The 230,686-nt window shown below is 52.0% G+C and carries 216 protein-coding genes, 1 tRNA gene and 1 riboswitch (2 of these 218 running past the window's edge); of the genes, 93 read left to right on the top strand and 124 right to left on the bottom strand.

The annotated features are described in order from the left end of the window. The 7 genes from SK38_RS02490 to trhP all read left to right on the top strand — a co-directional run. Positions 1-1,767, top strand: partial view of an MdtB/MuxB family multidrug efflux RND transporter permease subunit gene (locus SK38_RS02490; protein ID WP_008785211.1) — the 3' portion only. It extends 1,356 nt beyond the left edge of the window; 1,767 of the gene's 3,123 nt are visible here — the last part of the coding sequence; the start codon falls outside the window, past its left edge; its stop codon occupies positions 1,765-1,767. Next, on the top strand, positions 1,768-4,848 hold the full coding sequence (mdtC, locus tag SK38_RS02485; protein WP_048235009.1) for a multidrug efflux RND transporter permease subunit MdtC: 3,081 nt from the start codon (positions 1,768-1,770) through the stop codon (positions 4,846-4,848). Beyond that, positions 4,845-6,257, top strand: coding sequence for an MFS transporter (locus SK38_RS02480; RefSeq protein WP_003834276.1), 1,413 nt, complete (start codon positions 4,845-4,847; stop codon positions 6,255-6,257). Before mdtC ends, SK38_RS02480 begins: the two co-directional genes overlap by 4 nt. Further along, positions 6,257-7,660: an envelope stress sensor histidine kinase BaeS gene (gene baeS, locus SK38_RS02475; RefSeq protein WP_003834277.1), complete on the top strand. Its 1,404-nt coding sequence runs from the start codon at positions 6,257-6,259 to the stop codon at positions 7,658-7,660. Before SK38_RS02480 ends, baeS begins: the two co-directional genes overlap by 1 nt. Beyond that, the gene (gene baeR, locus SK38_RS02470; RefSeq protein ID WP_032943946.1) at positions 7,657-8,379 is read left to right on the top strand and encodes an envelope stress response regulator BaeR; all 723 of its coding nucleotides are present in this window, start codon (positions 7,657-7,659) and stop codon (positions 8,377-8,379) included. Before baeS ends, baeR begins: the two co-directional genes overlap by 4 nt. A 135-nt stretch (positions 8,380-8,514) precedes the next feature. Then, positions 8,515-8,847, top strand: coding sequence for a YegP family protein (locus SK38_RS02465; RefSeq protein WP_048224506.1), 333 nt, complete (start codon positions 8,515-8,517; stop codon positions 8,845-8,847). Between the two features lie 159 nt (positions 8,848-9,006). Further along, positions 9,007-10,368, top strand: coding sequence for a prephenate-dependent tRNA uridine(34) hydroxylase TrhP (gene trhP / locus SK38_RS02460; protein ID WP_032943948.1), 1,362 nt, complete (start codon positions 9,007-9,009; stop codon positions 10,366-10,368). Positions 10,369-10,740: 372 nt separating this feature from the next. Here trhP and SK38_RS02455 read toward each other — a convergent pair whose 3' ends face one another. From SK38_RS02455 to SK38_RS02335, 27 genes are all read right to left on the bottom strand, one after another. Beyond that, the gene (locus tag SK38_RS02455) at positions 10,741-10,929 is read right to left on the bottom strand and encodes a hypothetical protein (protein ID WP_048235007.1); all 189 of its coding nucleotides are present in this window, start codon (positions 10,927-10,929) and stop codon (positions 10,741-10,743) included. A gap of 189 nt (positions 10,930-11,118) precedes the next feature. After that, on the bottom strand, positions 11,119-11,340 hold the full coding sequence (locus tag SK38_RS23520; protein WP_075553023.1) for a DNA-binding transcriptional regulator: 222 nt from the start codon (positions 11,338-11,340) through the stop codon (positions 11,119-11,121). A 75-nt stretch (positions 11,341-11,415) separates the two neighbouring features. Further along, positions 11,416-12,585, bottom strand: a complete 1,170-nt coding sequence (locus SK38_RS02450) for a phage late control D family protein (RefSeq protein ID WP_048235006.1) — start codon at positions 12,583-12,585, stop codon at positions 11,416-11,418. Then, complete coding sequence (locus tag SK38_RS02445) at positions 12,582-13,046, bottom strand: phage tail protein (RefSeq protein WP_041327766.1); 465 nt, start codon at positions 13,044-13,046, stop codon at positions 12,582-12,584. Before SK38_RS02445 ends, SK38_RS02450 begins: the two co-directional genes overlap by 4 nt. A gap of 13 nt (positions 13,047-13,059) precedes the next feature. Continuing rightward, the gene (locus SK38_RS02440) at positions 13,060-15,501 is read right to left on the bottom strand and encodes a phage tail tape measure protein (protein WP_048235004.1); all 2,442 of its coding nucleotides are present in this window, start codon (positions 15,499-15,501) and stop codon (positions 13,060-13,062) included. Continuing rightward, complete coding sequence (locus SK38_RS02435; RefSeq protein WP_322976063.1) at positions 15,491-15,649, bottom strand: GpE family phage tail protein; 159 nt, start codon at positions 15,647-15,649, stop codon at positions 15,491-15,493. The genes SK38_RS02440 and SK38_RS02435 overlap by 11 nt, the downstream gene beginning before the upstream one ends. Continuing rightward, positions 15,646-15,960, bottom strand: coding sequence for a phage tail assembly protein (locus tag SK38_RS02430; protein WP_019077156.1), 315 nt, complete (start codon positions 15,958-15,960; stop codon positions 15,646-15,648). The genes SK38_RS02435 and SK38_RS02430 overlap by 4 nt, the downstream gene beginning before the upstream one ends. Before the next feature lie 53 nt (positions 15,961-16,013). After that, positions 16,014-16,532: a phage major tail tube protein gene (locus SK38_RS02425; protein ID WP_041327772.1), complete on the bottom strand. Its 519-nt coding sequence runs from the start codon at positions 16,530-16,532 to the stop codon at positions 16,014-16,016. Positions 16,533-16,544: 12 nt separating this feature from the next. After that, complete coding sequence (locus SK38_RS02420) at positions 16,545-17,738, bottom strand: phage tail sheath protein (protein ID WP_048235001.1); 1,194 nt, start codon at positions 17,736-17,738, stop codon at positions 16,545-16,547. A gap of 136 nt (positions 17,739-17,874) precedes the next feature. Beyond that, the gene (locus SK38_RS02415; RefSeq protein WP_048235000.1) at positions 17,875-18,453 is read right to left on the bottom strand and encodes a tail fiber assembly protein; all 579 of its coding nucleotides are present in this window, start codon (positions 18,451-18,453) and stop codon (positions 17,875-17,877) included. Beyond that, the gene (locus SK38_RS02410; protein ID WP_048234998.1) at positions 18,453-20,279 is read right to left on the bottom strand and encodes a phage tail protein; all 1,827 of its coding nucleotides are present in this window, start codon (positions 20,277-20,279) and stop codon (positions 18,453-18,455) included. Before SK38_RS02410 ends, SK38_RS02415 begins: the two co-directional genes overlap by 1 nt. A 10-nt stretch (positions 20,280-20,289) precedes the next feature. Then, positions 20,290-20,820 carry a phage tail protein I gene (locus SK38_RS02405; protein ID WP_048234997.1) on the bottom strand — a complete coding sequence of 177 codons (531 nt, stop codon included), beginning with the start codon at positions 20,818-20,820 and terminating at the stop codon, positions 20,290-20,292. Further along, on the bottom strand, positions 20,813-21,721 hold the full coding sequence (locus SK38_RS02400; RefSeq protein WP_048234995.1) for a baseplate assembly protein: 909 nt from the start codon (positions 21,719-21,721) through the stop codon (positions 20,813-20,815). Before SK38_RS02400 ends, SK38_RS02405 begins: the two co-directional genes overlap by 8 nt. 5 nt (positions 21,722-21,726) lie before the next feature. Continuing rightward, a complete protein-coding gene (locus tag SK38_RS02395; RefSeq protein WP_048234993.1) occupies positions 21,727-22,077 on the bottom strand; it encodes a GPW/gp25 family protein in 351 nt (116 codons plus the stop codon). Further along, positions 22,074-22,715 carry a phage baseplate assembly protein V gene (locus tag SK38_RS02390; protein ID WP_048234990.1) on the bottom strand — a complete coding sequence of 214 codons (642 nt, stop codon included), beginning with the start codon at positions 22,713-22,715 and terminating at the stop codon, positions 22,074-22,076. The genes SK38_RS02395 and SK38_RS02390 overlap by 4 nt, the downstream gene beginning before the upstream one ends. A 349-nt stretch (positions 22,716-23,064) precedes the next feature. Further along, positions 23,065-24,051: a hypothetical protein gene (locus SK38_RS02385; RefSeq protein ID WP_048234989.1), complete on the bottom strand. Its 987-nt coding sequence runs from the start codon at positions 24,049-24,051 to the stop codon at positions 23,065-23,067. Positions 24,052-24,361: 310 nt separating this feature from the next. Beyond that, positions 24,362-24,808, bottom strand: a complete 447-nt coding sequence (locus SK38_RS02380; protein ID WP_048234987.1) for a phage virion morphogenesis protein — start codon at positions 24,806-24,808, stop codon at positions 24,362-24,364. Beyond that, a complete protein-coding gene (locus SK38_RS02375) occupies positions 24,801-25,268 on the bottom strand; it encodes a phage tail protein (RefSeq protein ID WP_048234985.1) in 468 nt (155 codons plus the stop codon). Before SK38_RS02375 ends, SK38_RS02380 begins: the two co-directional genes overlap by 8 nt. Then, the gene (gene lysC, locus SK38_RS25140) at positions 25,231-25,476 is read right to left on the bottom strand and encodes an Rz1-like lysis system protein LysC (protein ID WP_231587302.1); all 246 of its coding nucleotides are present in this window, start codon (positions 25,474-25,476) and stop codon (positions 25,231-25,233) included. Before lysC ends, SK38_RS02375 begins: the two co-directional genes overlap by 38 nt. Next, positions 25,364-25,789: an Rz-like lysis system protein LysB gene (gene lysB / locus SK38_RS02370; protein WP_048234983.1), complete on the bottom strand. Its 426-nt coding sequence runs from the start codon at positions 25,787-25,789 to the stop codon at positions 25,364-25,366. Before lysB ends, lysC begins: the two co-directional genes overlap by 113 nt. Continuing rightward, on the bottom strand, positions 25,786-26,295 hold the full coding sequence (locus tag SK38_RS02365) for a lysozyme (RefSeq protein ID WP_048234981.1): 510 nt from the start codon (positions 26,293-26,295) through the stop codon (positions 25,786-25,788). The genes lysB and SK38_RS02365 overlap by 4 nt, the downstream gene beginning before the upstream one ends. After that, positions 26,279-26,500: a phage holin family protein gene (locus tag SK38_RS02360; protein WP_048234979.1), complete on the bottom strand. Its 222-nt coding sequence runs from the start codon at positions 26,498-26,500 to the stop codon at positions 26,279-26,281. Before SK38_RS02360 ends, SK38_RS02365 begins: the two co-directional genes overlap by 17 nt. Next, a complete protein-coding gene (locus tag SK38_RS02355; protein ID WP_048218635.1) occupies positions 26,491-26,694 on the bottom strand; it encodes a tail protein X in 204 nt (67 codons plus the stop codon). Before SK38_RS02355 ends, SK38_RS02360 begins: the two co-directional genes overlap by 10 nt. Then, the gene (locus tag SK38_RS02350; protein ID WP_048234978.1) at positions 26,694-27,200 is read right to left on the bottom strand and encodes a head completion/stabilization protein; all 507 of its coding nucleotides are present in this window, start codon (positions 27,198-27,200) and stop codon (positions 26,694-26,696) included. The genes SK38_RS02355 and SK38_RS02350 overlap by 1 nt, the downstream gene beginning before the upstream one ends. A gap of 99 nt (positions 27,201-27,299) precedes the next feature. Next, the gene (locus tag SK38_RS02345; protein WP_048234976.1) at positions 27,300-28,058 is read right to left on the bottom strand and encodes a phage terminase small subunit; all 759 of its coding nucleotides are present in this window, start codon (positions 28,056-28,058) and stop codon (positions 27,300-27,302) included. Between the two features lie 3 nt (positions 28,059-28,061). Then, positions 28,062-29,222, bottom strand: a complete 1,161-nt coding sequence (locus tag SK38_RS02340; protein WP_048234975.1) for a phage major capsid protein, P2 family — start codon at positions 29,220-29,222, stop codon at positions 28,062-28,064. A gap of 31 nt (positions 29,223-29,253) precedes the next feature. After that, positions 29,254-30,117 (bottom strand): GPO family capsid scaffolding protein, encoded by an 864-nt coding sequence (locus tag SK38_RS02335; RefSeq protein WP_048234974.1) that lies wholly within the window; start codon positions 30,115-30,117, stop codon positions 29,254-29,256. Positions 30,118-30,281: 164 nt separating this feature from the next. On the opposite strand from SK38_RS02335, the gene SK38_RS02330 reads away from it, so the two are divergent. From SK38_RS02330 to SK38_RS02320, 3 genes are all read left to right on the top strand, one after another. Next, complete coding sequence (locus SK38_RS02330) at positions 30,282-32,051, top strand: terminase ATPase subunit family protein (RefSeq protein ID WP_048234973.1); 1,770 nt, start codon at positions 30,282-30,284, stop codon at positions 32,049-32,051. After that, positions 32,051-33,085: a phage portal protein gene (locus SK38_RS02325; RefSeq protein ID WP_048234972.1), complete on the top strand. Its 1,035-nt coding sequence runs from the start codon at positions 32,051-32,053 to the stop codon at positions 33,083-33,085. Before SK38_RS02330 ends, SK38_RS02325 begins: the two co-directional genes overlap by 1 nt. Positions 33,086-33,578: 493 nt before the next feature. Next, a complete protein-coding gene (locus SK38_RS02320; protein WP_048234970.1) occupies positions 33,579-36,203 on the top strand; it encodes an SIR2 family protein in 2,625 nt (874 codons plus the stop codon). On the opposite strand, the gene SK38_RS02315 is transcribed toward SK38_RS02320, so the two are convergent. The 6 genes from SK38_RS02315 to SK38_RS02295 form a co-directional block, all read right to left on the bottom strand. After that, positions 36,190-38,208 (bottom strand): replication endonuclease, encoded by a 2,019-nt coding sequence (locus tag SK38_RS02315; protein WP_231587301.1) that lies wholly within the window; start codon positions 38,206-38,208, stop codon positions 36,190-36,192. The genes SK38_RS02320 and SK38_RS02315 overlap by 14 nt on opposite strands. Beyond that, positions 38,198-38,473, bottom strand: a complete 276-nt coding sequence (locus tag SK38_RS02310; protein WP_048234968.1) for a DUF5405 family protein — start codon at positions 38,471-38,473, stop codon at positions 38,198-38,200. The genes SK38_RS02315 and SK38_RS02310 overlap by 11 nt, the downstream gene beginning before the upstream one ends. 30 nt (positions 38,474-38,503) lie before the next feature. Then, positions 38,504-38,713 (bottom strand): DUF2732 family protein, encoded by a 210-nt coding sequence (locus SK38_RS02305; protein ID WP_048234966.1) that lies wholly within the window; start codon positions 38,711-38,713, stop codon positions 38,504-38,506. A gap of 66 nt (positions 38,714-38,779) precedes the next feature. Next, positions 38,780-39,280 (bottom strand): hypothetical protein, encoded by a 501-nt coding sequence (locus SK38_RS02300; RefSeq protein WP_048236392.1) that lies wholly within the window; start codon positions 39,278-39,280, stop codon positions 38,780-38,782. Beyond that, positions 39,277-39,447 carry a hypothetical protein gene (locus SK38_RS25085; RefSeq protein WP_197089498.1) on the bottom strand — a complete coding sequence of 57 codons (171 nt, stop codon included), beginning with the start codon at positions 39,445-39,447 and terminating at the stop codon, positions 39,277-39,279. The genes SK38_RS02300 and SK38_RS25085 overlap by 4 nt, the downstream gene beginning before the upstream one ends. Positions 39,448-39,461: 14 nt before the next feature. Continuing rightward, positions 39,462-39,737 (bottom strand): regulatory phage cox family protein, encoded by a 276-nt coding sequence (locus tag SK38_RS02295; RefSeq protein ID WP_048234964.1) that lies wholly within the window; start codon positions 39,735-39,737, stop codon positions 39,462-39,464. 122 nt (positions 39,738-39,859) lie between these two features. Here SK38_RS02295 and SK38_RS02290 point away from each other — a divergent pair, with 122 nt between their 5' ends. Continuing rightward, a complete protein-coding gene (locus SK38_RS02290; RefSeq protein ID WP_048234962.1) occupies positions 39,860-40,159 on the top strand; it encodes a helix-turn-helix domain-containing protein in 300 nt (99 codons plus the stop codon). 96 nt (positions 40,160-40,255) lie between these two features. Next, complete coding sequence (locus tag SK38_RS02285; RefSeq protein ID WP_048234961.1) at positions 40,256-41,263, top strand: phage integrase; 1,008 nt, start codon at positions 40,256-40,258, stop codon at positions 41,261-41,263. A 203-nt stretch (positions 41,264-41,466) separates the two neighbouring features. Here SK38_RS02285 and clpA read toward each other — a convergent pair whose 3' ends face one another. Both clpA and clpS read right to left on the bottom strand, forming a co-directional pair. Beyond that, complete coding sequence (clpA, locus tag SK38_RS02275) at positions 41,467-43,743, bottom strand: ATP-dependent Clp protease ATP-binding subunit ClpA (RefSeq protein ID WP_003036804.1); 2,277 nt, start codon at positions 43,741-43,743, stop codon at positions 41,467-41,469. A gap of 30 nt (positions 43,744-43,773) precedes the next feature. After that, positions 43,774-44,094 carry an ATP-dependent Clp protease adapter ClpS gene (gene clpS, locus SK38_RS02270; RefSeq protein WP_003036810.1) on the bottom strand — a complete coding sequence of 107 codons (321 nt, stop codon included), beginning with the start codon at positions 44,092-44,094 and terminating at the stop codon, positions 43,774-43,776. Positions 44,095-44,417: 323 nt separating this feature from the next. On the opposite strand from clpS, the gene cspD reads away from it, so the two are divergent. Then, positions 44,418-44,642 (top strand): cold shock-like protein CspD, encoded by a 225-nt coding sequence (gene cspD, locus SK38_RS02265; protein ID WP_003036813.1) that lies wholly within the window; start codon positions 44,418-44,420, stop codon positions 44,640-44,642. A 74-nt stretch (positions 44,643-44,716) separates the two neighbouring features. Here the strand turns inward: cspD and macB are convergent, their stop codons facing one another. Together macB and macA are read right to left on the bottom strand one after the other, a co-directional pair. Next, positions 44,717-46,663: a macrolide ABC transporter ATP-binding protein/permease MacB gene (macB, locus tag SK38_RS02260; protein ID WP_032943949.1), complete on the bottom strand. Its 1,947-nt coding sequence runs from the start codon at positions 46,661-46,663 to the stop codon at positions 44,717-44,719. Beyond that, complete coding sequence (gene macA, locus SK38_RS02255; RefSeq protein ID WP_008785219.1) at positions 46,660-47,775, bottom strand: macrolide transporter subunit MacA; 1,116 nt, start codon at positions 47,773-47,775, stop codon at positions 46,660-46,662. Before macA ends, macB begins: the two co-directional genes overlap by 4 nt. A gap of 159 nt (positions 47,776-47,934) precedes the next feature. Between macA and SK38_RS02250 the strand changes: the two genes are divergently transcribed. Then, positions 47,935-48,882, top strand: a complete 948-nt coding sequence (locus SK38_RS02250) for a VirK/YbjX family protein (RefSeq protein WP_048234957.1) — start codon at positions 47,935-47,937, stop codon at positions 48,880-48,882. Here SK38_RS02250 and SK38_RS02245 read toward each other — a convergent pair. After that, positions 48,879-50,537 (bottom strand): ATP-dependent endonuclease, encoded by a 1,659-nt coding sequence (locus SK38_RS02245; RefSeq protein ID WP_003834292.1) that lies wholly within the window; start codon positions 50,535-50,537, stop codon positions 48,879-48,881. The genes SK38_RS02250 and SK38_RS02245 overlap by 4 nt on opposite strands. Positions 50,538-50,908: 371 nt before the next feature. Between SK38_RS02245 and aqpZ the strand changes: the two genes are divergently transcribed. The 5 genes from aqpZ (at position 50,909) to SK38_RS02220 (ending at position 57,352) form a co-directional block, all read left to right on the top strand. Continuing rightward, positions 50,909-51,604 carry an aquaporin Z gene (gene aqpZ / locus SK38_RS02240; RefSeq protein ID WP_003840208.1) on the top strand — a complete coding sequence of 232 codons (696 nt, stop codon included), beginning with the start codon at positions 50,909-50,911 and terminating at the stop codon, positions 51,602-51,604. Between the two features lie 268 nt (positions 51,605-51,872). Next, on the top strand, positions 51,873-52,772 hold the full coding sequence (locus SK38_RS02235) for a LysO family transporter (protein WP_016150624.1): 900 nt from the start codon (positions 51,873-51,875) through the stop codon (positions 52,770-52,772). Between the two features lie 155 nt (positions 52,773-52,927). Continuing rightward, entirely contained in the window at positions 52,928-54,580 is a 1,653-nt protein-coding gene (gene hcp, locus SK38_RS02230) for a hydroxylamine reductase (RefSeq protein WP_048234955.1), read from the top strand. A gap of 10 nt (positions 54,581-54,590) precedes the next feature. Beyond that, complete coding sequence (gene hcr, locus SK38_RS02225; protein WP_048234954.1) at positions 54,591-55,559, top strand: NADH oxidoreductase; 969 nt, start codon at positions 54,591-54,593, stop codon at positions 55,557-55,559. A 179-nt stretch (positions 55,560-55,738) separates the two neighbouring features. Next, positions 55,739-57,352: an FAD-NAD(P)-binding protein gene (locus SK38_RS02220; RefSeq protein ID WP_048234952.1), complete on the top strand. Its 1,614-nt coding sequence runs from the start codon at positions 55,739-55,741 to the stop codon at positions 57,350-57,352. A gap of 74 nt (positions 57,353-57,426) precedes the next feature. On the opposite strand, the gene SK38_RS02215 is transcribed toward SK38_RS02220, so the two are convergent. Beyond that, the gene (locus tag SK38_RS02215; protein ID WP_003834302.1) at positions 57,427-57,861 is read right to left on the bottom strand and encodes a DoxX family protein; all 435 of its coding nucleotides are present in this window, start codon (positions 57,859-57,861) and stop codon (positions 57,427-57,429) included. A 153-nt stretch (positions 57,862-58,014) separates the two neighbouring features. Here SK38_RS02215 and poxB point away from each other — a divergent pair, with 153 nt between their 5' ends. The 4 genes from poxB (at position 58,015) to SK38_RS02195 (ending at position 63,442) form a co-directional block, all read left to right on the top strand. Continuing rightward, positions 58,015-59,733 carry a ubiquinone-dependent pyruvate dehydrogenase gene (gene poxB / locus SK38_RS02210; protein ID WP_048224523.1) on the top strand — a complete coding sequence of 573 codons (1,719 nt, stop codon included), beginning with the start codon at positions 58,015-58,017 and terminating at the stop codon, positions 59,731-59,733. Positions 59,734-59,888: 155 nt separating this feature from the next. Beyond that, entirely contained in the window at positions 59,889-60,890 is a 1,002-nt protein-coding gene (ltaE, locus tag SK38_RS02205) for a low-specificity L-threonine aldolase (RefSeq protein ID WP_048234951.1), read from the top strand. A 10-nt stretch (positions 60,891-60,900) separates the two neighbouring features. After that, a complete protein-coding gene (locus SK38_RS02200) occupies positions 60,901-62,331 on the top strand; it encodes an SDR family oxidoreductase (protein WP_048216410.1) in 1,431 nt (476 codons plus the stop codon). A gap of 97 nt (positions 62,332-62,428) precedes the next feature. After that, positions 62,429-63,442, top strand: coding sequence for an NAD-dependent epimerase/dehydratase family protein (locus tag SK38_RS02195; RefSeq protein WP_003834312.1), 1,014 nt, complete (start codon positions 62,429-62,431; stop codon positions 63,440-63,442). 100 nt (positions 63,443-63,542) lie between these two features. Here the strand turns inward: SK38_RS02195 and SK38_RS02190 are convergent, their stop codons facing one another. The 4 genes from SK38_RS02190 to cspG all read right to left on the bottom strand — a co-directional run bounded on the left by SK38_RS02190 (position 63,543) and on the right by cspG (position 65,309). After that, a complete protein-coding gene (locus tag SK38_RS02190; protein ID WP_032943958.1) occupies positions 63,543-64,373 on the bottom strand; it encodes an N-acetylmuramoyl-L-alanine amidase in 831 nt (276 codons plus the stop codon). Further along, entirely contained in the window at positions 64,370-64,693 is a 324-nt protein-coding gene (locus SK38_RS02185; protein WP_001160725.1) for a heavy metal-binding domain-containing protein, read from the bottom strand. The genes SK38_RS02190 and SK38_RS02185 overlap by 4 nt, the downstream gene beginning before the upstream one ends. Positions 64,694-64,897: 204 nt before the next feature. Continuing rightward, positions 64,898-65,086 carry a cold shock small protein YmcF gene (gene ymcF, locus SK38_RS23510; protein ID WP_071692589.1) on the bottom strand — a complete coding sequence of 63 codons (189 nt, stop codon included), beginning with the start codon at positions 65,084-65,086 and terminating at the stop codon, positions 64,898-64,900. Between the two features lie 10 nt (positions 65,087-65,096). Further along, complete coding sequence (gene cspG, locus SK38_RS02180; RefSeq protein ID WP_020996661.1) at positions 65,097-65,309, bottom strand: cold shock protein CspG; 213 nt, start codon at positions 65,307-65,309, stop codon at positions 65,097-65,099. Positions 65,310-65,829: 520 nt separating this feature from the next. On the opposite strand from cspG, the gene SK38_RS02175 reads away from it, so the two are divergent. The 7 genes from SK38_RS02175 (at position 65,830) to yegS (ending at position 71,462) form a co-directional block, all read left to right on the top strand. Next, on the top strand, positions 65,830-66,345 hold the full coding sequence (locus SK38_RS02175; RefSeq protein ID WP_048234949.1) for a lipoprotein: 516 nt from the start codon (positions 65,830-65,832) through the stop codon (positions 66,343-66,345). 225 nt (positions 66,346-66,570) lie between these two features. Next, complete coding sequence (gene artP / locus SK38_RS02170) at positions 66,571-67,299, top strand: arginine ABC transporter ATP-binding protein ArtP (protein ID WP_003027295.1); 729 nt, start codon at positions 66,571-66,573, stop codon at positions 67,297-67,299. A 16-nt stretch (positions 67,300-67,315) separates the two neighbouring features. After that, on the top strand, positions 67,316-68,047 hold the full coding sequence (gene artI / locus SK38_RS02165; RefSeq protein ID WP_003027298.1) for an arginine ABC transporter substrate-binding protein ArtI: 732 nt from the start codon (positions 67,316-67,318) through the stop codon (positions 68,045-68,047). Between the two features lie 6 nt (positions 68,048-68,053). Then, positions 68,054-68,770, top strand: a complete 717-nt coding sequence (artQ, locus tag SK38_RS02160; RefSeq protein WP_003027301.1) for an arginine ABC transporter permease ArtQ — start codon at positions 68,054-68,056, stop codon at positions 68,768-68,770. Beyond that, a complete protein-coding gene (gene artM, locus SK38_RS02155) occupies positions 68,770-69,438 on the top strand; it encodes an arginine ABC transporter permease ArtM (protein ID WP_003840185.1) in 669 nt (222 codons plus the stop codon). The genes artQ and artM overlap by 1 nt, the downstream gene beginning before the upstream one ends. 262 nt (positions 69,439-69,700) lie before the next feature. Continuing rightward, the gene (gene artJ, locus SK38_RS02150) at positions 69,701-70,432 is read left to right on the top strand and encodes an arginine ABC transporter substrate-binding protein ArtJ (RefSeq protein ID WP_003027308.1); all 732 of its coding nucleotides are present in this window, start codon (positions 69,701-69,703) and stop codon (positions 70,430-70,432) included. Positions 70,433-70,562: 130 nt separating this feature from the next. Continuing rightward, the gene (gene yegS / locus SK38_RS02145) at positions 70,563-71,462 is read left to right on the top strand and encodes a lipid kinase YegS (protein WP_048234948.1); all 900 of its coding nucleotides are present in this window, start codon (positions 70,563-70,565) and stop codon (positions 71,460-71,462) included. Positions 71,463-71,482: 20 nt separating this feature from the next. Here the strand turns inward: yegS and fbaB are convergent, their stop codons facing one another. Beyond that, positions 71,483-72,535, bottom strand: a complete 1,053-nt coding sequence (gene fbaB / locus SK38_RS02140; RefSeq protein ID WP_003834421.1) for a class I fructose-bisphosphate aldolase — start codon at positions 72,533-72,535, stop codon at positions 71,483-71,485. A 252-nt stretch (positions 72,536-72,787) separates the two neighbouring features. Here fbaB and SK38_RS02135 point away from each other — a divergent pair, with 252 nt between their 5' ends. From SK38_RS02135 to SK38_RS02125, 3 genes are read left to right on the top strand one after another with little or no spacing between them, the layout of a single operon-like run. Beyond that, positions 72,788-74,065, top strand: coding sequence for a nucleoside permease (locus tag SK38_RS02135; RefSeq protein ID WP_008785233.1), 1,278 nt, complete (start codon positions 72,788-72,790; stop codon positions 74,063-74,065). After that, positions 74,062-75,066, top strand: coding sequence for an ADP-ribosylglycohydrolase family protein (locus SK38_RS02130; RefSeq protein WP_048234946.1), 1,005 nt, complete (start codon positions 74,062-74,064; stop codon positions 75,064-75,066). The genes SK38_RS02135 and SK38_RS02130 overlap by 4 nt, the downstream gene beginning before the upstream one ends. Then, positions 75,063-76,028 (top strand): PfkB family carbohydrate kinase, encoded by a 966-nt coding sequence (locus tag SK38_RS02125; RefSeq protein ID WP_008785235.1) that lies wholly within the window; start codon positions 75,063-75,065, stop codon positions 76,026-76,028. Before SK38_RS02130 ends, SK38_RS02125 begins: the two co-directional genes overlap by 4 nt. On the opposite strand, the gene SK38_RS02120 is transcribed toward SK38_RS02125, so the two are convergent. From SK38_RS02120 to thiM, 3 genes are read right to left on the bottom strand one after another with little or no spacing between them, the layout of a single operon-like run. Further along, entirely contained in the window at positions 76,002-76,748 is a 747-nt protein-coding gene (locus tag SK38_RS02120; RefSeq protein WP_008785236.1) for a GntR family transcriptional regulator, read from the bottom strand. The genes SK38_RS02125 and SK38_RS02120 overlap by 27 nt on opposite strands. 42 nt (positions 76,749-76,790) lie before the next feature. Beyond that, the gene (gene thiD, locus SK38_RS02115) at positions 76,791-77,591 is read right to left on the bottom strand and encodes a bifunctional hydroxymethylpyrimidine kinase/phosphomethylpyrimidine kinase (protein ID WP_048234945.1); all 801 of its coding nucleotides are present in this window, start codon (positions 77,589-77,591) and stop codon (positions 76,791-76,793) included. Beyond that, positions 77,588-78,376 (bottom strand): hydroxyethylthiazole kinase, encoded by a 789-nt coding sequence (gene thiM / locus SK38_RS02110; protein WP_048234944.1) that lies wholly within the window; start codon positions 78,374-78,376, stop codon positions 77,588-77,590. Before thiM ends, thiD begins: the two co-directional genes overlap by 4 nt. A gap of 31 nt (positions 78,377-78,407) precedes the next feature. Beyond that, positions 78,408-78,503, bottom strand: a riboswitch (TPP riboswitch). Between the two features lie 295 nt (positions 78,504-78,798). On the opposite strand from thiM, the gene tssD reads away from it, so the two are divergent. The 4 genes from tssD to SK38_RS02090 all read left to right on the top strand — a co-directional run bounded on the left by tssD (position 78,799) and on the right by SK38_RS02090 (position 80,705). Then, the gene (gene tssD, locus SK38_RS02105) at positions 78,799-79,293 is read left to right on the top strand and encodes a type VI secretion system tube protein TssD (RefSeq protein ID WP_048236390.1); all 495 of its coding nucleotides are present in this window, start codon (positions 78,799-78,801) and stop codon (positions 79,291-79,293) included. Beyond that, complete coding sequence (locus tag SK38_RS02100; RefSeq protein WP_048234942.1) at positions 79,293-79,661, top strand: tlde1 domain-containing protein; 369 nt, start codon at positions 79,293-79,295, stop codon at positions 79,659-79,661. The genes tssD and SK38_RS02100 overlap by 1 nt, the downstream gene beginning before the upstream one ends. After that, a complete protein-coding gene (locus SK38_RS02095; RefSeq protein ID WP_048234940.1) occupies positions 79,662-80,102 on the top strand; it encodes a hypothetical protein in 441 nt (146 codons plus the stop codon). Between the two features lie 270 nt (positions 80,103-80,372). Next, positions 80,373-80,705, top strand: coding sequence for an RcnB family protein (locus SK38_RS02090; RefSeq protein ID WP_003834436.1), 333 nt, complete (start codon positions 80,373-80,375; stop codon positions 80,703-80,705). 50 nt (positions 80,706-80,755) lie between these two features. On the opposite strand, the gene SK38_RS02085 is transcribed toward SK38_RS02090, so the two are convergent. The 6 genes from SK38_RS02085 to apbC all read right to left on the bottom strand — a co-directional run bounded on the left by SK38_RS02085 (position 80,756) and on the right by apbC (position 87,509). Next, a complete protein-coding gene (locus SK38_RS02085; RefSeq protein ID WP_048234937.1) occupies positions 80,756-81,778 on the bottom strand; it encodes a fimbrial protein in 1,023 nt (340 codons plus the stop codon). Positions 81,779-81,789: 11 nt separating this feature from the next. Beyond that, positions 81,790-84,276 carry a fimbrial biogenesis outer membrane usher protein gene (locus SK38_RS02080; RefSeq protein ID WP_048234936.1) on the bottom strand — a complete coding sequence of 829 codons (2,487 nt, stop codon included), beginning with the start codon at positions 84,274-84,276 and terminating at the stop codon, positions 81,790-81,792. A gap of 13 nt (positions 84,277-84,289) precedes the next feature. Further along, entirely contained in the window at positions 84,290-84,970 is a 681-nt protein-coding gene (locus SK38_RS02075; RefSeq protein WP_048234934.1) for a fimbrial assembly chaperone, read from the bottom strand. A 57-nt stretch (positions 84,971-85,027) separates the two neighbouring features. Beyond that, positions 85,028-85,567, bottom strand: a complete 540-nt coding sequence (gene yehD / locus SK38_RS02070; RefSeq protein WP_048234932.1) for a fimbrial protein YehD — start codon at positions 85,565-85,567, stop codon at positions 85,028-85,030. Positions 85,568-85,852: 285 nt separating this feature from the next. Beyond that, complete coding sequence (locus SK38_RS02065) at positions 85,853-86,134, bottom strand: DUF2574 family protein (RefSeq protein ID WP_048234930.1); 282 nt, start codon at positions 86,132-86,134, stop codon at positions 85,853-85,855. Positions 86,135-86,399: 265 nt separating this feature from the next. After that, positions 86,400-87,509, bottom strand: coding sequence for an iron-sulfur cluster carrier protein ApbC (gene apbC / locus SK38_RS02060; RefSeq protein WP_048234928.1), 1,110 nt, complete (start codon positions 87,507-87,509; stop codon positions 86,400-86,402). A 164-nt stretch (positions 87,510-87,673) separates the two neighbouring features. Between apbC and metG the strand changes: the two genes are divergently transcribed. Together metG and SK38_RS02050 are read left to right on the top strand one after the other, a co-directional pair. Further along, entirely contained in the window at positions 87,674-89,695 is a 2,022-nt protein-coding gene (gene metG / locus SK38_RS02055) for a methionine--tRNA ligase (protein WP_048234926.1), read from the top strand. A gap of 205 nt (positions 89,696-89,900) precedes the next feature. Then, a complete protein-coding gene (locus SK38_RS02050) occupies positions 89,901-90,359 on the top strand; it encodes a YehR family lipoprotein (protein WP_032943976.1) in 459 nt (152 codons plus the stop codon). 44 nt (positions 90,360-90,403) lie between these two features. Here SK38_RS02050 and SK38_RS02045 read toward each other — a convergent pair whose 3' ends face one another. The 3 genes from SK38_RS02045 to SK38_RS02035 are packed head-to-tail and all read right to left on the bottom strand — an operon-like array spanning position 90,404 to position 93,322. Continuing rightward, positions 90,404-90,874, bottom strand: coding sequence for a YehS family protein (locus SK38_RS02045; RefSeq protein ID WP_003834454.1), 471 nt, complete (start codon positions 90,872-90,874; stop codon positions 90,404-90,406). A gap of 46 nt (positions 90,875-90,920) precedes the next feature. Next, positions 90,921-91,640, bottom strand: a complete 720-nt coding sequence (gene btsR, locus SK38_RS02040) for a two-component system response regulator BtsR (protein WP_003840155.1) — start codon at positions 91,638-91,640, stop codon at positions 90,921-90,923. Next, complete coding sequence (locus SK38_RS02035) at positions 91,637-93,322, bottom strand: sensor histidine kinase (RefSeq protein ID WP_020996665.1); 1,686 nt, start codon at positions 93,320-93,322, stop codon at positions 91,637-91,639. Before SK38_RS02035 ends, btsR begins: the two co-directional genes overlap by 4 nt. 225 nt (positions 93,323-93,547) lie before the next feature. On the opposite strand from SK38_RS02035, the gene mlrA reads away from it, so the two are divergent. After that, on the top strand, positions 93,548-94,279 hold the full coding sequence (mlrA, locus tag SK38_RS02030) for an HTH-type transcriptional regulator MlrA (protein WP_003027351.1): 732 nt from the start codon (positions 93,548-93,550) through the stop codon (positions 94,277-94,279). Between the two features lie 259 nt (positions 94,280-94,538). Further along, positions 94,539-94,646, top strand: a complete 108-nt coding sequence (locus SK38_RS23505) for a protein YohO (RefSeq protein WP_003027354.1) — start codon at positions 94,539-94,541, stop codon at positions 94,644-94,646. Here the strand turns inward: SK38_RS23505 and SK38_RS02025 are convergent. From SK38_RS02025 to bglX, 5 genes are all read right to left on the bottom strand, one after another. Further along, positions 94,627-95,358, bottom strand: a complete 732-nt coding sequence (locus SK38_RS02025) for an ABC transporter permease (protein WP_048234924.1) — start codon at positions 95,356-95,358, stop codon at positions 94,627-94,629. The two genes, SK38_RS23505 and SK38_RS02025, sit on opposite strands and share 20 nt — an antisense overlap. Then, positions 95,342-96,289 carry an ABC transporter ATP-binding protein gene (locus tag SK38_RS02020; protein WP_003834466.1) on the bottom strand — a complete coding sequence of 316 codons (948 nt, stop codon included), beginning with the start codon at positions 96,287-96,289 and terminating at the stop codon, positions 95,342-95,344. The genes SK38_RS02025 and SK38_RS02020 overlap by 17 nt, the downstream gene beginning before the upstream one ends. Continuing rightward, positions 96,282-97,448 (bottom strand): ABC transporter permease, encoded by a 1,167-nt coding sequence (locus SK38_RS02015; RefSeq protein ID WP_048236389.1) that lies wholly within the window; start codon positions 97,446-97,448, stop codon positions 96,282-96,284. Before SK38_RS02015 ends, SK38_RS02020 begins: the two co-directional genes overlap by 8 nt. Before the next feature lie 15 nt (positions 97,449-97,463). Then, positions 97,464-98,381, bottom strand: coding sequence for a glycine betaine ABC transporter substrate-binding protein OsmF (gene osmF, locus SK38_RS02010; protein ID WP_008785251.1), 918 nt, complete (start codon positions 98,379-98,381; stop codon positions 97,464-97,466). Between the two features lie 232 nt (positions 98,382-98,613). Beyond that, on the bottom strand, positions 98,614-100,911 hold the full coding sequence (gene bglX / locus SK38_RS02005; protein WP_075553022.1) for a beta-glucosidase BglX: 2,298 nt from the start codon (positions 100,909-100,911) through the stop codon (positions 98,614-98,616). Positions 100,912-101,143: 232 nt separating this feature from the next. Here bglX and dld point away from each other — a divergent pair, with 232 nt between their 5' ends. After that, positions 101,144-102,853 (top strand): D-lactate dehydrogenase, encoded by a 1,710-nt coding sequence (gene dld / locus SK38_RS02000; RefSeq protein ID WP_020996666.1) that lies wholly within the window; start codon positions 101,144-101,146, stop codon positions 102,851-102,853. Positions 102,854-102,954: 101 nt separating this feature from the next. Here the strand turns inward: dld and pbpG are convergent, their stop codons facing one another. Both pbpG and SK38_RS01990 read right to left on the bottom strand, forming a co-directional pair. Next, positions 102,955-103,902, bottom strand: a complete 948-nt coding sequence (pbpG, locus tag SK38_RS01995) for a D-alanyl-D-alanine endopeptidase (RefSeq protein ID WP_048234922.1) — start codon at positions 103,900-103,902, stop codon at positions 102,955-102,957. Between the two features lie 180 nt (positions 103,903-104,082). Further along, positions 104,083-104,670, bottom strand: coding sequence for a Yip1 family protein (locus SK38_RS01990; RefSeq protein WP_003834475.1), 588 nt, complete (start codon positions 104,668-104,670; stop codon positions 104,083-104,085). A 239-nt stretch (positions 104,671-104,909) separates the two neighbouring features. On the opposite strand from SK38_RS01990, the gene SK38_RS01985 reads away from it, so the two are divergent. Then, a complete protein-coding gene (locus SK38_RS01985; RefSeq protein ID WP_048234920.1) occupies positions 104,910-105,479 on the top strand; it encodes a DedA family protein in 570 nt (189 codons plus the stop codon). A gap of 37 nt (positions 105,480-105,516) precedes the next feature. Here the strand turns inward: SK38_RS01985 and mdtQ are convergent, their stop codons facing one another. Beyond that, positions 105,517-106,956 (bottom strand): multidrug resistance outer membrane protein MdtQ, encoded by a 1,440-nt coding sequence (mdtQ, locus tag SK38_RS01980; RefSeq protein WP_048234918.1) that lies wholly within the window; start codon positions 106,954-106,956, stop codon positions 105,517-105,519. Between the two features lie 169 nt (positions 106,957-107,125). Here mdtQ and SK38_RS01975 point away from each other — a divergent pair, with 169 nt between their 5' ends. Both SK38_RS01975 and yohP read left to right on the top strand, forming a co-directional pair. Further along, complete coding sequence (locus SK38_RS01975) at positions 107,126-107,860, top strand: class I SAM-dependent methyltransferase (RefSeq protein ID WP_048234917.1); 735 nt, start codon at positions 107,126-107,128, stop codon at positions 107,858-107,860. A 70-nt stretch (positions 107,861-107,930) separates the two neighbouring features. Continuing rightward, positions 107,931-108,014, top strand: coding sequence for a small membrane protein YohP (yohP, locus tag SK38_RS25365; RefSeq protein WP_015572324.1), 84 nt, complete (start codon positions 107,931-107,933; stop codon positions 108,012-108,014). Positions 108,015-108,117: 103 nt separating this feature from the next. Here yohP and dusC read toward each other — a convergent pair whose 3' ends face one another. The 6 genes from dusC to mhbT form a co-directional block, all read right to left on the bottom strand. After that, complete coding sequence (dusC, locus tag SK38_RS01970; protein ID WP_048215919.1) at positions 108,118-109,062, bottom strand: tRNA dihydrouridine(16) synthase DusC; 945 nt, start codon at positions 109,060-109,062, stop codon at positions 108,118-108,120. Positions 109,063-109,123: 61 nt separating this feature from the next. Continuing rightward, positions 109,124-110,317, bottom strand: coding sequence for a 3-hydroxybenzoate 6-monooxygenase (locus SK38_RS01965; protein ID WP_048215918.1), 1,194 nt, complete (start codon positions 110,315-110,317; stop codon positions 109,124-109,126). A gap of 14 nt (positions 110,318-110,331) precedes the next feature. Next, positions 110,332-110,976 carry a maleylacetoacetate isomerase gene (maiA, locus tag SK38_RS01960; protein ID WP_003834489.1) on the bottom strand — a complete coding sequence of 215 codons (645 nt, stop codon included), beginning with the start codon at positions 110,974-110,976 and terminating at the stop codon, positions 110,332-110,334. Positions 110,977-110,984: 8 nt separating this feature from the next. Then, complete coding sequence (locus tag SK38_RS01955) at positions 110,985-111,686, bottom strand: fumarylacetoacetate hydrolase family protein (RefSeq protein ID WP_048234915.1); 702 nt, start codon at positions 111,684-111,686, stop codon at positions 110,985-110,987. 15 nt (positions 111,687-111,701) lie between these two features. Next, positions 111,702-112,739, bottom strand: a complete 1,038-nt coding sequence (gene gtdA / locus SK38_RS01950) for a gentisate 1,2-dioxygenase (RefSeq protein WP_048234914.1) — start codon at positions 112,737-112,739, stop codon at positions 111,702-111,704. An 11-nt stretch (positions 112,740-112,750) separates the two neighbouring features. Then, positions 112,751-114,109, bottom strand: coding sequence for a 3-hydroxybenzoate transporter MhbT (gene mhbT, locus SK38_RS01945; RefSeq protein WP_048234912.1), 1,359 nt, complete (start codon positions 114,107-114,109; stop codon positions 112,751-112,753). Between the two features lie 126 nt (positions 114,110-114,235). Between mhbT and SK38_RS01940 the strand changes: the two genes are divergently transcribed. The 6 genes from SK38_RS01940 to SK38_RS01915 all read left to right on the top strand — a co-directional run bounded on the left by SK38_RS01940 (position 114,236) and on the right by SK38_RS01915 (position 118,530). Then, positions 114,236-115,144, top strand: coding sequence for a LysR substrate-binding domain-containing protein (locus SK38_RS01940; protein ID WP_048234911.1), 909 nt, complete (start codon positions 114,236-114,238; stop codon positions 115,142-115,144). A 131-nt stretch (positions 115,145-115,275) separates the two neighbouring features. After that, a complete protein-coding gene (locus SK38_RS01935; RefSeq protein WP_003834497.1) occupies positions 115,276-115,680 on the top strand; it encodes a CidA/LrgA family protein in 405 nt (134 codons plus the stop codon). Further along, positions 115,677-116,372, top strand: a complete 696-nt coding sequence (locus SK38_RS01930) for a CidB/LrgB family autolysis modulator (protein ID WP_003027380.1) — start codon at positions 115,677-115,679, stop codon at positions 116,370-116,372. Before SK38_RS01935 ends, SK38_RS01930 begins: the two co-directional genes overlap by 4 nt. A 148-nt stretch (positions 116,373-116,520) precedes the next feature. Beyond that, positions 116,521-117,405 (top strand): cytidine deaminase, encoded by an 885-nt coding sequence (gene cdd, locus SK38_RS01925; protein ID WP_048234909.1) that lies wholly within the window; start codon positions 116,521-116,523, stop codon positions 117,403-117,405. A gap of 163 nt (positions 117,406-117,568) precedes the next feature. After that, positions 117,569-118,288 (top strand): outer membrane permeability protein SanA, encoded by a 720-nt coding sequence (sanA, locus tag SK38_RS01920; RefSeq protein WP_003027383.1) that lies wholly within the window; start codon positions 117,569-117,571, stop codon positions 118,286-118,288. A 2-nt stretch (positions 118,289-118,290) separates the two neighbouring features. Then, entirely contained in the window at positions 118,291-118,530 is a 240-nt protein-coding gene (locus SK38_RS01915; protein WP_003834502.1) for a DUF2542 family protein, read from the top strand. Positions 118,531-118,580: 50 nt separating this feature from the next. Here the strand turns inward: SK38_RS01915 and mglC are convergent, their stop codons facing one another. The 6 genes from mglC to folE form a co-directional block, all read right to left on the bottom strand. Further along, complete coding sequence (gene mglC / locus SK38_RS01910; protein WP_003027393.1) at positions 118,581-119,591, bottom strand: galactose/methyl galactoside ABC transporter permease MglC; 1,011 nt, start codon at positions 119,589-119,591, stop codon at positions 118,581-118,583. 15 nt (positions 119,592-119,606) lie between these two features. Continuing rightward, positions 119,607-121,127, bottom strand: coding sequence for a galactose/methyl galactoside ABC transporter ATP-binding protein MglA (gene mglA / locus SK38_RS01905; protein WP_003027396.1), 1,521 nt, complete (start codon positions 121,125-121,127; stop codon positions 119,607-119,609). A 71-nt stretch (positions 121,128-121,198) separates the two neighbouring features. After that, complete coding sequence (gene mglB / locus SK38_RS01900) at positions 121,199-122,197, bottom strand: galactose/glucose ABC transporter substrate-binding protein MglB (RefSeq protein WP_003027399.1); 999 nt, start codon at positions 122,195-122,197, stop codon at positions 121,199-121,201. A 293-nt stretch (positions 122,198-122,490) separates the two neighbouring features. Next, complete coding sequence (gene galS / locus SK38_RS01895) at positions 122,491-123,516, bottom strand: HTH-type transcriptional regulator GalS (RefSeq protein WP_032943995.1); 1,026 nt, start codon at positions 123,514-123,516, stop codon at positions 122,491-122,493. A 144-nt stretch (positions 123,517-123,660) separates the two neighbouring features. Then, entirely contained in the window at positions 123,661-124,818 is a 1,158-nt protein-coding gene (yeiB, locus tag SK38_RS01890) for a DUF418 domain-containing protein YeiB (protein WP_032944001.1), read from the bottom strand. A 14-nt stretch (positions 124,819-124,832) separates the two neighbouring features. Further along, a complete protein-coding gene (gene folE / locus SK38_RS01885) occupies positions 124,833-125,501 on the bottom strand; it encodes a GTP cyclohydrolase I FolE (protein ID WP_003027410.1) in 669 nt (222 codons plus the stop codon). A 322-nt stretch (positions 125,502-125,823) separates the two neighbouring features. On the opposite strand from folE, the gene fghA reads away from it, so the two are divergent. Both fghA and SK38_RS01875 read left to right on the top strand, forming a co-directional pair. Further along, positions 125,824-126,660 (top strand): S-formylglutathione hydrolase, encoded by an 837-nt coding sequence (gene fghA, locus SK38_RS01880; RefSeq protein ID WP_008785267.1) that lies wholly within the window; start codon positions 125,824-125,826, stop codon positions 126,658-126,660. 279 nt (positions 126,661-126,939) lie between these two features. Further along, positions 126,940-128,925 (top strand): ligand-gated channel protein, encoded by a 1,986-nt coding sequence (locus SK38_RS01875; RefSeq protein ID WP_032944002.1) that lies wholly within the window; start codon positions 126,940-126,942, stop codon positions 128,923-128,925. A gap of 71 nt (positions 128,926-128,996) precedes the next feature. On the opposite strand, the gene lysP is transcribed toward SK38_RS01875, so the two are convergent. Then, on the bottom strand, positions 128,997-130,466 hold the full coding sequence (gene lysP / locus SK38_RS01870) for a lysine-specific permease (RefSeq protein WP_003834517.1): 1,470 nt from the start codon (positions 130,464-130,466) through the stop codon (positions 128,997-128,999). Between the two features lie 195 nt (positions 130,467-130,661). Continuing rightward, positions 130,662-131,543: a DNA-binding transcriptional regulator YeiE gene (gene yieE / locus SK38_RS01865; protein ID WP_003834519.1), complete on the bottom strand. Its 882-nt coding sequence runs from the start codon at positions 131,541-131,543 to the stop codon at positions 130,662-130,664. Positions 131,544-131,858: 315 nt separating this feature from the next. Here yieE and SK38_RS01860 point away from each other — a divergent pair, with 315 nt between their 5' ends. Both SK38_RS01860 and nfo read left to right on the top strand, forming a co-directional pair. Continuing rightward, complete coding sequence (locus tag SK38_RS01860; RefSeq protein WP_008785269.1) at positions 131,859-132,908, top strand: YeiH family protein; 1,050 nt, start codon at positions 131,859-131,861, stop codon at positions 132,906-132,908. Between the two features lie 71 nt (positions 132,909-132,979). Then, a complete protein-coding gene (gene nfo, locus SK38_RS01855) occupies positions 132,980-133,837 on the top strand; it encodes a deoxyribonuclease IV (protein WP_032944004.1) in 858 nt (285 codons plus the stop codon). Between the two features lie 32 nt (positions 133,838-133,869). On the opposite strand, the gene hypT is transcribed toward nfo, so the two are convergent. Continuing rightward, the gene (gene hypT / locus SK38_RS01850) at positions 133,870-134,781 is read right to left on the bottom strand and encodes a hypochlorite stress DNA-binding transcriptional regulator HypT (protein ID WP_048234906.1); all 912 of its coding nucleotides are present in this window, start codon (positions 134,779-134,781) and stop codon (positions 133,870-133,872) included. Between the two features lie 353 nt (positions 134,782-135,134). Between hypT and SK38_RS01840 the strand changes: the two genes are divergently transcribed. Beyond that, entirely contained in the window at positions 135,135-135,854 is a 720-nt protein-coding gene (locus SK38_RS01840) for a cysteate racemase (RefSeq protein ID WP_048234902.1), read from the top strand. A 75-nt stretch (positions 135,855-135,929) separates the two neighbouring features. After that, entirely contained in the window at positions 135,930-137,228 is a 1,299-nt protein-coding gene (locus SK38_RS01835) for an anaerobic C4-dicarboxylate transporter (protein WP_008785273.1), read from the top strand. 107 nt (positions 137,229-137,335) lie between these two features. On the opposite strand, the gene fruA is transcribed toward SK38_RS01835, so the two are convergent. Genes fruA through fruB form a run of 3 tightly spaced genes read right to left on the bottom strand, consistent with a single transcriptional unit; the run spans position 137,336 to position 141,109 of the window. Next, positions 137,336-139,024 (bottom strand): PTS fructose transporter subunit IIBC, encoded by a 1,689-nt coding sequence (fruA, locus tag SK38_RS01830; protein WP_048215908.1) that lies wholly within the window; start codon positions 139,022-139,024, stop codon positions 137,336-137,338. Positions 139,025-139,040: 16 nt separating this feature from the next. Then, positions 139,041-139,979 (bottom strand): 1-phosphofructokinase, encoded by a 939-nt coding sequence (gene fruK, locus SK38_RS01825; protein WP_003834544.1) that lies wholly within the window; start codon positions 139,977-139,979, stop codon positions 139,041-139,043. Beyond that, positions 139,979-141,109, bottom strand: a complete 1,131-nt coding sequence (gene fruB / locus SK38_RS01820) for a fused PTS fructose transporter subunit IIA/HPr protein (RefSeq protein WP_048234901.1) — start codon at positions 141,107-141,109, stop codon at positions 139,979-139,981. The genes fruK and fruB overlap by 1 nt, the downstream gene beginning before the upstream one ends. 368 nt (positions 141,110-141,477) lie before the next feature. Here fruB and setB point away from each other — a divergent pair, with 368 nt between their 5' ends. Further along, positions 141,478-142,659: a sugar efflux transporter SetB gene (gene setB / locus SK38_RS01810; protein WP_003834548.1), complete on the top strand. Its 1,182-nt coding sequence runs from the start codon at positions 141,478-141,480 to the stop codon at positions 142,657-142,659. Here setB and SK38_RS23480 read toward each other — a convergent pair. Next, positions 142,656-142,910 carry a YkgJ family cysteine cluster protein gene (locus SK38_RS23480; RefSeq protein WP_008785278.1) on the bottom strand — a complete coding sequence of 85 codons (255 nt, stop codon included), beginning with the start codon at positions 142,908-142,910 and terminating at the stop codon, positions 142,656-142,658. The two genes, setB and SK38_RS23480, sit on opposite strands and share 4 nt — an antisense overlap. A 157-nt stretch (positions 142,911-143,067) precedes the next feature. Here SK38_RS23480 and yeiP point away from each other — a divergent pair, with 157 nt between their 5' ends. Continuing rightward, a complete protein-coding gene (gene yeiP, locus SK38_RS01805) occupies positions 143,068-143,640 on the top strand; it encodes an elongation factor P-like protein YeiP (RefSeq protein WP_003027452.1) in 573 nt (190 codons plus the stop codon). 318 nt (positions 143,641-143,958) lie between these two features. Here the strand turns inward: yeiP and torD are convergent, their stop codons facing one another. From torD to torC, 3 genes are read right to left on the bottom strand one after another with little or no spacing between them, the layout of a single operon-like run. Next, complete coding sequence (gene torD, locus SK38_RS01800; RefSeq protein ID WP_048234900.1) at positions 143,959-144,591, bottom strand: molecular chaperone TorD; 633 nt, start codon at positions 144,589-144,591, stop codon at positions 143,959-143,961. Further along, on the bottom strand, positions 144,581-147,079 hold the full coding sequence (torA, locus tag SK38_RS01795) for a trimethylamine-N-oxide reductase TorA (RefSeq protein ID WP_048234899.1): 2,499 nt from the start codon (positions 147,077-147,079) through the stop codon (positions 144,581-144,583). The genes torD and torA overlap by 11 nt, the downstream gene beginning before the upstream one ends. Before the next feature lie 9 nt (positions 147,080-147,088). Further along, positions 147,089-148,222 carry a pentaheme c-type cytochrome TorC gene (gene torC / locus SK38_RS01790; protein ID WP_048234897.1) on the bottom strand — a complete coding sequence of 378 codons (1,134 nt, stop codon included), beginning with the start codon at positions 148,220-148,222 and terminating at the stop codon, positions 147,089-147,091. 165 nt (positions 148,223-148,387) lie between these two features. On the opposite strand from torC, the gene pdxR reads away from it, so the two are divergent. After that, a complete protein-coding gene (gene pdxR / locus SK38_RS01785; RefSeq protein WP_048234896.1) occupies positions 148,388-149,860 on the top strand; it encodes a MocR-like pyridoxine biosynthesis transcription factor PdxR in 1,473 nt (490 codons plus the stop codon). Positions 149,861-149,905: 45 nt separating this feature from the next. Here pdxR and uxuA read toward each other — a convergent pair whose 3' ends face one another. Then, entirely contained in the window at positions 149,906-151,096 is a 1,191-nt protein-coding gene (uxuA, locus tag SK38_RS01780) for a mannonate dehydratase (RefSeq protein WP_048215901.1), read from the bottom strand. A gap of 202 nt (positions 151,097-151,298) precedes the next feature. Between uxuA and SK38_RS01775 the strand changes: the two genes are divergently transcribed. The 9 genes from SK38_RS01775 to yejF all read left to right on the top strand — a co-directional run bounded on the left by SK38_RS01775 (position 151,299) and on the right by yejF (position 162,954). Beyond that, positions 151,299-152,765, top strand: a complete 1,467-nt coding sequence (locus tag SK38_RS01775; RefSeq protein WP_048234894.1) for a mannitol dehydrogenase family protein — start codon at positions 151,299-151,301, stop codon at positions 152,763-152,765. 119 nt (positions 152,766-152,884) lie between these two features. Beyond that, a complete protein-coding gene (locus tag SK38_RS01770) occupies positions 152,885-153,871 on the top strand; it encodes a CobW family GTP-binding protein (protein ID WP_048234892.1) in 987 nt (328 codons plus the stop codon). A 33-nt stretch (positions 153,872-153,904) separates the two neighbouring features. Then, positions 153,905-154,618: a phosphatase PAP2 family protein gene (locus tag SK38_RS01765; protein WP_048234890.1), complete on the top strand. Its 714-nt coding sequence runs from the start codon at positions 153,905-153,907 to the stop codon at positions 154,616-154,618. A gap of 413 nt (positions 154,619-155,031) precedes the next feature. Continuing rightward, positions 155,032-155,601 carry a bifunctional murein DD-endopeptidase/murein LD-carboxypeptidase gene (gene mepS / locus SK38_RS01760; RefSeq protein ID WP_003834567.1) on the top strand — a complete coding sequence of 190 codons (570 nt, stop codon included), beginning with the start codon at positions 155,032-155,034 and terminating at the stop codon, positions 155,599-155,601. Between the two features lie 167 nt (positions 155,602-155,768). After that, complete coding sequence (locus tag SK38_RS01755; RefSeq protein ID WP_048234889.1) at positions 155,769-157,328, top strand: cyclic di-GMP phosphodiesterase; 1,560 nt, start codon at positions 155,769-155,771, stop codon at positions 157,326-157,328. 100 nt (positions 157,329-157,428) lie between these two features. Then, complete coding sequence (locus tag SK38_RS01750; protein ID WP_048234887.1) at positions 157,429-159,243, top strand: extracellular solute-binding protein; 1,815 nt, start codon at positions 157,429-157,431, stop codon at positions 159,241-159,243. Beyond that, positions 159,244-160,338 (top strand): microcin C ABC transporter permease YejB, encoded by a 1,095-nt coding sequence (locus SK38_RS01745; RefSeq protein ID WP_003834575.1) that lies wholly within the window; start codon positions 159,244-159,246, stop codon positions 160,336-160,338. Continuing rightward, positions 160,338-161,363, top strand: a complete 1,026-nt coding sequence (locus SK38_RS01740; RefSeq protein WP_003834577.1) for an ABC transporter permease — start codon at positions 160,338-160,340, stop codon at positions 161,361-161,363. The genes SK38_RS01745 and SK38_RS01740 overlap by 1 nt, the downstream gene beginning before the upstream one ends. A 1-nt stretch (position 161,364) precedes the next feature. Then, on the top strand, positions 161,365-162,954 hold the full coding sequence (gene yejF, locus SK38_RS01735; protein ID WP_048234885.1) for a microcin C ABC transporter ATP-binding protein YejF: 1,590 nt from the start codon (positions 161,365-161,367) through the stop codon (positions 162,952-162,954). Between the two features lie 3 nt (positions 162,955-162,957). Here yejF and SK38_RS01730 read toward each other — a convergent pair whose 3' ends face one another. From SK38_RS01730 to rsuA, 3 genes are all read right to left on the bottom strand, one after another. Beyond that, positions 162,958-163,302: a YejG family protein gene (locus tag SK38_RS01730; protein WP_085951589.1), complete on the bottom strand. Its 345-nt coding sequence runs from the start codon at positions 163,300-163,302 to the stop codon at positions 162,958-162,960. A 333-nt stretch (positions 163,303-163,635) separates the two neighbouring features. Beyond that, positions 163,636-164,826, bottom strand: coding sequence for a Bcr/CflA family multidrug efflux MFS transporter (locus SK38_RS01725; protein WP_003834584.1), 1,191 nt, complete (start codon positions 164,824-164,826; stop codon positions 163,636-163,638). Between the two features lie 15 nt (positions 164,827-164,841). Beyond that, positions 164,842-165,549, bottom strand: coding sequence for a 16S rRNA pseudouridine(516) synthase RsuA (gene rsuA, locus SK38_RS01720; RefSeq protein ID WP_008785291.1), 708 nt, complete (start codon positions 165,547-165,549; stop codon positions 164,842-164,844). A 151-nt stretch (positions 165,550-165,700) separates the two neighbouring features. On the opposite strand from rsuA, the gene SK38_RS01715 reads away from it, so the two are divergent. Both SK38_RS01715 and rplY read left to right on the top strand, forming a co-directional pair. After that, positions 165,701-167,461: a DNA repair helicase RadD gene (locus tag SK38_RS01715; protein ID WP_048236387.1), complete on the top strand. Its 1,761-nt coding sequence runs from the start codon at positions 165,701-165,703 to the stop codon at positions 167,459-167,461. A gap of 124 nt (positions 167,462-167,585) precedes the next feature. Continuing rightward, entirely contained in the window at positions 167,586-167,870 is a 285-nt protein-coding gene (gene rplY / locus SK38_RS01710; protein WP_003027502.1) for a 50S ribosomal protein L25, read from the top strand. A 120-nt stretch (positions 167,871-167,990) separates the two neighbouring features. On the opposite strand, the gene yejK is transcribed toward rplY, so the two are convergent. Then, complete coding sequence (gene yejK / locus SK38_RS01705) at positions 167,991-168,998, bottom strand: nucleoid-associated protein YejK (RefSeq protein ID WP_048234884.1); 1,008 nt, start codon at positions 168,996-168,998, stop codon at positions 167,991-167,993. 134 nt (positions 168,999-169,132) lie between these two features. Between yejK and SK38_RS01700 the strand changes: the two genes are divergently transcribed. The 4 genes from SK38_RS01700 to narP all read left to right on the top strand — a co-directional run bounded on the left by SK38_RS01700 (position 169,133) and on the right by narP (position 172,159). Beyond that, on the top strand, positions 169,133-169,360 hold the full coding sequence (locus SK38_RS01700; protein ID WP_003027506.1) for a YejL family protein: 228 nt from the start codon (positions 169,133-169,135) through the stop codon (positions 169,358-169,360). A 31-nt stretch (positions 169,361-169,391) separates the two neighbouring features. Continuing rightward, positions 169,392-171,152 carry an LPS biosynthesis-modulating metalloenzyme YejM gene (gene yejM / locus SK38_RS01695; RefSeq protein ID WP_003834595.1) on the top strand — a complete coding sequence of 587 codons (1,761 nt, stop codon included), beginning with the start codon at positions 169,392-169,394 and terminating at the stop codon, positions 171,150-171,152. A gap of 74 nt (positions 171,153-171,226) precedes the next feature. After that, positions 171,227-171,303, top strand: a tRNA-Pro gene (locus SK38_RS01690). Between the two features lie 208 nt (positions 171,304-171,511). Further along, positions 171,512-172,159 carry a nitrate/nitrite response regulator protein NarP gene (narP, locus tag SK38_RS01685; RefSeq protein ID WP_003834605.1) on the top strand — a complete coding sequence of 216 codons (648 nt, stop codon included), beginning with the start codon at positions 171,512-171,514 and terminating at the stop codon, positions 172,157-172,159. 96 nt (positions 172,160-172,255) lie between these two features. On the opposite strand, the gene SK38_RS01680 is transcribed toward narP, so the two are convergent. From SK38_RS01680 to napF, 15 genes are all read right to left on the bottom strand, one after another. Beyond that, positions 172,256-173,305, bottom strand: a complete 1,050-nt coding sequence (locus SK38_RS01680; protein WP_032944027.1) for a cytochrome c-type biogenesis protein CcmH — start codon at positions 173,303-173,305, stop codon at positions 172,256-172,258. Continuing rightward, the gene (dsbE, locus tag SK38_RS01675; RefSeq protein ID WP_048234882.1) at positions 173,302-173,859 is read right to left on the bottom strand and encodes a thiol:disulfide interchange protein DsbE; all 558 of its coding nucleotides are present in this window, start codon (positions 173,857-173,859) and stop codon (positions 173,302-173,304) included. The genes SK38_RS01680 and dsbE overlap by 4 nt, the downstream gene beginning before the upstream one ends. Beyond that, the gene (locus tag SK38_RS01670; RefSeq protein WP_008785295.1) at positions 173,856-175,811 is read right to left on the bottom strand and encodes a heme lyase CcmF/NrfE family subunit; all 1,956 of its coding nucleotides are present in this window, start codon (positions 175,809-175,811) and stop codon (positions 173,856-173,858) included. Before SK38_RS01670 ends, dsbE begins: the two co-directional genes overlap by 4 nt. Continuing rightward, positions 175,808-176,287 (bottom strand): cytochrome c maturation protein CcmE, encoded by a 480-nt coding sequence (gene ccmE / locus SK38_RS01665; protein ID WP_003834619.1) that lies wholly within the window; start codon positions 176,285-176,287, stop codon positions 175,808-175,810. Before ccmE ends, SK38_RS01670 begins: the two co-directional genes overlap by 4 nt. Next, entirely contained in the window at positions 176,284-176,496 is a 213-nt protein-coding gene (gene ccmD, locus SK38_RS01660) for a heme exporter protein CcmD (protein WP_048215892.1), read from the bottom strand. Before ccmD ends, ccmE begins: the two co-directional genes overlap by 4 nt. Further along, entirely contained in the window at positions 176,493-177,230 is a 738-nt protein-coding gene (locus SK38_RS01655) for a heme ABC transporter permease (protein WP_003027538.1), read from the bottom strand. Before SK38_RS01655 ends, ccmD begins: the two co-directional genes overlap by 4 nt. 76 nt (positions 177,231-177,306) lie before the next feature. Next, positions 177,307-177,966 (bottom strand): heme exporter protein CcmB, encoded by a 660-nt coding sequence (gene ccmB / locus SK38_RS01650; RefSeq protein WP_048234881.1) that lies wholly within the window; start codon positions 177,964-177,966, stop codon positions 177,307-177,309. Continuing rightward, entirely contained in the window at positions 177,963-178,583 is a 621-nt protein-coding gene (gene ccmA / locus SK38_RS01645; RefSeq protein ID WP_008785298.1) for a cytochrome c biogenesis heme-transporting ATPase CcmA, read from the bottom strand. The genes ccmB and ccmA overlap by 4 nt, the downstream gene beginning before the upstream one ends. Before the next feature lie 20 nt (positions 178,584-178,603). After that, a complete protein-coding gene (napC, locus tag SK38_RS01640; RefSeq protein ID WP_003027548.1) occupies positions 178,604-179,206 on the bottom strand; it encodes a cytochrome c-type protein NapC in 603 nt (200 codons plus the stop codon). A gap of 9 nt (positions 179,207-179,215) precedes the next feature. Continuing rightward, positions 179,216-179,665, bottom strand: coding sequence for a nitrate reductase cytochrome c-type subunit (napB, locus tag SK38_RS01635; RefSeq protein WP_003834627.1), 450 nt, complete (start codon positions 179,663-179,665; stop codon positions 179,216-179,218). Next, on the bottom strand, positions 179,662-180,525 hold the full coding sequence (gene napH / locus SK38_RS01630; RefSeq protein ID WP_003027552.1) for a quinol dehydrogenase ferredoxin subunit NapH: 864 nt from the start codon (positions 180,523-180,525) through the stop codon (positions 179,662-179,664). Before napH ends, napB begins: the two co-directional genes overlap by 4 nt. Then, complete coding sequence (gene napG, locus SK38_RS01625) at positions 180,512-181,207, bottom strand: ferredoxin-type protein NapG (protein ID WP_003834629.1); 696 nt, start codon at positions 181,205-181,207, stop codon at positions 180,512-180,514. The genes napH and napG overlap by 14 nt, the downstream gene beginning before the upstream one ends. Before the next feature lie 6 nt (positions 181,208-181,213). Further along, a complete protein-coding gene (napA, locus tag SK38_RS01620; protein ID WP_008785300.1) occupies positions 181,214-183,700 on the bottom strand; it encodes a nitrate reductase catalytic subunit NapA in 2,487 nt (828 codons plus the stop codon). Beyond that, a complete protein-coding gene (gene napD, locus SK38_RS01615) occupies positions 183,697-183,960 on the bottom strand; it encodes a chaperone NapD (protein WP_048215888.1) in 264 nt (87 codons plus the stop codon). The genes napA and napD overlap by 4 nt, the downstream gene beginning before the upstream one ends. Beyond that, on the bottom strand, positions 183,950-184,441 hold the full coding sequence (gene napF / locus SK38_RS01610) for a ferredoxin-type protein NapF (protein ID WP_003027564.1): 492 nt from the start codon (positions 184,439-184,441) through the stop codon (positions 183,950-183,952). The genes napD and napF overlap by 11 nt, the downstream gene beginning before the upstream one ends. A gap of 413 nt (positions 184,442-184,854) precedes the next feature. Here napF and eco point away from each other — a divergent pair, with 413 nt between their 5' ends. Beyond that, entirely contained in the window at positions 184,855-185,352 is a 498-nt protein-coding gene (gene eco / locus SK38_RS01605) for a serine protease inhibitor ecotin (RefSeq protein ID WP_048216405.1), read from the top strand. Between the two features lie 96 nt (positions 185,353-185,448). Here the strand turns inward: eco and mqo are convergent, their stop codons facing one another. Next, positions 185,449-187,110, bottom strand: a complete 1,662-nt coding sequence (gene mqo / locus SK38_RS01600) for a malate dehydrogenase (quinone) (RefSeq protein ID WP_048234879.1) — start codon at positions 187,108-187,110, stop codon at positions 185,449-185,451. Between the two features lie 278 nt (positions 187,111-187,388). Between mqo and SK38_RS01595 the strand changes: the two genes are divergently transcribed. Continuing rightward, positions 187,389-188,636, top strand: coding sequence for a SulP family inorganic anion transporter (locus SK38_RS01595; protein WP_048236386.1), 1,248 nt, complete (start codon positions 187,389-187,391; stop codon positions 188,634-188,636). On the opposite strand, the gene mgtE is transcribed toward SK38_RS01595, so the two are convergent. The 6 genes from mgtE to SK38_RS01565 all read right to left on the bottom strand — a co-directional run bounded on the left by mgtE (position 188,599) and on the right by SK38_RS01565 (position 195,930). Continuing rightward, positions 188,599-190,035 (bottom strand): magnesium transporter, encoded by a 1,437-nt coding sequence (gene mgtE, locus SK38_RS01590; protein WP_008785304.1) that lies wholly within the window; start codon positions 190,033-190,035, stop codon positions 188,599-188,601. The two genes, SK38_RS01595 and mgtE, sit on opposite strands and share 38 nt — an antisense overlap. A gap of 105 nt (positions 190,036-190,140) precedes the next feature. After that, positions 190,141-191,784, bottom strand: coding sequence for a multidrug ABC transporter permease/ATP-binding protein (locus SK38_RS01585; RefSeq protein WP_048234877.1), 1,644 nt, complete (start codon positions 191,782-191,784; stop codon positions 190,141-190,143). 75 nt (positions 191,785-191,859) lie between these two features. Beyond that, complete coding sequence (gene alkB, locus SK38_RS01580) at positions 191,860-192,510, bottom strand: DNA oxidative demethylase AlkB (protein ID WP_048234875.1); 651 nt, start codon at positions 192,508-192,510, stop codon at positions 191,860-191,862. Next, positions 192,510-193,574, bottom strand: a complete 1,065-nt coding sequence (gene ada / locus SK38_RS01575; RefSeq protein ID WP_048234873.1) for a bifunctional DNA-binding transcriptional regulator/O6-methylguanine-DNA methyltransferase Ada — start codon at positions 193,572-193,574, stop codon at positions 192,510-192,512. Before ada ends, alkB begins: the two co-directional genes overlap by 1 nt. An 85-nt stretch (positions 193,575-193,659) precedes the next feature. Continuing rightward, complete coding sequence (gene apbE / locus SK38_RS01570) at positions 193,660-194,706, bottom strand: FAD:protein FMN transferase ApbE (RefSeq protein ID WP_048234871.1); 1,047 nt, start codon at positions 194,704-194,706, stop codon at positions 193,660-193,662. A 114-nt stretch (positions 194,707-194,820) separates the two neighbouring features. Next, complete coding sequence (locus SK38_RS01565; RefSeq protein ID WP_048234869.1) at positions 194,821-195,930, bottom strand: porin OmpC; 1,110 nt, start codon at positions 195,928-195,930, stop codon at positions 194,821-194,823. A 737-nt stretch (positions 195,931-196,667) separates the two neighbouring features. Between SK38_RS01565 and rcsD the strand changes: the two genes are divergently transcribed. Both rcsD and rcsB read left to right on the top strand, forming a co-directional pair. Continuing rightward, the gene (rcsD, locus tag SK38_RS01560) at positions 196,668-199,337 is read left to right on the top strand and encodes a phosphotransferase RcsD (RefSeq protein WP_048234868.1); all 2,670 of its coding nucleotides are present in this window, start codon (positions 196,668-196,670) and stop codon (positions 199,335-199,337) included. Positions 199,338-199,353: 16 nt separating this feature from the next. Further along, complete coding sequence (rcsB, locus tag SK38_RS01555; protein ID WP_003027592.1) at positions 199,354-200,004, top strand: response regulator transcription factor RcsB; 651 nt, start codon at positions 199,354-199,356, stop codon at positions 200,002-200,004. A 118-nt stretch (positions 200,005-200,122) separates the two neighbouring features. Here rcsB and rcsC read toward each other — a convergent pair whose 3' ends face one another. Continuing rightward, a complete protein-coding gene (gene rcsC / locus SK38_RS01550) occupies positions 200,123-202,969 on the bottom strand; it encodes a two-component system sensor histidine kinase RcsC (protein WP_048234866.1) in 2,847 nt (948 codons plus the stop codon). 368 nt (positions 202,970-203,337) lie between these two features. Here rcsC and SK38_RS01545 point away from each other — a divergent pair, with 368 nt between their 5' ends. Then, a complete protein-coding gene (locus tag SK38_RS01545; protein WP_048224672.1) occupies positions 203,338-204,093 on the top strand; it encodes a MurR/RpiR family transcriptional regulator in 756 nt (251 codons plus the stop codon). Between the two features lie 94 nt (positions 204,094-204,187). Here the strand turns inward: SK38_RS01545 and SK38_RS01540 are convergent, their stop codons facing one another. From SK38_RS01540 to gyrA, 5 genes are all read right to left on the bottom strand, one after another. Then, positions 204,188-205,204, bottom strand: coding sequence for a Gfo/Idh/MocA family protein (locus tag SK38_RS01540; protein ID WP_048234864.1), 1,017 nt, complete (start codon positions 205,202-205,204; stop codon positions 204,188-204,190). An 11-nt stretch (positions 205,205-205,215) separates the two neighbouring features. Beyond that, positions 205,216-206,232, bottom strand: a complete 1,017-nt coding sequence (srlE, locus tag SK38_RS01535) for a PTS glucitol/sorbitol transporter subunit IIB (protein WP_048234863.1) — start codon at positions 206,230-206,232, stop codon at positions 205,216-205,218. Further along, positions 206,213-206,611, bottom strand: coding sequence for a PTS glucitol/sorbitol transporter subunit IIA (locus SK38_RS01530; protein ID WP_048234862.1), 399 nt, complete (start codon positions 206,609-206,611; stop codon positions 206,213-206,215). Before SK38_RS01530 ends, srlE begins: the two co-directional genes overlap by 20 nt. A gap of 9 nt (positions 206,612-206,620) precedes the next feature. After that, positions 206,621-207,142: a PTS glucitol/sorbitol transporter subunit IIC gene (gene srlA / locus SK38_RS01525; RefSeq protein WP_006683705.1), complete on the bottom strand. Its 522-nt coding sequence runs from the start codon at positions 207,140-207,142 to the stop codon at positions 206,621-206,623. Positions 207,143-207,500: 358 nt separating this feature from the next. Further along, complete coding sequence (gene gyrA / locus SK38_RS01520; RefSeq protein WP_003834662.1) at positions 207,501-210,140, bottom strand: DNA topoisomerase (ATP-hydrolyzing) subunit A; 2,640 nt, start codon at positions 210,138-210,140, stop codon at positions 207,501-207,503. Positions 210,141-210,298: 158 nt separating this feature from the next. Between gyrA and ubiG the strand changes: the two genes are divergently transcribed. The 4 genes from ubiG (at position 210,299) to yfaE (ending at position 215,227) form a co-directional block, all read left to right on the top strand. Continuing rightward, positions 210,299-211,027 (top strand): bifunctional 2-polyprenyl-6-hydroxyphenol methylase/3-demethylubiquinol 3-O-methyltransferase UbiG, encoded by a 729-nt coding sequence (ubiG, locus tag SK38_RS01515; protein ID WP_048234860.1) that lies wholly within the window; start codon positions 210,299-210,301, stop codon positions 211,025-211,027. A gap of 419 nt (positions 211,028-211,446) precedes the next feature. Continuing rightward, entirely contained in the window at positions 211,447-213,732 is a 2,286-nt protein-coding gene (gene nrdA / locus SK38_RS01510; protein WP_003834667.1) for a class 1a ribonucleoside-diphosphate reductase subunit alpha, read from the top strand. Between the two features lie 110 nt (positions 213,733-213,842). Next, positions 213,843-214,973 (top strand): class Ia ribonucleoside-diphosphate reductase subunit beta, encoded by a 1,131-nt coding sequence (gene nrdB, locus SK38_RS01505; protein WP_003834668.1) that lies wholly within the window; start codon positions 213,843-213,845, stop codon positions 214,971-214,973. Continuing rightward, positions 214,973-215,227: a ferredoxin-like diferric-tyrosyl radical cofactor maintenance protein YfaE gene (yfaE, locus tag SK38_RS01500; protein ID WP_003027609.1), complete on the top strand. Its 255-nt coding sequence runs from the start codon at positions 214,973-214,975 to the stop codon at positions 215,225-215,227. The genes nrdB and yfaE overlap by 1 nt, the downstream gene beginning before the upstream one ends. 3 nt (positions 215,228-215,230) lie before the next feature. Here yfaE and SK38_RS01495 read toward each other — a convergent pair whose 3' ends face one another. Further along, positions 215,231-216,421, bottom strand: a complete 1,191-nt coding sequence (locus tag SK38_RS01495; protein WP_048234859.1) for an MFS transporter — start codon at positions 216,419-216,421, stop codon at positions 215,231-215,233. Positions 216,422-216,581: 160 nt separating this feature from the next. On the opposite strand from SK38_RS01495, the gene SK38_RS01490 reads away from it, so the two are divergent. Next, positions 216,582-217,460, top strand: coding sequence for a LysR family transcriptional regulator (locus SK38_RS01490; RefSeq protein ID WP_048234858.1), 879 nt, complete (start codon positions 216,582-216,584; stop codon positions 217,458-217,460). 61 nt (positions 217,461-217,521) lie between these two features. Here SK38_RS01490 and glpQ read toward each other — a convergent pair whose 3' ends face one another. Both glpQ and glpT read right to left on the bottom strand, forming a co-directional pair. Further along, the gene (glpQ, locus tag SK38_RS01485; RefSeq protein ID WP_048234857.1) at positions 217,522-218,589 is read right to left on the bottom strand and encodes a glycerophosphodiester phosphodiesterase; all 1,068 of its coding nucleotides are present in this window, start codon (positions 218,587-218,589) and stop codon (positions 217,522-217,524) included. 3 nt (positions 218,590-218,592) lie between these two features. After that, positions 218,593-219,951, bottom strand: coding sequence for a glycerol-3-phosphate transporter (gene glpT / locus SK38_RS01480; protein ID WP_003834677.1), 1,359 nt, complete (start codon positions 219,949-219,951; stop codon positions 218,593-218,595). A gap of 270 nt (positions 219,952-220,221) precedes the next feature. Between glpT and glpA the strand changes: the two genes are divergently transcribed. The 4 genes from glpA to SK38_RS01460 all read left to right on the top strand — a co-directional run bounded on the left by glpA (position 220,222) and on the right by SK38_RS01460 (position 225,399). Beyond that, positions 220,222-221,850, top strand: a complete 1,629-nt coding sequence (glpA, locus tag SK38_RS01475; protein WP_032944055.1) for an anaerobic glycerol-3-phosphate dehydrogenase subunit A — start codon at positions 220,222-220,224, stop codon at positions 221,848-221,850. Beyond that, complete coding sequence (glpB, locus tag SK38_RS01470) at positions 221,840-223,099, top strand: glycerol-3-phosphate dehydrogenase subunit GlpB (protein WP_048234856.1); 1,260 nt, start codon at positions 221,840-221,842, stop codon at positions 223,097-223,099. The genes glpA and glpB overlap by 11 nt, the downstream gene beginning before the upstream one ends. Beyond that, entirely contained in the window at positions 223,096-224,286 is a 1,191-nt protein-coding gene (glpC, locus tag SK38_RS01465) for an anaerobic glycerol-3-phosphate dehydrogenase subunit GlpC (RefSeq protein ID WP_048224697.1), read from the top strand. The genes glpB and glpC overlap by 4 nt, the downstream gene beginning before the upstream one ends. Positions 224,287-224,469: 183 nt before the next feature. Continuing rightward, positions 224,470-225,399, top strand: a complete 930-nt coding sequence (locus SK38_RS01460) for an Rpn family recombination-promoting nuclease/putative transposase (protein ID WP_048234855.1) — start codon at positions 224,470-224,472, stop codon at positions 225,397-225,399. Positions 225,400-225,437: 38 nt separating this feature from the next. Here SK38_RS01460 and SK38_RS01455 read toward each other — a convergent pair whose 3' ends face one another. Beyond that, positions 225,438-226,634 carry a nicotinamide mononucleotide deamidase-related protein YfaY gene (locus SK38_RS01455; RefSeq protein ID WP_048234854.1) on the bottom strand — a complete coding sequence of 399 codons (1,197 nt, stop codon included), beginning with the start codon at positions 226,632-226,634 and terminating at the stop codon, positions 225,438-225,440. A gap of 79 nt (positions 226,635-226,713) precedes the next feature. Then, on the bottom strand, positions 226,714-227,256 hold the full coding sequence (locus SK38_RS01450; protein WP_048215871.1) for a YfaZ family outer membrane protein: 543 nt from the start codon (positions 227,254-227,256) through the stop codon (positions 226,714-226,716). Positions 227,257-227,573: 317 nt separating this feature from the next. On the opposite strand from SK38_RS01450, the gene nudI reads away from it, so the two are divergent. From nudI to arnA, 4 genes are all read left to right on the top strand, one after another. Continuing rightward, positions 227,574-227,999 (top strand): nucleoside triphosphatase NudI, encoded by a 426-nt coding sequence (gene nudI / locus SK38_RS01445; RefSeq protein WP_048215870.1) that lies wholly within the window; start codon positions 227,574-227,576, stop codon positions 227,997-227,999. A 294-nt stretch (positions 228,000-228,293) separates the two neighbouring features. Then, on the top strand, positions 228,294-229,433 hold the full coding sequence (gene arnB, locus SK38_RS01440) for a UDP-4-amino-4-deoxy-L-arabinose aminotransferase (protein ID WP_048234853.1): 1,140 nt from the start codon (positions 228,294-228,296) through the stop codon (positions 229,431-229,433). Positions 229,434-229,435: 2 nt separating this feature from the next. Further along, complete coding sequence (gene arnC, locus SK38_RS01435; protein ID WP_048234851.1) at positions 229,436-230,419, top strand: undecaprenyl-phosphate 4-deoxy-4-formamido-L-arabinose transferase; 984 nt, start codon at positions 229,436-229,438, stop codon at positions 230,417-230,419. Further along, positions 230,416-230,686 carry the 5' portion of a bifunctional UDP-4-amino-4-deoxy-L-arabinose formyltransferase/UDP-glucuronic acid oxidase ArnA gene (arnA, locus tag SK38_RS01430; RefSeq protein WP_048234849.1) on the top strand. It continues 1,712 nt past the right edge of the window, so 271 of the gene's 1,983 nt are visible here — the first part of the coding sequence; the start codon lies at positions 230,416-230,418; its stop codon lies beyond the right edge, outside the window. Before arnC ends, arnA begins: the two co-directional genes overlap by 4 nt.

Here is a 230,686-nt window from a genome sequence, read left to right as displayed (position 1 = left end):
GCCGTACTGATCCCACTGCTATTTATGGGTGATATCGTAGGTCGATTATTCAGGGAGTTCGCTGTGACGCTGGCCGTGGCGATTCTGATTTCCGCCGTTGTCTCGCTCACTCTTACGCCGATGATGTGCGCGCGTATGCTGAATCAGGCCTCATTGCGTAAGCAAAACCGCTTCTCCCGTGCCTCAGAGCGCATGTTTGATCGCGTTATTGCCGGGTACGGCCACTGGCTGGCGAAAGTGCTCAACCATCCGTGGCTCACGCTGAGCGTTGCGCTCGGCACGCTGGCGCTGAGCGTTATGCTATGGGTCTTTATCCCCAAAGGCTTCTTTCCGATCCAGGATAACGGCATTATCCAGGGCACGCTGCAGGCACCGCAGTCCAGCTCATTTGCCAGCATGGCCCAGCGCCAGCGTCAGGTTTCAGATGTCATTCTGAAAGATCCGGCGGTAGAAAGCCTGACCGCTTTTGTCGGTGTGGACGGCACTAATACGGCATTGAACAGCGCGCGCTTACAAATCAACCTTAAGCCGCTGGATGAACGCGACGATCGGGTGCAGAAAGTGATTGCGCGCCTACAGGACGCGGTTGACAGAGTTCCCGGCGTTGACCTTTATCTTCAGCCCACTCAGGACCTGACGATTGATACTCAGGTCAGCCGGACGCAATATCAGTTCACGCTGCAAGCGACATCCCTTGATGCCCTCAGCACCTGGGTTCCACAGCTGATAGCAAAACTAAATCAGCTACCGCAACTGTCCGATGTCAGTAGCGACTGGCAGGACAAAGGGCTGGTAGCATATGTGAACGTCAATCGCGACAGCGCCAGCCGTTTGGGCATCAGCATGTCAGATGTCGATAACGCTCTGTACAACGCCTTCGGCCAGCGACTGATTTCAACCATCTACACCCAGGCCAATCAGTATCGCGTGGTGTTAGAACATGACACCAACAATACGCCGGGGCTTGCGGCACTGGATACAATACGTCTGACCAGTAGCGACGGCGGCATAGTACCGCTCAGCGCGATCGCCAGTGTTGAACAGCGTTTTGCCCCGCTGTCGATTAACCACCTCGATCAGTTCCCGGTCACCACCATCTCGTTCAACGTGCCAGACGAGTGGTCGCTGGGTGATGCGGTACAGGCCATTCTGGATACCGAAAAAACGCTTAACCTGCCCGCAAATATTACCACCCAGTTCCAGGGCAGCACGCTCGCCTTCCAGGCCGCGCTGGGAAATACCATCTGGTTGATTGTGGCTGCGGTTGTCGCGATGTATATCGTCCTCGGCGTGCTGTATGAGAGCTTTATTCACCCAATTACTATTCTCTCCACGTTGCCGACGGCGGGCGTCGGGGCGCTCCTGGCGTTAATGATTGCCGGGAGCGAACTGGACGTCATCGCGATTATCGGCATTATTTTGCTCATCGGTATCGTCAAGAAAAACGCCATCATGATGATCGACTTTGCCCTTGCCGCGGAGCGCGAACAGGGAATGTCACCACGCGATGCCATTTTCCAGGCTTGTCTGCTGCGTTTTCGCCCGATCCTGATGACTACACTGGCGGCACTGCTCGGCGCGTTGCCGCTGATGTTGAGTACCGGCGTGGGCGCAGAGTTACGTCGTCCATTAGGTATTGGCATGGTCGGTGGGCTGCTGGTGAGTCAGGTATTAACCCTGTTTACCACCCCGGTGATTTATCTGCTGTTTGACCGTCTGTCGTTGTACGTGAAAAGCCGCTTCCCGCGTCAGGAAGAGGAAGCGTAAATGAAATTTTTCGCGCTTTTCATTCATCGTCCGGTGGCGACCATTCTCATTTCGGTAGCGATCACCCTGTGCGGCATACTCGGATTTCGTCTGCTGCCGGTCGCTCCGCTACCGCAGGTGGATTTTCCGGTGATCATGGTCAGCGCATCGTTACCGGGTGCCTCACCCGAAACGATGGCGTCCTCGGTCGCAACTCCGCTGGAGCGCTCGCTGGGGCGCATTGCGGGCGTGAACGAAATGACTTCGAGCAGTTCACTTGGCAGTACGCGTATTATTCTCGAATTCAAATTCGACCGTGACATCAATGGCGCGGCGCGGGACGTTCAGGCCGCAATTAACGCCGCGCAAAGTCTGCTACCCAGCGGGATGCCGAGCCGACCAACGTATCGCAAAGCCAACCCTTCCGATGCGCCAATCATGATCCTGACGCTAACATCGGACACGTACTCGCAAGGTGAATTGTACGATTTCGCATCAACACAACTGGCGCAGACCATCGCACAGATCGACGGCGTGGGCGACGTGGACGTTGGAGGCAGCTCTCTGCCTGCGGTGCGTGTAGGGCTCAATCCGCAGGCGCTGTTTAACCAGGGCGTGTCGCTGGATGACGTGCGTAGCGCAATTGACAACGCCAACGTGCGTAAGCCGCAGGGTGCTATCGAGAATGATACTCACCGCTGGCAGGTTCAAACCAACGATGAGCTGAAAACCGCCGCCGAATACCAGCCGATTATCATCCACTACAATAACGGCGCGGCGGTGCGACTGGGCGACGTTGCGTCTGTAACCGACTCGGTGCAGGACGTACGCAACGCAGGGATGACCAATGCCAAACCGGCCATTCTGCTGATGATCCGCAAGCTACCGGAAGCCAATATCATTCAGACGGTAGACAGCATTCGCGCCAAATTGCCGGAGCTACAAACGCTGGTCCCGGCCGCTATCGATCTGCAAATAGCCCAGGACCGCTCGCCGACTATTCGCGCCTCGCTGGAAGAAGTCGAACAGACGCTGATTATCTCCGTGGCGCTGGTTATCCTGGTGGTCTTTATTTTCCTGCGCTCCGGGCGCGCGACGCTGATCCCCGCGGTAGCGGTTCCGGTCTCGCTGATCGGTACCTTTGCCGCCATGTATCTGTGCGGATTCAGCCTGAACAACCTGTCGTTGATGGCGTTAACCATTGCCACGGGATTTGTCGTCGATGACGCCATCGTGGTGCTGGAAAATATTGCCCGCCACCTGGAAGCAGGAATGAAGCCGCTCCAGGCGGCGTTACAGGGTACGCGCGAAGTGGGATTCACCGTGCTCTCCATGAGTCTGTCGCTGGTGGCGGTGTTCCTGCCACTGCTGTTAATGGGCGGATTGCCTGGGCGCTTGCTGCGCGAATTTGCCGTCACGCTGTCGGTTGCTATCGGTATCTCGCTGCTGGTGTCGCTGACATTAACGCCAATGATGTGCGGCTGGATGCTCAAATCCAGCACCCCGCGCGAACAGTCTCGCAAGCGGGGTTTTGGTCGTGTGCTGGTGGCGCTGCAACAGAGTTACGGTACCTCGCTTAAATGGGTGCTGCGCCATACGCGGCTGGTAGGCGTGGTGTTACTCGGTACCATCGCGCTGAATATCTGGCTTTATATTTCCATCCCCAAAACCTTCTTCCCGGAGCAGGATACGGGTGTATTGATGGGTGGGATCCAGGCCGACCAGAGCATCTCATTTCAGGCCATGCGCGGCAAACTGCAGGACTTTATGAAGATCATCCGCGACGACCCGGCGGTGAATAACGTCACCGGTTTTACCGGTGGTTCGCGGGTCAACAGCGGGATGATGTTTATTACCCTCAAGCCACGTGATGAGCGCCATGAAACCGCTCAGCAGGTGATCGACCGCCTGCGCGTCGCGCTTTCAAAAGAGCCAGGTGCGAATCTGTTTTTAATGGCGGTGCAAGATATTCGCGTTGGTGGACGCCAGGCCAACGCCAGCTATCAATACACATTGCTGTCCGACGATCTCGCGGCGCTGCGTGAGTGGGAACCGAAGATCCGTAAGGCGCTTGCCGCCCTGCCCCAACTGGCAGACGTCAACTCCGATCAGCAGGACAATGGCGCGGAGATGAATCTGATTTACGATCGCGACACCATGTCTCGTCTGGGGATCGACGTGGCAGCCGCCAACAGCCTGTTGAATAATGCTTTCGGACAACGACAGATCTCTACCATCTATCAGCCGATGAACCAGTACAAAGTGGTGATGGAGGTCGATCGACGTTACACCCAGGACATCAGCGCACTGGACAAAATGTTCGTCATCAACAATGACGGTAAAGCGATCCCGTTATCGTACTTTGCTAAATGGCAGCCAGCGAATGCACCGCTATCTGTGAACCATCAGGGTTTGTCTGCCGCCTCAACCGTGTCGTTTAACCTGCCGACGGGTTCTTCACTGTCAGAAGCGACAGAGGCCATCAACAGAACCATGACCCAGCTCGGCGTCCCTTCCACGGTTCGCGGTAGCTTTGCCGGTACCGCACAGGTATTTCAGGACACCATGAATTCGCAGGTGATCCTGATTATCGCCGCCATCGCCACGGTCTATATCGTGCTGGGTATGCTGTATGAAAGCTATGTCCATCCGCTGACCATTCTCTCCACGCTACCTTCGGCTGGCGTCGGGGCGTTGCTGGCGCTGGGACTGTTCAATGCCCCGTTCAGCCTAATCGCCCTGATAGGGATCATGCTATTAATTGGCATTGTGAAGAAAAACGCCATCATGATGGTCGATTTTGCGCTGGAAGCGCAGAGAAACGGCAAATTACAGCCGGAAGAAGCTATTTTCCAGGCCTGCCTGTTGCGCTTTCGCCCAATAATGATGACCACGCTGGCGGCGTTGTTTGGCGCGTTGCCGTTGGTGTTATCCGCAGGGGATGGCTCTGAACTGCGTCAGCCCTTGGGGATAACCATTGTCGGTGGGCTGGTCGTGAGCCAGCTCCTGACGCTGTACACCACGCCCGTGGTCTATCTCTTTTTCGACCGTCTGCGTCTGCGTTTTTCGCGTAAAAACAGCAAACCGGTAGCAGAGTTATGACAGAACTTCCCGACAGCACCCGCTGGCAACTTTGGATTGTGGCATTTGGCTTTTTTATGCAGTCGCTGGATACCACCATCGTTAACACCGCGCTTCCCTCGATGGCGGCAAGCCTCGGGGAAAGCCCGTTACACATGCATATGGTCATTGTGTCATATGTTTTAACTGTTGCCGTGATGCTGCCCGCCAGCGGATGGCTGGCGGACAAAGTTGGCGTGCGTAATATCTTCTTCACCGCCATCATCCTGTTTACGCTTGGCTCGCTGTTTTGCGCCGGGTCGAGCACACTCAACGAACTGGTGATGGCGCGCGTCTTACAAGGCGTTGGCGGCGCGATGATGGTGCCGGTCGGCAGGCTAACGGTGATGAAAATCGTCCCGCGTGAGCAATATATGGCGGCAATGACGTTTGTCACTTTACCCGGTCAAATCGGCCCGCTGCTGGGCCCAGCGTTAGGCGGGATTCTGGTTGAATACGCCTCCTGGCACTGGATATTTTTGATTAACATTCCGGTAGGCATTGTCGGCGCGATAGCGACGTTAATGCTGATGCCCAACTACACCATGCAAACCCGACGTTTCGACCTCTCAGGGTTCGCGATGCTGGCGGTCGGCATGGCGGTACTGACGCTGGCGCTCGATGGCAGCAAAGGAACCGGCCTCTCCAGTATCACGCTGGCGGCGCTGGTTATCTGCGGGGTATTGGCTATTGCGCTGTATCTGAAACACGCCCATCGTAATCCGCGTGCGCTATTCAGCCTGAATCTGTTTCGCACACCAACCTTCTCGCTAGGTCTGTTCGGCAGTTTTGCCGGACGCATCGGCAGCGGCATGTTGCCGTTTATGACACCGGTGTTTTTACAGATTGGCCTCGGTTTTTCACCTTTTCATGCCGGGCTGATGATGATCCCGATGGTGCTGGGCAGTATGGGCATGAAGCGCATTGTGGTGCAGGTCGTTAACCGCTTTGGTTACCGTCGTGTGCTGATTACCACTACGCTTGGCCTGTCGCTGGTCAGTCTGTTGCTAATGACCACGGCACTGCTGGGCTGGTATTACGCCCTGCCCTTCGTGCTGTTTTTACAGGGAATGGTCAACTCAACGCGTTTTTCATCCATGAACACGCTTACGTTAAAAGATCTGCCTGACGATCTGGCCAGCAGCGGTAACAGCCTGCTGTCGATGATCATGCAGCTATCGATGAGTATTGGTGTGACCATCGCTGGCCTGCTGCTGGGCATGTTCGGCCAACAGCATATCGCCATCGACAGCGGAAGTACGCATACCGTCTTTATGTATACCTGGCTGTGCATCGCCTTCATTATTGCGCTGCCCGCCATTATTTTTGCCCGCGTGCCGAACGACACGCAAACCAACGCGGTGATTTCACGGCGCAAAAGGAGCACCTGATGAAGTTCTGGCGGCCCGGTATCACCGGCAAACTGTTTCTGGCGATTTTCGCCACCTGCATTGTGTTGCTGATCAGCATGCACTGGGCCGTACGCATTAGCTTCGAACGTGGTTTTATTGACTATATCAAGCACGGCAACGAGCAGCGGCTGCAAATGCTCAGCGACGCATTAAGCGAGCAGTACGAGCAGCACGGCAACTGGCGATTCTTACGCAATAACGATCGTTTTGTTTTCCAGATCCTGCGCTCTTTTGAACACGACAACGACGATGATAAACCGGGTCCAGGCATGCCACCGCACGGCTGGCGTACACAGTTTTGGGTTGTAGACCAAAACGCCCGTGTGCTTGTCGGCCCGCGCGGCCCAGTTCCTCGCGACGGCATGCGCCATCCCATACGCGTTAACGGTAGCGAAGTGGGCGCCGTGATTGCCTCTCCTGTGGAACGCTTAACGCGGAATACGGATATCAATTTCGACATGCAGCAACGACGATCCAGTTGGCTTATCGTTGCGCTCTCCACGATCCTGGCCGCGCTGGCGACGTTTACGCTGGCGCGCAGCCTGCTGGCCCCGGTTAAGCGGTTGGTGGAAGGCACGCACAAACTGGCGGCGGGCGATTTCACCACTCGCGTTACGCCAACCAGTACGGATGAGCTGGGCAAGCTGGCGCAGGACTTCAACCAGCTCGCCAGTACACTGGAAAAAAACCAGCAGATGCGTCGTGACTTTATGGCCGATATTTCTCACGAACTGCGTACGCCGTTGGCGGTGTTGCGCGGTGAACTGGAGGCCATTCAGGATGGCGTACGCCAGTTTACCCCTGACTCCGTTGCCTCGTTGCAGGCTGAAGTCGGTACGCTCACCAAACTGGTTGACGACCTTCATCAGCTCTCCATGTCAGATGAAGGCGCGCTGGCCTACCAGAAAACATCGCTGGACCTCATCCCCCTATTGGAAGTGGCAAGCGGCGCATTTCGTGAACGCTTCGCCAGCCGTGGATTGACCATACAGCTTTCGCTCCCCGACAGCATGACGGTATTTGGTGACAGAGATCGTCTGATGCAGCTGTTCAACAACCTGCTGGAAAACAGTCTGCGCTACACCGATAGCGGTGGCGGGTTGCATATCAGCGCCGAACAACGCGAACGCATGGTGTTATTAACCTTCGCAGATTCCGCTCCCGGCGTAAGTGACGAGCAGTTACAGAAGCTGTTTGAACGATTTTATCGCACCGAAGGCTCGCGCAACCGCGCCAGTGGAGGTTCCGGGTTGGGGCTGGCGATTTGCGTCAATATCGTACAAGCGCATAATGGTCTGATTCGTGCCGCCCATTCGCCTTTTGGTGGGGTTAGCATTACAGTAGAGTTACCGCTGGAACGCGATTTACAGAGAGATGTATGACTGAGTTACCCATTGATGAAAACACACCACGTATTCTGATCGTAGAAGATGAGCCTAAGCTGGGGCAACTGCTGATCGACTACCTGCGGGCAGCGAGCTATGCCCCTACGCTGATCAACCACGGGGACCTGGTTCTGCCTTACGTGCGCCAAACGCCGCCCGATCTGATCTTGTTGGATCTGATGCTGCCCGGTACCGACGGTCTGACTCTGTGTCGGGAAATCCGCCGCTTCTCAGAAGTCCCCATCATGATGGTAACCGCTAAAATCGAAGAGATTGATCGCCTGCTGGGGCTGGAGATCGGTGCTGATGATTATATTTGTAAACCTTACAGCCCGCGTGAAGTTGTCGCGCGCGTAAAAACGATCCTGCGTCGTTGCAAACCGCAGCGCGAACTGCAACAAATGGATGCAGACAGCCCGCTTATCGTCGATGAAGGCCGTTTTCAGGCCTCCTGGCGTGGGAAGATGCTCGATTTAACGCCCGCCGAATTCCGCTTACTTAAAACGTTGTCACATGAGCCGGGAAAAGTGTTCTCCCGTGAACAGTTGCTCAATCATCTCTATGACGATTACCGCGTCGTTACAGACCGCACCATCGACAGCCATATTAAGAACCTGCGACGCAAGCTGGAGTCGCTGGATGCCGAGCAGTCGTTTATCCGCGCGGTCTATGGCGTGGGGTATCGCTGGGAAGCCGACGCCTGCCGAATTGCTTAAACTCTCCTGCACTTCAGGGCTCCGCTGCTCCGTGAGCCCTGGTAACTAGCAACTCTCCAAATATCGCTCATACTCTTTCTGACAATACTGTCGTCAATAACTGTTTGATATAAAACTTTTAATCAAGGAGTTCATATGGCTGGTTGGTTTGAATTAAGTAAGAGTAGCGATGATCAGTACCGCTTTGTTCTTAAAGCTGGGAACGGGGAAATAATCCTTACCAGTGAGCTTTACACTACAAAAGGCGCTGCAGAAAAAGGGATCGCATCTGTCCAGGCTAACAGCCCTCTGGATGAGCGTTATGAGAAAAAAACAGCGTCTAATGGCAAATTACATTTCAACCTGAAAGCAGCAAACCACCAGATTATTGGTAGCAGTCAACTGTATGCGAATGAACAGTCACGCGAGACCGGTATTGCTTCAGTTAAGACCAATGGTGTCAGTCAGACGATAAAAGATAAGACCTGATAATTATTTGCTCAGCCGGGTAACGCAACGCTGTCGCCCGGCGTTTTTCTTTACCTGACTTCCTCGCAGCGCTACAATGCCCGCCCTTAATATGGGGGCACTCCCCTAACCGCCTCATTGAGTGAGGCGAGTCTGACCTGTCATCAGAACGAGAAAATTATGTTTAAACCGGAACTCCTTTCCCCGGCGGGAACGCTGAAAAACATGCGTTACGCTTTCGCCTATGGCGCTGACGCTGTGTATGCGGGCCAACCGCGTTACTCACTGCGCGTACGCAACAACGAATTCAACCACGAAAACCTGCAGCTCGGCATTAATGAAGCCCATGAACTGGGTAAAAAATTCTATGTGGTGGTTAACATTGCCCCACACAATGCCAAGCTGAAGACCTTCATTCGTGATCTGAAACCGGTGGTGGAAATGGGGCCGGATGCACTGATCATGTCAGACCCTGGTCTGATTATGCTGGTGCGCGAAAACTTCCCTGACATGGACATTCATCTTTCAGTACAGGCTAACGCCGTAAACTGGGCAACGGTGAAATTCTGGAAGCAGATGGGGCTGACCCGCGTGATCCTCTCCCGCGAGCTGTCGCTGGAAGAAATCGAAGAGATCCGCACCCAGGTGCCGGATATGGAGCTTGAGATCTTCGTTCACGGCGCGCTGTGTATGGCCTACTCCGGCCGTTGCCTGCTTTCTGGCTATATCAACAAGCGTGACCCTAACCAGGGTACCTGCACCAATGCCTGCCGCTGGGAATACAACGTGCAGGAAGGCAAAGAAGACGTGGTGGGCAATATCGTGCATAAGTACGAGCCTATCCCGGTACAAAACGTTGAGCCTACGCTGGGTATCGGCGCACCGACAGATAAAGTCTTTATGATTGAAGAAGCCCAGCGTCCGGGTGAGTATATGACCGCGTTCGAAGACGAACATGGCACTTACATCATGAACTCAAAGGATTTGCGTGCCATTGCCCACGTTGAACGCCTGACGCAGATGGGCGTGCATTCCCTGAAGATCGAAGGCCGCACCAAGTCATACTATTACTGTGCACGTACCGCGCAGGTCTATCGTAAAGCCATTGATGATGCCGCAGCCGGTAAACCGTTCGACCCGCAACTACTGGAAACGCTGGAAGGCCTGGCGCATCGTGGTTACACCGAAGGGTTCCTGCGCCGCCATACCCATGACGACTATCAGAACTACGAATACGGCTTCTCTGTTTCCGAGCGTCAGCAGTTTGTCGGCGAATTCACCGGCGAACGTAAAGGTGAACTGGCCGCCGTACTGGTGAAAAACAAATTCACCGTCGGCGACAGCCTGGAGCTGATGACCCCACAGGGCAACATTAACTTTACCCTCGAACAGATGGAAAACGCGAAAGGTGAAGCCATGCCGGTTGCACCGGGCGACGGTTACACCGTGTGGATGCCAGTACCAGAGGATATCGATCTGAATTATGCATTGTTGATGCGTAATTTTACCGGTGAGTCCACGCGCAACCCGCATACTAAGTAGTTAATTACGGTTATTTTTCAGCGTTCGGAAGATTCTTAGAAATCGATCACATACCGTTTCGTTCATTAAGGGTATTATCCCCTCCGCTGAAAAACATAACCCATAAATGCTAGCTGTACCAGGAACCACCTCCTTAGCCTGCGTAATCTCCCTTACGCAGGCTTATTTTTTGCCTGTAAGATACTGAAATAAATGGATTTATTTCTTACAACGTCCACACATTGACCACATCGATAAAAAACCCCGCATTTGCGGGGTTTTGTTTTAACAGATACTGATCCATCTGCAATAAGCAAAGAGCAGCATTATGAATGCTCGTAAGAGAGTTCGTTTCTTAAGTCAGGTCAATCGCTGCTAACTGTTAACCATGTACTAACAAACCCACGAAGTCATACCCGTGATTACAGCTTTAGTTAACGTAACTAGTTCTTCGTCCGAAAGATCATCTAATGCCCTACCCGGATAGAGGGCGGGGAGCATTCCGTTAGCAACATTTTCCAGTTCAATATATTTCCCCAAAAGCAAGCTGTCCTTATATAATTCAATCAGTTCTGCTTTCATCAATAACTCCTTTTCACGTAATCCTGCAAAATCATCGGTTTAAGAGACTTATGTTGTTCCTAACTTAATGCTACTACAATCCAGTTTTAATAACGTTTGCTCATGGCACGATACCAGCAAGAATGTACTTAACATTATTCTGTTCAATAAGTTGCAAAAAGCCCTGCAGTTGCAGGGCCTTATCTTTCATCACATCCATTGGATTTGCTGCTGTCCTGATGTTGTAGGATGCGGTGGAGCCGGTACGACTTCCCCCGGCGAAACGATGAAACGCTCAACGGTTTCCGTTGTGACAAAAGTACAACTGCAGTTGATGTTTGTGCACTGATGATACCGCTCTTTTGTGGTGTCAGAAAAATAGCGACTCGTGCGGGCGTGAGCGGCGTAATGGCATTTCGGGCAGTGAAACATGATGAGCACCTCTGAGCGTTTTCAATACAATGATTTTACTCATTTTAACCTTATAAAACAAATGCATATATTAAATTAGTGCGTTATTTCCTCGCTCTCATACTCCACATCAGAAACCTTAACCTCAAGCTCTAGGCCCGTCGTGAAGCCGCTCCCGTTAAGGCTGTGCACCACACGGCTGATTACCCACGCCTGCTCGTCTATCACGCGCTTAAAGCCTTTCACGGCCACTGGCGTTTCAGGAAATAAATCAGCCCGGCCAGTGGCAAGCGTAATGGAAAACTCCGCCACGCCCCGCTGTATCTTGTCCCACTTTGCCTGAGCCGCGCGCATGGCCTGCGCCTTTGTGGCATAGATGGTCGTGAGCTCAAGAACGTTGTCCGACTCTCCGGCCATGTACTCACCTTCCCGCGCTTCCTGCTCTTTTTTCTTCTTAGCCTTTATCGATGTTTTAGCGGCTTTCGGGTGCTGCAGCGCGCGCAGGTGCTGCTCTTTGGGTTTACGTTTGAGCTTTACCTTTTGCTTTTGTGGTTCAGGGTCTCTGGTGTGTAGCCATTTCGCCGTCACGCCGGTGTAAGCCTCCCGATCTGCAATGGCGAACTGATGGCGGTCGCCGTCGCCACGCTCGACAGTCATTTGTGGGATCGGCTTACCACTGGCCGTCATCGCACTACCGGCTTTCAGGAACAATAATTTCCCGGCTTTCACCGACACGGATGCACCGTTACGCTCAGCAAGGCGGGACAAAAACGCCACGTCGGATTCCTGCGTCTGGTCGATATGGGGAATGGCGATAGCTTTCAGGGAGTCAGCAACACTGGCCGTCAGCTTATTACGCTGCGCGATGGTCTCCACAATCACCCCGAGCGTGGTGTCGTGCCATGACTGCTCGCGCCGCGAGTTTAGCGAGCCGCGAAAATCTGCACTACGTCCCCGGATGGTCAGCGTATCAGGCGCGCCCCGGTGCTCGATTTCATCAACCGTGAAACTCCCCTTGTTGACCAGTGCGGATACCTGCCAGCCCAGCCACAGCGTCAGCGATGCCCCGCGCGGCGGCAGCTCGACCAGCCCGTCGGTATCATCGAGCGCAATATCGAGCTGGTCAGCCTCAAATCCGCGATTGTCGGTCATGGTCAGGCCGATGAGCCGGTCGCTGAAATTCTGCGTGATATCCGCCCCGTCCAGCGTGAGCATATACGCAGGCGCAACACGCGCCCCGGCCTGAATATTCATTCCCGTTATCATCCTGCCAGCCCTCCCGCCCATTCACCGGCAGACGTGACCAGATTATCCGCCTGCGTTTTCAGGTCGCCATACATGGCCGCGAGCGACTCGTCGACACGTTTCAGGGACAGAGTGAACTCGATTTTTCTCGCTGCGCCGTCGCTGAAAAGCTCGGTGTGGTTATGAGTCACTTTATCGATAACGTACATCCCGTGGATCATACCGGTTCCGTCAATCAGTGGCCACGCACGCCCCTCGTCGGCCATCAGCTCAATCGCCTGCAACGACAGACGCCCGCCGGTGATTTCAGGGTAAAGCGTCCCCGACAGGGTGCGCGAGGTTTCCCCCTCCCCGAGAAACTGATAAGCCGGTCGTTTGCCGATACGGTCATTGGACACCCACCGGTAGTCCTTCGAATACTGCATCGACTGATGCGGCAGGGTGCGCCGTTCAAACACAAAAAAGCCCAGCACCATTAACATTTTGCCCCCTCTCTCAGTCGAGTCTCATGTTGGATCGCTGACGCGCGCGCTTTTCACGGTCAAGTTTGTCGACGGCGTCGCGGAGCTGGCGATCAAGGTCACCACCCGGCGCAACGCCACCCTGCAGGGTGATGTTGTATTCGCTTTTGCTCTGGTCGATATAAGAGCGACCTGCAGGCGCAGTGACCGGCTGATACGCCTGATACCCGCCATAACTCGCTGTCGCAGGGATATACCCGCCACCCGGTGAAGCCTTATCCGCGTTGGCTGCAGTCTGGTCGAGGTCGGTCGATTCTTTTTTGATAACGCCGAGTTTCTCCAGCAGCCAGTCAACCTTGCCGCTCAGGCTGTTAAACAGGTTGAGCGGCGTCATCAGCGCATCAGCCAGCGCCTGACCAAACGCCACGCCGACATTTTTGCAACTGTCGAGCGTGTCCTGCGTGGCTTTCACCGGCGCAAGCAGGTCTTTAAACCACTGGCAGACAACGCCCAGCTTTTCCGCAATGGCATCAAACACCGGCGCGAGCGGGGTAAACATTGCCCCCACCGGGGCAAAGGCAGCTTTCAGCCCCTCCACCACCCCCGAGAAAAATGCGCCAATCGGCTCCCAGTATTTACGGATGAGCAGCGCCCCGGCCACCACCGCCCCGGCAACCGCCAGCACCGGCAGGCTGATTGCGCCAATGGCCGTGACAATCGCGCCGCCGACCGTACTGAAAACCACCCCGAGAACGCCAGCCGCCGCAATGATGGCATTTATCCCCATCACCACCGGCCAGGCAATCAGGCCAATCCCGCCCATCACCCCGATCAGCGCCAGCGCCCCCCCGACCACCACGCCGAGGGTGGTCGCCAGCCCCTTATTTTTCTGGATCCAGCCGTCGAGTCTGAGCACATACTGCGTGGCCGTCTGCGTCAGCTTACGCAGTGAGCCCTCCTGCTGGTCAAACAGGTCAGTCCCGACCGCCTCATAGGCTGACTGAAATTCTTTGAAGTCGCCGCCGAGGTTATCCTGCATAACCTTAACCAGCTCCTCAGTCTTACCGTCCGAGGCTTTAAATGCGGCAGTGAGCTTATCGAGCTTGCCGATTGAGGCCGCCGTCATCAGCACGGCGGCCGCCGAGCTGGCTTCCTCCCCGAAAATGGTTTTCATGTATTCGGCGCGCTGACCCGTCCCGAGATTATTTTTCTCAAAACTGCGCTGCATTTCTTTCAGGATGGAAAATATCGGGCGCGTGTTGCCCTTGCTGTCGGAGGTTTTCACCCCGAGCTCTTTGATGGCGTCGTAGGCTTTGCCGGTCGGTGCCTGCAGGCGACTCATAACAGCACGGCTTCCCGTCCCCGCCATCGAGCCGGTGATTTTAGAATCGTGCAGCGCCCCCACCATCGCGGCGGTTTCCTCGATACTCACCCCGGCATTTTTCGCCACCGGCGCGGCATAGGTCAGCGCATCGCTCATCCCGTCAAAATCGGCGGCGGTTTTGTTCATCGTCATCGAGAGAACATCACCAATATGCGCGACCTTGTCATTTGAGAGCTGAAACGCTGATTTCATCCCGGTCAGCAGCGCGGCGTTCTCTTCCATCGTGCGCTTGTTGGACAGCGCCATATTCAGCGTGACCGGCGTCGCCGCCTGAATGGCCGCCGCATCCCCGCCACTTTTGGCGATAATAATCTGCGCCCCCGCCGCATCATCGGCAGAGGCCGCCGTATTGTCCCCGAGCTGACGCGCCTGTTTGCGCAGCGCCTGCATTTCAGGTGACTGCTTGTCGACACCGAGCACCGCCTGCAGCTCTGAGTTCTTCTGCGCAAATTCATAGCCCGGCATCAGCAGCTTAACCCCGGCCATCGTTCCCGCCGTCGCCACACCGACACCGACAGCTCCCGCCGCCGCCGCGTTACCGGCCAGTGATTTACCGGCCTGATACCGCTCTTTCACCCGGCTTAACTTCGCCTGCTGTGCGCTGACTTTCGCCAGTGCCTCGCGCTGACGGTTAAGCTGCGCGGTGGTTTCACTGATACGGGATTTAAGCCCCCGCTCATCATTTGCCAGATTACGGGTATTAATCCCCGCCGCACCGAGCTCGCGCTGCTGGCGCTTTATGGACTCCGTGAGGCTGTTGTATTTCGCCTGCAGCCCTTCGGCGGCACGCTTCGCGGATTCAAGCACCTGCGCCTGTGCGCGCGTCGGGCGCTCCGTGTTTTTAAACTGCGTGGCGAGTGCTTCGGCTTCCTGTTTCGCTTTATCAAGCGCGTGGCCGGTTACGACAAGCTGCGCGCTGGCTTTTCGGAATCCGTCAATACGGGATGCCTGCGCATTCAGTTCGCGCAGGCTTTTCTGTGACGTGCGGATTTCACCGGACAGGGATTTACTGGCGTTCTGAATGGCTTTGAGCGGGCGGCTTGCCCGGTCGACGGCATTCAGCAGCACCTCGATTCTGACGTTATTGCTCATGATGGTTTCCGCTTCGTTGCAGCGCCTTGTCGCGCCATATCAGGAGCTCGGTCACGCTCAGGAAATGTAACTCTGATGGCGGCCAGTGGAAAATCACCGCGATATCCGCCATCAGGTCATCGACCGACAGGTTTTTCGGAAAGGTCAGCGACCCGAAGCAGGCGACAAAAAACCGACCACCTTCCCGGCCAGCGAAATCAGATCAGACGCATCGAGACGCGTGACCTCGTGCTCGGTCAGAGCGGGATACGTCATGCGTGGCAGCACTTTAATCAGCGCATCAACGTCGGAATTCGCCAGCGAGGCCAGCGACACCCCGCGCAGGGTTCCGGCATTCGGTTTGGTCAGCGTGACCTGCTCAATTTTCTGCTCACCGCGCATCAGCGGAGTGTCAAAAATCACCACATTCGGATTGACGGTTTCAGTGTCAGTAACGGCAGTTTCATTGATATTTTTCATGGGTATTCTCATCAGTAAAAGTGACCGGCCAGCCTCACTGACCGGGTAAGGGATTACAGGCCAATCGCCCTGCGGTGCTCCGCCAGACGGTCGACGCCGTCGACTTTCAGCACCATGTTAACGACGTCAATCTCGATGACTTCGCGGCCATCAATCGTGAGCTGGTAATAGGCGCACTCAGTCGACATTTTGGTCGTGCCGCTTTCGCCCTGCTTGTTCTCACCGCCGTCATACTCTTTGTGACGGCCACGCATCACCACCTCGACGGCAGAAATCGCGCCGGTGTCATCACGCTGGAAAGAGCCTGTAAAGCGCAGCGGCACACTGTCAGCGCCCGGCGAGGCATACTGCGCCCACAGTTCAACGTCAGGCAGACCGCCGAGCGTCCATTCCAGCGACAGCGCGTCGTCATCGAGGCCAAGGTCAATTGATACCGCACCCGGCATCCCACCGCCGCGATATTTCTCCAGCTTGCGGGTCAGTTTTGGCAGGGTGACGGACTCAACGACGCCCATGTAGCTGAGGCCATCGTTGAACATATTCAGATATTTAAGTTTGCGGGGTAACGCCATGTTCTGAGCTCCTTAGCTGTTGACCGAGTCCGACAGATTCGCCAGATAGGTATCGGTGATGCGCTGGCGCAGGGTCAGGTTCTCCAGCGGCGGGACGGGGGTGTAGTCGTAATCGATATACAGCTTCCCGACTTTGAGGGTCGCGGTCTCGTTCGACTCCGGGTCATACCAGCAGGAGCCGTCAACGATATACCCGTTATTTTTCAGCTCGCGGAATTTGGCATTGATACCCGATACGATGTCGCGAATGAGGGTTGGGGTAATGGGTTTATCCATCGCCCACGCATGCGCCTCCGCCATCGTGTCGGCCAGTACCTGCGCAGTGCGGGTGTAGTTCTCATACAGGAAAAGCGGGTCATCTGAGCAGGTGCGGTTTCCCCAAAACTTGAAACCGTCATTGCGGATAAGCGTCGTAACACCGGCTTTGTTAAGCAGGTTGGCGTCGGTCGCGGGCTCCTGCAAATCCCACGACACAGAGGCGCTGACGCCGGTGACGCCATTCACGCCGACGTTTGACAGAGTTTTATGCCAGCCGACGGTCTGGTCAATTTTGGCACGCAGACCGAGCGCGCGCGCCGTTGCCCAGGCTGTCGCAGTCTCATTCGCCGTGGTGTCCCATGCCAGAAAATCAGGGAAGATAACCATCAGCTCACGCTGGCTGAAATTCTCGCGGTAGTTAATGGCGTCAGAAATGGTTTTGCAGCCCCACGCACTGACATAGCCAAAGGCGCGCAGGCTCTGGCAGGTGGACGCGAGCGCCGTCGCCACTTCCTGCGGATCCAGACCCGGCACGCCGAGAATGCGCGGCTTCACGCCGGTGACGGTCTGCGCCGTCAGCAGCGCTTTCAGGCCGGTATATTTGCCGTTTTCGTCGGTCGTGCCGATGATGTTGGAAATGGTTTGTTTCTTCCCGGCCTCCGGGTCATCCGGGTCTTCTGCGCCTTCGGCCACGCGCACGGCCACAATGACCGGTTTGCACTGGTCAGCGATGGCCTGCAGGGATGTCGACAGCGTCCCCTTTTTGCCCGCCTTACCGATAGCGCTTTGCACGTTAGTAATGAGCACCGGCTCATTGAGGGGAAATGTCTTTTCGTCAGCATCGCTGGCCGTGCAGACCATGCCGATGATGGCCGTTGAGACGGTGGAAATGGTGCGCACGCCATCGTTAATCTCGATGACTTCTACGCCATGATGAAAATCACTCATCCGTTTAACTCCGTGGCTAAGGGTGAGTGTATTTTCTGTTGTGTGGTGATGGCGGGCTATTTGTCAGGGTTGGATAAGGTCTGACACAACCGGGGAGCAGGAAAGCGCGGGCAACCGCCCGCCTGAGTGATGCCGGTTATGCGGGCAGTTCCGGCCATGTGATATCAGGGGCATCTTCGGGTTTGACCCTGTTGAGCATGACGCGATACTTTTTCCATGCGAGTAAACGCGCGGCTTCGTCTTCCGTTGCCATATCCATATCAACAGCATCCTGAAGGGGAGCGATGGTCGATGTTGCTATAATCAGCAGGTTTGCTTTTTCCTGCGCCGCCTGTCCCTGACGAAATGTTTTTTCCGCTTCGGCATCGTGGATCCACTTAGCGCCATCCCATTTTACATACTCCCCGTCAGGTGCAACCGACACAACGTTATCAGGCAGAGCGCCCAGCTTTTCAATAACAACGGGCTGACCGGTGCTGATGTCATAGACGGTTGTCCCGCGGTGGTCTTCCACCCGAGACCATTTATTAGCCTGAGCATCGAAAACAGCCACAAAACCCGCCGTCACTTTTGGGGGCGCAATATCGGTGCTGTAGGCAGGCAGGCCTGTATTGGCCGGAATAAAACCATCCCCTTTACCGATAAACTCATTCGTGGAAGATGACAGGTTGTAAATCGTAATAACCCGGTTGGTGCTGGTCATTTTAAAAGCCATTATGCAAGCCTCACTAAATAATTAAATGCGGTGTTTTTTACGGTGTTTTCAGCCTGACCCGAGGGCGAAACGGTCACGCCGTGACTGTGCGCGCCAATGTAGACAGAGTGAGCATGCGCCCCGATCCCCACAACGTGATCATGCGCGCCAATGCCGACGGCGTGAGCGTGGTCGCCGACGCCACCAACAGCCCCCCAGTTTGTCCTGTCAGAGCCGGTATTGGACATGGCAACAACATCCCCCGCTTGCCCGAACTGCGTTCGCCCGGAAATCGGGTGGTTGTGTGCGCCCGCGCCGGTTGTGGATTTGGTGCCATAGTCAAAGACCGATACCGGTTTGGTTCCGTAATCAAATCCGGTGGTGTCCCGGTTTCCGAGGTCGGTACTTGCGACCGTTGCGCCGTGGTCGTGCCACTTAATGCCGTCCAGCTCCTGAGACAGGACAGCACGGCCATCAGGTCTGCCCTTTATCGTCTGGCCGCGCATATCAGGAATAACGCCGGAGGGATACGCCACCGCCAGCAACGGATAGACTGATTTATCAAACGGTTGTCCCTGCATTAAGGCGTGAGCGGGCGGAACGGTATCGGATGGCCACGGAATCGGCGCGCCGACAGGAAAAGCATCATCGGGTGTCCACGTCGTCCACGGCTGCGTGGAATATTTGCTCCGCGAATAGCTTCGGGAACTGCTGTACACGCGATAAACCTGCGTTATCCCTGCGCCCTTTAACACCATCAGCGAACCGGCGTTGTTTTCCGGGTAATGCAATGCTGCGCTGGTATTGGCATTTGCGGGCTGAAAATACAGACCCGGCGTCTGGTAATTATCCAGATCCTGACCCGGACCAATTTCAACACACTGACCGTCAAAAATATCCTGTGACGTGACGCTGATATCACCTGTCAGCGAATGTCCGTTAACTTTTCGCTCAGACGGGACGCGACTATTCGCATTATCATTCACCGCCTTAACCGCTTTCGGTGTCGCGGCGAGGGTCTCAGATGTGCTGTCGGTGGCGCTGCTGAGTTTCACCAGACCTTTCTGCGCCGTGCTCGCGTCCTGAGCCGTATATTTACCACTGGCAAGGTCATACGCCGCCTTAACTGCCTTTGGCGTCGCGGCGAGCGCCTCAGACACGCTGTCGGTGGCGCTACTGAGCTGCACCAGACCTTTCTGCGCCGTGGTCGCGTCCTGAGCCGTATATTTACCACTGGCGAGGTCATACGCCGCCTTAACCGCTTTCGGCGTCGCTGCGAGGCTCTCAGACGTGCTGTCGGTGGCGCTGCTGAGTTGCACAAAGCCTTTTTCTTTCAGCGTGGCGTCAGGATGCCTGCGGGACTGCTCATGCTCTGCCAGGTTGTCGTCAACATAATCCTGCGTCGCCATGACCGTTGTCGCGTCAATGGACAGCTCTACTGAGGCGATACTGCTGACAATAATCACCATACGACAGGTCTGCGCACGCCCCGAGCCCTCCGCCAGCTCCGGCTTGTAGCTCTCCGCCATATTGGCAACGGCTATCAGCGTGCCTGCGTCATCATACAGACCCAGCTCACGCATCCAGAAGCCGCCCACCTCGGGAGGAATGACCAGCTCCGCAACGATATAGTTTTTATTTTTGTTGTCCTGGCTGATTTTATTCAGCGCATGACGCCAGACTTCATTGATGAGCTTTACCTGCCCGACGTTCGGCTCCGGCAGTGCGCCGCCGCCATCACCGACGGCCATCGCGGTAAGGTTCACTTTTTTACCACCCGGCACCGTCGCCGCCGCCAGTTTTGCAGCTCCGGCAGTGGTAATGATTGTTTTAAATTTCGTGCTCATTATTCCTCACTCATCCGGGATAAACCGTAATAATGTCGCCGTCATACACCACACCACCGACAAACATATGACCGGGAATGTCCTGGATAATATTCAGACCAATCAGATGACGGCTGGCAGGCTTCGCATCCGCAATCAGGCGCTCCATTTCAAAATACATTTCCTCAGTGATACCGCTTTCCAGCACACCGATATCAAGCCGGAATGTGCCGGGCGGGTCGCTGGTCTCCCACCACTCCGTGACGTTGATGACATAGCCGAGCGGCTCCACCACCCGACGAACAGCACCGATAGTCCCTTTGTGGCAGTGAATAAAGTACGCATCACGGATGACCGCGCGCTTCGTTTCCTCCGGCCAGTTCTCATCCCAGCGGTCGACAGAAAACGCCCACGCCAGCCACGGCAGCAAATTTGCCGGGCAGGTGTCAGGGCTCCACAGACGACGCAGCGGGACGGGGGTGTTTTCGATATCCGCGCAGGCACGCGCCGCCACCACCTCAAGCGGTGACGAGCCCACCGGCAGCAGACGGGTATCACTCATCCGAGCCCCCGATCACAATGCTGTAATCAGTGCAAAATGACGCCTGCGCACTGCTGAGCACGAGGTCAGCCACCGGTGCGGCCAGCTCCACTCGCTGGACACCTTCGACATGCAGCGCGGCATAAATGGCAGACAGGCGAATGTCACGCCCGAGGCGGTGCTGCGCACTGATATAGCCCTCCAGCTTTTTCACGGCAGCGGCGCGAATGGGTTCACTCTCGGGACCGGGATAGAGATAAAGCGAGGCGGTTATCTGGTAGTCAACAATGTCGGCTGACTGCACCGTCACACGGTCTGCGACCGGCCTGACATCTTCGGCATTAAGCGCGTTACGGACAACTGTGAGCAACTCATCAGAGGCGACGCCGTTGTTTTCACGCGACAGCACAGAAATCGTCACACAGGCAGGTGACGGGCTGGTTACTGAGATATCTGCGACCCGCCCGTCAGCGCTGCGGCCATGGAACTGATAAGCGCCGACAGACCCGGCCACACTCATTCCTTCAAATGCCTGCTGAACGCGCAGACGGTAATCGGTGTCCGACTCCATAACGGCAGGTGTGGGCGGCAGCGTGGTCTCATCGGCAGGCGTGATAACAAGACGCCCGACACTGAAATTTGCGCCGATATTATCGAGGTCATTACCGGCGGCATACGCCAGCATGACCGCGCGCGCCGATTCATTCACGCGCTGACGCCAGATAACCTCCCGGTAAGCGTTCTCCTGCAGCAGCTTAACAATCGGCTCAGATTCAAGCGTCAGCGTGCGCGCAACCGCCTCCTGCTGTTCCTCCGGGTACAGTGAGACAAGCGTCACTTTTCGTTCTGCCAGAATGGTTTCATAATCCAGCTCATCCACCACATCAGGCGCAGCGAGCAGGCTCAGGTCAACAATAGCCATAGTGTTTAACTCAGTGGAAGGGTGATAGAAAAGGGCTGGCCTGACGTCGACCGCGTGCCGGTGATATCGACATACATCGCGCCGTCATTCTCCCCGCGTTCAAAGGTGATGGTCGTCAGGCTGACGCGTGGCTCCCACTTCTGGATCGCGGAATAGCACGCGGCCATAATCTGCAGACGTAGCGCCGGGGTCTGCGGCTGGTCAATAAGCGCCGACAGCAGCGAGCCGTATTCACGACGCATCACACGCGAGCCAACCGGCGTGACCAGAATGTCGCGCACGCTCTGCCTGATATGCTCAACCTCAGAAATACTGAGCCCGGTATGACTGTTCATGCCCAGATAGCTCGTTGTCATTTTGTCCCCACAGTTCTGTCATCGCCCCGTTTCACGCCGCCGTGGTCATGGTCATCCACCTGCACGCCGTTTGATTTAAACGTACCGCCGCCGTGCTCGATGTCGCCGCTCATCTTCCCGCCTTTTTGCACCTCAAGCGTGGCCGTGGTCAGCTTTTTGGTGCAGACCACCTCGGGGGTATCGAGCGTAATGCGGGTGGACGCTTTGACCAGTACCAGCGGCGCCGTTGCGGTAATCGAGTCCGACGCGGTAACGTCAGCAGTTTTGATACCACTCACAGTGAGCGCCCCGCTCTCGGGTTCGTACTCGATAACCGCCCCGTCAGGAAATGAAACGTGAAAGGCATCAGGCGAGGCCGACGGCGCGGGATGGTCATCAGAAAAAATACCGGGTAGCACAAAGGCGGTATCAAGCTCGCCGCCAATGGCAAGAATGAGCACCTGCTCGCCAACCGAGGGAGCCCACCAGACCCGCGAGCGACCGGCGCGGCAGGTCAGCCAGTTTAACCAGGTAGTTTGCATGCCACCTGTCTGGACACGGCAGAGCCCCTCATCGGGATTGACTGCAGTCACAATGCCGGTGCGGATAAGGTTACGGATCGCGCGGGCGATATCCTGAATGGAATTTAATGTATTCATGGGGAAAGAATGCCGCCGGGCAAGGCCAGCGGCAATCAAGGGAAGTTTTGTTAAGGATGAAACAACAAACGGCAATTCAGATTTGCCATTTCGGGCCAGATCCTCCTTTGAGGCTCTGACTGAAACCTAGCCGGACTTCCAGCTTTGTTCCCTAGGTATGTGAAAATGCTTCTGATCGCAGAATTGCCAAAACCAAGCTGAAACTGACATACTACGAAAAATTCGATTCCACTAGCTTATAGCTCGATTTCAGATTTTTATTACCTTACGCAATAAGTTTTTGAACGGAGTTTTAACACACCCTATTCCAAAAGAGGCAGGTGTATATTTCTGCCTATTGCATGTCACCTTATGGGTTAGGCTTCCCTGAAGCTTCTTTTTTTATTTCAAACTTTCCACCCTTGAACATAATATTCGAATCTTTTATACCATATAAAAGCATTTCATAAGGATGATTGATTTTTTGTTCTTTTGTTGCGATACTGGAATTCATCAATTGCAACAAAGCCACATGATGTTCACTTGTCCCTAACTCTACCATTTTAGCAGCCATATTACTTATTTGCTCTCGTTTTAAAAAATCTTCCCGAAGAGAAAGTAACGTTAAACTTCGTGCGTTACAAAATTTAATCATATAAACAACAAACGCACCCAACCCAATATAGGAAAACGATAACGCCAAGTAAATAGCTGGTGTAGTTATTATGCTTTGCCCAAAAATAAGAAAGCCTAACATACCAAAAAAATAAAAAACATTCACCAAAATAAACATATTACTCATCAGAGCCTTTGTACTTCTAGTAGCATCATATTCTTTCTCCAGATGCTCCAAAAATGATGATATTTTTATTAAATTTAACTTTTCAATAGTTTCTTTCTCTAAAACCTTAAACTGCTCACTCTCTCTGATTAATTTTTTAGTAGTAGCCTCTACTGTATCATGCAATGATTCAGCGATCGCCTCTTCAATTTTATTTTCAGAAAAAACGCTGGTTAAAGCATAATCAGCCAATTCCTTTTGCCTTATCTCTATTAAATTTTCGACATTTTCCTTGTACGCATCAAAATATTTTTGACCGCTCTCATTCAGAAGTATTTTACGAATATGAAATTTTATTTTTTCATCTGTCATTGGTTGACTTTCAGTATTACCACCTTTCTTTGCATCATTATCTTTAGTTGCCGTATTATACCTATCCTTGCCAGAATCAAGTAAGTTCCGAGCAATAAATCTCAACGCAGGCCCCCGCAGAGCGAATAAGGCCACTATCACAAAAATAATGAATGGTGAAGCATCGATAAATGATCGAAAAAATGCGTAAGAGATTTCATTCATAAAAACCTCCCTAACTAAAATCAAAGAATTTACATTTACACATATTTTCTACTGACTGAACCAATTTGACAAGAAAGATAAGCATATTTATATCTATTTTTTCCAACACCCATAGAGAACAAAAAAACTCCAACAAAATCAATCTATTAACATGAATCCGCTTTAAGACCCATCATCCGTGACCAATAAATTATCTGACCATGATATTCTTGATAATCATACAGAAGACACTTTCCATCATATCGTTTTTAGATTTTCATCAAATATCAATCACACACCATCAGCAGGGACAGATAAACTCGCAGTTCATTCAACTTAGATGAGCAAAAACAAGAGCCTCAATTAACTGTTTATCGTTCCTGCTAAAACCGAGTAACTTGCGCTCTGGATACTGCACTTCCTGAGTATGAGGGTTAGGTCGGTCTTTGAGTCCGAGCTGATGAATCTGCGCAATACGTTGCACTCTGCCCTTAAACTCCACCACAGCAGAATCATTGCGGCCACTGGCTTTCATGTAGCGACTCGTTCGCAGCTTCTGAAACATCGCCCGTTTTATTCGCCCTTTTTTTGCCCTGAGCGGCTGGCGTTTTCGAGCCTGATAGGGCGAGCCATCAGGTGCTTTTTGCTGTTTGATACGTTGCTGTTGGGATCTGCGCAGTTGCTTTGCTATTTCAGCGGCCAGCTTACGCCGACCAGCCGGTGATATTGCCGAAATCAGCCCCGCTAGTTTATCGTCAAAAGGCTTAAATTCATTCATCCCATTTGCTCACCAGTTCACCATTGATATAGAGCTCTGTCGGACGGGTGACAGGCTCAGGCAGTGGCGGCTCCGGGGCATAGCTGACATGTAATGCGCCGTTTTCTTCCCGGACAAGGGTGCGCTCGGTCAGTTGCAGGCTGATACTGATATCAACATTATCGCCGTCGTTTAAATCCATCTGGAATCGATAGCCCTTTTTGCGCCCCTCATCGAGCGTGCAGATATCCGGCTGGTTTTCTCGCAGCCACGCCACCACCGGCACAAAAATCAGGTCGGGGTCGCCGACAAAGTCACACACGATCACATTCAGCGTGTATTTCTTTTCATGGGACAGCGAAGCCGCGAGACGCGCATCAATATTCCCCTCATCGACAAAGATACGCATCATCTCGGGGTTATTCAGGAGCTGCGGGACGGCGTCATTCAGCGCTTTGCGCAGGCTTTTCATTTTCTGCATCGATTTTATCCTGACAGTCTTTGATGGTTTCGACCTTAATCGCGCAGGCGGTGAGCGCGTGCTCAAGCCTGCGAATATCGGCACTCAGATCACCGTTAGTGACGGGTTCGCTTCCCGGCATCGGGCAGAGGCTCACCTTCGGGCAGGCGTTGTAAACAACGGGCGGCGGAGGCGCAGCCTGTTCGGATGTGCAACCGGCGCACAGCATCAGGCAGCTTATCGCTGTACCAGCGGCGTAGCGTCTCATTTTCATTCATCAGCCTCGTTATGGTTTCTTCCCGCCTTGCCGCCTGCTCACCGGCAACGGCCAGATCATCACCGAGCCTGACCTGCGCTTCCTCGTTCGCCCTGGCGATTCGCTGCGATACGGCAAGTTGATTTTTCAGCATGCCAATCGTCGTCTTTTGCGCACTGGCGACGCGGTTCGCTTTCTCAAATGACTGGGATAAGTTCTCATTTTCATGTCTCAGCCACAGCACCACAGCGAGCAGCCCGGCCAGCAGGATCATCAGCACTTTCATTGCATCGCCTTTACGCAGTAAGCCCATTCCCGCGCGCGGCGGTTCTCCAGCCCTTTGTTTTTTGTGCCATTGACATACACCCAGCGGGTGAGCTGGTCGCACGCCTGCCACCACTGGTGACGTTTGATAAACGAGACCAGCGTCGACCTGCAGGCCGCACCGGTTCCGACGTTAAACGCAAAACTGACCAGCGAGTCATAGACGCGCGGTGGCATATCCACCGGCACACAGACCGCGAGCCGTTGCTCAACGTTGAGCACATCGGCAACGAGATTCTCCGCCGCCTGTCGCTCGGTGATATCCCCTTTCGGGACCACCCCGGCAGTGTGGCCGATGCCCGACGTCCACACTCCCGCGCTGCACTGGTAAGGTGTCAGGCGACATCCTTCGAGGTCGGCAATCAGTGCCAGCCCCTCGGGCGAGGTGTTAAGCAGACGAAAGTCAGGCATCAGCGCGGCCAGCACCAGCACGGCGGCCACACTGCAGCGTTTAATGATTGAACTCACGGGCAGCCTCCTTATCGAGTCCGAGTGAGGTCAGGTAGCGGTAGGTTTTGCGCTTAAACCAGTAATTCGTCAGCGCGGTAAAAATGGCGCAGGCACTCCCCACATAGAGCGCCAGCTTTTCGGGGGACATCGCCCCGAAATACGCCAGCCCCACGGCCAGCCAGTAAGCGATAAACGTCGTGATTTTTTCCACACTCAGTCCCATAAATTCACCGTCTCGGTTTTCGGGGCGCTGTCAGTTTCGGGCAGCTCTATTGTCGTGCCGTGCGGCAGAATAACGCCCAGCTCCGACAGACCCGGATTCGCCTGCAGCACCGTTTCAACGACGCCCTCAGTACGCCCGTAATACCGGGCGCAAATCGCATCGAGGGTGTCGCCCTGCATCGCCCTGACCTTCATCAGATTTGACCGACAATACAGCGCGGCTTGTCCTGAATACGCGCCACAGACCAGCGCATATCCCGCCACAGCTCATCGATAACCGCCTCGGTGCTTTCCGCCTTGCGGTCGCCTTTTGCAGTCGCATCGATGCCGCGATAGCGCTCAAACAGCGTGGCGCTGGTCATGGCGCAGACAGCGCGGAAATAGTGGAAACAGCGCACGCTTTCGCCATCGATATCATCGGCAGGCACATCGGCCAGCGTGTCATGCCCTGCGGCCATCTGCTCAACCCGCCACAGGGCAAGCTCCGCATTGGTTTCAGCCATACCGGCTTTAATCGCATCATTCAGGCGTAGCGCGGAAACGGTCTGCTCCAGACGCATCAGCTCGCGCACGCGCTTCGGATCCACATCAGGGAAAAAGAAGGTGTTTTTTATTACTGGCTCGCTCACGCCAGGTGGCGGAATGACCATGCCCGGCACGTCCTGCGGCTCTTTTTTTGGCTCAATAATCACTGTCGTCATGACAACCTCGGGTAATGGGTGGGCGGTGGACGCCGGTCGCAGTCAGGGCAATCAATACCCGCATTGACCAGCGTGCCGCCCGGCTCGGGGAGCGTTCTGTTAACCGGCGACTTTCCTCGGGCGTCCCCGCCCTCGTTTCACCGGTGAATCTTGTTTTTTCGCGGGTGCCTTTTTCGCCGCTTTCGGCGCCAGTTTTTTGACGGCGACCGGTTTCGGGTTCAGCTCGCGAGTGAGGGTTTCAATGTCTTTTCTTACCCCGGCGTGGGTGTCGAGCTGTAAGGCGCGTTGCAGGTGAGAAAGCGCATTCTCAGGCTGACCGGCATCACGCAGAGTCAGACCGGTGACCTTGTGCAGTCGGGCGCGCACTTCGTCAGGCATATCGGCCTCAGCAGTCAGCCCGATGACGTAAAGGAGTTGTGCGGCGTCGACCGGCTCACCGGCAATACGGGCGCGGGTTGCCGCGAGTGCGACCTCTTCGGCCAGCATGTAAGGTGTGGTGCGGGAATGATTTTCCGGCATCGACAGACCGAAACGCAGCGCGTAGCGCGCAATCTCAATCGCGCCGGTGATATCCCCCGCATCAAGACGCCAGAGCATCACCGTCATCAGAATGTCATCCTGTGCGCCGGTGCCGCTGTCCAGTACGCCAGCGACCCACGGCAGGTACAGCGGGAGTAATTCGCGTTTTTTATCCGCTTTGCGTTCTTTCGAACGAATTGCTGATAGCGTCCGGCGGTCTGCGGCCAGCTTGACGAGCATTTGCTCGTAAGGTGAGGCATGACGCAGCGGGGCGTTATCCCGCTGCGATGCCCTGATAGCCGAGACCCGCATCGCGTGACGCTGTGCGGGGGTTGCCATCGGTTATGCCTCCGCGCCGTCAGTGGTGTCGGCTTTAGCCGGAGCAGTACCGGTCATCGACTGCATCGCCTTGAGCATTGCCGCCGCGAAGACTTCCGCGCTGGTCGCTTCCGGCGTGGCGGTTTCTTCCGGCTCGAGGATCTCGATATTTTCAATCAGGCACCCGGCCTCGTAGTCCTCGATAACGAAATCGACTTTGACCTGTTCGTAGTTTTCCACCTGGTCGAGTTTCGGATTTTCGACGATGTGGCGGCGGTGGCCGTCCTCGTACAGATAAATCGAAATGTTATCCAGCGTGGTAATGAAGACGCTGTTTGCCGGGAAGAACGGCGCGCGCACCGCCTGAAGCTGGCCGATGGTTTTCTGGCTGATAATCAGCTCACCGGCGAGCTGTTCGCTGTTCGCCTGGAATTTGTTAATCATCGGGAAGTATTTGTCGGTCAGGATACGGCGACCACAGATAACCACCATTTCCGGGTTCTCGCGGTGAATTTCCGCGACCAGCGACTCGAAAGCATCCATGACCAGCGCGTCGAGGTTGGCGTAATGCCCCCCTTTACCCACTTTGATGGTATTCGAAATCACGGTGCCGTCAGCGTCTGTGATGCTGGACATCACCCGCTCAGGCGCATCGTTGCGGTATTTCTGCAGCCAGCCGACAGCCACATCCTGAAGTAACGGGTTTTTGCTACGGTCAGACGTCGCCGCCCGGCTCACGCCGTTAAAGCCGATAGTGATGTAATCCAGTGCCTGACGCTTGATGATGGCGTTACGAATGCGAATCTGGAAATCCTGAAAACGCGCCCACAGGTCGAGTTTGTTGTACTTCAGGTGATAGTCGAAGTTCACCGGATGGCAGAAATAGCGGTACGCATCCATTTTCGCGAAATCAGCGGTTTTACGCTCGACCCCGCCGTCGGTGTCAGCGGTGCTGGCAATGGAGCCGGTCACATCGATGCCGACCTTCTCTTCGGTCAGCTCGCCAACGGTCACCATGTTGATGAGCTTCAGGAAGCTGGACGACTGCTGGATTTTGTCAAACAGGGTCTGCGTCACCGACGGCTCGACGGTGAATTTTTTGTTGAGGTCGCTGACCTCGATGCCGTTCAGTTCGGCGATACGGCTCAGGTACTGATTGAATTTAAAACGGGTGTCTTTACGCATGGCGTTTCTTTTCCTTCGGGTTTATCAGGGGTTAGCAGTCGGTCAGCGTGGAGACCGCCGAATCGCCGTCACCGCCGGTGCTTAACTTGCGGCGCGCCTGTGATCTGCTTTCGGTGTTTTCCAGCGTGGTGGTCAGGGTGCTGAATTGCTGCGAGGTGGCGTCGGCCTGTTCGGCCAGCGCTTTTTTGACGTCGGCGAGTTCGGCTTCAATTGCACTGAAACGCACCCCGGCGCTTTCGCCGCCGGTCTGCACCCGCTCGGCGATGGCGGTCACGGCTTCATGTACATCACCGAAACGCGCATCGTCGTCAGTCTGTTTACGGCTGAAGATGCCTTTCACGGTGTCGCTGAGTCTGGTCAGCAGGGTGTCTGGCAGGTCTTCGAATTCCAGCTCGGCAAGGGTTGCCACTGAGAACAGGTCGCCCGGCTGGTCTTTCTTCCCGGCCAGTGGGTTTTGTTGTGCGCGGGAGCAGAATTGCAGGTATTCAGTGCCGAGACTCGCCGGATCGTCGGTTACCGCCAGCCCGATGAGGTGACATTTGCCGGTGTTGGCAAAGTTCGGACGAATTTCCATCGAGGTGTAAACCTTCTGGCCTTTAGCCAGCATCGCGAGAAGGTTGTCGAGCGGGGCAATTTTGCCGAACAGCGCCAGCTTGCCGTTCAGCGCCGAATCGTCGTCGATCACTTCTGCTTTCACTTCCGTGACGTCGCCATAGCGGCAAAACGGGCTGTCGGGAATAACGCTGCGGATATGTTCGAGGTTAATGCGACAGCCGTAGACGCGCGGGTCAAAGCCGTCGGCCATTTCCTGAATATCGGTCGCACTGATGACGCGACCGTCGCAGGTGTCCCCCTCGACGCCAATGCGAAACCATTTCGAAATTTTTTTAGCCATGAGTCAGGTGTCCTGAGTTGGGTTATCGGGTCGGATGTAGTTTCCCGACTCCCTCCCTCGCCAGCCACCGGTTACAGAAGTGCAACCCCTGACACAACAGGGGGTTAGCGATTCATCTCCCCTGAATCTTTAGCCTTGCCGTGTACTCATCACAGTGAGGTTTTATGACCACCACCAACGACACATCACTACTCAGCGACCCGCGACGACAGGCCGCGCTTTTGTTCTGGCAGGGCTATTCCGTGCCACAAATCGCGGAGCAGTTACAGGTCAAGCGCCCCACGGTGCAGAGCTGGAAACAGCGCGACAAATGGGAAGAAACCGCCCCGCTAAACCGGGTCGAGTTCACGCTCGAGGCGCGGCTGATTCAGCTCTATGCAAAGCCTGACCTGACGGCTCACGACTTTAAGGTCGCGGATTTTCTGGCGCGCCAGATGGAGCGCCTCGCGCGGGTTAACCGCTACGGCCAGACCGGCAACGAGGCGGATTTAAACCCGAACGTGGCCAACCGCAATAAAGGGGAAAAGAAAAAGCCGAAAAAGAACTTTTTCAGCGAAGAGGCTATCGGGAAACTCGAAGAGATTTTTCTCGAGCAGTCTTTCGACTATCAGCTCGAATGGTGGCGCGCGGGGCTGGCGCACCGCATCAGGCACATTCTGAAATCGCGACAGATTGGCGCGACGTTTTACTTTGCGCGTGAGGCGCTGTTACAGGCGCTGAAGACCGGCCACAACCAGATATTTTTGTCGGCCAGTAAGACACAGGCCTATGTATTCCGTAAATACATTATCGCCTTTGCCCGACAGGCTGGCGTCGAGCTCACCGGCGACCCGATAGTGCTCGGCAACAATGGTGCGGAGCTGATGTTTCTCGGTACCAATGCCAACACAGCACAGAGTCACAACGGTGACCTGTATGTCGACGAAATTTTCTGGATCCCCAACTTTCAGAAACTGAAACGCGTCGCCGGGGGGATGTCGTCACAGGAGCATTTACGCACGACCTATTTTTCGACTCCCTCATCGCTGGCGCACGGCGCCTACCCGTTCTGGTCGGGTGAGCAGTTCAACAAGGGGCACTCAGACAAGAGCGAGCGCGTCGATATAGATATCAGTCACGCCGCACTCGCGAAGGGCGTCGCCTGTCCTGACGGCCAGTGGCGACAGATTGTCACCATCGAGGACGCACTCGCCAAAGGGTGCACCCTGTTCAACATCGATACGCTGAAGCGAGAGAACAGTGTCGATGAGTTCCGCAACCTGTTTATGTGCGAGTTCGTCGACGATAAAGCGTCGGTATTCCCGTTCGAAGAGCTGCAACGCTGCATGGTCGACAGCCTCGAGAAATGGGAGGACTACGCGCCATTTGCCGACCGGCCATTCGGTCACCGCCCGGTGTGGATTGGCTACGACCCGTCATTACGTGGCGACAGCGCCGGATGCGTCGTTATCGCGCCGCCGGTCGTTGCCGGTGGTAAATTCCGCATCCTCGAGCGCCACCAGTGGAAAGGGATGGACTTCGCCCAACAGGCCGAATCCATTCGCGAGCTCACGCAGAAATACACCGTGGAATATATCGGCATCGATGCGACCGGGCTCGGTCAGGGCGTCTTCCAGCTCGTGCGTTCGTTCTACCCGGCCACGCGTGAAATCCGCTACACGCCGGAAATGAAAACCGCAATGGTGCTCAAAGCAAAAGACACCATTCGCCGCGGTTGCCTCGAGTACGACGTCAGCGCGACCGATATCACGCAGTCATTTATGTCTATCCGCAAAACCATGACCAGCAGCGGGCGCAGCTCGACCTATGAGGCCAGCCGCACCGAGGAAGCCAGTCACGCCGATCTCGCTTGGGCAACCATGCACGTATTAATCAATGAGCCGCTGACCGCCGCGACCGGTGAGCAGTCATCCAGCATCATGGAGTGGAACTAATGAGCAAGAAACGCAACAAGCGCCAGCCGCCGCGCACCCAAAACCACACCGCCGCACCGGCACAGAGCATGGAAGCATTCACTTTTGGTGAGCCGACGCCGGTACTTGACCGCCGCGATATTCTCGATTACGTCGAGTGCATCGACAATGGCCAGTGGTACGAGCCGCCGGTGAGTTTCTCCGGGCTGGCGAAAAGTATGCGCGCCGCCGTGCACCACAGCTCACCGATTTACGTAAAGCGTAATATTCTGGTGTCGACCTACATCCCGCACCCGTTGTTATCCCGTCAGGATTTCACCCGGTTTGCGCTCGACTATCTGGTGTTTGGCAATGCGTTTATCGAAGAGCGGCGCGGCCTGACCGGCAAACCGTTAAAACTGGAAACCTCACCGGCAAAATATACCCGCCGTGGCATCGATGATGACGTTTACTGGTACATTCAGAGCTACACACAGCCGCACCAGTTCGCGCCTGGCTCCGTCTTCCACCTGCTCGAGCCCGATATTAATCAGGAGCTTTACGGGATGCCGGAATACCTGAGCGCACTCAATTCAGCCTGGCTGAATGAATCGGCGACCCTGTTCCGTCGCAAGTATTACCAGAACGGCGCGCATGCGGGTTACATCATGTATGTGACCGACGCCGCGCAAAGCAGCACCGACGTCGAGGCATTGCGAAAGGCGATGCGCGACTCAAAAGGCCTCGGCAATTTTAAGAACCTGTTTTTCTACGCGCCGAATGGTAAAGCAGACGGGATTAAAATTGTGCCACTGAGCGAGGTTGCCACGAAAGATGATTTTTTTAATATCAAAAAAGTCAGCGCCGCTGATCTTCTCGACGCGCATCGCATCCCGTTCCAGTTAATGGGCGGCAAACCTGAGAACGTCGGCTCAGTAGGTGATGTTGAGAAGGTGGCAAAGGTCTTTGTGCGTAACGAGCTGACCCCGTTACAGGCGCGGTTTATGGAGTTGAACGAGTGGGCGGGTGAAGAAATTATCCGCTTCGAAAAATACAGCCTCGGCTACGACGAATAACTCCACTCACAGCCGCCCGTCGTGGCGGCTTTACCCCCACCGCACACAACGCCCTCAGCGCCACGACACGCCGTCGCCGCTTCGCTTCATCTCGTTACTCACCCGCAACCATAATAACGCCACAAGGGCACGCTCAGGCGCTGGAAAAATAAAATAAATACCCGCCTCAGCGCGCAATGCTATCCCCGCCACGCCTGCCCGCTTGATGGGTCGGTTTTAATGCAGGTGCATTCTCAGTTACCGTCTTCTGCACTACAGCCCGTACTATTAAATTTATGGCACACTACTCATGCAAATAAATGCATGTCAAGATAAAAATTGCGATTATTGAACATTAAAAGTTTTCTCTTAATGCTCAACATCTTTTAGTTCCCACAAGCAAAACATGAGATGGTTCACACCTTTTTGTCACTTTTTAAGAATTTTACACTAAAATATTGTTAACATATAGTTTTGATGCTTTAGGCTTACACAGTACTCAAATGAGGATGTTATGATTGACAATTATGTGGCTGATGAGAAATTATTAATTAAAAAAAGGACTGTTAAGGACCTTGCTGATTACATAAATATACGCTCAGGACAAACACCAAATTATTCGTTATTTCTTGGAGCCGGAGCATCGGTAACATCCGGTATAAGAACTGGTTTTGAGTTAGTTCAAGAGTGGCGGAAAGAAATTTTCACTAAGTTTTCTAAAGAGGATTATACAACATCTGACAACGCTATTGAGTGGTTATCTAAAAAACATCCCGACTGGTATGATAAGAATAATGAATATTCATCTTTGTTTGAGAGGAAATTTGTTCTACCTTCTCAACGCAGACGTTTCGTCGAACTACAAGTTGATAAAAAACTTCCATCAATTGGTTATGCTTATTTAGTTGAATTATTTGAAAGTGGTTTTTTTGATACTGTATTTACAACAAACTTCGACGATCTAATCAATGAAGCATTCTATCAATTTTCATCCAGCCGGCCATTATTATGTGCCCACGACTCTTCGATTAAAGGAATATCAATCACCTCAGCGCGACCAAAGATCATAAAACTCCATGGTGATTATTTATTTGACAGTATTAAAAGTTCTTTAAGAGAAACGGAATCACTTGAAAACAACACTCGCGAAAAATTAATAGAATTTTCGAAAGAGTATGGTCTGATATTCATAGGTTATGCTGGTAACGACACATCTATAATGGATGTATTAAAGCATTTACTTAAGCAAAGCGACTATTTAAGAAATGGAATATACTGGTGCACACGTAAAGGCGATCAAATCACCCCAGAACTATTTAAATTATTGAACCATGAAAAAGTTTATTGGGTTGAAATTGATGGCTTTGACCAACTTATGGCTGAGTTAGTACATGAACTAGGGGGTGAACTATCTTTTGGCGGGAACCAAAAATCTACTAAAAGAGAGAAAATGATTCACAACTTCATCATTGATGAATTCGAATTACACAACCACAACTTAATATATAAAGATATTCAAAAACTTAAAAAACAGAGTTACACGCAAGACATTTCAGCATTGATTAATGAACTATCCGAGGGAGATAACGACGAACAGAGAATTCCAGAGGAGGCATTTAAAAACCTTTTATCAATAGATAATTTAATTCGTTCTAAAAATTATAATACTGCAGAAGATAAACTAAAAAAACTCATTATAGAAACTGAAGACGATAATCTAAAATCAAAATACTTACGACGTTTAATCGATATTAAAGAAGATCAAGAGGATACTAAATCCGCCTTAGAATATAGCGACAAATTAATCGAACTTGACGAGTTCAATATAGGGTATTCATTAACCCGCACAAATATATTCCCAAAATTAGAAGACAAGATAACATATCTAAAAAGTTTACTTGAAAAATTCAAGTATAACATCGATCTTAAAAATTACCTGTGTTCAATATCTTTAAAACATCTAGAAACCAATGACGATAAAGTTATAGAATTCCCTGAAATTTACAAACTTCTTGAGGAAAGCTTAAAGCAAGACAACAGTTTAACCAATGATGCTTGGAAAATCAAATATAACGCCATCAAGTGCGAGCACTTAACAAACCATGATAAAACAGATAGAAATAAATTATCCCGAGAAGTATTGGATATAATTAAAGCCACCAATCCTATCCACGACACCTACCTTCAACTTTATTCAGATCATATTTGCTCATCGCAAAAAAGAAAGAAAATTTTCGAATGCATTGATGATTTGAACGAAGCATACAAGATAAGCTCAAAGAGTAAGAGAAAAAATATTCTAAAATATCTAACTCAATTACATCTCTCATTATTTGAAATCGGAGTTACTGAGGATGAAGATGATAAGATAGATGTTAAATTTGACTTATCACTATACATGAAAAATTTCATAACCCAATATGAAGATGAATATGACGTTTCGTCAATAGCGCCATTTATTATATTTAAAGCACGATATGAGATTGGTTGCAATAAAAACATCCAAGCTGGCATTAATTATGCTATAGAGGCTATGGAAAGCCCATGGTATAACGACCACATCCAGTTAATTGTAGATATTTTATTAATTGATCGCACTAACATACCTATGGTAGAAGAATTTTTGGATACATTGCCACGTGACACCTCTGAGTCTTTAATTCTAAAAATTAAATCTGATATTGCCTATTTAAAACATGATTATTCAACTTCATTAGCATTACTTGATGAAGCCCTAGATAAAAAATTAAATTTCGGCAGTTATATTCTTGCAAAAACATTCATAAACTTGCTCGCCAGAAATTACCATGAAACCATAGAATTAGTTAACAAAAACATCGATAAAGTTAAGGATGTGAATGAAAAAGACATACTAATTGTAAACAGAGAACTAGCCAAGAAAAAATTAAATATGGAAATAAAGAAACACGAAACATTATCCATTTTATCTCACCATAGTTCCAAGGGTATCATTTCCATGTCCGCATTCTTTATCCTCGACAAGGAGTTTGAGGGTACTAGGCTACTTGAGGCCCTCTTAGAGCAAGACTTCATCAACTACTTCAGGTTCATCGAATGGCCAGTATTGCCAGAAAATATTATGTCTCCATATGCGCCAAATATAATTAAAGCAGCTTAACATAAAGCTGGCAGACGCTAACTCTGCCAGCATCTTTTCTCAGCTTCTCATTATTTAGTTCCAATTTAGCTTTAGAGGCATAATCATATTGCGAATTATCTGCCTTGTTAAGACTTAATCCACAGTTATTGACAGGACTCCGAGGCGCGGCAATGCCGCTTTTTAAAGTCAAAGGCTCAACGGCCAACAGCTTTGGAACGATGCGCCATTCGGCTGTACGGGTAACATGTATCAGCTCAGAGCCCAAGTGCGGAGCGTAGATGCCCACGACTCTCTCTATATCCTCTTCGTAGGCGTTGACCTCGTCAGTCACGTTACGAGCCACACGGACGGTCTGACTATCACGTGGTACGTTCGCCCCACCCTGCGCCGCGATATAAAGGTCAAACTCACCCTCGTCAGCTGCGGCTCTTGTAGCCTCGACTCGCTCATCAAATTCATCAGCAATGCTTACGCCACGAGGTAATTTGCGCAGCTCACGATATGCCCCCATCGTTGGCAGTCCAATAGATTTAAATTGCGGGATACGCCACGTTGACGCCCATGCGGTTACTGCTGCTGCAGTATCAGTGAGAGGTTTACCGGTATCGTGATCGACTTGCCCATCAAGTGCATACCCGTCGATATTCTTCGCAATGTATTTTGCGATGTAACCGGCTGCACCACCTTGATTGAGGTGCTTCGCTTCAAAACGCTGTGCTGCAGCACCCTTTTCGTCGCCATCTTCCTTTAAGGCATAGCGTCGCATGATTTCAGTAATATGTTTACGTTGCTCTGGTTTGCAAAAAAGCATCATGTGCCAGTGCGGCGTTCCGTCATGATGCGGCTCTACAACGCGCATACCATAGACCTGCAAATCATTATCTTTAAAGGCTGTACGCATCAGGCTCCAGATACGACATAAATACCGCTGACCATCCTTCGGCGTAAAAGCGGTGTCATTCCATCCGTGATTAAGTTGCACCGTCTTTTTATCGCCCTTTCCGACCTGACGTGTAGGGTGATACTTCGATGGCGTGGTGATAGTGATAAACATACCGACGTCACCCTGCCCAGACGCATAGCGTTCAATACCTGCGATTGTGTTCATCAGTTCCATACGACGGATTTCAGGGTTTGAAATACTTCCCATGACTTTGCTGATGAGATCGATACGCTCACCGGTAACTTTGTTTTCCAGCTCGCACGATTTGAGGTATTCGAGATTAGCCAAGCGGCGAGAATGCACGTCGCGGATCGCCGTTCTGCTGGCGTATGGGGAACGGTCTTTATTCACCTCACCGGCAGCAATCAGCAATGCCTCGTGCCAGCGCATACGCTGCGCCTTAAACTGGTTAATCCACCACTCATCATTAATCAAACGAGATATAGCGGAAAATGCCTGGCGGATCGTGATTTGCCCTTTGCAGTATTTTTTCCAGAACATCGGTGTAATGTTGAATGCGCGAGCTGCACCAGCAACGTGGCCGTACAAATGCGCCTGAGCCTCATCAGTAAAAAGAGTCTCTTTACCGCCGTGAGTATCAGCCCAGGCGTCGCTAAGTTCTTCATAAGCAACATAGAGCTGCGAAGCGATACGGGCAGCAAATTTTTTGAGAGCCTTGTCACTCATACCTGCTAAACGCGAATAGCTTTCGCGCTCACTCAGGAAGAGTAGCGATGCCGTCTCGTTCATTCCGTTTAGCTGATTGACCCGCTCAAGACGCGGCCCCACCCTTTTCTCGACAGTGTTCTTGAGGAAATAGAAACCATGAAGGGGGCTTTTATTACGACGGATGAAATCATAACGCGAGTTAAACAGCGTTTTTAAGACATAAGGCAGACGATTAACTTTACCTAAAACACCTTGCACCTGACGGAATTCGCCACGTGTAAGAGGTCTGTCACGGCCAATTGCAGAACGTGGAGCATTCCAGGGATAAGCGCCGACGAATGTATCATCGGTGTGCTTCGAGAAAGGAGGTGGTGGCGAAGGGGCAGTACGCCCCCGAGGTTCAGCAGCCATTCGAATTGAAGGCGTCCAGACATTGCTTCGCTACGCGCTCAATCTGAGTTTCAAGCGCCGAGAAACAGGTAGCATCTCCCGTTAAAAGGTCATGCAAAGTAAGGCCTGAAACGAGCTTAGGGATAGTTGGGTAGTAACCCACAACATCCAGCCATTCCTTACCTTCGTTTTTCCCGGAGGTAGCGATTTTCTTTTCCTGCAAAATAAATTGATAGCGGTCGCTGGTAATAACGTACTGGTTATTTATATCGATACGGATACTCATTCTTATTTCCTTCTAAAGTGGATAACCCGTTCAACCGAAAATTGAGTTATGCAATTTTTCTGATTCTTGACCTAGCAACTCGATAATCTCGGTGCGGTTAAGTTCTGACTTGCTGATGTGCGCGATAAGCCCGTCAAATTGAGAAGAGAAACGGGTCGCAATGTCGCGCTGTGCTTCACTTACTGCCTGCTCCAGAAGTGCCGAAAACATGCCTCGCTGCGCTGTTTTTTGTTTTTGCATTTGCCTATCTCCAGACAAAAGGAGTCCCCACGCTGTAAGGCGTGTAATAAATCGAATCCAGATTAATTAATGTAAATACTGCTCAGGTTTTACCGAGGTTAAAATGGTCGGCGCGTACTCAAAAAGGCTAAACAGCTCTCGCAAGGCACGGAAAAGTTTATCCCGCCAATAGCATTCCTCCTCGTTCAATCGCCAGTGCGGCATACTGAATTCTTGATCTGTGAGACCGGCATGACGAAAAAGAGAACGCCTTTGGCTAACAGTAAGACGGCTAATAAACGTTGTCCTAGAAGAGCCATGCTGGCGAAACCGACAAAATGCGAATCTCAATTCATCCAGCGCACAAACAAGACGCTCACGATCTGCTTCATCCATTTCTTCTAAGCGCATGACAGAATGGCGTTGTTTTAATTGAGCATGGAAACACACTGTCAGTCGTTCGCGTTCCATCATTTGGTCGTAAAAATCACAGGTGTCCTGCCAGCGTGGTTGAGCCAGGTACTTACCAACCAGCCCTCGTAGTGCCGCTGGCTGTTTCTGGATCACATCAAGAGTCATAACGGTCATAGCCATGTCCCTCTTTTTCTGACCAAACGGCAAAGCGTTTCAATAACGCCAGGCTTACGAGTGCGGATGATGATGCCTTTACGCCCCTTACCATGAGTAATCTTGAACGTCATAGAGCGTGGGCTTTCATTACGCAGTAATTGAGCGATACAGCGAGGCTCTTTCATTTAGCTTTTCTCCTTTATGCCCGTCCACCCAAACCCAGCCACATGAGCCAACCTTCACGAATTTCTTTCGGGCGGCTTTCATAGGCAAGTTTCATCCCATTGTTCCAGGCAGGTAGGTACACCCAGTATTCTCCTGCCCGACCTGATGTCGATTGCGGATCCGTCATTTCAACTACCGGTAATTTCCCTTTTTCAATCATTCCTCTCACCGCTGCTGGGGTCTTACCAATAAGCTTGGCAAACTCTTGATAGGGGACGGCATCACTACTACTGACAATTTGTTTACTCATCTGTTAACCTTTCATCTAGATCTAACCAATGGGTTTCAATGTTCTCTAATGTGCCTTAATTAAACTTAGAAAAACTTGAAACATAGTAGAAGATGTCGTGATTATTAGAGGATCTCGATAACATGTCAACAGCAATCAGTGTAAAGCTGGCTCTCATACGTGAGTCAGAGAGGCTAAACAGGAAGCAATTCTCTGAAATTACTGGAGTTCCTTATAGCTCATTAACCTATTATGAAAGCGGCAGAACGATACCCCCGACGGACGTCGCCATGAAAATTCTTCAACATCCTCGTTTCAGCAAATACACCCTTTGGTTTATGACTGAACAAATATCACCAGAAGCTGGGCAGATTGCACCGGCTCTCGCGCACTTTGGGCAGCAGACAACAACGTCACCCCACTCCGACCAGAAAACTGGCTAACCATTTACGGCTCTTATTTGTGTAGTAAATGCACCAAGAGTTTTTGTTATTTAAATCAGGAAATTGAAGTAAGCAGTAACATCATCGGGAGGCTTTATGTCTGTTAAAAAGCTCGATGATGGTCGATATGAAGTGGACATCAGACCTGCAGGGCGCAACGGAAAGCGCATCCGCAGGAAGTTCGATAAGAAAAGTGAAGCTATCGCTTTTGAAAAACATACGCAGTACAACCATCACAACAAAGATTGGTTGGCTAAACCGACAGATAAGCGGCATCTGTCTGAATTAACAAAAGTCTGGTGGGATCTGAAAGGTAAGCATGAAGAACACGGAAAATCCAATTTGGGTAAGATTGAAATCTTTACCCGGATCACTGATGACCCTTGCGCGTTCCAGATAACCAAAGCGCTTATTAGCCAGTACAGCATGACTCGCAGAGGGCAAGGCATAAAACCGGCCAGTATTAACCGCGACCTTACCTGCTTGAGTGGTATGTTTACTGCGCTAATTGATGCGGAACTGTTTTTTGGTGAACACCCTTTCAGAGGGATGAAAAAGCTAAAGGAGCAGAAACCAGAAACAGGCTATCTGACACAGGAAGAAATAACATTGTTGCTTGCCAATCTTGACGGGGACAACAAGAAAATCGCGATTCTTTGTTTAAGTACCGGCGCTCGATGGGGTGAGGCCGCGAAACTGAAAGCTGAGAACGTAATACAGAATCGGGTGACGTTCGTTAAAACAAAGACGAACAAACCACGTACTGTCCCTATCTCTGAGGAAGTAGCTGTAATGATTGCGGGTAAGGGGTATCTGTTCCCTGATGCCTCATATCCGAAATTCAGGCGAACAATGAAAGATGTAAAACCGGATCTACCGGACGGGCAACCAACTCACGCATTGCGTCACAGTTTTGCTACCCACTTTATGATTAACGGCGGGAGTATCATCACCTTGCAGAGAATACTGGGACATTCACGGATAGAGCAGACAATGGTCTATGCGCACTTTGCCCCGGAGTATCTTCAGGATGCTGTTTCACTCAATCCGCTACGTGGTGGTGTTGACTCCCAGAGTGTCCACACTGTGTCCACAGTAGGGTAGTTTATTATGGCTTTCAGTGGTCTTGCGTGCCGCGCAAACCCGCATTGCACCGCTGAAAGCCCATGTTACCTACCCTGAAAAACGCCCTTACGCAGGCTTATTTTTTGCCTGCCGTTTAAACTCCCTGAATATCCCAATTCAAATCACGATTATCAGGCGAAAAAAAACCGGGCATTACGCCCGGCTGATTAGGTGATTAAAGATTAATGTGCTGCTTCTGGCTTGTGCTTTTGCGCACTCTGGAAGCCATAGGTCAGCTCATTTTTCTCTTTATCCAGCGCAACGGTCACCTGGCCACCATCCACCAGCGAACCGAACAGCAGTTCGTTAGCCAATGGTTTTTTCAGGTTATCCTGGACCACACGCGTCATTGGACGTGCGCCCATTGCGCGGTCGTAGCCTTTCTCTGCCAGCCAGTCACGCGCTTCCTGACTCACTTCCAGAGAGACACCTTTCTGATCCAGCTGAACCTGAAGCTCGACGATAAACTTATCAACAACCTGATGAATCACCTCGGTAGAGAGATGATCAAACCAGATAATGTTGTCGAGACGGTTACGGAATTCCGGCGTAAACACTTTTTTGATTTCGCCCATTGCATCAGTACTGTTGTCCTGATGAATCAACCCAATCGATTTACGCTCAGTTTCACGCACACCAGCGTTGGTGGTCATGACCAGCACCACGTTGCGGAAATCCGCTTTACGCCCGTTATTGTCGGTCAGCGTACCGTTATCCATCACTTGCAGCAGCAGGTTAAAGACATCCGGGTGCGCTTTTTCGATTTCATCCAGCAGCAGTACCGCATGCGGATGCTTAATAACAGCATCGGTCAGCAAACCGCCCTGGTCGAAACCGACATACCCCGGAGGCGCGCCAATCAGGCGGCTAACGGTGTGGCGTTCCATATACTCGGACATATCAAAACGCAGTAGTTCAATGCCGAGTGCTTTGGACAACTGCACCGTGACTTCAGTCTTACCGACGCCAGTTGGTCCGGCAAACAAGAACGAACCAACCGGTTTATGCTCGTGTCCCAGACCGGCACGGCTCATTTTGATCGCTTCAGTCAGCGCCTCAATGGCTTTATCCTGTCCGAATACCAGCATTTTCAGACGGTTGCCCAGGTTTTTCAGCGTGTCGCGATCGCTCTGCGAAACGCTCTTCTCCGGGATCCGCGCAATGCGGGCCACAACGGACTCGATATCCGCCACGTTGACGGTTTTCTTGCGCTTGCTGACCGGCATCAGACGCGCACGCGCGCCCGCCTCATCGATCACGTCAATCGCTTTATCCGGCAGATGACGATCGTTAATGTATTTCACCGCCAGTTCGACCGCTGCACGCACCGCTTTGGCGGTATAGCGGACGTCATGGTGAGCTTCGTATTTCGGCTTCAGACCGTTGATTATCTGCACGGTCTCTTCTACCGATGGCTCAGTGACATCGATTTTCTGGAAACGACGCGCTAAGGCACGATCCTTTTCAAAGATATTGCTGAATTCCTGATAGGTTGTGGACCCTATCACACGGATCTTACCGCTGGAGAGCAGCGGCTTGATCAGGTTAGCCGCATCCACCTGGCCGCCCGATGCCGCACCCGCACCGATAATGGTGTGGATCTCATCGATAAACAGAATGCTGTTAGTATCCTGTTCCAGCTGTTTCAGCAGCGCCTTAAAGCGTTTCTCAAAATCACCGCGATATTTGGTGCCAGCCAACAGCGAGCCGATATCCAGGGAGTAAAGGGTGCAATCAGCCATGATTTCAGGCACATCACCCTGGACGATACGCCAGGCGAGGCCTTCAGCAATGGCGGTTTTACCGACACCAGACTCTCCCACCAGCAGCGGGTTGTTTTTTCTGCGACGGCACAGTACCTGAATGGCGCGCTCCAGCTCTTTGTCCCGGCCAATGAGCGGATCAATTCCGCCCACTCGGGCAAGCTGGTTAAGGTTAGTCGTGAAGTTTTCCATACGGTCCTCCCCGCCAGCTTGCTCTTCGTTATTTGGCTGATTCCCAGAGTCAGAAGACTGACTGGGTTCGTCTTTGCGCGTGCCATGAGAAATAAAATTCACCACATCAAGACGACTTACTTCATGCTTACGCAGCAGATAAGCCGCCTGAGATTCCTGCTCGCTGAAGATAGCGACCAGCACATTTGCGCCGGTAACTTCATTGCGCCCGGAGGACTGAACATGAAAGACCGCGCGTTGCAGTACACGCTGAAAACTCAACGTTGGCTGCGTGTCGCGTTCTTCCTCACTGGCAGGCAATACAGGTGTGGTCTGTTCAATGAAGGCTTCGAGTTCCTGACGGAGCGCCACCAGATCCACAGAACACGCTTCCAGCGCTTCGCGGGCCGATGGGTTACTGAGCAACGCCAGTAACAAGTGCTCGACGGTCATAAACTCATGTCGGTGCTCGCGCGCTCTGGCGAAAGCCATGTTTAAACTGAGTTCCAGTTCTTGATTGAGCATAGGCACCTCCCCCAATGTTTATGCCTGCATTCAGGCTTTTTCCAGCGTACACAGCAACGGATGCTCGTTCTCCCTCGCATATTTGTTCACCATCGCTACTTTGGTTTCAGCCACTTCGGCAGTGAACACACCGCAGATAGCTTTGCCTTGATAGTGAACTGCAAGCATCAGTTGCGTTGCACGTTCTACATCATAAGAAAAGAATTTTTGTAACACGTCAATAACAAACTCCATCGGAGTGTAATCATCATTGACTAATATCACTTTATACATAGATGGCGGTTTTAGCGCGTCGCGCAATTTGTCTTCCGCCAGCAGATCGAAATCCAGCCAGTCGTTCGTCTTACCCATTGTCAGTCGTCATCTTCAGTTACGGTTTCCGGCAGAAAATCTTGCCGCTGACAAGCAGCCTATGCGCACAATCAATCTACCTCAAGTATTAGATAACTATCATCTATTAGTGCCATCCGCGACATCTGTCACATAACCGACAATAGCGTTAACTGCTTCAAATTTTGATGCATTTTTACCCTATTCCGTCTGCATGGCGCTTGACGCCCCGCCTGATTTCTCTAAATTGTAGTCTCGAGAGTTGGCGAGGTTTTGAACAGCCCCCACTCCGCCACCGGTTCATTCCATCTTACTTATATAAGATTTACGAAGGATGTCGAAGTATGGAAACGGGTACTGTTAAGTGGTTCAACAACGCCAAAGGGTTTGGTTTCATTTGCCCCGAAGGCGGCGGCGAAGATATTTTCGCCCATTACTCCACCATTCAGATGGATGGTTACAGAACGCTAAAAGCCGGACAGTCTGTCCAGTTTGATGTCCACCAGGGGCCAAAAGGCAATCATGCCAGTGTCATCGTGCCTGTCATTGAAGCAGAAGCTGTCGCATAGCTCTTCTGTCTCATTGTGTACATCCCGCAGTCAAAATGCCAGCCCTTGCGGCTGGCATTTTTATCTCTGTGGCATTATTCCCGCGCCAGAGCATCTACCGGATCCAGACGTGCCGCATTCCGCGCCGGTAGCCAGCCAAACAACACACCGGTTGCAGTCGAACACAGAAACGCCGTCAACAGCGCGACGGGTGAAAATCCAATTTCCCAGCCCGGCAGAAATAGCTGTAGCGTAAAAGCGATTAGCATCGACAGGCTAATGCCCAACGCGCCGCCAACCAGACACACCAACACAGCTTCAATTAAGAACTGCTGCAGCACGTCACTGGCGCGAGCGCCAACCGCCATACGAATGCCAATCTCACGCGTTCGTTCGGTTACTGAAACCAGCATAATATTCATCACGCCAATCCCACCGACCACCAGCGAAATCACCGCCACCAGCGTCAGGAAGAGTTGTAATGTACGTGTGGTCTTTTCGGCGGTTTTCAAGATGCCGTCCATATTCCAGGTGAAGAAATCCTTCTTACCGTGGCGCAACGTCAACAGTCGGGTCAGTTGCTGTTCGGCCTGGGCACTGTCAAAACCATCCTTCACCCGCACGGTGATCGAGTTCAGCCACGACTGTCCCATAATGCGCCCGGACATAGTGCTGTAAGGCAGCCAGACACGCAGGATCTTGCTACTGCCAAACATCGACTGTTTCTCTTCTGCAACACCAATCACCGTGGCAGGCATATTCCCCACCAGCACGACTTCGCCAACAACTTTCGCTTTATTGGGGAACAACTGACGACGGGTATTGCTGTCGAGCACCACCACCTGAGCGCGCCCCGCCAGTTGCTCGGCGTTAAAGGTGGTCCCTTCGCTAAATGTCATGCCATAGACGTTGAAATAGTCGCCGCTAACGCCATTAGCACTGGCAGCAACATCGATATTGCCATAGCGTAACCGCAGGTTCTTCGACACCGCAGGCGTTACTGAACTGACCCAGGGCTGCTTCTGTAGCGCCGTCAAATCGTCATACTTCAACGCCTGTTGATATTGCGGATCGTCGTCGCCGAAGTCTTTGCCTGGATAGATATCAATGGTGTTAGTACCAATAGCGCGAATATCTGCCAGTACCAGCTGTTTAGCCGCATCGCCTACCACCACGATCGACACCACCGAAGCAATACCGATGATGATCCCAAGCATGGTCAGTAGCGTACGCATCTTATTCGCGGCCATTGCCAGCCAGGCCATCGTAAGCGCTTCACGAAAACCGCTGACAAACTGGCTCCAGCCGGATGCCGTTTTCACCGTTGGCTCCGCGATATCGCGTCCGCCAGAGGGGTTCTGTGGCGGTGGATTGCGCACAATCTCGCCGTCACGAATTTCAATGACCCGTTCGGCCTGCGCGGCGACCTGGCTATCGTGAGTAACGATAATTACCGTATGCCCGCGATCGCGCAGCTGATGCAAAATCGCCATCACCTCTTCGCCGGAATGGCTATCCAGCGCACCGGTGGGTTCGTCGGCAAGAATAACCTGCCCCCCGTTCATCAGCGCACGCGCGATACTGACCCGCTGCTGCTGACCACCGGAAAGCTGGGAAGGTTGATAGTCAACCCGGTCACCCAACCCCAGCCGCTGGAGTAATTCCTGCGCACGCGCCAGGCGCTGCTTACGTTCAGTGCCCGCGTAGACCGCCGGTACCTCAACGTTTTGTGCGGCGGTTAAATGCGACAGCAGGTGATAGCGCTGGAAGATAAAACCAAAATGCTCACGACGCAGTTGCGCTAGCGCATCGCTATCCAGCGTAGAGACATCACGTCCGGCAACGCGATACGTACCGCTGGTTGGCTTATCCAGACAGCCGAGAATGTTCATCAGCGTCGATTTACCCGAACCCGACGCCCCGACAATCGCCACCATTTCCCCGGCCTGAATGCTCAAGGATACGTCCTTCAACACCTCAACCTGGCCTTCGCCTGACGGATAGCTGCGGCGGATATGGCTCAGCTCAAGCAATGCTGTCATTTTGCAGCTCCAGCGTTGCCCTCACCGGTAATGACTTCATCCCCCTCTTCCAGCCCTTTCACGATCTCCACATCGGTGTCATTACGCGCGCCGATAACCACTTCACGTTCGCGGGTTTCGCCGTTACGCAGCAACCTGACGTTATAACGATTATTGCCGATAGGATCGCCCAGCGCCGACAGCGGGATGGTCAGGACATTTTTGACATCAGTGAGCTGGATATGGACCTGCGCGGTCATATCCAGACGCAGGATCCCTTTCGGGTTGGGAACTTCGAAGCGGGCATAGTAGAAAATCGCATCATTCACTTTCTCTGGCGTCGGAAGAACATCTTTGAGCTTACCTTCATAGCGTGTTTGCGGATCGCCCAGCACGGTAAACCAGGCCTTTTGCCCAGGATGCAGGTGAATTACATCAGCCTCAGAAACCTGCGCTTTTACCAGCATGGTGCTCATATCCGCCAGCGTCAGAATATTAGGGGCCTGCTGGGCGGCAATAACGGTTTGCCCTTGCAGGGTAGTAATTTGCGTTACTTCGCCAGCCATTGGCGCAACGATGCGGGTGTAATCAAGGTTGGTTTTTGCCGTATCGAGAGAGGCCTGATTACGCTTAATTTGCGCGTCAATTGTGCCAATTTGCGCCTGTTTGACCGCCATTTCGGTGGCCGCCGTGTCGAGATCCTGCTGTGAAACGGCCTGGGTTTTCGCCAGCTGTTGTTGGCGGGAGAGAGTGACCCGCGCCAGCTTCCACTCAGCTTCGGCTTGTAAACGCTGGGCGCGCAATTCCATTAGCGTCGCTTCAACCTCTTTGATTTGGTTTTGCGCCTGTTCAGGATCGATAACACCGAGCAACTGATCTTTTTTCACTTTATCGCCAATCGCGACCGACAGCGTTTTTAACTGCCCGCTGACCTGCGCCCCGACGTCAACTTTACGCAGCGCATCCAGCTTACCGGTAGCCAGTACGCTTTGTTGCAGATCGCCAGGTCGAACAATTAATGTTTGATACTGAGGTAAAGGCGCATTAAGCGTTCGCCAAAGTGCAATTACCGCCACAATAAGGATGACGGCGAACAGAAAATAGCGTTTTTTGATTTTTCCCTTGAGCTTCATAAATGTCCCAATACCCCCAATACGTCCACCAGAGTGGAGTGCTAATCATCAACGTTAAATAAATCGCCGTTGAAAAGCGCAAGAATAACAGAGTTATTGATGAATGGTTAAGATCCGCTGTGCTGAAATTAGTACAAGGGTATCAATCGGATTTATATTATGAGCCAGCTAACTGAAAGCACTTTTCTTTCCACCAAACCAGTCACGCGTTTTGGCCTTTTTTTCAGCCTGAGCAGCGGTCATTTACGGCCCGCACATTGCTGGGATAAACGGAGCTTTCGTCGTAAGTTTATCTGGCGTTCATTATTGATACCCCGCCTCACTCAGGAATGGATGACTGAACTGGCCCAATGGCCGGATCTTGGCCCCCTGCTCGCCCGTCAACCCCGACTGCCGGTTCGTTTGCACCGTCCTTATCTTGCGGCAAACTTCTCCCGCAAAATGCGTTTAGATGCGGTGCGTTTTCATTACCATTTTATCCGCCACGCATTCTTACCCGCTGAATTTAACGCCTTATTAAGCAATGACGGCTTACATCTGGCGCAAACCGAAGGTAAAGACGGCGATATATTTACCATCACCATGATGATGTTTCCGGTACTGGATAAAGAGGGTGAAGCCACCATTCAGGTGCGCAATGGTGACGGAGACGTGCTAACTAAAATGACGTTTACGTTCTGCGAATATAATGGGAAAAGGACATTATTTATTGGCGGTGTGCAGGGCAATGCGCAACTACCGCACGAAGCAATCCAAAAAGCGACGAAGTCCTGCCATGGAATTTTCCCAAAACGTATTGTGATGGAAACCATTTGCCGTTTAGCCGAACAGTTGAATATTGAAAAAGTTATGGCTGTAAGCAATGAACAGCATATCTTTCGCAGTCAACGCTACCACGATAAAAACAAGGTGATCCATTCTGACTACAACGCTTTTTGGGAGTCGGTTGGCGGTGAGTGCGACAGCAACGGGTACTATCATATTCCGCGCACGCTGGCGCGAAAAAGCGAGGCGGATATTGCGAGCAAAAAACGCGCAGAATACCGCCGCCGCTATCAGCTACTGGACAGCATCCATTCGCAGCTGTCGTCGATGTTTCGCCACTAATCCGCTCTACCGCGTGCCAGCCACAGCACGCGGGAAAACATTTTTCGCAGCAGCGTTGGCACCGCATCAACGCCCCGCCGCCCGGCTTCCATCGCCACCTCAATGGCCAAATCCGGTTTTGACGAACGATGTATCGCCTTGGAGATTATTTTGCGCATATTCATAGGCACATTCTCCGGAATTTGCGCCACCCGGTGAAAGACGTCAGCAAATCCCTGGCGATACATAAAGTGTTCCATATCCAGCGCGGGGAGCATGGTCAAATGCTCACGCTCTTCCTCTCTGTCGTCATTCAATAGGCTACGTACCGTGGCCGCGTACTTTTTCCCGGCTTCATCGCCATCGACCAGCACATGCCACTCTATCCCCATCCGGCGGGCGAATTTAACCAGCGGCTTAAGACCGGACTGGGCAAATTCAATGACTTTAATCCCTTCTGCATCAAAGTGATGTCCGCACTGGCGGGCCAGTTCGTTAATAACCCAGGTTTCCGTTTCACCTTCCACCAGCAGCCAGCAGCGGGCAAACAACGATGACGCACGATTAAAACGAATATGAAATGCGATTCGCCGACCATCTTCTGCACTGATCCCACCCGGCCCCAGCCGCCAGGCAGCGACGCGGGATGATTCACGTACCAGACGAACAACATGCTCAACAGGCGTAAGGGACAGCAGCTCACCGGAGTTGGTGGTCGCCACTCGCTGCAGAGGCAGTAAATTCAACAAGTGCCAGGCCACCGACAGCATGATGGGATGTAAACGCGTTTCCGGATCTTCCACCAGCAGTAAAGGTCGGGCGTCTTTATCGAGCCTTAGCGTGCCTTTGGCCTGCAACAAGGTCGAAAACAGGCCCAACAGAATAACCCGGTGCGTACGTCCGCCGGGTTTATCAATCATGCGGTTAATAATGTCCAGATAGCGCCAGCTTCGTTGTTCGTTATTGGAGCGACGGCGCATCAGACGGTAGCGGGACTGGCCAGCCCCCTGCTCGGAAAAATAGTGCTCCAACAACTGAACCATGGCCGATAACCCCTGGCGGATCTGCCCGTCGGTCAGGTTTTGCGGCCGGGTAGCCAGCTCACGCGCCAGAAAATCCAGTTGGCGCGCGGTGACTTCGACATCCGCCGAGTCCGGCACGGTACCGTTGCGGATCCGTCGCATAAATCGCGCGTCGCGCAGACGCAGTACCGGCATCAGACGCACAAGGTGGCGCGCCTGATCGTTAATGTCATCGAGAGGTAATGGATGGCCGTCGCCGTCAAGAAAACTGCGCAAGGTCAGAACGCTACCGTCATCCGCACACTCGCCTTCCAGGCGATAAAAAATGCGGTGATAGCCATCCTGGCACGGCGTCCAGCTGGCTTCCAGAGGACGATAGCGACGCACCCGGTGACGACCCGGCTGGGATTCACGAAACGTCAGGATAATGTGCAGGTGGTGTTCCCGGCCCTGTATATCACCCGGCGGGAACCAGAAATCCTCGCGGACAAAATGATACAAGTCTGACTCCGGCGACAGCAGCAGGGTCAAGGCATCCAGCAGACTGGATTTACCCCACGCGTTCTCCCCAATCAGCACGTTGCTCTGCTCCAGCATCAACGACAGACGGTTAATACCACGAAATCCAACAATCTCAACGCGTTCGAGAATCATATAGCCTCCGGAAATGCTAACTTTTTCCTTCAAGTTATCAGGAGTATAACGGCAAGCGAGCGCTCAGGACACCCGATATCAATCTGGCGTGAATCGCAAAAGCAAAAAAAATAAGAATATTCTTCTTATGTTTTCTCCTGAATATAATTTCAGAACTTAATCATCGTCCTTTCGCTAATTGAACTATGCTTCATTCACCCAAGATTCAAAAAGGAATCGCAACATATTGCCTTAAATCAAATTTTTTCATCAATTTAACTGGCGAAGGGATGATATTTTTTTCTAAAATACCCGCTCTTTCATCATCGTCCCTTTTAGCGATGAATTACCGGGCAAGGAACACGAACCCGGAACTTTTAATTGAGGTGGTTATGTTCAGGAAATTAGCAGCTGAATTCTTCGGTACGTTTTGGCTCGTTTTTGGTGGGTGCGGTAGTGCAGTGCTGGCAGCCGCATTCCCGGAATTGGGTATTGGATTTGCCGGTGTCGCGCTGGCATTCGGCCTGACAGTATTAACCATGGCATTCGCTGTGGGTCATATTTCAGGTGGGCATTTTAACCCGGCGGTAACCTTCGGTTTATGGGCTGGCGGTCGTTTCCCGGCAAAAGATGTTATTGGTTACGTTATTGCTCAGGTTGTGGGCGGTATTGTTGCAGCTGCGGCACTGTATCTTATTGCCAGCGGTAAAGCAGGTTTTGATGCAACGGCCAGTGGTTTTGCTTCGAACGGCTTTGGTGAACATTCACCAGGAGGTTATTCCATGCTTTCTGCCGTCGTCATTGAAATTATTCTGACCGCAGGTTTCTTATTAGTGATCCACGGCGCGACCGATAAACATGCTCCGGCAGGTTTTGCACCTATCGCAATTGGTCTGGCGTTAACACTGATTCACTTGATCAGTATTCCGGTCACCAACACCTCCGTAAACCCGGCACGTAGTACCGCAGTAGCCATTTTCCAGGGCGGCTGGGCATTGCAACAATTGTGGTTCTTCTGGGTCATGCCGATTATCGGTGGGGTTCTCGGCGGTCTTATTTACCGCACCCTGCTCGAAAAACGCGATTAATCGCTAACAAAAAGGCCTGGCGAAAGTCAGGTCTTTTTGTTCCTCTCTATATTTCCTTTTATTTGCAACTTTACTCCCCTCTTTGCATTGAGTAGTGTGTATACCCGTTATACTTCAAGTTGCAGATGTGTTGACTGCGCTCGCTCCCCCCAGTCACGTACTTATGTACGCTCCCGGGGATTCACTCCCTTGCCGCCTTCCTGCAACTTGAATTATTTAGGTTATAGTGACGCATTTCGTCTTACTTCTCAGCAAGGATCTGGTTTTCATGTTTTCAGGGCTGTTAATCATTCTGGTTCCCCTAATTGTGGGCTACCTTATTCCGCTCCGGCACAGGACTGCATTACAACTTATCAATCGCCTGTTAAGCTGGATCGTCTACCTTATTCTCTTTTTTATGGGTATTAGCCTGGCGTTTCTGGATAATCTCGCCAGCAACCTGTTAGCCATTCTTCATTATTCTGCGGTCAGCGTGACGGTCATTATACTGTGTAATATTGCGGCGCTGTTCTGGCTGGAGCGTTCGCTGCCCTGGAGACACAACCACAAGCAAGAAAAGCTCCCCTCGCGAATTGCAATGGCGCTTGAGTCGCTTCAGCTTTGCGGCGTCGTCGTCATCGGTTTCCTGCTCGGCCTCACTGGGCTTCCCATTCTGCAGCATGCCACCGAAGCCAGCGAATATACGTTAATCTTTTTACTGTTCCTGGTGGGGATTCAACTGCGCAACAGCGGCATGACCTTAAAGCAAATTGTGTTGAACCGTCGGGGGATGATCGTGGCCGTCGTCGTCGTCGCCAGTTCGATGCTGGCGGGGGTTATCAATGCCTTGATCCTCGGTCTACCGCTGAAAACCGCGCTGGCGATGGCATCAGGTTTTGGCTGGTATTCCCTGTCCGGTATTCTGTTAACCGAATCGTTCGGGCCAGTAATTGGTAGTGCCGCCTTCTTTAACGACCTGGCCCGTGAGCTGATCGCCATTATGTTGATTCCAGGAATGGTGGGCCGCAGCCGCTCTACCGCGCTGGGATTATGCGGCGCGACATCAATGGATTTCACCCTGCCCGTTTTACAACGCAGCGGCGGTCTGGAAATGGTCCCGGCAGCCATCGTCCACGGCTTTATTCTGAGTCTGTTAGTGCCTCTGCTGATGGCGTTTTTCTCCGCCTGACGCCGGGACAAATACCTCTCTGGCGGTAGTCAGCTACCGCCAAAATTGCGCTAAATCAATCTCCCTGCAAGTAGTAGCAGAAATCCCTTTTATCCCTTCGCGCACAGGCATAATCTTAAACATGTATATTAAATATAACTTTAAAAGGTGTGACCATGTTTTGTGTGCAATGTGAACAAACCATCCGTACTCCGGCAGGAAACGGCTGCTCTTACGCGCAGGGTATGTGCGGTAAAACGGCTGAGACCTCCGATTTGCAGGATCTGCTGATTGCTTCCCTACAAGGTCTGTCTGCATGGGCTGTTAAAGCACGTGAATACGGCATCATCGACCATGAGGTTGATAACTTTGCGCCGCGTGCGTTCTTCTCCACGCTGACTAACGTTAACTTCGATTCCCCGCGTATTGTTGGCTATGCCCGTGAAGCTATCGCCATGCGCGACGCCCTGAAAGCGCAATGCCTGAACATCGACGCGAACGCAACGGTCACCAACCCGATGGCCGATCTGCAACTGGTCAGCGACGATCTGGGCGACCTGCAACGTCAGGCCGCTGAATTTACCCCGAACAAAGACAAAGCAGCCATTGGCGAGAACATTCTCGGCCTGCGTCTGCTGTGTCTGTACGGCCTGAAAGGTGCGGCAGCTTACATGGAGCACGCGCACGTTCTCGGTCAGTACGACAACGAAATCTACGCTCAGTACCACAAAATCATGGCATGGCTGGGTACCTGGCCTGCCGATATGAACGCTCTGCTGGAGTGTTCAATGGAAATCGGCCAGATGAACTTCAAAGTGATGAGCATTCTGGACGCCGGTGAAACCACCAAATACGGCCACCCGACCCCGACTCAGGTCAACGTAAAAGCAACCGAAGGTAAGTGCATCCTGATCTCCGGTCACGACCTGAAAGATCTGTACAACCTGCTGGAGCAGACCGAAGGTACCGGTGTTAACGTTTATACCCACGGTGAAATGCTGCCGGCGCACGGCTACCCGGAACTGCGTAAGTTCAAGCACCTGATCGGCAACTACGGCAGCGGCTGGCAGAACCAGCAGGTAGAGTTTGCCCGCTTCCCAGGTCCGATCGTCATGACCTCTAACTGCATCATCGACCCGACCGTTGGCGCGTACGACGACCGTATCTGGACCCGTAGCATCGTCGGTTGGCCGGGTGTGAGCCACCTCGAAGGCGACAACTTCGGTCCGGTTATCGCTCAGGCACAGCAGATGGCTGGCTTCCCGTACAGCGAAATCCCGCACCTGATCACCGTAGGTTTCGGTCGTCAGACCCTGCTGGGCGCTGCTGATACCCTGATCGACCTGGTGAGCCGCGAAAAACTGCGTCACATCTTCCTGGTTGGCGGTTGTGATGGTGCACGTGGTGAACGTAACTACTTCACCGACTTCGCCACCAGCGTGCCGGATGACTGCCTGATCCTGACCCTTGCTTGCGGTAAATACCGCTTCAACAAACTGGAGTTCGGCGATATCGAAGGCCTGCCGCGTCTGGTGGATGCTGGTCAGTGTAACGATGCTTACTCTGCCATCATCCTGGCGGTAACCCTGGCTGAGAAACTGGGCTGTGGCGTGAACGATCTGCCGCTGTCTCTGGTGCTCTCCTGGTTCGAACAGAAAGCGATTGTTATTCTGCTGACCCTGCTGTCTCTGGGCGTGAAAAACATCGTCACTGGCCCGACTGCACCTGGTTTCTTCACACCGGATCTGCTGGCAGTTCTCAACGAGAAATTTGGTCTGCGTTCCGTGACCACCGTTGAAGAAGACATGAAGCAACTGCTGAGCGCGTAAGGAGTAAAGAATGACAATGCCAACTCATCAGTGCCCATGGCGGATGCAGGTTCACCACATCCATCAGGAAACGCCGGATGTATGGACAATTTCGTTGCTATGCCACGATTATTATCCTTACCGCGCCGGGCAGTATGCACTGGTCAGCGTACGTAATTCAGCGGATACGCTGCGTGCTTACACCATTTCTTCAACGCCGGGCGTTAGCGAGTACATCACGTTGACCATCCGCCGGATTGACGATGGCGCAGGTTCACAGTGGCTAACCCGCGACGTGAAGCGCGGCGACTATATCTGGCTGTCGGATGCAATGGGTGAGTTCACCTGTGAAGATAAAGCTGAAGACAAGTTCCTGATGCTGGCCGCCGGCTGTGGTGTTACGCCAATCATGTCAATGCGTCGCTGGTTGGCAAAGTACCGCCCACAAGCGGATGTACAGGTAATCTTTAACGTTCGCTCGCCGCAAGATGTCATTTTTGCCGACGAGTGGCGGGAATATCCGGTGACACTAGTTGCTGAAAACAATGCCACAGAAGGTTATGTTTCCGGCCGACTGACGACCGAACTGCTGAAAAGCGTACCGGATCTGACCTCGCGTACCGTGATGACCTGTGGCCCGGCACCATATATGGATCTGGTCGAGAAAGAAGTCAAAACGCTGGGTGTGACGCGCTTCTTTAAAGAGCAGTTCTTCACACCTGTTGCCGAAGCCGCCACCAGTGGCCTGAAGTTTACCAAGCTACAGCCGGCGAAAGAGTTCTACGCGCCAGTGGGCAGTACGCTGCTGGAAGCGCTGGAAAGCAACAAGGTTCCGGTTGTCGCCGCATGCCGTGCAGGTGTTTGCGGCTGCTGCAAAACCAAAGTGGTTGACGGTAACTACACGGTCAGCAGCACCATGACGCTGACCGACGCAGAAATCGCTGAAGGTTATGTGCTGGCTTGTTCCTGTCATCCGCAGGGTGATTTAGTGCTGGCGTAATTGGCCGGTATCTGATGTGCAAAAGGCTGCCTGGCTGTACCGGGTGGCCTTTTTTTATGCTGTCAGGCGTTGAAAAATTCTGATGTTTTCACTCTCCCCGCAAATTATCGACCACACTTACCCTGCGCAGATTAAACATAATCCCTGACTACCACGTCGAACTTTCTACAAGGATCCCCATGAAAAAAGTGGCCATTGTCGGCGTCGGTCCCACCGGGATTTATACGTTTCATGCCCTGGTTGAGCGCGGTGAACCGCTGGAAATAGAGCTTTACGAGCAAGCTGAAGAGGCGGGCGTCGGCATGCCTTACAATAGCGACAACAACGCAGACCACATGCTGGCAAATATAGCCAGCATTGAGATCCCGCCGATCTATATCAGTTATCTGACGTGGCTTCAGAATCAAAGTGATGACTATCTGGCCCAGTTTCAGATTGAACGCGCGTCTTTGCATGAGCGGCAATTTTTGCCCCGCGTGATCCTCGGCGACTATTATCGCGATCGTTTTTTAGCCATTGTCGAGAAAGCGCAACAAGCCGGTTTCACGATTCGCGTACATGAATCAAGCGAAGTCACCGACCTGCGAGCAGACCCGAATGGGGTTTCTTTGTGGATCAACCACGCGTCACAGCCCGTTGAGGTGGATTTCGCCGCTATCGCCACTGGTCATCTGTGGCCTGAAACGGATGCTCAGGAACGCAAATTTTTCCCCAGTCCGTGGACCGGTCTGATGGACGCGCAGATTGGTGCTTGCCGGGTAGGGATTCTGGGCACCTCGTTAAGTGCTATCGACGCCGCGATGGCTGTGGCCAGTCAGCATGGCACCTTCACTACCAATACCGACCATTCACTGCAATTCACACCTAAATCCGACAGTCAAAACCTGAAACTAACCCTGATGTCGCGCAGCGGGGTACTGCCTGAAGCGGATTTTTACTGCCCCCTTCCGTATGAATCGCTGAATATCGCGACGCCAGAAGCAATTGAAGATGCCATTGCCCATGGACAAAACGGATTACTGGACCGCATCTTTCAGCTTATGGCGCAACAACTGCAAGACGCAGCGCCAGGCTGGTGCCAACAGGTGGCGCTTGCGACGCTTAACGCCGACACGTTCCCCGAAGTCTATTTCGCCGACAGGCTCAGGCATGACCCTTTTGACTGGGCGAGACGTAACCTGGTAGAAGTTGAGCGCAACAAGCAGAAACAACATACCGTCGCCTGGCGCTATACCTTGCTGCGCCTGCACGAGGTTATCGAGGAGATAGTCCCTCATCTTGATACCCGCGACGAAAAACGTTTCAAGCGCGGACTGGCGCGGGTATTTATTGATAACTATGCGGCAATCCCGTCAGAGTCAGTTCGCCGACTGCTGGCGCTGCACGAAGCCTGGCTGATTGAGATCCTCGCGCTCGGCACAGATTATGAGCGCATGAATGAACAGGAAATAACGGTAATTTCCCACCACGGTCAGCGCAGCGAATTTGATGTGTTTATTGACGCCCGAGGACAACGGGCATTGCAGAGCAAAGATATCCCGTTCCCAACGCTACGCGATCAACTGCTGGCCTGTGGCGATGAGATCCCGGATATCGGCGAAGATTACACGCTGCAAGCGCCGGAAAACGCCCGCAATCGCATCGCTTTTGGCGGGCTGCCGTGGTTAATGCACGATCGTCCGTTTATTCAGGGACTGGTGGTCAGCGCTGAAATAGGCGCCGCGATGGCAAGGGCATTGACGCAGCGAGCGCTGAGACGTCGGCACAAACTATGGAACAGTGACGACATATAGATTAGCGACAAATTGAACGACGAGGCGGAGCAATGTTACGCTTTCCCGCCTCGGTATTGACTCTCAGATGGTAACTATCGCCAGGCAGAATTCCCGGCAACGGAGTAACGCCCCGCCCCCAAAAACGCCACGGCCAGCGCGCCGATAAAGAAATAAACCAGACTTTCAATCGCCCATGCACCGGTTTTATCCAGTGTCCAGGTTTCCCCCATCCCGACCATCAGCCATGCCACAACCATCGTAAACGCCAGCCCCAACGCCGCCGGACGCGTCAGGATGCCAAGAATAATCAGGCACGGTGCCACGACCTCTCCCAACAGAACGCCATACGCAATAAAGCCTGGGAAACCTTTCGCTATCAACATACCGCTGATGCCATCAATACCCGCAAAGAGTTTATGCAGCCCATGAAACAGCATCAGCCCACCGACGGCAAAGCGTAACAATAACTTGCCAAAATCTTCGTGAGTCAGTACTCGGTTAACTGAATTTAATAGTTTTATAACCATTTGAATTTATTCCTTGTTTCACCATGTCCAATAACAAACTACGCTTAATACAGGTTAAATGAAACCTGCCGGAAATAAGGGGGAAATGAGAAGCATAACTATTATCTTCATCTAAACTTGTAACCGGTATCACATTAGAGGAGAAGGAAAACCATGAAACAAACGGTTGCCGCTTTTATTGCTAAAACACTCGAACAGGCTGGCGTAAAACGCATTTGGGGTGTAACGGGTGACTCGCTAAATGGTCTGAGTGACAGTCTGAATCGTATGGGAACAATTGACTGGATGCCAACCCGTCATGAAGAGGTTGCAGCCTTCGCTGCGGGCGCTGAAGCGCAGTTGACGGGCGAACTGGCCGTCTGCGCAGGCTCGTGCGGGCCAGGCAACCTGCACCTGATCAACGGGCTGTTTGATTGTCACCGTAACCACGTCCCGGTACTGGCAATCGCCGCGCATATTCCCTCCAGTGAAATAGGCAGCGGTTATTTTCAGGAGACCCACCCGCAAGAGTTGTTCCGCGAATGTAGCCACTATTGCGAGCTGGTTTCCAGCCCAGAACAGATCCCGCAGGTACTCGCCATTGCCATGCGTAAGGCGGTACTCAACCGTGGCGTATCCGTGGTGGTTTTACCCGGTGACGTGGCGCTAAAACCTGCGCCTGAAAGCGCCACCACGCACTGGTATCAGGCGCCGCTCCCGGTGGTGACTCCACAAGAAGAAGAGCTGAGAAAACTGGCGCAACTGCTGCGCTACTCCAGCAATATCGCCCTGATGTGCGGCAGCGGCTGCGCCGGTGCGCATAAAGAGCTGGTTGAGTTTGCGGCTAAAATTAAAGCGCCGATTGTTCACGCCCTGCGTGGTAAAGAGCATGTTGAGTACGATAACCCCTATGATGTGGGTATGACCGGGCTGATTGGCTTTTCATCCGGCTTCCATACCATGATGAATGCCGACACGCTGATCCTGCTTGGCACCCAGTTCCCCTATCGCCCGTTCTACCCCACCGACGCCAAAATTATTCAGATTGATATCAATCCGGCGAGCATTGGCGCGCACAGTAAAGTGGATATGGCGCTGGTAGGCGATATTAAATCCACTCTCCGTGCCCTACTGCCTCTGGTGGAAGAGAAAACCGAGCGGCAATTCCTGGACAAAGCGCTGGAGCACTATCGCGAGGCGCGTAAAGGGCTGGATGATTTAGCCAAACCCAGCGATAAAGCCATTCACCCGCAGTATCTGGCGCAGCAGATCAGCCACTTTGCCGCTGACGATGCCATCTTTACCTGCGACGTTGGTACGCCAACGGTGTGGGCAGCACGCTATCTGAAAATGAACGGCAAACGTCGTCTGCTCGGATCGTTTAACCACGGGTCGATGGCTAATGCCATGCCGCAGGCACTCGGCGCACAAGCGACCGAACCAGGACGCCAGGTTGTGGCAATGTGCGGTGACGGCGGCTTTAGCATGCTGATGGGAGACTTTCTGTCGGTTGTCCAGATGAAGCTGCCGGTGAAGATTATTGTCTTCAACAACAGCGTACTGGGATTTGTCGCAATGGAGATGAAAGCGGGCGGTTATCTGACCGATGGCACTGAACTGCACGACACCAACTTCGCGCGGATTGCCGAAGCCTGCGGCATTACAGGCATTCGCGTGGAAAAATCCTCAGAGGTTGATGAAGCGCTACAAAGGGCGATGTCGATTGACGGCCCGGTGCTGGTCGATGTGGTCGTGGCGAAAGAAGAGCTGGCGATCCCGCCGCAGATCAAACTCGAACAGGCCAAAGGTTTTAGCCTGTATATGCTGCGTGCAATCATCAGTGGACGCGGTGATGAAGTGATCGAACTGGCGAAAACGAACTGGCTCAGGTAAAACATCCTTATTAAATCACACACAAAATCATTCATGATGCATCAAGGCGGCTAGCCCGAAAATCCCCAGGAGCATAGGTATACTATGTGACTGGGGTTTAAGGGTGCGGCCAACGCCGAGGCAGCCTGAAGGATGAAGTGTAATAAGGAGACACCATGATTGATTTACGCAGTGATACCGTCACCCGGCCGAGTCGCGCCATGCTGGAAGAGATGATGGCAGCCCCGGTCGGGGATGACGTGTATGGAGACGACCCTACCGTTAACGCCCTCCAGCAATACGCCGCAGAGCTTTCTGGTAAAGAAGCCGCTATTTTCTTACCTACCGGTACTCAGGCTAACCTGGTGGCGCTGCTCAGCCATTGTCAGCGTGGCGAAGAGTACATTGCCGGCCAGGGCGCGCATAACTATCTCTACGAAGCAGGTGGCGCAGCGGTGCTCGGTAGCATTCAACCGCAACCTATCGACGCCGCACCGGATGGCTCCCTGCCTCTGGACAAAGTAGCTGCAAAAATCAAAGTGGACGATATCCATTTTGCCCGCACCCGCTTGCTCAGCCTGGAAAATACCCACAACGGCAAAGTGCTGCCGCGCGAGTATCTGAAAGACGCCTGGGAATTCACCCGTGAGCGTAATCTTGCCCTGCACGTCGACGGCGCACGTATTTTTAACGCCATCGTCGCCTACGGCTGTGAACTTAAAGATGTCACGCAATACTGTGATTCGTTCACCATTTGCCTCTCCAAAGGCCTCGGCACCCCCGTTGGTTCACTGCTGGTCGGCAGCCACGAGTACATCAAACGCGCTATTCGCTGGCGCAAAATGACCGGCGGCGGAATGCGTCAGGCCGGTATTCTGGCAGCGGCCGGGCTGTATGCGCTGAAAAATAACGTGGCGCGTTTGCAGGAAGATCATGACAACGCCGCCTGGATGGCGGAGCAGCTGCGCGAAGCAGGGGCGGACGTCATGCGCCACGACACCAACATGCTGTTTGTTCGCGTTGGCGAAGAGCACGCTACCGCGCTGGGCGAGTATATGAAAGCGCAAGGTGTGCTGATTAACGCCTCCCCGATTGTGCGCCTGGTGATGCACCTGGACGTATCACGTGAACAACTTGCTGAAGTCGTCGCCCACTGGCGCGCTTTTTTAACCCAATAAGGAGATGGGCGTGCCGCAACGGATTTTGGTTCTTGGCGCCAGTGGCTACATTGGTCAGCATTTGGTACAGGCGCTCAGTCAGCAAGGGCACCAGGTGTTGGCTGCGGCACGTCGCATTGAACGGCTGGAAAAGCAGCAACTGGCCAATGTCAGTTGCCACAAGGTCGATTTGAATTGGCCAGATAACCTCACCCCGCTGCTGACGGGTGTTGATACGGTTTATTATCTGGTTCATGGTATGGGCGAAGGCGGTGATTTTATTGCCCACGAACGTCAGGTGGCGATGAACGTGCGCGATGCGCTACGTAATACGCCAGTTAAACAGCTTATTTTCCTGAGCTCATTGCAGGCTCCCCGGCATGAACAATCCGATCATCTGCGTGCGCGACAGATAACCGCAGACACCCTGCGCGAGTCAGGCGTGCCAATGACGGAATTGCGCGCGGGCATTATCGTGGGGGCGGGTTCCGCTGCCTTTGAAGTCATGCGCGATATGGTTTACAACCTGCCGGTTCTCACCCCTCCACGCTGGGTACGCTCGCGTACCACGCCTATCGCGCTGGAGAATTTAATGTACTATCTGGTGGCATTGTTGGAAAATCCCACACCACATCACCGCGTCCTCGAAGCCGCCGGGCCGCAGGTGTTGAGCTATCAGGAACAGTTCGAGCATTTTATGGCGGTCAGCGGTAAACATCGCCTGCTCATCCCCATCCCCTTCCCTACCCGCTGGATTTCGGTCTGGTTTTTGAACGTCATTACGTCAGTGCCGCCAACCACGGCCAAAGCGCTGATCCAGGGCTTAAAACACGACCTGCTGGCCGATGACACCGAATTACGTGCGCTGATCCCACAAAAACTGATTGCCTTTGATGACGCGGTGCGCAGCACGTTGAAGGAAGAAGAGAAGCTGGTCAACTCCAGCGATTGGGGTTACGACGCACAGGCGTTTGCCCGCTGGCGTCCAGAATATGGCTATTTCGCCAAACAAGCTGGCTTTAGCGTTGAAACCTCTGCCAGCACAAAAGCGCTGTGGCAGGTTGTGAATCGACTCGGCGGCAAAGAAGGCTATTTCTTTGGCAATATTCTATGGAAGACGCGCGCGGCGTTGGACCTGCTGGTCGGCCATAAGCTGGCAAAAGGTCGTCCCGAACACCCACTATTGCAGGTTGGCGACACCGTTGATAGCTGGAAAGTCATCATCGTTGAGCCGGAGAAACAGCTGACGCTGCTGTTTGGAATGAAAGCGCCGGGACTGGGTCGCCTGAGCTTCACACTGGAAGATAAAGGTGACCACCGACGCATTGATGTACGCGCGTGGTGGCATCCGCACGGTATGCCTGGCCTCTTCTACTGGCTGTTGATGATCCCCGCCCACCTGTTCATTTTCAGGGGGATGGCGAAGCGTATAGCCAAACTTGCAGAACAAATCACAGACTAATGATAAAAAGAGCCTGTATTCTTTCATGTTTCCCATTGCATACAGGCGTAATTCACGGAAGAATGCGCACGACGTTTTTTAAACACAGTGGATTGATATGAAGGTACTGGTTACCGGAGCCACCAGCGGCTTGGGCCGAAACGCGGTTGAGTTTTTATGCAGCAAAGGCGTCAGCGTCAGAGCCACCGGTCGCAACGAAGCGATGGGCAAGCTGCTGGAGAAAATGGGCGCAGAATTTGTGCATGCGGATTTGACCGAGCTGGTTTCTTCGCAGGCAAAAGTGATGCTTGCCGGCATTGACACGCTGTGGCACTGCTCCAGTTTCACCTCTCCATGGGGAACTCAGGAAGCTTTTGATCTGGCCAACGTTCGTGCTACCCGCCGTCTGGGCGAGTGGGCCGTAGCCTGGGGTGTACGTAACTTTATTCATATCTCCTCTCCGTCGCTGTATTTTGATTATCACCATCATCGCGATATCAAAGAAGACTTCCGTCCCCATCGCTTCGCCAACGAATTCGCCCGCAGCAAAGCGGCTGGTGAAGAGGTGATTGCGCTGCTCGCCCAGGCCAACCCGCAGACTCGCTTTACTGTCTTGCGCCCACAAAGCTTGTTCGGACCTCACGATAAAGTCTTTATTCCCCGCCTCGCCCATATGATGTACCACTACGGCAGCATCCTGTTGCCGCACGGCGGGAGTGCGCTGGTGGATATGACCTATTACGAGAACGCGGTTCACGCGATGTGGCTGGCGAGTCAGGAAGCCTGCGATAAACTGCCGTCGGGTCGCGCGTACAATATAACCAACGGTGAACATCGCACCCTGCGCAGTATTGTGCAGAAACTTATCGACGAGCTGAATATTGATTGCCGTATCCGCTCCGTGCCCTACCCGATGCTGGACATGATTGCCCGCAGCATGGAGCGCTTAGGCAATAAATCGGCGAAAGAGCCAAAGCTTACGCATTACGGCGTTTCGAAGCTAAATTTTGACTTTACGCTGGATACCAGCCGCGCCCAGGAAGAGTTAGGTTATCAGCCCGTTGTGACGCTGGATGAAGGGATTGAGCGTACCGCGGCCTGGCTGCGCGACCACGGTAAGCTGCCGCGTTAGGCTGATAGCCATTGCAGGGTGGCGGCACAAGCGCCACAAAAACCTGCCAAATTAACCGTAGGCCTGATAAGCGAAGCGCCATCAGGCATTGGTGTCTGCGTTAACCCTGCCCGTATTTCTCCAGTAACGCTTCGGCAATCGCCTGCGTTTCCGCATCCGCCACGCCATTCCACAACGTCGGGCGGAAATGCATCTGGAACGCCATAATCACCCGCTGCTGTTCACGCGGCGTCATCTCGGGTTTTACCTCATAGCCATAGCGTGACAGCAGATCGAGCAATGACGCGGTTTCTACCGGTGTATGGGGCGCTCGTCCGGCGAGATAAAATGCCACACGCTGAGCATCCGGCCATGCGCCAATGCCCTGAGCGGCCAGTGCTTGCCACGGAAACAGCGGGCCGGGATCGTCCTTACGCTGCGGCGCAATGTCTGCATGAGCCACCACGTTTTGCGGTTTTATGTCGTAGCGGGCGATAATATCTTTCGCCAATGGGATTAACGCCTGAATCTGCGCGGGCTCAAACGGCGCAAAATACTTGCTGCCCGCTGATTTTTGCCAGCCGCGGTTTTCCAGCTCAATGCCAATTGAGGTATCGTTAATACGCGTAGCGCCGCGCCAGAAGCTAATCCCCGCATGCCAGGCCAGATCTTTTTCCGGCACCAGTTGCCAGATACGCGGTTTACCATGGTAAAGCGGCGGCACTGCGGGGATCAAATAGTGTGAACTGACGTTTTTATCGGTCAGCGTAGCCAGGGAAGAGTCAAAATCATCGGCCGTGTAATGAATAACCAGTACTTTAATGCGCGGATAAGCAGCCTGGGCCTGACGGCGGGTATCTAACTGATACCCGTCTTTGTCGACAATCCCTTTTTCGCCAGCACATCCCACCAGCAACAGCGTAAATGCCAGCAGACACAACAGACGTTTCATCGGCGAGTTTTCACCGCGGTACCGCTGACGCTCACCATCAGCATGCTACCGTCTTTGCCTACGGTTTCGTAATCGATATCGATACCGACCACCGCATCAGCACCCAGCGCTTTCGCCTGTTCGCCCAGCTCCTGAAAAGCAATTTCACGCGCTTTACGCAGCTCTTTTTCATACGCGCCGGAGCGACCGCCGACAATATCGCGAATACCGGCAAAAAAATCGCGGAAGATATTCGCGCCTAAAATGGCTTCACCGGTAACAACACCGCAGTACTCCACGATGCTCTGTCCTTCCAGCGTAGGGGTTGTCGAAAACTGCATGGTTAATCTCCTTTTTGCGCTAAGAGCACAATCTCAAAAGCATTATCAAACCAATACACTATGACACTCAAAGGAAAGCCCGCCAAATAAAACTGCTATCCTTGTTGATGTGTAGCGGTTTCAGGTGGTGCGTTTTTTATTTTTATTTGACTGGCATGCCGCCAAAAATAAAAAAGCCCCCAGATGCTTGGGGGCCTGAAGTTATTATTTTCTAAAATCTAATGGCGCCTGGCCGGACTGAATGTACATTGCTACGTTATCAAATGTAATCATTTTTGATTTACAAAAAATACATTTTGCCCCGAACGGATTTCCCTCAGTAACATCAAAGGTTGATGTTCTGTATTGGGAACCATGGCAACATGGACAGCGAAAGTGAATATGATTAGTAATAATAGTTACCTCAAAGCGCCACAACATTAATTGCGGATGGACCTTTAGGTCCCTGCTCCACACCGAATTCGACTTTCTGGTTTTCATTCAGCGTCTTAAACTCATTACTTTGAATCGCTGAGAAATGGACAAAGACATCTTTGCTGCCATCTGCAGGCGTAATGAAGCCAAAACCTTTTTCAGGATTGAACCATTTAACTAAACCAGTCATTTTAGTAGACATATATTTATTCCTTAATTTGAGCCTTTCGGCAAGCTTGGTTTTTATGACAGAAACTTCGTAGTGCTTAATGAAGAAACTCAAAGAGGGGAAAAACGGGTTACACCTGAAAATGAGAACTGCTTGAGTAAACTACTTTGTATATCGTCTGTTATTCAAACCGACCGGATCATTAACGCACGAGCACCGAGATTAAGCAACTCTTATTTTAGCCATCCGGAGTCCCTTATAGCCAACAACACGGCATGAATTTTGTTTAGCCAGGCGTAAAGCGCGGCAAATGGAACATGCAAATGCTCAGATGGTCTATACAGTATAAGAAGCATGAATGGCCGCCAACGCCCCGTTGCAGGTTGATATACTAAAGCTGAAGCTGGCAACGAGCGCCACCAACATGCTTCAGGTGGGGTGTCCGCGAATTTGCTTTAGCAAAAACAATGTGTTAATCGATCATACAATCTTTAGTGAGACCGAATTGTTCATCGTAGAACACAATTAGTAGGAAGCTTATAAGGAAATCATTATGCGCTATTCGAAACTCTCTCTGCTGGTTCCATGTGCACTACTTCTCAGCGCCTGTACGACCGTGACGCCGGTCTATAAAGATAACGGCACGCGTAGTGGTTCATGCATAGAAGGTGGGCCAGACAGCGTGGCTCAACAATTCTATGATTACCGTATTCAGCATCGAAACAATGACATTACCGCCCTCCGTCCGTACCTGAGCGACAATCTGGCTAAACTGCTGACCGACGCCAGCCGCGATAATACACACCGCGATCTGTTTAACAGCGATCCGTTCTCCAGTCGCGCTACGTTACCAGACAGCGCCAGTGTCGCCAGCGCATCGACTATTCCGAATAGTGATGCACGCAACATTCCACTGCGCGTAGAGCTCAAACAGGGTGACCAAAGCTGGCGTGATGAAGTGCTGATGATCCGTGAAGGTCAGTGCTGGGTCGTTGATGATGTACGCTATCTGGGCGGCAGCGTACACGCGCCAGCCGGGACGCTACGCCAGTCTGTCGAAAACCGCTAACCGCCCCATTCACCCGCTTAAATCATAACCCCCATAAATTGTCTGGCATTCTGCATAGAATGCCGACATTTATTCTTGCCCACTGGTGGCCCCGCTATTTTGTGCTATGTTTAGAGAAGAATGCGGTTTGCATTTAACTTTTAACGCATAAATATTGCATAACTATTCTGTCAAAGGTAGTATCTGCGGCTTCAATAGCTATCAGACTGCCAGTATCGAGTGTCAATGAGTATTCAATTAAACGGCATTAACTGCTTCTACGGCGCACATCAGGCGCTGTTCGATATCACGCTGGATTGCCCTCAGGGTGAAACACTGGTGTTACTTGGCCCAAGTGGAGCCGGGAAAAGCTCGCTGCTGCGCGTACTCAACCTGCTTGAGATGCCGCGCTCGGGCACGCTCTCTATTGCAGGCAACCGTTTCGACTTCACGAAGACCCCGTCAGATAAAGCCATTCGGGATCTGCGTCAGAACGTAGGCATGGTCTTTCAACAATATAATCTCTGGCCGCATCTCACGGTTGTGCAGAACCTGATTGAAGCGCCCTGCCGCGTACTGGGTCTGACAAAAGAGCAAGCGATGGCGCGTGCCGAGAAACTGCTGGAACGTCTGCGCCTCAAGCCTTACAGCGATCGTTACCCATTACATCTTTCCGGTGGCCAGCAACAGCGTGTGGCCATTGCCCGCGCGTTGATGATGGAGCCGCAGGTGCTGCTGTTTGATGAACCGACCGCCGCGCTTGACCCGGAAATTACCGCCCAAATCGTCAGCATCATTCGCGAACTGGCGGAAACCAACATTACTCAAGTGATCGTCACCCACGAAGTGGAAGTTGCACGTAAAACGGCCAGCCGTGTGGTGTATATGGAAAACGGTCATATCGTCGAGTTTGGGGATGCGAGCTGCTTTGCCAACCCGCAAACCGAAGCGTTTAAAAACTATCTTTCTCACTAAGATTCGGGACAATACAATGAAAAAAGTTCTGATTGCCGCGCTAATCGCAGGTTTTAGTCTTTCCGCTACCGCAGCCCAAACCATTCGTTTCGCCACCGAAGCGTCTTATCCTCCGTTTGAATCTATCGATGCGAATAACAAGATCGTAGGTTTTGACGTTGATCTGGCAAACGCGCTGTGTAAAGAGATTGACGCTACTTGTACCTTCACCAATCAGGCCTTCGACAGCCTGATTCCGAGCCTGAAGTTCCGTCGTTTTGACGCGGTGATGGCCGGTATGGACATCACGCCTGAGCGTGAAAAACAGGTGCTGTTCACCACCCCTTACTACGACAACTCTGCGCTGTTTGTGGGCCAGCAGGGTAAATACACCAGCATCGACCAGCTGAAAGGTAAAAAAGTCGGCGTTCAAAACGGTACCACGCACCAGAAATTCATCATGGATAAACATCCGGAAGTGACCACTGTGCCGTATGACAGCTACCAGAATGCCAAACTCGATCTGCAAAATGGTCGTATTGACGGCGTCTTTGGTGATACCGCAGTAGTAACCGAGTGGCTGAAAGACAATCCTAAGCTTGCCGCGGTTGGTGACAAAGTGACGGATAAAGATTACTTCGGTACCGGTCTGGGCATTGCTGTGCGCCAGGGCAATACCGAGCTGCAGCAGAAATTTAACGCTGCGCTGGAAAAAGTGAAGAAAGATGGGACTTACGAGACCATCTACAACAAATGGTTCCAGAAGTAATATTTGATGAATGAATTTTTTCCTTTAGCAAGCGCCGCCGGGATGACCGTCGGCCTTGCCGTTTGTGCGCTGATCATTGGCCTTGCGCTCGCCATGTTTTTTGCCGTCTGGGAGTCAGTAAAATGGCGCCCGGTGGCATGGGCGGGCTCGGCCCTGGTCACCATCCTGCGCGGTCTGCCAGAAATTCTGGTGGTTCTGTTTATCTATTTCGGCTCCTCACAGCTGCTGCTGACGCTGGCCGATGGCTTTACGATCAATCTCGGGTTTGTACAAATCCCGGTTCAGATGCAGATCGAAAACTTCGACGTCAGCCCGTTCCTGTGCGGTGTCATTGCACTGTCATTACTGTACGCCGCTTACGCATCACAAACGCTGCGTGGCGCGCTGAAGGCCGTGCCACTCGGACAATGGGAATCAGGTCAGGCGTTGGGTTTGTCTAAAGCCGCGATCTTCTTTCGTCTGGTGATGCCGCAGATGTGGCGTCATGCCTTACCGGGACTGGGTAACCAGTGGCTGGTATTGCTGAAAGATACCGCGCTGGTCAGCCTTATCAGCGTGAACGATCTGATGCTGCAAACGAAGAGTATTGCCACCCGTACCCAGGAGCCGTTTACCTGGTACATTGTGGCGGCCGCTATTTATCTGGTGATTACGCTGGTAAGTCAGTACATTCTCAAACGCATTGACCTGCGCGCGACACGTTTTGAGCGGAGACCAGGCTGATGCTTGAGTATTTACCTGAATTGTTGAAAGGGCTGCATACCAGCCTGACGCTGACGGTCGCCTCCATCGTGGTTGCTCTGGTGCTGGCGCTGATCTTCACCGTCATCCTGACGCTGAAAACGCCGGTGCTGGTGTGGCTGGTTCGCGCTTATATCACGCTGTTTACCGGTACACCGCTGCTGGTGCAAATCTTCCTGATCTACTACGGACCAGGACAGTTTCCGGCATTGCAAGAATATCCGGTACTGTGGCATCTGCTCTCTGAACCCTGGTTATGCGCCTTAATTGCGCTGTCGTTAAACAGTGCGGCCTACACTACGCAACTGTTTTACGGCGCTATCCGTGCAATCCCGGAAGGCCAGTGGCAGTCCTGCGGAGCGTTAGGGATGAGCAAAAAGGATACGCTGGCGATTCTGTTGCCGTACGCCTTTAAACGCGCCCTCTCCTCGTATTCCAACGAAGTGGTGCTGGTATTTAAAAGTACCTCACTGGCTTACACTATCACGCTGATGGAAGTCATGGGTTATAGCCAGCTGCTGTACGGCCGCACGTACGACGTTATGGTCTTCGGTGCCGCGGGTGTGATTTACCTGATCGTCAACGGTTTGCTGACGCTGATGATGCGCTTAATCGAACGTAAAGCGCTGGCGTTTGAACACCGGAATTAAGCATATGCCTGATGGCGCTACGCTTATCAGGCCTACGGTTCATGCACCTTTTGTAGGCCGGATAAGGTGCTAGCACCGCCATCCGGCAAATATGCATAAAGCAAAATAATAAAGACGGACAACAACCTAAATTGTCCGTCTTTTTTTATACCATAAAAAAATATTTAATCATTTTTATTGCATACAAATTCATAAAATGGCATTGTTACCCCACGCCGCAGACACGGTAATAATCATAAGATTGACAGACGGGAGTTCCACCATGAAAAAGTTAGTACTGGCCGCATTACTTGCTACTTTCGCCGCTGGCGCCTCAGCTGCTGATAAAATTAGTTTCGGTGTATCAGCCACGTATCCGCCATTTGAGTCACTGGACGCGAGCAATAAAATTGTCGGTTTTGACATAGACCTGGCAACGGCGCTGTGCAAACAAATGCAGGCAGAATGTACTTTCACCAATCACGCTTTCGACAGCCTGATCCCCGCGCTGAAATTCAAGAAATATGATGCGGTAATTTCCGGAATGGATATCACACCTGAGCGTAGCAAGCAGGTTGCATTTACTCAGCCTTACTATGCCAACTCCGCGCTGGTGATTGCGAAAAAAGACACCTATAAAACCTTTGCCGACCTGAAAGGTAAGCGCATCGGTATGGAAAACGGCACCACCCATCAGAAATACCTGCAGGACAAACATCCTGAGGTGAAAACCGTGGCCTACGATAGCTATCAGAATGCGATTATCGACCTGAAAAATGGCCGTATTGATGGCGTATTTGGCGATACCGCTGTGGTTAACGAATGGCTGAAAACCAACCCGCAGTTGGGCGTAGCCACTGACAAAGTAACCGATCCGCAATACTTCGGTACTGGCCTTGGCATCGCGGTTCGCCCGGATAACAAAGCCCTGCTGGAAAAACTGAACAGCGCGCTGGCGGCAATCAAAGCTGACGGCACGTACCAGAAAATCAGCGATCAGTGGTTCCCGCAGTAACGTCTGCCCAATCTGAAAAGCCGCGCTCTGCGGCTTTTTTATCTCTTCGCCTGCGCTTTCAGTCAGTTCTTACGCCATAAACGCTTTCCTGGCATACACTTGTTAAAACGAAAAAAAGTGAGGCAAACGGATGATAGCGTTCCCTGCCAGTTTACTGATCCTCAATGGAAAAAGTGCTGATAATCTCCCCCTGCGTGATGCCATTGCGAAGCTTCGCGATGAAGGCGTGGAAATCCATGTTCGCGTGACCTGGGAAAAAGGCGATGCCCAACGCTACGTTGATGAAGCTCGTCAGCTAGGCGTTGCTACGGTGATAGCCGGCGGCGGTGACGGCACCATCAACGAAGTTTCGACAGCGCTGATTCAGTCGCAGGGTGGCAATATTCCAGCGCTGGGTATTTTACCGTTGGGAACGGCGAATGACTTTGCCACCAGCGTTGGTATACCCGATGACCTTGATAAGGCGTTAAAGCTGGCTATCGCTGCAAATGCGACTGCAATCGATATGGTGCTGGTCAACGATAAAACCTGTTTTATCAACATGGCGACCGGCGGGTTTGGCACTCGCATCACCACCGAAACGCCGGAAAAACTCAAGGCCGCACTGGGCGGTGTATCGTATTTTATTCACGGATTAATGCGCATGGATACGCTCAAGCCCGACATCTGTGACATTCGTGGGGAGGATTTTCACTGGCAGGGTAAAGCGCTGGTGATTGGTATCGGTAACGGTCGCCAGGCCGGTGGTGGGCAACAGCTTTGCCCGACGGCGCTGATCAACGACGGCCTGCTGCAACTGCGCATTTTTACCGGCGAAGAACTACTGCCAGGACTGCTTTCGGCGTTAACGCAATCCGAAGACAACCCTAACATTATTGACGGCGCATCGTCGTGGTTTGATATCCGCGCCCCACACGAAATTACCTTTAATCTCGATGGTGAACCACTCAGCGGACAAGAGTTTCATATTGAAATCCTGCCCGCTGCGCTACGTTGCAGACTGCCACCGGGTTGTCCGCTATTGCGCTAACCCAACGACAATCCGAGGGATCAGGCAATAGTGACTTTGCTGTCCAGATAAACGTCCTGTACGGCGTTAATCAACTTAACGCCGTCGGCCATGGTTTTCTTGAACGCTTTACGCCCCAGAATCAGCCCCATACCACCCGCACGTTTGTTAATAACCGCCGTACGCACTGCATCGCTCAGGTCGGTGTCGCCGCCGGCCGCCCCGCCAGAGTTAATTAACCCGGCACGCCCCATATAACAGTTCGCCAGTTGGTAACGCACCAGGTCAATTGGATTCTCGCTGGTCAACTTGGTATAGACGCGATCGTCGGTATAGCCAAAATTAACCGCTTTATACCCGCCGTTATTTTCCGCCATTTTCTGCTTAACGATATCCGCTCCGATAGTGGCAGCCAGATGGTTAGCCTGCCCGGTAAGATCGGCGGAAACATGGTAATCCACGCCATCTTTTTTAAACGCGGAGTTACGCAGATACGCCCACAGCACGGTAACCATACCCAACTCATGGGCGCGCTCAAACGCTGCAGAAATCTCTTCAATCTGGCGGCGAGATTCCTCAGAACCGAAATAGATGGTTGCCCCTACCGCAACCGCACCCATATTGAACGCCTGCTCTACGCTGGCATACAGCGTCTGGTCAAAGGTATTCGGATAGCTGAGCGTTTCGTTGTGGTTAATTTTAACGAGGAACGGGATACGGTGCGCGTAGCGGCGGGAGACAGAAGCCAGCACACCGTAAGTCGATGCCACGCAGTTGCACCCTGCTTCGATAGCCAACTCCACAATATTCTTCGGATCAAAGTACAGCGGGTTAGCTGCAAACGAAGCCCCAGCAGAATGCTCTACCCCCTGATCCACCGGTAGGATCGACAGATACCCTGTCCCGGCAAGTCGCCCCGTGTTATACAGCGTCTGCATATTACGCAGCACGGCAGGCGGACGATTGTTATCCACCATTACGCGATCGACGTAATCATGTCCAGGCAGGTAAAGTTGGTCAGAAGGAATGGTCATACAACGATGCTGTAAAAGGCTGTCGGCATCTTTGCCAAGCAACTGCGCAATATCAGTCATAGCTATGCTCCCGTAAGTTCCGGTTTAAAACCGGAATATGGATTGTCCTGACCCGCCTTTTTGCGGGCAGCATTAAGCCTGGTACCGACTGCGCTTTTTTTCCATCTTTAGCGCACTTTTCAGCAACTTCTGCTGGCTCGATTCAGGAAAAAATAATGTTAAGACGGTCAAAGTTTAATCTCAAAGGTATTTTAAAGGTATTATTGAATGGTACTATCAGCGCGTACCTTACCTGTCATGAAGGATTTAAAGATGAAAACTACAGTTAAGCTGTCGTTCATGATGTTTGTAGAGTGGTTTATCTGGGGCGCCTGGTTTGTACCGCTGTGGCTTTGGCTGAGTAAAAGTGGCTTTAGTGCCGGAGAGATCGGCTGGTCCTACGCCTGCACCGCCATTGCGGCGATCCTGTCGCCCATTCTGGTCGGTTCAATCACTGACCGCTTTTTCTCCGCGCAAAAAGTGCTGGCGGTGTTGATGTTCGTCGGCGCTATTCTGATGTACTTCGCCGCCCAGCAAACCACCTTTAGCGGATTCTTCCCTCTGTTACTGGCCTATTCGTTGACCTATATGCCGACGATTGCGCTGACCAACAGTATTGCTTTTGCCAACGTACCGGATGTTGAACGTGATTTCCCGCGCATCCGCGTGATGGGCACCATTGGCTGGATTGCCTCCGGTTTGGCCTGCGGTTTCTTACCGCAAATGCTTGGCTATAACGACATCTCACCGACCAATATTCCCCTGCTTATCACTGCCGGAAGCTCCGCATTGTTAGGCGTTTTTGCCTTCTTTTTACCGGATACGCCGCCAAAAAGTACCGGCAAAATGGATTTCAAAGTTATGCTGGGTCTGGATGCGCTGATCCTGCTCCGCGATAAGAACTTCCTCGTCTTCTTCTTTTGCTCTTTCCTGTTTGCGATGCCACTGGCGTTCTATTACATCTTTGCCAACGGTTACCTGACAGAAGTCGGTATGAAAAACGCCACCGGCTGGATGACACTGGGCCAGTTCTCTGAAATCTTCTTTATGCTGGCGCTACCGTTTTTCACCAAACGCTTTGGCATTAAAAAGGTATTGTTGCTTGGTCTTATTACTGCGGCGATCCGCTACGGATTTTTCGTTTACGGCGGTGCGGAAGAATATTTCACTTACGCCCTGCTGTTTCTCGGCATTCTGCTGCACGGCGTCAGTTACGACTTCTATTACGTCACGGCTTACATCTATGTCGATAAAAAAGCGCCGGTCCACATGCGCACCGCAGCGCAAGGGCTTATCACCCTCTGCTGTCAGGGGTTCGGCAGCCTGCTCGGTTACCGTCTGGGCGGCGTGATGATGGAAAAAATGTTTGCTTATCAGGAACCGGTTAATGGTCTCACCTTTAACTGGGCTGGCATGTGGGGATTTGGCGCGGTCATGATTGCCGTCATTGCCGTGATGTTTATGATTTTCTTTCGCGAATCAGACAAAGAAATCACCGCCATTAAGGTGGACGATCGCGATGTAGCGTTGAAACAAGGGGAAGTAAAATGAAAGCAGAACGTATTCTCGGTGCTCTTTATGGGCAGGCGTTAGGGGATGCGATGGGTATGCCGTCGGAACTGTGGCCAAGAACCCGGGTTAAAGCACACTTCGGTTGGATCGACCGTTTTTTGCCCGGCCCTGCGGAAAATAATGCCGCCTGCTATTTTAACCAGGCGGAGTTCACTGATGACACGTCCATGGCACTGTGTCTGGCAGATGCCCTGCTTGAGTGCGACGGCGAAATTGTGCCAGACGTTATTGGTCGCAATATTCTGGCCTGGGCCGAGCAGTTTGATGCTTTTAATAAAAACGTGCTCGGCCCGACCTCGAAAATTGCGTTGAAAGCTATTCGTGACGGTAAACCGGTCGCCGAACTGGAAAACAACGGCGTGACCAATGGCGCGGCAATGCGCGTTTCCCCGCTGGGATGCCTGCTGCCCGCCCGCGATCTTGATGCCTTTATCGATGATGTGGCACTGGCCTCCAGCCCAACGCATAAATCGGATCTGGCTATCGCGGGAGCCGTTGTCGTCGCGTGGGCGGTATCGCGCGCCATCGACGGAGGAAAATGGTCAGAGATTGTCGACGCGCTACCTGCCATTGCCCTGCATGCGCAGCAAAAACGAATCACCACCTTTAGCGCATCGCTTTGTGCACGCCTTGAACTGGCGCTGAAAATCGTCCGTAACGCCGATGGCGTCGAGTCCGCCAGCGAGCAGTTGTATCAGGTTGTGGGGGCAGGAACCAGCACCATTGAGTCCGTTCCTTGCGCTATCGCCATGGTTGAGCTGGCACAGACCGATCCTAACCGCTGCGCCATTTTGTGCGCTAACCTCGGCGGCGATACCGACACCATCGGGGCGATGGCAACCGCCATTTGTGGTGCATTACACGGCGTGAGCGCGATCAACCCAGCATTGAAGCAGGAGTTGGATGCGGTGAATCAGCTGGACTTTACCCACTACGCCAACGGGTTAATGCGACTGCGCGAGCAGCGGGAGGCGCTATGAGCAACACGCATCTGCAACAACTTCTCTCGCAGTTACGTACACAGCGGCCAGTAACGGTGGTGGGTGCGGCGGTGATTGATGTCATTGCCGATGCGTATGCCCTCCCCTGGCGCGGCTGTGACATCGAGCTCAAGCAGCAAGGTGTTAACGTTGGCGGCTGCGCACTCAATATCGCCGTCACGCTTAAGCGTTTAGGTATCGATGCCTGCAATGCTCTACCACTGGGCCAGGGAGTGTGGGCCGACATTATCCGCAACCGGATGGCAAAAGAGGGACTGCACAGCCGGATCGACAATGCCGAAGGCGATAACGGCTGGTGTCTGGCGCTGGTGGAGCCGGATGGCGAGCGTACCTTTATGTCTTTTAGCGGCGTTGAGAATCAGTGGAATGCCGCCTGGCTGGCACAGCTGGATATCCCGCGTCATAGCCTGGTGTATCTTTCGGGTTATCAGCTAGCGTCCCCGTGCGGTGAATTGCTGGTGCAGTGGCTGGAAGGTCTGGAAGAGGTGACACCATTTATCGATTTTGGCCCGCGCATCGGCGACATTCCCGAGCCCTTACTGGCAAGAATTATGGCCTGTCGTCCGCTGGTGTCACTTAATCGTCAGGAGGCGGAAATTGCTGCCGAGCGGTTTGCATTAAGTCAGGATGTGGAAGGTTTTGGCGCAGAATGGGTGCAGCGTTTCACCGCACCGGTGGTCGTGCGTCACGATAAAGACGGCGCATGGTATTTCAGCGCACAGACATCCGGCTGCGTACCGGCATTTGCAACGGCGGTCGTTGATACTATCGGCGCAGGTGACAGCCACGCTGGCGGCATGCTGGCTGGGCTGGCGTCTGGCTGGACGCTGGCCGACTCAGTGCTGTTAGGTAACGCGGTGGCGTCCTGGGTAGTTGGACATCGCGGCGGCGATTGCGCCCCGTCACGCGAGGAGCTACTCCTCGCACACAAAAACGTATAGATCGCTACGACAGTAACTGATGCTGTATTCAATAGGCCGTTGCTGCTGGTCAAGCGCTACCTGCTTGATCACCAGTACCGGCACTTTGCTATCCATTTGAATGTGCGCCTGGAACTCTGCGTCAGGCATTCTGGCGCTAACACGTGAGCGCGTGCGCTGCGGGAAAATATGCTGGCTACGAAAATAGTCATACAGCGAAACACCGATGGCATCCACGTCATGAATTAGATGTGCGGGTACCCAGGACTCTTCAATAGAGACTGCGTCTTCGTCAACGTAACGAATGCGTTTGAGCAGGAAGACATCACTCCCTGCGACAACAGCCAACTGCTGCGCCACCTCTTCCGGGCAAGGCACAATTCTTTTGTTAACCCACAACGTATCCGGTTTTTTACCGCGCAACACCACCTGCTGAGAAAAACCGCGCGCTTCTTTAAGCGAATACTCGAAGATATTGTTAATTTGCGTTCCGTAACCGCGGGCACGTGTTACTACACCTTCTTCTTCCAGAGCCTGCATCGCCTTGCGTACCGTAATCCGAGAAACGCCGGTCAACTGGCTGAGGTCGCGCTCGCCGGGCAGGATATTGCCGTGCTCCAGGATCCCACTGCGCACAGCATTCTTCACCGTCTGCGCAAATTTCATATACAGCGGCGTGTTATCCGCCGCTGAAATACGTTCATTCAGTTGTGCGATAAGCTGGGTATGCGCTTGTTCCATTTATCTTTTTCCTAGCCGCCGTTTCTGCAGCCAGTATACCCATTACCACCACGCGTGGAAATGATGCACCGGACCAATTCCCTCGCCAACTTCCAGCGTGTCGGCCTGTGCCAGCGCCGCTGAAAGCCACAGTTTGGCTTCCTGTACGGTATCGGCCCAGTTGTTATGGCGCGGACGCAGGGCTGCCAACGCCGCCGATAGCGTACAACCGGTGCCATGGGTATTTTTGGTCATCACCCTTGGTGCGGTAAAACGCTGCTCACCATCGCGCGTAAAGAGCCAGTCGGGGCTTTGTGCATCATCCAGATGACCGCCCTTCATCAACACTGCCTCGCAGCCCAGCGCCCGTAGCGCCCTTCCCTGCTCTAACATCTCCTGCTCAGTCTGCGCATGCGATGCCCCGAGCAGTGCAGCAGCTTCGGGTAAATTAGGGGTGATAATCGAAACCTGCGGCAGCAAACGCGTACGCAACGTTTCTACCGCCGAGGGCGACAGCAACGGATCGCCGCTTTTCGCCAACATCACCGTGTCCAGTACCACATTTTGTACCCGATGGCGACGTAAACGTTCGGCGACAGCTTCGACAATGTCCGTCTCCGCCAACATACCGATTTTAGTCGTATCAATACGCACATCATTGAACACAGAGTCCAACTGCGCGGCGACAAAATCAGGTTCAATGCGATACACCGACTGCACCCCACGCGTATTTTGCGCCACCAACGCCGTGATAACGGAACAGCCGTAAGCGCCCAGCGCCGAGAAGGTTTTTAAATCAGCCTGAATACCCGCGCCACCGCTTGGGTCGGTTCCGGCGATCGTTAATGCGTTAATCCGTTTCATGCTTGCTCCTGGGCGTTCAGGTTATAGAGGGCGTCGAGAAATGCCGGGACAAAGCTGCCCGGTCCGTTTGATTGTTGTGTGGCTATTTGCCCGGCCTGTTTCATCCAGCTACAGGCGGAGGCGACGTTATCAAGTCGGTCACCACGTAAAGCGCAACTGGCCGCAACAACCGCTGATAGCGCGCATCCGGTGCCCACCACGCGAGTCATCAACGGGTCACCACCGTCTACGCAAACGGTACGCTGACCATCGGTGACGTAATCCACTTCGCCGGTAACCACGACAATGGTCCCAATCTGACGAGCCAGCGCCTGCGCTGCCGGAAGCGCAGCGACAGCCGTATCGGTTGTATCCACGCCGCGTCCCCCACCGTTCATGCCGGCCAGAGCAAGTATTTCCGAAGCGTTGCCACGAATAGCCGCAGGCTGTAGTGACAATAATTCCAGGCAGAAGCGGCGGCGAAACGCAAGCGCGCCTACGGCAACGGGATCGAGAGTCCACGGGGTTTTAGCATGATGAGCCTGCTCAACTGCGGCACGCATCGCCGCGGCCCGTTCCCGAGTTAAGGTGCCGACATTAACCAGCAATGCACTGGCAATAGCGGCGAATTGGCTGGCTTCTTCAGGCTCGATCACCATCGCAGGCGATGCGCCCAGCGCCAGTAACGTATTGGCAGTAAAGCTTTGCACGACCTCATTGGTCATACAGTGTGTGAGCGGGGATAAGGTTCTAAATTGGTGCAAAGTGTGAGCCGCGAGCGCGCGGCTGTGCAGGTCAGGCTGCATGGTTCAGCTCCTGCCCGCGCGAAGAAGGGACACGAGCAGTGTCAGACTTCCCTACGCTGGCATTATCCAGATCAGGTGGTACGGGTATTTCTCAGCCTTCACCAGAAGGGCACCCCGAGTCGTTGAATTGATCTCTTTTAATTTTACAGTAAGTTATGCCTGAAAAATTAATTTGATCCGGAATCAATATACACCATAACACCCCGCAAAGGTGTATCTCTTTTTGTGTCATACGTCGTGCCCCGCTTTAGGCATTATCCCGTTAATTGCATTTCAATGATTTAAGCTCTAGTAAACCGGAATATTAATTTTACTAAAATCTATTTTATTTTCATGATGTTATAATAAGCACTCATTCCTTATTCCCATTTTGCAGGAATATGATAACGAGGGATACCATACTAACTAAGAGGGATTTTGATATGGCAATACCTGTTTATCTATGGCTTACAGACGATGTAGGAAATCAGGTTAAAGGATCGGTTGATGTACATGGTAGAGAAGGTTCTATTGAAATTGTAGAACTGATGCATAACGTAGAGCTACCTACTGATCCACTGACAGGACAGATTACAGCTAAGAGGAAGCATGGAGATTATTTTTTACTGAAAGAGGTAGATTGTTCATCGCCTTATCTCTATCAGGGTGTATCCAGTGGACAGATATTCAAACAAGCGGTATTGAAATTCTACCATATCAACCACAACGGGCTGGAAGAAGAATATTTTCGAGTGACAATGGATAATGTAAGGGTCAATGAGATTGAACCTTTTATGTTTGATGTCAAGAATCCAGCATATGAAAAGCGAAATCACATTGAGGCATTCTACTTAGCCTACGAAAAGATCACATGGCTCTATCTGGACGGGAACATAACTCACTCCGATTCATGGAACGACAGCAAGGAGGCGGCGTAATGACTTGGGTATACAAAGTAAGTTCTCATAGCTTCTATCTGAATGGTACATACCAATTTGATGCATTGTATTCAGGTAGACCAGGTTTTAAGAATGATTCAGCTAACGAGTGCGTGAGTGAAAAGGGGCCACTTCCTAGAGGAACCTACACTATCGGTCTTGCTTTCTATCACCATAAGACAAAAGCGTACACAATACGCCTTACACCTTACCCTGAAAATCAGATGTGCGGGCGTGATGGTTTTATGATACACGGTAATAGTTCAACACATCCTCTTAGTGCCTCGGATGGATGCATCATATTAGGACTGGCTGGTCGCAAAGAGATCAATGATAGCTCTGATAAGATTCTGGTAGTTGAGGATTAAATGAAAAAATTATTAATCCTTATAACCTTCATACCTATTCTTTCATTTGCAAAAAATGAGGGTTGTGCATCAGTAGGCTCAGCAATGGAAGCCATATTATTCAATAAGTTAGCAGAGGACTTGAGTATAGATACATCTACTGTTGATGAAATGAAAGCAAAAGTAGATGTGCTTGATATTACACCTATTTCACGGATGTACGCTGAGAAATTAGCAAGAATCGACTTTGATAAAGATCCTGATAAGGATAAAACAGAAGATAAGTACAAAAACATTTATCTTTCAAGTTATTATGATAATGAAGTGAAGTCCATTACAGCTAAATATACCTACACCGATAAGCACGGTAAGAAAGATGTATTCATTGCCTCAAGCCTGATGAACAAAGACGAGTGTTCAGTTAGGTTCAACGGGTACATCACCCTATCAAGAGAATTTTAATATTAATAATAGGGGTTAGCAACGGTCCCTATTATCTAATAAATGAAAGAATGCATGGTTGTCAGCCATAGAACAGCCGTAAAGCTGACAGAATGAATCGTGCTGTACCTCCCCTATTGCGAAACTACTGGTCAAGGTTGCTGCAATTCTGTACTTTCATTTACACTTTTTACGAAATGACTGGAGTGATCACAAAATAGTGCTTGTCAGACATCTGGTATGCCAGGAATGATACATGACTGATTTTGATGACCCGAAGAGGTAGAGAAGATGGGTATGAAGAATAAAATGTTGCTGGGTGCACTTCTGCTTGCAAGCAGCGTCGTCTGGGCCGCGCCAGCCGCAACAGCGGCACCCACCGGTATCGATAAGTATGAACTGAGCAGCTTTATTGCTGACTTCACCCATTTCAAACCCGGTGACAAGGTTCCACCACTGTATCTCACCGAAGAATACACCATTAAACAGTGGAATCTGCGCAACCTGCCCGCGCCGACGGCAGGTACCCACTGGACCTACATGGGCGGCGCGTATGTGCTGGTCAATGATGCCGATGCTAAGATCATTAAAGCCTACGACGGCGAGATTTTTTATCATCGGTAATAAAACAAAAACACGTACTTTCAGCAAGAAAGTACGTGAAATACCCGCAATTAGTCATAAGATACTGCAAATATCACTTTACTTTGTACCTCACCGGGCCGTAACGATTCACCTGTTACGCGAATATATTTCGCAGTGATAGGGAAAGTGTACTGATTGTTGATTGTTTCCAGTTTAGTAATTCTGTTCATCAGAGTATCCCCCAGTTTTAGGGGAGTAGTCGCGGTGCCGTTATATATCTGGAACCCTACTCCTTTTGCGCCATTCGTTAGCGTATTTTTTAGTATTTTCCCGCTTTCATCCCAGTCACCTCTCGCCACCTTAAAACTAACGGGATTGGTGGTAACGTTATATATACTTTCACAATTCAGTATCAGATTTGTGGAACCTGATTTAGTATTAGTTGCCGCATTCATTTCGTTTAACGTTGTATCGGGCATTTTAATTTCGTATATTGCCTGTGAAAAACGGCAGGTTGTTGGTCTGTGCTTGACTGTAAACGTAATATTTTGTGAATAAGATACGTTGCTGTTAAATTTCCCTCCAATCCAACAGACAATCCATGACCATAGGCTGCTATTACAGGTATTATCAGTTAATATACTAATAGCGGGACGTCCAAGGTTTATCGTATTGCCACTGGCTATCGTCAGATCAGCAGTACCAGATCTGACATAAGATGCCTCGATAACGAATGGTCTCGGGTTAATAACTTCTTGTGTTTTATACTCTTTGGGCGTTGAGTTATATTGACCATCATTGCCTGTTGCAACAGGGAATCCGCTTCCGGTCAGTTTTAACTTCATAAAGATAGATTTTGTTGCACCGGGTTCTTTAAGTTCAATAATATAGTCTTGTAATGGCGTTGCGTAATACATTTTATCAGTTGACGCATTACATGAAAATGTATCATTCAGGTTAGTATTGAACGCTACAGTAACTACAGAACCAACTGTTGCTGACGTCATATCAAGTTCTACAGTTTGCTGTGCGGTCGTATTCGTCCCTAGGGTACATTTAGCCTGACCCCAAAAAGAGAATGCCAATAAAAACAAAAACATATATTTTTTCATAAACCAATCCCTTAGCGGCAAATATAGACTTTGTTCTCATCAATCGCCTTATCAAAGGTAATCGTGCAGAACTGTCCCTGCTGTTTATTAACTGCAACGCGTACCGAAGCGGGAATATCGTTGGTACGAACAAATAACCGGCTACCCTGGCCCACCAGGCCAACGTTATTGCCAAGTTCATCTTCCACTTCATAACCAAACGATAACGGAGATCCGTCAGGACGCTCAGCAATGAAGAACCAGGGTTTACGCCGATCGGTTTCAAACTCCGTCATCACAACCGCGCCGCGATAAGGCACTGCGCCTTTGCGATTGCCAAGCAAGGCGACATCGCTATTACTGTCGGAAAGATCCAGCACCAGCATATTCTCACGATACGGCGTCAAACTGTCGTAAACCGCGTAGCCTTTGCTGTTGGTTGTTAAATAACGATGCCCCTGCACAGCTGCCCCCTGCAATCCAGGCGCTTTGATAATGGCGAATGTATCTGAAAGCCGAGGAGCTAACGCGACACCATCTGACCATACCACTAAACCCCCCTGAATATTGCCGCTGACCTGTTGATACTTATTAGATTGGCTGTAACTACCGCCTACAGTAGCAACCGGCGCGCGCCATACCAGGCTACCGCCCGCCGTTGTCTCATTCCCCTGCTGTTGGTGACTAAGGTTGGCGCCATAGCTGAATTGATCGCGATTCCCCGCCACCCCGCTTAAGCTGGTGTTGTTCGATTGATAACCATCGTCATCAAACGTCGTTGAGTTAGAGACAAACAGATCGCGTCGAGGAGTGGAAATACCGTCACCCCACGAGAACGGGATGGAGATATACAGGTTAAAACGTTTATCCTCGTGGTTGTCCTCATCATAGGTCTGGCTGACGGACAAGGTATAGCTGACACGCTGCCAGGCGTTCGAGTAGCTCAGCTGATAATCTTTGCCGGTTCCACTGCGCTGCCAATAGTCTCGCCACAGGCCGCTGACGGCCAGGGATCCCCAGTTTTCGGGTAATACTTGATTGATATTTAGCGAAAAGCTGTTCTTTCGACCAAAGTCGTTTTGATAGTAGTCCGCAACGTCATAAACATCATTTTCATCACGATCATAGTGATTTTTGTTATTCGCCCATACGTAGTCATTAAAGGTACGATAATCCCGCGAGGAATAACGATAAGCTGCCAGCGCGAACTGCGTTCCAGTCTGTGTGACATATTTGTTCCACGCAATCTGATAGCTCTGACCATCAAAAACATCGCCATTATCCTGCTCGCTGTGCGATCGCGTGGCATCTATTGATACCGCGCCAATGGGTGTATTCCAACCGGTCCCGAGTACAAATGAGTTATAGTTTTGTGACAGCATTGTGCCGCCATAAACCGTAAGCAGATTGTTCAGACCATACTGATAGCTGCCTTGTAGGAAATCATACTGATTGCCTGCTCCCTCAATATGACTGCGCCCTGCAGCAAAATCATATTTCGATACGCCCGACTGCAGCATATTTGGCACGGATGAATATGGCACCAGATAATGAGATATTGAACCATCCGCTTCTTTCACGCTCACATCTAAATCCGCACCGCCGCCAGCGAGCTGTAGATCATCAATAGCAAATGGGCCAGGTGGAACTTCTTTCTGGTAAATAACAAAGCCGTTTTGTTCGATGGTTACCAGCGCGTTGCTCTGGGCGATCCCACGTACTACAGGGGTAAAGTTCTGTTTTGAGTTCGGTAACATTTGCATATCGCGCCAGATACGCACACCACGAAAACGTACCGCATCAAAGATATCCGACCCGGTGTACATATCCCCGGTACGTAGCGTGCCAAGTATTTGCGGGATACCTCGCTCCATATATAGCGTGTTGCTTTTCCAATTGCCGCTGCCCTCATTGCCTTTCGTGTAGTTAGCATTTGAGTGCAACTGCCACCCTAGCAAGTTCAACCCGCTATTCAGGTTCACATAGCTACTTTTATCATCACCACCGTGTTTATAGCTACTGTAATACTGACTGGCGTAATAAGAGGTATAAAAAGCATTAACCCCGCGATCCCAGGTTTCAGACGGCATATATCCCGGTTCATATTCAACCACAAACGCCTGAGGCACGCTTAAATTCAGAATAAATTGCCCAATATCATAACCAATACTGCCGCCCTGCACTGCTTCACGTAGCGGCACACAATCTTCTTTTTTATCCGTTTTAATGTTATTGGTACGAATACCAATTTGCTGTAATTGCGCCCAGGATAAACATGTCGCATCAGGGTCTGCTTTGATATTAATATCGTATCGACCACGCCACTGATTGTTAAGATAAACATCCATTTCATATATGCCCGGCATTGGCTTATCACCATCAATTTGATAGCGAGAGATTTTCTCACCGTTCAAACCGCCGATCATAAAGTGGGTATCAAATGTGTCTTCTTCAGCCCATGCGGATGAAGTGACCAACACCGACAGGATTGCCAATGTAATAGAATTTATCTTTGACATGATCAGTCCTTGACTATTTTTCCGTTTTTATTTTTTCACTCAAGTAGTTTCCGTGATCATCAATAAGAGTGACCTTGTAATGATTAACAACAGCAGCAGTGATAACTTTTTTATCTGACCACGGAGCAAGTAACACTGTCTCACTATTTATTTTAGAATTACCCACTAATTCAGGAATAGTTATCCAGTTGGCTGAATTATTTTTAATATTAATACCACCACTAACATACCTGACACTTAAGCGAGAAAAGCTTTTTTCATCCACACCAGTAAGACCCTGCGGACGATAAATAAATTTGATGCGATTCTGCATAGCAAATTTAATCATATTCTTACCTTCAAATTCCGCAGAATTAGGAGGAATATCCAGCACATTAAGAAAAAAAAGGCTTTCACGATCTTTCGGCAGCGTGTTTGCCAGTAGCTTAATTTTCAGCTGTTGACCAGAACCTCCGCTGACCTTAGCCACAGGAGGGGTCATCACGAATGGCACCTGGATTTTTTCTGGTGGCAGGCTGGTGTCTCCGTCATCTATCCAGGATTGGACCAGCGAGCTGCGGTTGCCTTCATTCATTAACTGAACGGTAATTTCTTTTTTCTGTGCCGGATAAATTACACGGGTGCCGTAAATGTAAATGCCACCCCACGCAGGCATTACCGTACCGACCAGCAATAATGCGAGTATTTTTTTCATTATAATTATCCTTGTTATCGAAAAAGACGGCGGCCATAGCCGCCGATAAACAGGATATTAATCAGCAACAACCGTCATGGTTACCGACGAGGTAACATCGCCAGGAATAACCGTACCACTCAGGTTTGCATAACGGGCAGTGAAGTCCAGATTATATTTCCCATCCCCTTGAGGAGATGTCCCCAGATCAATATTACTATCAGGCTTAATCAGAGTACCGTTATAATAAACAGCAAAACCAGCGCCATTATCTTTTGATGCAGTGTTAATTGTAATTGCGTTATTTGCGCCAGGGTTAAACTGTGATGATGAAAAACTTATATGAGGTGTTACTCCTGGATCACATTCTACAGACAGGGGCATTGTAGTTTTGTTAGAATAACCATCATAGATTCCACCAGCAGATACAGAATTCAATCGGTCAACACCAATTTCGTTCATGGCAATAGTTGCCGTAGTATCTCCTGTAAATTTACAGGTTGTTCCAACCACCTTACCAGTAATAATCAGTTCACCCTGATCAGAATCAGCAGCAAACGCCCCAGCGCTCATAAATACAGCAGACAGTACAGCGGCAGAAATAATTGAACGTTTCATAGTATCTTCCTTAATCAAGTAATTTCTATTTATTAAGAGTTGTTATCTCTTGAAATTAAATTCGCACAACAAAAACGTTATCGCAATGTGAACACGTTGTTTTGTTGATTTAAAACAAGTTACTAATTGCAATATAATTGCAACAAATAAGTGAAGATAAACACTATTTATATATTTAATAAATTAGCGTTATTAATTGTCGTTTTTTATTTGTTAGAGAAATAGAAAAGCACTCATCATTCATATAAATGATGAGTGCTTAATATCAACACTGAGATTCTTAGTCTAATCGTAACGGTTTAACACTATCTGTCGCATAGAATCCCCTGGTACAGAAACGATCTCGGTCACGACGCCCTTCGCTGGAACAGGATCCACATGACTAACATTTGAAAGATGAAGAGATTGACCGCATTTCTGTTGAACGTTGTTATTCACGACGTCAGCACTACAGGTTGGTTCAACGACTCGCCCACTGATTGTTAAGGTCGCAGTATCGGAAGCGAAGGTAGGGGCGCTCATTCCATAAGTCAGAGCTATAATTCCCATCAGTAAACTTTTTTTCATTTTAATCGTTATTCCTGTGGTTAGCATCAAATAGCATACAGAGGACCTGTTCAGCAGATTATGGGCATAACACCCTGTTTGAACCAATTGAAATTGTAGATTAATGAGATAGATTTGATCAATTGTAATGATGCATTGAGGTGATTTATTCGGAAAAAGGCATGAATTATAAACGTAGAATGAACAATATCGTGAGATTTTTAAATTTAATATATTCACCGCATCAATAATACATTAATGCGGTGAATATCTGTAACGCTATAAATTACACCGCGCGGAAGGCAATCTCGCCCGGAATAACTTCTCCTTGCCAGTAGAGCTGTGCAGCCACTCGTCCTGCCAGGTCGCGGTAAATAGCAGTAAATTCGCTATCAGGACGGCTAATCACCGTCGGCGTACCACGATCGAGGTCCTCACGCAGAGAAATATGCAGTGGCATCTGTCCCAGCAGTTGAGTGCGATACTGCTCAGCCAACTTCTGTGCCCCACCGGTACCAAAGATCGGTTCATGGTGACCGCAGTTGCTGCAAATATGCATACTCATATTCTCAACAATACCCAGTACCGGCACTTCGACTTTTTCGAACATCACGATGCCCTTTTTCGCATCGATCAGCGCGATGTCCTGCGGCGTAGTGACAACAACTGCGCCCGTTACCGGAATGTTCTGCGCCAGCGTCAGCTGGATGTCACCGGTGCCCGGCGGCATATCCAGTACCAGATAATCAAGATCCGGCCATAAGGTTTCCTGCAACATCTGCAGCAGCGCTTTGCTGGCCATCGGGCCGCGCCATACCATCGCGTTATCGTCAGTGACCAGATAACCAATGGAGTTCGTTGCCAGACCATGAGACATGATCGGTGCCATGTGGGTACCATCTGGCGAGGTTGGACGCTGGTTTTCCGCGCCAAGCATTGTCGGGATAGACGGACCATAAATATCGGCGTCCAGAATCCCTACCTTCGCCCCTTCTGCAGCCAGCGCCAGCGCCAGGTTCACGGCGGTAGAGGATTTACCCACGCCACCTTTACCTGAACTGACGGCGATGATGTTTTTCACACCATTAATACCCGGCTGGTTTTTCACGCGTTTCAGCGTCGCGATGTTATGCGACAGTTTCCAGTCGATCGCTTTCGCACCGGTAATACGCAGCAGATCGGCGCTACATTGCTCTTTTAAGTCCTCAAACGCGCTATGCCAGACAAACGGCATGACCAGCTCAACGTGCAACGTGTCATCCATCCAGGCGACGTGGTGCAACGCTTTAAGCGTCGTCAGATTATGCTTCAGGGTTGAATGCTGAAAATTCGCCAGCGTCCCGGCAACCATGGCGCGCAGGGTCTCTGGTGATTTGGCCTGGGATTGTGCGTTCATCCCGACTCCTTTTTGTTGTTCTGAATATACAATAGTCACCAGGTAGTTTACTCCAACCGCAACAATTATTCATTTACGGATAAATGCCCTTATCGCTTGGCGCAGTAATTACCATTTTGGTACTATCAAAGCCCTTTTCACTACAAAAGAAGTAATTGCCCACTATGACTCAAGTCGCGAAGAAAATTCTGGTAACGTGCGCGCTGCCGTACGCCAACGGCTCAATCCACCTCGGCCATATGCTGGAGCACATCCAGGCTGATGTCTGGGTCCGTTACCAGCGAATGCGCGGCCACCAGGTTAACTTCATCTGCGCGGACGACGCACACGGTACGCCAATCATGCTGAAAGCACAGCAGCTTGGGATCACGCCAGAGCAGATGATCGGTGAAATGAGTCAGGAGCATCAGACTGATTTTGCAGGTTTTGACATCAGCTATGACAACTACCACTCAACGCACAGCGAAGAGAACCGTGAGTTGTCTGAGCTGATTTATACTCGCCTGAAGGAGAACGGTTTTATTAAGAACCGTACAATCTCCCAGCTTTACGATCCGGAAAAAGGCATGTTCCTGCCGGACCGTTTCGTTAAAGGCACCTGCCCGAAATGTAAGTCTCCGGATCAGTACGGCGATAACTGTGAAGTCTGCGGCGCAACCTACAGCCCGACCGAACTTATCGAGCCGAAATCCGTCGTGTCTGGCGCAACGCCGGTGATGCGTGACTCCGAACACTTCTTCTTTGATCTGCCGTCATTCAGCGAAATGCTGCAGGCGTGGACGCGCAGCGGCGCGTTACAGGAGCAGGTCGCCAACAAAATGCAGGAATGGTTCGAATCCGGCCTGCAACAGTGGGATATCTCTCGCGATTCCCCGTACTTCGGTTTTGAAATCCCGAATGCGCCTGGCAAGTACTTCTATGTCTGGCTGGACGCGCCAATTGGCTATATGGGTTCATTCAAAAACCTGTGCGATAAGCGCGGTGACACCACCAGTTTTGACGAGTACTGGAAGAAAGATTCTGACGCCGAGCTGTATCACTTCATCGGTAAGGATATCGTTTACTTCCACAGCCTGTTCTGGCCTGCCATGCTGGAAGGCAGCAACTTCCGTAAGCCGACCAACCTGTTCGTACACGGTTATGTGACGGTGAACGGCGCGAAGATGTCCAAATCTCGCGGCACCTTCATTAAGGCCAGCACCTGGCTGAAGCACTTCGATGCCGACAGCCTGCGCTACTACTACACCGCGAAGCTTTCTTCACGTATTGATGACATCGACCTGAACCTGGAAGACTTTGTCCAGCGCGTTAACGCCGATATCGTCAACAAAGTAGTCAACCTGGCATCCCGTAACGCTGGCTTTATTGCTAAGCGTTTTGACGGCATTCTGGCGGCTGAGCTGGCCGACCCGGCGCTGTATAAAACCTTCACCGACGCCGCAGCGGTGATTGGCGAAGCATGGGAAAGCCGTGAATTTGGTAAAGCTATCCGTGAAATCATGGCGCTGGCCGACGTGGCAAACCGCTACGTTGACGAACAGGCACCGTGGGTCGTAGCTAAACAGGAAGGCCGCGATGCCGACCTGCAGGCGATCTGCTCCATGGGTATCAACCTGTTCCGCGTGCTGATGACCTACCTGAAACCGGTTCTGCCAACGCTTGCTGAACGTGTTGAAGCTTTCCTGAACAGCGAACTGAGCTGGGATGCCATTGAGCAGCCACTGCTCGGCCACAAGGTCAACACCTTTAAAGCGCTCTACAATCGTATCGACATGAAACAAGTTGAAGCGCTGGTTGAGGCGTCGAAAGAAGAAGTGAAAGCAGCTGCTGCACCGGTTACCGGCCCGCTGGCTGATGACCCGATTCAGGAAACCATCACCTTTGACGATTTCGCCAAAGTTGACCTGCGTGTAGCGCTGATTGAAAACGCCGAGTTCGTGGAAGGTTCCGACAAACTGCTGCGTCTGACGCTGGATCTCGGTGGTGAGAAACGTAACGTCTTCTCTGGTATTCGTTCTGCGTATCCAGATCCACAGGTCCTGATTGGCCGCCAGACCATTATGGTTGCCAACCTGGCACCACGTAAGATGCGCTTCGGCATTTCCGAAGGGATGGTGATGGCCGCGAAAGATATCTTCCTGTTAAGCCCTGACGAAGGTGCAAAACCAGGCCAACAGGTGAAGTAAATCAAACATCTCAAGCGCTGCAACCGCAGCGCTTTTTTTTGCTATGCAAGTGCTTCCTCTAATCTTAACCCCTGCTCCATTTTCGGACTGCTTCGTTGTTAATATTAGATTTATTCTATACTGCTCTGGTATCAAGGTAGTCCGGGCTCACCAGATTCGTGGACGTTATTATTTAACATCCGATATTCATGAAATGGAGTTTTACATGAAAGCGTTACAAAAATTATTTTCTCTCGCCGTGGCATCGATTGTGGTTTTTTCCCTGGCGGGATGTGGTGATAAAGAAGAGACAAAAACATTCAATGCCAACATTAATGGTTCTGATATCACCGTCTCTTACACCTATAAAGGTGATAAGGTCCTGAAGCAAATCTCCGAAAGTAAAATTAGCTATGCGTCAGTCGGTGCCAGCAATAAAGAGGAAGCAGCAAAAGTATTCGACGCATTAAGCGCCAAATATCAGAACATTACTGGCATAGAAGAAAAACTCACCTATTCAGATACCTACGCGCAAGAAAATGTCACTATCGATATGGAAAAAGTTGATATAAAAGCGTTGCAGGCCATTTCAGGGATGAAGCTATCTGAAAACGCCGATAAAAACATCAGCATGAAGCAAATGCAAACGGTAATGGAATCGGCGGGTTTTAAAGAAGTGAAGTAAAACCATTGGCGACCCGATGTTAATCGGCGTCGCCCATTTTCTCTTTATGGCTTCGCGTTATGTACCCGTGATGTCAAACCACGCAGAAAATAACGCAGGAACTGATCGCCGCATTCGCGATAGTTCTTATGATCAGGTGCACGCATCATGGCGGTAATTTCCGGCATCGACACACGGAATTTCTGCTCGGTCATAATAGCCAGAATATCGTCAGTTTTCAGCGAAAAGGCGATACGCAGCTTTTTCAGTACCGTATTGTTATTAACACGACGCTCCAGCGCCAGTTCCGGTGCAGAATCATCTTTACCACGCAGATGATAAATCAGGCCGTTTAAAAAACCGGAGAGAATGATATCCGGGCAACGAACAAACCCAGCCTCATCTTCTTTTGTCATCCAGGTATCGAAACCTGCGGAGGTGGATTCCATGTCAGCAAGCGCAAGAATACGCACCATGTCGTTATTGTTCGCTTTCAGGGTGTAGCGCAGGCTACGAAGAATATCGTTACTTAGCATAGAGCCTTCAACTGTCGGTGATGCAATGGCGCGCAGTGTATCAGTTTTACAGTCCAATCGCCTCTTTTAGACTTTTAAGATAACGACGACTCACCGGAACGGTCAGTCCGTTACGCAAAATCAGTTCCGCCTGACCGTTGTCTTCCAGACGGATCTCCTGCAATTGCGCCATATTTACCAGATATTGCCGATGACAACGCAGCAGAGGAGTACGGCTCTCCAGCGTCCTGAGCGTCAACTCAGTGAAGCCTTCTTTGCCATCGCTGCTGGTCACATACACACCACTCATGCGACTGCTGATAAACGCCACATCATCCATTTGCAGCAAATAAATCCGGCTATGGCCGCTGCACGGAATAAACTTCAGCGCCTGCTGATTTTCTGGCAGCAGTGATACATCCTGCTTAGTGCGCTCCTGACGCAAACGGATCAGCGTTTTTTCCAGCCGTGCTTCTTCAATCGGCTTGAGCAGATAATCAAACGCATGTTCTTCGAAGGCTTTCACCGCATACTCATCAAAGGCGGTCAGAAAAACAATGTACGGACGATGCTCGGGATCAAGCATGCCAACCATTTCCAGGCCGCTGATTCGCGGCATCTGAATATCAAGGAACAGAACATCCGGACGCAATTTATGCACCGCGCCAATGGCTTCCACCGCATTCGAACATTCACCGACAATCTCGATGTCGCTTTGCTCTTGCAACAGGATCCGCAGATTCTCCCGGGCTAACGGTTCGTCATCGACAATCAGCACTTTGATCATGCCAGTTCCTCCAGAGGAAGTCGTAAAGTGATTCGGGTAAAGCGGTCAGGTTCACACGCTACGCTGATGCCAAAATCATCGCCAAACCGCTCGCGCAGTCGTTTATCGACCAGATTCATACCCAGTCCACTGGCTTCTGAGGTTGGCTGATACAGCCCGGCATTGTCTTCGATATCCAGCATCAGATATTGCCCTTCGCGATGGGCGGTAATCGATACTTCACCGGTATCCAGTAACTGAGAAGTACCGTGTTTAATGGCATTCTCCACGATGGGTTGCAGAGTAAAGGCGGGTAATTGCTGATGCGAAAGTTCTTCTGGCACCGTCAAGGTCACCTGAAGACGCGACTGGAATCGTGCCTTTTCAATTTGCAGATAAGCATTAACGTGTTCAATTTCATCGGCCAGCGTCACAATTTCCGACGGGCGTTTTAAATTTTTACGAAAGAACGTCGACAGATACTGCACCAGTTGGCTGGCCTGCTCGCTATCGCGTCGGATCACAGCTTTGATGGTGTTGAGTGCATTAAACAGAAAATGGGGATTGACCTGGGCGTGCAGGAGTTTTATTTCCGACTGCGTGAGCATCGCTTTTTGCCGCTCATACTGCCCGGCCAGAATCTGTGCCGAAAGCAGTTGGGCGATCCCTTCCCCCAGCGTACGGTTGATCGAACTAAAGAGGCGGTTTTTGGCTTCATACAGTTTGATGGTCCCCATTACCCGCTGGTTTTCACCTCGCAGAGGGATCACCAGCGTCGAGCCTAATTTGCATTGCGGGTGCAAAGAGCAACGGTAAGGAACTTCATTCCCATCGGCATACACCACCTCTCCGGTTTCAATCGCGCGTTGGGTATATGACGATGAAATAGGTTTGCCGGGTAGATGGTGATCGTCACCAATACCGGTAAATGCCAGCAGTTTCTCACGATCGGTAATCGCCACCGCACCGATATCCAGCTCTTCATACAGCACCTGAGCAACCTTCATGCTGTTAACCTCATTGAACCCCTGGCGTAAAATACCTTCCGTTGAGGCGGCAACTTTGAGTGCTGTGGCGGAAAAAGCGGAGGTATATTTTTCAAACATCGCGCGTTTATCGAGCAAAATACGCATAAACAAGGCGGCGCCCACGGTATTGGTCACCATCATAGGCGCGGCAATATTGCTGACCAACCGAAACGCATCGTCAAACGGACGAGCAATTAACAAGATAATTAGCATCTGCACCAGTTCGGCGACAAAGGTAATCGCCCCCGCAGTCAGCGGACTAAAGACTTTATCGGTACGACCACGACGGGTGAGCACGCTGTGCACCAGCCCGCCGAGCAACCCTTCCACAATGGTCGAGATCATGCAGCTAAGCGCAGTCATCCCACCCATCGAATAACGATGCAAACCGCCGGTAAGACCAACTAAACCGCCAACCACCGGGCCGCCAAGCAGCCCGCCCATCACCGCGCCAATAGCGCGAGTGTTGGCAATAGAATCATCAATGTGCAGCCCGAAATAGGTACCTAAAATGCAGAAAATGGAAAAAGTAACATAGCAAAGCAGTTTATGCGGGAGTCGGATAGTCACCTGCATCAGCGGAATAAACAAACGCGTTTTGCTCATGAGCCACGCGATAACGAGGAACACACACATCTGCTGAAGCAGCAGCAACACCAGATTAAACTCGTACATACCCGCCAACCACACATCACTTAAAAGCGCGTAACATACATGGGCTGCGTGTAACTTTCTTTGAAGTGTTGCAAAAAAAGACGAATTTGTGAGAACGATCACTCGAAAGCGCGAGCATGGTTACAAATTCACCCATTCATAGATCAAAAAACAGACAAAACTACCTGGTTCGCAAAAGAGCGTCTAAAGTAAAACTGGGACCTCGCGAGCAAGAGTGAGACGACGATGGCGCTTTACACAATAGGTGAAGTGGCTTTGCTTTGTGATATCAACCCTGTCACTTTACGCGCGTGGCAGAGGCGTTACGGATTACTTAAACCGCAGCGGACAGACGGCGGGCATCGCCTGTTTAACGATGCGGATATCGACCGGATCCGCGAGATAAAACGCTGGATAAACAACGGTGTCCAGGTCAGCAAGGTTAAAATGTTGCTCAGCAATGAGAGCATTGATGTGCATAACGGTTGGCGTGAACAACAAGAGACGCTGTTGAGCTATTTGCAAAGTAATAATCTGCATAGCCTCAGACTTTGGATCAAAGAGCGTGGCCAGGATTATCCCGCGCAAACGCTCAACACCCATTTGTTCATTCCGTTACGCCGACGTCTGCAATGCCAACAGCCGATCCTGCAGGCGTTACTGGGGATCCTCGACGGCGTATTGATCAACTACATCGCGATTTGTCTGGCCTCAGCACGTAAGAAACAGGGGAAAGATGCTCTGGTGGTTGGCTGGAACATTCAGGATACGACCCGCTTATGGCTGGAAGGTTGGGTCGCCAGCCAGCAGGGATGGCGCATTGACGTCCTTGCCCATTCGCTGAACCAACTGCGACCGGAGCTGTTTGAAGGTCGCACCTTGCTTGTCTGGTGCGGCGAGAACCAAACGCCCGCACAGCAGCAACAGCTGAACGAATGGCGCGCGTTGGGTCACGATATTTATCCACTCGGTATTTAGAGCCTGGCCCATTAGGGCTATTTTGCTTGCCATTTCGAACCTGGGCAGTGCTCAGACAACACTCAGAGAGTTTTGAACGCCCTTTAGGGCGGCCCGGAGGGTGAGCGTAGCGAATAATCCTCACGTACTACGTGTACGCTCCGGTTCTTCCGCGCTGGCCGTGTTCAAACTGTCTGCGCCAATAACGCCTAATGATCCAGGCTCTTAATATTCTATTAACAAACGTGTACAATCCTTGAATTCACATAAGGAGTGCATAATGAGCGCAGCTAAAATCGGTGTCATTACCCTCTTCCTGCTGATGGCCATCGGCGGTATCGGCGGTGTCATGCTGGCAGGCTATACTTTTATTTTACGTGCCGGGTAAGATGCCTCGCTAATTTCTCAAACCCGCGGTCAACAATTACCGCCGCCAGCGCGACCAGCAGCGCTCCCTGAATCACATAGGCGGTATTGAACCCACTCAACCCGATAATAATCGGCGTACCCAGCGTGTTTGCCCCAACGGTTGAGGCGATGGTTGCGGTGCCGATATTAATAATCACCGACGTGCGAATCCCGGCCAGAATCACCGGGGCCGCCAGCGGCAACTCGACTTTACGCAGCCGCTGCCCCTGACTCATGCCCATTCCGCTGGCAATATCCATCACGCTGGGTGAAATTCCGCCGAGTCCCGCCAGTGTTGCCTGCAAGATCGGTAATACGCCATACAGGATCAACGCGATAATTGCCGGTTCAGGACCAAATCCCATCACCGGTACAGCTATCGCCAACACCGCAACTGGCGGAAAGGTCTGCCCCACGGCGGCGATGGTTTCCACCATCGGCCTGAATTCCGCGCCCCAGGGCCGGGTTACCGCTATACCGGCCCCGGTGCCAATAAGTACGGCAATCAGGCTTGAAATCCCCACCAGGCCAAAATGGCTCAGTGCCAGCGCCGCAAAACTTTCCTGCTGATACACGGGACGCGGTAGCGCCGGAAATAGCGCACTGAACAAGGCCTGACTATGAGGCAACCCAACTAACAGGACCAGAAACAGGACAATAAGCCATAACAACGGATCAGCAAGACGTTTCACGGGTCGGCATCTCCGAAAGCAAATCACGAAAATGAAGCGTCCCGCAGGACACCCCCTGCGGGGTCACGACCGGCAAGACGTCGCAACCGCGCGCTACGAACACCGACAACGCATCACGCAGCGTCATTTCATCTACCAACGGTTCACCGGCTGTGTGTTCACCGCGACGGATAAAATCCCCTACCGTGCGAAGCGACAGTAGACGTACGCCCAGTTCACTACGGCCAAAGAATGTTTGCACGAATTCGTTCGCCGGTGCTGTCAGCATCGACAGCGGCGTGCCTTGCTGCACTACCTTTCCTGCATCCATCAGAACCAGATGCTCCGCCAGCCTTAGCGCCTCGTCGATATCATGCGTCACCAGCACAATGGTACGCCCGAGCAGACGATGAATACGCGTCATCTCCTGCTGCAGCGCACCGCGGGTGACCGGATCCAGCGCGCCAAAAGGCTCATCCATCAGCAGTACCTGCGGATCTGCCGCCAGGGCACGCGCCACTCCGACCCGCTGCTGTTGCCCGCCAGACAGCTGATGCGGGTAACGATGGCGCAAACTTTCCTCAAGACCCAGCAGCGCCATCAGTTCGTCTGTTCGGTCATCAATACGTGAACGCGACCACTTTTGTAGCTGCGGCACCGTGGCGATGTTCTGCGCGACGGTCCAGTGGGGAAACAAGCCAATAGACTGAATCGCGTATCCCATGCGCCGCCTTAACTCCAGCACAGGCAGGCTGCGGATCTCTTCCCCGGCAAAGCGAATCTGTCCGCTGTCATGTTCAACCAGCCGATTGATCATTTTCAGCGTGGTGGATTTCCCGGAACCTGACGTGCCAATTAACACCGAAAAGCTGCCCTCCCCCAACCGCAGATTAAGGTCGTCAACGGCTTTTTGCTGACCATAGGTTTTACTGACATGGCGAAATTCAATCATTATTCGATACCTCTAGCAGCGCGAGCCCTAAATCAAACAGCGCATCAATCATTACCGCCAGTACCACAACCGGGATCACGCCCAGCAACACTAAATCGACGGCGCTACTGAGCAATCCCTGAAAGACCAGCGCGCCAAATCCCCCTGCGCCAATCAGTGCAGCAATCACCGCCATTCCCACCGTTTGCACCATCACTACCCGTAAACTGCGCAAGAAGACCGGCAATGCCAGCGGGAACTGCACCGAGACAAATCGCTGGAAAGTGTTCATCCCCATCGCTCGGGCGCTTTCCAGTACATCCTGCGGCACCTGATTCAACCCAGCCACAACGCCACGTACCAGCGGTAACAGCGCATACAGCACTAACGCAATAAGCGCAGGCGTCAGGCCGGTTCCGGCGACGCCGAGCGAACCCAACAAAGGAAAGTGCTTCACCAACCCGGCAAGGGGCGCAATTAACAGGCCAAACAGCGCGACTGAGGGAATGGTTTGGATGATATTCAGTACCGCAAAAACCGGCCCCTGACGGGAGACTGAGAAAGCACACCAGATGCCCAACGGCACACCAATAAGCAGCGCGGGCACCACGGTAGCGAACAGAATTGTCAGATGCTGCGCCAGGGCGTCGTTGAAGACATCCTGACGGTTGGCATATTCTTTAAGCAGGGATAGATCGTTAAACGTGCCGGAGAACAAAAGCACCAGCGGAAAAATAAACATTTGCGCGTGCAACAGCCAACGCCATGATGCCAGCTCGGTTATGCGACGAATGGCGTCACTGGCGGCCAGCAACATTAGTCCTAGCCCCAACCAGAACCCGCTGCCCAGGCTGGTTCTGGCCAGTGGACTTCCCGTCTGGGCCAGATACGTTGCCGTTGTTCCTGCGGTTACCAGCGCTGCAATAACCAGCAACTGGCTAATAACAAGCGTCAATATATTGCCGGGCTTTCCCGGTACAAAGCACAGAAGAAACAGCAGCGAACAGGCTACTGCCAATCCCCACGCCATGTCGGGCCGGATATCCCAGAGTTGGCGCCCCTCACCGGAGACCAGGCGATTAGGCGCATAGCTAATGAAAGGCAGCGCTGCCGCCGCGAAGGTAAGAAGTACCAGCAACAACAGCACCCGATTAACTGAAATCTTTGACAAAACACCCACCTGCTGCAAACTCCGTTACTTCACCCATCCTTTTTGCTTCAGGTAATCTGCTGCAACTTTTTTCGCATCCAGCCCCTCCACGGCAATACTGGCATTCAGCTGCTGCAACGTTTTTTCATCCAGGCTGGCAAAAACCGGTTGTAGCCATTCTCCCATTTGCGGGTAGTCTTTCAGCACCGATTCACGTACGACGGGTGCTGGCGCATAAATGGGCTGGACACCTTTTGGATCGCTTAAAGTTTGCAGACCGAGCGCCGCAACCGGGCCATCTGTGCCATAAGCCATCGCCGCATTGACGCCAGAAGTCTGCTGCGCCGCTGCTTTAATCGTCACCGCGGTATCTCCCCCAGCTAGCGACAACAGCTGATTTTGATTTAGTTTGAAATCATAGGCTTTTTCAAACGCAGGCAACGCGTCAGCCCGTTCGATAAATTCAGCAGAGGCAGCAAGTTTGAACGTTCCCCCGTCTTTCAGGTAGCGGCCTAAATCAGCAAGGGACTCAAGCTTGTTCTTTTGCGCGACATCCTGGCGTACCGCAATGGTCCAGGTATTGTTGGCAGGAGCAGGCGTTAGCCAGACCAGCTTATTTTGCTCTGCATCCAGCTTTTTCACTTTCTCGAAACCGGCCTGCGCATTTTTCCACGCCGGATCATTTTCATCTTTAAAAAAGAATGCGCCATTACCGGTATATTCCGGATAAATATCCAGCTCACCGGAGGTGATTGCCCCACGCACTACTGGGGTGGTGCCCAGCTGTACTTTATTGACAGTTTTCACGCCATGGCTTTCGAGCACCTGCAAAATAATGTTGCCGAGCAGCGCCCCTTCGGTATCTATTTTTGAACCAACTGTGACGGGTGACGCGGCCTGTAAGGGTAGGCTGATCGCGGCTAACAGCACCAGCGAACCCACCGATACTTTTGAGATTATCATGCTGTACTCCTCATCCTTTTGCGGCCCTTTTCAGAGACTTGAGGAAAAAGCATAGTCGAAAAATCAAGCCTTAACCTGGCAATTGGGTGGTAACGCTGAGAGTTATTAGCGGTAAGGCGATAATAAAATAAAAAAAATCCGGCAAACCCAATATGAATTTGCCGGATGATACGACTTTGTCAGCCTGATAAGCGTAGGGCCATCAGGCATGCTGCATGACTTTATTCATCTATTACAGCAGTTCAAATTCGCCCTGCTTCACTCTGGCGGAATCCACGCCGATGAAAACGTTAAATTTGCCAGGTTCTGCATCGTATTTCATCTGCTGGTTCCAGAATTTGAGCGCTTCAATATCAATCGGGAAGCTGACGGTCTGGGTTTCACCAGGCTTAAGATTCACTTTTTCAAAACCTTTCAGCTGTTTTACCGGACGACTCATGGAGGCGGTCACATCCTGTAAATACATCTGAATCACCGTTGCACCTTCGCGTTTGCCGGTGTTGGTCACCTGCACGCTGGCCGTCACGGTTCCGTCACGCTTCATCGTCGGAGAAGAGAGCTTCACATCAGAAACCGTAAACGTGGTGTAGCTCAGGCCATAACCAAAGGGATACAACGGACCATTGGCTTCATCAAAGTAGCGCGACGTGTACTTGTTCGGCTTATCGGCGTTATACGGACGGCCGGTATTGAGATGGCTGTAATAGACCGGGATCTGTCCAACAGAGCGCGGGAAAGACATCGGCAGCTTGCCTGACGGATTGTAATCACCAAACAGCACATCGGCGATGGCGTTACCGCCTTCCGTCCCAGCAAACCAGGTTTCGAGGATCGCATCGGCTTGTTGATCTTCCTTCACCAGCGCCAGCGGACGACCGTTCATCAACACCAGAACCAGCGGTTTACCCGTGGCTTTCAGCGCAGCAATCAGGTCACGCTGGCTTTGCGGAATGGTGATATCGGTGCGGCTGGAGGCTTCATGCGCCATGCCCTGCGCTTCACCGACTACCGCGACAACCACATCAGATTGCTTCGCGGCGTTAACGGCTTCATCGATCATCGCCTGCGGCGAACGTGGGTCAACCTTTACCGCTTCTTCATACAGGTTGAGGAAATCGACAATGCCTTTGTCGTTGGTGATATTCGCCCCTTTGGCGTACAGCACTTTGCCCTGTTCGCCGACGGCATTTTTAATCCCCGTCAGCACCGTTACCGACTGATCGGCAACACCGGCGGCGGACCAACTGCCCATTACATCACGCTTGCTGTCGGCCAGCGGTCCGACAACCGCCACGGTGGCGGATTTTTTCAGCGGCAACGTTTCCAGACGGTTTTTCAGCAGCACCAGGCTTTCGCGCGCCACTTCACGCGCCTCTTTGCGATGCAAACGGCTTTCTGCGTTGGTGTCCTGTGGGTCAGATTCTTTGGCCCCCAAATGGCTGTACGGATCGTTAAACAGCCCCATATCATATTTCACATTCAGCACATGACGCGCGGCGTCGTCCAGCTCCGCCATCGTCACTTTGCCGGATTTAATCAAGCCCGGCAGATATTTGCTGTAATACTCATCGCTCATACTCATGTTGATGCCGGACTTGATCGCCACACGCACCGCATCTTCAGGATCGGAGGCGGTACCGTGCTTAATCAGTTCCTTAATCGCGCCGTGATCGGAAACGGTAATCCCCTTAAAGCCCCACTCATCACGCAGCACGTCTTTTAACAGCCATGAATCTGAGGTTGCAGGCGTACCGTTTAGCGAATTAAGACCCACCATCACCGCACCGCTACCGGCATCCAGCCCGGCTTTATACGGCGGCATATAGTCGTTGAACAGACGCTGTGGGCTCATATCGACGGTGTTATATTCCTTGCCACCTTCAACCGCGCCATAGGCGGCGAAGTGCTTGACGCTGGTCATCACCGAATAGCGATCCGCCGGGCTTTTCCCCTGCATCGCTTCCACCATGGTTTTACCCATCGTAGCCGTTAAAAACGTATCTTCTCCAAAACCTTCTGAAGCTCGGCCCCAGCGCGGATCGCGAGAGACATCGACCATTGGCGCCCAGGTCATATTCAGACCATCATCGGCAGCCTCATACGCGGAAATACGGCCAACGGTTCTGACCGCATCGAGATTAAAAGAGGACGCCAGGCCGAGACTTATCGGGAACACGGTACGCTGGCCGTGCAATACGTCGTAGGCAAAAAAGAGAGGAATTTTCAGGCGGCTGAGCTCCATCACCTGATCCTGCATTTTGCGGATATCCTGGCGCGTGACGGTGTTAAAAATTGCCCCAACCTGCCCGTCTTTGATCATCTCGCGGATGGCTTCTTTCGGGTTATCAGGCCCGACGCTTATCAAGCGTAGTTGCCCAATTTTCTCATCCACGGTCATCTGTTTAAGTAAATCGGTAACGAATGCATCCCGCGCTTCTGGCGTCAGAGGATGGTTACCAAACAGCGTGTCCGCCAGCGCTGGTTGCAACGCCAGACTCACCGCGACACCTACAGAACATAGCCATTTCATGTTGATTCTCTCTTTATTTTTTCCCGACGAGGCAGCGAAAATATAACAAAAACCGCAGTTTGCCGTAAGACTAAACGGGAGCGATAAAGAAAGCTAAGGTTATTCTCCTAATTTTCGAAACCAACGCGACTCAGTGGAAGACAACCCAGAGACAATGTGAATGAGAAAGCGTATTGTCATACAAAGCGCTATGCTTGTTCCTGATATTGAGTCCCACCACAAGGAGTGGAGAATGTCTTCCATTACAACAGATAATAAAGCTTTTCTGAATGAACTGACCCGTCTGGTAGGTCATTCACACCTGCTCACAGACCCTGCTAAAACCGCCCGCTATCGCAAGGGATTCCGCTCCGGTCAGGGCGATGCACTCGCCGTGGTGTTCCCTGGCTCGCTTTTAGAATTGTGGCGCGTCCTGAACGCTTGTGTCGCCGCAGATAAAATTATCCTGATGCAGGCCGCCAACACTGGGCTGACCGAAGGCTCTACGCCAAGCGGTAATGATTACGACCGCGAGATTGTCATTATCAGCACCCTGCGCCTTGATAAGCTGCACGTCATCGGCAAAGGCGAACAGGTGCTGGCCTATCCCGGCACCACGCTTTATTCACTGGAAAAAGCGCTCAAACCGTTTGGCCGTGAGCCGCATTCGGTGATCGGATCTTCCTGTATCGGCGCTTCAGTGATTGGCGGTATTTGTAACAACTCCGGCGGCTCGCTGGTTCAGCGCGGTCCGGCATACACGGAGATGTCGCTGTTTGCGCGTATTGACGAGCAGGGTAAGTTACAGCTGGTTAACCATCTGGGTATCGAACTGGGCCAGACACCGGAACAGATCCTGAGCAAACTTGATGACGAGCGGATCAAAGATGACGATGTGCGCCATGACGGGCGTCATGCACACGATCACGACTACGTTACCCGCGTCAGAGATATTGAGGCGGACACGCCCGCTCGCTATAACGCCGACCCGGATCGGTTGTTTGAATCATCCGGTTGTGCAGGCAAGCTCGCGGTTTTTGCGGTGCGTCTGGACACCTTCGAAGCCGAAAAAAACCAGCAGGTCTTTTACATCGGTACCAACCAGCCAGAGGTGCTGACGGAGATCCGCCGTCATATTTTGGCAAAATTTGAGCATCTGCCGGTTGCCGGTGAATATATGCACCGCGATATTTATGACATCGCTGAGCAATACGGCAAAGATACGTTTCTGATGATCGACAAGCTCGGCACCGACAAAATGCCGTTCTTCTTCACCCTGAAAGGTCGCACCGATGCGATGCTGGAAAAAGTGAAAATTTTCCGTCCACATTTCACCGATCGGGCAATGCAGAAATTTGGCCATTTGTTCCCCAGCCACTTACCCGCGCGCATGAAAAGCTGGCGCGATAAGTACGAACATCACCTGCTGTTAAAAATGGCCGGTGGTGGCGTGGCTGAAGCGCAAAACTGGCTAAGCGAGTTTTTCAAAACCGCTGAAGGCGACTTCTTTGCCTGTACGCCGGAAGAAGGCAGCAAGGCGTTTTTGCATCGCTTTGCGGCGGCTGGCGCGGCGATTCGTTATCAGGCCGTACATGCCGATGAAGTGGAAGATATTCTGGCGCTGGATATCGCGCTGCGCCGTAACGACACCGAATGGTACGAGCATCTGCCTGCAGAGATCGACAGCCAACTGGTGCACAAACTCTATTACGGCCACTTTATGTGCTACGTCTTCCATCAGGATTACATCGTGAAAAAAGGCGTGGATGCGCATGCCCTGAAAGAGCAGATGCTGGAGCTTCTGCACGAGCGCGGAGCACAGTATCCGGCAGAGCATAACGTCGGACATCTGTATAAAGCACCGGAAACATTAACCCGTTTTTACCGCGAGAATGACCCCACCAACAGTATGAATCCGGGGATTGGTAAAACGAGTAAGCAAAAGTTCTGGAAAGAGTCGTAAACCAGAAAAAGATAAGCGCCACCGGGCATGCTGCCGGGGGCGCTTCGCTTGCCCGGCCTACCGCTACATTAGCTATGTGTATGCCGGATGAGGTGTCTTATTTAATCGTTCTGTGCAGTTTGCTCGCTCGTCGCTGAACCCGCCGCTGCCATCTGCGCCGCTTTTTGCTTTTTATAGCTCAGCGCCGCTGCCGGAACCGGCATCACCTTGCCCGTTTCGATCCAGGTACGTAAACGGCTGGCATCGGCAAAGTGGGTATATTTACCGAACGCATCCATCACCACCAGCGCCACCGGTTTGTTATTGATCACGGTGCGCATCACCAGACAGTGGCCTGCCGCATTGGTAAACCCGGTTTTGGTTAACTGAATATTCCAGTTATCGCGGTATACCAGATGGTTGGTGTTACGAAACGGCAGCGTATAAGCCGGGTTGGCAAAGGTCGCCATATCTTCACGCGTGGTGCTTAACTGGCCAATCAGCGGATACTGCTTGCTGGCGATCAGCAGCTTGGTTAAATCACGAGCGGTCGAGACGTTATGAATCGATAAGCCGGTTGGTTCCACAAAGCGTGTCTGAGTCATGCCGAGCGCTTTCGCTTTGGCATTCATAGCCTTAATAAACGCGTTATAACCGCCAGGGTAATGATGCGCCAGGCTCGCCGCCGCACGGTTTTCTGATGACATCAGCGCCAGCAGCAGCATGTCTTTACGGCTAATTTCACTGTTCAGTCGCACACGAGAGTAGATGCCTTTCATTTCCGGCGTCTGGCTGATATCAACTTTCAGCTTCTCATCCAACGGCAGTCGCGCATCAAGCACCACCATCGCGGTCATTAATTTGGTAATCGACGCAATCGGACGCACCAGATCCGGGTGGTTCGAATAGATAACTTTGTTGGTATTCAGATCAACAATCATCGCGCTACCGGACGCTATCTCAGGCTGAGAAGCTGCTGCGGTAGTTGCCGTTTTAGCCACGGCTTGGGGTGCAAAAGGAACGGCCAGCACCAGGGCAAGGCTTAATAATGAAACTCGGAATTTCAGCATGATGAGATTTCTGATAATGGTTCACGCACGTCACAACGCACACCGCCAGAGACTAAGTATTATCTCAAGCTAGCTCAGGCATCATAGCGATCCGGCAGGTTTGCCGCCACAGGAGAATCGTCTCGAAATGCTGCGTTGCTGACTTTTACGTCAACAACGCAGCGCAGACAGGTTTATCCGTCAGAATAACCGATAGCCGTAACCCCACAGGATTACCGTAATCGCCAGCAGAACTTCCAGTACCAGCACACCGATCGCCAGCGTCGAACTGGAAAAGCTCAGGCCTTCCTCTTTAGAGATATTCAGGAACGTCGGAATGCCGAGATAGAGTAAATAACCGGTGTAAAACAACGCAATGGTCCCCACCAATGCGCACAGCCAGACCAGCGGATAAAGTGCGACCAATCCGCTTAAAAACAGCGGCGTCGCGACATATCCGGCAAACACCATGCAATGCGCCAACGACGGGCGCTGCGGGTAATTACGTGCCATCCACCAGATAACCCGGCCCATGACGGCGACGCCTGCCAGCATCACCCCGTAAAACAGAATTGCCATCGCAAATCCGGTCAACAGAGATAACTTCAGGATATTGCCATCGCCAAAATTCCAGCCGATTTGCGTGGTACCGATAAATGCGCAAACAACCGGGATTGCCGCCATCAGCAGTACATGGTGGGTATAGTGATGCGAAACACTTTCGTTTTCGCTGTTGATCACGTGCATTTCACGATCGGGATGGGAAAACAGCCCCCAGACATGGTTCATACCGCCCCCTTCTTGTCAGCTCCGGACCTCAACACTTCAAGTATAATTCAGCTTTTGATTATTTTATGTACACATGAAAAATACCGAAGCGCCGGGTAAAAAGTGTGTAAGCCGTAGGCTTGATAAGCGAAGCGCCATCAGGCATTAGGGAACTGAACGACGTTAAGCGCTACTATGCGTCTTTTCCGGCATCAAGTATTCATAGGGTGTATGCTATTACCGTGGAGGTCATACAACGTATGGATATAACGCATTATGTTGCGCAGTACGGCTATGCTGCGTTAATCATCGGCAGCCTGGCGGAAGGTGAAACCATTACCCTGTTAGGCGGCGTCGTGGCGCATCAGGGAGTCCTGAAATTCCCGCTGGTGGTACTCTCGGTCGCACTAGGTGGGATGATTGGCGATCAGTTGCTCTATTTACTCGGACGTCGTTTTGGCGGCAAAATTCTGCGTCGTTTCTCGCGCCATCAGGCGAAAATTCATTATGCGCAGAAAATGATCCAACGACGTCCTTACCTGTTTGTGGTCGGTACGCGCTTTATGTACGGCTTTCGCGTTATTGGTCCCTTACTGATTGGCACCAGTCACCTGCCGCCGAAGATCTTTCTACCGCTGAATATTCTTGGCGCGTTTGTCTGGGCATTGCTATTTACCACCCTTGGCTACGTCGGTGGTGAAGTGATTGCACCGTGGCTGCACAGCCTCGACCAGCATATCAAGCATGGCATCTGGCTGGTGCTGGTTATCGGGATAGTCGCGGGCGTCCGCTGGTGGATGAAACGCCGAAGCACGCGTAAAGCGCAATGAAGATGGCCCGACAGCGGAACACCGTCGGGCCGAACAATCAGGATGCGTGATAACCGCCGCCCAGCGCGCTGGTCAACTGGATTGATGCATCCAGCCACTGGCCTTGCAAAAGTAGACCGTTGCACTGCTCACGTAATGCCGGGATCTTTGCCTCGCTAACCCTGGAGCCCGCAATAATACCCGCATTAAAGCGCGCCTGTGCCAGCCCCACTACGCGCTGAGCGTCATGTTCAATCTGCTGCTGATGCTGATTTTTCTGCGCCAGTGTTTCTACCTGCGATGCCGCACGTGCCACGTCATTCACCGCATCCACCACAGCTTTGTTGTAATTCGCCACCGTCAGATTACTTTGCGCTTTCGTAATATCGAGATTCGCATTCAGTCTGCCACTGTCAAAGATAGGCAGCGTCAACCCGGCGGTTACGCCCATTTGCTGCGCGGAATGGCGGAACAGGTCACTCAGATGTAACGCATCCTGTTGTAAAAATGCCATCAGATTCACATCGGGATAAAACGCCGCTTTCGCCGCATCAATACTGCTCAGCGATGACTCAATGTACCAGTGTGCTGCCTGCAAATCTGGTCGACGGGCAAGCAGCGAATAACCTAGCTGGGACGGGAGCTGACTTTCAACCACGGGCAGTTTGGTCGAATGGAGCTTCAGGGCAACGGACTGCGAGTTGCTCAACGCGCTTAGGCGCGCCTCAATCACCTTCATTTTACCGCTGACATCGTTCAGTTGCTGCTCCGTCTTGCTGGAATCGATATCGGTTTCAACACCTTCCACCGAAGAAGTGAGGCCGTTTTGATACAGTTGACGATCGACGGTAATCACATTTTGCTGCTCGCTTTCGATTTGCGTCAGCACGGTTTTCAGTGCGGCCTGCGTCTGCCATTCCCAGTAAAGACGGGAGACACCGCTCGCCAGTAGCTGCCGGGTTTGCTCGCGCTCAGCCTCACGCGCCTTAACGGCTCCAATGCGCGCAGTCACTTCGGCCCGATTCTTACCCCACAGATCCAGATTCCAGCCGGCGGTTAAACCAAAGGTTCCATTGGTGTACCACGGCCCCGTGGTTCCTGCTGCGGGATCAGTTATGGCGAAAGGTCCCATCAGCCCCTCAGCTGACATTCTCTGACGCTCAACGTCTGCGGAGAAGTCGATCTCCGGGCCATCTTGCGCTTCCACGGCCTTAGCCTGCGCCTCCGCCAGTTGAATGCGCTGTTCCGCGACCTGCATATCAGGAGAATTTCGCAAGGTGCTGTCAATCAACGCATTAAGCTGGGGGTCGTGATATGCCTTCCACCACTGGCTGTCCGGCCAGCCATTTTTTAACGCGGCAGGCAATGTGGTATCGACATTTGCGGCAGGCGTCTGCTGTGACAGAGACTGGCGGTCATCATGCATCGGCGCGCAGCCAGACATCAGAACAAAAAGCGGCAACAATGCCGTCGTGACAAACACAGAATTACGATTCATGGAGATATACAGGTAAGAAAAGATGTGCAGAGATTACGACTTGTCGCTGTTGCTTTTTTAGTTACGCGTGGCAATACATCTTTGGCAATAAAAATATATAATCAGAAAAATATACACCCAGTGAATAATATAGATTAAATAATTTTAATAATTAATGGATGGAGATGTTATGTCACAGAATATCTATGACGATCCTGAGTTCTTTGCCGGATATGCCACGCTGGATCGTTCAGTAAAGGGACTCGACGGCGCGCCAGAATGGCCGACAATACAAGCGATGCTCCCCTCTCTTCAAGGCAAAAACATTCTTGATTTGGGCTGTGGATATGGTTGGTTTTGCCGCTACGCGCGCGATAATCAGGCAGCCAGTGTAATGGGACTGGATATTTCACAAAAGATGTTAACCCAGGCACACAGTATGACGCAGGGTAATGGCATCGTTTATCAGCGTGAAGATCTCGAAACGCTAACCCTGTCCCCAAATTCTTTTGACCTGGTTTATAGCTCGCTTGCCCTGCACTATTTGCACGATATAGAACGATTACTCGTAACCATTTACCAGTCATTAACACCAGGCGGTATGTTAGTTTTCTCTGCCGAGCATCCAATTTATACCGCCCCGCTTAATCAGGGTTGGATAAAAGATAAAACTGGGCAGCTGTCCTGGCCGGTTAATCATTATCAGCAGGAAGGTGAGCGCATCAGTAACTGGTTTGCTGAAGGCGTCAAAAAACAGCACCGTAAGCTGGCGACCTGGATTAATGCGCTGATTGCCGCCGGATTCGAGATCGTCTGTGTCGATGAATGGGGACCGTCCGCGCAACAGATTGCTGAAAACCCGGCTTTAGATGAAGAAAAAGAGCGGCCAATGGTGTTTCTGCTCAGCGCACGTAAACCAGCATAACAACGCCTCCAGGCAGAATGATTGATACTTTCCTATACTCAATCTGAACTTACCAAAAAAAGGAAAGTTAATGAAAATTCTGCTGTGGGTAATTCTGATTATTTTTCTGATTGGGCTATTGGTGGTAACAGGCGTGTTTAAGATGATTTTCTGATGTCGTCATTTCGCCCAGGCCTGATAGCAGAAATCTCAGGCTATGATTCTCTCTGATGCCGGATGGCGGCGTAAACGCCTTATCCGGCCTACTGGAACTGAGATCAGGCAGTAATCTCGATAGCCTGAATCGCACGTGCGATATCCGGCGAATTATTTAACGCACGAATTTCCTGAAACAGTTCTGTTGCCTCTGAATATTCTTTGCGCAAATACCCTAACCACTGCTTAATCCGCGCTACATGATACAGCCCGGTGTCCCCCTGCTTTTCAAGGCGGGTATATTTTTGCAACAGCGTCACGACTTCAGGCCACGGCATACGCGGCTCGTTGTATTTCACCACGCGGCTCAGGTTCGGAATATTTAATGCGCCACGTCCGATCATCACCGCATCGCATCCGCTGATGGCCATACAATCCTGGGCGCTCTGCCAGTCCCAGATTTCGCCATTCGCAATAACCGGAATGGACAGCCGCTGACGGATCTCGCCAATCGCCTGCCAGTTGATATGTTCCGCCTTGTAGCCCTGCTCTTTGGTTCGGCCATGCACCGCCAGTTCGCTGGCACCAGCCTGCTGGACGGCATCGGCAATTTCAAACTGCCGGTCGCTGTTGTCCCAGCCCAGACGAACTTTCACCGTCACCGGAAGATGAGCCGGGACCGCCTCGCGCATAGCTTTTGCGCCCCGGTAGATAAGCTCAGGATCTTTCAATAATGTTGCGCCACCGCCGCTACCGTTCACCAGCTTCGATGGACAGCCACAGTTTAGATCGACACCGTACGAGCCCAGTTCTACCGCTCGTGCGGCATTCTCCGCCAGCCACTGCGGATACTGTCCTAACAGCTGAATGCGAACCAACGTGCCGGATGGCGTCCGGCTGTTGTTATGCAGTTCCGGGCAGAGTCGATGAAATACTTTTGCCGGCAGGAGCTGATCCACCACGCGCACAAACTCGGTGATGCACAGATCGTAATCATTCACTTCAGTCAGCAGCTCGCGCACCAGTGAGTCGAGCACGCCTTCCATCGGCGCCAGTAAAACACGCATATCGTCACCCGCAAAAAAAGAGGCGCTATGGTAGCGCCTCCGTTCGGGAGATTAAAGAGGCTCAGCGCGGCAACAGGCAGTTATCTTCTTTCCAACCGTACAGCCATTCCATACCGCGATAAAACTCTGCCTGCGATTTGTCTTTCCACAGCAGATTACGTACCTGACGCTCGACGCCTGCGGCGTGGTAGACACGGCCCATTTCACGCGTTGACCAGACGATGCGTGCGGTACGCGGAATACGCACCGACTCATACAACGCAAAGGCATCAGCCGCATCGCCACCACACTGCTGTAGCGCTTTACCGAGCGTTACCGCGTCTTCCAACGCCATACAGGCACCCTGCGCCATATATTGCGCCACCGGGTGCGCGGCATCCCCCACCAGCGTGATGCGGTCGGTTCCCCATTTTTCTACCGGCTCGCGGTCGGCGGTGGACCAGCGCCGCCATGACGTCGGTTTATCCAGCATCTGACGCGGGCGCGGATGAATACCCGCAAAATAGGAGAGCACTTCCTCCTTGCTGCCATCCTTCACGCCCCACTCTTCCTGCTGACGACTGTGGAAGGTCACCACCAGGTTATATTGCTTACCGCCGCGCAGCGGATAGTGCACCAGGTGACAGTGTGGTCCGGCCCACAGCACCGGTGCGTTAATGCGTAAATCCTCCGGCATATCATCGCAATCAATCACGGCGCGATAGACCACGTGTCCGGTAACCCGTGGCGCATCGCCAATCAGAGACTGGCGGACAACCGACTTCACACCGTCACAGCCCACCAAAATATCTGCCGTCCAGCTGTTGCCGTGCTCATCAAATACCGTCACGTCATTCTCTGTCTGGCGGATATCAACCACGTTAGTTGAAGTGCGATACTCAACGTTAGGATGCACCAGCGCCGCTTCCCACACAGAAGCATGAATATCAACCCGATGGATAACCGCATAAGGACCGCCAAAGTGATCGCGGAACGCCTGGCCGGTTTCAATGCGGACCACCTCTTTTGCGTTTACCGCATCCATCATTGTGATGTGGTCGGTAAAAACGGCACGCTGACGGGCGACTTCTCCCACGCCAAGGCTGTCCAGAGCAGAGAATGCATTCGGCCCGAGCTGAATACCCGCGCCAATTTCACCAATCTCGTGCGCTTTCTCCAGCAACATCACTTTAATGCCCTGACGGGCCAGCGATAGCGCGGTCGCCGCGCCGCCAATCCCGCCACCCACGATAATTGCGCGTGTCACTTTAGCCATTGTCGTTCTCCTTATCAGGCTGGAATTTTATCTTGTTGATTCTCGGGCGCGGCGGCGATAAACGCCGGAAGCTGAGTACAGGCATCATATACCGCCTTACAGCGCGGATATCCGCTCAGATCGCACCCCATACGTAACGCATTCGCCCACTGTGGGATCAGACAGCAATCCGCCAGCGTCGGCGCATCACCCACGCAGAACTTCCCCGAATGACTCTGGCGCAGCATCTGTTCCACCGCGCTTAACCCTTGCTGGATCCAGTGTGCATACCAGCGTTTTTTATCCTCTTCACTGACCTTTAACTCTTCGCTCAGGTAGCGCAGTACCCGCATGTTATTCACCGGGTGGATATCACAGGCGATGGCATAGACAATTTCCAGCACCTTACTGCGCACCGGGAAGTCGGCAGGCAGCAGTGGCGTTTGCGGAAAGTGGCCATCCAGCCAGTCAATTATTGCCAGCGACTGCCCAAGTGATTCTCCGTCATCGGTCACCAGAGTCGGCACCAGTCCCACCGGGTTCATCCGTCGGTAGGCCAGTTCGTTCTGCTGACCGATGCGAATGTTGACGCCCACCGTCTGGTAATCCAGCCCCTTCAGCGCCAGCGCAATGCGCACCCGATATGACGCCGAGCTATTAAAGAAACTGTACAGCTTCATCATCCACCTCAGATAATCTTCACGGCGATGGGGGTTAAACCGTCTACGTTTCCGGTGATCACATCCCCTTTCACTACCGCCCCCACGCCTTCTGGGGTACCGGTGTAGATCAGATCGCCCGGCTGCAGTTCAAAGAAACCAGACAGATAGCTGATGGTTTCATTCACAGACCAGATGAGGTGGCGAATATCGCTACGCTGATGATCGTCGCCGTTGACCTGCAACCAGATTGGCGCATTGTTAACATCCACACTTTCGCTGGCTTTATGCAGCGGCGCGATGGGTGCGGAGAGATCAAACGCTTTGCCAATTTCCCACGGACGCCCCATCTGGCGCATCTCCATCTGCCGATCACGGCGGGTCATATCCAGACCGGTGGCATAGCCCCAGATATATTCGTGCGCTTTTTCCAGCGGAATATCGCTGCCCTTTTTGCCAATCGCCACCACCAGCTCTATCTCATAGTGATAGTTATCGGTTTGCGATGGGTACGGCAGTTCGAGGATCTGACCAGCCGCCACCGGGACTACCGCATCGGCAGGTTTACAGAAAAAGAACGGCGGTTCGCGATCCGGATCAAAGCCCATTTCACGGGCATGGGCGGCATAGTTACGGCCCACGCAGTAAACACGGCGCACAGGAAATTGTTCATCACAGCCAACAACCGGAACGGTAACAGGCGCTTGTGGTTCAAATACGTATTGCGTCATTTTCTCTCTCCCAAATTAATAGCGTGCTTCGCGGAACAACCCCAGAGCTTCCTGAACCGGTCTGTCCGAAAAACTGAATAAGACGGTATCTTCGTGGGTCTGGAACGACACGCCGTGCCAGGTCGGCACCACAAAGATATCTTTTGGCGAAAAGTTGAAGGTCTCGTTACCAATGGTGACCTGCCCACTTCCTTCCACCACGTGGTAGATAGTGCTGTCGGTGGTACGCGCCATCCGTGAGGAAAAGCCCTGCGGCAACAGTTGCAGGAAGGTTCCCATCGAAGGCATGGGATAACCGCCGGTTACCGGGTTGACGTAACGCATCTTGTAACCGTCCCACTCATCGGCGTCGCCCATGCGCGTCAGGTCATGCAGTGCTTCACGGCTGCGATCGTAGCGATAGTTAAAAATCGGCGATGAGTTACCTTTCTGATGACGCAGCGGCAGCATATTGGCCGCGTAGCGCGGTAAGTAATCCCCTTCCTTGCGCGTGACCGGCTGCTGATCTTCCGGGTAGTCTTCCGCAAAGCCACAGCCCAGCAGGTTCACCAACGGCAGGTCCAGACCGTCCAGCCACACCACCGGTTCACTGCCCGGGTTGCCGTGATCGTGCCAGCGCCACTGCGGCGTCAGAATAAAATCGCCTTCATGCATCTGGGTGCGCTCACCGTCCACAGCGGTAAATGCCCCTTTCCCTTCGACAATAAAGCGCAGTGCAGACTGATTATGACGATGACTCGGCGCAACCTCGCCCGGCATAATTAACTGCAATCCCGCGTACAGCGTTGGGGTGATTGAAGACTGTCCACGCAGCATTGGGTTTTCCAGCACCAGCACGCGGCGAATCGCCTCTTTCGCGCCAATCAGATCGCCACTTTCCAGCAGCAGCGGGCGGATCTCCTGATAGTTCCAGTACGCAGGTGCGCAATGTGCATTCGGTGTTGGCGGCACCAGGCGGTGCAGCGACTCCCACAGCGGGGTCAGATTCTGCCCGGAAATATGCTGGTAAAACTGCTGACGGCTGTTCTTAACGTCCTGATTCAGTTCAGACATAGGGATTCTCCTTATTCATTCACAACACCTGCGCGTGGCAGAGTATTTGAGGCAGAGGCCGACTGGCGGATAACAACCGTCAGCAGCGTAAGCATTACCGCGCTGATGGCCGCCGGGACGGCAATAATGAAAAACAGGTTATCGAATGAGAAATTCATCGCCATCATCACCCCGCCGGAAAGCGAGCCGACAATCGCGCCGCAGCGCCCCACTGCATTAGACCAGCTAACGCCCGTCGCCCGGCTTTGTGTCGGATAAAGCGTGGCGGTTAACGCATTAAGACCAACCTGAGAACCGCTGATGCCGATGCCGGTGCCAAAAATAGCCAGTGCCATCAGCCCCAGACCGTTTTCGCTCAGGCCAATCATGACGATGCACACTGCGCCCAGCGCATAACTCACGGCCAGCACGCGGAAAGGATTGTATTTGTCCATCAGCACGCCCAGCGCCAGTGCCCCCAGCGTTCCTCCAATCTGGAAGGCGGCAGTTACCCAGGAGGCATGCTGCAGATCAATTCCACGATGGTTAAGCAGCGTTGGCATCCAGCTGGAGAGCAGATAAATAATCAGCAGGCTCATAAAGAACACTACCCATAGCATCAGAGTAATAGGCAGCTGTCGCCCAACGAACAGCTGGCGAATGCTGCCTTTAGCTATCGCGGCACCTTCGTTGAGATAAAAATGGGCATTGTCATAACGTTCCCGGGTGATGGCACTGACGGTTCTGGCAATCACGTTTTGCGGCAGTTGACGACGAACCTGCCAGCGCGGGGATTCCGGTAGCGCAAACAGCAGAGCAACAAACAGCATTAGCGGTAGAACGCCTCCCAGCACCAGAATGCCGTGCCAACCAATCACCGGCACCAGCTGTGCGCTGACGATACCGCCCATTGCCGATCCCAGAGTAAAGCCACAGAACATCATGGTGACCAGTGCGCCACGCCGACGCGCGGGCAGGTATTCCGAGGTCATAGTAATGGTATTCGGCATTGCCCCGCCCAGCCCTAAGCCGGTAAGAAAGCGCAAAATAACCAGCGTTTGCAGATCGGGTGAAAAAGCCGAGAGCAGGCTCAGTGCACCGAACAGCGCCACGCAGAGTTCTATCACCCGTTTGCGGCCAAAACGGTCGGACAGTGGGCCACAGAGCAGCGCGCCAGCGGTCAGCCCCAGCAGACCAGCGCCAAACAGCGGTGCCAGATCGCCTGCAGTCAGTTGCCAGTGAGTGCGAATATCGGGTGCGATAAAACCAATCGCCGCGGTATCAAATCCGTCGAGCATGACAACCAGAAAACAGCAGATGATAACGCGCCACTGGGTCTTACCGACGGGGGCGGAATCGATCAGTGCTTGTAGATCACGTTGTTGAGTCATAGTGAATGCCTCAGTGCAGGTAGAGTAGATGTCTGTTTTGTTTTAGGTATGTTGCGACTTTGTATGTTTGGAGATGAAATGTACAATGGCTTTTCATGCAGAGGCATAACCTGGAGGTTATAGCAAATGGCAAACTGGGCGCAGAAACTGAAGTTGCAACACCTGCAAACGCTTATCGCGCTGGGCGAACAGGGAAATCTGACGCACGTCGCCCGGATGATGAATATCACCCAGCCCGCGTTGTCGAAATGGTTATTACAGCTCGAGGATGAGATTGGCATCACGCTCTTTGAACGTCACAGTAAAGGCTTGCGTCCTTCCGAAGGCGGCAAGTTGCTACTGCAACATGCCCAACGCCTGATCAATGATATGGAGCGTTCGCAGTATGAAATCGCCCGTTTTAAGCAAGGCGGCCTTGTAGGGAGTCTGAAGATTGGCTGCTCGCCGGTAGCGACCGACTGTGTTTCACAGGCAATACTGGGTTTGCTCACAGAACTGCCAACCCTGCATCTTAATATTGAAGAGAAAGTGATGACCCCGCTGCTGCACGATCTGCTCGCGGGTTCGGTGGATGTCGTCGTCGGTCGGGTCGGCGGTCGGGCGCTTCAGTTGCCGCTCAATTATCAAGTGCTGTATACCGAGCCGGTCTGTTTCGTCGCCCGCCCCGATCATCCCTTGGCAAAATATCCCCTGCTCACCTGGCACGATCTGGCTAACTGGCGCTGGATTGTCTGGCCGACAGGAACCCCTATCCGGATAAGCATTGATAACGCGCTGGTTGATAACGGCGTAATGTTGCCGGAAAACATCATTGAATCGGCATCAATCAACGTCAGTACCAACCTGCTGCAAAGTAGCGACATGATCTCTATTCTTTCTCTACGGCTGGCACAACGGTATGCCGCCCAGGGACAACTGGCTATCCTGAATCTGCCGAAGATTGAACAAAAAGGCAGCGTCGGCGTATTCTGGCGCAACAACGAAACGCCTACTACCGCCCTGAACCGCTTTCTGTACTACCTGGCACAAGTTTAGCGCGGAGAGTTAGGGCCATCGCCCGATGTTCCAGATATCTATTTCCTCTATGCTTAGAATTCATGATGTGATCGGTAGCACGTTTTTAAGTTTAATTGTATGATGAATAAGTCTCGTCAAGGGTTTCAACTATGAGCAAAGCACTGAACGTTATCTGGCAATATTTGCGCGCATTCGTCCTGATTTATGCCTGCCTCTATGCAGGTATTTTTCTTGCATCGCTACTCCCCATCACCATTCCGGGCAGCATTATCGGCATGCTGATTCTGTTTGTTTTACTGGCTTTGCAGGTGTTACCGGCAAAATGGGTTAACCCCGGCTGCTACGTGCTGATTCGCTATATGGCCCTGTTGTTTGTCCCGATTGGCGTGGGGATCATGCAGTACTTTGACCTGCTGCGCGCGCAATTTGGTCCGGTGGTGGTGTCTTGTACCATCAGTACGCTGGTCGTTTTCCTGGTGGTGAGCTGGAGCTCGCACATTGTGCACGGTGAGCGCAAAATCGTTGGGCAAAAAGAGGCTAAAGCAAAAAAATGATGTCGTATATCTGGTGGTCATTACCTCTTACGCTGGCGGTATTTTTTGGCGCACGTAAGCTGGCAGCTCGCTTTAAAATGCCTTTGCTGAACCCTCTGCTGGTCGCCATGGTGGTAATTATTCCCATTCTGCTGCTGACAGGTATTCCCTACGATCACTATTTCAAAGGCAGCGAAGTGCTGAACGATTTGCTGCAACCTGCCGTGGTCGCGCTGGCCTATCCGTTATACGAACAGTTGCACCAGATTCGCGCCCGCTGGAAATCAATCATTGCTATCTGTTTTGCCGGGAGCGTTGTGGCGATGGTAACAGGTACAACAATCGCCTTGTTGATGGGCGCATCGCCGCAAATTGCCGCGTCTATCATGCCAAAATCGGTCACCACGCCTATAGCTATGGCGGTGGGTGGCAGTATTGGCGGCATTCCGGCGATCAGCGCCGTATGCGTCATTTTTGTCGGCATTCTCGGGGCGGTATTTGGACATACGTTACTCAATGCCATGCGTATTCGCACTAAGGCCGCTCGTGGGCTGGCAATGGGCACCGCGTCGCACGCCCTGGGCACCGCACGCTGTGCGGAACTGGACTATCAGGAAGGTGCGTTTAGCTCACTGGCGCTGGTCATTTGCGGCATTATTACCTCGCTGGTAGCCCCGTTCCTGTTCCCGATTATTCTGGCAGTGGTGGGTTAATCTTCATTTTTTAGCTATTTATTTGCGATGCGTTGCACATTTTTCATTTAAGTTTCATAAGTTGCATACACAATGAGATTTGGATCACATATAAAGCCATAACAGGCCCGTAAACTACGATTCCATTACATTGTTATGAGGCATCGCCATGCATCCACGTTTTCAAACTGCTTTTGCCCAACTCGCGGATAACTTGCAATCAGCCCTGGCCCCTGTTCTGGCGGATGCACATTTCCCCGCCATGCTGACTGCTGAGCAGGTCTCTTTGCTAAAACGCGAATCGGGACTGGACGAAGACGCGCTGGCATTCGCTCTGCTGCCGCTGGCTGCGGCCTGCGCACGTACTCCGCTGTCCAACTTCAACGTTGGGGCAATTTCTCGCGGCATCAGCGGCAACTGGTACTTCGGTGGGAACATGGAGTTCCTGGGCGCGACTATGCAGCAAACTGTTCATGCCGAGCAAAGCGCTATCAGCCATGCCTGGCTGCGCGGTGAAAAAGGGCTCGCCGCCATCACCGTCAACTACACGCCGTGCGGCCACTGTCGCCAGTTTATGAACGAACTGAACAGCGGACTGGATTTACGGATTCATCTGCCGGGACGTGCACCACACGTGCTGCGTGATTACCTGCCAGATGCCTTCGGCCCGAAAGATCTGGAGATTAAAACGCTGCTGATGGACGAGCAGGATCACGGCTTCGCGCTGCAGGGCGATGCGTTGACCCAAGCGGCAATCACTGCTGCCAACAGATGTCATATGCCGTACAGCAAATCCCCAAGCGGCGTGGCGCTGGAGTGTAAAGATGGCCGTATTTTTAGCGGCAGCTATGCTGAAAATGCCGCCTTTAACCCGACCCTGCCACCGCTGCAGGGCGCGTTAAACCTGTTGAATCTGAACGGTTATGATTATCCAGATATCCAACGCGCCGTGCTGGCTGAAAAAGCCGACGCGCCGTTGATTCAGTGGGATGCGACCTCCGCCACGCTGAAAGCACTGGGCTGCAATAATATTGAGCGCGTTCTCCTGGGTTAATCGACTCAATAACGCCAGTTCGTAGGCCGGATAAGGTGTTTACACCGCCATCCGGCACTATGCAGAATGCCTAAAATCCCCTCAATCAGACTGCTGTTTCTTGCGCTACGTCTTCCGGTACAGTAGCCTGATTGAAATTCCATCCAAATAACGAGTTTTCTGCATGTTAAAGCGCGTGTTTTACAGCCTGTTAGTCCTGTTAGGCTTGCTGCTTTTGACTGTGCTTGGACTCGATCGCTGGATGAGCTGGAAGACTGCTCCCTACATTTACGACGAACTGCAGGATTTACCCTACCGCCAGGTCGGTGTGGTTCTGGGCACGGCGAAGTATTACCGCACCGGCGTCATCAATCAGTATTACCGCTACCGCATTCAGGGCGCATTGAACGCCTATAACAGCGGGAAGGTAAACTATCTGCTGTTAAGCGGCGACAATGCCCAGCAAAGCTACAACGAACCCATGACGATGCGTAAGGATCTGATTGCCGCAGGCGTCGATCCCGCTGACATCGTGCTTGATTACGCCGGGTTCCGCACGCTCGATTCCATCGTGCGTACGCGTAAAGTATTCGATACCAACGATTTCATCATTATTACTCAACGATTCCACTGTGAGCGCGCCTTGTTTATTGCGCTGCATATGGGCATTCAGGCCCAGTGCTACGCCGTACCTTCGCCAAAAGATATGCTCACCGTGCGGGTACGTGAATTTGGCGCCCGTTTTGGCGCACTCGCCGATCTCTACATTTTCAAACGTGAGCCCCGTTTTTTAGGCCCACTGGTGCCCATCCCTACCATGCATCAGGTACCGGACGATGCGCAGGGGTATCCGGCGGTCACGCCTGAACAATTACTCGAATTACAAAAGAAACAAGGAAAATAAGCATGGAAGGAAAAACGATCTTTATCGTTATTGGCGTACTGATGATTGTTCTCTGGACGTGCAGAGAAGGCCTGAAGGGACTGCGTTCCGGTATCGTCGAGAAAACAGTGAAAGGTTCGCAGACGCCAATGATCATTTCTCGCGCTAAAGAACCCAGCACTTACTGGAGCTATATCATCGTTTATTTCGGTATGGCCATTGGTGCACTGTTCACTGGTATCTGGTTACTCTTTATCAAATAAAAAACCGATGCAGAAAGCCTCTGCACCGGTTTTATTTTTCTCTTCCCAGATTACTTCTTACGCGCGTACTTCAGTGAGTCCAGCGCGACCGCGAAGATGATAATGCCGCCTTTGATAATATACTGCCAGTAAGGGTTCACGCCGATGTAGGTCAAACCGTAGTTGATGACGGTGAAGATGATCACACCGGTCACTACGCCAAACACGGTACCTACCCCGCCGCTGAACGACACGCCGCCAACCACGCACGCCGCAATCGCATCCAGCTCATACATAAAGCCGAGGTTGTTGGTCGCTGAGCCGATACGTCCGGCTTCCAGCAAACCACCGAAGGCATAGAACACGCCAGACAACGCATAGATAATCAGCAGGTTCAGCGCAACGTTTACACCGGACACTTTCGCAGCTTCCGGGTTTCCGCCGATGGCGAAAATGTTTTTACCGAAGCGGGTCTTGTTCCACAGCACCCACACAAAAGCCACCGCAATCAGCGCATAGAAAGTGATGTAGGAGAGTCGGAAACTGCCCAGTGCAATAAAGCCCTGCGCAAAGGTTGAGAATCCACTGTCAAAGCCAGAAATTGGCGATGCGCCGACGAAGTCGTAGTACAGGGAGTTGATCCCGTAAACGATAATCATCGTACCCAGTGTGGTAATAAACGGCGTTACGTTCAGATAAGCAATGATAATACCGTTCACCAGACCGATAATGGCGCCAATCACGCAGACAATCAGCACCACTACAATGATCGGCATCGTCGCCATTTCCGGGAACACCTTGTTGGCATTCTCCATCGACTGCAACAGAGTTGCCGCCACCACTGCCGCCAGGCCAACCTGACGCCCCGCCGACAGGTCGGTCCCTTGGGTAACAATCAGTCCAGCCACACCCAATGCGATAATAATACGCACCGAGGATTGCGTGAGAATATTACTCAGGTTCAGTAAGCTTAAGAAAGTGGGATCCTGGAAAATAATAATCGCCAGCAAAACCAAAAGAACAACGTAAATTCCGCCTTCTTTCAGGTAAGTAAGAAAACTTTTCTTATTTAACGCACTCATGAGGAGCCCCTAATCTTAAAGGTGCAAAGACGCAAGACGGAGGATTTCGTTTTGCGTTGTTGTTTTAGTGTCAACAATTCCAGCAACGAGACCATTGCTCATCACCAGAATACGATCGGTAATACCCAGCAGCTCCGGCATTTCAGAGGAAATAATAATAATCCCCTTATCCTTTTTCGCGAGTTCGGCAATCAACTGATAAATTTCAAATTTCGCACCAACATCGATTCCGCGCGTCGGTTCATCCAGCATCAGAATTTCTGGCTGGGTTAATAACCAACGACCAATAACCACTTTTTGCTGATTACCGCCAGAAAGTGAACCGATTTGCGTACGATGACCCGGCGTTTTTACCCTCATAGAGTCAATTACCCACTGGGTATCACTCTTCATGCGGGAATTATCCAGCAGACCGACTTTGTTTTTGTAATTTTGGATATTAGAAATTAACGAGTTAAAACCAATGTCCAGATACGCATAAATACCGGTTGAGCGGCGCTCTTCCGTGACCAGTGCAAAACCATGGTTGATGGCTTCATTTGCACTGTGGTTATTAATCTTTTTGCCGTGTAGCGTAATCGTACCCGATGACTTCTCACGAATACCAAAAAGCGTTTCAACGATATCCGTGCGTTTTGCGCCTACCAGACCGGCAATCCCAAGAATTTCCCCTTTGTGCAAATCAAACGAGATATCACGAATCGACGGCTGGCGCAGCGAGGTCAGGTTACGCACTTGCAGAATGACTTCACCAGGTTTGTTTTCTTTATCCGGAAAACGTTGGTTCAGTGAACGTCCAACCATCATGGCGATGATCTTATCCATATCCAGCCCTTCCAGCGGCTGGGTCGCAATCCACTGGCCATCGCGCAGAACGGTAATTTCATCGCACAGCTGGAAGATTTCTTCCATTTTGTGAGAGATATAAACAATACCGCATCCACGCTCTTTCAGCTTACGGATGATGGTGAACAGATGGTTAACTTCTTTTTCGGTTAACGATGAAGTTGGCTCATCCATGATGACGATTTTGGCGTCATAGGAGAATGCTTTCGCAATTTCAATCATCTGCATTTGTGAAACGGATAATGTGCCGACACGCGCACGCGGATCGATATCAATATCCAGTTCATCAAATATCGCTTTGGTATCGCGGTACATTTTTTCCTGATCGACAAACATGCCTTTGGTGGGATAGCGTCCCAGCCACATGTTGTCCATTACAGAACGTTGTAATACCAGGTTTAATTCCTGGTGTACCATCGAAATACCATTTTCAAGCGCTTCTTTCGCAGAATGAAAATCGATTTCTTTACCCTGAAATAAAATACTGCCGGAATCTTTTTGATAGATGCCGAAAAGACATTTCAATAATGTTGATTTCCCCGCTCCATTCTCTCCCATGAGGGCGTGAATAGAATGCGGGCGGACTTTTAAATTGACATTATCAAGCGCCTTAACGCCGGGGAAGGACTTGTTGATGCCGGTCATTTCCAACAAGTATTCGCCTGACGACTGAGTATGTGTGCTGACCATAATTATACCTTGTTGGCCTTGCAGAGTGCGTTATTAAGGGCGCAATGAAATTGCGCCCACATACGGAGTATTTATTTGTTGGTGAACTCTGCCAGATTATCTTTATCGACACCTACGTACGGTACGCGAACAATCTTGTTCTCAATTTTCCAGTTAGTGCCATCTGCCGCACCTTTGCCGTCAGCCAGGTTTTTCGCCAGATCGAAGGTGGCTTTCGCCTGGTTGTTGGCATCGTTCAGGACGGTACCGGCCATGGCGCCAGATTTCACCAGAGCCAGCGCTTCAGGCAGCGCATCCACACCAAATACTGGTACGCTGGTTTTGTTGTGCGCTTTCAGCGCTTCAACTGCACCCATTGCCATCGCATCGTTGTTAGCGATAACCACTTCAATTTTGTTCGCGTTTGGACCAGACATCCACGCATCCATCTTATCTTTCGCCTGAGCGGTATCCCACATTGCAGTATCTAACTGCAGCTGCTCAGTTTTAATGCCTTTGTCGTTCAGCTCTTTAATCACGTAAGTGGTACGTGCTTCAGCATCCGGGTGTCCCGGTTCGCCTTTCAGCAGAACAAACTGAATTTTGCCGTCTTTGTTCAGGTCCCAGTTCGGGTTAGCTGCCCAGTGTTTGGCAATCAAATCACCCTGAATAATGCCGGACTCTTTAGAGTCGGTACCGACGTAATACGCTTTGTCATAGCTGTCCAGCGCTTTACGAGAAGGTTCTTTGTTGAAGAATACGATCGGTACGTTCTGTCCGCGTGCTTTTTCAATGACCGTGCCAGCAGCTGCCGGGTCAACCAGGTTAATCGCCAGTGCTTTAACGCCTTTTGCCAGCAGCACGTCGATCTGATCGTTTTGTTTGGACTGGTCGTTCTGCGAGTCGTTCATCAGCAGCTGTACATCTGGTGCCGCTTTGGCATCTTTTTCAATAGCCTTACGTACTACAGACATAAAGTTATCGTCATACTTATAGATAGTCACACCAATGCGGGTATCAGCAGCGTGCGCAGCCGCGCCGAATAACATGCTTGCCATTACAGCAGACAGGGTCAACACCTTCTTATTCATGGTATCTCCGGTTTTATTATGCAGGGTAGTACTTGAGATAAATGCTCGGCAGGCAGAACGTTACTGAAGTGTTACTGAACGCCGAAGCTCACTTTTAAAAAATATTTCTTCCGTGTCTGGCAACGCTCCAAAAACAGGCTTTAATTTTTGTTTAAGGCACCTATACCTCGATGAAAGTGATTATTCACCGTTACATAGTAGTTACAGCGCAACAAACAGTGTCATCATAGCTATCGCATTGTTAATATACTGTGAATTTACTCACATATTGAAAGCGGTTACATCGCGCAACGTTATGAGTTAGTGATCGGTGCCGCATTCTGCCGCAGCGCTACTGAATGACGACGCACCAGCGTTGGCATAAAACAATGCGATGCCTGCGGATCCAACGTGCCAGCCGCACCCTGTAGCGCAAGCTCCGTCGCCATTTTTGCCATTGAGGCAATGGGATAGCGCACAGTGGTTAGCTGCGGATCGGTGTAACGCGCGATGGGAATATCATCGAAGCCAATGATAGAAAGGTGTAATGGAATAGCGATGCCGTTATCTTTTAGCGCAGTCAGCGCGCCGGCTGCCATATTGTCGTTATAAGCGAAGACCGCCGTCAGTTGTAAGTTACGCCCCAGCAATTCCACCATCGCGGACTCTCCGCCCTGCATATCGGGCGAACCGGTGCCGACCCAGCTTTCTGCCGCAACAATCCCTTGCTCTTTCAGGGCAGTTAACCATCCTTCTTTGCGCATGGCGTCATCTTCAATGCGGTGGCTTGATGCCAGATAACCGATGCGTTGATGACCATTATTTAGCAGCATTCGGGTAGCCATTTTGGCACCGCTGATGTTATCCAGGCAGACGCAACGGTGGGCGTAGCCAGGAACAAGGCGGTTGATCAGTACCATGCCGGGGATTTGATCCATAAACTCGGCCAGTTCCCGATCGCTCAGCGCTTTAGAGTGTACAATCAGCGCGTTACAGCGTTGGCGAATCAACACCTCAATGGCATGACGTTCTTTTTCCGCCTCATGGTAGCTGTTGCCAATCAGGACATACTTCTGATGCTGCTGGGCAACCATATCCACGGCTTTTACCAGCGCGCCAAAAAACGCATCTGATACATCCATGACGACAACACCAATCGTGTCGCTAACCTGCGTCGCCAGCGCTTGTGCGTTGGCATTAGGTCGATAGCCAAGCTGAGTGACTGCCTTCATTACCGCTTCACGCGTATCGGGACTCACCAGCGCACTGTTGTTCAGTACGCGGGAAACGGTCGCTACAGAAACGCCAGACTGCCGTGCCACATCACGAATGGTTACCATATTCACTGCCCTGTTTTAGATTGCGGCTGCCCGCAGACACCCCAGGCTGGGTATTTTGTCAGCACAATGAAACGGACTGCGTGAGTGATGTCACAGGAATGAAAGCGCTTACATCCATTTTGTTAATGAATGTGATCCAGATCGTTATCTGGATGTTCGTGGTAATGATGTCCCCGCAGCACGCAGGGTTAATTGACGCCACAGCCATTCCACCGGGCCCTGGCGGTAAAAACGCAGCCATATGACAGAGAAAAGTAAGTTAATCGCCCAGACCGGGATGACGAAAAACAGCAGCTCCAGCCGGTCAAATTTCATAAATAAACCGGCCTGATAAAACAACGTGGTGCAGATTAAGGTTTGTAACAGATAGTTGGTTAATGCCATGCGCCCCACACAGGCGATAGCAATGACCCATTTGAAGCGACTAAGCTGCGGCCAGAAACCAAACATCAGCGCGGCATAACCAATGGTTTGCAAAGGCGCACCCAACTCTCGCGGGGCTTGTAACAGGAAGGCACACCAGCGGTAGGACCAGTCCAGTTGCCACTGGGCGACGATAGCAGGCAGGTTAATCGCCATGCCGATAATAACCAGCAAAACGCCAGTGCGTCGATAATGCTGCAAACTGTACTGCCCTTTTAGCCAGCCACTACGCATTAATGCCGCGCCGAGTAGCATCATCCCCGCCAGTTGCCAGCCATATTGCGCGCCTAACGCCAGCAAGCTATTGGACATCATATCCACGCGATTGCTGATTGCTTCCATTCCGCCGTTCACTTTCCAGTATTTTTCATACAGCAACGCTGAAGCATCCGGTGTCCAGGCGCGGCTGGTTTCGCTCCCGGAGATCACTCCCAGCAGCAGCAGTACGCCAACGCCCACCAGATACAGCAGCACACCGGTGTTAAATAAGCTTTTTACCGACGGCGCATCCCGGATCAGCCGCCAACAAATCAGGCCGATCAAGCCATATGCCAGCAGGATATCGCCATCCCAGAAGAGTAAACCGTGAATGAATCCCAACAGCACCAGCAACGTAAGCCGCGACTGGATCCAGCGTTTACCACGCGGGAGCAGCATTTGCAGACCAGCACCAAACAGCAGAGCAAACAGCGTGAGGAATTTTACCTGCGCGAAGAGATCGAGCAGCGCCCAGGTCCAGGCGTCGGATAAGGTGATGTTGCCATACCAGGCGGGATTGAGGTATGCCGCCTTTGGCAAGCCAAAGGCGCTAATATTGAGAAGCAGGATACCAAGAATGGCGACGCCACGAATAAAATCCAGCGTGACATTACGCTCCATGGTTCCTGCCCTAATCAGTTGTGATGACGTACTGCGCGCAGAAATTCCTGACGCGTGTTCTGGCTGGACTTAAACAATCCGCCAAGAGAAGTGGTGGTGGTCGCACTGGTCGCATCGCGAATGCCGCGCGCTTTCACACAGTAATGCACCGCATCAATCGATACCGCCACATTATTCGTCCCGAGCAGCGTTTGCAGCGCGGTGAGAATTTGCTGGGTCAGACGTTCCTGTACCTGCGGACGCTGTGCAAAGAACTGCACAATGCGGTTAATCTTCGACAGACCAATGACCGAATCTTTCGGAATATACGCCACCGTCGCTTTGCCATCGATAGTGACAAAGTGGTGTTCGCAGGTGCTGGTCAGCGTGATATCACGAACCGTGACCATCTCGTCCACCTTCATTTTGTTTTCAATGACGGTGATTTTCGGGAAGTTGGCGTAATCGAGGCCGGAGAAAATCTCATCGACATACATTTTCGCAATGCGATGCGGAGTTTCCATCAGACTGTCATCGCTCAAATCGAGATTGAGCAATTGCATAATCTCGGTCATATGGCCAGAGATAAGACGTTTGCGTGTTTCGTTATCCATCTCTTGCACGGGCGGGCGCAGCGGGGTTTCGAGACCACGCGCAACCAGCGCTTCATGAACCAGTGCCGCTTCTTTACTGAGTGATGACATTTCTTCTTCTCCTGCAGGTGGGGCGCCTCTGCCCTGCATGGGGCAAAGTTTTTAGGCTGTGTCACAGCCAGAACATTGTGCGTGAGGCGGCGCACATAATCCAGTATTCACCGTGATAATTATTGAAATTGGCACAGCCTTTCAGCATTGCTGATTTCACTTGTCGTTCAGCCCGGTGACGTCGAGTGTTAATGTAAAGTTATATAGATGATGAAGTATGTTTGCTCAATGCGGAAGTGAAAGTTACTCACAGTGCTATGAATAATCTGTATTATGATGAGTTCGCAAACACATTCAGGTTCAACACAACAAGGAGCCACGCATGGAAATGCTTGAAGAGCACCGCTGTTTTGAAGGCTGGCAGCAACGCTGGCGTCACGACTCCGCCACGTTAAATTGCGCCATGACCTTCAGTATTTTTCTTCCACCACCCCGTGATAACGCCGCGCCTCCGGTGCTGTACTGGCTGTCGGGCCTGACCTGTAATGATGAAAACTTCACTACCAAAGCAGGCGCGCAGCGCATTGCAGCTGAGCTGGGTATTGTTCTCGTGATGCCGGACACCAGCCCGCGCGGCGAGCAGGTTGCCAACGATGATGGCTACGATTTAGGTCAAGGGGCCGGATTTTACCTCAATGCCACCCAGCAGCCGTGGGCAACGCATTTTCGTATGTATGACTATCTGCGTGATGAGCTTCCGGCACTGATTCAGTCGCAGTTTAACGTCAGCGATCGCTGCGCCATCAGCGGACACTCCATGGGCGGCCACGGCGCATTGATTATGGCGCTGAAAAATCCCGGGAGATACACCAGCGTTTCCGCCTTTGCGCCGATCGTAAACCCTTGTCGCGTTCCGTGGGGTGAGAAGGCTTTTAGCGCTTATCTGGGCGAAGATAAAACACAGTGGGCAGAGTGGGATAGCTGCGCGTTAATGCTGGCCAGCAAACCCGCAGACGCGATCCCGACGTTAATCGATCAGGGAGACAGCGATCAGTTTCTTGCCGATCAGTTGCAGCCCGCGGTACTGGCCGAAACTGCCCGTCAGACCGCATGGCCAATGACGCTACGCATCCAGCCTGGTTACGACCACAGCTATTACTTCATTGCGTCGTTTATTGAGGATCACCTGCGCTTCCACGCCCAGTATTTGCTGAAGTAATTCCTGAGTTGAGGGCGGAAGCCCTCTTCATTTCTCCATCATTCCTTCACTTTTTCTCCTTTTTTCTTCCCCCACTATCTTATTGATTAAAAAAGCATTTCACTCCAAACCATATCAAACACAAATGATTTCTATTATCATTTGTGTTTACAAATATTCATACTTTTGTACAATCCCCCCGCTTCTTTACTGAAAAGAGTCCTTAAAAGACAAATACATACAATTGTCATGGCCTTTCACATGACGCGCAGTTTGATTCATTTAAATGGAATGATACAAATGACTATACCTCACGTTAAGGCTGTAGCTGCCGCAGTATGCGTCGCCTGCCTCCCATCACTCGGCCATGGCGCTGAACAAGACACCGTGGTCGTTACCGCTACCGGTTTCGAGCAGAAAATTCAGGATGCCCCGGCTTCAATATCTGTTATTACCAAGCAGCAGATTGAGGACAAAGCCTATCGAGATGTCACCGATGCGCTAAAAGATGTCCCTGGCGTCGTCGTCACTGGCGGGGGGAGCAGTAGCGATATCAGTATTCGCGGTATGGCTTCGCAATACACACTCTTCCTGGTCAACGGTAAACGCATCAGCACCCGCGGTACACGTCCTAACAGCGACAACTCAGGTATTGAGCAAGGTTGGCTGCCGCCGCTGGAATCCATCGAGCGTATCGAGGTAATCCGCGGCCCGATGTCGTCCCTCTATGGCTCTGATGCGATGGGCGGCGTCATTAACGTCATCACCAAAAAAGTGTCGAATACTAAAGCCTGGACCGGCTCTTTGCACGGCGATGCCACTTTCCAGGAAGACAGAGACTCCGGCGATATTTACCAGACCAACGCCTATGCGTCTGGACCACTGATTGACGGATTACTTGGCGCGAAGGTGACCGGATTATTCTCCCACCGCGCAGAAGATGAAATCGTAAATGGCTACAATGAACAGCGTATGCGTAGCGGGGGATTAACCCTGAACTTTACGCCAGATGATAAAAACGACATCGATTTCGATTACGCACGTGAATTGCAGGATCGCGACAGTACGCCAGGCAAATCCATGGCAGAGGAAAACTGCCGTAACGGAAGCTGTAAGCCCAACAGTAAAAGCGAAAACAAGTATGTGCACACCACGTACTCAATAACCCACAGCGGTTATTACGACGACTTCAACTCCACCAGCTATGTCCAGCAGGAAGAGACCGACAACCCCGGTCGCCAGATGAAGTCCTACAACACGATTTTCAATAACCAGAACCAGGTATTCCTTGGGGCGCACACCCTGACGTTGGGCGGGCAATACCGTTATGAAAAACTACGCGATAACGGCAACCAGCTGCAAGCGGCTGATGGACTGAACAAACTGACCCGCTGGAGCTGGGCGCTGTTTGCTGAAGATGAATGGGCCATTACCGATACCTTCACGCTGACCGGCGGTCTGCGTATGGATAAGGATGAAAACTACGGTGACAACTGGACGCCGCGCGGCTATGGCGTATGGCATCTGAGCGATCAGTGGACCTTAAAAGGTGGCGTTTCCGCGGGCTATCGTGCACCGGATCTGCGCCAGTCTTCTGCCAGTTGGGGACAGGTCACCGGCGGCGGCCGTCTGAACGGAATCATTGTCGGCAACCCGGACCTGAAACCGGAGAAAAGCCTCAGCGAAGAGATCGGTTTACTGTGGGATAACGGCAACAACCTCAACGCAGGCGTTACATTGTTCAATACCGACTTTAAAAACAAAATCACCGAAGTTCGCCGTTGTAACAGCAGTTCCGATCCGGCCTGCACCATCGGCAATACGACTTATGACTTCGTCAGCGATCGCGTTAACGTCGATAAAGCCAATATGCGCGGCGTAGAATCCACCTTCGGCTGGAAAATAACCTCCGACGTCAACTGGACCGCGAACTACACCTACACGGAATCTGAGCAGAAAAGCGGTCAGTTCTCTGGCCAGCCGTTGAACAAAATGCCGAAGCATATGTTTAACACGACGCTGGACTGGCAGGCCACCCAGGATCTCGGTTTCTGGAGCCGTCTGAATCTGCGCGGGAAAACGTCTGAATACCTGAGCCGTACCTCCATGGCCCAGGGCACGCCGTCCTATACTCAGGTCGATGTTGGTTTACGTTACTATGCAACCAAGGATCTGTTGATGACCGCTGGCGTGTATAACGTGCTGGATAAACAAATCGATTACGATACCTACGACACCGTTCTTGATGGACGTCGTTACACGGTTGGCATGACTTACAGCTTCTAAGTCTGGCGCAATAAAAAACCCCGGCACTCATCATGCCGGGGTTTTGTTTTTTCTGCCGTAGCTGGTAAGAATTATTTCTTCACGCGCCCCGGGAATTTCATTTCGCTATAGCGAACAAAACGGGTTCCTTTGGTCAGCTTATAGCCAAACCAGATAATCAGGAACAGCGGGATACCGATATAGGTAGCCATCACGCCGCCCCAGTCAATGCTGTCTTTCAGGAACGCTTCGTAGTTCTGACCCAGGGTGATAATCAGGCACAGCACAAAGGCGAAGATCGGCCCCAGCGGGAAAAAGCCAGAACGGTACGGCAGGTCCTTCACATCGTGACCCTGCAGCACATAACCGCGACGGAAGCGATAGTGGCTAATAGCAATCCCCAGCCAGGCGATAAAGCCCGTCATCCCGGAAGTATTCAGCAGCCACAGATACACGGTCTGGTTGCCAAACATTGAAGTCAGGAAGCACAGCCCCGCCACCACGGTGGTCGCATACAGCGCGTTACGCGGTACGCCGCCACGAGACAGTTTGCCGAAAATACGCGGCGCTTTACCGTCACATGCCAGGGTATAAAGCATACGCGTGGAGGCGTACATCCCGGAGTTACCTGCCGACAGCACCGCCGTCAGGATAACTGCGTTCATCACCGCTGCCGCAGACAGCAGACCCGCATGCTGGAATACCAGCGTGAACGGGCTAACGCTGATGTCTTTTACATCGTTACGCAGCAGGCTTGGATCGGTGTACGGAATGATCAGGCTGATAATCAAAATCGCGAACACATAGAACAGCAGGATTCGCCAGAATACCTGACGTACCGCACGTGGAATGTTCTTTTCAGGATCTTCAGATTCGCCAGCCGCGATACCGATAAGCTCTGTCCCCTGGAAGGAGAAGCCGACTATCATCGCCACGCCAATCATCGCAGCAAAACCACCGGCAAACGGTGCATCACCGGTCGTCCAGTTGCTCCAGCCCACCGGCTGAGCGCCTTTGAAGATACCGAAAATCATCATCACACCAACCACGATGAAGATAATGACGGTGGTAACTTTGATCAGTGAGAACCAATATTCCGCTTCACCAAATCCGCGAACGGAAATGTAGTTCAGCAGGAAGATAACGCCGAGGAACAGCGCACTCCAGATCCAGCCCGGCGTGTCCGGGAACCACCAGCTCATCACCAGCTGTGCGGCCACCAGATCAACGGCAATCGTTACCGCCCAGTTGTACCAGTAGTTCCAGCCCAGCGCGAAGCCAAAGCCCTCTTCTACGTAGTTCTGACCGTAGGTGGAAAACGAGCCGGAAACCGGCATATAGGCAGCCAGTTCACCGAGGCTGGTCATCAGGAAGTACACCATCAGACCGATCAGAATATAAGAGAACAACGCGCCGCCTGGACCCGCTGCAGAAATAGTTGCACCAGATGCAACGAAAAGACCTGTACCGATGGAGCCTCCAATGGCAATCATCGTCAGGTGACGCGCCTTCAGTTCACGACGTAGCGTGGGCGCTTCTGTGGTTTTAGTTTCGGAAACCATGTGAAAATGCTATCCATCCAAAAAATGAGGCGCGATTGTAGCAGACGAAATGGCATTCTTCCGGCACAAATACGCTGTTATAAGAGACCTTCATGACTGGCCGCGGATTATAAGTAAAGCAGAAAATTTGCGGCGCACAGCGGTTAAGATATAACCGCCGTTCTATAAAGAGATGACCTTACGACTGTAAGCGCCCTATTCGCCCAGCTCGACCTGGTCGCTGTAATGCAAAAATCGCGTAATGGCATTGGAGATGTGTTTTTGCCTGTGATGCACGCGCCAGAGAGTGCGGACTAAACGCGGCAGCGGCACGGGAACTTCGCTCAGCGTTCCCGCCTGCAGCTGCTCCGCAATGACCCGACGCGACAAGCAGCTGATCCCGAGACCATGGCGTACCGCATGCTTAATGGCCTCTGAGTTACCCAACTCCATTGCCATCTGAAATCTCGGCAGATGAGATAACAGCAGGTAATCCACCAGTTCACGCGTACCGGATCCTCGCTCACGCAGGATCCACGGCGAAGCCGCCAGCTGTTCCAGCGTAACAGGCCCCTTTGTGAGCGGTGACGACGGTGCGGCAAACACCACCAGCTCGTCTTCCAGCCACGGTTCAGAGATAATTTCAGTACTGTGACACGGCCCTTCGATCAGCCCAATGTCTACCCGAAAATCAAGCACAGCATTGATCACATCCTGACTGTTACCCACGCTCAGCTCGAGCGGCAAATCAGGAAAATCCTGCCGATAGCGGGCGATCATAGCAGGCAAGATATAGTTACCAATGGTGCTACTGGCATAGACCCGAATAGCACCATTATCTTCGCGAAAAAGCTGCTCGATTTCGGTCGTTTGCTCAAGTAACGCCAACGCTCGTGGGTAGAGCAAACGCCCGTGCTCATTGACCACTAGCCGTTTGCCGACGCGGTCAAACAGTTGCACGCCGAGTTGCCCTTCCAGATCGGTAAGTGCCGCACTCACCGCCGATTGCGACAATGCCAGCATGACAGACGCCTGGGTCGTTGAACCGCTTTTTAGTACCTCAGCAAACACTTCAAGTTGTCGCAAGGTGATATGCATAGTCGTTTTCCACCGGATATCCGTTACTTATACCCTAAATAATTCGAGTTGCAGGAAGGCGGCAAGAGAGAGACAAATTCGTCAGGAACGAATTTGACCAGCCAAAGGCTGGCCTCTGGTGAGGGACATGGATGTCCCTCATTAATCCCCGGGAGCGTACTTAAGTACGTGACTGGGGTGAACGAGCGCAGCCAACGCACATGCAACTTGAAGTATGACGGGTATACCACTTATATAGATTAATTATAAATATATAATCAATTTTATTTTTAAACCACTTCGCCGTACTCTTTTACCCAGATAAAGGAGAAGGATATGACAGAACTCACCTTGCAGACTCATCGTCGTACAGCGTGGCATTTTATTCCGGGGCTTGCCCTGAGTGCAGTTATCACTGGGGTTGCCTTATGGGGTGGATCTATTCCCGCCGTCGCAGGTGCCGGGTTCAGCGCCCTCACCTTAGCAATCTTGTTGGGGATGGTCCTCGGCAACACCGTCTATCCGCACATCTGGAAAAGCTGTGACGGCGGCGTGCTGTTTGCTAAACAACATTTATTACGTTTGGGGATCATCCTCTACGGCTTCCGCCTCACCTTCGCGCAAATTGCTGACGTCGGCGTCAGCGGTATCGTGATTGATGTGTTAACGCTGAGCAGTACCTTTTTGATTGCCTGCTTCCTGGGGCAGAAAGTGTTTGGTCTGGACCGCCACACCAGTTGGCTGATTGGTGCGGGGAGCAGCATTTGTGGTGCCGCCGCCGTGCTGGCAACCGAGCCGGTAGTGAAAGCGGAAGCCAGTAAGGTAACCGTCGCTGTTGCCACCGTGGTGATCTTCGGTACCATCGCTATCTTCCTGTATCCGGCAATGTATCCGCTGCTGGCACACTGGTTTAGCCCAGAAACCTACGGCATTTACATTGGTTCCACCATGCATGAAGTAGCACAGGTAGTGGCTGCCGGGCACGCCATTAACCCGGATGCGGAAAACGCCGCGGTTATTGCCAAAATGCTGCGTGTCATGATGCTGGCACCGTTCCTCATCCTCCTGGCCGCACGCGTTAAACAGTTGTCTCCGGCTACGGGCGGTGAGAAAAGCAAAATCACTATTCCATGGTTTGCCATCCTGTTCATTGTGGTCGCGATTTTTAACTCGTTCCACCTGCTGCCGCAGTCGGTTGTGAACATGCTGGTAACGCTGGACACCATTTTGCTGGCAATGGCAATGGCTGCACTGGGGTTAACCACTCACGTTAGCGCACTGAAAAAAGCCGGTGCCAAACCGTTACTGATGGCCCTGCTGCTGTTTGTCTGGCTGATTGTCGGTGGTGGTGCGATTAACGTCGCTGTCCACGCCCTGATGGCATAAACGATCACGACTCACCTCCATTAACCCGCTATACTCTCCCTTTTTGTATTTGAGTATGGCGGGTTAAATTTATGAAATATATCGGAGCGCACGTAAGCGCCGCTGGCGGTCTGGCTAACGCCGCTATTCGAGCCGCAGAAATCGAAGCGACCGCATTCGCCCTGTTCACCAAGAATCAACGCCAGTGGCGTGCTGCGCCGCTAACCACCGAAATCATTGATGATTTCAAATCTGCCTGCGAGAAGTACCACTACACCTCCGCACAAATCCTGCCTCACGACAGTTACCTGATTAACCTCGGTCACCCGGTCAGCGATGCGCTGGAAAAATCGCGTGATGCGTTTCTTGATGAAATGCAACGCTGTGAACTGCTTGGCTTATCCCTGCTGAACTTTCACCCGGGCAGCCATTTGATGCAGATCCCGGAAGATGAATGTCTGGCGCGCATTGCCGAATCCATCAACATCGTCCTCGCTCAGACCCAGGGCGTTACGGCAGTTATCGAAAATACCGCCGGACAAGGTAGTAATCTGGGATTCAAGTTTGAGCACCTGGCCGCCATTATCGACGGCGTCGAAGATAAGTCCCGTGTTGGCGTTTGTATTGATACCTGCCACGCTTTCGCGGCGGGTTACGATTTGCGTTCCGCAGAAGAGTGCGAAAAGACGTTTGCGGAATTTGAACGCATTGTCGGTTTCAAGTATCTACGCGGTATGCACCTGAACGACGCCAAGAGCGCGTTTGGCAGTCGCGTTGACCGTCATCACAGCCTGGGTGAAGGTAATATTGGCCATGATGCCTTCCGTTGGATTATGCAGGATAATCGTTTTGACGGTATTCCGCTGGTACTGGAAACCATTAATCCGGATATATGGGCCGAAGAGATCGCCTGGCTGAAAGCCCAGCAAACAGAAAAAGCAGTGGCGTAACGATCTCCGCGCGCCAGACAAGCTGGCGCGTATCAAGTGAGCGTAACCAGATCCTCTGGCATATGGTTGTACAAAATCCGCCAGAAATGCTCAGCCGTTTTATTCAAACGGGTATCCATTCGGTAAATATAAGCCTGAATTGGCACCATCAACTCCGGCGTGTCCAGACAAACCAGGCGCTTATCCCGTAGTTCGTTCACGATCGTCCACGCTGGCAGCCAGGCGATACCATGACCATCCAATGCCATATTCTTCAATAGCTCACTCATCGAAGACATAAACAGCGTACGCGCTGAAATACTGCCCACCTCCGCCAGGTGACGGTTAACCAATCTTCCCATGTAGGAAGTGCTGGTATAGTTCAGAATCGGCACCTGCGGCTGATAGATATCAAACAACGCCTTACCCTGTGCATCCGCAGCACAGACGGGATAGAGCTCAGAATCAAAAACCTTCAAGCCGCAGAACGGTGACTGCATTAAGTCTTCATCGCGAAAGGAGATAATAAAATCACTTTTCCCCTCGCGCAGCGTATTCACCGCCTGGACTACGTCAATCGCTTCGACGTGGTAAACAAATTCTTCGCCCCATGCCGACATTGAATGTACTAATCTGGGCAACATCGTCAGCGACAGAGAATGTGCCGCCGCTATTTTGATATTGGGAACGCCAAGCAGGTTGTGACCACTTAGCTCATCTAAATTGCATTCCAGCTGTTGTAGCAGGCTACGGGTCTGCGAATGGAATAACTTACCCTCCTCCGTCAGCTGCAGTGGACTTGTCGTACGGTCAAACAGCAGCACCCCAACAGCGGATTCTAGCGCCTTGATCCGCCGACTAAATGCCGGTTGGGATAAGTTGCGCTCCTCTGCGGCCTGAGAAAAATGACGACACGCTTCCAGCGTCAGAAAATCATATAACCATTTTGTCTCGATATTTTTCATGCCTGTCACGCGGATGTTTAAATATGTCGATTAGTCTTAAGCATCATGCCTGAATATTCCCGGAGATGATATTCAACATCAGCATCTGGTGATTCGTTTTTTGCATAATACCTTCATTTTTGACATTAACATGTTTCTTTACCCATCGACCACGACCGCTCATCCACCGCTGAATGACGGGCCTCTGGCTGATTACCGGCCTGCCGAGGTGGTAAAAGACATCACACTCATGCGTTTTTTGCATTGAACCAAACATTATTGCATTTCTCCTCACGACACTCTGCTGTTAAACATAAGCACCAGATAGACACCAGCTCTGAATATTAAATATCGGTAAATTAGAGGTATATATCGTGAAAGGTTTAATTGGCGTACTTGGTGGTATGGGGCCTGCTGCAACCGTCGATCTTTTTAATAAATTCGTCACCTTTACCGCAGCACAACGCGATCAGGAACATATCCCATTAATTATTTCATCCATCCCTGATATTCCAGACCGAACTGATGCGTTAATGCATCATGGTCATTCCCCACTTCCGGCAATGCGTGATTATATGCACAAACTGGAAGATGCTGGTGCGGAGTGTATTGTGATCCCCTGTAATACCGCCCACTTTTGGTTTAATGAATTAAAAGAGTGCTGTCATACAGAGTTACTCAGTATCGTTGAAACAACCATGAATGAGGTCAAAAACTGCGGAAAATCACGTATCGGTTTACTTGCTACTAACGCCACCCTTTACATGGGACTCTACCAAAAAGGCATAGAATCTCTTGGTTTAACCTGCATCAGTCCTGATTCATCCGGTCAGGAAAAGGTCATGGAAAGTATTTATTGCTTAAAAGCCGGCGACCTTAAGCGGGCACAAACGCTGATGAATGAACAGGCTGAAGTGCTCTTCTCACGCGGCGCACAAATCATTGTACTGGGATGTACTGAAGTCCCCGTCATTCTTGCCGAAGCAGTCAGAAAGTCTCCAGATAAATATATTGACTCAACCGGATCATTAGTTCGCGCCGGTATTAAATGGTACGAAAAACGAGTTGGCAAACATCATCTTCTGGCGCAATAACAGCCGTCACCAGATTAATAAAGCATTAAACAACCACTTATTTTAATAACAAATTATTCTCTGGCGGAGGCCATTATGGTTTGGTTAGAAATTATCGTCGTGTTGGGTGCAATATTTTTTGGTATCCGCCTCGGCGGAATAGGTATCGGTTTATGCGGTGGTCTGGGGCTGGCTATTTTAACGTTGGGATTTGATCTGCAAATTGGCTCGCCACCCGTTGACGTTATCCTCATTATTATGACAGTTGTCGTGGCAGCATCGGCGCTACAGGCCGCAGGAGGTATGGATTATCTGGTTCGCGTTGCCGGTAATTTCATGCGGCGTAACCCTAAATATATCAATATTATTGCACCGATTATCACCTGGTCGATGACCATTATGGCCGGAACAGGGTTCATTGTATTTTCTACCCTGCCAGTGATTGCCGAAGTCGCCAAAGAGTCCGGTATCCGCCCTTCTCGTACGCTCGCCGGATCCGTAGTCGCCTCTCAGGTGGCGATATCCGGTTCGCCGATCAGTGCCGCAATGGCGGCTATGCTGACCATTATGGAAGGCAACGGTATCACTTTTATTCAGGTCATGGCGGTATGTCTGCCAGCTTCGTTTGTCGCCGCGATGGTCGCCGCTTTTATCGCCTCACGTCAGGGATGCGAGCTACAGGATGATGAAGTCTATCTGGAACGCCTGCAAAAAGGATTAGTGCGTAAATATGAAGGGCAAAACAGCACTACGCCGGGTGCCAAACTCTCAGTCGCCCTGTTTATGCTGGCAACGGTCGTCATCGTTATTCTTGCCGCCTGCCCGCAGCTACGCCCTGGATTCGATGCAGGCAACCCAATGAATACCCGGGATATCATCATTATCTGTATGTTGGCTGCCGCTTGCCTGATGGTGGTGTTATGCAAAACTTCAACCGATGCTATTGTCCTGACATCCACGTTTCGATCAGGGATGAGTTCACTGGCGGTCATTCTCGGGATTGTTACACTGGGAACGACCTTCATTGATGCCCACTTAGCGGAGATTAAGGATATCGCAGGCGATATTCTACGGGCTTATCCCATGCTGTTGGCACTGGTGCTGTTTGGTACCTGCGCGCTTCTCTACTCGCAAGGCGCCACCACGCCGCTGATCATCCCTCTGGCCGTTGCGCTCGGCGTGCCTACATGGGCAATTCTGGCCTCCTATGTGGCGGTAACCGGGGTGTTTGTTCTACCAACATACCCGACTTCTCTGGCGGCAATGGAGTTCGACACCACAGGGACAACGCGCGTGGGCAAGTATGTCTTAAACCATCCGTTTATGCTGCCAGGACTGGGTGGGATCATTGCTGGTGTTGCCTTTGGTTTTATCATCGCGCCAATGATTGCCTGACCCGTTTTATTAAGGCTGGATGGATTATTGTGGCGATGCTGCAACGGTATAGGTAAAAACATAAAAAAAGGGGCAGAGAATTCTCTGCCCCTGGTATTGACGTTAAATCAGGCCGCCTTTGCCACAACCTCAGCTTCCGGGCGCTTCAGCACCGCGTAGGAGAGACCGGCTACCAGCGTACCGGCAATAATTGCCAGCAGGTATCCTAACACCGGTGTGATTGCGCCTGGGATTAACAGGACAAACAGCCCGCCGTGTGGCGCCATCAGCTTCGCACCCACCGCCATCGAGATAGCCCCGGTAATCGCACCACCAACGATACAGCAAGGCAGAACGCGCATTGGGTCACGGGCAGCGAACGGGATTGCCCCTTCGGTGATAAAGCACAGGCCCAGTACCAGAGCAGCTTTACCGCCTTCCTGCTGCGCTTTGTCGAACTTACGACGCGCAACCAGCGTTGCCAGACCCAGAGCCAGCGGAGGTACCATACCCGCAGCCATAATGGCTGCCATAGGCGCATAAGTTTGCGTACTCAGCAGACCCACACCGAAAGCATACGCCGCCTTGTTAACCGGACCACCCATGTCGGTACACATCATGCCGCCAAGAATCGCGCCAAGCAGCACCGCATTGGCCGTACCCATGGTTTGCAGCCAGTGAGTCAAACCTTCCAGAATACCCGCCACCGGTTTGCCGATCAGGTAAATCATGGCCAGACCAACCACCAGGCTTGAGAACAGCGGAATGATCAGGATCGGTTTCAGCGCTTCCATACTCTGCGGGAGTTTCAGCTTCGTGCTGATAAGCTTCGCCACATAACCGGCAAGGAAACCAGCAATAATACCGCCAATAAAGCCGGAACCGGTGCTTACCGCCAGCATACCGCCGATAAGACCCGGCGTCAGACCCGGACGGTCAGCGATGGAAAACGCGATATAACCTGCCAGTACCGGCACCATCAGCGCGAAGGCTGAACCACCGCCAATCTGCATCAGCGCCGCCGCCAGCGTCCCCTGCTCTTTAAACGCTTCGATACCAAAAGCGAACGAGAGTGCAATACACAGACCGCCAGCAACCACCATCGGCAGCATGTAAGAGACGCCCGTCAGCAGGTGACGATACGCCCCCGCGCTCTCTTTCTTACTTTCGGTTGCTGAAGTCTGCGCTTTACCGGTTGGCTGGTACGGTGTTGCTTCTTCCAGCGCTTTGTCCAGCTCCTGCTTGGTTTTCTTCAACGCAAGACCGGTAGAGGTGCGGTACATCGGTTTGCCGGCAAACTTCGCCAGATCAACTTCAATATCAGCGGCCACAATCACCAGATCAGCCTGAGCCACCTCTTCCGGCGTAATGGCGTTACCTGCGCCAACAGAACCTCGGGTTTCAACCTTCACCCACCAGCCACGTTTTTTCGCTTCTGTTTCAATCGCTTCAGCGGCCATAAACGTATGAGCAACACCGGTCGGACACGCCGTCACCGCCACCACGCGTTTTGGACCACTGCTGGCCACAGGTGCTGTTGCAACCGGGGCGCTGTAGGGTTTTGCATGGCCTTTAGCTTCGCTGAGGAAGAGTTCAGGATGCGCAACCGCACGACCAATGTCGCCCAGCCAGACTTTTTTGCCGTTCAGCGAACTGTCGGCAGGAAGCGTATCGCCCAGAACAATTGCCAGTTCGGCATCATTCGGATTATCAATAATTTCCAGATGTGCTTTCTGTGCCGCCGCTCCAAGCAGGGTTTTCGCCATGTAAGCGCGAGCCTGGCCGAGATTAGCGTCAATAATCAGCAGCGTTTTCATTATGCCTCTCCTGCTGTCAGTTAAACGGTTTTAAGTCGACACGCGCCATCATTGCGGCCAACTGAGGACGATCGGTAATGCCTACATTACTTTGGCTTACCGCCAGGGCGGCAACAGCCGTCGCCAGACGCAGGGTATGTTCGCTGGACTCACGCATCAGCAGACCGTAAATCAGACCGCCAACCATTGAATCACCCGCGCCGACGGTGCTGACCACCTCAACTGACGGCGGTTTAGCAATCCACTCACCTGAGGCGTTAACCCACAGCGCACCTTCCGCGCCGAGTGAAATCACCACATGGGCGATCCCCTGTTCACGCAGCGCATGCGCCGCTTCAATCACATCTTTCATTTCCGGCAGCTTACGACCGGCCCAGATTTCCAGTTCGCGACGGTTTGGCTTCACCAGCCATGGTGCCGCTTTCAGGCCTGCTACCAACGCTTCACGACTACTATCAAAGATAATGCAAGGACACTGACTACGCAGGCGCGTCATCCAGTCGGTGAAGGCTTCCGGGCTCACGCCGGTTGGCAAACTGCCGCTGACGCACACCATGTCGAACTGGCCCAGCCAGCTCAGCGAATCATTCACAAAGCGTTCCCAGTCAGCCGGGGTAACTTCAAAACCAGAGAAGTTGAAGTCAGATACTTCACCGTCTTTTTCGGTCAGCTTGACGTTAATACGGGTACGGCCCTGCACGACCTGAAAACGGTTGGCAATGCCCAGCTCGCTGAACAACTGCTGAAAACCATCCTGGTTGTCTTTACCCAGGAAGCCGCCCACAGTGACATCGATACCTAAATCCTTCAAAACCTTAGCGACGTTGATCCCTTTCCCTGCCGCATGCAGACCGGTGGTTTTAACCAGGTTCACTTCACCGCGTTCAATTTCCGGGCAGAAACCCACCAGGTCGTAGGCCGGGTTAAGGGTGATAGTAGCAACACGTCTGCTCATTACGCGCCCTCCCCAAGACCTGCCGCGATGGCTTCGCCAATCGCCTTCAGCGCCTGTTCAGCATCTTCACCCTGTGCAGTAAAGCGCAGGTGATGTCCTTTCTTCACGCCTAACGCCACAACTTTCATCAGACTGCGTCCATTCGCCGGCTTGCCGGTTCCATCAAGATTTGTCACGGTAATTTCACTGTTAAATTGTTTAATCGTATTCACCAGCATGGTGCCCGGGCGGGCATGTAAACCATGCTCATTGCGCACAATAAATTCGGCGCTCAGTACATCATCAGTTAAGCCGTCATCGCTGGCCAGCAGTGCCAGCACCGTTGCCGCATCAGCTTTCAACAAACGGTCAGCTTTATTATTCAGCAGCAGATCGCCAAGGCGCTTCAGCACCGCAACCGGTTGATCGTCATTCATGGCGACGGTCACCAGCAGGGCTGCCGCTTCACCTTGTACATCGAACGCTGTTGCTGCACGGCTGACCGCAACGGCGCTACGCACGTTACCTTCAGCACAGTCATTCAGCCAGATCCCCTGACCAAGATTCATCGGCTGCTCATTGATTGCTCTGGCCACAAAGGTGGCGTCAACCGCACCGACTTCTTTCAGCCGTGCCGCGTTGAGTGCCTGCAGCGTCACCAGCGAGTTGGCCACGACATCCAGCGACAGCGTTTCGTTATCAAGCTTCAGCTGTTCACTTTGCTTTTCACCCATCAGCAGCGCACGCAGTTCTTCCGCCGTGGTCACAGATTTCAGCTGTTCAGCGACGGAGTCGTCGCTCAGCACGTGTGTCAGCTGACGCAGTAAACCGAGGTGTTCATCAGAGCTTGCGGCGATGCCGATTGCCACATAAGCAACCTGCCCTTCGCCCCAGGTCACGCCTTGCGGAAACTGAAATACCTGCACACCGGTTTTCAGTACCTGATCGCGCGTGTCCGTCGTACCGTGAGGAATCGCAATACCGTTGCCGAGGAACGTGGACGTCTGTTGTTCGCGCGCCAGCATGCCATCGACGTAGCCTTCCGAGACGTTACCCGCCTGCACTAAGGCAGCGGCAACCTGGCGAATAGCCTCTTCTTTATTCCCGGCCTGTTCGCCCGGGTGAATATCCTGAACAGATAACTGGAACATGATTCTCCTCTCCCGCTGAATTGAAACGATTCAGCCAACATGAGAAAAAAGGCGCCACCCGACTCCATCAGTTAAGGCAAGATGACGCTGAAACGTTTCAAGAAGTCTTGCTCTTTTTTCTTCAGCACACAAGTAAAGTTGACAAAATACTTGCTGAATTTAGAGATAACGCACATTTTCTCTGCGGAGGAGAAAAAAATGCTGACGCAAAAACGCCGTCAGCTTGTCAGATTCAGCAACGTCAGCAAACAGCATTCTTTGACTGAAATGCTATTTTGATTTTTGATGCCGATTTTGATTTGGCTCCCTGTTTATTTTCTGACAAGCGGCGTAAACTCCGCGTCTCTTCACATCATTGATATCAAAACATGCATAACACCCCCGTAGCCGCCACACCCAAGGCGTTTGATTTAACGTCTTCGGCGTTCCTGCTTGTCGCATTTCTGACGGGTATCGCCGGTGCGTTGCAGACGCCAACGCTCAGCCTTTTTCTGACGGATGAAGTCCACGCCCGTCCCGGCATGGTTGGGTTCTTTTTTACCGGTAGCGCTGTGATCGGTATTCTGGTAAGTCAGTTTCTGGCCGGACGTTCAGATAGAAAAGGCGATCGCAAGAACCTGATTGTGTTTTGCTGCGTGCTGGGGATGCTGGCCTGCGTGCTGTTCGCCTGGAACCGTAATTATTTTATCTTGCTTTTTGTCGGGGTATTCCTCAGCAGCTTTGGATCGACCGCCAACCCGCAAATGTTTGCTCTCGCCCGTGAACACGCCGACCGCACAGGTCGGGAAGCCGTCATGTTCAGCTCAATATTACGCGCACAGGTTTCGCTGGCCTGGGTAATTGGCCCGCCGCTGGCCTACGCGCTGGCCATGGGATTCAGCTTTACGGTGATGTATCTCAGCGCGGCGGTGGCGTTTGTTGTCTGCGGTGTAATGGTCTGGCTGTTTTTACCCTCAATGAGTAAAAACGTGCCTCTCGCGACAGGCGCAGTTGAGGCCCCGCGCCGCAATCGACGCGACACGTTGCTGCTGTTTGTTATCTGCACATTAATGTGGGGAACCAATAGTCTCTATATCATTAATATGCCGCTGTTTATCATCAACGAACTGCATCTGCCAGAAAAACTGGCTGGCATCATGATGGGCACCGCAGCCGGACTGGAAATCCCAACCATGCTGATTGCTGGCTATTTTGCAAAGCGTCTGGGTAAACGTCTGTTGATGAGAATTGCCGTCGTTGCCGGATTCTTCTTTTATGCCGGCATGCTGCTGGCTCACTCTCCGGCGATATTGCTTGGCTTACAGCTGCTGAACGCGATTTACATCGGTATTCTCGGCGGGATTGGTATGCTCTATTTCCAGGACCTGATGCCGGGACAGGCAGGTTCAGCCACCACCCTCTATACGAATACCATTCGCGTGGGCTGGATTATTGCCGGATCGCTGGCAGGGATTGCCGCTGAAATTTGGAACTATCACGCGGTGTTCTGGTTTGCGCTGGTGATGATCGTCGCCACCGTCGCGTGCCTGGCGCGCATCAAGGACGTTTAAGGCGCGGTTAGCGCTTCAAGCTCGATGAGATAAACCATGGCCTGGTGCGTCGTCCGCCCGCACATTTCCGCACTGGGCTGTAAACCGCCGCACACCTTTGGTCGTAGCGGCGACGCAAAAATTTTGCAACGCAGGGATTCATCCAACTGAACGCAGGGCGTATTAGCGGGCTTGCCATCAGGCATACCGGGGATGGGACTGGAGATTGAAGGCGCGGTGCAGCATGCACCACAATCCGGACGGCATTCCATACAGTACTCTCTTAATCGTAAACCATCGGATTGTGCGGGAAGGGCACAGTACCACCTTTTTTGCACCAGCAAAAGCATGAATTCCGCTTGCCTGAATGCCCCGGCGCGAGTAGTTTTACGCGATATTTTAGACACTCCTCACTACAGGATTTTTTCGATGCCAAGAGCGAACGAAATTAAAAAAGGTATGGTACTGAACTACAACGGCAAGCTGCTGATTGTAAAAGATATCGATATTCAATCACCGTCTGCACGTGGTGCAGCCACGCTGTACAAAATGCGTTTTTCTGATGTGCGTACCGGTCTGAAAGTTGAAGAGCGCTTCAAAGGCGACGATATCGTGGATACCGTCACTCTGAGCCGTCGTGGCGTTGATTTTTCCTACGTCGATGGCAACGAATACATCTTTATGGATAAAGAAGACTATACCCCGTATACCTTCACCAAAGACCAGATTGAAGAAGAGCTGCTGTTCATGCCGGAAGGCGGGATGCCGGACATGCAGGTCCTGACCTGGGATGGCCAGCTACTGGCGCTTGAACTGCCGCAGACCGTAGACCTGGAAATCGTTGAAACCTCACCGGGGATTAAAGGTGCTTCAGCGAGTGCGCGCAACAAGCCAGCAACCCTGAGCACCGGTCTGGTGATCCAGGTTCCTGAGTATCTGAGTGCGGGTGAAAAAATCCGTATTCATATCGAAGAACGTCGCTATATGGGCCGTGCAGATTAAGCTCCTGTCGTTACAGGTGAACCAAAGATAATGACATGTTGTCTCTGGCAAAATGTTCCGTTCACTTTAGTGATATCACTTCTCTGAAACGATACTGCCTGTGAACGTGTTAAGGGTACTATCGCCGTACCCTTAACAATCCCGCCGGGAGCCAGGGTTGCAAGGGAGGCGGCGGTGAGCCTCCCTTGCACGTTCACGGGTATCTGCGCTTCAGAGAAATGACTCCGCTGAGGTGAACGGAACCCTATGCCGCAATAAAATATGCTCCATAATGCTTAACTGACTGGCATTACAACGCAGGCTGTCCCTTTGTCATATTCAGCGCTGGCTGCTGAAATAAAAATCATCCATCAGCAATGACTCCAGATACTGTTCATCCTCTTGCATAAAACGCACTATCAGATTCACCGCCTGAGGATAAAACCCCTCGTTATCCCGCACCAGACAAGCGTCGCGAAATAACGGTGCCCAGCACAGAATATGATGATGCAAAAAGTAATATTGCGCCGATAGCCTCTCCTCTTTAGCAACCATCCTCGCCATTAATGCCAACTGCACAGCAATATGATCGGAGGGTTCATTCTCTCGCGCTGCCAGACCTTGCTCAATCAGCAGCACATTCATTTGCCGACGTTCTTCTGCCGCTGTCGTGTGTGGATAGTGCCCTGCATAGGGAGAAACACTAGCCGGCGGGGCCAGCAGAAACAGCGAGGCAAAATCTGCTGCCAGCTCCAGCTGTCGGGAGTCGCGCCGCAAAACCCGGACCAGGCTACGCTCAAAACGTTTAACCTCGGCAGACACTCCAGGAACCGCCGCCAGTGAGGCAATCCAAGCCTGGCTATCGCCGTTTTCCAGACTGGCGAGCTGTTTTTCATCCAGTTCACGAAATAGCAGTTGCGAAAACCACTGGTACACAGCTGCCCGCTGCTGATGAATTTGCTTATGCTGCACTGGTCCCCTCCTCTTTCACAATCTGCGGACCACCGAAAGCCGTCACCTGCGGGGCTTTCTGCTGATAACGCTCGACCTCCACCAGCACGGTATGCGCTGAAGGCCCCTGGGCCAGCTGTGAAGTACCGATATCCGCGCTCAGCACGTTCGGGTCGCCATAAGTGCATAATGTCCCGGCTTTCCCCCCTTCCTGCGGGGAGTACCATGCACCTTCATGAATACGGACCACGCCAGGGGAAAAATCCGGACTGACAACTACGCCAGCCAGTACCTGACCACGAGCGTTAAAAACGCGGGCGATATCACCGGCTTTTAAGCCACGAGCGGTGGCATCCTGTTCACTGATATAAAGCGGTTCTCTTCCGGCAACCGCATAGGTGTTGCGAAACGCCTCGCTAGAGCACAGTTGGGAATGCAGACGTTTGTCCGGATGGCAGGATTGCAGATGCAGCGGGTATTTATCTTTTTTGCCGCTATGGGTACGCTCAAAGGGTTCCATCCACACCGGATGCCCCGGACAATCCTCATAGGCAAAGCCCGCGATGGTTTTGCTGTAGATTTCAATCAGACCTGACGGCGTTCCCAGCGGATTCAGGTCTGGCTGGTCGCGAAACTCACCGTGACGTACCCACGGCTGACCCGGCGGATATTCAATATATCCGTCACCCTGCCAGAACGTTGTGAAATCCGGTAATGAGACGCCGAGCGATGCCCCCATCTTCACGCCTTCGTCATAAAGCGCCTGTATCCACTGCATTTCATCACGGTTTTCACGGTACACCGCTTCCTTGTCAAAGCGCTTACACAGCCCGGCAAATACATCAAAATCATGTCGCGCTTCATATTGCGGTTTGACGATCTGATGCAACGCCATCAACCCTTTATTCGAATGCGTACCGAACTGCTCAATATCGTTACGTTCAAAGCGGGTGGTAACGGGCAGGACAATATCGGCAAAACGGCACGACGCGGTCCATTGGTGATCCAACACCACAACGGTTTCCAGCTTCTTCCACGCGTCGATCATGCGATTCCTGTCCTGCTGCGCATGAAATGGATTTGCCGCGCTGTAGATCGCCATTTTGATGTCAGGCCAGGTTAACGTCTCGCCGTTAAAGGCAACCTTTTTGCCCGGCTCAAGCAGGCAGTCAACGATACGCGAAGTGGGGATATGCTCCGATACGCCGCGAAAATCCGCGTTGTACTTTGCCTGCGGGGGATTCGTGATCCCTCCCAGTCCAGAAAGCACAGGCCCGGCGGATGTTACCGTACCACCGCCGTTGTAGTGCCAGCCAAATCCTACCCCGCCGCCGGGCAAACCAACTTGACCGACCATGCTGGCCAGCACCACCAGCATCCACGGATACTGCTCACCATGGTGCATGCGTTGTACGCACCAACCGCCCATAAACTGTGTCCGGCCTTTCACCAACAGACGGGCGAAGTCTCGGATCTGCTCTGCCGTCAGGCCGCAGATTTCGGCCGCCCATTCGGCATTTTTCGGCTGTTTATCGGTTTCGCCCAGCAAATACGGCAAAAACTGCTCAAAACCGACGGTGTAATCGGTAATAAACGCCGTGTCGTACAGTTTTTCTTCGTACAAGGTATGCGCCAGCGCCAGCATTAACGCGACATCGGTTTGTGGCCGCAACGCCAACTGCTCGCAGCCAAGATAGTTTTGCGACTTGCTACGCACCGGATCAACACTGATAACGCGCATCTTACCCTGCGCTACCGCCTCTTTAATCTGCTGCCAGTAGCCAAACGCATCGTGATCGGGAACCAAAAACTCGATCTGCAGGTTCTTGATCGGATCGCAGCCCCACAGCACGATGGTATTGCTGTTTTGAATCACTAGCGGAAGCGACGTCTGCTGCTCATAAACTTCCAGCGAACCAATCACATGCGGTAAAATGACTTGTGCCGCTGCCGCAGAATAGTCGCCGACGGTTGTCACATAGCTACCATGCAGGCCAAGCCCCCGATCCATCGCCCCGCCCGCTTTATGGTATTTGCCCACCATTTGCCAGTCGGCAAGCCCGGTAAATACGCCTGATGAGCCATAGGTTTTTTGCACCCTCTCCAGCTCTTCGTAAAACAGATCCAGCGCCTGATCCCAACTGACCCGTACAAAACGGTTATCTCCGCGCTGACTGCGATCTGACTTCTCACGCTTACGCAGCCAGTCCAGACGCACCATCGGGTAGCGCACCCGCGACGGGTTGTAGACCACTTCACGCACCGCGTTCAGCATATCGCAGGGGTATTTGTCATGTTTGAACGGACGGGTTTCGGTCCACTCACCGTTGACCACTTTGGCTTCAAAAGCGCCATAGTGCGAACCAGATTGGATCCACTGTTCGGGATTTTCCCCCGCCGCCCACACTTTTGATATCAGCGGATTAGGCGCCAGTGCACTGGCAGCCCCCACCGCCAGCATTCCGTTGAGAAAACGGCGGCGGGACGGATTAAAGTCATGAATATCCATACATTATCCTTACTTTTTGTTGGTTTCAGACACATCGCTGGCGTGGGTCTGGAGGTATTTCAACAACGTACGTTCCTCCACCGGATTAAGCCGGTAATAGGTCGACATGGCTTTCAGTCCGGCGATCCAGCCGTTAGCGGTATATCGGGTTGTAGGAGGAGTGCTATGACAGGCGCTACAGGTGGATTGCAGCATTTGATCTGAGTATTCCCAGATTGGCGCAAGCGTGTTGATAAAGTCCTGATCGGTGGTCCAGGCGGTGACGCTCACCTGCTGCCATTCCTGATGTGAGTCAGGATCGACCAGGGTGTGTAGCACTTTTACGTTCGCCATCAGGGGCTCATCGAGAACGGCGGAGAAAACGCGTTTCCCCATATACTGGGTGATCACCCGTCCACGCCCTTTGCTTTCTCGCCAGCCCGTGATTTCGAGCTGCACGTTACTGCCTTCTTTTTTCAGCACCTTGACCTCGGTAGCAGGAAATAACAGCGCCTTCCCGACCGGACTCCCTGCCGTTGCCGCCAGTGATTTTTCGCTTAATGAGAACTGCGTGGTCGCATCCGTTGGCGTATCTCCCTGACGCTGTAGCTGCTTATAGCGATCGCGAAAACCGCTGCTCATATCGGGTTTGTGATGGGCTATTCCTTTGTGACAATCGATACAGTTACTGTCTTTTGCTGCCGCTGCGGTCATTTGCGCCGCCGCGTTTGCCGATTGCTTGCCATGATCCATTGCCTCATAGCTATGGCAGGATTTACACGCCGCTGAATTATTCGCGCTCATGCGCGCCCACTCCCGCTGGGCCAGCTCCGGACGTTTGGCAGCAAACTTTTCAGGAGTATCGATAGAAGGAGAAATAAAGGTGTGATAGAGGTCGTTTAAGGCTTCAGTTTTACGAATAAGCGTTGGAACAACGCCCGGGGGGATATGACAATCCTTACACTCAGCCCGCACGCCAGATGCGTTACGAAAATGCACGCTGGTTTTATATTCCTCTCCAGCCGTGCGCATCGAGTGACACGATAAACAAAATTCGGTGGTACTGGTGTAATGAACGCCTTGCCACGTTCCCCAAATAGCCAAGGCCATTGCCACCGCCCCAGCCAATACGCACCACAATGCGTTCTTTCTTATCCACGACATGCTTGCCTCCATTTTTTTAATAGCGACACGCTAAGGGATAATAAAAACCAAAAATAGAGACAGCGATAGCAAGTTATAGGAACAGCCACTACTCCATGAGGTGTATCAAATAGTAAAAACGAGAAATTCGTAATATAGTGGCTATATATTAATAAGGAATTCCTCATGCTTACATTAACGCTCAATAGAGAACTCCGCACTCCGCTGCAATTGCAAATTTTTCAATTTTATTTCCAGGCTATTCAGCGGGGAGATTTGCTTTGTGGCGATAAGCTTCCCTCTATTCGCGAGCAGGCTCAGGTATTGAACGTAGCCAAAATAACGGTAGTGATGGCCTATGATAAGCTTATGGCTGCAGGGTTAATCAAGAGCCGACACGGCATTGGCTATGAAGTGATATTCACCACGCCTGTACGTATAACACCAACGCATGTGCCCGTTACCCAGGGTTCTCCGCCGACAAAACCTAAAGCTGCCGGAGTCTCAACCGATGTTTACGCCGAGCCTGGACGAGAGTGCTACTGTCGGATGGGCGTCCCCGATCCCAACGCTTTTCCCTGGTCAAGTTGGCGGAAATGGAATAATGCTCCAAGCATACTTAAAGAACAATTATTTACCCGATACCATTCACCAAGTGGATTATTTTCACTGCGTGAGCAATTGGTCAGATACCTTAATTTATCCCGCGGAATTAATACCCGAGCAGAGAACATCATCATTACCAACGGGATTCAGGAAGGATTATCACTGCTCAGCCAAATATTTATTATTCATCATGCTGTCAGTCAGCAAAAAAAGTGCCATATTGTGACCGAATCCCCTTGTTATTCTGGCGCATGGCATCTTTTTAATTATTACGGTGCAGACATTACGTCAATTGCCGTAGATAACCACGGGCTGCAAACAGATAATTTACCCGAGTATGAAACCCAGCTTTGTTATGTTACTCCAGCGCATCAGTATCCGATGGGAAGCGTGCTTTCACTGGAGCGCCGTCAGTCATTATTAACGTGGGCGCAACGCGTCGGCGCTTACATCATTGAAGATGATTACGATGCCGTTTTTACCTATGGGGAAAATCCCCTTCCCGCGCTGAAAGCCATGGATTATCACAACCGGGTTATCTACATGGGGACATTTTCTAAAACGCTTGGGCCAGGCGCACGGCTTGGCTATCTTATTTGCCCTGATGAACTGCTTCCGGCGGTACAGAATATGAAAGCGCTCAATAACAACGGCAGCCAGTGGTTGTTGCAGCAATTTTTGGCCGAACTGATGCAAAATCAGGTGTTTTATACGCATATCAGCAAGCTGGCCTGCAGCTATGCGACGCGCCTCACCCTGTTACGCGATGGCCTTTCCACTCTGTTTCCCGAAGGGAAAATCGCTGGCGCAACGGCAGGTCTGCACCTCTCGTTACGCATTGCCAGACACGCAGAACTCATCACCAGGTTGCAGCAATGCTGCCTGTTGGCCGGGATCCGTTTCGACACTCTGCCGGATATAGAAAATGGATCAGAAGCCGCATGGCGCAAAGAGAACAGCGATGCTGTTATGTTTTTTGGGTTTGGTGGATTGCAGATACAGCAGATCAATAAAGTGCTGACAGTGCTGGAGCAGGCGCTCGCGCAGCCTTGATGAAAAACAGGGATCGCGCCTGTCGCGCAATCCCTGTTGTTAGACTTACAGCAGATCGCGGAACTGCGTTTGTTTCAGCGCCAGCTCAACGCCACGGACTTCTGCCAGGCCTTTCAGGCGGCCAATCGCAGAGTAGCCCGGGTTGGTTTTCTTGTGCAGATCGTCAAGCATCTGGTGTCCATGATCCGGACGCATCGGGATAGGACGCAGGTCGCCCGCCTTTTTACGCCGCTGCTCTTCGCTCAAAATGGCAGCCACCACCGATACCATATCCACATCGCCCTGCAGGTGCGCACCTTCGTGGAAGGTTTTCGGGTTATCTTCACGACAGGTTGAGCGCAGGTGCGTGAAGTGGATTCGATCGCCAAAGGTTTCGATCATTTTCACCAGATCGTTATCAGCGCGCACGCCGTAAGAACCGGTGCACATGGTGAAACCATTATTAATGCTATCGACCGTTTCTTTCAGCCACTGCATATCTTCGATAGTCGAAACGATACGCGGCAGGCCGAGGATCGGGCGCGGCGGATCGTCAGGATGCACGGCCAGACGCACGCCGACTTCTTCTGCCACTGGCACAATCGCCCGCAGGAATACCGCCATATTATCGCGCAGATCGTCCTTGCTGATGCCGTCGTATTCAGCGAGACGCGCACGGAACTGATCCAGCGTATAGCCCTCTTCTGCACCAGGCAGGCCAGCAATGATATTGCGGGTCAGCTTTTCAATTTCTGCATCGCTCATGGCATTGAAGTAGTCCAGCGCCTGGCGTTGTTCTTCGGCGGTATAATCCGCTTCAGCTCCCGGGCGTTGCAGAATGTGAAGTTCGAAGGCCGCAAAAGCAATCTGGTCAAAACGAAGCGCTTTGGAACCATCCGGCAGTTGATATTCGAGGTCGGTACGCGTCCAGTCGAGGATCGGCATGAAGTTATAGCACACCGTATCGATACCACAGGTCGCCAGATTACGGATACTCTGCTGATAGTTGGCAATCCACGTTTGATATTGACCTGAACGCGTTTTGATATCTTCGTGGACAGGGATACTTTCCACTACCGACCAGGTCAGCCCTTTTTCAGCCAGAATGGCCTGACGCTGCTGAATTTCTTCTACCGGCCACACTTCACCGTTTGGAATATGGTGCAAGGCGGTCACAACACCCGTTGCGCCAGCCTGACGCACATCATCAAGCGATACCGGATCGTTAGGTCCGTACCAACGCCAGGTTTGTTCCATTGTTTCACCTCACAAGTTGTTATACCAAATTAAATCATCTTAATGACGACTACCATACAGGCATCCGTCAACTGATCAACACATTGCCGATGATTGGTTGATCAAGCTCACATTCCCCGGATAAATGAGGCACACCAATTCAATTTGTTGTCATATAACTTTATACTGCCATTGTTAATTTATGGTTAATCAGGTGTATTAAATGAAAACTATTGCCTCAGCGCCACTGGCGGAAAATGTCATGATGCCGCAATACGACCGCCAGCAATTAAAAACGCGGATTGTGCATTTTGGTTTCGGTGCTTTTCACCGCGCCCATCAGGCGTTACTAACCGACAGGGTGCTGAATGCGCAGGGTGGAGACTGGGGTATTTGTGAGATCAGTCTGTTCAGCGGCGATCGACTGATGAGCCAACTGCGCGAACAGGATCATTTATTTACCGTGCTGGAAAAAGGGGCCAACGGTAACCAACCAATTGTTATCGGCGCCGTCAACGAATGTCTCAACGCCAGGCTGGATTCGCTGGCGGCCATTATCGAAAAATTCTGCGAACCTCAGGTGGCTATTGTCTCGCTAACTATCACAGAAAAAGGCTACTGTATCGATCCGGCGACAGGCTCGTTAGACCTCAGTAATCCACGTATTGCTCACGATCTGCAAACACCGGCTGAACCGCACTCTGCCCCCGGAATTATTGTTGAAGCCCTACATCGCCGACGTGAACGCGGGCTACAGCCGTTTACCGTCCTCTCTTGCGATAACATCCCGGACAATGGTCATGTGGTAAAAAACGCCGTCCTTGGAATGGCGGAGAAACGTTCACCAGAACTGGCAACCTGGATTCAGGAGCATGTCAGTTTCCCAGGCACCATGGTCGACCGCATTGTCCCTGCCGCTACTGAAGAGTCACTGGCCGAAATTGCCCGCGAGCTGGGGGTTGCTGATCCTTGCGCAATCAGCTGCGAACCGTTTATCCAGTGGGTGATTGAAGATAATTTTGTGTGTGGCCGCCCACAATGGGAAACGGCGGGCATCCAGATGGTCGAAAATGTGTTGCCGTGGGAACAAATGAAACTGCGGATGCTGAACGGCAGTCATTCGTTTCTCGCTTATCTCGGCTATCTGGCCGGGTTCCAGCACATCAGCGACTGTATGCAGGACAGCGCATTTCGTGAAGCCGCTTACCGCCTGATGCTCAACGAACAGGCACCTACGCTGCAAATTACCGATGTTGATTTAGACCAGTATGCCCTAAGCCTGTTGGAGCGTTTTGCCAACCCAGCGTTGAAACATAAAACCTGGCAAATCGCGATGGACGGTAGCCAGAAATTACCCCAGCGCATGTTGGAAGGGATCCGCGTACATTTAGCCCGCCAAAGCGAGTGGCCACTGCTGGCGATCGGCGTCGCAGGCTGGATGCGTTATGTGAGCGGCGTGGATGATTCAGGCACCGCTATTGATGTTCGTGACCCGTTGAGTGAAAAAATTGCCGCTCTGGTTAAACAGAGCACAGAGTCAGAACGCGTCAACGCCCTGCTTTCGCTGCGCGAGATTTTCGCCACCGATCTCGTACAGAATCCGCAGTTTGTCGCGGCCATTCAGCAGGCCTGGCAACGCATTGCCCAATACGGTGCGCATCAGGCTGTCATTGAGACGTTAAAAAGTTAACGATTTCTGCCATTAAGCAGGACGAAGCGCCTCTTCGTCCTCTCACCCCTTCTCTTTTTCCCTGTTTTTCGCCAGGATTGTTAAATGCCATTACGGTAATTTATGATTCTGGAGTAAATGTGACTAAAACCAATCTCATCACCGGTTTTCTCGGCAGTGGCAAAACCACCTCTATTCTTCATTTATTGGCAAACAAAGATCCTGCTGAGAAGTGGGCCGTGCTGGTTAATGAGTTTGGTGAAGTTGGCATTGATGGCGCGTTGCTGGCCGACAGCGGTGCGCTGCTAAAAGAGATCCCCGGCGGCTGTATGTGCTGTGTTAACGGTCTGCCAATGCAGGTTGGCCTCAATACGCTGCTGCGTCAGGGAAAACCCGACCGCCTGCTGATTGAACCCACCGGCCTCGGGCATCCCAAACAGATTCTGGATTTACTCACCGCACCGGTTTATGAGCCGTGGATCGATCTGCGCGCAACCCTCTGTATCCTTGATCCTCGCCTGTTACTGGATGAGAAAAGCGTCGCCAATGACAATTTCCGCGATCAGCTGGCCGCCGCTGATATCATTGTTGCCAACAAAACCGACCGTGCCACGACGGAAAGCGAAAACGCCCTGCAAAGCTGGTGGCAACACTACGGTGATAATCGCCAGTTAGTTCATGCCGACCATGGGCAAATTGACGGACAGCTACTGGATTTGCCCCGACTAAACCTGGCGGAGCTTCCTGCAAGCGCGGAGCACGCCCATAGCTATGCCAACAAAAAGGGGCTGGCAGCGTTGAGCTTACCCGCACAGCAGCGTTGGCGTCGTAGCCTGAACAGCGGTCAGGGCCATCAGGCCTGCGGTTGGATTTTTGACGCCGATACAGTGTTCGATACCATCGGTCTGCTGGAATGGTCGCGTCTTGCTCCTGTTGGACGCGTGAAGGGGGTAATGCGTATTAAAGAAGGACTGGTACGCATTAACCGCCAGGGAGACGACTGGCATATAGAGACGCAAAACGTCGCGCCACCGGATAGCCGTATTGAACTCATCGCCGATACCGAGACCGACTGGAATGCGTTACAGAGCGCGTTGTTGAGACTTCGTTTAGACGCTAGCGCGTAAGGTTGCCTTCGTTTTTAGCAATGGTAAACGACGATGAAAACCCGATACCCTTTAATCCTCCTGCTTAATATTGCTGGTCTGGCACTGTTTCTGTCCTGGTATATTCCAGCCGGGCATGGGTTCTGGTCTTCACTCGATACGGGCGTTTTCCGCTTCTTTAATCATAAACTGGTGGAAAGCCCGCTGTTCTTATGGGTTGTTGCTATTACCAATAATCGGGCATTTGATGGCTGCTCATTGCTGGCTATGGGCGCATTGATGCTGCACTTTTGGCTCAAAGAGACGCCGGAAGGTCGCCGACGCATTGTGGCAATTGGTTTGGTTATGCTGCTCACTGCAGTGGTATTAAATCAGCTGGGCCAGGCGCTTATTCCCGTTAAACGCGCCAGCCCCACGCTTATGCTGGATAATATTTATCGCGTCAGCGAACTGCTGCATATTCCGACCAAAGATGCGTCGAAAGACAGTTTTCCTGGCGATCACGGCATGATGCTGCTTATTTTTTCCGCATTCATGCTGCGTTATTTCGGAAAAGTCGCAGGAATAATCGGCCTTATTATTGCTGTGGTTTTTGCCTTCCCGCGCGTGATGATTGGCGCCCACTGGCTCACCGATATCGTGGTTGGTTCCATGACGGTGGTCTTGATTGGCCTTCCCTGGTGGCTAATGACGCCATTAAGCGACCGATTAGTCACTCTGTTCGTGAATTATCTTCCTGGCAAAAACAAACAATTTTTAAACAAATAACGCAGAGTAATTAACATCATCAGGGATACTTCTGATTCCCTGATGATGCCGGGCAATATTTCATCATTCTGATTGTCATTCTCCTGTCATCTTATTCATGTTTAAAATGAGTGGGTTGCGTATTTTTTACCCTGATTGTTCTTAATTTAGACAATGCCGTTTATTCACTTTCTGTATCAATTTTTCTTATAAGAAATCACGTAAAATCACTCGCATTGACCGGAACGATCGGGTAATCTCGAACTCGTTTTGCCTCGCGGGATAATTACTCCCTTTCAGAATAAATTTGTGCGTTCTGCCACAGATTTGACCTTAAGGAATTGTCTCATCGTGCGATGGTAATTAGTCTCGTCACGTTTGGCATTTTTTATAACGATATTTATCGTTAAGGACTTCAAGGGAAAACAAACAAAATGGTCAAATCTCAACCGATTTTGAGATATATCTTGCGGGGCATACCCGCGATAGCAGTTGCGGTTCTGCTTTCTGCATGTAGCACAACGAACACCGCCAAGAATATGCATTCTGAGACGCATGCTGTGGGCAATGGAGATAACTCTTCACTGCAAGCCTCTCAGGATGAATTTGAAAATATGGTACGTAATATCGATGTTAAATCACGTATTATGGACCAGTATGCTGACTGGAAAGGCGTGCGTTACCGCCTTGGCGGCAGCACCAAAAAAGGTATTGATTGCTCAAGCTTCGTGCAGCGTACATTCCGCGAGCAATTTGGTTTAGAGCTTCCGCGCTCAACCTATGAACAACAGGAAACGGGAAAATCCGTTTCGCGCACTAATCTGCGCACAGGCGATCTGGTTCTGTTCCGTGCTGGTTCTACTGGCCGTCACGTCGGTATTTATATCGGTAACAACCAGTTTGTACATGCCTCGACCAGCAGTGGCGTTATCATTTCCAGCATGAACGAGCCTTACTGGAAAAAACGTTACAACGAAGCTCGCCGGGTTCTGAGCCGCAGTTAGTTTCGTTTGGCAGCTATCCCTTGGCTATCCTGATGAGACATTCCAAAAGCACTGCTTCGGCGGTGCTTTTTTGTTTCACCCTGCGACTAAGAAAAATCTCACAACATGAGTCATTTCAGGTTATATTCATACAGAGTAAGCGGTTAAACCAGGTAAAATAAGGATCTATGTTCAGACGCTCTTCTTCATCCGGTCGGAAAATCCTGCTTTCCTGTATGTTAACGGGGCTTATCGTCGCAATACTCGTGAGTACCCTGCAGTTTTTCGTCACCTGGCATAAACGAGAAGTTAAGTACGACACGCTCCTTGCCGATATCCAGAATTACGTCAGCAGCTACTTCACCGACCTCAAAACCACCACCGATGCCCTTCAGCCGCTGGTTGCCAACAGTTGCCAACAAGTCGGCGCTAAGCTGACCTCCAGTGCAGCATTTAGCCTGAACGTTCGCGCTTTCTTGCTGGTAAAAGACGGCATCGCTTTCTGCTCTTCCGCGACAGGTTCCATGTTCACTCCGATTTTGGATTTGATACCAAACCTCGATATCAGCAGAAATATTGATGTGGAATTACTTCCCGGTACGCCCATGATGCCGGATAAGCCAGCGATCATGATTTGGCACCGAAACGCGTCGTTCAATGATAGCGGCGTATTTACCTCACTGAATATCAATCTGGCACCTTATCTGCTCTATACCGCCCGGCAGGATGATTTTGACGGTATTGCGATTATCGTCGGTAATACCGCAATTTCGACATTCTCATCGCGAATCATCGATGTCTCCGCTCTTCCTCATACCTCCTGGCGGCAGGCCACTCTTGAAGGGATCCCGCTTAAAATTCGCTTATACGCACAAGAGTGGAGCTATACCGACGTCTGGTATTCTATTTTGTTGGGATGTATGGCCGGGATTATTGCCGCCCTTCTCCTCTGGTACTACATCTACAGCATCCGTTTACGCCCAGGCAAAGATATCCTCAACGCCATCAAGCATAACCAGTTTTATGTGGTGTACCAGCCCGTCGTAGAGATGCAAACGCTGGAAGTGAAAGGCGTCGAGGTCCTGTTACGTTGGAATCACCCAACAACGGGCGAGATCCCACCGGATGCCTTTATTCATTACGCTGAATCACAGAAAATGATTGTCCCGCTGACTCAGCATCTGTTTAAGTTGATCGCCCAGGATGCCCCGGCGCTGCAAAAAGTGTTACCCGCTGGCGCAAAATTGGAGATCAATATCGCGCCATCGCATCTGCATGGCGAGACATTTAAAGACGACATCCGGCACCTGCACGCTTCACTTCCCGCAAACTATTTTCAGATAGTGCTGGAAATCACTGAACGAGATATGCTCAATCAGCACGAGGCCACAAAGCTATTTGAATGGCTGCATTCCGCAGGTTTTGAAATTGCGATTGATGATTTTGGCACCGGCCATAGCGCGCTTATTTATCTGGAACGCTTTACCGTTGACTACCTGAAAATCGATCGCGGATTTATTAACGCCATCGGGACGGAAACCCTGACCTCTCCGGTTCTGGACGCCGTGTTGACACTTTCTAAACGTCTTAATATGCTGACGGTTGCGGAAGGGGTAGAAACTCCTGAGCAAGCCCGTTGGCTGCGCGATCGTGGGGTGCATTTTTTCCAGGGATACTGGATTAGCCGACCATTAAAGCTTGCTGATTTTGTGCGTTGGATGGCACAGCCCAATAAGCCGACGTGGTGATCGCAGTATGCGATTCATATACTCTCACTCGCCGCTACATCCCTTATCTTTCAGGCATGATGCCCGTCGGGTTGTAGCAGGAAAAGGAAATCGCTTTTATATGATCCCTCGCGTACTGCTTCTGTTTATTACCCTCATCGGGTTTAGCGCCCAGGCGCAATCCATCAAAGAAAGCTATGCTTTTGCCGTACTGGGTGAACCGAAGTACGCATTTAACTTTAATCACTTCGATTATGTGAATCCCGCAGCCCCTAAAGGGGGTCAAATCACCCTGTCCGCCATTGGCACGTTTGACAACTTCAACCGCTATGCGATGCGCGGTAACCCCGGCGCACGTACCGAAACGCTTTACGATACGTTGTTTACGACCTCTGACGATGAACCTGGTAGCTATTACCCGCTCATTGCCGACAGCGCACGCTATGCTAACGACTATTCTTGGGTAGAAATTGCCATTAATCCACGAGCGCGTTTTCACGATGGCTCACCCATTACCGCCCGCGACGTCGCATTCACCTTCCACAAATTTATGACTGAAGGCGTGCCGCAGTTTCGTCTGGTCTACAAGGGAACAACGGTAAAAGCCATCGCGCCATTAACCGTACGCATTGAATTAGCCAAACCGGGTAAAGAGGACATGCTCAGCCTGTTTTCATTACCCGTGATGCCAGAGAAGTACTGGAAAGATCATAAGCTCAGCGATCCCTTATCATCGCCACCGCTCGCCAGCGGCCCTTATCGCATTACGAAATGGAAGATGGGCCAGTATATTGTCTATTCGCGCGTCAAAGATTATTGGGCCGCTAATCTGCCCGTCAATCGTGGACGCTGGAACTTTGATACCATCCGCTACGACTACTATCTGGATGATAACGTCGCCTTTGAAGCGTTTAAGGCCGGTGCGTTTGATCTGCGTCTTGAAAATGATGCCAAAAACTGGGCGACGCGTTATACCGGGAAAAATTTCGCGAATCACTACATCATCAAAGATGAGCAAAAAAACGAGTCCGCGCAGGATACCCGCTGGCTGGCATTTAATATTCAGCGTCCGGTATTCAGCGACCGACGGGTACGGGAAGCCATCACGCTGGCCTTTGATTTTGAATGGATGAATAAAGCGCTGTTCTATAATGCCTGGAGCCGGACCAACAGCTATTTTCAGAATACCGAATATGCCGCGACAAAATACCCCGACGCTGATGAACTGGTGATACTCGCGCCCTTGAAAAAAGATCTCCCCCCTGAGGTCTTTAGCCAAATCTATCAGCCGCCAAAATCAAAAGGCGATGGCTACGATCGCGACAACCTGTTGAAAGCCGATACCTTACTGGAGCAGGCCGGGTGGGTACTAAAGGGTCAGCAGCGGGTAAATAGCGCCAGCGGTAAACCTCTGAGCTTTGAACTGTTGCTCCCGGCGGGCAGCAACAGTCAATGGGTGCTGCCGTTCCAGCACAACCTGCAGCGCTTAGGTATTACCATGAATATCCGCCAGGTGGATAACTCACAAATCACGAACCGCCTGCGCAGTCGCGACTATGACATGATGCCGAGGTTGTATCGCGCGATGCCGTGGCCGAGTTCGGACCTGCAAATTCTGTGGGCCTCTCAATATATTGATTCCAGCTACAACGCCCCCGGCGTACAAAGCCCGGTGATTGATAAACTGATCGACCAAATCATCGCGGCACAAGGTGATAAAGCCAAATTGATCCCACTGGGCCGGGCACTGGACAGGGTACTAACCTGGAACTACTACATGTTGCCGATGTGGTTTATGGCAGAGGATCGCATCGCCTGGTGGGATAAATTTTCACATCCTGCTATTCGCCCAATTTACACCATTGGCCTCGACAACTGGTGGTATGACGTCAACAAAGCGGCGAAACTGCCCGCTGCCAGACGACAGGGAGAATAAATGGGCGCGTATCTGATTCGACGTCTACTGCTGGTGATCCCAACGCTTTGGGCCATCATCACCATCAACTTTTTTATCGTGCAAATTGCCCCAGGCGGCCCGGTTGAACAGGCCGTCGCCGCCATTGAGTTCGGGCAAAGCGGGGCATTACCCGGCGCGGGTAGCGAAGGCGTTCGCGCCAGCCACGCGCAAACCGGCGTTGGTAACATCAGCGACAGTAATTATCGAGGCGGACGGGGTCTGGACCCGGAAGTGATCGCCGAAATCACTCGTCGCTATGGGTTCGATAAGCCCATTCATGAGCGTTACTTCAAAATGCTCTGGGATTACATTCGTTTCGATTTCGGTGACAGCCTGTTTCGTAGCGCCTCGGTGCTGACGCTTATCAAAGACAGCCTGCCTGTTTCCGTCACGCTGGGGCTGTGGAGTACGCTCATCATCTATCTGGTGTCGATACCGCTTGGGATCCGCAAAGCGGTGCATAACGGCAGCCGGTTTGATGTCTGGAGCAGCGCATTTATTATTATCGGCTATGCCATACCGGCCTTTCTGTTTGCCATTTTGCTGATCGTCTTTTTTGCCGGGGGAAGCTACTACGACCTGTTCCCGCTTCGCGGGCTGGTTTCCGCCAATTTTGACTCCCTGCCCTGGTATCAGAAAGTAACCGACTACCTTTGGCATATTACCCTGCCGGTGCTGGCGACGGTGGTTGGTGGGTTTGCCGCGCTGACTATGCTGACCAAGAACTCATTTCTGGATGAGGTGCGCAAACAATATGTCGTCACCGCACGCGCTAAAGGGGTCAGCGAGAAAAATATTCTGTGGAAACATGTGTTTCGCAATGCCATGTTGCTGGTGATCGCCGGCTTCCCGGCAACGTTTATCAGCATGTTTTTTACCGGCTCACTGCTGATTGAAGTGATGTTTTCGCTTAACGGCCTGGGATTGCTGGGTTATGAATCCACCGTATCACGCGACTACCCGGTAATGTTTGGCACGCTTTATATCTTCACCCTGATCGGTCTGCTGCTGAATATCCTCAGCGACATCAGCTATACGCTGGTCGATCCTCGTATTGATTTTGAGGGACGATAATGTCGCGATTAAGCCCCGTCAATCAGGCCCGCTGGGCGCGCTTTCGCCACAACCGTCGCGGCTACTGGTCGCTGTGGATTTTTCTGGTGCTGTTCGGTCTTAGCCTGTGTTCAGAACTGATTGCCAATGATAAGCCGCTACTGGTGCGCTACGACAATAGCTGGTATTTCCCCCTGTTCAAAAACTACAGTGAAAGCGACTTCGGCGGACCGCTGGCGACTCAGGCTGATTATCAGGACCCGTGGCTACAACAGCGCCTGGAAAACCAGGGCTGGATCCTGTGGGCACCAATACGCTTTGGGGCCACCAGCATTAACTTTGCCACCGATAAGCCCTTCCCTTCCCCGCCTTCCGCACAAAACTGGCTGGGAACAGACGCCAACGGCGGTGATGTACTGGCACGCATCCTCTACGGCACACGTATTTCTGTCTTGTTTGGTCTAATGCTCACTCTCTGTTCGAGCGTGATGGGCATTATGGCTGGCGCAATTCAGGGCTATTATGGCGGCAAGGTGGACCTGTGGGGGCAACGATTCATTGAAGTTTGGTCAGGAATGCCAACGCTGTTTCTCATCATTCTATTGTCGAGCGTGGTCCAGCCTAACTTCTGGTGGCTGTTGGGCATTACCGTATTGTTTGGCTGGATGAGTCTGGTTGGCGTGGTGCGCGCGGAATTTTTACGTACCCGAAACTTTGATTACATTCGAGCCGCTCAAGCGCTAGGCGTAAGCGATCGCAGTATTATTCTGCGTCATATGCTGCCTAACGCGATGGTCGCGGCCCTGACTTTTTTACCGTTTATTTTATGCGCCTCGATAACTACTCTGACCTCACTGGATTTTCTTGGGTTCGGTTTACCGCTTGGCTCGCCATCACTGGGAGAACTCCTGTTACAGGGTAAAAACAACCTGCAGGCACCGTGGCTTGGCATCACCGCGTTCATCTCCGTTGCCCTGCTACTATCGCTACTGATCTTTATTGGTGAAGCGGTACGCGATGCGTTTGATCCCAACAAGGCGATTTAAAATGACACAACCTCTGTTAGCCATTGAGAATTTATCGGTAGGTTTTCGTCAACAAGAGACCGTGCGCACCGTAGTCAATGCCCTCTCACTACGGGTTGATGCCGGACAAACGCTAGCGCTGGTGGGCGAGTCTGGATCGGGGAAAAGCGTGACCGCGCTTTCTATCCTACGGTTGTTACCGTCCCCTCCGGTAGTTTACCCTTCCGGGGACATCCGTTTTCACGGTGAATCATTACTTCACGCCAACGAGCAGACGCTTCGCGGCGTACGGGGGAATAAAATCGCCATGATTTTCCAGGAGCCGATGGTGTCACTGAACCCGCTCCACAATCTGGAAAAACAGCTTTATGAAGTGCTGTCGCTGCATAGGGGAATGCGTCGGGAGGCGGCGCGGGCAGAAATCCTGACCTGCCTGGATCGCGTTGGCATCCGTCAGGCGGCCAAACGTCTCGCAGATTACCCACACCAACTGTCCGGCGGTGAACGCCAGCGTGTGATGATCGCCATGGCACTGCTGACACGACCTGAGCTGCTTATTGCTGATGAACCGACTACCGCGCTGGACGTTTCCGTTCAGGCACAGATCCTGCAATTGCTGAGGGAACTACAGCGCGAGCTGAACATGGGATTACTGTTCATCACCCACAACCTGAGTATTGTGAAAAAACTGGCCGATACCGTGGCGGTCATGCAAAACGGCCAGTGCGTTGAGCAAAATAGAGCAGCACAGTTGCTCACTGCGCCAACGCATCCCTACACGAAGAAATTGTTAAACAGCGAACCTTCCGGCGACCCGGTACCTTTGCCTGTCGGGCAAGCTCCGTTGCTGGAAGTGGAAAAACTCCGCGTCGCCTTTCCTATCCGCAAAGGTATCCTGAAACGCGTGGTGGACCACAACGTCGTCGTTAACGACGTCAGTTTTTCCCTCCGGCCCGGTGAAACGCTGGGGCTGGTGGGAGAGTCAGGCTCCGGAAAAAGCACTACCGGACTGGCGCTTCTGCGGTTAATCACCTCGCAGGGAAGCATTGTGTTCGATGGTCTGGCACTGCATACCTTAAATCGACGCCAGCTGTTGCCGGTCCGTCACTGTATTCAGGTGGTATTTCAGGATCCCAACTCCTCGCTGAACCCACGCCTGAGCGTGCTACAGATTATCGAGGAGGGGTTGCGCGTTCATCAGCCTACCCTGTCAGCCGAACAACGCGAGGCACAGGTGAAAGCGGTGATGGAGGAAGTGGGATTGGATAGCGAAACGCGGCATCGTTATCCTGCAGAGTTTTCTGGTGGGCAACGCCAACGCATTGCTATTGCGAGAGCATTGATTCTCAAACCTTCCCTGATCATTCTGGATGAACCAACATCGTCGCTCGACAGGACCGTACAGGCGCAAATCCTGACGTTGTTAAAATCCTTACAGGAAAAGCATCGGCTGGCTTATATTTTTATCAGCCATGATTTGCACGTAGTACGCGCATTATGCCATCAGGTTATTGTGCTACGTCAGGGAGAGGTCGTGGAGCAAGGGCAATGCGAGCACGTCTTTAACGCACCACAGCAGGCCTATACGCGTCAGCTGCTCGCGCTAAGCTGACGCTCAAAAAGGATTGTTGTTTGAAAACGGTTCTGCGATAGCCACGCCGAAGTTTTTCAGTCTGCAGGTCGCGGCAAATTCGTCCTGGCGATTCACAAACAGGCACGGCTCCCCTTCACATTCCAGTACGGAACAAGGAACCTCGATATCACTGAGGGCCTGGCTGAGCTTATGCATGACTGACCACGCGCTGTCACCATCAGGACTGAGCAATTTGAGTGCCACCAGGCTGTTCTCATTACTCTGACCGTTTTGCGGAATCGGTTCAACTTTCGAACCTGCGAAACCCACCGACCAACGATAGCTCTGCGGCAGACGATGAACGATTGAGAGTTGTAATGTCATCACTTTCTTTCCCTGGAAGCACAATCACTTCACAATTATTTTACATCAATATTAACACATCATTGACAATACGTCTTTAGACAGTTGGTAAACGTTTACATCCAGTACTTATGCTGCTTACAGAACCCAGTAATTAAATTTATTCAACGGTTCTGGCATATTTCCGGGCTATATGTACTCGTTTCTGCGATCTAACTCAACCTTTTTAACTACAATGATGTGACTTTTTACATAAATTGATTTTACATAAAATAAACATAAGCGGGGGAAATGATAGATTTGCGGTTGATGTACATCAACTCTGGAGACCTTATGGCCCCCAGGTTGTGTAATAGATCACCGTTTTTGAGCCCGACTGGCGTAAAGATAGAAGAGAATTGAGCAGGTAGCGCAAAATGCGATCGACCATATCATTGGCCAGGCCGAGTTAAAGGTCGCCAGAGACAACAGGGCCCCGACAATGGCGCCAATGCCAAAGCGGAATGTCCCAGCCAGCGATGACGCCGTTCCCGCCATATGCGGAAATTCATCCAGAATAACCGCCATGGCGTTTGATGACACCATCGATACACAGCCAACAAACGCCGCAACGCCAACGACCAGAGCCCAGAACCCCAGCCCAAACAGTGCGCTAAAGACCATCCATCCCGCCATCACGAACTGGATCCACAGACCGGTACGGAACATATTCAATGCCCCAACCCGACGCACAAAGCGACTGTTGATGATAGTCATCACGAACAGGAATACGATGTTCAGTGCGAAGTAATAACCGAAATGCTGCGGTGAAACGTGGTTGATCTCAATGTAAACAAAGGGTCCGGCGCTCAGAAACGAGAACATCCCGGCAAAGCTGAACCCGCTGGCCAGCATATAGCTCAGCACTCGTTTATGACGAAACAGCGAGGCAAAGTTGCCAATAGTGGTACGCAGGCGAAACGGCTGGCGACGCTCTACAGGCAGGGTCTCTTTGATCAGCGTAAAGATCATCACCGACGCCAGAACAGCCGCCATGGCGAGGATCCAAAAGATATAGTGCCAGCTAAGCCATACCAGCACCCAACCACCCACGATAGGTGCCAACAAAGGCGCAATTGTGGTCACCAGCATGACGAATGACATCATGCGTGAGAACTCTTCCTTCGGATAGATATCGCGCATCAGGGCGTTGATAACCACGCTCGCCGCAGCGGCAGCCAGACCGTGGAAGAAACGCATCACGATCAGTTGATCAATAGTTTGCGCCAGGGCACAGGCCACTGCCGCCGCCGCAAACACCAGCGTTCCGCCCAGAATCACCGGCTTGCGCCCAATGCTGTCAGCCATTGGGCCATAGAGCAACTGCCCCACTGCAAACCCCAGAATATAGGTACTGAGGGTCATCTGCGCGCTACCCGCAGGCACACCAAACTGTTCTGAGATAACAGGTAGCGCCGGAAGATACATATCAATCGACAACGGCATCAGCATGGCTAACAAGCCAAGGATAAAGACTATGGCAATTGACGAGTTCTGCCGGGTGGTCACATTTAGCTCCTGAAATTAACGCGGGGTTAAGTTAACGCTGGCGATTTCTTCTTCGGTCAATGGACGGTATTCACCCGGCTCCAGATCGTCATCAAGCCTGATGTCACCAATTCGTTCACGGTGCAGTTCCACAACGTGGTTACCCACCGCGGCAAACATACGTTTTACCTGATGATAACGCCCTTCGCTGATGGTCAATCGCACCTGAGTTGGCGTAATGACCTCCAGAACAGCCGGTTTGGTCAGGTCTTTTTCATTATGCAACTGTACGCCATGGGCAAACTGCTCGGCGGTATCGTCTGCCACTGGCGACTCCAGCGTCACCAGATAGGTTTTCTCACAATGGTGACGAGGAGAGGTGATACGATGCGACCACTGTCCGTCATCGGTCATCAGTACCAGTCCGGTGGTGTCGATATCCAGACGCCCTGCCGCATGCAATTTGTAGGCAACCGGTTCATCAAGGAAATAAAGCACCGTCGGATGATCCGGGTCATCCGTTGAGCAAACATAACCCTGAGGCTTATTCAGCATAAAATAGCGCGGGCCATTTTGTTGAACCAGGGAATTACCGTCATATTCGACGTCGTGTTCTGGTAGCAGCTTAAAGGCACTGTTTTTAACGATTTCACCGTCGACGGTAACGCGGTTAGCACGGATCTCACGCCCGGCAATAGCGCGGCTGACGCCGAGTTGCTGAGCGATAAATTTATCAAGTCGCATGAGTGTGATTTTTGCCTGTAAAAATACGAGAAGCGGGTTTACGCCCGAAAAGTGGGACTATTATCCGCCCAGTATAGCGGTGTTACACCATCCCTCAAGGGAAATGATTCATGGCATACTATACATTGTTGCTGTTTACCTTAATGAGCTCATGATTTTTACTCTTCGCCCGTACCAAAAAGAAGCCGTGGACGCCACGCTCAACCATTTTCGCCACCACCGCACCCCGGCGGTTATCGTCCTGCCAACCGGCGCGGGCAAAAGTCTGGTGATTGCAGAACTGGCCCGCGTGGCACGTGGTCGCGTACTGGTACTGGCGCACGTCAAAGAACTGGTCGCACAAAACCATGCCAAATATTGTGCGCTGGGGCTGGAAGCCGATATTTTTGCCGCAGGCCTGAAGCGTAAAGAGAGCCACGGGAAAGTAGTCTTTGGCAGCGTACAGTCGGTAGCGCGTAATCTGGAGGCCTTTCAGGGTGAATTCTCACTGCTGATCGTCGATGAATGCCACCGTATTGGCGATGATGAAGAGAGTCAGTATCAGCAAATCCTCACTCACCTGACTAAAGTAAATCCCCACTTACGTCTGCTCGGGCTTACTGCCACACCTTTTCGTTTGGGTAAGGGCTGGATTTATCATTTTCATTATCATGGTATGGTGCGCGGCGATGAAAAAGCGCTGTTTCGCGACTGCATTTATGAATTACCGCTGCGCTACATGATTAAACACGGCTACCTGACGCCGCCAGAACGCCTCGACATGCCGGTCGTGCAGTATGACTTTAGTCGCCTGCAGGCGCAGAGTAACGGCCTGTTTAGCGAAGCAGATCTGAATCAGGAGCTGAAAAAGCAGCAGCGAATAACGCCACATATCATCAGCCAGATTATCGAGTTTGCCCAAACCCGCAAAGGGGTGATGATTTTCGCCGCCACCGTTGAGCACGCCAAAGAAATTCAGGGCCTGCTGCCCGCTGACGACGCCGCGCTAATCACTGGAGATACGCCAGGCGCTGAGCGCGACGTGCTGATTGAAGAGTTCAAAGCCCAGCGTTTTCGCTATCTGGTGAATGTATCGGTCCTGACCACCGGCTTCGATGCCCCGCACGTCGACCTTATCGCCATTCTGCGCCCAACAGAGTCAGTTAGCCTTTACCAACAAATTGTTGGTCGTGGGTTGCGCCTTGCACCGGGTAAAACCGACTGTCTGATCCTCGATTACGCCGGCAACCCGCACGATCTGTACGCACCGGAAGTGGGTGCTCCGAAAGGGAAAAGCGACAACGTTCCGGTACAGGTGTTCTGTCCTGCCTGCGGATTTGCAAACACCTTCTGGGGCAAAACCACGGCAGACGGCACGCTGATTGAACATTTTGGCCGCCGCTGCCAGGGATGGTTTGAAGATGATGACGGCCATCGCGAACAGTGCGATTTTCGTTTCCGTTTTAAAAACTGCCCACAGTGCAACGCGGAAAATGACATCGCCGCCCGCCGTTGTCGGGAGTGCGACACGGTGCTGGTTGACCCGGATGACATGCTGAAAGCCGCGCTCAGGCTCAAAGATGCGCTGGTCCTGCGCTGTAGCGGAATGGTGTTACAAAACGGGCTGGATGATAAAGGCGAATGGCTGAAAATCACCTATTACGATGAAGACGGCGCTGACGTCAGCGAACGCTTTCGCCTGCACACTCCCGCGCAGCGTACGGCCTTCGAACAACTGTTTATTCGCCCGCACACCCGAACACCCGGTATACCCTTACGCTGGATAACCGCCGCCGATATCCTCAATCAGCAGGCGTTGTTACGGCATCCTGATTTCGTGGTGGCGCGCATGAAAGGTCAGTACTGGCAGGTCCGTGAAAAGGTCTTCGATTATGAAGGACGCTTTCGTCGGGCACATGAATTACGCGGTTAATCGTACTTTTGATTGATGTACCAGCCGTTTGAGTATAGAATCTCGCCCGCTTTTGCATACGCAAAGCAGATCACTTACCTGTTGCTGGGTCGCCTGTAGCAGGAATTATTAAAGAGAGATTTAAATGTTTACTATCAACGCTGAAGTACGTAAAGAGCAGGGTAAGGGTGCGAGCCGCCGCCTGCGTGCCGCTAACAAGTTCCCGGCAATCATCTACGGTGGCGCAGAAGCCCCGATTGCTATCGAACTGGATCACGATGCAGTTATGAACATGCAAGCTAAAGCTGAATTCTACAGCGAAGTTCTGACCATCGTTGTTGACGGTAAAGAAGTTAAAGTTAAAGCTCAGGCTGTACAGCGTCACCCGTTCAAGCCGAAGCTGTCCCACATCGACTTCGTTCGCGCGTAATCGCAAACAAGTTGAAGAAAAACCCCGCCAAGGCGGGGTTTTTTTATGGGGTTTTGTCATCGATACTGATGGTTCTCGTCGACCGGATAAGGCGTTAACGCTCTCACCCGGCACACGGTTTTATTTCCCGCCAGACGTGCGGCGCTGCAGCTGGTCGCGCAGGTTCGGCGGCGTACCTTTGATGGTCAACGTATCTGTAGCCGGATCCCAGAAAATACGTTCACCCAGTAACATAGCGTCGAAGTTAATGGTTAACCCACCGCCGCTACCGGCAAATTTGGTTAACTGACGCAGCGTACTGCGATCCGCAGGGAAGCTCTCTTCCAGCTCGTAGCCTTTATCAGCGGTAAATTCGCTGAAGCTGACTTCACTGACGCCGGAAAGCTCTTTAGACAGCGACTCCAGTTCGATCTCTTCACCAGCCTGCAGCTGCTCGTTACAGTAGCTGTACACCTGCTGACGCACGTTCTGGCGTTCGGCTTTATCGAGTTGAGCCTCATTGGTAAAGTCATCGAGCGCCTGCAGCAGGCCACGGTTTTGTGCTTTGGCGTTCAAACCTTCACTGGCACCGAGGAAATCCATAAAGAAATCGGCGACTTTGCGCCCTACCCGCCCTTTCAGGAACGTCAGATAGCGCGTGGACTCCGGATTGGTTTCCCACTCGGTTAAATCAATACGCGCCACGATGTCCGCATGATTGATATCCAGATAGTGCGTCGGATTGATATCCAAATTTTCATTGACGCGCATGCTGCTTAAATTGTTCAGCACGGCGACCAGCAGATACTCTACCGCCAGATAGCGGTAATGGCAGAACAGGACAATGCCGCCGTCGGCAAAAGGATATTTCGCCAGCTCGTCCCGCAAGCGTCCGGTCGCGGCACGACTAAATGCCAGAAAATCCTCTTCGCCCTGACGCTGTAAACGCAGCGTTTGCGCCAGTTCACTCTCTTCGCTAAACAGGCCATAGGCTTTATTCTTGGCGCTATACACCCGATGCAACTCAGCCATCATATCGACAACCGTCGCTGTCGGTTCCAGTAATGAATCGCGCAAGACCAGCTCAAGGTTCTGCTCGTCACGTTTGATAAGCTGGTGCAGGGCAATCTGGTTGATATCCAGACTCATGATAAACTCTCCTTTTAGACCGGGCGGTATTCAACCACCTGCCGGGCAGTGACGCAATAGAAGATAAAAAAGCAGAAAAAAAACTGTCTGTACGGTAATATGTTGCCCTTTCATGAACAGACTGATTTCGATTTATGCCACAAATTTCCCGCTATAGTGACGAACACGTTGAACAACTGCTGAATGAGATGCTCAACGTACTGGAAAAACATAAGGCGCCGACCGACCTTTCCCTGATGGTTCTGGGAAACATGGTGACTAACCTTATCAATACAAGCATCGCACCGGCCCAGCGCCAGGCGATTGCCAACTCTTTTGCCCGCGCATTGCAGTCTTCGGTAAACGACGACCAAGCGCATTAAGAGCCTGCTCCGGGGAAACGAACAACAGTTTATGGTAACTCATCGTCAGCGCTACCGTGAGAAAGTCTCCCAGATGGTTAGCTGGGGGCACTGGTTTGCCTTGTTCAACATTCTGTTGGCAATGGTTCTCGGTAGCCGTTACCTGTTTGTCGCCGACTGGCCGACAACCCTTGCAGGTCGTGTTTATTCCTACCTGAGCGTTGTCGGGCATTTTAGCTTTCTGGTGTTTGCCACCTATCTGCTAATCCTGTTTCCCCTGACGTTTATCGTCATGTCCCAGAGGCTGATGCGATTCTTATCAGCTATTCTGGCGACAGCTGGCATGACGCTGTTGTTAATCGACAGCGAAGTTTTCACCCGCTTCCACCTGCACCTTAACCCGATAGTCTGGGAACTGGTCATTAATCCTGACCAGAACGAAGCGGCGCGTGACTGGCAACTGTTGTTTATCAGCGTGCCGGTTATCCTGTTAATAGAAATGTTGTTTGCGACCTGGAGCTGGCAAAAGCTGCGCAGCCTGACGCGTCGTCGCCATTTCGCCAAACCGTTAGCGGCATTCTTCTTCGTTTCTTTTATCGCCTCGCATGTGGTGTATATCTGGGCAGATGCCAATTTCTATCGCCCGATTACCATGCAGCGCGCAAACCTGCCGCTCTCCTACCCGATGACGGCGCGTAAGTTTCTGGAAAAACATGGCCTGTTGGATGCGCAAGAATATCAACGCCGTCTGATCGAACAGGGCAATCCGGAAGCGGTTTCCGTGCAGTACCCGCTCAGCGAACTGCACTATCGCGATATGGGCACCGGCCAGAACGTTCTGCTGATCACCGTAGACGGCCTGAACTACTCACGCTTTGAAAAACAGATGCCTGCGCTGGCTGAGTTTGCCGGGCAGAATATCTCCTTTACGCGTCACATGAGCTCAGGCAACACCACGGATAACGGGATCTTTGGCCTGTTCTATGGTGTATCGCCAAGCTACATGGACGGTATTTTGTCGACCCGAACGCCTGCGGCGCTGATCTCTGCACTGAACCAGCAGGGTTATCAGTTAGGGCTATTCTCCTCGGATGGCTTTACCAGCCCGCTTTATCGTCAGGCGCTGCTGTCAGACTTCTCCATGCCGAGCGTGCAAACGCAATCTGATGAGCAAACCGCAAGTCAATGGATTAACTGGCTGGGACGCTACGCGCAGGAAGATAATCGCTGGTTCTCCTGGGTCTCCTTTAACGGGACAAACCTTGATGACAGTAACCAGAAGAACTTTGCCAAACGCTACGCCAGCGCCGCTCAGGATGTGGATGCCAATATTAACCGTGTTCTTAGCGCCCTGCGCGACTCGGGTAAACTGGACAACACGGTGGTGATTATTACCGCTGGCCGCGGTGTGCCACTGACTCAGGAAGAGAACAACTTTGCCTGGTCGCGCGGTCATCTGCAGGTTCCTCTGGTGATTCACTGGCCGGGAACACCTGCCCAGCGTATCAATAGCCTGACCGATCATACAGACCTGATGACGACGCTGATGCAGCGCCTGCTGCATGTCAGCACGCCGGCTAACGAATACTCGCAGGGGCAGGATTTGTTCAATGCTACACGTCGCCATTACTGGGTGACCGCCGCTGACGGCAGCACGATGGCAGTGACTACGCCAGAGATGACGCTGGTGCTGAACAACAACGGAAATTATCAGACCTATGATTTACGTGGCGAGAAAATAAAAGATCAGAAACCGCAGCTCAGCCTGCTGCTACAGGTTCTGACGGATGAGAAACGATTTATTGCTAACTGATTAATTATAAATCAGTTAGTGAGGCATCCTCTTGCATTCGTAGCGGAAAGCAGTAGTATTAGCAGCCATAGCGTCGGCACGTAGCGCAGCCTGGTAGCGCACCGTCATGGGGTGTCGGGGGTCGGAGGTTCAAATCCTCTCGTGCCGACCAAAAATCCCTAAAAAAACCAACCCTTGGGGTTGGTTTTTTTATGTCTGCGATTCCGCATTCCTGAGTTTTACAGCAGCCTTCAGCACAGGTTTTGCTACTTACCCATGCACAAATTGGGGTAAAATTCATCCTCTCATCAGCGCGATGAATCTGGACGATTGATGCGCTGAAAACAATAATGATACTAATAAAAGCTCAGGAGAATAGTATGCCTGAAGTAACGCCTTTTCGGGTGCTGATTGTCGACGACCACCCACTCATGCGGCGGGGAATTAGTCAATTATTGCAACTGGATCCCGCATTTGACGTAGTCGCTGAAGCAGGCGACGGCGCAAGTGCTATCGATCTGGCAAACCGTCTGGACCTTGATGTGATCCTGCTGGATCTCAATATGAAAGGTATGAGCGGGCTGGACACCCTGAATGCGCTGCGTCGGGACGGCGTCACCGCGCAAATTATTATTCTTACCGTATCGGATGCCGCCAGCGATGTGTACGCCTTAATTGATGCCGGCGCGGATGGTTATTTACTGAAAGATAGCGATCCCGAAGTCTTGCTGGAAGCCATTCGTAACGGCGCCAAAGGTGGTAAAGCGTTTAGCGCTCGTGTTAGCGAATATCTGCGCGAACGTGACCTGTTTGGTGCGCAGGAAGATCCATTCAGCATTCTCACCGAACGCGAGCTGGATGTGTTACACGAGCTGGCTCAGGGGCTGTCGAATAAACAGATTGCGTCGGTACTGAATATTTCCGAACAGACGGTGAAGGTGCATATTCGTAACCTGCTGCGCAAACTCAATGTGCGTTCTCGCGTTGCTGCCACCATCCTGTTTTTGCAAACGCGCGGCATGCAGTAATCAATGAGATGCCGGATGACGACGCAGCAGCGTCTTATCCGGCCTACAAAGCTCGCACAGGCCCGAAAGCAGCACGCCTTCGGGTAATCTGGACTCTTACTTCTCCTGCGGCGTTAGCTGCTCCATCGCCTGCTTAATGCTGCGTTCTATCACCGCCCGACGGGTATCATTGGCCGGTAATAATTTCAGCATCATCTCCCACGCCGCAACCGCCTCGCCGAAGCGCTGCTGTTCAAAAGCGTTAAACGCGTACATGCTGAGAACCCGCACGTTGGCATGCTCGCCGCGCACCAGCTGGCGTAACAGCTCCCCTCCCCGGCGGTTATCGTCAGGATCGGATGAACGGGTCAGTGCTTCCGCATAACCCAGCGCCGCATCGCTGTTTTTAGGATCCAGTCGATAGGCATTGGCATAGGCTTCAGTGGCCGTACTGGCGTTACCGAGTACCATGCCAATACGCCCAAGCATGATCCAACCTTCAACGTTTGTAGGATCGGCTTGTAAACGCGTGCGCAGTCCCAGCGCCAGACGTGTCATATCTTCTTCATTGAGCGGGTCAGCTTTCGGATCCAACGCGCGTTCCAGCAGCGCCGGAGCCTGAGCGGTGGCCTGCTGCCAGACCTGAACCTGCTTATAGCTGCCGGTTTCATAATAGCTCACCGCGCCAACGATCAGCGCCACCACGATGCCGGGCACAAACAACCCAAATCCACCGCGCTTGCCATCCGGGATAACGTCGTCAGGAAACTCTTCCAGCTTCACCCGGACGCGTCGGCGAGTACGGGCAAAAATAATCCAGCCGCCCAAACCAATCGCTACCACCGGCATCACCCACAAAAGCACTGTAAGCGGCGTCAACGGTGGATCGTAGGTGACGAAGTTGCCGTAGCGCGCCACCATGTAGTCGACAATCTCTTTCTGACTTTTTCCTTCCTGCATCAGTTCGTACACTTTCTGGCGCAGGTCAGTGGCAATCATCGAGTTAGAATCGGCGATACTGTTGTTCTGACATTTAGGACAGCGCAGCTGTTCGGTAAGCTGACGGAACTGCTGCTCCTGCGCTTCATCCTTAAACTGCATCACATCGATGGTCGCCAGCGCAGATCCCGAGATAACCAGCATCAGCAGGCCCAGTAAAAATCTCATTGCGCAGCCTCCTTACTGTACTTATCCCACAACGGTTTGAGCTCGCTCTCCCACACCCTGGCATTCAAATCACCAGCATGGCGATAGCGAATAATACCTTTACCGTCGATCAGGAACGTTTCCGGCGCGCCGTACACGCCAAGATCCAGACCGAGCATACCGTCGCCGTCAAACAGGCTTAATGAGTAAGGATTTCCCAGCTCTTTCAGCCAGACAATGGCTTTCTGACGATCGTCTTTATAGTTCAGACCCACCACCCGCACGCCTTGCGCAGACAGCTGGTTCAGATACTGATGTTCGGCACGACAGGTCGGACACCAGGTCGCCCAGACGTTCAGCAGTACCGGTTTGCCCTGGGTCAGCACATCGGCCTGATAATGCTGACCCGGATTCTCCAGCGACTCCAGGCGGAATGTCGGAACGGGTTTGCCGATCAGCGCCGATTCCAGATTCGTGGGATCGTCTCCCTGAGCGTTACGCGCCAGCTGCCACAGCAGCGCCGCCGCAATGATCAGAAAAATAATAAACGGAATTAACAGTGCGTTGCGCTTCATACAGCCTCCGACGCATTTTTTTGCACCGCGGCGCGAGGACGCGCGCGCTGACGATAGCGTGGATCAAACAGGCAGAACAATCCGCCCAGCGCCATCAGCAATCCTCCGGCCCAAATCCAGCGAATAAACGGTTTGTAGTACAGACGCACAGCCCATGCGCCGTTATCCAGTTCTTCACCCAGCGCGGCGTACAGATCGCGCGTGAACCCGCCGTCAATTGCCGCTTCGGTCATCATCGAACTGGTGCTGTTATAGAAGCGTTTTTCCGCATGCAGCGTGGCTTCCGGTTTACCATCTCGGGTAACGCCAATAATGGCGACACCACCCCGGTAGTTAGGTCCGGTAATATCTTTCACTTCGCGGAACGTGAACTGATAGTTATGGATACTGACGCTATCACCCGCTTTCATGCGCACATCGCGTTCAACGCTGTAGTTCTGGCTGAAGGCAATACCGACAATAGTAATCGCCAGCCCAACGTGGCCCGACACCATGCCCCAATAGCTTGGTGTTAACTTCGTTCCGCGGGAAACACGCAGGAACGCTTCGGACATCGCCAGCACAAATATCCAACATGCCATCGCCAGCCCTACCACCGTCATAGCGGCAATGCGATCCTCAAACAACCACGGCAGCAGCAGCGACAGAACAAGCGTGGTGACAAACGCGATAATCAGTAACGTTTTCAGTTTACGCGGTCGGTCACGGCCCCAGCGCACTAATGGCCCAATTCCCAGCAACAGCGCGAACGGCGCCATCAGCCAGGTAAACATAGTGTTGAAGAACGGTTCGCCAATCGAAATGCTGCCCAGACCCAGCTGTTTGTGCACCAGCGGCAGCAGCGTGCCCAAGAGCACCACCAGCATGGCGGCAATCAGCAGAACGTTGTTGCCCAACAGCAGAGATTCACGCGACCACAGCGCGTTGTTTACCCGTGAACGGACCTTGTGACCGCGCACCGCAAACAGCAGCAGGGAGCCGCCAATCACCAATACCATAAAGGCCAGAATAAACATCCCGCGCGACGGATCGGAGGCGAAGGCATGCACCGATACCAACACGCCGGAGCGCACCAGGAAAGTACCTAACAGGCAAAGCGAGAATGCGCAGATTGACAGCAGCAGCGTCCAGGCTTTAAAGCTGGCACGCTGTTCGGTTACCGACAGCGAGTGCATCAGCGCCGTTCCCACCAGCCATGGCATAAACGAGGCGTTCTCAACCGGATCCCAGAACCACCAACCGCCCCAGCCCAGCTCGTAATAGGCCCAGGCCGAACCGAGCACAATACCCAGCGTCAGGAACACCCACGCCGCCAGCGTCCACGGACGCGAAAAACGGGCGAAGGTACTGTCCAGTCGTCCGCTCATCAGCGCGGCAATCGCAAACGCAAAGGCCACGGAGAAGCCGACATACCCCATGTACAGTAACGGCGGATGGAAAATCAGTCCCGGATCCTGCAATAGCGGGTTCAGGTCGCGCCCTTCAATAGGGAAGTTGGGCAACGTACGGGCAAACGGATTGGAGGTAAACAGAATAAACAGCAGAAAGCCAACGCTTACCATCCCCATCACCGCCAGCACGCGAGCAACGATGTCCAGCGGCATTCGCTGGCTGAACGCCGCAACGGCGAACGTCCAGCCGCTCATCAGCAGCACCCATAGCAACAGCGAGCCTTCATGAGCCCCCCAGGTTGCTGCCACCCGATACCAGACCGGAAGCTGGGTATTGGAGTTGCTGGCAACGTAGGTGACGGTAAAGTCATTAACCACGAAGGCGTTGACCAGAATCAGGAACGCCCCCATCACACAGATAAACAGAACCCAGGCAAAAGGCCGCGCGGAGGCCATCATTCGCACGTCGCCGCGCGCTACGCCCCACAGCGGATAGACCGACAGTAGTAACGCCACGCCGAGCGCAAGGCACAACAGCGCATTGCCAATTTCAGGCATCATGACGTTTTATCCTTATAAACACTTTCCGGGCGACGATGGTTTTCCTGCATCGCTTTTTCGACTTCCGGCGGGGTGTAATTCTCATCATGTTTGGCAAGAACCTCTTTGGCCTGCACATGATTTCCTTCGTCCAGTTCGCCCTGAACAACGACACCCTGCCCTTCGCGGAACAGATCCGGCAGAATGCCTTCGTAGGTGACATCCACCACACCTTCGGCGTCATAGATACTGAAATTCACCTTCAACGACTGCGGATCGCGCTTTACGCTACCGGGCATCACCATTCCGCCCACGCGCAGGCGCTGACCGACTTCGGGCATCTGCTGCGTTTCGCGCTTACCGTAGAGTATCTCTCCCGGCGTATAGAACAGGTCAATATTAGAACGCAGCGCATAAAGCACCAGCGTAATGGTCAACGCCAGACCCGCCAGTACCGCACAGGCTATCCATAACCGATTTTTACGTCGAATATTCACGCCGCCTCCCGTTGCACTTGCGCCGCACGCATACGCGCTTCTCTCGCCCGCTGCTGCGCCACACCGCGTAAAATTGCGCGATGTTGTAACGTGGAATGCAGTACCAGCACCACCAGCGGGATAACGCTCATCGCTACGGCAAGCCAGACATACAAGGCGTAGCCGCCCATCGCGAAAAAATCACTCCATGATGCAAATGCAGGGGTCATTGGCGGCCTCTTTTTAAGATCAGTTCGCTCACCCACGGGCGGCGTTTTTCCATCATCAAAATCAGGTTACGCATGCGCATCAGCGCCAGCGTGACAAACAGTAACAGGTAGCCGACGATCGCCAGACGCAGCGGCGTACGCATCGCCGGATCGATGCTTTGCTGCATGCGGGTAGAACCCTGATGCAGCGTATTCCACCACTCAACCGAATAGTGGATAATCGGTAAGTTGACCACGCCAATCAGCACCAGAATACCGGCGGCACGACCAGCCAGACGGCGGTCGTCAAAGGCATGCCACAGCGCAATGGCGCCCACGTAGAGAAACAGCAGCACCAGTTCAGAGGTGAGTCGGGCATCCCAGACCCACCAGGTTCCCCACATCGGTTTGCCCCATGCGGAGCCGGTCACCAGCGCAATAAAGGTAAACACTGCACCAATCGGCGCCATCGCAGCCAGCGCCAGATTGGCCATTTTCATCTGCCAGACCAGGCCGATAAACGCGGCAACAGCCATCGAGGCATAAATGCCCATCGACCAGATTGCCGCCGGAACGTGCAGATAAATAATGCGATAGCTCTGCCCCTGCTGATAATCCGCAGGCGCAAAACCAAAGCCCCAGACCCATCCCGTTATCAGTACCACCGCGCTGGCAATCGCCAGCCACGGGATAAACCAGCCACAGATCTGATAGAGCCGAGGGGGCATCGCCAATTGATGAAGTGTTTTCCACATAGTTCAGTCACCAGACTCCATAAATTAAAATCCGTTGTGCCAGAGCGCCTTGCCCGGCCTACACATCTAATTCTCGTTACTGCACGCTTATCCGTAACGCCGCGGCTGTGGCAAACGGGCTTAACGTGGCGCTGCCGACCAGCAACGCGCCCAGAATTGCCATGTACCCTTCAACCGGTAAGTGCATAGAAGCCGCATCCATCGCGGCGGTTGCAAAAATCAGTAAGGGTATGGTGAGCGGGAGCACCAGCACGCTTAACAACACGCCGCCGCGCTTTAAGCCCACCGTCAACCCCACACCCGGCGCACCGAGGAAGCTCAGCGTCGGCGTTCCGAGTAACAACGTCAGCGCCATAATTTTCCAGCCGTACATATCCATGCCCAGCAGCAGCGCCACTAGCGGCGAGAGAATCAACAGCGGCAGGCCGGTCACGACCCAGTGCGCCATCACTTTCGCCAGCACCACGGCCGGTAGCGGTAACGGCAGCAGCATCAGTTGCTCAAGGCTGCCGTCCTGCAGATCATCACGAAACAGGCGTTCCAGCGCCAGCAATGACGCCAGCAGCGCCGCAACCCAAATGATGCCCGGCGCAATGCGCGCCAGTAGCTGCGGCTCCGGCCCAATGCTCAGGGGGAACAGCGTAATAACAATCAGGAAGAACCATAAAGGATTGGCGATTTCCGCACTATGACGAAACGCAACTCGCAGTTCTAAACGGAAGATTCGCCACATCATTGCGTTGCCCTCTCGCTGGTCAGCGCAATACGTCGCACTTTATCGGTTTCGACATTGAGCGGTTGGTGGGTGGTGAGAATAACAATACCGCCCTGCTCCGTATGCTGCGCCATACGCTGAGTCAGTCGCTCAACGCCGTTCACATCAATGGCGGTAAAGGGTTCATCGAGGATCCACAGCCGGGCGCGGGTCAGCCACAAACGGGCCAGCGCCACGCGCCGCTGTTGTCCGGCGGAGAGCTGGTTCACCGGAATATCTTCATATCCGGCAAGTCCCGCCTGTGCCAGCGCAGCCAGACACTGTGCAATGTCGCCGTCATGATGGAAGAAACGCAGGTTCTCCAACGCCGAAAGCCGGGTTTTTATCCCCGGCTGATGTCCGATCCACAGCAGTTGCTGATGGTAGCTGTCCCGCACGTGATGCAGCGGCTGCTCTTGCCAGCAAACCTCCCCTGCATCGGGACGCGCCAGCCCGGTAAGCAACCGCAGCAGAGTGGTTTTCCCTGCGCCGTTGCTGCCGGTAATTTGTACCCATTCCCCTGCGTTGACGCGAAATGACAGATTGCTGAACAGTATTCTGTCATCTCGCTCGCAAAGTAATTCTCTGGCTTCAAGCATACCTGGTTATCTACATCCTGTTAAAATCCCGGTTTGACTTCGCGCATATCAGGCAGTTTGTGCGCTATCCCTTTATGACAGTCAATACAGGTTTGCCCGTCTTTCACGGCCTGGTCGTGCATTTTGGCCGCAACGCCTTTCTGGGCGGTTAAATCCATAAACTCGAAGTTGTGACAGTTTCGGCACTCTTGCGAATTATTATCTTTCATACGCCGCCACTCATTTTGCGCCATCGTCAGACGATGGTCTTCAAATTTCTGCGGTGTATCTATCAGCCCCAGTGCTTTCGCGTACAGCTCTTTACTGGCCTTGATCTTACGAATCATTTTCGGGCCCCACTCATGCGGGACGTGGCAATCAGGGCAAGTCGCTCGCACACCACTGCGGTTGTTGTAGTGTACGGTTTCCATGTATTCCTGGTATACCGTATTGCGCATTTCGTGACAGCTAATGCAGAACTCTTCTGTATTGGCCTTTTCCATACCGGTATTAAAGCCGCCCCAGAAAATAATGCCGCCCACAAAGCCGATTAACAACAGCGTGCCGAGCGCCAGACGGCTGGGGCGACGCCACCATTGCCAGACGCGCTTAATCCAGCCTGGTTTACGGTTAGAATTTTCCATAATGACCTCTTATTTCCCGTAACCTTTCGAGGGGGTGAAGGTATTTTCAACAATCGGCGCGGCGTCAGCCTGCGGAACGTGACATTGCAGGCAGAAATAACGACGCGGCGCAACTTCAGCCAATACCTTGCCGTCGCTGTCCATAAAGTGCGTCGGACTGATGCGCGGCGCACCGGTAGTGCGATAGCTTTCCACACCGTGGCATTGCAGGCAGCGGTTAGTGTTAGTCGTCACCTGATACCCTTCAACGCTATGCGGAACCATCGGCGGCTGATTCACATAGTTCAGCGGCATGCGCTCTTGCTCTTTCGGCATGCGAATCGCCCCTTCCTGTGTTCCTGAGACTTCCGGTGACTGGCTCAGATCCACTCCATTTGCAGCCCAAACGGCCCCACTGACGACCAGGGCAAGCAGGGCCGTCCATTGACACAGCGTCTTAATCAGGTCATGGCTTTTCATGATTTCGCTCCCGAACTCCATCGTGTTGTTATTGTAAAAACATCCTCAGAACAGACATCCACGCAGCGACCGCAGGCCATGCAATCGCGGCTGGTTACCTGCACCGGACTTTGCTCATCCAGCACCGGCGCACGTAGCACATGCGGTTCCGGGCAAACATGAAAACAATCCATACAGCGGTTACATCTGTTACGTTCTTTTGCCGAAACGGTTAATGCCCCTTTGCTTCCCACCACGCTATACAGCGCACCCAGTGGGCAAAGATGCCCGCACCAGCCATGCTCAACGACCAGTAAATCAAATAAAAACAGCGCGAGGATCAGCAGCGCTCCGCTACCGAATCCCATTACCAGGCTCCGTCCAAGCAGAGAGACTGGATTTATCCACTCCCACAACAGCGTACCGGTCAGGGCGGAACCGACCAGGATAACCACCAGCAGGACGTACCGTATATGGCGCGGCAGGGTTGCGGACTGATTCAGGTCAAACCTTCTGCGCAACCAACTGGCTAAATCGGTAACCGGGTTCATGGGACAAACCCAGCTACAAAACAGCCGCTTACCGGCCAGGGCATACAGCACCGTGATGATGGCTGCTCCCGTTAACGCCACCGTCGCCGGCAGATGCCCGCTGGCCAGGCTTTGCAGAGTAATCAGCGGATCGGTGAACGGGATAGCGTCCAGCAACAGGCTGCTACTGTAGTTGCCATGCAGGATCCACACGCCAAGCCACGGGCCGCTGAGGAACATCGCCAGTATCAGAAACTGACTCAAACGACGCAGCAGCAGCCAGCGATGACTCTTCCACCACCCTTTTTTTGCCTGCGCTTCACGCCCCGCATCACGTTTACGATTTGCCATTGTTCCCCTCCAGCCAACCGAAGCGGTAATGGTGTCCTAACTCCCCTTTCGCCAGCGACAGCGGCAGCACTTTTATTGCTGGCTGTTCCAGTACGCAGACTTTTTCGCATTTCCCACAGCCGGTACAGGCATCGCTGTGCACGGTCGGAATAAACCGCGCATGCTTGCCGGTACGCATGTTGCGGTCCAGCTCCAGGGTGATCGCCTCATCAATTTTCGGGCACTCGCGATAGCAAACGTCGCAGCGTAATCCCTGATAGTTGAGGCAGTTTTCGTGATCCAGCAGTACCGCCAGCCCCATACGCGAATCGTCAATGGATTCAATTTCCCTGTCCAACGCGCCGCTCGGGCAGACTTTGGCACACGGAATGTCCTCACACATTTCGCAGGGAATATCACGGGCGACAAAATATGGCGTACCGGCCGCCAGCCCGGAGGCCAGCGTTGCCAGCTTCAGCGTGTCATAGGGACATGCCTGAACGCACTGACCACAACGTACGCAGGCGCTGGCGAATGCCTCCTCGCTCAGTGCACCTGGCGGGCGCAACCGCACGCCGGTTGCGCGTGCGGTTTGTTGTTGCAACCCCAGCGCCACGCCAACGACGGCCAGCCCGCCCGCTGCGCGAACCATATCGCGCAGAAAGCGGCGGCGGCCATTTTGGGGTTTTGCTGACCGGGACATAACGCGTTACACCTTCGCCAGTTTCACGGCGCACTTCTTGAAATCCGTCTCTTTGGAGAGCGGATCCGTCGCATCCAGCGTCAGGTTGTTCACCAGCTGTGCGGCATCGAAGAACGGCATATACACCAGCCCCTGCGGCGGACGGTTACGACCGCGTGTTTCAACAATCGAAATCACTTCGCCACGACGGGAAATCACTTTGACCTTATCGCCACGGCGCAGATCGCGTGCTTTTGCATCCAGCGGGTGGATAAACAGCACGGCTTCCGGGAAAGCACGGTGCAGTTCAGGCACACGACGCGTCATACTGCCGGTATGCCAGTGTTCCAGCACACGTCCGGTAGACAGCCACAGGTCATATTCTTTATCCGGCGCTTCAGCAGCAGGCTCAAATGGCAGCGCGAAGATAACCGCTTTACCGTCCGGTTTACCGTAGAACTTGTAGCTTTCACCTGCTTTCACGTAAGGGTCGTTGCCTTCGCTGTAGCGCCACTGGGTCTCTTTACCCTCAACGACCGGCCAGCGTAAACCGCGCGCTTTGTGGTAATCGTCAAATGGGGCAAGATCGTGCCCGTGACCGCGGCCAAACCAGGCGTACTCTTCGAACAAGCCTTTTTGCAGATAGAAGCCCAGCTCGCGGGATTCATCGTTTAGTTGATCTTCAGCCAGTTCAGTCACTGGGAATTTCGTTACTGCTGGCGTAGCAAACAGCACGTCATACAGCGTTTTACCGCGCAGTTCCGGTTTTTGTGCCAGCAGCTCTTCCGGCCATACTTCTTCTGTTTTGAAGCGACGAGAGAATTGCACCAGTTGCCACAGATCCGATTTCGATTCGCCCGGCGCTTTAATTTGCTGACGCCAGAACTGTGTACGGCGTTCCGCGTTCCCGTAGGCGCCTTCTTTCTCTACCCACATCGCGGTCGGCAGGATCAGGTCAGCCGACAGGGCGCTGATCGTCGGGTACGGATCGGAGACGATGATGAAGTTACGCGGATCGCGCCAGCCCGGCATACGCTCTTCGTTGATGTTCGGACCGGCCTGCATGTTGTTAGTACACATCGCCCAGTAGACATTGAGCTTGCCATCTTTCAGCGCGCGGTCTTGCGCCACGGCGTGCAGACCAACTTTTGCCGGAATGGTCCCTGACGGAATATTCCAGTGCTTCTCACAGATATCGCGGTGTTTTTCGTTCGTTACCACCATGTCCGCAGGCAGACGGTGGGAGAACGTACCGACTTCACGCGCGGTGCCGCACGCTGAAGGCTGGCCGGTCAGAGAGAACGGGCCGCAGCCTGGCTGGGAGATTTTGCCAGTCAGCAAGTGCAGGTTATAGACCAGGTTGTTGGCCCACACGCCGCGGGTGTGCTGGTTAAAGCCCATCGTCCAGTAGGAGATGACTTTTTTCTTCGGATCGGCATACAGCTGCGCCAGCTGTTCCAGCTGATCTTTCGGCACACCGGTCATTTCGGCGGTTTTATCCAGCGTGTACTCAGCAACGAAGGCTTTGTAATCCTCAAAGCTCATCGGTTCAGAAGCATCGGATCCCGGGTTTTTCGCCGCTTTTTCCAGCGGATGGGTTGGACGCAGACCGTAGCCGATGTCCGTCACGCCTTTACGCAGGTTAACGTGCTTGCTAAAGAAATCCTGGTTAATCGCATTGTTTTGAATGATGTAGTTCGCGATGTAGTTGAGGATCACCAGATCGGTTTGCGGCGTGAAGACCATACCGTTATCCGCCAGCTCAAAGCTGCGGTGCTGGAAGGTGGAAAGAACCGCGACGTTAACATTAGGATCGGACAGACGACGGTTGGTGATGCGCGACCACAGGATCGGGTGCATCTCTGCCATATTCGCGCCCCACAGGACGAAGGCATCCGCATGTTCGATATCGTCATAGCAGCCCATCGGTTCATCCATACCGAAGGTACGCATAAAACCGACTACCGCTGAGGCCATGCAGTGACGTGCGTTCGGGTCGATGTTATTGGAACGGAAACCCGCTTTAAACAATTTGGCAGCGGCATAACCTTCCCAAATCGTCCACTGGCCAGAGCCGAACATACCGATAGACTCCGGGCCTTTCTCTTTCATCGACGTTTTGAATTTCTCTTCCATCACGTCAAAGGCCTGGTCCCAGCTAATCGGGGTGAACTCGCCTTCTTTGTGATACTTGCCGTCTTTCATGCGCAGCATCGGCTGCGTTAAACGGTCTTTTCCGTACATGATTTTCGGCAGGAAGTAACCTTTGATGCAGTTAAGCCCACGGTTAACCGGCGCATCCGGATCGCCCTGGCATGCCACAACACGCCCTTGCTGCGTTCCGACCAATACGCCACAGCCTGTCCCGCAAAAACGGCACGGGGCTTTGTCCCATTTGATGGCTTCTTGCTGACCGACTACCGCGCGGGCAACGCCCGGCACGCTTAACCCGGCAGCCGCCGCAGCGGCCGCAACGGCGTTAGCTTTCATAAAGCTACGACGACTGAGTTTCATGGTGTTTCCTCACCTTGCTCATCCTGCTGGTGGTAAACCAGCGACACCGCCAGTACGCCCGCAACGTTGCGTACTGACTCAATTGTTTTCATTAGCGTTTCACTTTGCTCAGCTTCCACCACCACAATCAACTGACCACTTTCCACATCGCTGAGTGCAACTTCGCAACCGGAAAAGGAACGCAACTGCGTGGCGATATCGTTGATATGCTGGCTTTTGGCCTGAACGACCAGGCTGCAGACCTGCCAGTTATTGTCCATGGTTGTACTCCGCGTTAATGGCTGATACCGGGCAGATAGCGACACAGGCGCCACATCCGTTACAGTCCTGATTGTCGAGCTGCGGCTGATAAATGCCGGAAAGCGTGGGGCGAAAGGTTATTGCCATGGGCTCACAGCTATCCTGACAGCGGTGACATTCAACGGACTGATGTGCGAGACAGTTTTCCCCAATCGTAAAATTCAGATCCCATGCCCTGGTGTGGCGCGGAAGAAAAAGTGATTCGGGACAGGCTTCTGCGCAGGCATAGCAAAAGCTGCACTCGCCGTGTTTGAAATTTACGCTCGGGTAACCACCCTGGCCTCGCTGCAGGATGTCGGTTTCGCACGCCTGGATGCAGGCGTCACAACGGAGGCAATGGGCCAGAAAGTGAGAGTCTTCCTTGCTCCACGGCGGACGAATCCCTGCGCTGGCGTTTCGCCAACTGCCTGTCAACATGCCTCGACGGGATAAATCAACCATGACATTGTCCTTCCATAATGACGCCCTCCCTCGGCGGGTTGAACGACATAAAAAACTGCACTATTTATGAGTAGTTATTTTTAGCCGTAAGATATTTCAGGATGTGTTAGAGGTGCATACCCCAATTGGGGTAAATGCTGTTGCCGGATCAAAGGAGTGTTGAGTTGGCGGGAAAAAATGCGCTTTTGCTCACATTTCAATGAGTTATATAACGATGTATATAACGACTTACTCAAAAAGACAAAGATCTCAATATTAGGATAATTCCTAGGATATATCGCTACCATGGAAACGAAACGCTACCTAATACACTTTAAATATAAGTAAATCCAGATTAATAGATTATCCAAATATGTTAACCTGCTACAGACTCGTTCATAAGACAGAAGAAAGGAAACACTGTGAACAATAAGATGAAGACAATTGTCCCTGCCGTACTTTTCGCCGCCTTTGCCAGCACCTCTGCATGGGCTGCCAGTAACGATACCGCCGCTCAGCCGCTGGAAAAAGTCGCCCCTTATCCCAAGGCGGAAAAGGGTATGAAGCGCCAGGTTATCCAGCTTACCCCTGAGAAAGATGAATCTACTCTGAAAGTAGAACTGCTGATCGGACAAACGCTGGAAGTTGACTGTAACCAACACCGCCTGGGCGGAGAACTGGACAGCAAAACGCTGGAGGGTTGGGGATATGACTACTATGTCTTTGACAAAGTTACGTCTCCGGTTTCAACCATGATGGCCTGCCCGGACGGTAAGAAAGAGAAGAAATTCATTACTGCGCATCTGGGTGATGACGGCATGCTGCGTTACAACAGCAAGTTGCCGATTGTGGTCTATACCCCGGAAAACGTGGACGTTAAATACCGTATCTGGAAAGCGGAAGACAAAATTCAGGACGCAGTCGCGCGCTAAGTGAGAATGTGCCGGATGGCAGCGTACCGCCTTATCCGGCCTACAGACGCATAAACAATGCCGGATAAGCGCAGCAGCGCCATCCGGCATTTTATTTTACAGCGCGATATCCGCGACGGCTTTCTGTTCAGGCTGAGGTTGTGCCTGAGGTTTCAGCTGTGGTTTCGGCGCTTCATCAGCAACCTGCGGCTTGTCATATTTCAGACCCAGAACCTCACTGGTGTACTGCAGCTCTTGTTCCGTAGCCTCAACGTTACCGTTCAGCTTAGTACCATAAGACGGAATAATGGTTTTCAGCTTCGCCTGCCACTCGGGGCTGGCTACTTTATCTTTAAACACTTTTTCCATCAGATGCAGCATGATCGGTGCCGCGGTTGATGCGCCCGGAGAAGCTCCCAGCAGCGCTGCAATCGTGCCTTCTTTATCGCTGACGACTTCAGTGCCCAGACGCAGCACGCCGCCCTTCTCCGCATCGCTTTTGATGATCTGCACACGCTGGCCAGCCTGCCATAAACGCCAGTCTTCTTTTTTCGCCTGCGGATAGTACTCTTGCAGCACAGCAAAACGGTCGTCGTCGCTGAGCATCACCTGGCTCACCAGATATTTCACCAGATCGAAGTTATCCAGACCCACGTTGACCATCGGCATAAAGTTTGAGGTGGTGGTCGAGCTGAGCAGATCCCACAATGAACCATTCTTCAGGAACTTGGTGGAGAATGTCGCGAATGGCCCAAACAGCACAACGCGCTTGCCATCAAGGATACGGGTGTCGATATGCGGTACAGACATCGGCGGCGCGCCAACGGAGGCCTGACCGTACACTTTCGCCAGGTGGCGATTGACCACATCCGGGTTTTCCGCAACCAGGAACTGCCCGCCCACCGGGAATCCGGCATAGCCTTTCGCTTCCGGAATGTCGGTTTCCTGCAACAGCTTCAGCGCAGCGCCACCGGCACCGATAAAGACAAACTTCGCCTTGATATCGTGTTCCGCTTCGTTATTTTTCAGATCGGCGACTGTGACAGTCCAGCTATTATCGGCATTACGCTTAAAGCCACGCACTTCGGTGCTCAACTGCAGCGCAAAGTTGGGCTTTTTCTGCAATGAGGTAATCAGTTGGCGGGTGATTTCGCCGTAATTCACGTCAGTACCAATCTCGGTACGCGTTGCCGCGACTTTCTGCTGCGGATCGCGACCTTCCATGACCAGCGGCGCCCACTCTTTGATCTGCGCGTGGTCTTCGGAATAGCGCATACCACGGAACAGCGTGCTCTGCTGCAGTGCGGTGTAACGGGCACGAAGGAAGTTCACGTTCTCGTCACCCCAGACAAAACTCATGTGCGGAACGGTGGTGATAAACGAGCGTGGTTCATGCATTACGCCATTATTGACCTGATAGGCCCAAAACTGGCGGGAAATCTGGAAGGCTTCGTTAATTTCGACTGCCTTTTCAATGCTGATGCTACCGTCGGCCTTTTTAGGCGTGTAGTTCAGCTCCATCAGTGCGGAGTGGCCGGTTCCGGCGTTATTCCAGCCGTTTGAGCTTTCCTGCGCTACACCATCCAGTCGCTCAACCATGGTCATTGACCATTGCGGCTCCAGCTCCTGTAAATAGGTTCCCAGCGTGGCGCTCATGATGCCGCCGCCAATCAACAGTACATCCGTTTCCTGCTCTTCCGCCGCTTTCGCTTTTGCCGCCATCGAGACAACATTCAGCCCAACGGCCATGGTGAAGAGCATGGCAGTCACTTTTTTCATAATGTTAATGCCTTACTTTTAGTATCGCTTTTTTGCTTTTAATGCAGGTGAAAATCGAGCGGCACCAACGGTAACACTTAAGTAAAAATAATTAAATAAAGTTTATAAATTATATTTAATTTTTAAAAATGTTATTAATACGTTGATAGCTTATGCGGTTATTGACAATCATTTCTGGAAACCGGTCCATCTGACGGGTACTATGCTGCGCTTTGCTATTCACCGCACGGATGCCTGTCGGTCTGCTGTATCAGGCCATTTTTGACCTGAGTGTAACTATGTCTGCAACTCAACATTCCTCTGCCACAGTCTCGGAACACACGACCCGCGCCGTGCTCCGCCAACCCCGTCTGCTGGTGCGCGAAACGCTGGCCGGTGTGGTAACCGCCCTGGCGCTGATCCCGGAAGTAATCTCGTTTTCCGTGATCGCAGGCGTTGATCCTAAAGTCAGTTTGATCGCCTCCGTCGTACTGTGCCTGGCGATGTCTTTTTTAGGCGGTCGTCCCGCAATGGTTACCGCCGCTGCAGGATCGGTCGCGCTGGTGATTGGTCCGATGGTGCATCAACACGGCGTGCAATACATCCTGCCTGCAGTGGTGCTGGCCGGGATGATTCAGATCCTGTTTGGTGTATTGGGAATGGCACGTCTGATGCGATTCATCCCTACGGCCGTGATGACCGGCTTTGTTAACGCGCTGGGTATATTGATTTTCTTTGCCCAGGTCCCGCATTTCTGGGGCAAAAGCCCGCTCATCTGGGGGCTGTTTGTCCTGACGCTGCTGATTGTGCTGTGGGTTCCGCGGTTTATTAAAGCAATCCCCGCACCGCTTATCGCCATCGTGCTGCTAACCGTGTTCACTGTCACCAGCGGGCAACTGTTACCGACCGTCGGTGATGAAGGTTCAATGAGCGGCGGTCTGCCAGGATTAACGCAGTTACTCGTACCGCTCAACCTGCACACGCTGGCGATTATCTGGCCCTGCGCGCTGAGTATCGCTTTTGTTGGTTTGATGGAGTCGTTGTTAACCGCCCGTCTGGTGGATGACCTGACGGTGACGCCGTCGAATAAAAATCGCGAGAGTGCCGGGCTGGGGATAGCCAATATTCTGGCCGGATTTTATGGCGGCATCGCCGGGTGCGCGATGATTGGTCAAACCATCGTTAACGTCGAGATGGGCAAAGGACGCAGCCGCGTCTCGACGGTTGCCGCCGGACTGGTATTACTCCTGTTAGTCACAGGGTTAAGCGAAGTGATGGCAGAAATACCCATGTCGGTGCTGGCAGGTATTATGGTGATTGTGGCGGTAAAAACCTTCAGTTGGCACAGCATCCAGCCCGCCACGCTGACGAAACTCCCCGTCACTGAAACGCTGGTGATGCTGGTGACCGTCGCTGCCACGGTTTCTACCGGCAACCTGGCGATTGGCGTGGTTGCCGGGGTGATGACGATGCTCATTCTACCGCGTATCGTCAGACGCAAACGGGCGACTACATCAGAAACAGCGTTGCCAGACCGAGAAAAATAAAGAAACCACCAGTATCAGTGATAGCGGTTATCATGACGCTCGAGCCGACCGCCGGGTCGCGCCCGAGCTTCACCATCGTCATCGGAATGATAACCCCCATCAACGCCGCCATCAGCAGATTGAGCATCATCGCCAGAGTCATCACACCACCGAGCGCCATATCATCGTACAGCCACCAGGTAATGCCCCCCATAATCCCGCCCCACACGAGGCCGTTGATTAGCGCCACGCCCATCTCGCGCAGGATGAGAAACGTCAGGTTCCCCGGCTGAATATTTTGCAGCGCCAGCGCGCGGACGATCATAGTGATAGTTTGATTCCCGGTATTGCCGCCGATACCCGCCACAATCGGCATCAACGAGGCCAGCGCCACCAGTTGCGAAATCGTATGTTCAAAACCGTCGATCACCCGCGAGGCGATAAAGGCGGTACAGAGGTTAACGGCCAACCACGCCCAGCGGGTTTTTACCGCTTTGGTAACAGGCGCAAACACGTCCTCTTCGGCGCTTAAGCCCCCCATTCGACGCAGATCGGTGTCGGTTTCTTCATAGACAACGTCGACAATCTCATCGATGGTTAAACGGCCCATCAGTTTACCGGAAGGGTCAACCACCGCGGCGCTGACCAGGTTGTCGCGTTCGAAGGTACGCGCAGCGTTTTCGGCGATATCTTCAGGAGAAAAGGTGAGCGGGTCATCTTCCATCACCTCGCTGACTTTTCGCTGCACATCATTGAGTAAAATGCAGGTTAGCGTCAGTTCGCCAACCAGCACTTTATTGCGATCGGTCACGAAAAGTTTATCGGTGTTCTCCGGCATTTTCCCCAGCCGCCGCAGATAGCGTTGCACCACTTCCAGCGTCACGTCCGGACGCACAGTGATGACCTCGAACTCCATGATCGCGCCGACGCTATTTTTCTCGTAGTGCAGCACCTGGCGGACGCGCGTCCTCTCCTCTGCCGGTAACGTCGCCAGCAGACGACCGGTAAGGTTACGAGGCAAATGCTGCACCAGGTAAATCTGTTCATCGATATCGAGATATTGCAGCGCATCCAGCAGCTCGCGGTCGCTCATCTCATCGATCAGGTCGTCCCAGACGTTTTCAGACGCCTCAAGCAAGACGTTACCGCGCTTTTCATTTTCGACCAGTCGCCACAGGGCGTGGCGCTCTTCAGAGGGCAAAGCTTCGAGGGTATCGGCGAGGTCAGGCGGTGGCAGGTGGGCCACCAGCGCCCCTACCTCAGCAATATCGTCGGCTAACGTACCGACGTCATATTGCTCAGCCAGGGTAAGCTTGCCCAACAGCGTTGAAATAATGGCTTTATCAGTGGTCAGCAGCCAGATGAGGCGCGCACGCTCTTCATCACGCAGTCTGGCGCTGTTTTTGTTTATTACAGACATTAATCATAAATCCATGATATGAAATATCATTAATCATGATGCCGATTTATGTAAATAACAATAAACAGTGCCGCCGGGTGGCTAAAAAACCGGCGGCACGATGGATCAGGCTGTGCGAGCCACCGCGTCGCGCGAGGCGGCGTCACGTTCATCGCCCAACAGTTCACTCAACTGTCCGTTACGCATTTCCAGTAGACGATCGGCGTGAATAAAATAGTGATCGTCGTGGCTGATGGCGAAAATGGTTTTCCCCATTTCCTGCATCAAAGGCAATAGCACCTGATAGAACTCCCGGCGAAAATGGGGATCCTGATCGGCAGCCCATTCATCCAGCAGAATGATGTCGCGCTCCTCCGCCAGGGCCAGCAGCAGCGCCACGCGTTTCTTCTGCCCTTTCGACAGCTTCAGATTGAGGATACGACCATCGCTCAGCTCCAGCTTATGACCCATCTTCAGATGTTCCAGCCACTTCGCGACCAGTTGCGGATTAGCCTCTTTACCTTCCGGCCCCAGCAGTTTGTCGAACAGCCAGACGTCGGTAAACACGGCGGAGAATAGCTTGCGGTAGTCTTCCGGTTTTTCAACGGCAACGGCCTTACCATCAAGCAATATTTCGCCTGACTGCGGCTGGTATAGACCGGTCAGTAACATCGCCAGCGTAGATTTTCCGCTACCGTTACCGCCAATCAGAAAGATCAGTTCACCGCGATGAATCGTCAGATTCACCGGCCCTACGGAAAACGCATTATCCTGATAGTGGAAAACCACGTTGCGCAGATCCAGCGTTTGCCAGTTGGGAAACGCGGTTGGGCGTGGGAATTCGGCCTTAAAAGGTGCCAGTGCGAATTTATTCAGCTTGTTGAACGCCACCTGCGCGGTAAGCAGCGTCGGCAGCGCGCCAACGGCAGAGAGCAACGGTGTTCGCAGGAATAACAGCGTCAGAGAATAGGTCGCTGCCACGGCGGTATCAGCCCATCCCAGACTGTTAGCCATCCAGAACACCAGGCCAATGGCACCCAGCATCATAATGTTCGACCAGTTAACCGCGCTCAGGTGGAAGGTATCGGCACGGATAATATGGTGGCGATACTCTTTGGCATCCGGGACGTACATCTGATTAAAGATATGCTCGGCGCGCTCGCGGTTAAGCGTCAGCTCTTTGCGCCCTTCCAGCACCGTCTGATAATCGTTGTACAACTTGTCTTCAGTTTCGCGCAAGGTGGCCATGTGTTTATACACCCGCGCCACCAGCACAAATCCGCCCCAGATGGTGATTGCCATCCAGATTGCCGTTACCAGTAGCATTTTGGTCGACAGCATCGCCAGATACACCGCCGATCCTATGGTCAGGATAATCCCCTGCACCAGCTCAGGCAGACGAACAAAGGCGATGGTGATGTTGCGGATATCACTGGTTAAACCGGCCAGCAACGAGGCGCTGCCAAGCTGTTCAATACGCTCGACGTGAGTATCCAGAATTCGTTTGATAAATTCGCTACGCAGGCGGTAGACAAAGTGGTGACCCAGCGTGGTCAACGCCAGCTGAGAACCGAGGGTGACAACCATCAACAACAGCAGCAGGCCAAGAAACTCCGGTAGCACCATCAGCGTGGTGTCGACCGTTTCGATCAAGCGCTGGTTGATAAACGCAATCAGCCCAATCCCCAACGCGGCGCTGGCGAGGCTGAGCGCCATCACGCTGATAAATGGCCAGCGATACTGCCGCCAGACAAGAAGTAAAAGTTCCATGCAAACAACCCGGACAAGTAATAACAGCCCGCAGTTTAAACATCTCTTCGTCGACAGCAATAATAATTCTTATTTTTATTCTTTTTTACCTGCATGGCGAAAAGTCAGATTGTAACGACAGTCTCCGGTCAACGGATGATAGCCCGTCTTAAGCGGCTGGATCCCATGATAAAACAGCCGCGAATTACCGCCCCACACCACGACATCGCCGTGTTCCAGCAGTAAACGCTTTAAAGGGTCATTACGGCGCAAGCCGCCAAATTGAAAGATGGCTGGTAGCCCCAGCGATACAGAGACAATTGGCGCCCGCAGGTCGGGCTCATCTTTATCCTGATGTAAGGACAGTTTTGCCCCTGGCGTGTAGCGGTTAATCAGGCAGGCATCGGGTTGAAAATCAGCATAACCCGCCGCCGTCGCCGCCTGTTGGCACAAATCAGCGAACGCATCCGGCAGCGGCGGCCAGTGCGTGCCGGTGAGTGGATCAAACGGAGAATAAAGATAGCCATGCTGATCCGTCGTCCAGCCCAGATGGCCGCAGTTGGTCATCGCCACCGACATCGTATAGCCGCCGGGCGTCACCATCTGGCGAAACGGCGACTGTCTGGCGACAGCCGCTATCGCCTGCAGTAAAGAGGGCGCAGAGTCAAAAGCGAAACGTCGCAGAATAACCGCACCTGACGCCAGCGGCTCCTGCCAAGGTTTCGCATCCGCAAAGAGATCGAGCATTATGTTTCCTCGCCAGTAGTTTCCCGTTGCAGTAACTGCACCTTGCGCGCAATACCCCATCGGTAGCCCGAAAGTGCGCCATCGCCACGGATCACCCGGTGACACGGGATAACAATCGCCAGTTTGTTGGCCCCACAGGCACTGGCCACCGCGCGCACCGCCTTCGGTTTGCCGATGGCGCTGGCCAGCTGTTGGTAGCTCACTGTTTCGCCGCACGGAATTGCGCGCAGTGCCTGCCACACCTGCTGCTGAAATGCGGTGCCCCGGATATCCAGGGGTAGCGATAGCGACGCGTCACGCGAATTGATCGCTACGATCACTTCGCGCACGCGCTGCTGAAAATTGGCATCTGCAGTGACATCCTGCGCGGCGGGAAACAGCGCATGAAGATCCGCAACCAACGTAGCGTCATCATCGCCAAGCAAGATCGCGCAGATACCCCGCTCGCTTTCCGCCACCAGACAGCGACCCAGAGCGCAATCTGCGAGGGTATAGCGTACAGAAACGTTGTCGCCACCTTTACGAAATTGCTTTGCCGTCATGCCTAATGCTTGATCGGCTTTGCGATAGTAGCTGCTGCTGTCGGGGAATCCGGCGTTGAGAATCGCCTGTGTAACCGGAACACCTTTCGCCAGGGCATCGCGCAGACGGCGAGCACGCCATGATTGTTGCCACACTTTCGGGGTCATGCCCGTCGTGGCTTTGAACAGACGATGCAAGTGATACGGGCTCATTGCCACCTGCTGTGCCAGCTCGTCCAGCGTAAGAGGTGACTCTTGCTCCAACAACTGACAGGCGCGGGCAATTTTGTCCAGCCGATGCTGTTGCGCGCTGTCTTTATCCGGCTGGCAGCGCTTACAGGGGCGAAACCCGGCATCCTGTGCCTGCTGGGCATCGGCGAAAAAACGGACATTTTTGCGCAGCGCATGTTTTGCCCGACAGGACGGACGGCAGAAAACACCGGTGGTCTGGACGGCAAAAACAAACTGACCGTCGGCGTCAACGTCGCGATCCACAACGGACTGCCAACGGTCATCGTCAGTGATGCGTAAACGATTTTTCATTTCGGACTCCTTTGTTAAGCATAGCGCTTAGCCTCAGTGTGTCCCCATCGTCGGGCATAAAAACCCGCAATCTTGCTTTTTAATTTTATTCGCTGACCAGAAAGCTATTAAACTGGGACGACATCCAGGTTTTAAACCCCTCGCCCTCTTTCACAATCATATAGACCGCCAACCCTTCACGACGCACGACTTCTTTGGCCTTTTCCGGGCCGAGCACCATCAATCCGGTATCCCAGCCATCGGCCTCCAGTGCCGTTGGCGCAATCACCGTTACGGACACCAAATTATGTTCGATCGGGCGACCGGTTTGCGGGTCGATAACATGGGAAAGGCGCTTACCGTCCAGCTCATAATAGTTCCGGTAGCTGCCGGAGGTGCTAATGCCGTGCCCGTTAATGTCGACAATCGCCTGCACCGCGTTTTCGCGATCGGTGGGTTTCTGGATCGCCACTCGCCACGGATGCCCTTCAGCATTCATTCCCCTGCTGTTCAGTGCACCACCAACGGAAACCAGATAACGGGCGATCCCCTCTTGCTCCATCAATCGAGCTAGATGATCGGCGGCGTACCCTTCACCAACGGTCGAGAGATCAACATACAGATCCGGCAAGTCTTTTTGCAGGTAGTTCTGATGCGCTTCATTCACAACTTTCAGATGAGAAAGCCCGGTTTGCGCTTTTGCAGCGTCAATTTGCGCTTGGGTGGGAATATGCAACGGCTGCTGATCCGGGCCAAAGCCCCACAGGTTGACTAACGGCCCCACGGTGATATCCATGGCCCCATCGGTTTTTGCACCAATGCGTAGCGCCGAAGTCACGATATCCGCCATGGCGTCGTTAACCGGCCACGGCGACAGGCTTTTCGACAGGTTAAAGCGCATTAACGCAGAATCGTTTTTATAGGTGGAGAGCAGTTGATCATCGGCATCAAGCTGAGTCTGGATCTTGGCCTGCAGTTCCCTGACGCGTTTGGCATCTACGCCTACCACACTGACCCGCCAGAAAGTACCCATCGTTTTACCTTCCAGAACCGTGGCAGGAATTGTGGTCTGAGCAGGTTTCGGGGCCTCATCGCACCCGACAAAAAAGATCGTCACAGCCAGCAGTGCTGCGCGATAAAAATTCATTTCCATACGTAATTATCCTCATGCGAACGGGCGCAAGAGTACACCAAAAATCGTTGTTTGTACGGCGAAAAAACGACATTAAAAAAGGCCCCGCAGGGCCTTTGATAGACATAATGTAGATTAGAACTGGTAAACCAGACCCAGTGCTACGATGTCATCGGTGCTGATGCCAGCATCACGAGTGAACTGGTTGTCATCCAGCAGGTTGATTTTGTAATCAACATAGGTGGACATGTTTTTGTTGAAGTAGTAGGTCGCGCCAACATCAACATATTTCAGGATATCCTGGTCGCCGTAGTTGGTGAGGCCATTGTTCAGGTCTTTGCCTTTGGACTGCAGGTAAGCCACGGACGGACGCAGACCGAAGTCGAACTGGTACTGTGCAACAGCTTCAAAGTTCTGTGCTTTGTTAGCCCAGCCCAGAGAGCCTGCACGCGTTGCGTTGTAGGTCTGGGTGTACTGTGCTGCCAGGTACACGTTGTTCGCGTCATATTTCAGACCACCAGTGTAGGTTTCAGCACGGTCGCCGGTACCGAAGTTCAAACGGTTCTGCTCGTCAGTACGTTTGGAGCTGGTGACAGCAGTACCCAGCGCGAAGCCTTCACCGATATCATAAGTGATTGATCCACCAACGCCGTCGCCATTCTGACGCAGTGCATCACGACCGTTGCCGGTCACACCAGTCATACCTTCGCCTTCCGGGCTACCGTTTTTACCCTGGTACTGCAGGGCAAAGTTCAGGCCATCAACCAGACCGAAGAAGTCGGTGTTACGGTAGGTCGCGAAGCCGTTACCACGCTGCTGCATGAAGTTGTCAGAACCGTAGGTGTCGCCGCCGAATTCTGGCAGAACGTCGGTCCAGGACGTTACGTCGTAAACTACGCCGTAGTTACGACCGTAGTCGAAAGAGCCTACGTCAGCGAATTTCAGACCCGCAAACGCCACACGAGTCCAGGAGTTGTTCTCAGACTCAGGCGCGTTACCCTGAATCTGGTATTCCCACTGGCCGTAACCGGTCAGTTGGTCGTTAACCTGAGTTTCGCCTTTGAAGCCGATACGCATATAGGTCTGATCACCATCTTTAGAAGAGTCATCAGAGAAATAGTGCAGACCGTCGACTTTACCGTACAGATCTAATTTGTTGCCGTCTTTGTTATAAATTTCAGCCGCATTCGCTGCGCCTGCTACCAGCAGTGCTGGTACCAGGAGGGACAGTACTTTAACTTTCATGTTATTAACCCTCTGTTATATGCCTTTATTGCTTTTTTATGCCACTGCATACTGATTAAGGTCATTAACCAGTCGGCAACTTCATTCTCCGCAAAAACACAGAATAATCCAACACGAATATGATACTAAAACTTTTAAGGTGTTTCATTTGTCGGTATAGATGTTTCAAAATATTAATATGAGGGAACTTTTTTAAAATCAAAAAACAGGCAAAATAAGCACAAATAATCAAGAATCATTTTAATTGCCTTTAAAATCAACTCATTACACAAAAGCACCTTATAGCACTGAATGACAAAACAAAATCTTCACTCGCAACTAAAATAGACCCGCTATCATCATTAACTTTATTTATTACCGTCATTCATTTATGAATGTCTGTTTACCCCTATTTCAGCCGAATGCTCTGCGTTCGGTTTTTTTTTACCCTTCTTTACACAAAACTTACCTTTCCGTGCTACCGATGCAAAACTATAACGACTATTAACTATCTCGGGTGTCACGATCAGATATAAGTTTGATAAATAATTTCTTGTTATTTAATGCTAAATGTATACATTCCGTACGAATATTTGTACCCGCCTTTATCTTCTGTACACCTTTGCATCGTAATGGCTGCAACAAAATCAGGCGCAAAGAATGGAGGCCAGGCGGCGTGGTGTAAGTGTGGTAATTCATACATTACCCTTTATACTGCCCTTTCATCTTTCGCGTCGTTTAACAGGTCATAAACACGAATGAGTCAGTCTGACACAACGGTTTCCACCCGATTCTCCCTGTTGCCAGGAAGTATTACCCGTTTCTTCTTATTACTGATCGTTGTGCTGTTGGTGATGATGGGTGTTATGGTCCAGAGCGCCGTCAACACCTGGTTAAAAGATAAGAGCTATCAGATTGTTGATATTACCCATGCCATTCATAAAAGGGTCGATACCTGGCGATACGTGACCTGGCAAATCTATGACAATATTGCCGCTACAACCAGTTCACCAGGCGCAGATGGGCTACAGGAAACGCGTCTGAAACAAGATATCTATTATCTTGAGAAACCCCGCAGAAAGACCGAGGCGCTGATTTTTGGCTCGCATGACAGTTCTACACTGGAAATGACCCAGCGCATTTCAACGTATCTGGACACGTTGTGGGGCGCAGAGAATGTCCCATGGTCAATGTATTACCTGAATGGTCAGGATAACAGCCTGATCCTAATCTCAACGTTACCACTGAAAGATCTGACCTCCGGTTTTAAAGAATCGACGATTGGGAATATTGTCGATTCCCGGCGAGCTGAGATGCTACAACAGGCTAATGCGCTAGATGAACGTGAAAGCTTCTCTTCACTGCGCCGTCTGGCCTGGCAGAACGGGCATTACTTCACGCTACGCACGACCTTTAATCAGCCAGGACATCTGGCAACGGTTGTCGCCTTTGACCTGCCGATTAATGACTTGATCCCGCCCGGTATGCCGCTGGACAGTTTCCATCTGGAACCTGATGCCACCTCAACGACCGAGCACCTGAATGAAAAAGAGTCGCCTGACAGCGTCAGCATTAATTTCAACAACAGTAAAATTGAGATCTCTTCGGCGCTAAACTCAACGGATATGCGGCTGGTGTGGCAGGTTCCGTTTGGCTCATTGCTACTCGACACATTGCAAAGCATTCTGCTACCGCTTTTGCTGAACATTGCGTTACTGGCTCTGGCGCTGTTTGGCTATACCACCTTTCGCCACCTCCCTGCCCGTTCCACCCAGGTGGTGCCAAACCTTGCGGCAAATAATGAGCTGCGTGTTCTGCGCGCAATCAATGAAGAGATTGTTTCCCTTCTGCCGCTGGGATTACTGGTACACGATCAGGAAGCAAACCGCACGGTTATCAGCAATAAAATTGCCGACCACCTGCTGCCGCATTTAAATCTGCAAAACATTACCAATATGGCAGAGCAGCATCAGGGAGTGATTCAGGCCACCATCAATAATGAACTGTATGAGATCAGACTGTTTCGCAGCCAAATCTCCCCGAGAACGCAGATCTTTATCATTCGTGACCAGGACCGCGAGGTGCTGGTCAATAAGAAGCTGAAACAAGCGCAGCGGCTGTATGAGAAAAACCAGCAGGCCCGCGCGGCCTTTATGCAGAATATTGGCAGCGCGCTGAAAGACCCCGCGAAAACGCTGGCTGCTAATGCCGCCGCGCTCAATACACCAGACAGCCAGAAACTGGCCAATCAGGCCGACGTTCTGGTGCGCATGGTGGACGAAATCCAGCTAGCTAACCTGCTGGAGAACGATGCCTGGAAAGGTGAATCCACACTGTTTTCCGTGCAGGCATTAATTGACGACGTGGTTCCGGAGGTTCTGCCGGCCATTAAGCGTAAAGGGCTGCAACTGCTGATTAAAAATCACTTAAGCGCCCATGACGAACGCCGTGGCGATCGCGATGCCTTGCGCCGTATTTTGCTGCTGTTGATCCAATATGCGGTAACCACCACGCAGATTGGTAAAATCACGCTGGAAGTCGACCAGGATGAGTCAGAGGCCGAACGCCTGACCTTCCGCATTCTGGATACCGGGGAAGGCGTCACATTAAATGAAGTTGATAATCTCCATTTCCCATTCATTAATGACACGCAGGGCGATCGGTATGGCAAAGCCAACCCGCTGACGTTCTGGTTGTGCGATCAGTTAGCCCGTAAGCTTGGCGGACACCTGAATATCAAAGCGCGGGAAGAACTTGGAACACGTTACATCGTCCATGTTAAAATGCCGCTGCACGATCAACATGCTGATAGTGAAGAGCGCCTGTTGGATGACGTCTGCGTAATGGTTGATGTCACCTCAAATGACGTACGGAGCATTGTATTACGTCAGCTGGAAAACTGGGGGGCAACCTGCATCACGCCTGATGAACGGTTGAATAGTCAAGAATATGATCTCTTTTTAACGGATAATCCGTCTAATCTTACTGCCTCGGGCTTGCTTTTAAGCGATGATGAGTCTGGCGTACGGAAAATTGGCCCCGGTCAGCTGCGCGTCAACTTTAATATGAGCAATGCTATGCAGGAAGCTGTCCTTGAGCTGATTGAAGAGCAGCTGGCACAAGAAGAGTTCCAGGAACTCCCCCTCGGCGGAGATGAAAACGCCGAACTTCATGCCAGTGGTTACTACGCACTCTTTGTAGACACAGTACCGGATGATGTTAAGAGGTTGTATACTGAGGCGGCTATCAGCGATTTCGCTGCATTAGCCCAAACGGCCCATCGCCTGAAAGGCGTGTTTGCCATGCTTAATCTGGTACCCGGCAAGCAGTTATGTGAAGCGCTGGAACATCTTATTCAAGAGAAAGATGCTCCAGGTATAGAAAAATACATCAGCGACATTGACGTTTACGTCAAGAGCTTGCTGTAGCAAGGTAGCCCAATACATGAACACTATGAACGTAATTATTGCCGATGACCACCCGATTGTACTGTTCGGTATTCGTAAATCACTTGAGCAAATCGAGTGGGTAAATGTTGTCGGCGAATTTGAAGACTCCACTGCACTGATCAACAATTTGCCTAAGTTGGATGCGCATGTGTTGATTACCGACCTCTCCATGCCGGGAGATAAATACGGTGATGGGATCACGTTAATTAAATATATCAAGCGTCATTTCCCGAGCCTGTCGATTATCGTTCTGACCATGAACAACAATCCGGCTATCCTGAGCGCGGTACTGGATCTCGATATCGAAGGGATCGTACTGAAGCAAGGCGCGCCAACCGACCTGCCAAAAGCGCTGGCCGCGCTGCAGAAAGGTAAGAAATTTACCCCAGAAAGCGTGTCTCGTCTGCTGGAGAAAATCAGCGCCAGCGGCTATGGCGACAAACGTCTGTCACCGAAAGAGAGTGAAGTTCTGCGCTTGTTTGCCGAAGGTTTCCTGGTTACTGAGATCGCCAAAAAGCTCAACCGCAGCATTAAAACCATCAGTAGCCAGAAAAAATCGGCAATGATGAAGCTCGGTGTGGAAAACGATATCGCACTGCTGAATTACCTCTCCTCCGTGACGCTGAGTCCGTCAGACAAAGAGTAATTCTTTATCACGTCAAAATGCCTGATGGCGCTGCGTTTATCAGGCCTACGAACAAACAGCATCGTGCACGTTTCGTAGGCCGGATAAGACTAACGCCGCCATCCGGCTCTTTTATTCCCTATCCCCGCGTTTTTCTCACTCTTTCCGCATAGACCGCCAGCGTTTGCTTCAATACGTCTAAGGTCACCGGCTTGGACAGACAGCTATCCATACCTGATTCCAGACAACGCTGCTTCTCTTCGGCAAGCGCGTTTGCCGTTACCCCCACAACAGGCAGCGTTAACCCTAGCTGGCGGATACGCTGCGTCAGGCGATAACCATCCATGTTTGGCATGTTGACGTCACTCAGCACGATATCGATATGGTTTTTGCTGAGTACATTGAGCGCATCCACACCGTCATTCGCCGTTTTACACTGATATCCCAACGATCCCAGCTGATCGGCCAGTAAGCGCCGGTTGATAGGGTGATCGTCAACAACCAGGATCATCATGTCATCGTTCGTCGCACCGGCTTTATCCGGGGCTGGCAGCGCCGTGGAGAGATCTTCACTCCCCAGCTCTACGCTATAGATATGCGCCAACAGCGCAGGCAGTTCGTGCGGTGACGCAACGCTGTGTACCCATTCTCCAGGCTCTCGTTCCAGCGGAATGCCAATATGGCGGCGGCAGAAAATTACCGCTGCCCGTCCCTGCCAGGCCTGTTCCAGCACATCGTCGGCCACCAACAGGTCATCCGCATCGGGCTGTTCTCCCTCATATCGCAGTACCGTCATCCCGTTACGCGTCAGGCTGGATTCGAGAAATTGGTACAGTGACGCATTGCGTACTGCCAGCCAGCAACGCGTGCCTGCCAATCCTTCTACCCCTTTTTTCAGCGGATACTGTGCGCCATAAAGCGGAATACGCAGCGTAAACTGACTCCCCATTCCCGGCTCGGAATCGACGGAAATATCTCCATCCATCATGCTGATCAATTTTTCACAAATCGCCAAACCGAGTCCCGTTCCCTGGAAATTACGCTGTACGCCAGTCCCCACCTGGAAGAAAGGATCGAACAACCGAACCACCTCTTTGGCAGGGATCCCTACACCGGTATCACGCACTCGAATGCTCAGGTAGTCGCCGCTGCACTGCACGTGCAGCACAATACAACCGGTATCGGTAAACTTGATTGCGTTACTCAGCAGATTAGAAATCACCTGTTGTAAACGCATCGGATCGCCATTCAGCGCCACGGGCACATCCGGGTCGATAAAGCAGTACAACCCCAACTGCTTGCGGACCACCAGCGGCAAATAGTTAGCCGTAATATGGTTCATGACTTCACGCGGTGAAAACTCTCGCGGCTCAATCTTCAGCTGTTCAGATTCAATTTTTGAGAAGTCGAGAATATCGCTGATAATTTTCAGCAGCAGGCTGGAAGAGTTATTCATCGCCGTTACCAGACGATCTACCCCACTCGGTAACTCTTTGGTTTGCAACAAATCAAGGTTTCCGATAATGCCATACAACGGTGTACGTAGCTCATGGCTCACCGTAGCAAGGAACATCGATTTGGACTGGCTGGCCTGTTCCGCCGCCTGCGCCATCTCCTGCAACGACTCTTCCATTTTAACGCGCGCACTGACATCAACCAGGACACAAATTGCCACATTTTCATTGCGATAGCGCGAGTGCACAAAGCTGATTTGCAGATTGGTATTGTTGCTGGTTAGCACATCAACAAAATTGACCTGTTGGCCGCAAATAATTTGCGTTAACCGCTGACGGTCTTCATGCGTCAGCATATTCAGATAGGTGTGCGCCAGTTCGTTACTCAGGATGTTAATCCCATCCATCGTGCGCAGAATACAAATACCCACCGGCGCAGAAGCTACGATTTTACGGTTAAACTGCTCATGTTCTTCCAGCCGCTGAGCATCGCTTTCCGCTGGAATAAAAATGCGCCGTTCATACATGCGCGTGAGCATAAACAATGCCGCGCCAACCAGCACGTTCAACAAGATAGCGTTCAGGATCATCATGCGGATCCGCTCCAGCACCAGATCGACCGGAACGGAGTACACGATGCTCAGGGAGGACGGAGGCAGATTCTTCTTCAATACCAGCTCGCGGAAACCCGGCGTGTAACCAAACCAGGAGCGTTCCTGCATCCAGTGGGGCTCAGCCTTAATATTCCCTTCAGGGCCAGTGAGAGAAATTAGCGCATGGCCATTTTCGTCGAGGATGGTCACGCCCATCGGTAAACTGCCCGGCGTGAAGAAATTCTCCATACGAATAGGCTGCTCTACGCCCAACAGCGCCTGGAGGCGATTGGCGAGGTAAACCGGCGTCAGCGCATAGAAATACCCTACTCCCGGACGCGGCCCCTGGCTGATCCAGAACAAGTTGTTGCCGTTTTCGTCTTGCGTAGCATTGCGATACTTAATAATGCGCTCATGCAGCGCCTTCAGGGCCTCGTCACGTTCGACAGGCATATCACGCAAGCCGAAATTGGCCATACAGAGGTTGTCGCTGCCGATCAGGAACACTCGATTTAAATCATAGGCGGCGGAAAAGTTGTCGCGCCAGTAGCGCATAAACCAGGCTAGTGATTCCAGAGAACCTCGCCAGGCGTTGCCCATGACAGAACAGTCGGAGTCGGCAAACAGCGGCTCAAAATTTGGCACGACGGTTTTATCATCTCGCGCCCGCAGCGACATCACGCCGTTTTCCGCCGTTAAGCGATTTTCGGCAATATATTTCAGCTCTTTAATGACATCAGATGTGCGCTGAATGTAGCGCTGGGCCTGATCGGAGCTGAGATTAAGCTCCTGATGGATCTCAGACTCTCGCTGATGCAGCGCATTCACAATGTAGAACACGGAGGCGAACGCAATCAGACACCAGATAACGAGCGCCAACGCTCTGAACAGGTAGCGTGAAACTTTTAGGGTTGAATGAACGGAAGCAAGGTATTTCAAAGGGGCGAAGCTCCGCCTCAGGGCATTAATAGAGTGTGGTTAAGGTAGCGGTAAATGTCCGGCGTCGCAATGCCCTCTCTTTACGGGAATATGATACACCGCTCTGAAACCCTTGTCTTAACCCCGCAATATTTACACAACCAAATGGTCATTGTGTCGATAATTCCACATGTTTATAGCGTAGAAATCACAGGCCGTTCAGCAGTCTTATCTGAAAATGAGAAAAAACGCTTTGCTGCTTGCCCTGCTCAACGTTATGCGGGGGAAGCGCCGTCAATCCTCTTCACGTTAACCACTCGCCAGGCAACACAGAGGTAACTTGAAGGAAAAAGTGTATATGTCATAATAAACAAAACCGAGGGACCTCAATGAACATTATCGAACAACTTCAGTTACTGGTGAAAACTGGCTCACATACGGAACAAACTATTAGTCGTTACATTCTGGCTACATTATCAGGCGCAGAAAAACTGACATCGACAGCAATTTCAAAAAAGACTCAGACCAGCCAACCTTCTATTGTTCGTTTTGCTCAAGCGCTCGGTTATACCGGTTTTACTTCTTTTAAATATGATTTAATTAAATGTCTACGCAGTGAACCTGCAGTGCTGCTTCCAGCACAGGCAACAAAGAACAATGTTATTCTCAGTGAATTTATCAACAATAATAACCCAGCAGCAATTAATACTTTCTTTGAAATTATCAGCTCCAGCCGCAACCTTTATTTTTGTCACTCCCGGGAACTAGGCTCTTTACTCAGTAATATCATTCAGGACTACAGTGATATTGGTAAGGTCTGTATTCCCGTTGAGTATCAAAATGCCGATTCGCTGTTAGCCAACAGCCTGACAGATTGTGATTCCGTAATCTTGCTACCGGGTCCCAAAGATGAACCGGATAACCAGTTGATCACATTGATTCGCGAGCATGAGGCTGCCTCGCTGGCTGTCGCCTGCCACCAGAGCGGCACATCGCTTGCCGATGTGACCCTGTACACTCCTCAATCCAGCGTCAGTCCTCTGAGTTTTGCCGCATTGAAAATGTCACTGCATACGCTTTTCTTTCATGCCCTGCAATATTGTTATCTGAATATGAATAATGAAAAGACGCCCCATAAGCGATGATCATTGGCAGGGTTGGGGGGAATAAGACACCCTACTTTAATCATAGAAATTTAAGTCAAAGAAAAATACTTATGAGACGTAAAAAAAAGATTAATTACAAGTGCACAATATTTCCTGTTGATAGTGAATGATGTACTGCCTCGCAAATTAACGTAGCCTGTAAGCCGTCTTCTGCTGTTGCCAGATAAGGTGTATCAAATAATATATACTCCACAAAATCATGTATTGGCTGAATTCCGTATCCGCTGGCCTTGTTATTAACATAATTGATAAAGTTATAATTTGGTGTCGCGCTACGTTGTGGTGTAAACATTTCATAGCCGCGCAACTGCGCATCTGCTCGATAATAGTTATTTTCAGTAATAACAAAACTACGACCATCATTTGCTTTGGGGAACGTAGAGGGCAGACACCATCCCACCTCCACCGTCCATTGCGCACCATTTTCAAACGTAACAAAAGACTGAATGGTGTCCCAGGAGTCGATACCTTCAGCAACCAGTTTCTTTTTCTGCCCTATCGCATAGACGCTCACTGCGTTGGCACCGTTCATATAGTATCGAATTAAATCGAAACAGTGAGTGCCGAGAAAATGGACGGGTGAGCTTTCATTCGCCCACGATAACCAGTTTTTTGGCACATCGATGATGTCATCCATGCTCATATAGCCACGTAGTACCTGACCGGTTTCAGGCTTCAATAGCTCATGATGAATATGTTGCGCCATTCCGTCCCAACGCTTGTGGTAATCAACACCAATTTTCACCCCATACTCTGTAGCGCAACGGATAATCTCCCGACATTCCGCCGACGTTGTTGCCATCGGCTTTTCAATCAGCACATGTTTTCCAGCGGTAATGGACTCAATTGTTGCATCAAAGTGGAAAGGATCCGGGGTGGCTATCGATACCAGATCAACTTGCGTAGCGGCAAACAGTTCTGCCAGCGATGCAAAGCCGGGAATATGAAACTCCTGAGCTACGCTGGCCCGAATGTCCGGGTTGATTTCGCAAAACCCGACCAGATTCACCCACGGATTATAGTGGTAAGCATTGATATGGTGTTTGCCATAAATTCCCGCGCCAACCACCGCGGCATTGATTTTATTCATTACATGATTCCTCAGTTAAACAAACCAAAAGAAAACAGATAGCCGATAGCCACCGCCAGAGGAGCGGTAATCATTCGTGATAACAGGAAGGCAGGAACGCCAAGACGAATGGTCTTCTCTTTCGCCTCCTGCATGGAAAGCCCGACAGGAATAAAATCGGCCCCTACCTGAACATTTATCGCGAACAGTGCCGGCAACGCCATCAGTGGAGAAACCACTCCGCTACCGATTAATGTTCCCACCAACACACCCACAACCTGTGCTATGGCCGCGCCAGGAGCCAGAATGGGTGAGATAAACGGTAAGCCGCAGATAATCGCGATGACAAACAAGCCAGTTAACGACCCGGCAAGCGGTGATAGCGCATTCCCGGTCCACTGACCAATTGCCGTTTCCTGCACCAAAGCAATTAACACAGAGATAAAAGCCATAAACGGGATAACGTTTTTAATGCACAGCTCAACCGACTCACGCGCAGAGGTATACAGCAGGCTGACAAAATTACCGATACTCGTAGCAAATCGGGTCATCAACTCCAGCGCAGTGTTGGTTGCTGAACCGCGTGGTTTTGTGTCAACCTGGCGGCTGACAACCGCCGAAGCATCACCTGCGGGCAAAGGTTCAGCAAGATTAACCTCTTCGTGTGCATTGACCGGTTGGTTAAGCGTTTCAATCAACGATAGCGATTCGCTGCTGACATCAGAAATATAGATATCCTCAGTGATATACTTCGCCAGCGGTCCCATCGCGCCGGTAGGGAGGATGTTGATGGTCTTGATTCTTTTTTGCGGGTAGATGCCGCAGCGCAATGAACCACCGCAGTTGATCACCACGCAGAGGATTTTCTTATCATCTGGCATTGCATCAAAGCCGTTAACCACCGGCATCTCGAGCATTTCACCCAGTTTTTTTGCAATAGGGTCAATGCTTTTCCCGGTGAGCGACAAGATTACTTTGCTGGTATCGCGAGATAAATACATGTCATCGCCAATTCCTGAATGACCTTTTTTAATCAGCACGGTTTTCATTGGTTTTCCTCATTATTGTCAATGGGCCCGTTAATTCATTAACGGAAGGCGAGAAACCGCTTTTAACGTGTAATGAACCATAGGCAATTGGCTTTTCTGCCCCGTCAAATACCACTGTAATATGACCCAGCTCACATAGATTTTGCCACGCAGCATCTCCCCAGCAGGTGATATTCCATATCTGGTTATTAATCTGTAAAACATAGTTCGCTGTTTTTTGTAACGGTGCGCTATCAAAAACAATATTCTTTATAACCAGCACATAATCGAGATAATCTTCCGGGGCGCGATCGTTAAACGTTATGAGCAAGCCATTAAGCAGCCCTTCTTCTACTTTCTTTCCAGCTTTTACGACATCAGCCGAAAATAGCACTTTCATTGTCTTTCCTTATTCCTGATTAAGTTCGCGTTTTTCCAACCTTGTGAAGATATATTCGGTAAGAAAACCGCGGATAAATCCAAGCAGAATACCTGCAGCGATATAACGCAATGCCAAGTCGGCAACAGGAAGGTCGAGTCGGGTAATCCCCGCCGCCACTCCCAGCCAGATAAAGAGTTCCGATGGTACGATGTGGGGAAACAGCGAGGTCAGTGGATGTACGGTACTGCCCAGTGCATCCTGATAAGCGGGCTTACACCGTTCAGGCAGGAACTTACCCATTGTCAGCGCGCCGGGGCTGCTAAGGAAGAACCAGGCAAAACTGGGCAATATTCCGTATGTTAATATTTTTGATTTCCCCATCAGAGTCGCGACTTTTTCCATTCGCTGTTGACCTATTAACTTCATAATGAAATTAACCGTCAGAATTAATGTTATCAACATCGGAATGGTACTGACGATCATCCCAGAGAATATCTTCCCTGCACTCTGAAAAAGATGGATAAAGCCTTCCGCAATTTCAACTATCATAGTTAACTCCCAACGCCGAGGTAAAAGTATATTCATCCGTCAGAGATGAACTGACAGACTGAGGCAGCCAACGCATTTTTCTTTCACACTTCAGGTGCTTTTTCTTAAATAGTTTGCAGGTCTCCTGTTCATAGCGGATGTTAAAAAATCTTTTATTGGGCAGAGAAAAGTTAGCGGTAAAAGAGTGAACAAACAGTGAGCACTCTCACAGAGTTATAATTATTCATTTATTTTTGTATTTTTATACAAGAAGCGGGTAGACGGTTAGAAAAAGATAATGAGCTGATGGGTAAGGGATTATTCAGGACGTAAAAAAGGGAGGCAAAGCCTCCCTTGTGCACAGTATTACAATGTTTAATTACTCGTCAGCGTCATCCGCTGCTGCATCGTCATCGCTTTCCGCTTCAGGTGCGATATCCTCGTCACCTTCAGCTGCGCTTCCGTCGATGGAGTCGAGCTCTTCATCATCAACCGGTTCAGCAACGCGTTGCAGACCCACGACGTTTTCATCTTCCGCAGTACGGATAAGGATCACACCCTGGGTATTACGCCCTACCACGCTGATTTCCGACACGCGAGTACGTACCAACGTACCTGCGTCGGTGATCATCATGATCTGGTCGGTATCTTCAACCTGCACTGCGCCAACAACGGAACCGTTGCGCTCGGTAACCTTGATGGAGATTACGCCCTGGGTCGCACGAGACTTGGTCGGATACTCTTCCGCCGCCGTACGTTTACCGTAACCGTTCTGAGTAACGGTCAGGATCGCACCTTCACCGCGCGGAACGATCAGCGATACCACGCTATCTTTTTCCGCCAGCTTGATACCGCGTACACCGGTCGCGGTACGACCCATTGCACGGACAGCATCTTCTTTAAAGCGCACCACTTTTCCTGCCGCAGAGAACAACATGACTTCGTCACTGCCGGATGTCAGATCTACACCAATCAGTTCGTCACCTTCGTTCAGGTTAACCGCAATAATACCGGCAGAACGCGGACGGCTGAATTCGGTCAGCGCCGTTTTCTTCACGGTACCGCTGGCGGTTGCCATGAAGACGTTCACGCCCTCTTCGTACTCACGTACTGGCAGAATTGCGGTAATACGTTCGTTAGCTTCCAGCGGCAACAGGTTGACGATTGGACGTCCACGTGCGCCACGGCTTGCTTCCGGCAACTGATAGACCTTCATCCAGTACAAACGACCACGGCTGGAGAAGCAGAGGATCGTGTCATGGGTGTTGGCCACCAGCAGGCGGTCAATAAAGTCTTCTTCTTTAATGCGTGCTGCTGATTTACCTTTACCGCCACGACGCTGCGCTTCGTAATCGGTTAACGGCTGATATTTCACGTAGCCCTGATGAGACAAGGTTACGACAACATCTTCCTGGCTAATCAGATCTTCGATGTTGATGTCAGCGCTGTTAGCGGTGATTTCAGTACGACGAGCGTCACCGAACTGTTCACGAATCAGCTCCATCTCTTCACGGATAACTTCCATCAGACGATCGGCGCTGCCCAGAATGTGCAGCAGTTCAGCGATCTGTTCCAGCAGCTCTTTGTATTCGTCGAGCAGTTTTTCGTGCTCAAGGCCGGTCAGTTTCTGCAAACGCAGATCCAGAATAGCCTGGGCCTGCTGTTCAGTCAGATAGTACTGACCGTCACGCACGCCAAATTCCGGCTCCAGCCATTCAGGACGCGCGGCGTCATCACCGGCACGTTCCAGCATGGCGGAAACGTTGCCCAGTTCCCACGAACGCGCAACCAGCGCAGCTTTCGCTTCAGCCGGGGTCGGCGCGCGGCGGATCAGTTCGATGATCGGATCGATGTTCGCCAGCGCAATCGCCAGCGCTTCAAGGATGTGCGCACGGTCGCGGGCTTTACGCAGTTCAAAGATAGTACGACGGGTTACGACTTCACGGCGGTGACGTACAAACGCGGCAATAATATCTTTCAGGTTCATGATCTTCGGCTGGCCATGGTGCAATGCAACCATGTTGATACCGAAGGAAACCTGCAGTTGGGTCTGGGAATAGAGGTTGTTCAGAACCACTTCCCCGACCGCATCACGTTTCACTTCAATCACGATGCGCATACCGTCTTTGTCAGACTCGTCACGCAGCGCGCTAATGCCTTCAACGCGTTTGTCTTTTACCAGCTCGGCGATTTTCTCAATCAGGCGCGCTTTGTTTACCTGATACGGAATTTCGTGAACGATGATGGTTTCACGACCCGTTTTGGCATCCGCTTCGACTTCCGCGCGTGCGCGAATGTACACTTTGCCACGACCGGTACGGTAGGCTTCTTCGATACCACGACGACCGTTGATGATCGCGGCAGTCGGGAAGTCCGGACCCGGAATATGTTCCATCAGCCCTTCAATGCTGATGTCTTCATCGTCAATATATGCCAGACAGCCGTTGATCACTTCGGTCAGGTTGTGCGGCGGAATGTTGGTCGCCATACCTACCGCGATACCGGACGAACCGTTCACCAGCAGGTTAGGAATTTTGGTCGGCATGACGTCAGGAATTTGTTCGGTGCCGTCATAGTTGTCGACGAAATCAACCGTTTCTTTTTCCAGGTCAGCCATCAGCTCATGGGCGATTTTCGACATACGGATTTCCGTATAACGCATCGCCGCTGCGGAGTCGCCATCGACAGAACCAAAGTTACCCTGACCATCTACCAGCATGTAGCGCAAGGAGAATGGCTGCGCCATACGAACAATGGTGTCGTAAACGGCGGTATCACCATGAGGGTGGTATTTACCGATTACGTCACCAACGACACGGGCAGATTTTTTATAGGCTTTATTCCAGTCGTTGCCCAATACGTTCATGGCGTAAAGTACGCGACGGTGAACCGGTTTCAGGCCATCTCGGACGTCCGGCAGCGCACGGCCAACAATGACCGACATCGCATAATCCAGATAGGAGCTCTTCAGCTCTTCCTCAATGTTGACCGGTGTAATTTCTCTCGCAAGGTCGCTCATCTAACCGCTATCCCTCTACTGTATCCCGGATTCAAAGGTCGCAAATTATAACACATCCGTGCAGATTCAGGTAAATGGATTCCCCCTGACAGAGGCTTTATTCATCCCGTCAGGCTGATATACTCATTTGCATCGCAAATTTAGGAGTAGAAGCCCCAATGAATGCCGAAAAACCTCCGGTAGCTCACAACGTTGACCATGAAGAAATTGCCAAGTTTGAAGCAGTCGCGTCACGCTGGTGGGATCTTGAGGGTGAATTTAAGCCGCTGCACCGCATTAACCCACTGCGTCTGGGCTATATTACTGAGCGCTCAGGCGGCCTGTTTGGTAAAAAGGTACTCGACGTCGGATGCGGCGGCGGTATTCTGGCGGAGAGTATGGCGCGCGAAGGTGCCACCGTCACCGGACTGGACATGGGTTTTGAACCGCTGCAGGTAGCAAAACTGCATGCACTGGAAAGCGGTATCCAGGTAGAGTACGTACAAGAAACCGTCGAAGAGCATGCGGAAAAGCATGCACATCAGTATGACGTTGTCACCTGCATGGAAATGCTGGAGCACGTGCCAGACCCACAGTCAGTGGTCAGAGCTTGCGCCAGGCTGGTCAAACCGGGTGGCGAAGTATTTTTCTCCACGCTTAACCGCAACGGAAAATCCTGGCTGATGGCGGTGGTCGGAGCGGAATATATTCTGCGCATGGTGCCGAAAGGCACGCACGATGTGAAAAAATTTATTAAGCCTGCTGAATTATTAGATTGGGTTGACCAGACCGTACTGAAAGAGCGCCATATGACCGGCCTGCATTACAACCCCATCACCAACACCTTCAAACTTGGCCCGGGCGTTGATGTGAACTATATGGTACATACCACCGCCAAGGTTGATTAACCGCTCCTGTCGGCCGGATAAAGCGTGCAACGCCGCCATCCGGCATGCTTACTTGAACCATGCCCGATGACGTTTCGCTTATCAGGCCTACAAATCCTGTGCCAGATCATAAGAACTTTCCTTGCCTTAGATGAAGAAATCAGCACTCGATCAAATTTTCTATTTTTTTTCTCAATTATTGACATCCCCGCCAGGCCTTATAAGACGCGCACTTAGCGATTATCACCCTTTTGCAACCTCAATTTAACCTCAAAATCAACTCTTGTGCTGAAAAGAATCCCTACTAGAATACTCACCATATAGCGTCTATTTTATCAAACAACCCCTACATATAGTATGTATCCACAGACTTAGTCACAACATGACTCTGTGGATAATATGGGGGATATTTTTTCTTTCACGGACAGGTAAAAAACCACATGAATCAGAGTCTGCTGGTGACAAAGCGTGATGGTAGTACAGAGCGCATCAATCTCGACAAAATCCACCGAGTTCTGGATTGGGCGGCAGAAGGACTGAATAACGTATCGATTTCTCAGGTCGAGCTGCGCTCCCACATTCAGTTTTATGACGGAATCAAGACCTCCGACATCCATGAAACAATCATCAAAGCAGCCGCCGACCTGATCTCCCGCGAAGCGCCGGATTATCAGTATCTGGCTGCCCGTCTGGCGATTTTCCATCTGCGTAAAAAAGCGTACGGTGAGTTTGAACCGCCAAAGCTGTTCGACCATGTCGTGAAAATGGTTGAAATGGGCAAATACGACAATCATCTGCTGGAAGACTACACGGAAGAAGAGTTCAAGCAGATGGACTCGTTCATCGTACACGACCGTGATATGACCTTCTCCTACGCTGCGGTGAAGCAGTTGGAAGGTAAATATCTGGTGCAAAACCGTGTTACCGGTGAGATCTATGAAAGCGCACAGTTCCTCTACATTCTGGTAGCGGCTTGCCTGTTCTCTAACTATCCGCGTGAAACACGTCTGCAATATGTAAAACGTTTCTACGACGCCGTTTCTACGTTCAAAATCTCGCTGCCGACGCCAATTATGTCCGGTGTGCGTACCCCAACGCGTCAGTTCAGCTCCTGCGTACTAATCGAGTGCGGCGACAGCCTGGACTCCATCAACGCAACCTCCAGCGCAATTGTGAAATACGTTTCTCAGCGTGCCGGTATCGGCATTAACGCTGGTCGCATCCGTGCGCTGGGTAGCCCGATTCGCGGCGGTGAAGCGTTCCACACCGGCTGTATTCCGTTCTACAAGCATTTCCAGACTGCGGTGAAATCCTGCTCTCAGGGTGGCGTACGCGGTGGTGCAGCCACGCTGTTCTACCCAATGTGGCACCTGGAAGTTGAAAGCCTGCTGGTCCTGAAAAACAACCGTGGCGTCGAAGGCAACCGCGTTCGTCACATGGACTACGGCGTACAGATCAACAAGCTGATGTACACCCGTCTGCTGAAAGGCGGTGACATCACCCTGTTTAGCCCGTCCGACGTCCCGGGTCTGTATGACGCGTTCTTCGCCGATCAGGATGAGTTCGAGCGTCTGTACACCCAATATGAAAACGACGACAGCATCCGCAAACAGCGCGTGAAAGCGGTTGAGCTGTTCTCACTGATGATGCAGGAACGTGCCTCGACCGGTCGTATCTACATTCAGAACGTTGACCACTGCAACACCCATAGCCCGTTTGATCCGGTTGTCGCGCCGGTACGCCAGTCCAACCTGTGCCTGGAAATCGCCCTGCCAACCAAACCGCTGACCGACGTTAACGATGAAAACGGCGAAATTGCACTGTGTACGCTGTCCGCATTTAACCTGGGCGCTATCGAAAGTCTGGACGAACTGGAAGAGCTGGCTGTACTGGCGGTACGTGCGCTGGATGCGCTGCTCGATTACCAGGATTATCCGATTCCGGCCGCCAAACGCGGTGCGATGGGTCGTCGTACGCTGGGTATTGGCGTGATCAACTACGCTTACTGGCTGGCGAAAAACGGTAAACGCTACTCTGACGGCAGCGCCAATAACCTGACTCACAAAACCTTTGAAGCGATTCAATATTACCTGCTGAAGGCTTCTAACGAGCTGGCAAAAGAGCAAGGCGCATGCCCATGGTTTAACGAAACCACCTATGCGAAAGGTATTCTGCCGATTGATACCTATAAAAAAGATCTTGATGCTATCGCTAACGAACCGCTGCATATGGACTGGGAACAGCTGCGTGAATCTATCAAGACTCACGGCCTGCGTAACTCCACGCTGTCAGCCCTGATGCCGTCCGAGACCTCTTCGCAGATCTCCAACGCCACCAACGGTATTGAACCGCCACGCGGTTACGTGAGCATCAAAGCATCGAAAGATGGGATTCTGCGTCAGGTCGTGCCGGACTACGAACACCTGCACGACGCATACGAACTGCTGTGGGAAATGCCAAACAACGACGGCTATCTGCAGCTGGTAGGCATCATGCAGAAATTTATCGATCAGTCGATTTCCGCCAACACCAACTACGATCCGTCGCGCTTCCCGTCCGGAAAAGTACCGATGCAGCAGTTGCTGAAAGACCTGCTCACCGCCTACAAATTTGGTGTCAAAACGCTGTATTATCAGAACACCCGTGACGGTGCGGAAGACTCTCAGGACGATCTGGTACCGTCCATTCAGGACGATGGCTGCGAAAGCGGCGCATGTAAGATTTAATCTTTTGCCGGGTGGCGTAACGCTTACCCGGCCTACAAATTAATTCGCGGTATTGTAGGCCGGATAAGCAAAGCGCATCCGGCAGTACATTCCAGACAGGATTCACATCAATGGCATACACCACTTTTTCACAGACGAAAAATGATCAGCTTCTGGAACCAATGTTCTTCGGCCAGCCGGTGAACGTCGCCCGCTACGATCAGCAAAAATATGACATCTTTGAAAAACTGATCGAAAAGCAGCTCTCTTTCTTCTGGCGTCCGGAAGAAGTCGATGTTTCTCGCGATCGTATCGACTTCCAGGCATTGCCGGAACATGAAAAACATATCTTCATCAGCAACCTGAAGTATCAGACGCTGCTGGACTCCATTCAGGGACGTAGTCCTAACGTCGCGCTGCTGCCGTTAATCTCGATCCCTGAACTGGAAACCTGGGTGGAAACGTGGGCGTTTTCTGAAACGATCCACTCCCGCTCTTACACCCACATCATCCGTAATATTGTTAACGATCCGGCGGTGGTGTTTGACGATATCGTCACCAACGAGCAAATCCAGAAACGCGCAGAAGGCATCTCCAGCTACTACGACGAATTGATCGAGATGACCAGCTACTGGCATTTGCTCGGTGAAGGTACGCATACCGTTAATGGTAAAACGGTTGTCGTAAACCTGCGTGAGCTGAAGAAGAAGCTGTATCTGTGCCTGATGAGCGTGAACGCGCTGGAAGCGATCCGCTTTTATGTCAGCTTCGCCTGCTCTTTCGCCTTCGCCGAACGTGAACTGATGGAAGGCAACGCGAAAATTATTCGTCTGATCGCCCGCGACGAAGCCCTGCACCTGACCGGTACTCAGCATATGCTGAACCTGCTGCGCAGCGGCGTGGACGATCCGGAGATGGCGGAAATTGCCGAAGAGTGCAAACAAGAGTGCTACGACCTGTTCGTACAGGCCGCGCTGCAGGAAAAAGAGTGGGCGGACTATCTGTTCCGTGATGGCTCAATGATTGGCCTGAACAAAGACATTCTGTGCCAGTACGTTGAGTACATCACCAACATCCGTATGCAGGCTGTTGGACTCGATCTGCCATTCCAGACACGTTCTAACCCGATCCCTTGGATCAATACCTGGCTGGTGTCTGACAACGTCCAGGTTGCGCCGCAGGAAGTGGAAGTCAGCTCTTATCTGGTCGGCCAGATCGATGCCGAAGTCGATACTGACGATCTGAGTAACTTCCAGCTCTGATGGGCCGCGTGACTCTGCGCATCTCTGGCACGCAGTTGCTGTGCCAGGATGAACACCCTTCCCTGCTTGCCGCGCTCGAGTCGCACGATGTTGAAGTCGAATATCAGTGTCGTGAAGGCTACTGCGGCTCCTGCCGTACCCGCCTGGTGGCGGGACAGGTTGACTGGATTGCAGAACCGCTGGCCTTCATTCAGCCCGGTGAAATATTGCCGTGCTGTTGCCGGGCAAAAGGCGATATTGAAATAGAGCTGTAGTGTTTAGTGAACTTCATGCGCGGAGACCAGTACCACGTCTCCGCGTTTTTTCATCTGCATGATATACAGCGCCCCGGCCAGTACCACCAGCAGCGCACCCACCAGATAAATCGCCCGATATCCCACGCCCTCGACCATCATCCCCATGATAAACGCGCCGATTGCCATTCCCGCATCCATCGCATTGAAAAACAGCGAATTGGCGATACCAATTTTATGGGGTTCCACCGAACTAATAATTTGTGTCTGAAATACGGGTGTGACCGAACCATAACCGATGCCAATTAATCCACCGGAAATAATCATCATAATGCTGCCGTTAGTATAGCCAAGCGCCACCAGCCCGACGGTGAAAGCCAGCAAACACGGATAGACCACGTATTTCGGCCCTTTTTTATCACAAACATTGCCGGTAAAGGTTCGACAGATCATCAGGCAAATGGCGTAACACAACAGGAAATTACTGGCGGCGGCCATCAGATCGAGCTCGCGCGCATACAGTGCGAGAAAAGCGGAAACGCCCGCGTAGGAAAAGGTCATGAAAAACGTCACCATCGCGAAAGGCAGTGCGGCGCGATCAAACATTGCAGCAAATCCCAGCTTCGGTTTTGAGCCGTCAGCATGACGGATAACCGGCGGTACGGCGACAATCAATGACAGGATAATACCCAGTACGGCAACCGCGCTACACAGCCAGAATGCAGTGGTAAAAGCTTCCCAGCGTGCCATGTTCAGCCCTACCCACGGCCCCACAACCATTGCCAGTCCCATGGCTAACGAGAAAAAACTGATGCCCTCCCCACGTCGGGAGGCCGGTATCAACCGCGCGGAAATCGTTCCTTTTACCGTGGTAATAACGCCAAACGTTACACCATGAAGCACCCGAATCAACAGCAGTGATTCAATTGAGTGGCAAACAGGATACAGCGCAGTGACCACCAAAAAGGCCAGAGAAGAGAGCACCAGAATTGTTTTATTCGAATATTTTCCTACCCATTGTCCCGCAAACGGGCGCACAACAATTGCGGCCCCCAAAAAGAAGGTGACTAATAATCCGGCCTTATCTGGAGTGGCATGCAGGCGATCCGAAATATAGATCGGTAACAGCGTGAGCAGGACATAAAAAACAAAAAATATAATAAAGCTGATTATCGTTATTGCCCAAAAATCTTTCGTCCACAGTTTTTCTTTCATATTCGACAACCTGTCCAGACGGCGCACGCAGGCAACGCTCAGCTCAACTGAACTACGGACAGGTGCGTCGAAGTGTGATTCTACGGTAGACCGCAAGTATAAACAGGTCCATTATATTAGAGAAATTAATCGTTTTAATATTGTTGATTAGAGGGAGCTAATGACATTAACCCAGATCCACGCCCTGCTTGCCGTACTTGAGTACGGTGGTTTTACCGAAGCCAGCAAGCGGCTGTACATGACCCAATCCGCCGTTAGCCAGGCAATTTCAGCGCTAGAGGAAGAGCTAGGGGTTGATATTCTTATCCGCGAACGCCGCAAAGACATTCAACTTAGTCCAGCCGGGAGTCGGATCGTTTCACACCTGCGGACGATCGTGTCTGAAACCAACGCGGTGAAAGAGATTGCCGAGCAAGAGCGACAAAACCCGGCCAGAACCCTGCGTATCGGCTGCTTTCCCAGCGCCTGTGCCTGCATTTTGCCCGGCATCATCCACCACTTCGAACAGCATCACCCGCACATCAAAATTATCCCTTATGAAGAAAACAGCACGGCAATCGTTGATTCCCTGCGCAGTGGGGACATCGATGCGGGATTTGTGCATTTCCCGGTAAATGGCATGTACTGCGTACCGGTGTATCGCGACAAATTTACCGTTGTAGTTCCTGAAAGCCATCCGCTGGCGGCCAATAGCACAATTTCAGTGGAACAACTGGTTGGAGAACCGCTCATTATCAGCAAAGGTCGCTATGAATTAAGCATCATGACGCTATTTAAAGAGAAGGGAATTGAACCGGTCATTAAATACGAGTTTAACCATCCGGATACCGCGATGAGCTTTATTCGTCAGGGGCTGGGTATAGCGTTATTACCGGAATTAACGCTGAAGGCGGTTGGTGGGAAAGTACGCTCAGTCGCGCTGGAACCGACGTTCTATCGACAGATATCCTTACTGGCAAAAGAGCCACCGGTGGACGGCAGCCCTTTATTTCTCCTGCAGGCATGTATGGAAACGTTGACAGCAGACGGCCTTATCTAGCAGTTAAAACGTTTCATCCATTTAGGCCAGTGACCGGAGGTGCATCACAGGCCTTACGCCATCACTCTTTATTCAAGAATTTCACTGCTTTGTCGGGGAAGTCGGTAAACAGCCCGTCAACGTCCGCCTTGTTATAAAGAATGTCATACAGCTGGTTTACGTCAGTGGTGTAATCCGGCAGTTGATCGGCGCGAACGGTATAAGGATGCACCACCATCTTATTCTGATGTGCGTCCTGCACCATGCCAGTTAACGAGATATTGCCCTTCTTCGACTTCTCATCAATCAGCATGTGGTAGTCCGGCCCAATGCCGTCCGCATACTGCGCAACCTGCTTCATGGCACCCGGCTTAAACATCCAGTCGTAGTTGTAATTAACCCAACTACCGTCCGGCTTTTTCTCCTGAGTTTCATTCCAGTCGGTGTACGCAATCAACTGTACCAGATTGAGATCCATCCCCATCTTCGGTTCCAGTTCATTTTTAATGCGCTTCAACTCTGCAACATCAAAACACTGTAGATAGACCTTGTCGTTCTTGTCGGTATACCCGTACTTTTTCAGTACTTCCAGCGTTTTAGCCGCAATGTCCTTCCCTTCCTGGTGATGGAACCACGGCGCTTTCATTTCCGGGTAAATACCGATGTTTTTACCGGTGGAATGATTTAATCCCTGAACAAACTCAATCTCTTCTTCGAACGTGTGCACGCGGAAATCAGATTTACCCATCGGGAAGCGCCCTGGGTAGGTCTGGACCTTTTTGCCATTTTCGATATCGAAGCCTTCGGTAAATTTCAGCGATTTAATTTCATCCAGCGTAAAGTCGATGGCGTAGTAACGCCCATCTTTACGCGCACGATCCGGAAAACGCTCGGCAACATCGGTGACGCGGTCAAGATAGTGGTCATGCAGGACGACCAGATGGTCATCCTTGGTCATAACCAAATCCTGCTCCAGATAATCCGCCCCCTGGGCATAGGCCATCGCCTTTGCTGGCAGCGTATGCTCCGGCAGATAACCGCTGGCGCCACGATGCGCAATCACGATTTTATCTGCGGCAACAGCTGCACTGCTGACTACCATACCTGCGAGCATCAGCGCCACGCTGAGACTTTTCAATGTGGTTTTCATCTATTAGCCCCCGTTACGCTTCAGTTCCATCTCTTCGTGATGGCGTTTTTCGCCAATCATGACGACTACCAGCAGAATAACCGCCAACACGCTACCACCAATCATCACCATAAAGCCGCCGTCCCAACCGAAGAAGTCAACGGTGTAGCCAACAATGGCGCTCGCGGCCACAGAACCGCCGAGATAACCGAACAGACCGGTAAAGCCAGCCGCCGTTCCCGCCGCTTTTTTCGGTGCCAGTTCCAGCGCGTGCAGACCAATCAACATTACCGGACCGTAGATCAGGAAGCCGATGATGATCATACAAGCCATATCCACGTTCGGGTTGCCTGCCGGGTTCATCCAGTAAACGATGGTCGCAATAGTTACCAGCGTCATAAAGAACACGCCGGTCGCGCCACGGTTACCACGGAAGACTTTATCCGACATCCAGCCGCACAGCAGCGTGCCTGGAATACCCGCATACTCATACAGGAAGTAGGCCCAGGATGATTTGTCCAGTGCGAAATGCTTCACTTCTTTCAGGTAGGTTGGTGACCAGTCCAGGATGCCGTAGCGCAGCAGATAAACAAACACGTTGGCGATAGCGATGTACCACAACAGTTTGTTCGGCAGTACGTACTGCATGAAGATCTGCTTCGCAGTCAGCTCTTCTTCCGCTTTCTCGGTGTAATCGTCCGGATAGTCGTTCTTATACTCTTCGATAGGCGGCAGACCACAGGACTGCGGTGTATCACGCATCAGGGCAAAAGCAATCAGCGCGACGACGATCGCACCGAAAGCAGGCATATACAGCGCCGCTTTCCAGTCATTGAACCAGGCCATACCCAGCAGGAACAACAGCGGAGGCAGACCGCCACCCACGTTATGCGCACAGTTCCAGACGGAAACAATGCCTCCACGCTCTTTCTGCGACCACCAGTGCACCATGGTACGGCCACACGGCGGCCAGCCCATCCCCTGGAACCATCCGCAGAGGAACAGCAGCACAAACATAATAGCAATGCTCGATGTCGCCCACGGCACAAAGCCCATGAACAACATCACAGCGGCGGCCAGTATCAGACCGGCTGGCAGGAAAACGCGCGGATTCGAGCGATCCGAAATGGACCCCATGATGAATTTCGAAAATCCGTAAGCAATGGAGATACCGGACAACGCAAAACCCAGATCGCCACGCGAGAAACCTTGTTCAACCAGATACGGCATCGCAAGGGCAAAGTTCTTACGTACCAGATAGTACGCGGCATAACCAAAGAAAATCCCCAGAAAAATCTGCCAACGTAATCGACGATATGTCGGGTCGATCTCCGCTGCAGGTAAACGCGCCGTGTGTGACGCTGGTTTAAAAATGCTCAACATAGTGTAGCCTCCGTGGCCGTCTTTCATTCGAAGTAAACACTGCAGTTCGTCATTACTACCCTACCGCTCCCAGTGTGGCCGCGATGTTAAGGAAAGATACATAACAAAAATGTGAAACGCAGCACATATTGTTACAGATTTATGACAAATGTTCATAAAGGCGCACGAAATCACGTTTCATTTTCGAATAATGAGCGATTATGCGCGAAATCAAACAATCCATGTTTTTTATGTGGCTAAATGATAAAAAACGAACTGTGAGGAAAAACAATGAAAACTCGCGACTCGCAAACAAGTGACGTGATTATCATTGGTGGAGGAGCAACAGGTGCAGGGATCGCACGTGACTGTGCGCTGCGCGGGTTGCGCGTCATCTTAGTGGAACGCCACGATATCGCCACAGGTGCGACCGGGCGCAACCACGGTCTGCTGCACAGCGGTGCACGCTACGCCGTCACCGACGCTGAATCTGCCCGTGAGTGCATCAGCGAAAACCAAATTCTGAAACGTATCGCCCGTCATTGCGTTGAGCCAACGGACGGTCTATTTATTACTCTGCCGGAGGATGAGCTGTCCTTCCAGGCTACCTTTATTCGCGCCTGTGAAGAGGCAGGGATTCGCGCAGAAGCGATTGACCCTCAGCAGGCACGTATTATCGAACCTTCTGTGAATCCACAGCTGATTGGTGCAGTAAAAGTACCAGACGGCACGGTCGATCCTTTCCGCTTAACAGCAGCTAACATGCTGGATGCGCGTGAGCATGGCGCGGTTATCTTAACGGCGCATGAAGTGACGGGACTGATCCGCGAAGGCGCAACGGTTTGCGGCGTTAACGTACGCAATCATCTGACAGGCGAAATGCAGTCCCTGCATGCACCGGTTGTCGTCAACGCCGCTGGGATCTGGGGTCAACGCATTGCGGAATATGCCGATCTGAGCATCCGTATGTTCCCGGCCAAAGGTTCGTTGCTGATTATGGATCATCGCATTAACCAGCATGTCATTAACCGCTGCCGTAAGCCCTCTGACGCCGATATTCTGGTGCCTGGCGATACCATTTCACTGATCGGTACCACCTCACAGCACATTGATTACGACGATATCGACAGCAACCGCGTCACCGCAGAAGAGGTCGATATTCTGCTGCGTGAAGGCGAGAAGCTGGCGCCGATTATGGCGAAAACGCGCATTTTACGCGCCTATTCTGGCGTACGCCCGCTGGTGGCCAGCGACGACGACCCAAGCGGTCGTAACGTCAGCCGTGGGATTGTACTGTTCGATCACGCTGAACGTGACGGACTGGAAGGGTTTATCACCATTACCGGCGGCAAACTGATGACCTACCGCCTGATGGCGGAATGGGCCACCGATGCCGTTTGCCGTAAGCTGGGCAATACCCAGCCTTGCACAACGGCAGACACCGCGCTGCCTGGCTCACAGGAATCTACCGAGCATACGCTTAAACGCGTGATCTCATTGCCAGCTCCACTGCGCGGCTCGGCGGTCTACCGTCACGGCGATCGCACCCCTGCGTGGCTTAGCGAAGGCCGCCAGCACCGCAGTCTGGTCTGTGAATGCGAAGCAGTCACCGCAGGCGAAGTGCAATACGCCGTCGAGAATTTAACCGTCAACAGCCTGCTCGATTTGCGTCGCCGTACCCGTGTTGGAATGGGGACCTGCCAGGGCGAATTGTGTGCCTGTCGCGCCGCAGGTTTGCTGCAACGTTTCAATGTCACTACCGCAGCGCAGTCCATTACCCAGCTTTCCGACTTCCTCAACGAACGCTGGAAAGGCGTGCAGCCTATCGCCTGGGGAGATGCGCTGCGCGAAAGCGAATTCACGCGCTGGGTTTATCAAGGGTTGTGTGGTCTGGAAAAGGAGCACCAGGATGAAATTTGATACCGTCATTATCGGCGGCGGCCTCGCCGGACTGCTATGTGGCCTGCAACTGCAAAAAAGCGGACTGCGCTGCACGATTGTTACCCGCGGCCAAAGCGCCCTGCATTTTTCCTCCGGCTCACTGGATTTGCTCAGCAGCTTACCCGATGGTCAACCGGTGACGGATATAGAAGCGGGTTTGAATGCACTGCGCACTCAGGCACCCGCACATCCGTATAGCACCATCGGAACGCAGAACGTTCTGGAACTGGCCCAGCAGGCGCAAAATTTACTGGAAGAATGCGGAACACATTTGCAGGGCAAAGTGCATCAGGCACATCAACGTGTTACCCCGCTGGGCACCCTGCGCTCAACCTGGTTAAGTTCCCCGGAAGTGCCGGTCTGGCCGCTGTCCGCGCAGCGTATCTGCGTTGTAGGGATTAGCGGGTTACTGGATTTTCAGGCGCATCTCGCCGCGGCGTCATTACGCCAACGCAATCTCAGCGTCGAGACGGCAGAAATCGAGCTACCGGAGCTGGATGTCCTGCGTGATAACCCAACCGAGTTTCGTGCCGTTAATATTGCGCGCCTGCTGGATAACGAAGATAAATGGTCGCTGCTCTATGACGCATTGCTACCAATGGCAAAAACCTGCGACATGATAATCATGCCGGCATGCTTTGGTCTGGCCGATGAGCGGCTCTGGCAGTGGCTTAACGAGCGCCTCCCCTGCTCGCTGACACTATTACCGACCCTACCACCTTCGGTACTGGGCATGCGTTTGCACAACAAATTACAGCGCCAGTTTGTGCGCCAGGGCGGTGTGTGGATGCCGGGTGATGAAGTGAAAAAAATCACCTGTCAGGATGGCGTGGTCAGCGAAATCTGGACCCGAAATCATGCCGATATCCCCTTGCGGCCACGTTTCGCCGTGCTCGCCAGCGGCAGCTTCTTCAGCAGCGGGCTGGTCGCCACGCGTGAGGCAATCCATGAACCAATCCTGGGACTGGATGTACAGCAAACAGCTACCCGCGCCGAGTGGTATAAGCGTGATGTTTTCGATCCACAACCGTGGCAACAGTTTGGCGTAACAACCGATTCCGCATTGCGTCCATCACTGGCGGGAAAAACGATAGAGAACATGTATGCCATCGGTTCCGTCCTCGGCGGATTCGACCCTATCACCCAGGGTTGCGGAGGCGGCGTGTGCGCAGTTAGCGCCTTACATGCCGCGCATCATATTGCGAAACGTGCAGGAGGACAGCAATGAGCGACACACGTTTTGAAAGTTGTATCAAATGTACGGTGTGCACCACCGCCTGCCCGGTAAGCCGCGTCAATCCGAGCTACCCGGGTCCTAAGCAGGCCGGCCCGGACGGTGAACGTCTGCGCCTGAAAGATGGCGCGCTATATGACGACGCGCTGAAATACTGCATCAACTGTAAACGCTGCGAAGTGGCCTGTCCGTCAGACGTGAAAATCGGCGATATCATCCAGCGCGCGCGCGCCAAATACGACACGACGCGCCCATCGTTGCGTAACTTTGTCTTAAGTCATACCGATTTAATGGGCAGTGTATCCACCCCCTTCGCCCCTATAGTGAATACCGCTACCTCATTAAAACCGGTGCGTCAACTGCTGGATTACGCGTTAAAAATCGATCATCGCCGTACGCTGCCGAAGTACTCCTTTGGCACCTTCCGCCGCTGGTATCGCAGCGTTGCCGCACAGCAGGCGCAGTACCAGGATCAGGTCGCCTTTTTCCACGGCTGTTTTGTGAATTACAACCATCCCCAGCTCGGCAAAGACCTGATCAAGGTGTTGAATGCGATGGGTACTGGCGTGCAACTGCTGAGTAAAGAGAAATGCTGCGGCGTACCGCTGATTGCCAACGGTTTTACCGATAAAGCGCGTAAGCAGGCTGTCAGCAACGTGGCCTCGCTCAGGGAGGCAATTGATGGCAAAGGCATTCCGGTGATCGCCACCTCATCAACCTGTACCTTTGCGCTACGTGATGAATATCCGGAAGTGCTGGATGTCGACAACTCAGGCCTGCGTGAACACATTGAACTGGCAACTCGCTGGCTATGGCGCAAGCTGGATGAAGGTAAAACGCTGCCGCTGAAGACGCTGCCGCTGAAGGTAGTCTATCACACGCCATGTCACATGGAGAAAATGGGCTGGACGCTCTATACGCTGGAGCTACTGCGACAAATTCCAGGGCTGGAGCTGACGGTGCTGGATTCTCAGTGTTGCGGGATTGCCGGGACTTACGGCTTTAAAAAGGAAAACTATCCGACTTCACAGTCTATTGGCGCACCGTTATTCCGCCAAATTGAAGAAAGCGGCGCTGATATCGTCGTCACCGACTGCGAAACCTGTAAATGGCAGATTGAGATGTCTACAAGCAAAAGCTGCGAACATCCTATCACCCTGCTTGCCAAAGCGTTGGGTTAACTCTGTTGCCCGGTAGCATTTGCTACCGGGCATTTTTGCGTAGCCCGTTCCGCTTAATTGAATACGTTGCAGTCGGACGTATTTATCTCTGATTCACCCACGCAAAGAACACATTTCCCGCATGCAGCGCATATTAAAAGTGGATACCGTCACGCCATCTTCTCTTTCTGGTGACGGACTACCATGGCTAAATCCACTACATCTATACCGCATGATGCCGTTTTTAAAAAGATAATGTCTTACCCTGAGATGGCTCGGGATTTTCTGGATATACACCTTCCCATCGCATTACGTGAGATATGTGATTTACAAACGTTGAAGCTGGAGTCCACCAGTTTTATCGAACAGGATCTCCGCGCATACTACTCCGACGTAGTGTGGTCACTAAAAACCCGCGAAGGTCAGGGCTATATTTATTGTGTTATTGAACATCAGAGTACCGCGGTACCGCATATGGCATTTCGCCTGATGCGTTATGCCACCGCGGCGATGCAGCATCATCTTGATGCCGGGAATAAAACGCTGCCGCTGGTGATCCCCATGTTGTTTTATCACGGCCAACAAAGTCCCTATCCCTGGTCGCTCAACTGGCTGGATGAATTTGATAATCCGCAACTGGCGCGACAACTGTATTCAGAGGCTTTTCCGCTGGTCGACATTACCGTAATACCTGACGATGAAATCGCGCAGCATCGCAGGGTTGCGCTGCTTGAGTTGATGCAAAAACATATCCGCGATCGTGACTTAATGGGGTTAGTGGATCGACTGGTCTCGCTATTAGTTACAAGCACTGCTAATGACAGCCAGCTACAAACGCTATTTAATTACCTGATACGGTACGGCGACGTTTCTCGCGTCAGCGAGTTTATCCGCGAAGTTGCCGAACGATCCCCCCATCACAAGGAGAAGCTGATGACAATTGCAGAGAGACTCAGGCAGGAAGGCCACCAAAATGGACTGCAAGAAGGGATACAGCAAGGGTTAGAACAAGGGGTGCAAAAAGGTACGCAAGAAGAAGCCCTACGTATCGCTCACATAATGCTGGAACAAGGTATTGATCGTGATTTAGTTCAGTTAATTACCGGGCTATTGCCTGGCGATACCACCGCATGAGCCAGATTGGGAAGGCATTTAGCCTTCCCAACCAATGATTAAATCGTCAACGACTCAACCACTTCGATCCAGCCGTGTTCGCTAGCGATATCCTGATTGTTAAGCCAGCGGCGCAGCATATTTAGCGCCATCATCGCACACACTTCCTGACGAATCGCCAGGCTGTAGCGATTTGCATTCAGCCGTACGCGCAAGGCGTGTGTCCCATCAGGCGTGGCCAGCGCAAAGTTAATATGTTCGTTTTCGAAAGCCGATATCGCGAGTGCCAATCCAGCATAATGTTTGCTGCGTCGCTCGGTTATCCAATGCGCCGTTTGCGCCAGCGTTTCTTCCTGAGGCGGAACCACTTCACTCGCTAACAGTGGCGCATTCGCACGAGAAAGCTGCAATGCCACCAGACCACCGGTGAATTGTTCGCTCAGCGTCAGGCTGTATTGCCGTTCTTGCAACGTGCGGGCGATTTGCGCGGGTAAGCCTTCCGTACCTTCAAAAATCATATTCTGCCCGGCAACCCGCTTAACTTCTGGCCACAACGCCAGCATCGCTTCCCGTTGGGAATCCGGCCCGGTCAGCTTCAGCTCAATAATCGGCATTGAGGAGCGATAACCCATTGTTACTCCCGGAGGCAACGGCAGCGGATCCAGGCTCTGCGCCAGGTCGCTTTCAGAACGGCCAAAGGTGGTTAATCGCAGGCATAACGGTGGCTGAGCCAAAGAGAAACGCTCACGCAAACGAGGCAGGATCTCATGCTCTACCATGACTTTGAATTCTGACGGTACACCTGGTGTAAAGAACATCAGGCAGCGGTTAAGCTTCAGGGCGAACCCACACGCGGTACCCACCGGATTATTGATAAACTCAGCGCTGGCCGGAAGTTCAGCCTGTTTGCGGTTACTCGGCGCCATCACGCGGCCACGATCGCGGAAATATCGCTCCATCTCGGCCAGCCATGCTTCATGCAGCACCAACCCTTCGCCTTTTGCCGTTGCCGCTGCCAGCGCGCTCAAATCATCGCTGGTAGGTCCCAGACCGCCATTAACGATCAGTACATCGGCGTGTTCGCTACGCTCACGCAAAACGGTGACTAAATCGTTAAGATTGTCACCTACCGTGTTGCGGCGTGTTAGCGGTAAACCCTGATTAAAGAAAAAATCGGCCAGCCAGGCGGCATTGGTGTCGACGATTTGTCCGTGCAACACTTCATCCCCTGTGGATAGCATCTCCACGTTTAACATCGTGTTCTCCTGCTTTTATGATGAAAACACTATAACGCATGGAGGGGGGAAGGCGCGACTGAACGCCGCGCCAGAAATGTTAGAAGCTGGCGTTAACCCCAACGTACGGGCCATCAGCAATCGCGTTATCACGGTTGCCGTCTTTGCCTGCCAGGTTCAGGTAACGATAACCGGCTTCGATGCTCAGCGGACGCATAATGGTCAGACGCGCACCGGCATTCGCTTCTTCATAGCTGTCGATACCGCTGGAAAGTGAATCAGGAGAGTAATAATACTCACCAAACAGACGGAAGCTATCGCCAATTGGCCATTGTAAACCACCACCGACAGCAGCAGCATAACCTTCATCGCCATCGTTTGGATTAGTATAAACACCTTTACCACCAACGGTCGCCATCAGCGGCCCCAGTGGGATATTCAAACCTAAACCCAGCCCGGCAACATCACCGTCGTCATCGTTATGCATCCAGTTACCGCTGACGGCCAGACCAGTACTCTCAGTGCCCATACCGAAGCCCAGGTTGGTGTAGTCTTCGCCAGCCTGGCCGCTGATGCTAATCGCGCTAGCCGACGCGGAAACAAACAGCATTCCGGCAAAACCCAACATTAAACTTTTTTTCATTTTCTATCCTTTCCAGCAAGAATCAAAACATAGCCCCAAAACCGATGAATTGTACTGTCAGATGGCGAGGAATCAATGAGCTAAAAAAGCGATGCAATGACATATTGTAACTAAATACTACTCACAAGATTTATTTAAGGTTAAATTCTTGTGCCAATTACACAGTTGGACGTCCCAGAACGTCATTTTCAACAAACATCCTGTTTTCCCTGCCAAAGCGCTCTTAATCACCGATGAAACATTTTTTCTGCCGCCAGCAAAAGGTAAGATGCGTGCATGACGGAATTTTCTCTACTTCCCCAACAAGGACTCGAATGATGCGCCAAAGAACGATTGTATGCCCATTAATTCAAAACGATGGCTGTTATTTACTCTGCAAAATGGCTGATGACCGCGGTGTGTTTCCCGGCCAGTGGGCGCTTTCTGGCGGCGGTGTTGAACCAGGTGAACGTATTGAAGAAGCTCTGCGCCGTGAAGTGAGGGAAGAGCTGGGCGAACAATTGGTGTTATCAGAAATTACCCCCTGGACCTTCAGTGATGATATTCGCACTAAAACCTATGCTGATGGCAGTCAGGAAGAGATTTACATGATTTATCTTATCTTCGATTGTGTCGCGGCAAATCGTGAAGTGAAGATTAACGAAGAGTTCCAGGCATTCGCCTGGGTTAAACCAGAAGATCTCAGTGCCTACGATTTAAATATCGCCACACGTAAGACGTTGACCTTGAAGGGGTTACTTTAAGTTATCATTATAATAGTGACATAAATATTCCCCTCTTAATAGCGGCATTGCAGCCACCTGTCTACAGTAAGCAGCAGTGTCGCCAAGACAACATAATCCGCATAAAAGTTATTTACTATCAAATGTATATAGAAAGAATGTCGCTATTTTCTTGCCTCTCTCAAACCTTAAACTCTTAAGGATAAATTAACCTTCAGTCATTAACCTTTGTAGCCTGATGAAATAATTAACGACGCCCCTGTTTATCACTAAAAATAAAACTTCGGTGGCGTTAAATGGCTTGAAGGAATAATGATGTCTGACTTTTTGCCTTTCTCTCGCCCGGCCATGGGCGCTGAAGAACTTGCCGCAGTGAAGGCGGTTCTGGACTCTGGATGGATAACCACCGGCCCGAAAAATCAACAGTTGGAAGAGGCTTTTTGCCAACTCACGGGGAATAAGCATGGCATCGCCGTTTGCTCCGCCACTGCAGGAATGCACATTACGCTGATGGCGCTGGGCATTGGTGCAGGCGACGAGGTCATAACGCCGTCGATGACGTGGGTTTCTACCCTCAACATGATTGTGCTGCTGGGTGCATCGCCCGTCATGATCGACGTCGACCGCGATACGCTTATGGTGACACCTGAGCAAATTGAAGCCGCTATTACTCCACGAACCAAAGCCATTGTTCCAGTACATTATGCTGGCGCCCCCGCCGACCTCGACGCAATTTATGCCATTGGCGAGCGTTATGGAATCCCGGTAATAGAAGACGCAGCCCATGCCGTAGGGACATTGTATAAGGGCCGTCATGTCGGTGCTCGCGGCACGGCAATCTTCTCGTTTCACGCTATTAAAAATATCACCTGTGCGGAAGGTGGACTGATCGTTACCGACGACAGCCAGCTCGCTCAGCGGCTTCGCAGCCTGAAGTTTCACGGTCTGGGCGTTGATGCTTTTGATCGACAAACCTACGGCCGGGCACCACAAGCCGAAGTGCTTGCACCTGGATACAAATACAACCTGACGGATATTAACGCCGCTATTGCGCTGGTACAGCTCAATAAGCTGGAGCAACTGAACTCACGCCGGGCGCAAATTGCCCAGCACTATCAAAAAGCGCTGGCCGATACGCCATTCCAGCCGCTGAGCCTACCGCAGTGGTCGCACGTTCATGCCTGGCACTTATTCATCATTCGTGTTGATGAAACGCGCTGCGGGTTGAGCAGAGATGCCCTGATGGAAACGCTGAAGACCAAAGATATCGGCACCGGTCTGCATTTTCGTGCGGCCCATACGCAAAAATATTATCGCGAACGCTTCACTACCCTTTCGCTCCCAAATACTGAATGGAACAGCGCGCGCATCTGCTCGCTGCCGTTATTCCCTGACATGACCGGTGATGACACTCAGCGGGTCATTACGGCGCTTCGCGAGATAGCAGGACAATGAGCATGTTTGAAGCCACACCGATTAAAAAAGTCTCGGTTGTTATTCCCGTTTTTAATGAACAGGAAAGCCTGCCAGAGTTAATCAGACGCACCAGCGCCGCCTGCAAAAAATTGGGCAAAGACTATGAAATTCTGCTCATCGACGACGGCAGCAGCGACCGTTCCGCTCAGTTGATGATGGACGCCTCTCAGGCACCGAACAGCCATATTGTCTCTATTTTACTGAATCGTAATTACGGACAGCACTCGGCGATTATGGCCGGTTTCAGCCATGTCACCGGAGACTTGATCATCACGCTGGATGCCGATTTGCAAAACCCGCCGGAGGAGATCCCTCGGTTGGTCGCCACTGCAGATGAGGGTTTCGATGTGGTAGGCACGGTACGCCAGAACCGTCAGGATAGCGTATTTCGTAAGACCGCCTCACGAATGATAAACCATCTGATCCAACGAACCACCGGTAAAGCAATGGGCGACTACGGCTGCATGCTACGCGCCTATCGCCGTCACATCGTCGATGCCATGCTGCATTGCCAGGAGCGCAGCACCTTTATCCCTATTCTGGCCAACATTTTTGCCCGTCGCGCCACGGAGATCCCGGTACATCATGCAGAGCGTGAATTTGGTGACTCCAAATACAGCTTCATGCGTCTGATCAACCTGATGTATGACCTGGTGACTTGCCTTACCACAACACCGCTTCGCATGTTGAGCCTGTTGGGCAGCGTGATCGCCGCCACGGGCTTTACCTTATCAGTCCTGCTTGTTGTTCTGCGCCTGACGCTCGGCCCACAGTGGGCAGCGGAGGGGGTATTCATGCTGTTTGCCGTCCTGTTTACCTTTATCGGCGCACAGTTTATTGGCATGGGTTTACTCGGCGAATATATCGGTCGCATCTATAACGATGTCCGCGCCCGCCCCCGCTATTTTGTTCAACACGTTATCCGCCCACAAACTACGCAGTCAACCGAGGAAAACCGCGCATGAAAGCCGTCGTATTTGCCTATCACGATATGGGATGTCAGGGTGTCCAGGCCTTGTTGGATGCAGGTTATGAAATCGCTGCCATTTTTACGCACACCGACAACCCGGGTGAAAAAGCGTTTTTTGGATCTGTTTCCCGCCTCGCGGCCAGCGCCGGTATTCCGGTTTACGCCCCAGACGAGGTTAATCATCCCCTGTGGATTGAGCGCATTAGCCAACTGGCACCCGATGTTATCTTCTCGTTCTACTATCGCCATTTACTGAGTGATG

Origin of the sequence: Citrobacter sp. MGH110 (genome assembly GCF_001037515.1) — a bacterium.
In the GTDB taxonomy this organism is placed as follows: domain Bacteria; phylum Pseudomonadota; class Gammaproteobacteria; order Enterobacterales; family Enterobacteriaceae; genus Citrobacter; species Citrobacter portucalensis.
The sequence above is the reverse complement of the archived record's forward strand: the minus strand, read 5'-3'. Positions and strand labels throughout refer to the sequence as shown.

Coding starts and splice junctions, on each gene's coding strand:
- mdtC (WP_048235009.1), top strand. CDS start 1,768: ATGAAATTTTTCGCGCTTTTCATTCATCGTCCGGTGGCGACCATTCTC.
- SK38_RS02480 (WP_003834276.1), top strand. CDS start 4,845: ATGACAGAACTTCCCGACAGCACCCGCTGGCAACTTTGGATTGTGGCA.
- baeS (WP_003834277.1), top strand. CDS start 6,257: ATGAAGTTCTGGCGGCCCGGTATCACCGGCAAACTGTTTCTGGCGATT.
- baeR (WP_032943946.1), top strand. CDS start 7,657: ATGACTGAGTTACCCATTGATGAAAACACACCACGTATTCTGATCGTA.
- SK38_RS02465 (WP_048224506.1), top strand. CDS start 8,515: ATGGCTGGTTGGTTTGAATTAAGTAAGAGTAGCGATGATCAGTACCGC.
- trhP (WP_032943948.1), top strand. CDS start 9,007: ATGTTTAAACCGGAACTCCTTTCCCCGGCGGGAACGCTGAAAAACATG.
- SK38_RS02455 (WP_048235007.1), bottom strand. CDS start 10,929: ATGAAAGCAGAACTGATTGAATTATATAAGGACAGCTTGCTTTTGGGG.
- SK38_RS23520 (WP_075553023.1), bottom strand. CDS start 11,340: ATGTTTCACTGCCCGAAATGCCATTACGCCGCTCACGCCCGCACGAGT.
- SK38_RS02450 (WP_048235006.1), bottom strand. CDS start 12,585: ATGATAACGGGAATGAATATTCAGGCCGGGGCGCGTGTTGCGCCTGCG.
- SK38_RS02445 (WP_041327766.1), bottom strand. CDS start 13,046: ATGTTAATGGTGCTGGGCTTTTTTGTGTTTGAACGGCGCACCCTGCCG.
- SK38_RS02440 (WP_048235004.1), bottom strand. CDS start 15,501: ATGAGCAATAACGTCAGAATCGAGGTGCTGCTGAATGCCGTCGACCGG.
- SK38_RS02430 (WP_019077156.1), bottom strand. CDS start 15,960: ATGAAAAATATCAATGAAACTGCCGTTACTGACACTGAAACCGTCAAT.
- SK38_RS02425 (WP_041327772.1), bottom strand. CDS start 16,532: ATGGCGTTACCCCGCAAACTTAAATATCTGAATATGTTCAACGATGGC.
- SK38_RS02420 (WP_048235001.1), bottom strand. CDS start 17,738: ATGAGTGATTTTCATCATGGCGTAGAAGTCATCGAGATTAACGATGGC.
- SK38_RS02415 (WP_048235000.1), bottom strand. CDS start 18,453: ATGGCTTTTAAAATGACCAGCACCAACCGGGTTATTACGATTTACAAC.
- SK38_RS02410 (WP_048234998.1), bottom strand. CDS start 20,279: ATGAGCACGAAATTTAAAACAATCATTACCACTGCCGGAGCTGCAAAA.
- SK38_RS02405 (WP_048234997.1), bottom strand. CDS start 20,820: ATGAGTGATACCCGTCTGCTGCCGGTGGGCTCGTCACCGCTTGAGGTG.
- SK38_RS02400 (WP_048234995.1), bottom strand. CDS start 21,721: ATGGCTATTGTTGACCTGAGCCTGCTCGCTGCGCCTGATGTGGTGGAT.
- SK38_RS02395 (WP_048234993.1), bottom strand. CDS start 22,077: ATGACAACGAGCTATCTGGGCATGAACAGTCATACCGGGCTCAGTATT.
- SK38_RS02390 (WP_048234990.1), bottom strand. CDS start 22,715: ATGAATACATTAAATTCCATTCAGGATATCGCCCGCGCGATCCGTAAC.
- SK38_RS02385 (WP_048234989.1), bottom strand. CDS start 24,051: ATGAATGAAATCTCTTACGCATTTTTTCGATCATTTATCGATGCTTCA.
- SK38_RS02380 (WP_048234987.1), bottom strand. CDS start 24,808: ATGAATGAATTTAAGCCTTTTGACGATAAACTAGCGGGGCTGATTTCG.
- SK38_RS02375 (WP_048234985.1), bottom strand. CDS start 25,268: ATGCAGAAAATGAAAAGCCTGCGCAAAGCGCTGAATGACGCCGTCCCG.
- lysC (WP_231587302.1), bottom strand. CDS start 25,476: ATGCTGTGCGCCGGTTGCACATCCGAACAGGCTGCGCCTCCGCCGCCC.
- lysB (WP_048234983.1), bottom strand. CDS start 25,789: ATGAAAGTGCTGATGATCCTGCTGGCCGGGCTGCTCGCTGTGGTGCTG.
- SK38_RS02360 (WP_048234979.1), bottom strand. CDS start 26,500: ATGGGACTGAGTGTGGAAAAAATCACGACGTTTATCGCTTACTGGCTG.
- SK38_RS02355 (WP_048218635.1), bottom strand. CDS start 26,694: ATGAAGGTCAGGGCGATGCAGGGCGACACCCTCGATGCGATTTGCGCC.
- SK38_RS02350 (WP_048234978.1), bottom strand. CDS start 27,200: ATGACGACAGTGATTATTGAGCCAAAAAAAGAGCCGCAGGACGTGCCG.
- SK38_RS02345 (WP_048234976.1), bottom strand. CDS start 28,058: ATGGCAACCCCCGCACAGCGTCACGCGATGCGGGTCTCGGCTATCAGG.
- SK38_RS02340 (WP_048234975.1), bottom strand. CDS start 29,222: ATGCGTAAAGACACCCGTTTTAAATTCAATCAGTACCTGAGCCGTATC.
- SK38_RS02335 (WP_048234974.1), bottom strand. CDS start 30,117: ATGGCTAAAAAAATTTCGAAATGGTTTCGCATTGGCGTCGAGGGGGAC.
- SK38_RS02330 (WP_048234973.1), top strand. CDS start 30,282: ATGACCACCACCAACGACACATCACTACTCAGCGACCCGCGACGACAG.
- SK38_RS02325 (WP_048234972.1), top strand. CDS start 32,051: ATGAGCAAGAAACGCAACAAGCGCCAGCCGCCGCGCACCCAAAACCAC.
- SK38_RS02320 (WP_048234970.1), top strand. CDS start 33,579: ATGATTGACAATTATGTGGCTGATGAGAAATTATTAATTAAAAAAAGG.
- SK38_RS02315 (WP_231587301.1), bottom strand. CDS start 38,208: ATGGCTGCTGAACCTCGGGGGCGTACTGCCCCTTCGCCACCACCTCCT.
- SK38_RS02310 (WP_048234968.1), bottom strand. CDS start 38,473: ATGAGTATCCGTATCGATATAAATAACCAGTACGTTATTACCAGCGAC.
- SK38_RS02305 (WP_048234966.1), bottom strand. CDS start 38,713: ATGCAAAAACAAAAAACAGCGCAGCGAGGCATGTTTTCGGCACTTCTG.
- SK38_RS02300 (WP_048236392.1), bottom strand. CDS start 39,280: ATGACCGTTATGACTCTTGATGTGATCCAGAAACAGCCAGCGGCACTA.
- SK38_RS25085 (WP_197089498.1), bottom strand. CDS start 39,447: ATGAAAGAGCCTCGCTGTATCGCTCAATTACTGCGTAATGAAAGCCCA.
- SK38_RS02295 (WP_048234964.1), bottom strand. CDS start 39,737: ATGAGTAAACAAATTGTCAGTAGTAGTGATGCCGTCCCCTATCAAGAG.
- SK38_RS02290 (WP_048234962.1), top strand. CDS start 39,860: ATGTCAACAGCAATCAGTGTAAAGCTGGCTCTCATACGTGAGTCAGAG.
- SK38_RS02285 (WP_048234961.1), top strand. CDS start 40,256: ATGTCTGTTAAAAAGCTCGATGATGGTCGATATGAAGTGGACATCAGA.
- clpA (WP_003036804.1), bottom strand. CDS start 43,743: ATGCTCAATCAAGAACTGGAACTCAGTTTAAACATGGCTTTCGCCAGA.
- clpS (WP_003036810.1), bottom strand. CDS start 44,094: ATGGGTAAGACGAACGACTGGCTGGATTTCGATCTGCTGGCGGAAGAC.
- cspD (WP_003036813.1), top strand. CDS start 44,418: ATGGAAACGGGTACTGTTAAGTGGTTCAACAACGCCAAAGGGTTTGGT.
- macB (WP_032943949.1), bottom strand. CDS start 46,663: ATGACAGCATTGCTTGAGCTGAGCCATATCCGCCGCAGCTATCCGTCA.
- macA (WP_008785219.1), bottom strand. CDS start 47,775: ATGAAGCTCAAGGGAAAAATCAAAAAACGCTATTTTCTGTTCGCCGTC.
- SK38_RS02250 (WP_048234957.1), top strand. CDS start 47,935: ATGAGCCAGCTAACTGAAAGCACTTTTCTTTCCACCAAACCAGTCACG.
- SK38_RS02245 (WP_003834292.1), bottom strand. CDS start 50,537: ATGATTCTCGAACGCGTTGAGATTGTTGGATTTCGTGGTATTAACCGT.
- aqpZ (WP_003840208.1), top strand. CDS start 50,909: ATGTTCAGGAAATTAGCAGCTGAATTCTTCGGTACGTTTTGGCTCGTT.
- SK38_RS02235 (WP_016150624.1), top strand. CDS start 51,873: ATGTTTTCAGGGCTGTTAATCATTCTGGTTCCCCTAATTGTGGGCTAC.
- hcp (WP_048234955.1), top strand. CDS start 52,928: ATGTTTTGTGTGCAATGTGAACAAACCATCCGTACTCCGGCAGGAAAC.
- hcr (WP_048234954.1), top strand. CDS start 54,591: ATGACAATGCCAACTCATCAGTGCCCATGGCGGATGCAGGTTCACCAC.
- SK38_RS02220 (WP_048234952.1), top strand. CDS start 55,739: ATGAAAAAAGTGGCCATTGTCGGCGTCGGTCCCACCGGGATTTATACG.
- SK38_RS02215 (WP_003834302.1), bottom strand. CDS start 57,861: ATGGTTATAAAACTATTAAATTCAGTTAACCGAGTACTGACTCACGAA.
- poxB (WP_048224523.1), top strand. CDS start 58,015: ATGAAACAAACGGTTGCCGCTTTTATTGCTAAAACACTCGAACAGGCT.
- ltaE (WP_048234951.1), top strand. CDS start 59,889: ATGATTGATTTACGCAGTGATACCGTCACCCGGCCGAGTCGCGCCATG.
- SK38_RS02195 (WP_003834312.1), top strand. CDS start 62,429: ATGAAGGTACTGGTTACCGGAGCCACCAGCGGCTTGGGCCGAAACGCG.
- SK38_RS02190 (WP_032943958.1), bottom strand. CDS start 64,373: ATGAAACGTCTGTTGTGTCTGCTGGCATTTACGCTGTTGCTGGTGGGA.
- SK38_RS02185 (WP_001160725.1), bottom strand. CDS start 64,693: ATGCAGTTTTCGACAACCCCTACGCTGGAAGGACAGAGCATCGTGGAG.
- cspG (WP_020996661.1), bottom strand. CDS start 65,309: ATGTCTACTAAAATGACTGGTTTAGTTAAATGGTTCAATCCTGAAAAA.
- SK38_RS02175 (WP_048234949.1), top strand. CDS start 65,830: ATGCGCTATTCGAAACTCTCTCTGCTGGTTCCATGTGCACTACTTCTC.
- artP (WP_003027295.1), top strand. CDS start 66,571: ATGAGTATTCAATTAAACGGCATTAACTGCTTCTACGGCGCACATCAG.
- artI (WP_003027298.1), top strand. CDS start 67,316: ATGAAAAAAGTTCTGATTGCCGCGCTAATCGCAGGTTTTAGTCTTTCC.
- artQ (WP_003027301.1), top strand. CDS start 68,054: ATGAATGAATTTTTTCCTTTAGCAAGCGCCGCCGGGATGACCGTCGGC.
- artM (WP_003840185.1), top strand. CDS start 68,770: ATGCTTGAGTATTTACCTGAATTGTTGAAAGGGCTGCATACCAGCCTG.
- artJ (WP_003027308.1), top strand. CDS start 69,701: ATGAAAAAGTTAGTACTGGCCGCATTACTTGCTACTTTCGCCGCTGGC.
- yegS (WP_048234948.1), top strand. CDS start 70,563: ATGATAGCGTTCCCTGCCAGTTTACTGATCCTCAATGGAAAAAGTGCT.
- fbaB (WP_003834421.1), bottom strand. CDS start 72,535: ATGACTGATATTGCGCAGTTGCTTGGCAAAGATGCCGACAGCCTTTTA.
- SK38_RS02135 (WP_008785233.1), top strand. CDS start 72,788: ATGAAAACTACAGTTAAGCTGTCGTTCATGATGTTTGTAGAGTGGTTT.
- SK38_RS02130 (WP_048234946.1), top strand. CDS start 74,062: ATGAAAGCAGAACGTATTCTCGGTGCTCTTTATGGGCAGGCGTTAGGG.
- SK38_RS02125 (WP_008785235.1), top strand. CDS start 75,063: ATGAGCAACACGCATCTGCAACAACTTCTCTCGCAGTTACGTACACAG.
- SK38_RS02120 (WP_008785236.1), bottom strand. CDS start 76,748: ATGGAACAAGCGCATACCCAGCTTATCGCACAACTGAATGAACGTATT.
- thiD (WP_048234945.1), bottom strand. CDS start 77,591: ATGAAACGGATTAACGCATTAACGATCGCCGGAACCGACCCAAGCGGT.
- thiM (WP_048234944.1), bottom strand. CDS start 78,376: ATGCAGCCTGACCTGCACAGCCGCGCGCTCGCGGCTCACACTTTGCAC.
- tssD (WP_048236390.1), top strand. CDS start 78,799: ATGGCAATACCTGTTTATCTATGGCTTACAGACGATGTAGGAAATCAG.
- SK38_RS02100 (WP_048234942.1), top strand. CDS start 79,293: ATGACTTGGGTATACAAAGTAAGTTCTCATAGCTTCTATCTGAATGGT.
- SK38_RS02095 (WP_048234940.1), top strand. CDS start 79,662: ATGAAAAAATTATTAATCCTTATAACCTTCATACCTATTCTTTCATTT.
- SK38_RS02090 (WP_003834436.1), top strand. CDS start 80,373: ATGGGTATGAAGAATAAAATGTTGCTGGGTGCACTTCTGCTTGCAAGC.
- SK38_RS02085 (WP_048234937.1), bottom strand. CDS start 81,778: ATGAAAAAATATATGTTTTTGTTTTTATTGGCATTCTCTTTTTGGGGT.
- SK38_RS02080 (WP_048234936.1), bottom strand. CDS start 84,276: ATGTCAAAGATAAATTCTATTACATTGGCAATCCTGTCGGTGTTGGTC.
- SK38_RS02075 (WP_048234934.1), bottom strand. CDS start 84,970: ATGAAAAAAATACTCGCATTATTGCTGGTCGGTACGGTAATGCCTGCG.
- yehD (WP_048234932.1), bottom strand. CDS start 85,567: ATGAAACGTTCAATTATTTCTGCCGCTGTACTGTCTGCTGTATTTATG.
- SK38_RS02065 (WP_048234930.1), bottom strand. CDS start 86,134: ATGAAAAAAAGTTTACTGATGGGAATTATAGCTCTGACTTATGGAATG.
- apbC (WP_048234928.1), bottom strand. CDS start 87,509: ATGAACGCACAATCCCAGGCCAAATCACCAGAGACCCTGCGCGCCATG.
- metG (WP_048234926.1), top strand. CDS start 87,674: ATGACTCAAGTCGCGAAGAAAATTCTGGTAACGTGCGCGCTGCCGTAC.
- SK38_RS02050 (WP_032943976.1), top strand. CDS start 89,901: ATGAAAGCGTTACAAAAATTATTTTCTCTCGCCGTGGCATCGATTGTG.
- SK38_RS02045 (WP_003834454.1), bottom strand. CDS start 90,874: ATGCTAAGTAACGATATTCTTCGTAGCCTGCGCTACACCCTGAAAGCG.
- btsR (WP_003840155.1), bottom strand. CDS start 91,640: ATGATCAAAGTGCTGATTGTCGATGACGAACCGTTAGCCCGGGAGAAT.
- SK38_RS02035 (WP_020996665.1), bottom strand. CDS start 93,322: ATGTACGAGTTTAATCTGGTGTTGCTGCTGCTTCAGCAGATGTGTGTG.
- mlrA (WP_003027351.1), top strand. CDS start 93,548: ATGGCGCTTTACACAATAGGTGAAGTGGCTTTGCTTTGTGATATCAAC.
- SK38_RS23505 (WP_003027354.1), top strand. CDS start 94,539: ATGAGCGCAGCTAAAATCGGTGTCATTACCCTCTTCCTGCTGATGGCC.
- SK38_RS02020 (WP_003834466.1), bottom strand. CDS start 96,289: ATGATTGAATTTCGCCATGTCAGTAAAACCTATGGTCAGCAAAAAGCC.
- osmF (WP_008785251.1), bottom strand. CDS start 98,381: ATGATAATCTCAAAAGTATCGGTGGGTTCGCTGGTGCTGTTAGCCGCG.
- bglX (WP_075553022.1), bottom strand. CDS start 100,911: ATGAAATGGCTATGTTCTGTAGGTGTCGCGGTGAGTCTGGCGTTGCAA.
- dld (WP_020996666.1), top strand. CDS start 101,144: ATGTCTTCCATTACAACAGATAATAAAGCTTTTCTGAATGAACTGACC.
- pbpG (WP_048234922.1), bottom strand. CDS start 103,902: ATGCTGAAATTCCGAGTTTCATTATTAAGCCTTGCCCTGGTGCTGGCC.
- SK38_RS01990 (WP_003834475.1), bottom strand. CDS start 104,670: ATGAACCATGTCTGGGGGCTGTTTTCCCATCCCGATCGTGAAATGCAC.
- SK38_RS01985 (WP_048234920.1), top strand. CDS start 104,910: ATGGATATAACGCATTATGTTGCGCAGTACGGCTATGCTGCGTTAATC.
- mdtQ (WP_048234918.1), bottom strand. CDS start 106,956: ATGAATCGTAATTCTGTGTTTGTCACGACGGCATTGTTGCCGCTTTTT.
- SK38_RS01975 (WP_048234917.1), top strand. CDS start 107,126: ATGTCACAGAATATCTATGACGATCCTGAGTTCTTTGCCGGATATGCC.
- yohP (WP_015572324.1), top strand. CDS start 107,931: ATGAAAATTCTGCTGTGGGTAATTCTGATTATTTTTCTGATTGGGCTA.
- dusC (WP_048215919.1), bottom strand. CDS start 109,062: ATGCGTGTTTTACTGGCGCCGATGGAAGGCGTGCTCGACTCACTGGTG.
- SK38_RS01965 (WP_048215918.1), bottom strand. CDS start 110,317: ATGGCTAAAGTGACACGCGCAATTATCGTGGGTGGCGGGATTGGCGGC.
- maiA (WP_003834489.1), bottom strand. CDS start 110,976: ATGAAGCTGTACAGTTTCTTTAATAGCTCGGCGTCATATCGGGTGCGC.
- SK38_RS01955 (WP_048234915.1), bottom strand. CDS start 111,686: ATGACGCAATACGTATTTGAACCACAAGCGCCTGTTACCGTTCCGGTT.
- gtdA (WP_048234914.1), bottom strand. CDS start 112,739: ATGTCTGAACTGAATCAGGACGTTAAGAACAGCCGTCAGCAGTTTTAC.
- mhbT (WP_048234912.1), bottom strand. CDS start 114,109: ATGACTCAACAACGTGATCTACAAGCACTGATCGATTCCGCCCCCGTC.
- SK38_RS01940 (WP_048234911.1), top strand. CDS start 114,236: ATGGCAAACTGGGCGCAGAAACTGAAGTTGCAACACCTGCAAACGCTT.
- SK38_RS01935 (WP_003834497.1), top strand. CDS start 115,276: ATGAGCAAAGCACTGAACGTTATCTGGCAATATTTGCGCGCATTCGTC.
- SK38_RS01930 (WP_003027380.1), top strand. CDS start 115,677: ATGATGTCGTATATCTGGTGGTCATTACCTCTTACGCTGGCGGTATTT.
- cdd (WP_048234909.1), top strand. CDS start 116,521: ATGCATCCACGTTTTCAAACTGCTTTTGCCCAACTCGCGGATAACTTG.
- sanA (WP_003027383.1), top strand. CDS start 117,569: ATGTTAAAGCGCGTGTTTTACAGCCTGTTAGTCCTGTTAGGCTTGCTG.
- SK38_RS01915 (WP_003834502.1), top strand. CDS start 118,291: ATGGAAGGAAAAACGATCTTTATCGTTATTGGCGTACTGATGATTGTT.
- mglC (WP_003027393.1), bottom strand. CDS start 119,591: ATGAGTGCGTTAAATAAGAAAAGTTTTCTTACTTACCTGAAAGAAGGC.
- mglA (WP_003027396.1), bottom strand. CDS start 121,127: ATGGTCAGCACACATACTCAGTCGTCAGGCGAATACTTGTTGGAAATG.
- mglB (WP_003027399.1), bottom strand. CDS start 122,197: ATGAATAAGAAGGTGTTGACCCTGTCTGCTGTAATGGCAAGCATGTTA.
- galS (WP_032943995.1), bottom strand. CDS start 123,516: ATGGTAACCATTCGTGATGTGGCACGGCAGTCTGGCGTTTCTGTAGCG.
- yeiB (WP_032944001.1), bottom strand. CDS start 124,818: ATGGAGCGTAATGTCACGCTGGATTTTATTCGTGGCGTCGCCATTCTT.
- folE (WP_003027410.1), bottom strand. CDS start 125,501: ATGTCATCACTCAGTAAAGAAGCGGCACTGGTTCATGAAGCGCTGGTT.
- fghA (WP_008785267.1), top strand. CDS start 125,824: ATGGAAATGCTTGAAGAGCACCGCTGTTTTGAAGGCTGGCAGCAACGC.
- SK38_RS01875 (WP_032944002.1), top strand. CDS start 126,940: ATGACTATACCTCACGTTAAGGCTGTAGCTGCCGCAGTATGCGTCGCC.
- lysP (WP_003834517.1), bottom strand. CDS start 130,466: ATGGTTTCCGAAACTAAAACCACAGAAGCGCCCACGCTACGTCGTGAA.
- yieE (WP_003834519.1), bottom strand. CDS start 131,543: ATGCATATCACCTTGCGACAACTTGAAGTGTTTGCTGAGGTACTAAAA.
- SK38_RS01860 (WP_008785269.1), top strand. CDS start 131,859: ATGACAGAACTCACCTTGCAGACTCATCGTCGTACAGCGTGGCATTTT.
- nfo (WP_032944004.1), top strand. CDS start 132,980: ATGAAATATATCGGAGCGCACGTAAGCGCCGCTGGCGGTCTGGCTAAC.
- hypT (WP_048234906.1), bottom strand. CDS start 134,781: ATGAAAAATATCGAGACAAAATGGTTATATGATTTTCTGACGCTGGAA.
- SK38_RS01835 (WP_008785273.1), top strand. CDS start 135,930: ATGGTTTGGTTAGAAATTATCGTCGTGTTGGGTGCAATATTTTTTGGT.
- fruA (WP_048215908.1), bottom strand. CDS start 139,024: ATGAAAACGCTGCTGATTATTGACGCTAATCTCGGCCAGGCTCGCGCT.
- fruK (WP_003834544.1), bottom strand. CDS start 139,979: ATGAGCAGACGTGTTGCTACTATCACCCTTAACCCGGCCTACGACCTG.
- fruB (WP_048234901.1), bottom strand. CDS start 141,109: ATGTTCCAGTTATCTGTTCAGGATATTCACCCGGGCGAACAGGCCGGG.
- setB (WP_003834548.1), top strand. CDS start 141,478: ATGCATAACACCCCCGTAGCCGCCACACCCAAGGCGTTTGATTTAACG.
- SK38_RS23480 (WP_008785278.1), bottom strand. CDS start 142,910: ATGGAATGCCGTCCGGATTGTGGTGCATGCTGCACCGCGCCTTCAATC.
- yeiP (WP_003027452.1), top strand. CDS start 143,068: ATGCCAAGAGCGAACGAAATTAAAAAAGGTATGGTACTGAACTACAAC.
- torA (WP_048234899.1), bottom strand. CDS start 147,079: ATGGATATTCATGACTTTAATCCGTCCCGCCGCCGTTTTCTCAACGGA.
- torC (WP_048234897.1), bottom strand. CDS start 148,222: ATGTCGTGGATAAGAAAGAACGCATTGTGGTGCGTATTGGCTGGGGCG.
- pdxR (WP_048234896.1), top strand. CDS start 148,388: ATGCTTACATTAACGCTCAATAGAGAACTCCGCACTCCGCTGCAATTG.
- uxuA (WP_048215901.1), bottom strand. CDS start 151,096: ATGGAACAAACCTGGCGTTGGTACGGACCTAACGATCCGGTATCGCTT.
- SK38_RS01775 (WP_048234894.1), top strand. CDS start 151,299: ATGAAAACTATTGCCTCAGCGCCACTGGCGGAAAATGTCATGATGCCG.
- SK38_RS01765 (WP_048234890.1), top strand. CDS start 153,905: ATGAAAACCCGATACCCTTTAATCCTCCTGCTTAATATTGCTGGTCTG.
- mepS (WP_003834567.1), top strand. CDS start 155,032: ATGGTCAAATCTCAACCGATTTTGAGATATATCTTGCGGGGCATACCC.
- SK38_RS01755 (WP_048234889.1), top strand. CDS start 155,769: ATGTTCAGACGCTCTTCTTCATCCGGTCGGAAAATCCTGCTTTCCTGT.
- SK38_RS01750 (WP_048234887.1), top strand. CDS start 157,429: ATGATCCCTCGCGTACTGCTTCTGTTTATTACCCTCATCGGGTTTAGC.
- SK38_RS01745 (WP_003834575.1), top strand. CDS start 159,244: ATGGGCGCGTATCTGATTCGACGTCTACTGCTGGTGATCCCAACGCTT.
- SK38_RS01740 (WP_003834577.1), top strand. CDS start 160,338: ATGTCGCGATTAAGCCCCGTCAATCAGGCCCGCTGGGCGCGCTTTCGC.
- yejF (WP_048234885.1), top strand. CDS start 161,365: ATGACACAACCTCTGTTAGCCATTGAGAATTTATCGGTAGGTTTTCGT.
- rsuA (WP_008785291.1), bottom strand. CDS start 165,549: ATGCGACTTGATAAATTTATCGCTCAGCAACTCGGCGTCAGCCGCGCT.
- SK38_RS01715 (WP_048236387.1), top strand. CDS start 165,701: ATGATTTTTACTCTTCGCCCGTACCAAAAAGAAGCCGTGGACGCCACG.
- rplY (WP_003027502.1), top strand. CDS start 167,586: ATGTTTACTATCAACGCTGAAGTACGTAAAGAGCAGGGTAAGGGTGCG.
- yejK (WP_048234884.1), bottom strand. CDS start 168,998: ATGAGTCTGGATATCAACCAGATTGCCCTGCACCAGCTTATCAAACGT.
- SK38_RS01700 (WP_003027506.1), top strand. CDS start 169,133: ATGCCACAAATTTCCCGCTATAGTGACGAACACGTTGAACAACTGCTG.
- yejM (WP_003834595.1), top strand. CDS start 169,392: ATGGTAACTCATCGTCAGCGCTACCGTGAGAAAGTCTCCCAGATGGTT.
- narP (WP_003834605.1), top strand. CDS start 171,512: ATGCCTGAAGTAACGCCTTTTCGGGTGCTGATTGTCGACGACCACCCA.
- SK38_RS01680 (WP_032944027.1), bottom strand. CDS start 173,305: ATGAGATTTTTACTGGGCCTGCTGATGCTGGTTATCTCGGGATCTGCG.
- dsbE (WP_048234882.1), bottom strand. CDS start 173,859: ATGAAGCGCAACGCACTGTTAATTCCGTTTATTATTTTTCTGATCATT.
- SK38_RS01670 (WP_008785295.1), bottom strand. CDS start 175,811: ATGATGCCTGAAATTGGCAATGCGCTGTTGTGCCTTGCGCTCGGCGTG.
- ccmD (WP_048215892.1), bottom strand. CDS start 176,496: ATGACCCCTGCATTTGCATCATGGAGTGATTTTTTCGCGATGGGCGGC.
- SK38_RS01655 (WP_003027538.1), bottom strand. CDS start 177,230: ATGTGGAAAACACTTCATCAATTGGCGATGCCCCCTCGGCTCTATCAG.
- ccmB (WP_048234881.1), bottom strand. CDS start 177,966: ATGATGTGGCGAATCTTCCGTTTAGAACTGCGAGTTGCGTTTCGTCAT.
- ccmA (WP_008785298.1), bottom strand. CDS start 178,583: ATGCTTGAAGCCAGAGAATTACTTTGCGAGCGAGATGACAGAATACTG.
- napC (WP_003027548.1), bottom strand. CDS start 179,206: ATGGAAAATTCTAACCGTAAACCAGGCTGGATTAAGCGCGTCTGGCAA.
- napB (WP_003834627.1), bottom strand. CDS start 179,665: ATGAAAAGCCATGACCTGATTAAGACGCTGTGTCAATGGACGGCCCTG.
- napH (WP_003027552.1), bottom strand. CDS start 180,525: ATGGCAAATCGTAAACGTGATGCGGGGCGTGAAGCGCAGGCAAAAAAA.
- napG (WP_003834629.1), bottom strand. CDS start 181,207: ATGTCCCGGTCAGCAAAACCCCAAAATGGCCGCCGCCGCTTTCTGCGC.
- napA (WP_008785300.1), bottom strand. CDS start 183,700: ATGAAACTCAGTCGTCGTAGCTTTATGAAAGCTAACGCCGTTGCGGCC.
- napD (WP_048215888.1), bottom strand. CDS start 183,960: ATGGACAATAACTGGCAGGTCTGCAGCCTGGTCGTTCAGGCCAAAAGC.
- napF (WP_003027564.1), bottom strand. CDS start 184,441: ATGGTTGATTTATCCCGTCGAGGCATGTTGACAGGCAGTTGGCGAAAC.
- eco (WP_048216405.1), top strand. CDS start 184,855: ATGAAGACAATTGTCCCTGCCGTACTTTTCGCCGCCTTTGCCAGCACC.
- mqo (WP_048234879.1), bottom strand. CDS start 187,110: ATGAAAAAAGTGACTGCCATGCTCTTCACCATGGCCGTTGGGCTGAAT.
- SK38_RS01595 (WP_048236386.1), top strand. CDS start 187,389: ATGTCTGCAACTCAACATTCCTCTGCCACAGTCTCGGAACACACGACC.
- mgtE (WP_008785304.1), bottom strand. CDS start 190,035: ATGTCTGTAATAAACAAAAACAGCGCCAGACTGCGTGATGAAGAGCGT.
- SK38_RS01585 (WP_048234877.1), bottom strand. CDS start 191,784: ATGGAACTTTTACTTCTTGTCTGGCGGCAGTATCGCTGGCCATTTATC.
- alkB (WP_048234875.1), bottom strand. CDS start 192,510: ATGCTCGATCTCTTTGCGGATGCGAAACCTTGGCAGGAGCCGCTGGCG.
- ada (WP_048234873.1), bottom strand. CDS start 193,574: ATGAAAAATCGTTTACGCATCACTGACGATGACCGTTGGCAGTCCGTT.
- apbE (WP_048234871.1), bottom strand. CDS start 194,706: ATGGAAATGAATTTTTATCGCGCAGCACTGCTGGCTGTGACGATCTTT.
- SK38_RS01565 (WP_048234869.1), bottom strand. CDS start 195,930: ATGAAAGTTAAAGTACTGTCCCTCCTGGTACCAGCACTGCTGGTAGCA.
- rcsD (WP_048234868.1), top strand. CDS start 196,668: ATGAGTCAGTCTGACACAACGGTTTCCACCCGATTCTCCCTGTTGCCA.
- rcsB (WP_003027592.1), top strand. CDS start 199,354: ATGAACACTATGAACGTAATTATTGCCGATGACCACCCGATTGTACTG.
- SK38_RS01545 (WP_048224672.1), top strand. CDS start 203,338: ATGAACATTATCGAACAACTTCAGTTACTGGTGAAAACTGGCTCACAT.
- SK38_RS01540 (WP_048234864.1), bottom strand. CDS start 205,204: ATGAATAAAATCAATGCCGCGGTGGTTGGCGCGGGAATTTATGGCAAA.
- srlE (WP_048234863.1), bottom strand. CDS start 206,232: ATGAAAACCGTGCTGATTAAAAAAGGTCATTCAGGAATTGGCGATGAC.
- SK38_RS01530 (WP_048234862.1), bottom strand. CDS start 206,611: ATGAAAGTGCTATTTTCGGCTGATGTCGTAAAAGCTGGAAAGAAAGTA.
- srlA (WP_006683705.1), bottom strand. CDS start 207,142: ATGATAGTTGAAATTGCGGAAGGCTTTATCCATCTTTTTCAGAGTGCA.
- gyrA (WP_003834662.1), bottom strand. CDS start 210,140: ATGAGCGACCTTGCGAGAGAAATTACACCGGTCAACATTGAGGAAGAG.
- ubiG (WP_048234860.1), top strand. CDS start 210,299: ATGAATGCCGAAAAACCTCCGGTAGCTCACAACGTTGACCATGAAGAA.
- nrdA (WP_003834667.1), top strand. CDS start 211,447: ATGAATCAGAGTCTGCTGGTGACAAAGCGTGATGGTAGTACAGAGCGC.
- nrdB (WP_003834668.1), top strand. CDS start 213,843: ATGGCATACACCACTTTTTCACAGACGAAAAATGATCAGCTTCTGGAA.
- yfaE (WP_003027609.1), top strand. CDS start 214,973: ATGGGCCGCGTGACTCTGCGCATCTCTGGCACGCAGTTGCTGTGCCAG.
- SK38_RS01495 (WP_048234859.1), bottom strand. CDS start 216,421: ATGAAAGAAAAACTGTGGACGAAAGATTTTTGGGCAATAACGATAATC.
- SK38_RS01490 (WP_048234858.1), top strand. CDS start 216,582: ATGACATTAACCCAGATCCACGCCCTGCTTGCCGTACTTGAGTACGGT.
- glpQ (WP_048234857.1), bottom strand. CDS start 218,589: ATGAAAACCACATTGAAAAGTCTCAGCGTGGCGCTGATGCTCGCAGGT.
- glpT (WP_003834677.1), bottom strand. CDS start 219,951: ATGTTGAGCATTTTTAAACCAGCGTCACACACGGCGCGTTTACCTGCA.
- glpA (WP_032944055.1), top strand. CDS start 220,222: ATGAAAACTCGCGACTCGCAAACAAGTGACGTGATTATCATTGGTGGA.
- glpB (WP_048234856.1), top strand. CDS start 221,840: ATGAAATTTGATACCGTCATTATCGGCGGCGGCCTCGCCGGACTGCTA.
- glpC (WP_048224697.1), top strand. CDS start 223,096: ATGAGCGACACACGTTTTGAAAGTTGTATCAAATGTACGGTGTGCACC.
- SK38_RS01460 (WP_048234855.1), top strand. CDS start 224,470: ATGGCTAAATCCACTACATCTATACCGCATGATGCCGTTTTTAAAAAG.
- SK38_RS01455 (WP_048234854.1), bottom strand. CDS start 226,634: ATGTTAAACGTGGAGATGCTATCCACAGGGGATGAAGTGTTGCACGGA.
- SK38_RS01450 (WP_048215871.1), bottom strand. CDS start 227,256: ATGAAAAAAAGTTTAATGTTGGGTTTTGCCGGAATGCTGTTTGTTTCC.
- nudI (WP_048215870.1), top strand. CDS start 227,574: ATGCGCCAAAGAACGATTGTATGCCCATTAATTCAAAACGATGGCTGT.
- arnB (WP_048234853.1), top strand. CDS start 228,294: ATGTCTGACTTTTTGCCTTTCTCTCGCCCGGCCATGGGCGCTGAAGAA.
- arnC (WP_048234851.1), top strand. CDS start 229,436: ATGTTTGAAGCCACACCGATTAAAAAAGTCTCGGTTGTTATTCCCGTT.